Here is a 229,365-nt window from a genome sequence, read left to right as displayed (position 1 = left end):
GCCAGGGGCAGGCTCATCACCTGGCTCAACTGGGCCAGACGGCGCCCGGCCGAGACCGCCGGCTTGCCTTCACGCAACCGCGCATAGAGTACTTCGGCGCGGCGCACCTGCTCGCGGCTCGGCTTGACCCGCACCGACTCGTAGCCGACCAGGCGGCCGTCTTCGAGTATTGGCGTGACATAAGCGCTGACCCAGTAGAAGTTGCCGTTCTTGCAGCGGTTCTTGACGATCCCCATCCAGCTCTGGCCGGCCTTGAGGTACTGCCACATCAGGGCAAACACCGCCGGCGGCATGTCCGGGTGGCGGACCAGGTTGTGCGGGCTACCGATCAACTCGGCCTGGCTGAATCCGCTCATGGCGGCGAATTCGGCATTGCAGTAGGTGATGTTGCTGGCGATGTCGGTGGCGGAAATAAGCCGCTGATCCTCGCCGAAAGTCTGTTCGACCGAGGTGACCGGCATGTTGAGACGCACGATAAAACTCCATTTGCAGTGGTCTGCCAGGTTGTCCTGTGCAGCGCACAAACCATTCGTCCAACACCGAGATCAGCCTTCTGCCGGGGTGCTTTGCTGAAGAGTCTCAGCTGGCTCACCCCGGTTGAAACTCGATGGCTTTTGACCTGTCCAAACGATCAATTCTACGAATTACATCACATTATGCAAACAAAGGTGATGAATTGTGGCGTTGTCTCTTGCGGATAGATATCGTTAAGTTCTTGATTCTAAATGGGAATTAAGCGATGACAATTTCAAGTTTGGGTTCGGCCATCAGACGTTACCGCAAGGTAGCCGGGCTCACTCAGGCTGAACTTGGCGAGAAAACCGGTTTTGACCCCAAGACCATCAGTCGCTTCGAAACCGGCACCTACACTCCCAGCGTGGAAGCCCTGCTGACCTTTGCCGAGGTACTGGGCATCAAACTCAAAGCCTTCTTCGCCGAGCAGGACGACGAAGACGAGCAACGTGCCTACCTCTTTGGTGTCATTCACAAGGCCCCACGCCAGGACCTGGGCAAGCTGATTGCGGCGGTAGACCTGGCCTTGTCCAAGCCTTAGTCCCGGCAACACGGAAAAAGCGGCAGGCTGAACCTGCCGCTTTTTTCTGCCCGCGCATTGCACCTCAACTGGTCAGACCGGTAAAGTCAATTCTTGCCCTTTAGACCGAAAACCCCTTGCAAAGCTGAAAAATTCGCGCCTACACTGACCCCGCACTGGACATACCGGTAAGACCACAATAATTAAGTCCTCCGCTCTTTCGCCCCTCGTGGCATCGAAGCAGGGACACCGACCAGAGATCCCTCCCATGCTCAAATGGTGCTCGCGTTCGATCTTCCTCCAAGTGGTGTTGGGCCTTGTGCTAGGCATAGCCTGCGGCCTGAGCTTTCCTGAAGTTTCCCTGCAACTCAAACCCCTCGGTGACGGCTTCATCAAGCTGATCAAGATGTTGATCGGGCTGATCGTGTTCTGCGTGGTGGTCAGCGGCATCTCCGGTGCCGGCGACCTGAAAAAGGTCGGGCGCATCGGCCTGAAATCGGTGATCTACTTCGAAATCCTGACCACCATCGCCCTGGTGATCGGCCTGGTATTCGCCTTTACCTCCGGCATCGGCAGCGGCGCCAACATTCACCTGGACCAACTGGCCAGCAGCGAAGCCAGCAACCTGGCCGAACGCGGCCAGCACATCCACGGCACTGCCGCGTTCCTCATGGACCTGATTCCGACCTCGGTGGTCGGTGCCTTTGCCGACAACAACATCCTCCAGGTCTTGCTGTTTTCGGTACTGTTCGGCAGCGCCCTGAACCTGGTGGGTGAAGCGGCCTCGGGCATCTCGCGGCTGATCAACGAACTGAGCCATATCATCTTTCGCATCATGGGCATGATCGTGCGCCTGGCACCCATCGGCGTATTCGGCGCCATTGCCTTCACCACCAGCAAATATGGCCTGGAATCGCTGCAGCACCTGGGCGGCCTGGTCGCCTTGTTCTACCTGACCTGCACCGGCTTCGTGCTGCTGATCCTGGGCACCGTGATGCGCCTGTCGGGGCTGAAGATCCTGCCGTTCATCAAGTACCTGCGCGAAGAGCTGACCATCGTCCTCGGCACCGCTTCTTCCGACGCCGTGCTGCCGCAGATCATGCGCAAGCTCGAGCACCTGGGCATCGGCAGCTCGACGGTAGGCCTGGTGATTCCTACCGGTTACTCGTTCAACCTCGACGGTTTCTCGATCTACCTGACCCTGGCGATCGTGTTCATCGCCAACGCCACCGGCACACCGCTGGCCATGACCGACCTGCTGACCATTCTGCTGGTGTCGCTGATCACCTCCAAGGGCGCCCACGGCATCCCCGGCTCCGCCCTGGTAATCCTGGCCGCGACCCTGACTGCCATCCCGGCGATCCCGGTGGTCGGCCTGGTGCTGGTGCTGGCGGTGGACTGGTTCATGGGCATCGGCCGGGCGCTGACCAACCTGATCGGCAACTGCGTGGCCACCGTCGCCATCGGCCGCTGGGAAGGCGATATCGACATGGAGCGGGCCAACAATGTGCTGTCGGGTAAGCAGGGCTTCGGCTTTGCCCAGCGCAAGACCCCGAATGCCCATCAACAAGAGTTCTGAGCAATAGGGCCGGCAGCCCCACTGCCGGCCACAGGAGCAAACCATGCAAGTGTTCTCATGGAGTGAACAATGATTACTTCATCGACAGTAGTGAACTCAGTGGTGGAAAAACTCCGCCAGGCCCTGGCCCGCGGCCAGTGGCGTTCCGGTGACATGCTTCCGGGCCAGCGTGAACTGGCCGAACAACTGGGCATCAGCCGACCGAGCCTGCGTGAAGCGGTGACCGTGCTCGAGACCCTCGGCCTGGTGCGTTCGATGCCAGGCAAGGGCGTGCTGGTGCTGGACGCCGATGCGGCAGAAACCGCCATGCCCCAGAGCGGTGTCGCCGAGGCCAGCCTGGAAGACGTGCTGCAACTGCGCTACACCCTCGAACCCTTCATCGTCGGCCTGGTGGCACAGTCGATCAGCAGTAAGGAAATCGGCCAGCTGCGCCTGACCCTTATGGACATGCGCGAAGCGCTTGAGGCCGAAGACAGCGAAGCCGGGGTCAACGCCTACATCGCCTTCCACGAAGAGCTGTTCACCCTGACCGCCAACCCGATCTTCCAGAGTGTGGTGCAACAGACCAGCAATGCCCTCAAGCAAAGCGCCGCAGTGCTGCGCAATTCGCCCGAGCATCTGGCGGCAAGACTTGAGGAAAACGAAGCGGTGGTGCGCGCCATCCGCAACAAGAACAGCGCCCAGGCCAGCGCGCAGATGCGCCACCATATCCTCCAGGAAGGCCGGCGCATGGGTATCGAACTGAACATCCCGGACGATCATCCGGGCAACTGACCCCAGGAGTGCGACCATGAACGCCAGCGCCCACGCCCATGACACCGCCCTGCCCTCGCTGCTCGCCCAGGGTGAGCGCCGATTGTCGGCCGAGCAGATCTACCCGCGCCTGTTCGATGCCATCCTCGAACAGCGCCTGGCCCCTGGCAGCGCCTTGACCGAACAAGCGCTTGGCGATGCCTTCGGGGTCAGCCGCACGGTAATCCGCCGGGTGCTCGGGCGCCTGTCGGATCAACAGGTGATCGTCCAGCGCCCAAGCCACACCGCGCGCCTGGCCGCACCCGACCCACAGCATGCGCGGCAGATCCTCAGCGCCCGGCGCCTGGCCGAAACCACCCTGATCAGCCTGGCGGCCAAACGTTCACGACCGGCGAAGATCCGCCAACTGCGCGAGCTGGTGGCCCGCGAGCGTCAGCACCATGAGCAAGGTCAGCGCTGCACGGCGATTCGCCTGGGTGGCGAGTTTCACCTGAAACTTGCGGAAATGGCCGACAACGTGCCGTTAGCGCGTTTTCTCAACGGCCTGGTACCGCAAACCTCGCTGATCATTGCCCAGTACGAAGCACGGCCGTGCAGCCATTGTGCCTGGCAGGAACACGCGGCGATTATCGATGCGCTGGAGGACGGCAATGGCGAGGCCGCGTTGGCGTTGATGCATGAGCATCTGGACCATATCGAGGCCAAGCTCGACCTGGATGATTGAGGATTTTCACCGGGAACAGCGGTCTGGTGTAGGAGCGGGCCTTGCCCCGCGATACGATGTGGCAGACAGGACGTTATCGCGGGTCAAGCCCGCTCCTACACATAGATGAGCATGCTGATGAACGAAAGGATCACCCCGGTAGACCCCGACCAGTACCCGACCCTGACTGCCGTCTGGGAAGCCTCGGTACGCGCCACCCATGACTTTCTGCCCGAAGGCTACGTCGACCAGCTGCGCCCGCTGATCCTCAACGACTACCTGCCCGCTGTCGAGCTGCGTGCCTGGCACGACAACCAGGGCCAGATCCGCGGCTTTGCCGGGGTCAGCAAAGGCAAGCTGGAAATGCTTTTCGTCGATCCTCAATCGCGCGGCCAGGGCGTCGGCAAGGCCTTGCTCAGGCAAGTAATCAGCGAACTGGCCGTGCGCGAAGTCGACGTCAACGAGCAAAATCCCCAGGCCGTCGGCTTTTATCTCAAGCAAGGCTTCGAACAAGTAGGCCGCTCGGCCCGCGATGGCCAGGGCAACCCCTACCCGCTGCTGCACCTGCGCCTCAAATGACGCCGCAGCAGCGCCGCCAGGTGCAAGTGGCGATGTCCGATGCGTTCGTCGACACCCACATCGAATACCTCTGGATCGCCCGCCACCTCGTTGGCTTTGACCGCGAGCTGCTGAAAGAAATCTTCTACAGCGAAGTCGCCCCCGCCTGCTACAGCAACATCATGACGCCAGTACCGCCGATCTGGACCGGCTTCGACGAAACCTGGCTGCACGAGGAGATCGAGCAATCCCTGCAAGCCCGCCGCGACAGCTGGTGGCGGCGCCATATTGACCGCGTGCTGAACGCCACCTGGGTGTGGTTTTTCTGCCGGGAAATCTGGGCAGAGATCGTCGAGGCGCTGGATCAGGCCGAGGCCGAACAGCAGCCCGAGTGACGGCACCTATACTCAAGTAACCACCGCGTTCGACCTTTCCCAAACCACAAGGGGGCTGCGAGTTGATGCCGCGTTCCCCGCTCATCGCCCTGTTGCTCGCCTTTTTACTGGCGCTGGGCGGCTGCGGCTCACGGCAAAAGGCCCCGGAACTGCCGCCCATCCCGGTCAGCGCCGCGACCTGGCAACAGATCGACCGGGACATCATCGACGCGTCGCTGGCCACCACCAGTTCGGTCAACGACTATGCCCGGCGCTCCATGCGGGTGTGGAAGGAGCGTGTGCAGCAGTACACCGAAAGCGACTTCATCCCCTGGTTCACCGGTTATTGGACCCAGCAATGGCTGACCATGAAAGTGGCCTGGTACAAGATGAACAGCGGCGACGGCAAGGATCCGCCGGAAAAACGCCTGGCCCTGTACCTGCAGCAGCAGTACCACGAGCGGGTGCTGGACCCGGTGGCCAAGGAAATCGACCCCGAAGCCATTCGCGACCGGGCCATGGAGCTGTATATCCAGCTGCTTGGCCAGCAGTTGCAGCAGATTGCCCAGCGCTACCGCGCGCCACCCGAGCAGTTCAACCTGCACCTGACGCGGATCCAGGCCATCGGCCTCGGGCCACCGGCCAATAACAACGCTTCGCTTCATCAACTGCTGTACAGCAAACCGCTGGAGCAGCAACCCGCTTATGCGGCGCTGATCAAACGCATGCACAGTGCCGTGCGCGCCGGCACCCAGCGCTCGGACATCGGCTTGTCATCGGTCGCCCGGCAAGCCAGTGAAAAGCTCGGCGCCACCCTGGCGCCACGGGGCATTGCCAGCGCAGTGGCGGCGGCCGTCGGTCGCGCGGCGGGCACGGTGATTTCCCTGGCGGCAACCGGTATCGGCGTCATGACCCACAACCGTGAACAACCGGCGATGATCGAGCAGCTGCGAGTGATCCTCAACGTGGCACTGAACGAGGAATGGCGCGAACTGATGGAGAACCGCAAGACCGGCGCCATGGCCGGGGTCTACTACCTGTCGGGGGAGATAGAAGACAGCCTGCTGGCCGCCGAAGGCCCCGAGCGCGAACCACAGCCCGCCGCCCAGGTGATCACCCTGCCCGCCCAATAAAGGCGCGGTTTATGCGGTGACGCGGTTGTCCGGCTGGGCCTGGGCCGAGGTCGGCAAGCCGAAGATCCGGTCGAACAGCCAGTTGTAGATGAAGGTGTAGCACGGGATCAGGATGATAAAGGCCAGGTCGACGACAAAGGCCTCAAGCAGGCTCATGTCCAGCCACCAGGCAATCAGCGGAATCAAGTACACCACCAGGGTCAGCTGAAAGCCGATCGCATGCGCCAGCCGCCGGGCAACACTTCGACCGCGCTTGGCCTGACGGCTTTCCCAGTACTCGAACAGGGTGTTGTAGATGAAGTTCCAGGCCATGGCGATGGTAGTGATCATTACCGCCAGCGGCCCGGTATTGCTCGGCGCGCTGTCGGCCAGGTAGGCCAGGCCCAGGGTCGACATGCACAGGCCGATCAGTTCATAGGCGGTCACGTAGACCAGTTTGCGTTTGACACCTTGCACGTTGCTAACCTCGGTTTTGCCGTAAAAACGCCGCCCTTCAGGGCAGCTGAGGCGGGCAAGCATGCGTCAATCTTCTTGACAGCCAAAGTCAGCAGCTATCAGATTGACTGACAGGAGATTGCCATGAACTTTTCCAGCGACAACATCGAACTATTTCTCGCCGTGCTCGACCGCGGCTCGTTTTCCGCCGCCGCCCGGGCTTTGGGCCGAGTGCCTTCGGCAGTGAGCATGGCGATCGGCAACCTCGAAGCGGAGCTGGGCTTCACCCTGTTCGAACGCACCCACCGGGAAACCCGCCCCACCGCCATGGCCCAGGCCCTGGAACCCCACGCACGGATGATCGCCAATCAGCTCGGGCAGTTGCAGGTGCATGCACTGGAGTTGTCCCAGGGGCTGGAAAGCACCCTGAGCATCAGCGTGGTACCGGACATCGACCACACGCGCCTGCTGGCAGCGATCAGAACCATCAGCGAGCGTCATCCCCTGTTGGATGTCGAGGTGCTGACGACCCCGCAGGAAGATGCCCTGCAACTGCTGCACGACGGCCGCGTCAGCCTGTGCCTGGCCTTTGCCGGGCTGGCGGTGGACGCCCGGCAGCGCTTTCAGAACATCGGCATGGAATCGCTGGTGGCCTGCATCGGCCCACAGCACCCGGCCCTGCAGCAACGCCCACGGCAAATCGTCTACCTTGAAGACCTGGCCAACGTAAGGCAGATCCTGGTAGCCAGCCGCGACCTGCCGCTGAGCGACACCCGCGCCCTGATCGGCAAGGCGCACTGGCGCACCGACAGCCTGGCCATGGCCATCGAGATGGTCGAAGCCGGCCTTGGCTGGGGCGACTTCCCGCTGTCGCGCGTGGCGCCTTTATTGGGCGCGGGACGCTTGGTGCGCCTGGATTTCAGCAACACCCGCAACGAGCTGCAACTGCCGGTGCATGCGTTCTGGCGCCAGCACCAGCCGCTGCAAAAAGCCGCCCAGGAACTGGTGCGTTTACTGGGCGTGCAGTAACGCACCGGGCTGCAACACGCACGCCAGAGCAGGCCGTAGGAAAATCCTGTCAGCCCCTGCGGCAAAACTTCCTATCAATTTTTCAGTTTCGCGGCCGATACCCGTCTGGATAGGTACGAGCACACGCCAAAAGCGCCGCTCGGCACTCCTCTTTACTGGCACAAGGTCTCGGAACATGAACCTGAAATTTCGCCACAAGATCCTGCTGTGCGCCTGCGGCGTCGTGGTTCTGGCATTTGCACTGTTCACGCTTTACAACGATTATCTGCAACGCAGCACCATCCGACAGAACATCGACTCGTCGGTCAAGCAGGCCGGCGCGCTGGCCGCCAGCAGTGTGCAGAACTGGATGAGCGGACGCATCCTGGTCCTGGAAAACCTCGCCCAGGACGTCGCCCACCAGGGCGCCAACGCCGACCTCCCGGGGCTGGTCGACCAGCCTTCGTACACCAGCAACTTCCAGTTCACCTATGTCGGCCAGTCCAACGGCGTGTTCACCCAGCGTCCGGACGCGAAGATGCCCGACGGCTACGACCCGCGCCAGCGTCCGTGGTACACCGCTGCCGTGACCGCCAACCAGACGATGCTGACCCCGCCATACATGGCCGCGGTCGGCGGCCTGGTGGTCACCATTGGCATGCCGGTGAAGAGCAAGGCCAACGGCGAGCTGCTCGGCGTGGTCGGCGGCGACCTGAGCCTGGCAACCCTGGTCGACATCATCAATGCCGTGGACTTCGGCGGTATCGGCCACGCCTTCCTGGTCGACCGTAACGGCCAGGTGATCGTCAGCCCGGACAAAGACCAGGTGATGAAGAACCTCAAGGACATCTACCCGGGCAGCAACCTGCATATCGCCCCGGGCACCCACGAGGTGACCCTGAACAAACAGGACCGGATCATTTCCTTCGCCCCGGTCAGCGGTCTGCCGACGGCTGACTGGTACATCGGCCTGTCGATCGACCGTGACAAAGCCTACGCAGGTCTGAGCCAGTTCCGCACCTCGGCCATCATCGCCATGTTGATCGCCGTGGCTGCCATCGCCGGCCTGCTGAGCCTGCTGATTCCAGTGCTGATGCGTCCGCTGACCACCATGGGCCGTGCCATGCAGGACATCGCCCAGGGCGAAGGCGACCTGACCCGCCGCCTGGTCGTCGAGAACAAGGACGAGTTCGGTGAATTGGCCGGTGCCTTCAACCAGTTCGTCGAGCGGATTCATGCCTCGATTGCCGAAGTGTCCTCGGCCACTCGCCAGGTTCACGACCTGTCCGAGCGCGTGATGAGCGCCTCCAACGCCTCGATCACAGGTTCCGAAGAACAAAGCATGCGCACCAACAGCGTGGCCGCAGCGATCAACGAGCTGGGCGCCGCCACCCAGGAAATCGCCCGCAACGCCGCCGACGCCTCGCAACACGCCAGCGGCGCCAGCGAGCAGGCCAACGACGGTCGTCAGGTGGTGCAGGAAACCATCTCGGCAATGACTTCGCTGTCGCAGAAGATCAGCGAATCCTGCGAGCAGATCGAAACCCTCAACGCCAGCACCGATGACATCGGCCAGATCCTCGACGTGATCAAGGGCATCTCCCAGCAGACCAACCTGCTGGCGCTCAACGCCGCCATCGAAGCGGCCCGTGCCGGTGAAGCCGGGCGTGGTTTCGCCGTGGTTGCCGACGAGGTCCGCAACCTGGCCCACCGCACCCAGGAGTCGGCCGAAGAAATCCACAAGATGATCACCACCCTGCAGGTCGGTTCCCGCGAGGCGGTGCACAACATGAACGCCAGCCAGGTCTCCAGCGAAGAAAGCGTGCTGGTCGCCAACCAGGCCGGCGAGCGCCTGAGCAGCGTGACCCAGCGCATCGGCGAGATCGACGGCATGAACCAGTCGGTGGCTGCCGCGACCGAAGAGCAGACCGCCGTGGTCGAAAGCCTGAACCTGGACATCACCCAGATCAACGTGCTGAACCAGCAAGGCGTGGCCAACCTCAATGACACCCTGCGTCATTGCGATGCCCTGGCCCAGCAGGCCGGGCGCCTGAAGCAACTGGTCGACAGCTTCAAGATCTGACACGCGTAAACAACAAAGGGGCCATTTGCGGCCCCTTTGCTTTACCCCTCCCCGCTACACCGCCAGCACCCGCTTGGCCCGCCCCAGGCGCAACCAGCCGATCAATACCGCCAGCATCAGCACGAAGCCCAGGTAACCGAAGAACGGATAGACCTGGCCGACCAGGCTGATAAAGCCGATCAGGCTGCAGACAAACGCCGCCACTCCCGCCGCCACCGAGCCCAGACGAAAACTGCGGGTGCCCGCCGGCAATAGCCGCGCCAGGAACGAATACAACGTGCCCACCGCGGTGTTGACGATCATGCCGAAGATGATCACGCACATGATCACGCCCAGTGCCGGGGAAATTTCGCTGGCAATCGACAGCATCGGCATCGGCAGATCAGCGATGGTATCCAGGCGTGACAGCAGCCCTGCGCTCATCACCAACATCAGCCCGCCCAAAGCCGCACCGCCAAGAATCCCGCCCCAGATCGCGGTCTTCTCCAGGCGTGCCGAGCCGCCGAGAATCGCCAGGATCGGCGCACCGGCGACGATGTTGTACGACACGTACAGGAACGCACCGAGCAACCAGTGGCTGGTGCCCGCCTCCTGCTGGCTGGCCACCTGGTCCAGGGCGGCAAAGCTCAGCTCGCGGGTGAACACCGCGTACAAGGCAATGGCCGTGGCGATGAGGATCAGAAACGGCGTCACCGCACCGATCAGCAGGATCACCTTTTGCACATCCAGGCACACCACCGCCACCACCAGCACGGTGACCAGCATGCTACCGGCCAGCGCCGGAATGGCGAACTGCTGTTCCAGCAAGGCCCCACCGCCAGCAAGCATCACTACGGTGACCGCGAACATGAAGAAGGTGATCAACAGGTCGACTAACAAGCCCAAGTGGCGCCCGCAGATGGCATACACCACATCCTTGTGCGAGGCCGCCTGCAAGCGATTGCCCAGCCCGGCCAGGGCCATGCCGAGGAAAGTGAACAACGCTGCGCTGACCAGCGCCCCGAGCAGGCCCCAGAGGCCGAAGTCGACAAAGAACAGCAACAGCTCCCGCCCCGAGGCGAAACCCGCGCCAACGATCACGCCGATAAAGGCGCCTGCAATTTTCAGCTGCTCTTTCATTTCCAACCCTCTGGTATCGATGGCCCTGTCCGGGCCTTGTTGTTGTTTTTACCCAGTGTTGCCTTTCTGACTCAGTCGTTGCCGATCCAGGCCTGTACCTCGATCTCGACATCCACGCCCAGGGCCAGGCCGGCACTGACGGTGGAGCGCACCGGGTAGCTGTTGGCGAAGAAGCTTTTGTACACCTCGTTGAAACCGGCGAAATGGGCCATGTCGGACAGCCACACAGTGGCCTTGATCACCTGATCGAAACCGACGCCGCATTCGGCCAGGGTTTCGCCGATGCGTTCCAGAGCGGCCCGGGTCTGAACCTGAATGTCGCCACGCACCACTTCGCCGTCGGCGCGCATGGGGATCTGCCCGGAAAGGAACAGAAAGCCGCCGACCTTCACCGCCTTGGAAAACGGATACGGCAGGTGGCTGGGGATACGCTGGATAGTTGAGCTCATGGGAAATCTCCTTCGGGGGTTAACGAAAGCGCGCCGGGGACAAGCGTTGCGGCTCGACCCCTTCGGCGCTCAAGGTTGCTGCAAGCGGCTGCTCAAGCAGCAGCGCGCACGCCAGTTGCGAAGCGCCAGCGGCGGACTGGATACCGTAACCGCCTTGCGCCGCCAGCCAGAAAAACGCCGGATTCTGCGGGTCGCGGCCGATCACCAGGTCGCCATCGGCAACGAACGAACGCAGCCCGGCCCAGGTATGGCTGGGCCGGCGAATCGCCAGGGTGGTGATGGCTTCGATGTTGTAGATGCCGATGGCCACGTCGAGCTCTTCGGGCATCACGTCCTGGGGCTCGACCGGGTCGGCGTTGGCCGGCGAGCCGAGCAACTGCCCGGCATCGGGTTTGAAATAAAAGCTTTCATCGACGCCGATCACCGCTGGCCATCGGCTGAAGGCCTGGTCCTGCGGGCCTTCGAAGGTAAACGCCGAGCGTCGGCACGGCTGCAGGCCGATGGGCTGGATACCACAGACCGCAGCGATGCGATCGGCCCAGGCGCCCGCGGCATTGACCACCTGGCGGGCCTGAATGCCGCTGCCGTCGGCCAGGCTCAGGTGCCAGTGGCCCTCGTGATAGCGGCCCTCCACCACCTCGGCGTTGCACCGCAACTGGCCGCCGGCCTGGCGGTAACCGCGCAGAAAGCCCTGGTGCAGCGCATGCACATCCAGGTCCATGGCACCGGGCTCCAGCACTGCTCCGGCCAATACCTCGGCACGCAGGCTCGGCACCAGCGCCAGCGCCCCATCGCGGTCGAGCAAGGTGACCTCGGTGCCGTTGGCCAGGCTTTGGGCATAGGTGCTGTCGAGCAGCGCCTGTTGCTCCAGCGTCGCCACATACAGACAGCCCCGCGGCTCCAGCAGCGCATGCTCGCAGAAGCCTGGCGGCGGCGACTCATAGAAGGCCCGGCTGGCCCGGGTCAGCGCCTGGATCTGCGGTGTGCCGTAAGCCTCCATGAACATCGCGGCCGAGCGCCCTGTGGAGTGGTAACCGGCCTGGGCTTCGCGCTCGAGCATCAGCACCCGTTGTCCGTCAGCCAGGCGATAGCCCAATGAAGCGCCGGCAATACCGGCGCCGATGATCACGATATCGAAGGTCTCTGTCATAGCCGTGCAATCGCCTGCGCAGTGAAATTATCATTTGTGAGAATTCTAATATATGAGAATTTCGGATTATGCAAGCCGCCACGGTAAGATGCGGGTCCGTTTTGTCTGACCGAGATGCTTGATGAGTGCCGACCGCTCCCCTGCCGACGACCGCCCTGGTGCGCTGCCACTGATTGACCGCGCCGAAGTCGGAGCGCGCCTGCGTAGCGTGCGCAAGGCCCAGCAACTGACGCTCAAGCAACTGTCAGCGCTGTCCGGGGTACCGGTGTCGACCCTGTCGAAAATGGAACTGGCCCAGGTCTCGGTGAGCTACGAGAAACTGGCGGCGGCGGCGCGGGCGCTGAAGGTTGATATTGCCCAGCTGTTTCGCGCTTCAGGCGTGAGCGATATGCCGGTGCCGACCACGGTGGTGGTCAACTCCCTGCCCACAGCGCCCGGCTACAGCACTGGGACCTACGACTACCACCCGATCGCCGGGGAATTTCCCGAGCGGCTGATGACGCCAATGTATGCGCGGATCATCGCCCGCGAGCGGCAACAGTTCGATGAATTCATCCGCCACCCGGGGCAGGAATTTGCCCTGGTGCTCAGCGGGCGGGTGCGCATTGTGTTCGAGACGGGTGAAGCCGTGAGCATTGGCCCGCAGGAGACGGCGTACTTCAACAGCAATGTCGGGCATATTTATCTGTCGGAGACGGAAGATGGCGGGGATGCGCATGTGATGGTGGTGATGACGGATCGGTGATGCGCTGCCTGTGATATCGCATCGCGGGTCAAGCCCGCTCCCACAAGAGCAGCGTAGCGCCCTGGTGGGGCAAGCATTTTTGCTGGAGCTGTCCCCTGGCAAACGGATAGTCTTCTCCCTCCCGACACCTCACACAGTTATAACCTAATAACGAACTAGTCTATTTAGCTATAAAAAAACCTTTATGCTGGCTGCCATCCGATCACGGGCACGTTGGGCGTTTAGGTTACTTATGGATGTAGGTTCTTTCGGTTTTACCCTTGCAGGCCTGGTAGTAGGATTCATTGTCGGCATGACCGGCGTCGGCGGCGGCTCGCTGATGACCCCGATCCTGCTGTGGTTCGGCATCAACCCCGCCACCGCCGTAGGCACCGACCTGCTCTACGCCGCCATCACCAAAGCCAGCGGCGTCTGGGTCCACGGCAAGAACAAGAATATCGACTGGAAAATCACCGGCTGGCTGACCCTCGGCAGCGTCCCGGCCGCAGCCCTGACCCTGTGGTTCCTCGCCAGCCTGGACGCCGACACCCAGGCCGCCAACGCCATCATCAAACAAGGCCTGGCCGTCGTTCTGGTCCTCACTGCCCTGGCCATCCTGTTCAAAAGCAAACTCCAGGCATTCGCCAGCAAACATGCCGGCGACCGCTATCACCTGAGCGGCACCAGCCTCAACCTGCTGACCGTAGCCACCGGTGTGGTGCTCGGCGTCATGGTCTCGCTGACCTCCATCGGCGCTGGCGCCCTGGGGACCGTGGCGCTGTTCCTGCTCTACCCCTACCTGGTTACCCGCCGCCTGGTCGGCACCGAAATCGCCCACGCCGTGCCACTGACCCTGGTCGCAGGCCTGGGCCATGCGAGCATGGGCAACATGGACTGGTCGCTGCTCGGCTACCTGCTGCTGGGCTCGCTGCCGGGCATCTACATGGGCAGCCACCTGACCGGACGGATTTCCGACAGCATCCTGCGCCCTTGCCTGGCGGGCATGCTGCTGATGATCGGCTACAAGCTGGCGTTCTGAGTGTGTCGCTTGATCTACGAGTGCTACGCACTTAATCGCTGGCAAGGCCAGCGCCCACAGGGGTAGCAGGCGACATCACCCCCTGTGGGAGCCGGCCTTGCCGGCGATGGGCTACGCCGTAGCCCCAAGGTTCAATCCTGCGTGCGCCACAGCACCGGCCACTTGTCCGGCCAGCTGCCGCTGCAACTGCCCATCCGCGCCAGCGAGCGCAGTTGCATGCGCTCACCATCGAAGCGCCAGCTCTGGTCGACACCGCAATCGCCTATGCCTCGGGCCAGGATGAAACTGCTGAGCACGCCGGTGTCCGGGTCATAACCCACCGAACCACCGAAATCGCCCCACTGCTCCTGCCCGGCAATATTCTCGAACTGCAACGCCTTCGCCTGCTCGGGGTGAGCCCGCGAAGTGGTGTACAGCACATATTCGCAGTTGTAGGCGCCGCAGCCGAAACGAAAGCTGACCAGCGCAGTATCCCGGCTCAAGGCATAAGCCTGGGCGCTGTCCGGTGTCCAGTCCGCGTCAGGATCGCGCCAGTCGCCTGCGGTGGCCGCCATGACCACCTCGGTAATACGCCTGGCCTCTGCTTCGCCCATCGGTTCGGGGCGTACAAATGGCGCCAGCTTCGGCAGCGCCGGCGCCGGCGGCACGGCGCTGTCCGACGCCACACCTGGGCGGACGAAGGCACTGCGATGCCCCACCCGCCCCTGCACCGAATCGATCAGCAACAACGAAGCACTCAGACCGTTGAGAGAACTGCCGAGCTGGCCATCATTGCTCTGCGAGGTCAGCTGCGAACCATTGCGCAAGGCCTTGAGCAGGGTCATGGCCTGCTCGCCACTGGCGTGCCAGTAAACCACGCCGTTGTCCTGTGCCTCGTTCAACGGTAGCGCCAGCGGCTTGCCATCGAGCTGTAACGGCCCCTCCAGCGAGCTCCTGCTGTAAATCGTCACCTGCAGTTGGCCATCGCTGCCAGCCCCTCGCACCACCTGGACTCCAAGCGGCATGTCGGCCCTGGTATCGGCCGCCAGCGCCGTGCACTCGCGGGTGTTGTCACAGCCCACCACCCAGTCCTTGAGGGGCTGGTACAGCGGTACCGGTTCTGCGGGCGCGGCCTGGGTAGCGCCAGGCAAGGCCAGCAGGGAGAGAAAGGCGGCATGCAGCGGTGCGGTCATGATGAATTCCGTTTCAGGTGAGCGGCGCATTCTACCGCTGGGCATCCTGATCGGGGAGCTGCTGGCCGGTTAGCACATCGGGCTTGCCATATATATGCGGATATCCGTATATTCGATTTTCCACATATTACCCTCGGGTCGATTCGATGCTTACCCCTGCCGCCCTGTTCAAATGCCTGGCCGATGAAACCCGCGCCCGCGCCACGCTGCTGATCGTTCGCGAAGGCGAGCTGTGCGTGTGCGAGCTGATGTGCGCGCTCGACGACAGCCAGCCGAAAATCTCCCGGCATTTGGCCCAACTGCGCACCTGCGGCCTGTTGCTCGACCGCCGTCAGGGCCAGTGGGTGTATTACCGGCTCAACCCGCAACTGCCGGCCTGGGTGAGGGAAGTGCTGCAGCTGACCCTCGAGGCCAATGGCCAGTGGCTCGACGCCGACAGCACCCGTCTCGACGGCATGGGTGATCGCCCTGCCCGTGCAAGCTGCTGCTAAGGAGTTGTCCCATGCGAGTCCTGTTCATGTGCACTGCCAATAGCTGTCGCAGCATCCTGTCCGAGGCGCTGTTCAATCACCTGGCTCCGGCCGGTTTCGAAGCGGTCAGCGCCGGTAGTTTTCCCAAGGGCCAGGTGCATCCTCGCAGCCTGTCGACCCTGCAACGCGCGAGTATCGACATCCGCGGCCTGACCAGCAAAGGCAACGACGCCTTCGCCAACAACCCGCCGGACATTGTCATCACCGTTTGCGACAACGCCGCTGGCGAAGCCTGTCCGCTGTACTTCGGCCCGGCACTGAAAACCCACTGGGGCCTGGCAGACCCTTCCGAAGTCCATGGCAGCGAAGCCCAGCTCGATGCCGCCTTCGACGCCTCCCTGGCGCACATAGAGCTGCGCTGCAAAACCTTCCTCTCCCTGCCCTTCGAGCGCCTGAGCCGCGACCAGCTCCAGGCTGAAATCGACCGCATCGGCACTTTGTAAACGGAGCCCCAATGAGCGACCACCTACCCAATCTCGATCTCGACCTGATCCCGGCCAACGCCGCACATGACGGACACAAACCACGCATCCTGCTGCTCTATGGCTCAACCCGCGAACGCTCGTTCAGCCGCCTGCTGACCGAGGAAGCCGCACGCCTGCTCGAACACTTCGGCGCCGAAACGCGGATCTTCAACCCCAGCGGCCTGCCCCTGCCTGACGACGCGCCCGACAACCATCCCAAGGTCGTCGAACTGCGCGAACTCATGCAATGGTCCGAAGGCCAGGTGTGGTGCTCGCCGGAGCGTCACGGCGCCATGTCGGCGGTGTTCAAGGCGCAGATCGACTGGGTGCCATTGGCCATGGGTGCAGTGCGCCCGACCCAGGGCAAGACCCTGGCGGTGATGCAGGTGTGTGGCGGCTCGCAGTCGTTCAACGTGGTCAATCAGCTGCGTGTACTGGGGCGCTGGATGCGCATGTTCACCATCCCCAACCAGTCCTCGGTACCCAAGGCCTGGCTGGAGTTTGACGGTAACGACCGGATGAAACCTTCGGCCTACTACGACCGCGTGGTCGACGTGATGGAAGAGCTGGTCAAGTTCACCCTGCTGCTGCGCGGGCGTAGCGATTACCTGGTGGACCGCTACTCCGAGCGCAAGGAATCGGCAGAGGCGTTGTCACAGCGGGTTGGCCAGCGTTCGATCTGAACGGCGGCCTGCAGGAAGGTGTCGGGAAGTCCTTTTCCAGGTGAGTTCATTGCCGTTGTGCAGGGGATGATCGAGTCAAGACAAGCCTTGCCACAGCTATCTGACCAGCCGACACCCGGCCCGCTCACGCCCCATGACAAACTGCAGCAACCTGTCCATCGGCAACGGTCGGCAGAACCAGAAACCCTGACCGAAACTGCACCCCTGTGCCTTGAGGTAATCCAGCTGCTCGCGGGTCTCCACGCCCTCGGCCACCACCTGGATCCTCAAGCTCTCGGCCAGCATCAGGTAGCCTTTGACGATGGCCTGGTCAATCGGGTTGCCCTGGACCTCGCTGATGAACACCCGGTCGATCTTGAGCTTCTCGAACGGCAAGGCGCGCAAGGTACTGGGCGATGAATAGCCAGTACCGAAATCATCGATCGACACCCGCACGCCCATACCTTGCAACAGCAAAACGTTCTGCCGGGCCTGCTCGATATCCTTGAGCGCGGCCGTTTCGGTCACCTCGATTTCCAGGCGGTTGGCCGGCAGGCCGCTGCGCTCGAGGATGGCCGTAAGCTTGGCGACAAAATCGCACTGCATGAACGAATAGCCACTCATGTTCACCGCCACCGGTACGTCCAGCAGGCCGGCCTCGATCAGCGCACGGTTGTCCGCACATGCCCGTGTAACCACCCAGGCGTTGAGCGCTGACATCAGGCCGTTCTGCTCGGCCAGGGGGATGAACACCTCGGGCGACACCGGGCCATTGGCCCCGTCGTTCCAGCGCAGCAAGGCCTCAAGCCCGGTGATCCGTTGCGGGTCGGCCAGCCCGAACTGCGGCTGGTAATGCAGCTCCAGCTGCTGAGTTTCGATAGCCTGGCGCAAGCGCTCCAGACGCTGCTGTTCGCGGTGCTGGGTGATGCGCATGGCCGGGTTGAAACAGGCGATGCGACTACCGCCGGCCTTCTTCGCCTGATACATGGCAAAGTCGGCATCGATGATCAGTTGATCGGGCGCCGGCGTTTCGCCCTCAGGGCAATTGGCGCAGGTGCTGACCCCGAGGCTCGCGCGCGCAGTCAGGGCCATGCCATCGATCCGCAGCGGTGCCTGCAGGCAGTCGAACAGGCGCGTGGCCAGGCTCATGCCGCCCTGCTCGGCAAATGGCTGGCGCACGACCACGACAAACTCGTCACCGCCGACCCTGGCCAGCAGGCCCATGCCGGCCAGGCACTGGCGAAAGCGCTCGGCGACGCCGACCAGCACACGGTCACCGACGTAATGGCCATGGTTGTCGTTGATGTTCTTCAATCCATCGAGGTCGATGAACACCAGCACCAGTTGCTGCACATGGGCTACCGCCAGGGCGATCTCCTGTTGCAGGCGCTCATGCAGGGCGCTGCGGTTCATGCAATGGGTCAGGGTGTCGTGGCTGGCCAGGTGGTTGATGCGCCGATGCATCTGCAACTGCTCACTGATGTCATAGCAGACCCCGATCAGCAACTGCCGGCCGCCTAGCAACAGCTCGCCGACACTGACGTGCAGGTCAAACAACGAACCGTCCTTGCGCTTGCCGAGCAGCTCGCGCACCAGGCCATTGAGCTTGCGCCCGGCGCCGGCGCGGTAGGACGCCAGGCACTGATCATGACGCTCGGCGTAGGCCCTGGGCATCAGCCGGGCAATATTCGCGCCGGCAAGTTCGGCAAAACTGTAGCCGAACAGTTTCTGCGCGGCCGCGTTGATTGCCTGCACCCGCCCCCACTCATCAGTGATGACAATAGCGTCGGCGGCAGCTTCGAAAATCGCATAGGGAATGCTGGTCAGCTCGCGCTCGGCGTTGGCCGCGAGCTTGTCGAAATCTTCTCGGGTCATGATCGCGGCCTAGCGGTTGAACCGGTCCACCAGCGCATACATCTCATGCGCCGTGTGCTCAAGCTCACGGCCGATGGTCGCGGAGCTGGCGGCGATATCGACGTTCTGCTCCGAGACCTGGGCGATGGTGGTGATCTGCCGGCTGATGTCTTCGGCGACATGGGCCTGCTGCTCGGAGGCGGCGGCCATCTGCTCGGTCATCTGGTGGATATGCTCGACCGCCACGCCGATGCCTTCCAGAGCGTTCTGGGTGGCGATCACCTGATCGACACCGGCATGGGCCTCGTCACTGCCCTGACGGGCGATATCCACCGCCTGGTTGGCAGCGCTGTGCAGCGACTGGATGATGGTCTGGATGGTTTCGGTCGACTCCTGGGTCTTGAACGCCAGCGCCCGTACCTCATCGGCGACCACGGCAAACCCACGGCCCTGCTCGCCGGCCCGCGCCGCTTCAATGGCGGCATTGAGGGCCAGCAGGTTGGTCTGGTCGGCGATCTGGCGAATCATGTTCGAGGCGATCTGGATCGACTGGGTTTCGTCGGCGAAGTTCTCCACCGACTGGCTGATCTGGTTCACCGTGTCCTGCAGTTTCTCGATCACCAGACGGGTCTTGCCAGCCTCTTCGGAGCCTACGCGAGTCAGCTGGTTGACGTCGTCGGCTTCGCGGGCAGTGTCGTGGATGTGGGTCGACACCTCGGAGATCGATGCGGCCATCTGGGTCATGGCAGTGGCTGCCATGTCGGTTTCATCGCGCTGGCGTTGCAGCGACGACTCGGAGGCCTGGGCCAGCTTGCCGCTTTCGCCGGCCATGCTTTCAGTCTTCTGCGCATAGTCGCCTGAGCGGCTCAGGGCCGTGCGCACCTTGGCCTGTTCGCTGATCAGCGCCATCATCAACTGCGCTACGGCGCCCTGCTCGTCGGTGTAGGTGCGGGCAATCAGCTCGCTGTCGAAACTGTCGCCGGTGGCGCGCCTGGCCAGGGCGAACTTGTGCTGCAGGTTCCAGTGGGCGGCCACCTGCATGCCGACAAAGCCACAGGCCAGCACGCCAAGGGCAGCCCAGGTGTCCAGGTAGATCACCGCGGCAAGGCCCGGAACACCCAGCGCCACGGGCGCCAGTGCCTGTTCCTTCAACACCTGTGCCAGGCCTTTCAGGTTCCAGTTTTTTTTGCCCGTACGCATACGCTCATAGAGCGCGGCGGCGCGCTCGATATCGGCACGCTGCGGCTTGACCCGCACCGACTCGTAGCCCACCACCACGGCCCCTTCGAGGATCGGCGTGACATAGGCGCTGACCCAATAGTGATCGCCATTGCGGCAACGGTTCTTGACGATGCCCATCCAGCTCTTGCCGTCCTTGAGGTACGACCACATGTGGGCAAACACCGCCTCCGGCATGTCCGGGTGACGGACGATATTGTGCGGGCTGCCCAGCAGCTCGTCACGGCTGAAGCCACTGATGGCCACCAGCTCATCATTGCAGTAGGTCAGGTTGCCGTGCAGGTCGGTGGCAGAAATCAGCCGCTGTTCGTTCTGGAAGATGACTTCCTGCTGGGTGACCGGCAGATTGCTTCTCATGCGCTGGGTATCCGTTATTGCGGGATCAATCGGTACCCGCATTGTAGGTGTGGCCATTAGCCATACCTCATGAATAGAGCGGCTTCAGCTATAGCGATATGGAATAGCGGGTTAATTTTGCGCATTGGGCCGATTGGCCAGGGTCAGGCATTCGCGGAACAGCCGGCTGGCCGGGTCGAGGTTGCGATTGGCCGAGTAGAAGCAACCGATACGGCCGAAGCTCAATGGCTTGCCGAGGTCGAACGCCTTGAGCTTGCCGCCATGAGCCAACTGCTGGGTGGTTTGCAGGGGGAAAAAGCCGACGGTCTGTTGGTCCTGCATCAGTTCGTAGTTGGTCAGGGCCGCAATCGATTCGATGACATTGGCCGGTGGACCCAGGTCCAGCTCCTCGAACAGACGGTCGACGGTGCGCCGCAGCAGGCCGCTGCGCGGCGGCAGAATCCACGGGAACGGATGCAGCTCGGCCAGGCTCACAGGTCGACCGCTGGCGTGCAGCGGGTGTTCGGCGCCGGCGACGATGCACAACCCCTCCTCGCACAGCACATCGACCTTCAGCCGCGGCTCGTACTCATGCCAGCGCCAGTCGTCCGGGATGCGCCCGACGACAATATCCAGCTCACCGGCCAGCAGGCTTGAGAACAGCTGGTCCATGTGCCCGACCCGCACCGTCACCAGCACCCCCGGCGCACTCTCCTTGAGCAAGCGCAGGGTATGCGGCAACAGCAAGGCCGATGACGAGGTCAGCGAGCCGACCATGACCTGGCCGGTGGTGCCGCTGTGGTAGGCGTTAACCTCATCGGTGAGGCTGCGCAGTTCGGTGAGCATGGCATGGGCCCGGCGCACCACCACCCCGCCCAACTCGGTGGCGCGCACCCCGCGGTTGCCGCGCACCAGCAAGGCGGCGCCGAGGAAGGCTTCCATTTCGTGAATGATCTTGGTCACCGCCGGCTGGGTCAGGTTCAACGCCTGGGCCGCGCCCACCAGCGAGCCGCTGCGCAGCACCTGGTCGAAGACCACCAATTGATAGAGTTTGAGTTTGCGGGCAACAGAGACAACGGTCGACTTCATGGGTAACACCGGATGATGATCGAGTGCACTGCGTAACAGCACTCAACCTAACGGGCGATTCCTTATTGTTTTATAAACTTTCACACCAAAACTTCGCAGCGTGGCGGAGAGAGTTATTCATTCCTTTAAATTCAATATAGAGGGCGCAGGCGAGCGAAAAACTGATGTAGATCATCAATTTAGGTGAGAAAAACAGGTAAGGAGAAGGTGTGCGGCGGGGGTTATTTTCCGAGCATAACATACTTTCAGACATCAGCAAGGCAGCGACGGCTTTGTTATTCCAACCAGCCTATAAAGCGGGCGATTAAAGTTGAAATAAAAATAACGAACACAACTATAACAACCTGGAATATCAGCAGAATTCAATATCGCTACTTGGCTCAACGAATGTTGGGCGCCTTGACGCTGCCCTTGACACAGCAAAAAGCCCCCAGTAATTTTCTCACCCCCTCCTTTTCGGCTACCGCTGCCGTGCACCGCCCAGGCGTTAACTCGCGAAGCAGTCATTCAGCTGCCGACACTTATACGGTCGCCCTCCCCTGGCGTACCTCTACTCCGATATCAAGTGCACAAGGATGATTCCATGATCATTCGTCAGGCTAACGCTGCCGACTACCCGCAACTGCTCGACCTCTGGCTGCGCTCCGTGCGCGCTACTCACCACTTCCTGCAAGCGTCCGACATAGACGCGTTGCTCCCGCAACTGCGCGACGTCTACCTACCCGCTGTTGAGTTATGGGTTGCAGTAGATACTGAAGACTGCCCACTGGGTTTTGTTGGGCTCAATCAAACGCACGTAGAAATGCTCTTCATTGATCCAGACCTGCGTGGACAAGGCATTGGCCGAGCGCTACTGGATTACGCCCGCGGATCGCGCGATACGATGAGCGTTGACGTAAACGAGCAAAATCCCCAGGCGGTGGGGTTTTATCTGCATTACGGTTTTGTTCAAACCGGCCGCTCCGCTCTGGATGGCGAAGGCCGACCGTTCCCGTTGCTGCACATGAGCTTGCCGGCTGCAACGGCCTGAAACGGTCCTGGGTTCTGTACGAAAACTGCAAGCAGGCGTTGGGTCAGTGCGCCAGTGACGGTTGAGTAGCGACCGAGACGGTGAAGATCACTATGAACAGCACAACGAGTACCCAGAACATCACCACGATTGTCAGCATGACAACCTTCAGGCTTTGATATAGCCAGCGCAACCAATGACCTTCGGGTCTTACTGCTGAGCGGGTTCTGAGTACGCCTTTCAAATAGAAGCCGAGCAGGGCCAATAGTGCGCCATCAATCAATAGCGCGGGCAGCCCGGCTACGGGGAAAATGCTTTCCCACCGATAGAATGGCGAGCGGCTCAGGAATACCACATAACACGTGAGGCTACCGTAGGGGATGGCTCGCCATCCTTTACCGGCCAGCGCCCCGGCCATCAGACACATAACCACCATGAACGGATTGAGGAGAATATCGATCATCCATTCCAGTACGCTGGGGAAGTAGCCCGGGGAATGGATGCTGCGCCAGATGTGTTCGAACAATGTTCAGGCTCCTGCCTTTTATGGACCTTGCGCTGCACGGTATCGGCGTATTGTCGGGTTACATGAGTCCTGTTTAGGGGCTGTACGAAAAGCTATCGGCTCGCTGTTGGTGAAGCCCGTTCATCTGCCGCCATTCGAAAATCTGGCGCGGGCTGCGGGTGCAGAAAAACAGTGCAGCGCTACCGGCGAAGAAGTTCTGCCTCTCGTCGCAGCCTGCTTACGAGCGAACGCTCGGCACTCTTGGTAGACTAATGCCCCCCTGTTTTTGCTTCTCGCCGGCAAGCTGTAACAAACCGCGCAGAGCAAAACACCCCTGAATCGCTGCAAACGCGTCGTAGAACATGCCCCTAGAATCCGCCTCAACCCCAGTAAACCCACGCCCTGAGCCGTCTCGCCGCTTCAGCGTTGCACCTATGATGGATTGGACCGACCGCCATTGCCGGTTCTTCCTGCGCCTGCTCTCCAGCAACGCCCTGCTCTACACCGAAATGGTCACCACCGGTGCCTTGCTGCACGGCGATGCCGAGCGGTTCCTGCGCCATGACGAGGCCGAGCATCCGTTGGCTTTGCAGTTGGGCGGCAGCGTGCCGGCTGACCTGGCCGCGTGCGCCAAGCTGGCCGAGGCCGCAGGCTATGACGAGGTCAACCTCAATGTCGGCTGCCCAAGCGATCGGGTGCAGAACAATATGATCGGCGCCTGCCTGATGGGCCATCCGGCGCTGGTCGGCGATTGCGTGAAGGCGATGCAGGATGCGGTGCAGATCCCGGTAACGGTCAAGCACCGCATCGGTATCAATGGCCGCGACAGCTACGCCGAGCTGTGCGATTTCGTCGGCCAGGTGCGCGACGCCGGTTGCCGCAGTTTTACCGTGCATGCGCGGATCGCGATTCTCGAGGGCCTGTCGCCGAAGGAGAACCGCGAGATTCCACCGCTGCGTTATGACGTCGCCGCGCAGTTGAAGGCGGATTTTCCGGACCTGGAACTGGTGCTCAACGGCGGGATCAAGACCCTGGCCGAATGCCAGGAGCACTTGAAGATTTTCGACGGGGTGATGCTCGGCCGCGAGGCATATCACAACCCGTACTTGCTGGCCGAGGTCGACCAGCAGCTGTTCGGTAGCACGGCGCCGGTGATCAGCCGCAGTGAGGCGCTGGCCAAATTGCGCCCTTATATTGCCGCGCACCTGGCATCCGGCGGCGCCATGCACCACATCACCCGCCATATTCTCGGCCTTGGCCAGGGCTTCCCGGGGGCGCGCAAGTTCCGCCAGTTGCTGTCGGTGGATATCCACAAGAGCAAGGACCCGCTGGCCCTGCTCGACCAGGCCGGCGAGCTGCTGCAGGGGCGTTAGTTCCGGAACCTGTGGCCGGTTCGGCACTCGAAGGCTTATCCCCTTCGCCCCGCCTGCCAGCCAGCCCTTGAGCGGCTGGCAGCGCTCGGGTAATGTCGATCCATTGCACAGGACAGAGCACGCCCATGACTTCCAAGCTGGAACAACTCAAGCAGTTCACCACTGTGGTTGCCGACACCGGTGATATCGACGCCATCAGCCGCCTGAAACCGGTCGATGCCACCACCAACCCTTCCCTGCTGCTCAAGGCTGCGGCCATGCCCGGTTATGCCGAGCTGCTCAAGCAATCGGTCGAGCACAGCAAGGGCGATGTCGGCGTTGCCTGTGACGCCTTTGCCGTAGCCGTTGGCGCCGGCATTCTCAAGGTGATTCCGGGGCGTATCTCCACCGAGGTCGACGCCCGCCTGTCCTTCGACCAACCGGCGCTGCTGGCCAAGGCCCGGCAGTTGATCGCGCTGTACGACCAGGCCGGTATCGGCCGTGACCGGGTGCTGATCAAGCTGGCCTCGACCTGGGAAGGCATCCGCGCCGCCGAGGTGCTGGAAAAAGAAGGCATCCAGACCAACCTGACCCTGCTGTTCTCCTTCGCCCAGGCCCAGGCCTGCGCCGACGCCGGGGTGTTTTTGATTTCGCCGTTCGTGGGGCGCATCTACGACTGGTACAAGAAGTCCACCGGCAAGGACTACGTCGGCGCCGAAGACCCGGGCGTGCAGTCGGTAACGCGCATTTACGACTACTACAAGACCCATGACTACAAGACCGTGGTCATGGGCGCGAGCTTCCGCAATATCGGCCAGATCGAACACCTGGCCGGCTGTGACCGGCTGACCATCAGCCCCGAGTTGCTGCAGCAGTTGAGCGATGATCAGGGCGAGTTGCCGCGCATCTTGAAGCCAGGCAAAAACGGCGAGGCGCGCCAGGTGCTTAGCGAAAGCCAGTTCCGCTGGGCGTCGAACGAAGATGCCATGGCCACCGAGAAGCTGGCCGAGGGGATTCGCCAGTTTGCCCGGGATCAGGAGAAGCTTGAGGCGTTGTTGGCGGCAAAGGCCTGATACAAATCTGGGTTTGCCAGTGAGGTAGATTGCGCGGAGCATCAATCAGTTCGCGTCGCCTGCAATCGCTGGCAAGCCAGCTCCCACAAGGTCCGATGAATGCAGTACCTGTGGGAGCTGGCTTGCCAGCGATGGGCTGCACAGCAGCCCCAGATCAACCTGACCTCCCAATCTTGTGGTGCCTTCTCCGTTGTCGATAACCGATGCATCTTCTTTGCCCTTGGTACTGGCCGGCCCGTTGCTGCGCCGCCTCGAACCCACGCGGATGGTGTTCTGGCTGGTAGCCTCCGAGCCGCTGCAAGCCGAGCTGCAACTGAGCTGCGCAGACATTACTGCCGACATCAACTGCACGGTTATGCCGATCGGTCGCCACGCTTTTGTCCATCTGCTCGACATCACCCTCGACAGCCCGCTGCCGCGCGATGAGCAGATCGACTACGACCTGATCCTCAACACCCAAGGCATCGCCTGGTACGCCCCGCACCTGCTATATCCGGGTGCGCAACGGCCGAACTTCGTGTTGCGTTCGCAGCTGGAGCAATTGCTCCACGGCTCATGCCGTAAACCCCATCACCCGGCAGCAGACGGCCTGCTGTGCGCCGACCGCCTGTTGCTGGAAAACCCCGCGCCATTGCAGCGCCCTGCCCTGCTGATGATGAGCGGCGACCAGGTGTATGCCGACGATGTCGCCGGCCCCATGCTGCGGGCCATTCATGCGCTGATCGAGCGCCTGGGGCTGTTTGGCGAGCACCTGCAAGGGGCGGTGGTGGACAACAGCGCTGCGCTTTACCAGCATCCGGCCAGCTATTACCACCGCGCCGACCTGTTGCCCGCACTGGAGAGCAACGAAACCCTGCGCGAGCGATTTTTCGGCGGCACGCGCAAGCCGATCTTCACCAGCAGCAACGCCGACAACCACCTGGTGACCTTCGCCGAAGTCATGGCCATGTACCTGCTGGTCTGGTCACCGGTGCCCTGGGGCCTGATCGAGCCGCAGATGCCGCCCGGCCTCAGCGCCGAGCGCCAGGCGCGCTATCGCCAGGAACAACAGCTGATCAACGGCTTTACCAGCGGCCTTGGCGGGGTTGCCCGGGTGTTGGCACACTTGCCGAGCCTGATGATCTTCGACGACCACGACATCACCGATGACTGGAACCTGTCGGCGCAATGGGAAGAAACCGCCTACGGCCACCCTTTCTCCAAGCGCATCATCGGCAACGCCCTGCTCGGCTACCTGCTGTGCCAGGGCTGGGGCAACAACCCGGATGCCTTTACCAGGCTGCTGGAGCACTGCCAGGCCTTCAGCCACAGTGCCGACGCCGACGACTACCTCGACACGCCGCTGCAGGATGCGCTGATCAACGAGGTGCTGCGCTTTCAGGGCTGGCAGTTCGTCCTGCCCAGCAGCCCGGCGCTGCTGGTGCTCGATACACGCACCCGGCGCTGGCGCAGTGAAAGCAACTTCAACAAACCCTCAGGCCTGCTCGACTGGGAAGCCCTCAGCGAGCTGCAACAGGCGCTGCTCGACCATCCTTCGGCGATCATCGTCTCGCCGGCACCGATCTTCGGCGTCAAGTTGATCGAGAGCGTGCAACGGGTGTTCAGCTGGCTGGGCTATCCGCTATTGGTGGATGCCGAGAACTGGATGGCCCATCGCGGTGCGGCGCAGGTGATTCTGAATATCTTCCGCCACTCGCGCACACCGGGGCACTACGTGATTCTCTCCGGTGACGTGCACTACTCGTTCGTCTATGAGGTGCTGATTCGCCACCGCCAACGCGCCCCGCACCTGTGGCAGATCACCAGCAGCGGCATCAAGAACCAGTTCCCCAAGCGCCTGCTGGATACCTTCGACCGCCTCAACCGCTGGCTGTACTCGCCACGTTCACCACTCAACTGGTTTACCAAGCGCCGGCAGATGCAAGTGATACCGCGTACACCCGCCCACAGCAAGGCCGGCGAGCGGCTGTGGAACAGCGCGGGCCTGGGCCAGGTGTTTTTCAATGAACAGGGGCAACCGGCGCGGATTTTCCAGCTCAACGCCGATGGCAGCGAGGCAACGGAATTTCCACCACGGCAAGCTGACTGCAAAGAGGTTTGACCGGCACCAGAACGGCGCCCTGGTCGGTGATCAGGTGCGCTCGAGGGCGTTGACCAGGTCGTGGAAGGCTTCGCGGTTGGAGTCGTTCAGGCCCATGAGGATCTTGTGCGCTTCCAGTACCTTGGAACGCACCACGTCTTCGTTCTGGTCCTGGGACGGCAGGTCGGTCAGGCACTCCGGGCACGGGATTGGCCGGTCAACGATGTTGAACACCTGGTCGAAGCCCATCGACTGCAGCAAGCGGGTGATGTCGGCGTGGGTGGTGACCACCGTTGGCAACAGCCCGACCTTTTGCCGCGACAGGATCGAGAGCTTGGCCAGCAAGCCCAGGGTGGTGCTGTCGATGCTGTTGGTTTCTGTCAGATCGATGACGATCGCCGAGAAATTCAGCGCCGTGAAGATCTTTTCAATCGTCGCATCCAGCGCCGAACACAAGGTCAGGCGCACTTCACCAACAAACTTCAGCACGAAGGTGCCATTCTGCTCGGCGAACTGGATTCTACCCGTACTCATTGAAGGTTCCTGCTCAACACCAATAGGGCGATATCATCCGGCATCTCCCCAAGCGTAGCTAATCCGAATCGTTGGCGCAGCCCATCCAGACTACCGCCTGCGGCCTTGATGATTTCAGGCAGGGCCGCCTCTTTATCTTTGAGTGTTTCACCCGGCAAAAGGTCCAGAATGCCATCAGATAGCAGGGTCAGGCTGAACTGCGGCGGCAACTCCAGGATATGGTCCTGGTAGACAGCCTCCTCGAACAACCCGACCGGCAACCCACGGCCCTCCAGATAACGGCTCTGGCCCGGGGTATAAAGCACTGGCAACGGCAGGTGACCGCCGATGCTGTAGGTCATGATACCCGTATCTTCATCGATAACACCGCCGACCATGGTCACATGCTTGCCCAGCTTGCAGTTGATCAAGCCGCGGTTGATGTGCCCGAGTACTTCGGAAGGCTTGAAATCGCGCAACTTGCCGCCGCGCTTGAATTCAAACAGCAGGCGCGTGGTCATGAACTTCAGCAGCACGGTGACGAAGGCCGAAGAAGCGCCATGCCCGGAAACGTCTGCCAGATAAAAGGCGATTCGCCTTTCATCGACACGGAAATAGTCGGCAAAGTCGCCCGACAGGTACAACGACGGAATGATCTGGTGCTCGAACGACAGGTCGTCGGCCACCCAGGGGCTTTCCGGCAGCATGTTCATCTGCACCTGACGCCCGGCAGTCTGGTCCTCCTGCAGCAGGTGCAGGCTGGCCTCGAGCTCGCGGTTGGCGGTTTCGAGCTTTTCCCGGTAGCGCTGGTTTTCCAGCACCAGTCGCGCGCGGTCCAGGGCCCGGCGAACCGAATGCTCGAGTACCGCGAGGTCTTCCAGCGGCTTGATCAGGTAGTCGGCCGCACCCAGGCGCAGGGCTTCGACGGCGTCGTTCATCACCCCGGCACCCGAAACCACGATTACCGGTAATTCCGGCGCGCGCTCGGTCACCTGGCGAATCAGCTCCAGGCCGCCCATTTGCGGCATGCGCAGATCGCAGATCACAAGATCAGGGTGTTCCTGTTCGAAGACCTGGAGGCCCTGCTGGCCATTGGCTGCCTGCAGGACGCTGAAACCGCTGTCTTCCAGGTAGGCGGCAAGACTCGCACGTACGACGTCGTCGTCATCGATTATCAGCAGCGTTGCACTGGTTTTCTGCATGTGGGCAAACGGCGCCAGGAATAAGTTGGGCGTAGGTGAGCATCGGCCCACGTACTGGATTCACTTCGAGCTACTCTTCTATGAGTTGTAGGACATGAAAACCTGTCCGGCAAATAGCAGAGGTGCCTTGTAAGGCGCAGACGGTACTCCCATCCGCCGGGCGTTTCAAGGGCACACCGATGGTCGCCGATGCTCTTTACAGCCGAAAGCACCGGGAGTTATAAAAACCTCTCCAACCGCAACGCAATGAAAGGATGCAGACATGAGTTCAGTGCACATGGACTACAGCGAGAAGCGCGATTTCATTCGCATGCGGGTGGATGCAGATGTCAGCCTGATCCACGCAGGCCAAGTCATCACTGCGGTCTGCCTGGACCTCTCCAGCAGCGGCATGCAGGTCCAGTCGCCGCGCCAGTTCAAGGTCGGCGATAACCTCGAGGTGCGTATCGATTCCGAGCACACGGCGCTGAAAGGCCTGGAAGCAAGCACCGAAGTGGTGTGGATCGCCGACCATGCAGACGGCGGACAGAAGCTCGGCTTGCGCATCCTCAGCATGAAATAAATGCAGACACAAAAAAGGCGACCTGAAGGTCGCCTTTTGCTTGCCCGCCCGGATCAGAAGTCGTCGACGACTTCGCCATCCTTGACCTTGAATTCGCGATTCTGCAGATAAGCGTTGCGAATGAAGATGTATTTGTCGCCATTGATCAGCTTTTCTGCCGACAGCAGGCTGGCGCGGGTGTCGACCACATCGACGGCGGCGGCGGTGTTGCGGGTCGGCACGTGGTCGATGTAGCGGTAGGGTTCGGTGTAGGTGTCCGGGTACTTGGCGATGGCATCACGCACGGTGCTTGGGCCGAGCAATGGCAGCATCACGTACGGACCACTGCCCACGCCCCAGTAGCCGAGGGTCTGGCCGAAGTCTTCGTCGTTGCGCTGCAGGCCCATCTTGGTGCCGACATCGAAGAAGCCGCCGATGCCGAAGGTGGTGTTGACGATCAGCCGCGCAGTGTCGACGCCGGCCGCGTGCGGCTTGAGCTGCAGCACGTTGTTGGCCAGGTTGGTGACATCGCCCAGGTTACGGAACATGTTGTGGATGCCGTCTTCGAGGAACTGCGGGGTGACCGCCTGGTAACCCTGCGCCAGCGGCTTGAGGGCATAGGTGTCGACCGTGTCGTTGAAGCGGAAGATCGGCCGGTTGATGCTTTCCCATGGATCTTCCTCAGTCGCCGCCTGGGCCGCGACTACAGGCGCCAAAAGCAGGCCGGCACAGACACAGGCCCGGGTCATCCGATCGATCAGGCCGATCCTAAGCATAGAGTTACTCCTCGAACTGGGGCAGACGCTGCGCGTCCTACGCCGAAAAATGAAGCCAGTATAAAGCCTCCGCTGCCGTTAAACAGCTTGGCATAAACAGCGTCGCAAAAATGTGAACAACTGTGTATCGGCAGCGTCACCAAAAGGTCACAACCCCAGCGTAGCCTGCAGGTTATTTCAGGGACGTTGCCATGTCAGACTCCCCCGCCATCACTGCCCTGCTGTTCGGCTTGCGCGGCTGCCTTGTCGAAGTGAATCCGGGTCCTGATGCTCGAACCCCCTGCCCGACTCCCGGCGCGCTACCCACCCTTGACTGGCTGTACCAGCAAAAGGTTCCTTGCGCCTGGCTCGATGAGCTGCCGGCAGCGGATGGCAACCATCTGGCAAGCCCCTTGCCCGCCTGGCTCAGTGGCTACGTCGATTGCCAAACACCCTGGCCTGCTCCAGATGCCTGCTGGCGGGCGCTCATGCAGCTGAAGGCGAGCAAACTCGACGGTTGCGTGCTGGTCAGTGACGAACCGCGCCTGTTGCAATCAGGCCTCAATGCCGGATTGTGGACCATCGGCCTGGCGTCCTGCGGGCCCAGCAGCCAGTGGCAGGCCCTGAGCCCCAAGGAGCAGGAACGCCAGCGCGGCCAGGCCACCTTGCAGTTGTTTGCCCTGGGCGTGCATTCAGTGGTCGACCACCTTGAAGCCCTGGCCGATTGCCTGGCGGATATCGGCCAGCGCCGGCGCAAAGGCGAAAAACCCTGAAACAGCGCCATTGATCAGGGTCATGCAAAGCGCTGGCCGGTGGATTACTCTAGTAGACAGGGCATGGACCTTTCACCCACTGCCGGGGTCCATGACTGTGCCTATTCATAGAGGGAGAACACCCATGCCTGCCCGCGAACTGCAAGAGCAACTTGACGCCCTGCGCGAGCAACTGGAGCAAAATCCACCGCTCTCGCTGGAAGAGCGTGATCATCTGCAAGAACTGATGCAAAAGATCGAGGCCGAGATGAAACTTGAGGCCGCGACCCCGGACAACAACCTGGTCGATGGCGTCAACCTCGCAGTGGAGCGCTTTGAAGTCGAGCACCCGGGCCTGACTGCCACCTTGCGCAATATCGTTCAGAGTCTGCAAAGCATGGGCATCTAAGCCCACCTGAATAAAAAAGCCCCGTCATCGAACGGGGCTTTTTCGTTACTGGCGAACCAGTCGCAGGTTCGCCAGGGTCACCTGCCCGGTGCTGCGGTACGGGTTGATGTCCAGACCGCCGCGGCGCACGTAACGGGCATAGACCGTCAGGTGTTCGGGGTTGAGCAGGCGCTTGAGGTCGAGGTAGATACGCTCGACGCACTGCTCATGGAAGTCGGCATGCTGGCGGAAGCTGATCAGGTAGGTCAGCAGGCTGGCATGATCCAGCGCCGCGCCGCGGTAATGCACAGTGACACTGCCCCAGTCCGGCTGGCCAGTGACCGGGCAGTTGGACTTGAGCAAATGGCTGTGCAGGGTTTCTTCCACAATGTTGCTGCTGTCGCAACGCAGCAGCTCCGGTTGTGGCTGCTCGTAATTGCTGATGCTGACATCCAGCTCATCGATGCACACACCTGGCAAGCCGACCACGCCCTGCCCTTCGACCTCGGCCAGGCTGCGGATCTGCACGCCCACCGGCTTGCCGGCAGCAGCGGACAGGTCCTTGACCAGGCACGCCTGCAACGCCGCTGGCGACTCGAACACGGTCTGGTTCAGCGAATTGAGGTACAGCTTGAAGGACTTCGACTCGATGATGTTCGGCGAATCGGCCGGGATGGCGAACTCGCCAATGGCCACCACCGGCTTGCCCGACGGCAGCAGCCAGGACAGCTCGAAGCAGTTCCAGAAGTCGACACCCAGCCATGGCAGGGTCTCGGCGCTGACGCCCAGCTCGGCCCATTTTGCCGCCCGCGGGATCGGGAACAGCAGCGAGGGTGTGTAAGTAGCGACGTATTCGCTGGATTTACCCAGCGGAGAATGTTCGGCGGCAGGATGCATGGCTAAAACCTGTAGGAGCAAATGCGCCTAGTTTATCGGTTTTAGACCATGCATTGGGCAATCGGCTGTTATTGGCCGATGGTCAGCTTGCCGACCATGCCCGCCTGGTAGTGGCCGGGCACGTTGCAGGCGAACTCGATCGGCGTCGACTGGCTGAAGGTCCAGGTCAGCTCAGCGCTTTTGCCGGGCTCGACCATCACCGTGTTCGGATCGTCATGCTGCATGCTTGCGCCATGGTCCATACCGCCGTGCCCCATGGCGGAATGGTCCATCTGGCCTTGCATGGCGAGCATTTCTTTCTGGTGCCTGGCATGCATTACAGCATCGCCCAGGCTGAATTCATGGACGACCGCCCCCTTGTTGACCAGCACGAAACGCACGGTCTCCCCGGCCTTGACCTCAAGGCTGCGCGGCGCGTAGTACATGTCGCCCATCACCACCTCGACGGTGCGAGTCGCCTTGCTCGCTGGCGCAGGCTGCCCGAAGGCGTAGGAATGCGCGGGTGATGCCAGGACCGGAAGGCTGAACAGCGCCAGAGCGCCAACAATAAAAAGGTGTTTCATTTCAAGCCCACTCCAGGGTTGCGACGATTCAGCCTTCACTGTAGAAAACCGCCGCTGGCAGTCACCTGACAAAAAGATTACAACTTTGTCAGCTTGGCCACCCGGCACACCCGGCGCGGTATAACCCTCCGGCAATTCACGCTAAAGAGCCAGCCGATGAAACTGTTGATCGTCGAAGACCAAACCAAGACCGGCCAGTACCTGTGCCAGGGCCTCAGTGAAGCGGGCTTCGCCACCGAGCTTGCCAGCGACGGCAATACCGGCCAGCACCTGGCCCTGACCGGCGACTACGATTTACTGATCCTCGATGTCATGCTGCCCGGCCGCGATGGCTGGCAGATCCTCCAGGCCGTGCGCGCCGCCGGCCTGGAAATCCCGGTGCTGTTCCTCACTGCCCGCGACGCCGTGGAAGACCGCGTGCACGGCCTGGAACTGGGCGCCGACGATTACCTGGTCAAGCCTTTCGCCTTTTCCGAGCTGCTGGCGCGGGTGCGCAGCCTGCTGCGCCGTGGCAGCAGCCCGGCACAGGAAACCACCCTGGGCCTGGCCGACCTGCGCCTGGACCTGATCCGCCGCCGGGTCGAACGCGCAGGCCAGCGCATCGACCTGACCGCCAAGGAGTTCGCCCTGCTCGAACTGCTGTTGCGCCGCCAGGGCGAGGTGCTGCCCAAGTCGCTGATCGCCTCGCAAGTGTGGGACATGAACTTTGACAGCGACACCAACGTCATCGAAGTGGCGATCCGCCGCCTGCGCCTGAAGATCGACGACGCCCATGACAACAAGCTGATCCATACCGTGCGCGGCATGGGTTATGTGCTTGAAGAGCGCGGCGCCTGATGCGTCGCTTGTCCCTCGGGAGCCGCCTGGCGTTGCTGTTTGCCGCCTGCACTGCAGTGGTGTCGCTGACCGCCGGCATCCTCTTCAGCCGCGCCAGTGCCACTCACTTCATCGAACTCGACCAGCAATTGCTCAACAGCCGCCTGTCGCTGTTGCGCCAGATGCTCGAAGGCGTAGATAGCCCAGCCAGCCTCGCCCCGCGCCTGCCCGCTCTGCAGACCGAACTCAGCCACCAGGCCGACCTTGCCGTGCGCATTGGTGGCCGTGACGGGCGCATCTGGTTCGACAGCCAGGCCGGCCTGCCCGACTCGCCGCAGGTGGTCGGGCTCAGCACCTTGCACGCGAGTGGCGTCGACTACCGCAGCCTGTGCGTCAACCTCAACGACGGCGACGCACAGCTGACGCTGTTTCTCGACATCACCCACCACCAGCATTTTCTCCAGCGCATGCAGCAGTTGATCTGGCTCACCGTCGGCCTCTCGGCCCTGGCCACCGCACTGCTCGGTGCCTGGGCAGCGCGCAGCGGGCTACGGCCATTGCGCCAGATGGGTGAAGTGGCCTCCGGGGTTTCGGCGCGTTCGCTGACCACGCGCCTGCCGGAGGGGCAGATGCCAGTAGAGCTGGCGGAGCTGGCGCAGACCGTCAATGCCATGCTCGAACGCCTGGACGATGCCTTTCAGCGCCTCTCGGCGTTCTCCGCCGACATTGCCCATGAGCTGCGCACGCCACTGTCCAACCTGCTGACCCACACCCAGGTGACCCTGACCCGGCCGCGCAGCCTGGATGAATACCGCGAGGCGCTGCACAGCAACCTCGAAGAACTGCAATGGATGGCGCAACTGGTCAACGACATGCTTTACCTGGCCAAGGCCGACCACGGTTTGTTGATGCCCAGCCGCCAACAGCTGGCGCTTGAGGACGAGGCCGATGCCTTGCTCGAGTACTACGCCCCCTTGGCCGAAGATGCCGAAGTGAAGTTGAGCCGTGAGGGGCAAGCACCCTTGGCAGGCGATCGGCATATGCTGCGCCGGGCCCTGTCCAACCTGCTGGACAATGCCTTGCGCTTCACACCGGCCGGTGGCGAGATTCGCGTGACGATTGAACAACGGGAAGGCCTGGTGCGGCTGCAGGTGGCCAACCGTGGCGAGCCGATTGACCCGGCGCTGCTGCCGAAGTTGTTTGACCGCTTCTACCGGGCGGATCCGGCGCGGCGCGAAGGCAGCAGTGAACATGCGGGATTGGGACTGGCGATTACCCGCTCGATCGTGCAGGCGCACGGGGGGAGTATTCGTGGGGAGTCGGCTGGGGGCTGGACGCGGTTCGTGATCGACTTGCCGACGGTGTAACCCTTATCGCCGGCAAGGCCGGCTCCCACAATGGCTCTTGTGGGAGCTGGCCTTGCCGGCGATCGGCCGCAGCGCGGCCGTAACGGCCATCACTCGTAACGCAAGGCGTACGCCGGTTCCACCTGCGATGCCCGCCACGCCGGGTACAGCGTCGCCAGGAAGCTCATGATCAAGCCGGCACTGCAGATCAGCGCCACGTCGCCCCACTGCAGCTCCGACGGCAAGGTGCTGATGAAGTACACGTCCGAGGTGAAGATATGCTGGCCGCTGACCCGCTCCAGCCAGCCGACGATCTGGCTGACGTTCAGCGCCGCGATCACCCCGAGCACGCCGCCAATCAAGGTACCGACGATACCGATCAGGCTGCCCTGCACCATGAAGGTGCCCATGATCTGCGCCGGCGTGGCGCCGATGGTGCGCAGGATGGCGATGTCGGCGCCTTTGTCGTTGACCACCATGATCAGCGTGGCAATGATGTTGAACGCCGCCACGGCGATGATCAGCAGCAGCAACAGGCCGATCATGGTCTTTTCCATCTTCATCGCACTGAACAGGCTGCCCTGGGTGTGGGTCCAGTCATCGGCGCGGTACTGCTCGCCGAGGCTCGCGGTAATCGCCTTGGACACCTGCGGCGCCGCATACAGGTCCTTGACCTTCAGGCGCACGCCCTGCACCTGGTTCGGCGCCCAGCGCTGCATCTGCGCGGCGTCGGCCATGTGCATCAGGCCCAGCGAGCCATCCAGCTCGGCGCCCACCTTGAATACCCCGACCACGTTCAGGCGCTGCATGCGCGGGGTGATGCCACCCGGCGCGCTGCTGACTTCCGGCACGATCAGGGTCAGCTTGTCGCCGACGTTGAGGCGAAAACGCCGCGCGGTGATTTCGCCGATGACCACGCCGAACTCGCCCGGCTTGAGGTCTTCGAGGCGGCCCTGAACGATATGCTGGGCGACGATCGAGACCTTGCCCTCCTCGGCCGGGTCGATGCCGCTGACCTGGATTGGCTGCATCGAGCCTTTGTAGGAAAGCATGCCTTCCATCTCGGTCAGCGGTGCGGCGGCGATCACTTCAGGATTCTTCAAGGCTTCGGCCGCCACCGGCCGCCAGTCGTCCAGCGGCTGGGCACCGAGCACGCTGGCGTGCGGCACCATGCCGAGGATGCGCGAACTCATTTCGCGCTGAAAGCCGTTCATCACCGACAGCACCACGATCATCGCCAACACGCCCAGGGACAGGCCGATCATCGAGGTCATGGAGATGAACGAAATGAAATGGTTGCGGCGCTTGGCGCGGGTGTAGCGCGCGCCGATGAAAATAGACAAGGGTCTGAACATGAACGAAGCACCCGGGTAAAGAAAAGAAACCAGGTGCCCGCCTAACCCGGCGGGCACATTGCGCGGGCCGTCAGATCGGGACCAGGTGCCCGTCTTCCAGACGCAGCACACGGTCCATCTGCCGCGCCAGGTTGAGATCGTGGGTCACCACCAGGAAGGCCGTCTGCGAAGCGCTGCTCAGCTCCTGCATGAGGTCCTGGATGCCCTGGGCGGTGTGGTGATCGAGGTTGCCGGTCGGCTCGTCAAGCATTACCAGCCCCGGACGGTTGACCAGCGCCCGGGCGATGGCCACGCGCTGGCGCTCACCACCGGACAACTCGGCCGGCTTGTGGCTCAGGCGATGGCCCAGGCCGACGCGCTTGAGCAACGCTTCGGCGCGCTCGCGAGCTTCAGGGATGGCGGTGCGGCCGATCAGCAGCGGCATGCACACGTTCTCCAGCGCGGTGAACTCCGGCAGCAGGTGGTGGAACTGGTAGACAAAGCCCAGGGCGCGGTTGCGCAGCAGGCCACGGGCGCGTTCGCCCAGCGCCGAGAGCTCTTCGCCGGCCAGCCAGACGCTGCCTTCGGAAGGCGTGTCGAGGCCGCCGAGCAGGTTGAGCAAGGTACTCTTGCCCGAACCCGAACTACCGACGATCGCCACCCGCTCGCCCGGGTGCAGCTCCAGCTGCAAACCGGACAACACCTGGACCTTCTCCGGGCCTTCCTCGTAGGACTTGCCCAGGTTGCGGCAACTCAGCACTGCTTTATCACTCATGCCCAACTCACTCATAACGTAGCGCCTCCGCAGGCTGGGTGCGTGCCGCACGCCAGGCCGGATACAGGGTGGCGAGGAAACTCAGGACCAATGCCGCACCGCAGACCATCCACACGTCCTCGGCCATGATCTGCGAAGGCAGGTAGTCGATGAAGTAGACGTCGGCATTGAGGAACTTGTGCCCGATCAGGGTCTCGATGCCGGCAATCGCGGCGCTGACATTGAGCGCGGCAAAAATGCCCACCAACGCGCCGATCAGGGTGCCGACCACGCCGATCACCGTGCCCTGGACCATGAAGATGGCCATGATCTGCCCAGGCGTCGAACCCAGGGTGCGCAAGATGGCGATATCGCCCTTCTTGTCGTTGACCACCATCACCAGGGTGGAAATGATGTTGAACGCCGCCACCGCGACGATCAGCAGCAACAGCAGGCCGATCATGGCTTTTTCCATGCGGATCGCCTGGTACAGGTTGCCGTGGCTGCGGGTCCAGTCGCGGGCGTAGAACTCCTGCTCGCCGAGTTTCTGCGCAATGTCCCAGGCAACTCGCGGGGCCTGGAACAGGTCGTCGAACTTCAGGCGCAGGCCCTGGACCTGGTCGGACTTCCAGCGGTGCAGGCGGGACAGGTCCGACAGGTTGGTCAGGCCCAGGTAGCCGTCGATTTCGCCGGCGCCGACATGGAAGATGCCGACCACGGTGAAACGCTTCATGCGCGGGAACATGCCGGCCGGGGTCACGGTGACCTCCGGGGCGACGAAGGTCAGCTTGTCGCCGATGCCAACGCCCAGCTTGGTTGCCGCCTTGTCGCCGATCATGATGCCGAACTCGCCGGGAGCCAGGTCATCGAGCTTACCCTCGCGGATAAAGTCGTCGATGATCGAGACCTTGCGTTCCTGAGCCGGGTCGATGCCATTGAGCAGCACCTTCTGCACCTTGCCGTCATGGGTCAGCAGGCCCTGCATCTGGGTGAAGGGCGCCACCGCCAGAACCTGCGGGTTCTGCTTTACTTGACTGGCAAGGGCGGGCCAGTCGTTGATCGGCTGGCCGGTTTCCAGTGTGGCGTGGGGCACCATGCCCAACACCCGGGTGCGCATCTCGTGATCGAAGCCATTCATGACCGACAACACCACGATCATCACGACAACGCCCAGGGCGAGGCCGATCATCGAGGTCAGGGAAATGAACGAGACGAAGTGGTTGCGACGCTTGGCACGGGTATAACGCGTGCCGATGAATACGAAGAGAGGTCTGAACATGTCGGGGCTTGTTCGGATGAAAGAGGAACGTCCTTGTGGCGGGGCTTGAATAGCAGCTTTACACTCAGACCACCGCCGCTACCATGGGTTCGCCATGTCGACATTAGATGAAGAAGATCGCCGCGAATACTACCGTATCGAGGATCAGATCGCACTGGAAATTAGCCCGTTGAGCGCCACCGAAGCGCCTGGCGCGGACTTGTTGCAAGATACTTCGCCGCTGTTCAACCTGCTCAGCGAACTGCACCTGAGCGAGTTCGAATCCCAGCACCTGCTGCGCCAGCTCAGTGACAAGGACCGCACCCTGGCCGCCTTTCTCAAGGCCCAGAACAAGCGCATCGACCTGCTTAGCGCGGTGGTCGCGCAGACCTTGCTCGGGCAACTGAGCGCGCCACAGACGGTGGTGCTGTCCGAGGGCGGCATCGAGTTCAGCCAGGCCGAGCCGGTGGCTGCCGGCGCACGTATCGCGGTGAAGATGGTGCTGATGCCCCAGGCCCTGGGCCTGTTGCTGCGCGCCAAGGTTACCCATTGCGATCGCAACGCCGATGGCCTCTACGAGATCGGCACCGAATTCGTCGACACCACCGATGCCCAGCGCCAGCTGCTGGCCCGCTACATCCTGCAACGCCAAGCGCAACAACGACGCCAGGCCCTGGAGCAGAACGAGCCAAGCGCCTCCTGAGTTTCACTTATTTGTTGAAGGAACAAACGTGACCACGATTTACGGCCACCGCGGCGCCAAGGGCGAAGCCCCCGAAAACACCCTCGCCAGCTTCCAGCAGTGCCTTGGGCACGGCGTGCGTCGCTGCGAGCTCGACCTGCACCTGTCAGCCGACAACCAGCTGATGGTGATCCACGACCCCAGCCTCAAGCGCACCACCGGCCGGCGCGGCAAGGTCGTCGAGCACAGCGCGGCAGACCTTGCCACCTATGACGCGCGCAAGGGCGGCCCGGGCTGGGTCTCGCCCTGCCCTGTCCCGCGCCTTGAGGAACTGTTCGAGAAGTGCGATTTCGAGCACTGGCAGCTGGAAGTCAAGAGTGCCTCGCGCACCCGCGCCGCCACCACCGTGCTGGCAATCCGCGAAATGGCCCAGCAGTTCGGCCTGCTCGACAAGATCACCATCACCTCGAGCTCACGGGAAGTGCTGGGCGCAGCGCTTGAGCTGACACCGGATATTTCCAGGGGGCTGGTCGCCGAATACGCCTGGCTCGACCCGCTGAAGGTCGCCCAGAACTATGACTGCAACTTGCTGGCGTTGAACTGGACACTGTGCACCCCCGAGCGCCTGATCAAGGCCCAGCGCCAGGGGTTGCACGTGTCGGTGTGGACAGTCAACGAGCCGGCGCTGATGCGCAGGCTCGCCGACTTCGGCGTAGACAGCCTGATTACAGACTTTCCCGGTTTGGCCAGCGCCACCCTCGAGAATCGCTGAAATCGGTCTCCCCGGCCGGCTCAGGCCACCGGCCGGAGCCGCTCAAAAAAGCCGGTTGAGGCCGTCGTAAGCCGCTACCCGATAGGCTTCGGCCATGGTCGGGTAGTTGAAGGTGGTGTTGACGAAGTACTTCAGAGTGTTGTGCTCACCCGGCTGATCCATGATCGCCTGGCCGATGTGGACGATCTCCGACGCCTGGTAACCGAAGCAGTGCACGCCGAGGATTTCCAGGGTTTCGCGGTGGAACAGGATCTTCAGCATGCCTTGTGGCTCACCGGCGATCTGCGCCCGGGCCATGCCCTTGAAGAAGGCCTTGCCCACTTCATACGGCACCTTGGCCTGGGTCAGCTCCTGCTCGTTCTTGCCGATCGAGCTGATCTCCGGAATGGTGTAGATACCGGTCGGCACATCGTTGACGAAGCGCCAGCTGCCGTTGTCGACGATGCTGCCAGCGGCCGAGCGGCCCTGGTCGTGGGCGGCGCTGGCCAGGCTCGGCCAGCCGATCACGTCACCGGCACCGTAGATGTTCGGCACATGGGTGCGGTAGTTCTCGTCGACTTCGATCTGGCCACGGCTGTTGACCTTGATGCCGATGTTTTCCAGGCCCAGCTTGTCGGTGTTGCCCGTACGGCCGTTGCACCAGAGCAAGGCGTCGGCCTTGATCTTCTTGCCGGACTTGAGGTGCAGGATCACACCGTTGTCCAGGCCTTCGACACGCTCGTACTCTTCGTTGTGGCGCACGGTGATGTTGTTGTTGCTGAAGTGGTAGCTCAACGCCTGGGAGATTTCCGAGTCGAGGAAGCTCAGCAACTGGCCGCGGTTGTCCACCAGCTCTACCAGCACACCCAGACCACTGAAGATCGAGGCGTATTCACAGCCAATCACGCCAGCACCGTAGACGATCAGTTTGCGCGGGGTGTGGCCGAGGCTGAGGATAGTGTCGCTATCGTAGATTCGCGGGTGGTGGAAATCGATATCGGCCGGGCGATACGGACGCGAACCGGTGGCGATGATGATGTGCTTGGCCACCAGCTTCTCGACCACGCCGTTGGCGCAGACCACTTCGATGGTCTGCTCGTCGGCGAAGCTGCCGGTGCCGAAGAACACGTCGACGCGGTTGCGCGCGTAGTAGCCGGTGCGCGAGGCGACCTGCTTGGAGATCACCTTCTCGGCGCTTTTCAGAACGTCAGGGAACGAGAACCAGCGCGGCTCACCAATGGCCCGGAACATCGGGTTGGTGTTGAACTGCATGATCTGGCGCACCGAGTGACGCAGGGCCTTGGACGGGATGGTGCCCAGGTGGGTGCAGTTGCCGCCGACCTGGCGACGGCTATCGACCATCGCCACCTTGCGTCCTGCTTTGGCAGCATTCATTGCCGCCCCTTCTCCTGCGGGGCCGGAACCCAGCACCACTACGTCGTAGTTGTAGACAGCCATGCGTACTCCTTCAGAACAGGCCCGCGCGCCACATCGGCGGGCGGGGCTACCTCATGTCGCCAGCGGCGCCATGAAAAAATTCGGGTGCAGTCTAATCAAGCTTGAACGCCGCGCACATTAACCCTTGGTCGCGTCGTAGGCTATTTTTCTCTGCACTACATGTCATTTACACAAACCCTGTGGGAGCCGGCCTTGCCGGCGATGGCATCAGCGCAGTGTCAGCGATTGCGCGTCGCCTGCATCGCTGGCAAGGCCAGCTCCCACAAAAACTGGTTACTGCTTGTTCAACTGGGCAAACGCCGGCGTACTGCGGGAGACGAAACCATCGGCAACCCGGGTCACGAACACTGCAGCAATCTCGTGCTGGAGGGCAAATTCCCAGCCCCGCTCAGGCCCGAGGATAAACAACAAGGTCGAATACCCATCGGCCATCAGCGTCGATCGGTCAAACACCGTCACCGCCGCCAGGTCGTGTTTCACCGGTTTACCCAGACGCGCATCGAAGGTGTGCGAATAGCGCTGGCCATTCTCCTCGAAATAATTGCGATAGTCACCGGAGGTAGACACACCAAAACCGTCCACCGCCAGCACTTGCTGGGCAATCTGACGATCATCGCGGGGCAATTCCAGGGCCACGTTCCAGTGACTGCCGTCCGGTTTGCGCCCGATGGCCTTGAGCTCGCCCGTGGCTTCGACCAGCAAATCCGCGACACCCAGGGCTTTTAGCCGCTCCACCAGCAAGTCCACCGCATGCCCGGCAGCGATGCTGTTGAAGTTCACTTCCACCGGCGCATCCTTGCACAGCTGCTCGCCAACTATGCGCAAATGCCCATGCCCGACCCGTTGGCGAGTGGCTGCCAGGGCCTGGGCATCCGGTACTTTTTCACTGCGCGACTGCGGGCCGAAGCCCCACAGGTCGAGCAACGGCTCCACGGTCAGGTCAAACGCGCCGTCACTCTGCTGCGCCAGTTGCTCGCCAACCCGCACCAGCTCAAGCACATCAGCCGGCATTGGCTGGCAACTGTTCGCTGGCAGTCTGTTAAAGGCTTCGGTCAACGAATCACTGCGGTAGGTGGAAAAGCGCTTATCGATGCCCTCGAGAATCCGCTCCACCTCGCGCCTGACCTGCTCCGGCGCCGGGCCCCGGGGTGTACGCACATACTGCACGGTATAGCTGCTGCCCATGGTCGGGCCGCTGATGCGCTCGAGACTGTCGCCTTGCCCGCATCCGGCCAGGCTCAGCAACACGCCTGTCAACACTGCCTTGCGCATCCAACCTCCTGGAGAAATTCAGGCAAAAAAAACGGGAACCCTGAGGTTCCCGTCTTTCACGACCAAGCCAAGCTTAGCGTGGGAAAGCAGGCGGATTGACGCCAGCCATGTCTTCCATCACGCGCACTACCTGGCAGCTGTAACCGAATTCGTTGTCGTACCAGACGTACAGGACAACACGGTTATCGTTGCAGATGGTGGCTTCGGCATCGACCACACCGGCGTGGCGCGAGCCGACGAAGTCGGTGGAGACCACTTCCTGGGAGCTCACGTAGTCGATCTGCTTGTGCAGGTCCGAGTGCATGGCCATCTGGCGCAGGTACTCGTTGATCTCTTCGCGGTTGGTGGCTTTTTCCAGGTTCAGGTTCAGGATGGCCATCGACACGTTCGGCGTAGGTACGCGGATCGCATTGCCGGTCAGCTTGCCCTTGAGCACTGGCAGTGCCTTGGCGGCTGCAGTGGCGGCACCGGTCTCGGTGATTACCATGTTCAGCGGCGCGGCACGGCCACGACGGCTGCCCTTGTGGAAGTTGTCGATCAGGTTCTGGTCGTTGGTGAACGAGTGAACGGTTTCAACGTGACCGTTGATGATACCGAACTTGTCGTTGACCGCCTTCAGCACAGGAACGATGGCGTTGGTGGTGCAGGAAGCCGCGGAGATGATCTTGTCATCGGCGCTGATCTCGCCATGGTTGATGCCGTGCACGATGTTCTTCAGCGCGCCCTTGCCAGGTGCGGTGAGGATCACGCGAGCAGCGCCCGGGCAGGCCAGGTGCTGGCCCAGGCCGTCGGCGTCACGCCATACACCGGTGTTGTCGACGATCAGGGCATTCTCGATGCCGTACTGGGTGTAGTCGACTTCGCTCGGGTTCTTGGCGTAGATAACCTGGATCAGGTTGCCGTTGGCGGTGATGGTGTTGTTGGCTTCGTCGATGGTGATAGTGCCATCGAACGGGCCGTGCACCGAGTCACGACGCAGCAGGCTGGCACGCTTGACCAGATCGTTCTCGGCGCCTTTGCGCACGACGATGGCGCGCAGACGCAGGCCGTCGCCACCACCGGTTTTCTCGATCAGGATACGCGCCAGCAGACGGCCGATACGACCGAAGCCGTACAGCACGACGTCAGTGCCTTTGCGCGCCGAAACGTTTTGCTGGCCAACCACGTCAGCCATTTCTTCACGCACGAACTGCTCGGCGCTACGGCCGTTGCCTTCTTGCTTGAATTTGTTGGCCAGCTTGCCCAGGTCGACCGAAGCGGCGCCCAGTTTCAGCTCGCTCATGGCTTTGAGCAGCGGGAATGTCTCGTGTACAGACAGTTCGGTTTCGTCGGTCTGGCGATGACGGGCAAAGCGGTGTGCTTTGAGGATCGAGATCACCGAGCGGTTGATCAGGCTACGGCCATAGATCGAGCTCACCACATTGTTATTGCGGTAGAGCTGACCGATAAGCGGGATCATCGCTTCTGCAAGCGCTTCACGATCAATCCACTCACCAAGACACTGGTCGGGCTTCTGAGTCACGGGAACCTTCCACATGTAGGGACAGAAAAAAGGGGCTACATTATGACGCCCCGCAGCCCATCGGGCAATGAGCGCCTGTCGCCGGCAATTCACTACATGCTTTTAGCCTGCACAAACCTGACAGCGCGGGCCTGTGCCCGCTACAATTGGCGTCTTTGTCGCAACGCTTGGAGCTCGACCTCCCGTGCCTGTTCTGCGTCTACCGCACCTGCCGGCCACTGCCGGCAAACAAACCTGGGGCAACCTGCCGGGCGCCGCCCTGAGCCTGGCCATTGCCGAAGCGGCCAGTGCCGCCAAACGCTTCACCCTGCTGCTGACCGCCGACAGCCAGAGCGCTGACCGCCTCGAGCAGGAGCTGCGTTTCTTTGCGCCCGAGCTGCCGGTGCTGCCGTTCCCCGATTGGGAAACCCTGCCCTACGACCTGTTCTCGCCGCACCAGGACATCATTTCCCAGCGGATTTCCAGCCTGTACCGGCTGCCGGAGCTCGATCACGGCATTCTCGTGGTACCGATCACCACGGCCCTGCACCGCCTGGCGCCGACGCGCTTCTTGCTCGGCAGCAGCCTGGTCCTGGACATCGGCCAGAAGCTTGATGTCGAGCAGATGCGCACGCGCCTTGAAGCCAGCGGCTACCGCTGTGTCGACACGGTGTACGAGCATGGCGAATTCGCCGTGCGCGGCGCCTTGATCGACCTGTTCCCGATGGGCAGCAAGCTGCCGTACCGCATCGATCTGTTCGATGACGAGATCGAGACCCTGCGTACCTTCGACCCGGAAACCCAGCGTTCGATCGACAAGGTCGACTCGGTGCGGCTGTTGCCGGCCCGCGAGTTCCCGCTGCAAAAAGATGCAGTGACGCGCTTCAAGGCGCGCTTTCGCGAGCGTTTCGATGTCGATTTTCGCCGCTGCCCGATCTTCCAGGACCTGTCCAGCGGCATCACTCCGGCCGGTATCGAGTACTACCTGCCGCTGTTCTTCGAAGACACCTCGACCCTGTTCGACTACCTGCCCCAGGACACCCAGGTGTTCTCCCTGCCGGGCGTCGAGCAGGCTGCCGAGCACTTCTGGAGCGATGTGCGCAACCGTTACGAGGAGCGCCGCATCGACCCGGCACGGCCATTGCTGCCGCCGGCCGAGCTGTTCCTGCCGGTGGAAGACTGCTTCGCCCGGCTGAAAAGCTGGCCACGGGTGGTGGTCAGCCAGGATGACGTCGACAGCGGCGTCGGCCGCGAGCGCTTTGCCGCCCAGGTCCTGCCCAACCTTGCCATCGAAGCCAAGGCCAACCAGCCATTGGCGGCGCTGTCGGGCTTTCTTGAGCAATTCCCCGGCCGCGTGCTGTTCACCGCCGAGTCGGCGGGCCGTCGCGAAGTGCTGCTGGAGCTGCTTGAGCGCCTGAAGCTGCGCCCGCAAACCGTCGACAGCTGGAGCGCCTTCGTTGCCGGCAAGGAGCGCCTGGCAATCACCATCGCGCCGCTGGACGAAGGCCTGCTGCTGGATGAGCCGGCCATTGCCCTGGTCGCCGAGAGCCCGCTGTTCGGTCAGCGGGTGATGCAGCGCCGGCGCCGCGACAAGCGCAGCGACGCCAACAACGATGCGGTGATCAAGAACCTCACCGAGCTGCGCGAAGGCGCGCCGGTGGTGCATATCGACCACGGTGTCGGCCGCTACCTGGGCCTGGCCACCCTGGAGATCGACAACCAGGCCGCCGAGTTCCTCACCCTCGAATACGCCGAGGGCGCCAAGCTCTACGTGCCGGTGGCCAACCTGCACCTGATCGCCCGCTACACCGGTAGCGACGACGCCCTGGCGCCGCTGCACCGGCTCGGCTCCGAAACCTGGCAGAAAGCCAAGCGCAAGGCCGCCGAACAGGTGCGTGACGTGGCCGCCGAACTGCTCGACATCTATGCCCGCCGCGCCGCGCGCAAAGGTTATGCCTTCGCCGACCCGTCGGTGGATTACGCCACCTTCAGCGCCGGTTTCCCCTTCGAGGAAACCCCGGACCAGCAGAGCGCCATCGAAGCGGTGCGCGAGGACATGCTCGCGGCCAAGCCGATGGACCGCCTGGTGTGCGGCGACGTCGGCTTCGGCAAGACCGAAGTGGCCATGCGCGCCGCGTTCATCGCCGTACACGGCGGCCGCCAGGTAGCGATCCTGGTCCCCACCACCCTGCTCGCCCAACAGCACTACAACAGCTTCCGCGACCGCTTTGCCGACTGGCCGGTAACGGTCGAGGTGATGAGCCGCTTCAAGTCGCCCAAGGAAGTCGCCGCTGCGGTGGCGGACCTGGCCGAAGGCAAGATCGACATCGTCATCGGTACCCACAAGCTGTTGCAGGACGACGTCAAGGTCAAGGACCTGGGCCTGGTGATCATCGACGAAGAACACCGTTTCGGCGTGCGCCAGAAAGAGCAGCTCAAGGCCCTGCGCAGCGAGGTGGACATCCTTACCCTGACCGCCACGCCGATCCCGCGCACCCTGAACATGGCCGTGGCCGGCATGCGCGACCTGTCGATCATCGCCACGCCGCCGGCGCGCCGGCTGTCGGTGCGCACCTTCGTCATGGAGCAGAACAAGAGCACGGTCAAGGAAGCACTGCTGCGTGAGCTGCTGCGCGGCGGCCAGGTGTATTACCTGCACAACGATGTGAAGAGCATCGAAAAATGCGCCGCCGACCTTGCCGAGCTGGTACCGGAAGCCCGCATCGGCATCGGCCACGGGCAGATGCGCGAACGCGAACTCGAACAGGTGATGAGCGACTTCTACCACAAGCGCTTCAACGTGCTGATCGCCTCGACCATCATCGAGACCGGCATCGACGTGCCAAGCGCCAACACCATCATCATCGAGCGTGCCGACAAGTTCGGCCTGGCCCAGCTGCACCAGCTGCGCGGCCGGGTCGGGCGCAGCCATCACCAGGCCTATGCCTACCTGCTCACCCCGCCGCGCCAGCAGATCACCCCGGACGCCGAGAAGCGCCTGGAAGCCATCGCCAACACCCAGGACCTGGGGGCTGGCTTCGTCCTGGCCACCAACGACCTGGAAATCCGCGGCGCCGGCGAGCTGCTCGGCGAAGGCCAGAGCGGGCAGATCCAGGCGGTCGGTTTTACCCTGTACATGGAAATGCTCGAGCGCGCGGTCAAGGCCATTCGCAAAGGCACCCAGCCGAACCTCGACCAGCCGCTGGGCGGCGGCCCGGAAATCAACCTGCGTTTGCCGGCGCTGATTCCCGAGGACTACCTGCCGGATGTGCATGCGCGGCTGATCCTCTACAAGCGCATCGCTTCGGCGGTGGACGAAGACGGCCTCAAGGACCTGCAGGTAGAGATGATCGACCGCTTCGGCCTGCTGCCGGAGCCGACCAAGAACCTGGTGCGCCTGACCCTGCTCAAGCTGCAGGCAGAGAAACTCGGCATCAAGAAGGTCGACGCCGGGCCCAATGGCGGCAAGATCGAATTCGAGGCCGAGACCCCGGTCGATCCTCTGGTACTGATCAAGCTGATCCAGGGCCAGCCCAAACGCTACAAGTTCGAAGGCGCCACCCAGTTCAAGTTCCTGGTGCCGATGGAGCGCCCGGAAGAACGCTTCAACAACCTTGAGGCGCTGTTCGAGCGCCTGACCCCACAATCTGCGTGAAGGAAGATCCATGCGTGCAATGCGTAGCCTGACCCTGCTGCTGGCGCTGATTGCCCCGGCGGCATTTGCCGATGGCACTTTTCAGGTCGAAATGATCCTGGTGCGGCAGAACGCCGTGCCGGCAATCACCAGCAAGTCGGCCCCGGAAGACTGGCGCAACGGCGCCCAGGTCGTCGCCGAGGCTGACCTGCGCCAACCGGTACTGAATGACGAGGCGGCCAAGCTTGCGGCCGACCCACAGTACACCGTGCTGCTGCACAAGGCCTGGAAACAGGACGCCGGCACGGTGGCGATCAGCGATGGCGAAGAACACTTCGGCCAGTTCCCCATCGCCGGCAACCTGACCCTCAAGGAAGAGCGTTTCATCGCAGCGGATGCCAACTTCTGGGTCAACCAGTTCGACGGCAACGGCAGCGTGATCCAGAGCGAGCCGCTCAAGCAGAGCAACAGCAACATCAAAAATGGCGAGCTGACCTTTCTCGACGGCGGCCACCTGGCCCTGCTGCTCAAGGTCACAGCCAACCGGCCAGTGAGCGCGCCGACGCCTGCGCCGGAGATGATGGAGCAGTAGCCGGATGCCCGCCCCTGGAAAACTGGCTCGACAGACTGGCCAAGCCGTCAGCAACGTCGGGCGCATGCTGGTGTACGAGCTGGACCTGATGCCAGAGGGCAAAGCCTCGATTACCCCGTACACCTGCAACCGCCGCAAGGATGGCAGTACTACTTTGATCCGGCCGAGGAAAGGATTGGCCGCCTGCGCCACAGCTATGATCAAGTCATTGCTTCGTACCTCGCTTCGGCGCCGGCGGTCCCGCAAAGCCAGGTGGTAAAATTCAGCCACCGGATCCACACCCTCAATCGGCAGATCCCCACCCCCAGAACATTGAGCGAGAAGATCATCGACGGTATTGCCCCCACGCCCCACCTGATTCTGGGCAGCCACGAATTCAGCGCCTACGTGCCGCAAACCGGCAGGATGCAGCGCCAGCACCAGCACCGGGCGGCGCTGTCGTTCAACTATGACGGCATTCGCGCCAGCGGCAGGCAAGGCAAGGAAGTCACCCGCCTGGATGGCACCACCAGCCAACGCATACAGCGCCACACCGAGATCGAAAGCCAGATCCGCCAGACCCTTCAGCGCCTGGGCTTCAAGGTCGCCACCCGGCAAAGCAAGGCCTTGCCGGAGAGCGCCGGCGACCTGCTGGAACTGGCTTCCGAAGCGGCCTGGCTGCGCTTCATGCTCAACGACCTGCCCGCCCTGCGCGAGCAAGGCTGGGAGATCGAGTACACCGACGACTTCGCCTTCAATCTCGCCGAGGTTGACGACTGGTACGCGCAGATCGACGAGGCCAGCGGCCGCGACTGGTTCGACCTGGAACTGGGCATCGAGGTCAATGGCCAGCGCCTGAGCCTGCTGCCGATCCTGCTCAACGTACTGCGCAGCCATCCGGAACTGCTCAACCCGGCGCAATTGCACAAGCGCCGCGATGATGAACAGTTGCTGGTGCAGATTCCCGCCCCTGCGGGCGAAGCACGGCGCAGCCTGCAAGTGGCCCTGCCCTACGGCCGCCTCAAGCCGGTACTGGCAACCCTCGGCGACTTCTACCTGCGTGAGCCCGGTGAAACCAGCGTGCGCCTGCCCACCCTCGACGCCACCCGCCTCAACGCCCTGGAAGACCTGCCGCTGAGCTGGCAAGGCGGCGAGCGGGTACGCGGCCTGGGCGAGCGCCTGCGCGATATCCGCCTGCAGCCGGCGCAAACCCCGGATGGCCTGAATGCTATCCTGCGCCCCTATCAGATCGAAGGCCTGAGCTGGATGCAGGCCCTGCGCGAGCTGGAGGTCGGTGGCATCCTCGCTGACGACATGGGCCTGGGCAAAACCCTGCAGACCCTCGCCCACCTGCTCAGCGAAAAGAACGCCGGGCGCCTGACCCGTCCGGCCATGGTGGTGATGCCCACCAGCCTGATCCCCAACTGGCAGGACGAAGCCGAACGCTTCGCCCCCGGCTTGCGGGTTCTGGCCCTGCAGGGCATCGGCCGGCGCAAGCATTTCGACAACCTGCAGGACTACGACCTGCTGCTGACCACCTATGCCCTGCTGCCCAAGGACCTGGCGCACTTCAAGGGCCTGATGCTGCATGTGCTGATCCTCGACGAGGCGCAGTACATCAAGAGCCCGGGCAGCAAGGCGGCCCAGGCGGCGCGTCAGCTCGAAGCCCGCCAGCGCCTGTGCCTGAGCGGCACGCCGCTGGAAAACCACCTGGGCGAGCTGTGGTCGCTGTTTCACTTCCTGCTGCCTGGCTGGCTGGGTGATGCCAAAGCCTTCAACCGCGACTACCGGGTGCCGATCGAGCGCCAGGGCAATGGCGAACGCCTGCAGCACCTCAACGCCCGGATCAAACCCTTCCTGTTGCGCCGCACCAAGGAACAGGTGGCCACCGAACTGCCGGCCAAGACCGAGATGATCCACTGGGTCGAGCTCAGCGATGCGCAGCGCGACGTGTACGAAACCATGCGCCTGGCCATGGACCAGAAAGTCCGTGCGGAAATCACCCGCAAGGGCGTGGCGCGCAGCCAGATCATCATCCTCGAAGCGCTGCTCAAGCTGCGCCAGGTGTGCTGCGACCTGCGCCTGATCAACAGCGAGGCCTCGACCGCTCGGGGCGCTCATTCAGGCAAGCTTGCGAGCCTGATGGAGATGCTCGAAGAGCTTCTCGCCGAAGGCCGGCGGGTGCTGCTGTTTTCGCAGTTCACCAGCATGCTGCGATTGATCGAGGCAGAGCTGCAGCAACGCGGTATCGCCTACGCCCTGCTGACCGGCGAAACCCGCGATCGCCGGGCGCCGGTGCAGGACTTCCAAAGCGGCCAGCTGCAGATCTTTCTGATCAGCCTCAAGGCCGGCGGCGTTGGCTTGAACCTGACCGCGGCTGACACCGTGATCCACTACGACCCGTGGTGGAACCCGGCAGCGGAAAACCAGGCCACCGACCGCGCTTATCGCATTGGCCAGGAGAAGCCGGTGTTCGTCTACAAGCTGATTACCCGGGGCACGGTGGAAGAGAAGATCCAGCAGTTGCAGCAGGAGAAATCGGCGCTGGCGGCGGGTGTGCTGGATGGACGGCAGGCGGGGGACTGGCGTTTGGCGGCGGAAGATATCGATGCGCTGTTGGCGCCGTTGCCGGGGAAGCGGCACGGCGCTAGTGCGCGGTGAATCCATCGCTGGCAAGCCAGCTCCCACACGGACCCTGTGGGAGCTGGCTTGCCAGCGATGGGCTGCAACGCAGCCCTGCAATCAATCTACCAGTTGAGCTTCCTTGAGCGCCCCAAGCGCCTCCAGCCAGCGCGGCTGTTGACGATAGTCGGTACGGGCAAAGCCCTGCCCGCGCATCTGCGCGATACGTGGCGAAGGTTTGACCTTCAGGCGCTGGGCCGCTGTCAGCGCAAGCTCGGCTGCTGCCCGGTCATTGCACACCAGGCCCATGTCACAGCCGGCGCTCAGCGCCGCCTCGATTCGACTGGCCGCGTCACCGACCACATGGGCACCGGCCATGGACAGGTCGTCACTGAAGATCACCCCATTGAAACCCAACTCGCCGCGCAGGATGTCCTGCAGCCAGCGCCGGGAGAAACCGGCCGGCTGGTTGTCGACCTGTGGATAGATCACATGGGCCGGCATCACCGCCGCCAGCTGCCCACTCAAACGAGTGAACGGCACCAGATCGGCCGCGCGGATCTGCTCCAGGCTGCGCTCATCGGTGGGAATCGCCACATGGGAATCGGCCTCGGCCCAGCCATGGCCGGGGAAATGCTTGCCACAGGCAGCCATGCCCGCGGCGTTCATACCGCGGATAAAGGCACCGGCCAGTAGCGTGGCGCGCTGCGGATCACCTTCGAAGGCGCGGCTGCCGACCACGGCGCTGCGCTGGTGATCGAGGTCCAGCACCGGAGCGAAGCTCAGGTCCAGGCCCACCGCCAGCACTTCGGTGGCCATCAGCCAACCGCATTGCTCGGCCAGGTATTCAGCATTGTCGTTATCGGCAATCGCACGCATCGCCGGCAGGCGTACAAAACCCTGGCGCAGGCGCTGGACCCGACCACCCTCCTGGTCCACCGCCAGGATCAGCTCCGGGCGAATGGCGCGGATCGAAGCGCACAGCTCGCGCACCTGGCGCGGGCATTCGATGTTACGGGCGAAGATAATCAGGCCGGCCACTTCGGGCTGGCGCAAAAGCTGGCGGTCCTCGGCGGTCAGCCAGGTACCGGCGATGTCGACCATCAGGGAGCCTTGCAGGCTGGCACTCATAATTGATCCTTCAGTTGACGCTGATGTGAGCCCATTGGGGGCATGCGGCTTCGTCGATCTGCACCGGGCAATGCACCGGCACCTGGTCGAACAGGCTCAGCAGGTCGGCGTTGCGCAAGCGCACGCAGCCATGGGACAACGGCACGCCCATAGGTTCACTATCGGGAGTGCCATGCAGGTAGATGTAACGACGAAAGGTGTCGACCGGCCCCAGGCGATTGATGCCCGGCTCACAACCGCTGAGCCAGAGTATGCGCGTGAGGATCCAGTCGCGACCGGGAAATTGTTCGTGCAGTTCAGGCGACCAGGTTTCGCCGGTCCAGCGTCGACCTCGCAACACCGCGCCTTGCGCCAGGCCGGCACCGATCTTGGCGCGCACCTGATGGCGCCCACGCGGCGTGCAGCCCGAACCCTTGAGCTCACCGGCACCGTTGCGCGCGGTGGACACCTCAAGACGCAGGCGCAACTGCCCCTGGGCGAACCCATAAAGGCATTGATCAGCGAGGGAAATGTGCAGGAAATCGAGACTGGCCATGGGGCGCTAGCTTAGCCGATGCGGCTCGCCGCGCCCAGCCGTGACGTCAGGCCTTGGCGGCGACCGGGGTGCTGCCGGACTTGCTGCGTGGGCGCAGTTGTGCGGCAGCCATGGCCTCGTCGGTGACGCCACTGTCGGCGCGCATGCCGGCGGCCAGGAACGGCACCATCAGGCGCATGACCTGTTCGATCGAGGTATTGATGCCGAAATCGGTTTCGGCAATGGCGCGCAACGCCTTGATCCCGGACATGCTGAACGCCGCGGCGCCGAGCATGAAATGCACGCGCCAGAACAACTCGATCGGCGGAATACGCGGTGCGGCTTCGTTGACCAGCAGCATGTAGCGGCGGAACACCTTGCCGTACATGTCTTCAAGGTAACGCCGCAGGTGGCCCTGGCTCTGGCTGAAGGCCAGGCCCAGCAGGCGCATGAAGATCGACAGGTCATTGCCGCTGCGTGGCTGCACCACCAGCGCCTGCTCAACCAGCATCTCCAGCAGCTCTTCAAGGGTGGGCTTTTGTTCGGGGCGCGCCTGGCGGCGCTCCAGCTCGCGCTCAAGGCTCGCGCAGAAAGGCCCGAGGAAGCGCGAGAAGACCGCCTGAATAAGGGCCTTCTTCGAACCGAAGTGGTAGTTCACCGCAGCCAGGTTGACGCCGGCCTTGCTGGTGATCAGCCGTAATGAGGTTTCGGCAAAACCTTTTTCCGCGAACAGCTGCTCGGCAGCATCGAGAATGCGTTCTACGGTTTCCGACTGGGCCATGACTACTCCGCCTGACAAACACTTGTTTGAAACATACGTTTCAAAGCGGTGTTTTGTCAAGTCCGTGCAGCCGTTTTGCGGCCATGCGGTCACGTATTAAACCATAGCTGCAAGCCACAAGCTGCAAGCTGCAGGAGCACCCATGCGCCGTTTCTTGAAGCTTGGCGCTTGCAGCTTGCCACCCACTGTATATAATCCCAGTCACTGTATAAAAAGACAGAGCGATCGACATGCTAAAACTGACGCCACGCCAAGCTGAGATTCTGGCTTTTATCAAACGCTGCCTGGAAGACAACGGCTTCCCGCCGACCCGCGCGGAAATCGCCCAGGAACTGGGCTTCAAGTCGCCCAACGCCGCCGAGGAACACCTCAAGGCCCTGGCCCGCAAGGGTGCGATCGAAATGACCCCGGGGGCGTCACGGGGCATTCGCATCCCCGGCTTCGAAGCCAAGCCCGACGACAGCGGCCTGCCGATCATCGGCCGGGTGGCAGCCGGTGCGCCGATCCTCGCCCAGCAACACATCGAAGAATCCTGCAACATCAACCCGGCGTTCTTCAACCCCCGCGCCGACTACCTGCTGCGCGTTCACGGCATGAGCATGAAGGACGTCGGCATCGTCGACGGCGACCTGCTGGCCGTACACACCTGCCGCGAAGCCCGTAACGGCCAGATCGTCGTTGCCCGCATTGGCGATGAAGTCACGGTCAAGCGCTTCAAGCGCGAAGGCAGCAAGGTCTGGCTGATTGCCGAGAACCCCGAATTCGCCCCCATCGAAGTCAACCTGAAAGACCAGGAGCTGGTGATCGAGGGCTTGAGTGTCGGCGTCATACGCCGGTAAAGGAGGCATCATGCAGTTTCCCCCTGCGTCACAGAACGTACCGCTGCAAGCACAATTGCCACTGTTCGAAGCATTCCTGGCCCAGCCGGTGCTGCCCGGACTGAAAAACGCCAAGCCAGCGCCCCACCCCGGCGCGGCCCAGGTTTTCAGCGAGCTGTCTTTGCGTGGCGCACTGGGTAGCTGCCAGAGCCTGCTGGCCCCGATGCTGCGTGAACTGAGCGAGTTGAGCGAAGAACATGACGCCCGCTGGCTAACCCTGATCGCCCCACCCGCCAGCCTGACTCAGGCCTGGCTGCGCGAGGCCGGCCTGAACCGTGAGCGCATCCTGCTGCTGCAACCACGCGGCAACCAGAGCGCACTGCAACTGGCCTGCGACGCCCTGCGCCTGGGCCGTAGCCACACCGTGGTCAGCTGGCTCAACACCGTCAGCAGCAGCGCCCGCCAGCAACTGAGCAATGCAGCTCGCGCTGGAGACGCACAAAGCCTGAACATCCGCCTCGGCTGATACTCAGGTCTGTTTCAACAGTTGATTTCGCCAGGTTTCCTCAGGATGAGGAAGCCGCACAGGCGATCAGTGCAGGACTCGCGGCCCTTCATCGCGATCGATCTCGCCTTCTACCAGCTTGCCAGCCATCTGCACGCCAACACTGAGCATGGCCTTGGCCACTTCCACGTGCTGACCTTGCAAAAAGGCTTTGGCGTCCTCGGAGAAATCCAGGGTTACCAACGAACCCTCGTCCTCGGCGCGGCGCAGCTCGATCCGGCCATCAGGCAACTCGACAATTTCTAGAAAGGACGTTGGCATAAAGGGCTGTTCTCCACGAAAGGCCGGCATTGTACCAGCCACCGCCCCAATCAGCACTCACTCAAGCCTTCACGAAAACGAACCGTGAGGCCCTTGAGATTCTGCCGCCAGCTTTCCAGCTCTTCACGCGACAGCGCTGGCGCCTCGGCTTCATCGAGGCTCACCGCCTGGATCAGCGGCTGGGTAACGTCGGTTTTTGGCGCTTTTTTCGCGACCGGCGGTCGGAACAAATCGGCATAAGCGCTGAGCAGTTGCGCCAGCCAGGTTTCGCGTTGTTCGGCCAGTTCCACCAGTTCGGCCATTTCCGGGATGGCGATGGCTTCAAGGACTTCGCGGGTGAGCAGCAGCTCGGCACGGGGAGCGCCCGCCTGGGATAAGCGGTAAAACCCGGCAATCTCGTGACATAAGCCCAACAGCGCGCCGTAGAGGTGGAACAGCGCCGATTCACGCTCGGCCTGGATCAGCGCCTGGGCATTCATGGCCCGGCTCTCCTGCGCCTTGCCAAGGGCTTCGAGGGCCAGGCCTGCGAAGAAAATCTTCTGGTTGGTGCGGGTGTAGAGTTCCTGGGCCATCTGGGTGCCCTCCGAAAGGCTGCAAGGCGGTCTGTGAGTGTCACGGATTGCCCTGCCCTACTGCAAGTCTAGATGGCGACCGCTTTGCGGTCGATCGCCGGCAAGGCCGGCTCCCACAGAGTCGGCGGCGATTGCACTCCCTGTGGGAGCCGGGCTTGCCGGCGATGGGCCGCGAACAGCGGCCCCAAGCTCGATCAGCGCTTGTCTTCGACCTTCCAGGCATTGCCGTCGTAGAACGCACGCCAGCCAGTCGGCTTGCCATCAACCTCGGTCTGCACGTACTGCTCCTTGGTCTTGCGGCTGTAGCGGATCACCGCCGGGCGACCGTCCGGGTCTTTCTTCGGCGCTTCGCAGAGGAAGTGGTACTTCGGATCGATCTCGTCCTTGTGCGGGATGATCTCGATCACCAGCGGTGCGCGGGTCTCGCGGTTTTTCGGGAACTGACTGGCAGCCAGGAACAACCCCGAAGCGCCGTCACGCAACACGTAGGTGTCGTTGACTTTCTCGCACTTGAGCTCCGGCATCTTCACCGCATCCATCTTCGGCGGCGCCGCCTCGCCGCTCTTGAGCAGCTTGCGGGTGTTCTTGCACTCGGCGTTGGTGCAACCGAAGAACTTGCCGAAACGGCCGGTCTTGAGCTGCATCTCGCTACCGCACTTGTCGCATTCCAGGCTCGGCCCTTCATAGCCCTTGATGCGGTAGTTGCCCTCTTCGATTTCATAGCCGGTGCAGTCCGGGTTGTTACCGCAGATGTGCAGCTTGCGCTTCTCGTCGAGCAGGTAAGCATCCATGGCTGTCGAGCAGATCGGGCAACGGTGCTTGTTGAGCAGCACCCGCGATTCCGATTCACCCTCGTCGTCGGCCGCGATTTCATCGCCCGGGACCAAGTTGACGGTGGCCTTGCAGCGCTCTTTGGGCGGCAGGCTGTAGCCCGAACAGCCAAGGAACACGCCGGTGGAGGCGGTGCGGATCATCATCGGCCGGCCACATTCCTTGCAGGCAATGTTGGTCAGGGTCGGCTGGTTGGCACGCATGCCCTTCTCGCCGTCTTCGGCCAGCTTCAGCTTGTTGCTGAAGTCGCCATAGAACTCGTCCAGCACGTTTTTCCAGTCGCGTTCGCCCTGGGCCACGTCATCGAGGTTCTCTTCCATGCCGGCAGTGAAGCCGTAGTCCATCAGGTTGGAGAAGCTCTCGGACAGGCGCTCGGTGACGATGTCGCCCATCTTCTCGGAGTAGAAGCGGCGGTTGTGCAGGGTCACATAACCGCGATCCTGAATGGTCGAGATGATCGCAGCATAAGTCGAAGGACGACCGATACCGCGTTTTTCCATCTCCTTGACCAGGCTGGCTTCGGAGTAACGCGCTGGTGGCTTGGTGAAATGCTGGCTTGGGTCGATCTGGATCAGCTTGAGCACTTCGCCCTGGTTCATTTCCGGCAGCACATCGTCATCGCCCGGCTTGCTCTGTTGCGGCAGCACGCGGGTGTAACCGTCGAACTTGAGGATACGGCCCTTGGCACGCAGCTCGAAGTTGCCTGCGGTGACGCTGACGGTGGTCGACAGGTACTGCGCCGGTGGCATCTGGCAGGCCAGGAATTGACGCCAGATCAGCTCGTACAGACGCTCGGCATCGCGCTCCATGCCGCTGAGCTTGGTCGGATGGGTGTTGACGTCGGATGGACGAATCGCTTCGTGCGCTTCCTGGGCACCCTCTTTGCTGCCGTAGATGATCGGCGCTTCGGGCAGGTACTTCTTGCCGAACTCGGTTTCGATGTAGCTGCGGGCCATTTCTACCGCATCGACCGAGAGGTTGGTCGAGTCGGTACGCATGTAGGTGATGTAGCCGGCTTCGTACAGACGCTGGGCCATCATCATGGTTTTCTTTACACCGAAGCCCAGGCGGTTGCTCGCGGCCTGCTGCAGGGTCGAGGTGATGAACGGCGCCGACGGCTTGCTGCTGGTCGGGCGGTCTTCACGCTTGGCCACGGTGTAGCTGGACGACTTGAGCTGCGCCAGCGCTGCCATGGCCTGGGCTTCATTCAGCGGCTTGAAGGCTTCGCCGTTCTCGCGGGCCACCTCGAAACGCACCTTGGCGTCCTTGGCAGTACCCAGGTCGGCGTGCACTTCCCAGTATTCCTCGGGGATGAAGGCACGGATCTCGCGCTCACGCTCGACCACCAGCTTCACCGCTACCGACTGCACGCGGCCGGCGGACAGGCCACGGGCGATCTTGGCCCACAGCAGTGGCGAGACCATGTAGCCCACCACGCGATCGAGGAAGCGTCGCGCCTGCTGGGCGTTGACCCGGTCGATATCCAGCTCGCCAGGCTGCGAGAACGCTTCCTGGATAGCTTTCTTGGTGATTTCGTTGAACACCACGCGCTTGTAGCGGCTGTCGTCACCACCGATGGCTTCGCGCAGGTGCCAGGCAATGGCTTCCCCCTCGCGATCCAAGTCGGTTGCGAGATAGATGGTGTCGGCATCCTTGGCCAGGCGACGCAGCTCGTCGATGACCTTCTCCTTGCCCGGGAGAATCTCGTACTTGGCTTTCCAGCCGTGGTCAGGGTCGACACCCATGCGCGCGACCAGCTGCTTGCGCGCCTTCTCTTTCGGCGACAGGGCCGGCGCCTCGCCCGCGGCGGCCTTGCCGCGCTTGGCGGCAGGCTCCTTGCTGGCGCTGGCCGAACCGCTGGTGGGCAGGTCTCGGATATGGCCGATACTCGACTTCACCACGTACTGGCTGCCCAGGTACTTGTTGATGGTCTTGGCCTTAGCCGGGGATTCCACAATGACCAGCGATTTGCCCATGGATCGGAAAATTCCTGAATACTGAAAATAAAAACACGGCAGGTACCTGACGCGGCACCGCTATATATAGTGGCAACAGAGTGAGGTCAAGCGCGGGGCTTTAGCCACCCTTGGCTTCGGACCCGGAAATCAGCCCGGTTTCAGCCTTGACCAAAGCAAAGCGCGGCACTTGCTCGCCGTCAACCTCGACCGACTCGAGAAACATCGAAAGCGGTCGCACCCAAAGGCCGAATTCACCGTACAAGGCCTGGTAGAACACCACCCATTCCTCGGTTTCGGAATGGCGCGCGGCGCCGAACACACGATACTCAGGCCCCTTGTAATGCCGGTATACGCCTGGTTGTATCTGCATGTTGCTCACCCTCTTGAAAAAAAATTCCTGCAAAAACAAAAACCGGGGCACCAGGCCCCGGTTTCCATCCAGCGAACGGTTAAACGCGTTCGAAGACGGTGGTGATGCCTTGGCCCAGGCCGACGCACATGGTCGAAACGCCGAAGGTCCCGCCATTCTGCTTCATGACGTTGAGCAGAGTGCCGGAAATCCGCGCACCGGAGCAACCGAAAGGATGGCCCAGGGCGATGGCGCCGCCGTGCAGGTTAACCTTCTCATCCATCTTGTCGAGCACTTTCAGATCCTTCAGCACTGGCAGGGCCTGTGCGGCGAAGGCTTCGTTGAGCTCGAAGAAGTCGATATCGGCGATAGACAGGCCCGCACGCTTGAGCGCTTTCTGGGTCGCCGGCACCGGACCGTAGCCCATGATTGCCGGGTCGACACCGGCCACGGCCATGGAACGGATCACCGCCAGAGGCTGGATACCGAGGTCCTGGGCACGCTGGGCCGACATGACGATCATGCACGAGGCACCGTCGGTGATCTGCGACGAAGTACCGGCAGTCACGGTACCACCTTTGGGGTTGAAAGCAGGCTTGAGGGCAGCCAGGCTTTCCAGGGTGGTGTCCGGGCGAATGGTTTCGTCGTAGTCGAAGACCTTGAGGAAACCGTTCTCGTCGTAGCCCTGCATCGGGATGATTTCATCCTTGAACTTGCCTTCGACCGTCGCCTTGTGGGCGAGCCGGTGCGAACGCACGCCGAACAGGTCCTGCTGCTCACGGCTGATGCCGTGCATCTTGCCGAGCATTTCGGCAGTCAGGCCCATCATGCCCGAGGCCTTGGCGGCGTACAGCGACATGTGCGGGTTCGGATCGACACCGTGCATCATGCTGACGTGGCCCATGTGCTCGACACCGCCAACGACGAAGACATCACCGTTGCCGGTCATGATCGCCTGCGCGGCGGTGTGCAGCGCGCTCATCGACGAGCCGCACAGACGGCTGACGGTCTGGCCGGCGGCGGTGTGCGGGATCTGGGTCATCAGGGATGCCATGCGGGCGATGTTCCAGCCCTGCTCCAGGGTCTGGTTGACGCAGCCCCAGATGACGTCCTCGACTTCGTTCGGGTCGACCTTGGTGTTGCGTTCCAGCACCTTGCTGATCAGGTGCGCGGACATGTCTTCGGCGCGGGTATTGCGATGCATGCCACCCTTGGAGCGGCCCATCGGGGTGCGACCGAAGTCGACAATCACCACGTCTCTTGGATTCAGGCTCATATATTCACTCTCGCTCTATATCGTTGGGCGCTTAACCGAAGAAGCTCTGGCCATTTTTGGCCATTTCACGCAGCTTCGCGGTGGGGTGATACAGCGGACCCAGATCGGCGTATTTGTCGGCCAGGGCAACGAATTCGGCTACACCGATCGAGTCGATGTAACGCAGCGCGCCGCCACGGAAGGGAGGGAAACCGATACCGTAGACCAGGCCCATGTCGGCTTCGGCGGCGGTGTCGACGATGCCGTCTTCCAGGCAACGAACGGTTTCCAGGCACAGCGGGATCATCATCCAGTTGATGATGTCTTCGTCGCTGACTTCACGCTGCTCGTAGACGATCGGCTTGAGCACTTCGAGGACTGCCGCGTCAGCGACTTTCTTCGGCTTGCCGCGCTTGTCGGTCTCGTAGGCATAGAAGCCCTTGCCGTTCTTCTGGCCCAGGCGCTTGGCTTCGTAGAGCACGTCGATGGCCGAGCGACGGTCATCCTTCATGCGGTCCGGGAAGCCTTCGGCCATGACGTCACGGCCGTGGTGGCCGGTGTCGATGCCGACCACATCCATCAGGTAGGCCGGGCCCATCGGCCAGCCGAATTTTTCCATGATCTTGTCGATGCGCACGAAGTCGACACCGGCGCTGACCAGCTTGGCGAAACCGCCGAAGTACGGGAACAGTACACGGTTTACCAGGAAGCCCGGGCAGTCGTTGACCACGATCGGGTTCTTGCCCATCTTCTTGGCGTAGGCCACGGTGGTGGCGACGGCCACTTCGCTGGACTTCTCGCCACGGATGACTTCGACCAGCGGCATCATGTGCACCGGGTTGAAGAAGTGCATGCCGACGAAGTTTTCCGGACGCTTGAGCGCCTTGGCCAGCAGGTTGATGGAGATGGTCGAGGTGTTGGAAGCCAGGATCGCGCCTTCCTTCACCTGGCCTTCCACTTCAGCCAGCACCGCCTGCTTGACCTTCGGGTTCTCGACCACGGCTTCGACAACGATGTCGACATTGCCGAAGTCGCCGTAGGACAGGGTCGGGCGAATCGCATTCAGCGCTTCGGCCATTTTCGCCGGGGTCAGGCGGCCCTTCTCAACGCGCTTGCCGAGCAGCTTGGAAGCCTCGTTCAGGCCCAGCTGGATGGCGGCTTCGTTGATGTCCTTCATCAGGATCGGGGTGCCCTTGACCGCCGACTGGTAGGCAATACCACCCCCCATGATGCCGGCGCCGAGCACGGCGGCCTGCTTCACGTCGTGAGCGATTTCGTCGTGGGCCTTGGCCTTGCGCTTGAGCTCCTGGTCGTTGAGGAACAGGCCGATCAGGCTCTCGGCAACCGAGGTCTTGGCCAGTTTGGCGAAGCCGGCGGCTTCGACTTCCAGGGCCTTGTCACGACCGAAGTTGGCGGCCTTCTGGATGCTCTTGATCGCTTCGACCGGCGCCGGGTAGTTCGGGCCAGCCTGACCGGCGACGAAACCCTTGGCGGTTTCGAACGACATCATCTGCTCGATGGCGTTGAGCTTGATCTTTTCCAGTTTTGGCTGGCGCTTGGCCTTGTGGTCGAGCTCGCCGCTGATGGCGCGCTTGATCAGGTCCAGGGCCGCAGCCTGCAGCAGCTCAGGAACAACCACGGCATCGACGGCGCCGACTTTCAGCGCGTCTTCAGCACGGTTTTCCTTGCCGGCGGCAATCCACTCGATAGCGTTGTCGGCACCGATGATGCGCGGCAGGCGCACGGTACCGCCAAAGCCCGGGTAGATGCCCAGTTTGACTTCCGGCAGGCCGATCTTGGCGCTGCTGGCCATGACGCGGTAGTCCGCAGCCAGGCACATTTCCAGACCGCCACCCAGGGCGATGCCATTGATCGCGGCAACGGTCGGCACGGCCAGGTCTTCGAAATCGCTGAAAATCCGGTTGGCTTCCAGGTTGCCGGCGACCAGTTCGGCCTCGGGCAGCTTGAAGTTATCGACAAACTCGGTGATGTCCGCGCCGACGATGAACACGTCCTTGCCACTGCTGACAATCACGCCCTTGATCGATGCGTCGGCTTTGATGGTGTCTACAGCCTGACGCAATTCGTTCAGGGTAAGACGGTTGAACTTGTTGACGGACTCACCCTTGAGGTCGAACTTCAGTTCGACGATGCCGCTTTCAAGAGCCTTAACCGTGATGGCTTTACCTTCGTAAATCATCAACTGATCTCCACGATATGGAAGCTGAACTGTACACGCCGATCGCTGATGCAAGAGCCGGCCGGCCTTTGGCCGTTGCTGCCGAACCCTTGCTCCAGGCACACCCGCCAGCGCGATAGTCGGGATTCTGTAAGAGCCGTCTGACAATACAAACGCTCAATTCATACGCCCGTTTGATTTGGGTATGCACACATTCAACGAAAAGATCGCCGTTGTCAAATACCCAAAAGCTGCGTGAAAACGCGACTTTCCGGTCATTTTCTGCTGACAGGGTGGCAAACCGCCGCGCAGGTGATGGCGCGCCATTCAGTGACGCGATAGTGGTCAATGGCTTACACGCGTCGATCTTCGTTCAACGCGAAATCGGCGAGGAGATTTGCAGCAGATAGCTGCGCGATGGCTACACTGGGAGGGATGAAGTATTACGCCGGCCTGCCTGGCCTGTCCGCCCGATCTGCGAATCGGGCTTTTTATTGATAGCGATCAGGCCAGGGCCTTGAGCACCGCGGCAATATCCTGCAATACAGCCGCTTCGCCCCGCTCACCCCAGTACAGGGCAACCATCTGCGGGCCCGCCTCGACCTTGTAGACGCTCTCCGGCAAGCGCGCCAACTGCTCGGCATGCACCGCATCGGTGCAGGGCTCGCGCCACTGATTGAGCCACACACCGGGGGTGGTCTGCCAGTAGCACCAGCTGTCGCTACGGCCCTGGCGCCGCGGCCGCAGGTACTGTGCACAGGGGCTTGGCGGCTCCTTGGGCAGCCAGTGCGGCCACTCCTGGGGCGCCAGCTGCATGGCCAGGCCCATGCGCCGGGCTTCCATGCGCAGGGCCATCTGGCCGCTCTGCTTGCGCGAAGGACGCAGCCAGGCCAGGGGGCTGAGAATCAGCGCAAGGATTGACACCACTACCCAGACCGTCATATCTGTTGTTCCCATAAAGCTTTGCAAATGAGCTGGTTAGCCGGGGTTCGAAGCGATCAGCCTGAAACCGACCATACTTTAACTATCGCGACTGTCAGGAGAGCTTCTCATGCCCTACGAACACATACTGGTTGCCGTCGACCTGACCGAAGAATGCGACCCGGTCATCAAGCGCGCCCGTGAATTGGCCACGCCTGCCGGTACCAAGGTATCCCTGGTACACATTGTCGAGCCCATGGCCATGGCCTTTGGCGGCGACGTGCCGATGGACCTGTCCCAGCTGCAACAGCAACAGTTCGACCAGGCCAAGGAGCGCATGGAACGCCTGTTCAACAAGTACCCGGAAATCAACCGCGGCGATTCGCACCTGACCTACGGCCAGCCGCGCCAGGAAATCCACCAGTTGGCCAAGGACCAGAAGTGCGACCTGATCGTGGTCGGCAGCCATGGCCGCCACGGCCTGGCCCTGTTGCTGGGCTCTACCGCCAACGACGTGCTGCATGGCGCACCCTGCGATGTGCTCGCGGTACGCCTGCAGAAAAAAGCCGAGTAAAACCCTGGCGGGCCCGGCGCAGATTCATGCGCCGGGCCCAGCCCTTCAGCTGTCGAGCTCAGCCCAGCGCTCGACCAGCACATCCAGTTCAGCCTGCATTTTCTCCAGGCTTGCCAGGACGGCACTGGTTTGCTCGATCGGGCGCTGATAGAAGGCCGGGGCAGAAATCTCTTCCTGCACCGCCGCCATCTTCTGCTCCAGTGCGTCGATCTGGCCCGGCAAGGTTTCCAGTTCGCGCTGCAGCTTGTAGCTGAGTTTTTTCTTCGGTGCTTCAGCCGCTGCTGCCGCTACCGGCGCAGGCGCCACGGCCTCGACCACAGCGGTGTTGAGCTCGGACTTGCCCGACTTGCTCTCGGTTACACCGAGCAACTTCGGCGAACCGCCCTGGCGGATCCAGTCCTGGTAACCACCGACGTACTCGCGCACCTTGCCCTCGCCTTCGAACACCAGGGTGCTGGTCACCACGTTGTCGAGGAAGGCCCGGTCGTGGCTGACCATCAGCACGGTACCCTTGAACGCCGACAGCACTTCTTCGAGCAGCTCGAGGGTCTCGACGTCGAGGTCGTTGGTCGGTTCGTCGAGCACCAGCAGGTTGGCCGGCTTGCTGAACAGCTTGGCCAGCAACAGGCGCGCACGCTCGCCACCGGACAGGGCCTTGACCGGGGTCCGGGCGCGCTGCGGGCTGAACAGGAAGTCACCCAGGTAGCTCAGCACGTGACGGCTCTGGCCATCGATGTCGATGAAGTCGCGACCTTCGGCCAAGTTGTCGATCACGGTTTTTTCCAGGTCCAGCTGATGGCGCAGCTGGTCGAAATAGGCCACTTCCAGGCGCGTGCCGGACTCGACCTTGCCGCTGGTGGGCTCAAGATCACCGAGCATCAGCTTGAGCAAGGTGGTCTTGCCGGTACCGTTGGCGCCGAGCAGGCCGATGCGGTCTTCGCGCTGCAGGACCATGGAGAAGTCCTTGACCAGCTGCGGGCCGCCCGGATGGTTGAAGCTGACGTTTTCCAGGACCATCACCTGCTTGCCGGATTTCTCCGCGACATCGAGCATGATGTTGGCCTTGCCCTGGCGCTCGCGGCGTTCGCTGCGCTCGACGCGCAGGGCCTTGAGGGCACGCACGCGGCCTTCGTTACGGGTACGCCGGGCCTTGATGCCCTGGCGGATCCACACTTCTTCCTGGGCCAGCTTCTTGTCGAACAGGGCGTTGGCGGTTTCTTCGGCCGCCAGCGCTGCTTCCTTGTGCACCAGGAAGCTGGCGTAGTCGCCGTTCCAGTCGATCAGGCCGCCGCGGTCCAGTTCGAGGATGCGTGTGGCCAGGTTCTGCAGGAAGGAACGGTCGTGGGTGATGAACAGCACGGCGCCGCCAAACCCGCTGAGGGCATCTTCAAGCCAGGCAATGGCGCCGATGTCCAGGTGGTTGGTCGGTTCATCGAGCAGCAGCAGGTCGGGCTCGGACACCAGCGCCTGGGCCAGCAGCACGCGGCGGCGCCAGCCACCGGAGAGCTCGGCCAGGGTCTTGTCGGCCGGCAACTGCAAGCGGCTCAGGGTGCTGTCGACCAGTTGCTGCAGGCGCCAGCCATCGCGCGACTCGAGGTCGTGCTGGACGTGCATGAGCTTTTCCAGGTCGGCATCGGTATGGATGTTCTGGCTCAGGTGGTGGTATTCGGCCAGCAAGGCGCCGACGCCGTCGAGGCCTTCGGCCACCACGTCGAACACGGTACGGCCGTCGGCCACCGGCAATTCTTGCGGCAGCTCGCCAATCTTCAGGCCCGGGGCACGCCAGACGTCGCCTTCATCAGGCTTCTGATCGCCCTTGACCAGGCGCAGCATGCTCGACTTGCCAGTGCCGTTGCGGCCGATGATGCACACCCGCTCACCACGGGCGATCTGCCAGGACACCTTGTCCAACAACGGCGTGGCGCCGAACGCAAGGGACACATCGCTTAATTTGAGCAGGGTCATGATCTTCTCCAAAAACCGGGCGCGCATTCTACCCGACTTGAGCCGGCTTCACATTAAGCAGCGCGCCCTACGGCACCTTCCGACGACAGGCCGCTTCTTTACAACCAGATACAAGCACAATGCTTTCATCCGCCTGTTGCAACCGGCTAAGCTAAGGCAATGCAACTCCAACAGTGCTGGCTTCGCCGTCACTTTTCATGGTCAAACTGCCCGGAAGTCTCATGCGCAGCCGCCTGTTCCGCCTAGTATCCAGCCTGCTTCTCACTGCCTCGGCGGTGGGTGTAGCCCAGGCCACCGACATCACCCAGCAACGTCAATATTACGATGAAGCCAAACGTGCCCTGGCCAAAGGCGACAAGGGTCCGTACCTGCGTTATGCCGATGCCCTGCGCGACTATCCGTTAACGCCCTACCTGGCCTACGACGAACTGACCGCCCGGCTGAAAACCGCCAGTAACGACGAAATCGAGAAATTCCTCGCCGCCCACGGTGACCTGCCCCAGGCCAACTGGATGAAGCTGCGCTGGTTGCGCTGGCTGGCCGAGCGCGGTGACTGGGCGCCCTTCACCAAGTACTACGATCCAAAACTGAACTTCACCGAACTGGACTGCCTTAATGGTCAGTACCAGCTCAGCCATGGCCAGCGCGCCGAAGGCTATGCCAGCGCAGAAAAACTCTGGCTGGTCGGCAAGTCGCAACCGGCAGCCTGCGATGCGCTGTTCGATCGCTGGGCTGGCGAAGGCCAGCTGACCGAGCAAAAACGCTGGGAGCGCGCCAAGCTGGCTGCGCAAACCCGCAACTATGCGCTGGCCAACACCCTGGTCAAAAGCCTCAACACCCTGGCACCCCAGGGCCGCCTGCTGATCGACGTGGCGCAGAAGCCCGAACTGCTCAACCAGCCCGGACGCTTCACCCCGGTCAACGAGGCGATGTCCGACGTGGTCAGCCTCGGCCTGCGCCGCCTGGCCCGCCAGGACCCGGAGCGGGCCATGAGCCTGCTTGACGATTACGCCAACCGCATGCATTTCTCCCGCGACGAGAAAGTCGCCATCGCCCGCGAAATCGGCCTGACCCTGGCGCGTCGCTACGACCCGCGGGCGCTGGACCTGATGACCCGCTACGACCCGGAGCTGCGTGACAACACCGTCACCGAATGGCGCCTGCGCCTGCTGCTGCGCCTGGGCCGCTGGGAAGATGCCTATGAGCTGACCAAGCGCCTGCCGCAAGACCTCGCTACCAGCAACCGCTGGCGCTACTGGCAGGCGCGCAGCCTGGAGCTTGCGCAGCCGAAGAACCCGCAAATCCCGCTGCTGTACAAAACCGTGGCTCGCGAGCGCGACTTCTACGGCTTCCTCGCCGCCGACCGCTCGCAAACCCCTTACCAGCTGAACAACAAGCCGCTGGTGCTGAGCCAGCAGCTCGTCAACAAGGTGCGCAACACCCCGGGGATCAAGCGCGCGCTGGAATTCCACGCCCGCGGCCAGATCGTCGACGGGCGTCGCGAGTGGTACCACGTCAGCCGTCATTTCAACCGTGACGAGATGGTCGCCCAGGCCAAGCTGGCCTACGACATGCGTTGGTATTTCCCGGCCATTCGGACCATCAGCCAGGCCAAGTACTGGGACGACCTGGACATCCGCTTCCCGATGGCCCACCGCGACACCCTGGTGCGTGAAGCCAAAGTACGCGGCCTGCATTCGAGCTGGGTGTTTGCCATTACCCGCCAGGAAAGCGCATTCATGGAAGATGCGCGCTCAAGTGTCGGTGCCAGCGGCCTGATGCAACTGATGCCGGCCACGGCCAAGGAGACCGCACGCAAGTTCAGCATCCCGCTGGCCACGCCTGCCCAGGTGTTCAACCCGGACAAGAACATCCAGCTGGGCGCCGCCTACCTGAGTCAGGTGCACAGCCAGTTCAACGGCAACCGCGTGCTCGCCTCCGCCGCCTACAACGCCGGCCCCGGCCGGGTGCGCCAGTGGTTGCGCGGTGCCGATCACCTGAGTTTCGATGTCTGGGTCGAGTCGATCCCCTTCGACGAGACACGCCAGTATGTGCAGAACGTACTGTCGTACTCGGTGATCTACGGGCAGAAGCTCAATTCGCCGCAGCCGTTGGTGGACTGGCATGAGCGGTATTTTGACGATCAGTGATCGTCCAGCCCATCGCCGGCAAGGCCGGCTCCCACAATAGATTTGCATGCACCTGTGGGAGCTGGCGTTGCCAGCAATGAGGTCAGTCCAGCCAGCCTATTCGGCGTTGTCCGAATGACGACCGCTTCGCGCTCGATCGCCGGCAAGTCCGGCTCCCACAGGATTGGCAGTGCCCTCAGGGATGGTGCAACTCCTGTGGGAGCGGGCTTGCCCCGCGATAGAAGTCCACAGCCGAACTACTCCAGCACCGTCACCGCCATCCCCACCTCAACCACCCCTGCCCCATCCGCCACCAGGTTCTGGCCAAACAGCACATCCCCTTCCTTCTGCCGGTAGGTGCGCAAGGTCGCCAGCGGTTCACGGTCCGGGCTGCGTTCGCCGGTCTGCGGGTCGATGGTGGTCATGATGCAGCGCTCGCACGGCTTGAGCACACGGAACTCGACCGCGCCGATGCGGATGCGCTTCCAGCCATCCTCGGCGAACGCCGCGCTGCCCTCCACCACCAGGTTGGGGCGAAAGCGCAGCATCTCCAGCGGCCGCCCGACCTTGTCGACCAGTTCATCCAGCGACGCCTGGCCGATCAGCAACAACGGGAAACCATCGGCGAACGCCACGCGGTCGCTGTTCAAACCATAACCGCTGGGCAAATAGCGCGCGCGTTGCTCGGGCACATGCACCAGGCGCACGTCCTTGCCGATGAAATCGCTGAGCCACTGGGCAGCGGCGTCCCCGGCATCCGGGACGCGAAAGCTGTCGCGCCAGATGGTGATGCCGCGCAGGTCGTTATCCGGCTCCGGCACGGCGACGTGCAATGCGGGGTAACCCGGCGCCGCCAGGGTGAGGCTGCCATCGGTGTTGTGCAAGGCCGCCAACTGGCTCATCTGCGGGTACATGCGCTGGGTCAGGAAGCGCCCATTGTCACGCTCCACCAGCAGCCAGCGGCGGTCCCCGCTCAACCCCAGAAGGTCCAGCGAGGAAGTCTGCAGCGCCTCACCGCGCGCTGATTTGAGCGGGTATCGGTACAACGCACTCAGGCGCATCATGACCTGCCTTGTGTCGGTTAAAACCCTAGCTTATACCGACTCAGGCCGTGGCTTCATCCAGCATCAGCCGTTGGCGCACGACATCGACCAACTTGTCGGGCTGGAACTTGGAGAGGAAGTTGTCGCAGCCAACCTTCTTCACCATCGACTCGTTGAAGCTGCCGGACAGCGAGGTGTGCAGCACCACGTAGAGCGCACGCAGACGCGGGTCATTGCGGATCTCGGTGGTCAGTCGGTAGCCGTCCATTTCCGGCATTTCAGCGTCGGTGAAGACCATCAGCAGCTTCTCGCAGACATCCTCGCCGGCATCGGCCCAGCCCTTGAGCATGCGCAACGCCTTGAGGCCATCGCTGGCCACGTGCATCTTCACCCCCAGTTGCGACAAAGTGTCACGCAACTGCGCCAGGGCCACGGTGGAGTCGTCCACCAACAGCACTTCGCGACCTCGGGCACGTGCCAGCACCGGGTCTTCGAGCTTGTCGCGCGACACCTTGGCGCTGTAGGGGACGATTTCCGCCAGCACCTTCTCGACGTCGATGATTTCCACCAGTTGCTCGTCGACCTTGCTGATCGCCGTCAGGTAATGCTGGCGACCGGCACTGGTCGGTGGCGGCATGATGGCTTCCCAGTTCATGTTGACGATGCGGTCGACGCCGCCCACCAGGAAGGCCTGCACCGAACGGTTGTATTCGGTAACGATGATGGTGCTGCCCGGGCCCGGCTCCAGCGGGCGCATGCCGATGGCCTGGGACAGGTCGATTACCGGCAGGGTCTGCCCGCGCAGGTTGACCACGCCGCAGACATACGCATGACGCTGCGGCATCAGGGTCAGCTTGGGCATCTGCAGCACTTCCTGGACCTTGAACACGTTGATCGCGAACAATTGCCGGCCAGCCAGGCGGAACATCAGGATTTCCAGGCGGTTCTCGCCCACCAGCTGCGTTCTTTGGTCTACCGTGTCGAGAATGCCAGCCATCGAAGAGTCCCCAGGTGTGTCAAAAATGAATCCAATGGCCCTGTATCGGCCGCTTGCCACAGAGCTTGACCCCTTGTAGAAAATGCTCTGCAGCCCATTGATGTCATTTTACCATCATGCTTTACTGCACTCACCTCTCCGCTGTCGCAAACGCCCGCAAAGGGTCGTATCGAAGACACCCCATCAGGGAATCCCCTAGTGACAATCGGGTGAGACCTGATGTTCGCAATATCCATAAGCCATTAATGTGACGCCATTCTCATTGCATGAACGGAGTCAGGCTTTTGTCAGCTATCGCCTCATGGTGGCCAGCCCCTGCTCCAGCCCTTCGCGCTGGAGCCAAATGATGGCTAACGACGCACCGCACAACAGCGCCCTGCAGGATTTCCTGGTCGACGCACAGGTGCTGCTGACCAAGGCAGAGGAATGCCTGCTGCACCTGCAACTGATCGACAACGATCCGGATGCCTGCCACTGCCTGAACGACACCTTGGGTACCCTGGTGACGCGGGCACACACCCTTGGCCTGGTCGAGGTCGCCGCCTACAGCCTGCAGTTGCAAACCCTGCTGGAGCCGGCACAGGTGCATCCAGCACTGCAAGGCGAAGCCCTGCAGGCCCTGGAAAGCTGCCTGACCCTGCTGGCCTGGCAACTGGAGCTGATCGATCCGCACACCGGCCGCCTGAGCCTGGACACCGAGGAACAGGTACAGCTGCTCGACACCCTGGCCACCGCCCTGAGCCCAGCAACCGCTCTGACCTGCGCCTCCTGCATCGAAACCCGGTATCCCTGCGAACACCCTGCCCCCTCATTGACTGCGCCACTCACCGCGCAATCCAGTGCACTTTCCTCGCCAGCCAAGGGTAACTAAGGGACATAACAACAATGCCCTGGCGAAGATTATCCGCCCCCCGACGCGGCACACTAACGGCCAACTTAGTGTATTTTCCGGTGCTTCTAGTTAGCCCAAAGAAAACATTGCGCTTAATTGATATCGGACAAGATTGTATTTTCGCAAACTGATGGCAAAGTGCTAGATTTGCAGACAATCGGAACCGCCGTACCAGCCCGTAAAATCTGGCTATTCAGTCAGTTATCAGAGTTCGCGACCAATTGTATTTGAAGTGATACCATGCGCGCTGATGAAGTCATGCACACCTCCCGGCAACCCCAAGACACCGCGCGCAGACTTTCATCGCCGCAACCCCAGCGCCGACATTTAAACGTTATTGAAGGCAATTCGACAAAAGCCTCTAGTTCGACCTTTGCAAGGCTTTCAACAGCGATATTTCAGTGGCTTCATTTCCTATGTTCTCAAGCCTCAAGACACTCAAGCGCTGGCGCCCCGGAGCCTCTCTGCTGCGTTGGGCGACCGCACTGCTGTGCCTGGCTTCGGTTGCAGTCAACCTGGCCCTGTACCTGCTTGAGCAACCGCTGCCGGCCGCCGCCCTGGCCCTGCAGCTGATTGCCCTGCTGAGCATTGCCTGGCAACTGCGCCAGTGGGCCCGCTCGATTGCCCTGCGCCCGGCGGAACTCGCCGATCGGCTGCTCAAGGTGCAGGAAAGCGAGCGCCAGCGCCTTAGCCGCGAGCTGCACGACGATATCGGCCAGATGCTGACCGCCGCCAAGCTCCAGGCCGACTGGCTGCAACGCCGTGCCCCAGCCGAGTTGCAGGAGCACTGCAGCACCTTGCGCAGCACCCTGGACGACACCCTGGCCAATGTTCGCGATGTCTCGGCCATCCTCAACCCAAGGCAACTGTCCAGCCTGGGCCTGGAAGCCAGCCTGCGCGCACATTTGTTGCGCACCCTTGAAAACACCAACGTGCACTGGAGCCTGGAGTGCCGCCAGCGCCTGGGCGGCATCCCCGAAGACATGGCGATTGCCGCCTTTCGAATCACCCAGGAGGCGGTGACCAACATACTGCGCCATGCCAAGGCCAACAACCTGGTGGTGCGCATCCAGCGCCAGTCCGAAGGCCTGGCCCTGTCGATCAGCGATGACGGCCTGGGCTTCTCGCCCGCCAGCAGTCCCGCCGACGAAGGCCAGCGCGGCATGGCCGGAATGCTCGAGCGCGTCGGCCTGCTCAATGGCACACTGTCGGTCAACAGCCAGCCCGGCCTGGGTACCCAGATCGACGCCCTGATTCCCTGGCCTCCCCGCACCCTCGAACGCGCCAAGACAAATAACGCCCCATGACCTGTACATTGCTGTTGGTGGATGACCACTCACTGATCCGCGCAGGTGTTCGTGCGCTGGTGTCCGATATACCTGGCTATGCCGTGATCGGCGAAGCCAACGACGGCAGCCAGGTGCCTGAACTGGTCATGCAACTGGACCCGGATATCGTCCTGCTGGATATTTCCATGCGCTCCACCAGCGGCCTGGACGCCCTGAGCCGGTTACGCGCCCTCGGCTGTCGCTGCAAGGTGCTGATCCTCTCGATGCACACCGACCCTGAGCTGATCATGCAGGCACTGGAAAGCGGCGCCCATGGCTACCTGCTCAAGGACACTACCGCCACCGAGCTTGAGCAGGCACTGGCGGCGCTGCGCGGCAACGAGCGCTACCTGAGCCCGGCGATTGCCCACACGGTGATCAACCAGGCGCTGCTGCGCGCCCAGTCGAGCAAGCCGGAAGCGGTCGAGAATCACAACCTCACCGCCCGCCAACTGGAGATCCTGCGCCTGATCGTGCGCGGCAAATCGACGCGGGAAATCGCCCAGGGCCTGGGCCTGAGCATCAAGACTGTGGAAACCCACCGATCGCAGATCATGAAACGCCTGCAGATCTACGATGTCGCTGGCCTGGTGCTGTTTGCCGTGCGCGAGCAGATCATCAGCCTCGACGACTGAGTAGCGGCGACCCTGGCGGCAAGTGCACCCGCAGGGCCGCCGGCAGCGCCTGAAAGCGCAGGCTGTCGCCCTGCAACGGTTCGCCATCGAGGTTGATGTCCAGGCCTTGCGAGCTTTTGATCTCGACCCACGGCAGGCGCGCGCGGACGAACATGCTGTCCAGGCCCAGGCCATCGCTGAGCAAGCCACGCAGGGTGCCGACCACTTCCTGGGGCGCCGGCAGGATGCTGACATCGAGCATGCCGTCATCGACCTGCGCATCGGGGCACAACACATGTCCGCCACCGGCCTGACGGCCATTGCCGATGCCCAGGGCCAGCAACTCGCCCTGCCATTGAAAATCCGGACCATGCAACTCGACCGAAGCGGCACGCAGCTCGCTGAAGCGCGACAGCCCGGTGAACAGGTACGCCGCGGCGCCCAGAATCTTTTTCAGGTCTTCGGAGGTATTGGCGGTCACCTGGCTGCCGAAACCACCGGTAGCCATGTTCAGAAACACCTGCCCACCGACCTCGCCCAGATCGATGGCCTGCGCCGGCACTTCAAGCAGGGCCAGGGCCTGCCCCGGCTCCAGCGGCACCCCGGCTGCCCTGGCAAAGTCGTTGGCCGTGCCCAGCGGCAACAACACCAGGCTGGCAGCGCAATCGGCACCCGCCATGGCCTCGGCGACGTCGCGCAGCGTGCCATCACCGCCTCCGGCCACCAGGTACGGGTAGCCGGCTGCCAGTGCCTCCTTGACCAGGCGCTGGGCATCACCAGCTTCCCAGGTCAGGCGCACGTCCAGTTGCCAGCCACGCTCACGCAGGGTAGTCACCGCAGCCCGAACCGCTTCATTCATGGCTTGTTTGCCATGCAGGATCATCAATGCCTTTTGCTGCGCCATTTGTGCGTTCCCCGATGAATTGAGCGTCGAATATCTCGACCCTTTCTGGCTTGCCTTTACTGCATTGCACTTAACGATTCAGCGATCTTTCGCACACCATTCATACAAATATCATTGAAAGCTTGGCCGCCGAGGGGCATCATTCGACAAATATTTGGCCTTCATGGACGACGCCAGTGGTAAAAGTCAGTTTATTGACTCATTGCGCAAAAGCCTGCCAGGTTGCTCTGTTTACTTTTGACTCGAGGCTGTGAGATGAGTGTTCTGATCCCTTGCATCATCGCTGGCGGCGCCGGCACCCGCCTGTGGCCGGTCTCCCGGGAGACCATGCCCAAGCCGTTCATGCGCCTGCCCGATGGCCAGAGCCTACTGCAGAAGACCTTCGCCCGCGCCAGCCGGCTGGCCGATGTCGAACGAGTCCTGACCGTGACCAATCGTGAAGTGTTCTTCCGCACCCAGGACGAGTTCCGCCAACTGAACAAAGCCAACCTGGCCCTGGACTACATCCTCGAACCCGTTGGCCGCAACACCGCTGCGGCCATCGCCGCTGCCGCCCTGCACTGCGCCCGGCTGTACGGCGAAGACGCACAGCTGCTGGTGCTGCCGGCCGACCACCTGATAACCGACCTCAGCGCTTTCGACCAGGCGGTCAGCCAGGCCCGGGCGCTGGCTGCCCACGGCTGGCTGACCACCTTCGGCCTGGTACCAACCCGCGCCGAAACCGGTTTTGGTTACATCGAAAAAGGCCAGGCCCTGGACGCCAATGGCTTCAAGGCGGCGCGCTTTGTCGAAAAGCCCGACGCCGAAACCGCACAGCAGTACCTCGACGGTGGTCAGCACCTGTGGAATGCCGGCATGTTCTGCATGCGCGTCGATGCCATCCTCCATGAACTGGAGCAGCACACCCCGCAACTGCTGGCAGCGGTCAATCACTGCCTGGCGCTTAGCCCCTACAAGGAAGGCGCGCGCGAGTGCCAGGTGGAACTGGACCCGGACAGCTTTGCCCAGGTACCGGACATTTCCATCGACTACGCGGTGATGGAGGTTTCGCAACAGGTCGCGGTATTGCCCAGCCAACTGGGCTGGAGCGATATCGGCAGCTGGGAAGCAGTGCGCGAGCTCAAGGCCGGCGACCCTCAGGGCAACCGCTGCACCGGCGAAACCGTGCTGCACGATGTGCGCAATTGCTACATCGACTCGCCGCGGCGCCTGGTCGGCGCGGTGGGCCTGGACAACCTGATCATCATCGACACCCCCGACGCCCTGCTGATCGCCGACGCTGCGCGTAGCCAGGAGGTCAAGGTGATCGCCCAGCAGCTCAAGCGCCAGGGTCACGATGCTTTTCGCCTGCACCGCACCGTCAACCGCCCCTGGGGCACCTACACGGTGCTCGAGGAAGGCCCGCGGTTCAAGATCAAGCGGATCATGGTCCGCCCCGACGCCTCGCTGTCACTGCAGATGCATCACCACCGCAGCGAGCACTGGATCGTGGTCAGCGGCATGGCCTGCGTGACCAATGGTGAAGAGGAATTTCTGCTCGATACCAACGAATCGACCTTCATCAAACCCGGTCGGGTGCACCGCCTGACCAACCCGGGGGTGATCGATCTGGTCATGATTGAAGTACAAAGTGGCGAATACCTGGGCGAGGACGACATCGTGCGCTTTACTGATATCTATGGACGCGCCCCGGAGCCAGCCGCAAGCTGACTGCCACGACGCGTCCATTTTTATTTGCATGCCGTTACCCGCTTGCTCACAGAGGAAAAGGGGTCATGCGCGTACTCTGGACACTACCCTACCTGCCCTGGCCGACCACCAGCGGCGGTAAAACCCGACAATATCACCTGCTGCGCAACCTGGCGCAGCGCGGTCATCGCATCACCTTGCTGGTGCAATCGAAAATCCCCCCCAGCGAGGCCGCGCGACAGGCGTTGGAGCCCTTGCTCGAACGCCTGATCGTGCTTCCCCGGCGCCCCTTGCACAGCCCGCTGAACCTGCTGGCGGCGATCTACGCCAGCTACCCGATGCGCGCCAGCATCAACGGCCTGGCGCCGCACTTGCGCCACTGCTTCGAGCAATTGCTGGAAGAGCCATGGGACGTCATCCAGATCGAACACAGCTACAGCTTCCAACCCTTCGAAAAAGCCCTGCAGGCGCGCGGGCTGCCGTTCGTGCTCAGTGAACACAACATCGAATCCGTCAACGGCGCCGCCTGTCACGACCGTTTGCCGCTGTGGCTGCGGCCATTCAATGCCTTCGATCGCTGGCGCTACCGGCGCTGGGAGAACCGCGTACTCGGCCAGGCCCACGAAGTAGTGGCGGTCAGCCCCACTGACGCCGAGCATATCGGCCAGGTGACTGGCTCACCGGTTTCGGTGGTGATCAACGGCGTTGACTGCGCGCATTACCAGGACATCCAGCCCTCGCTGCACAGCCAGCGCCTGCTGTTTGTCGGTAACTTCGAGTATGGCGCCAACCTTGAGGCCATCGAATGGGCGCTGGAAGACATTCTTCCGCAAGTCTGGCTGAGCAATCCAGCGGTGCGCCTGGCGGTGGTGGGCCACGCCCTGCCACCTAGCTGGAAGCTGCGCTGGAGCGATCCGCGGATCGAATGGGTAGGGTATCTGCCTGACCTGCGCGAAATTCAGCGTCACTCGGCGATCTTCTTCGCCCCGCTGCGTTACGGCGGCGGCTCGAAGATCAAGGTGCTGGAAGCCATGGCCGCCGGGCTGCCGGTGGTGACCACGGCCAAAGGCGTATCAGGCCTGCAGGTGACCCAGGGCGAGCACTACCTGGCCAGCGACGATGGCGACCAGCTGGCCCTGATGATTACCCAGCTGTTGAACCAGCCGTGGCGCCTGCGTCAGATGTCGCAAGCGGCGCGGGAGTTTGTCTGCAGCCGGCACGACTGGAGCGTCGCCGCTGCCCAGCTGGAAAGCGTGCATGCGCGCCCCAGCTTGCGTGCGCCGAGTGGCGCCGCCCTGGTGGGCGGCACCTTGCTCAGCCGCTCAGCCAAGTAGTTCGCTCAAGGGAATGAACTGGACGATATCGCCTTTGCCCGGGGTGTGGCCTTCACGCACCTCGACCAGACCCTCGGCCCAGGCGGCACTGCGCAGCACTCCCGAACTCTGGTTCTTGTAGATCAGCGCACTGCCCTGCTCCAGCCGGCCGCGCAGGTACTCGCGACGACTGCCAGCCTTGGGCCAATCGAAACCGGCCGGCACCGGGAACTGCAGCGGCGTGACCTCGGCAACGCCCTGGCGGCGCAGCAGGTAAGGCCGGGTCAGCAGGCCGAAGGTCACCAGGGTCGAGGCCGGGTTGCCGGGCAAGCCGATGACCGGCACCCCCTTGTAGTGACCGAAGGTCAGTGGCTTGCCGGGCTTGATCGCCAGCTTCCACAGCGACAGCTCGCCCTCTTCACGCAGGGCGATGCCCAGGTAGTCCGCCTCGCCCACCGAAACGCCGCCAGTGGAAAGAATCAGATCGACTTCCTGCAACCCGGCCAGGCAGTCGCGGGTTTTCTCCAGATCGTCGGCCAGAATGCCGGCATCGATCACTTCGCAACCCAAACGTTGCAGCCAGCTGCCGAGCAGGCGGCGGTTGCTGTTGTAGATCTGCCCGGGACCGAGGGGCAAGCCGGGTTCGACAAGCTCGTCACCGGTGGACAGCACCGCCACCTTCACGCGCCGCACCACGGTCAGTTCGGCGCAACCCAGAGAAGCTGCCAGGCCCAGCTCGATCGGCCCGAGGCGCGTGCCGGCGGCCAATACCGCCTCGCCAACCCGGGTCTCCTGCCCTTGCGGGCGAATGTTCTGGCCGATGCGCAGGGGCTCGGTGAAGCGCACACGCTGATCGTCCAGCACTTCGGCGTTTTCCTGCATTTCTACACAATCGGCCCCCACCGGCAGCGGCGCCCCGGTAAAGATCCGCGCACAGGTGCCCGGCAGCAACGGCTCGGGCGAATGCCCGGCAAATACCCGCTGACTGACCGGCAGCGGCTCGCCGGTCCAGTCAGCCAGGCGCAGGGCGTAGCCGTCCATGGCACTGTTGGGCCAAGGCGGCAGGTCAAGGCTCGACACCAGCTCATGGGCCAGCACGCGGCCTTCAGCGGCGGCCAGGGCGACTTGCTCGGTGTCTTTGATCGGCGCGGCTTCGGCCAGCGCCAGCAATTTGCTCAGGGCTTCTTCGACAGGCATCAAGGGTGTGTGCATGGCCGCCTCAACCACGGCTTTCGCAGGGCGCGGCCTGCTTGAGATGGGTGACGAAGTTGCACGGGCGATGACGGGCATCCAGCTGCTCGGCGAGGATGCCGTCCCAACCGGTGCGCACCGCATTGGTCGAGCCCGGCAGGCAGCACACCAGGGTGCCATTGGCCAAGCCCGCCAGGGCCCGGGATTGCACGGTGGAGGTACCGATATCGGCCAGGGAAATGTGCCGGAACAGCTCACCGAAACCATCGACCTGCTTGTCCAGCAGGCAGGCCACTGCCTCGGGTGTGCTGTCACGCCCGGTGAAGCCGGTACCGCCGGTGATCAGCACCACCTGCACTTGCTCATCGGCGATCCAGGTAGCGACCTGGGCGCGGATCTTGTACAGATCGTCCTTGAGCAGCACCCGCGCCGCCAGGGCGTGGCCGGCCTCGGTCAAGCGGTCGACGAACACCTGGCCGGAGGTGTCGGTTTCCAGGGTGCGGGTATCGCTGACGGTCAATACGGCAATGTTCAGCGGCACGAAAGGTACATCAGCCTTGGCTTTCATGGGACCTAGAATCCATTGATAGAAACGAATGAGCGGTGTTATATCACAGCCCTGCCCGCCCGCGCCCGCCACCGGCCCAGGCATTGTTGCCGGTCAATAATGCTGGATTGCCGCTATGCTGCAATCTGCACGGAACTTGCGCAGGCGCCACGCGTCTCAAGAAACATTACGCACCATCCTTTACTGGAGAAACACAATGATTCAACGGACTCTTCCCGCTTTCCTGCTCGCCCTGGGTCTTGGCACGCTGGCTGGTTGCGCTTCGCCGACCGTCATCACCCTGAACGACGGCCGCGAGATCCAGGCGGTCGATACTCCGCAATACGATGAAGACTCGGGCTTCTACGAATTCGAACAGCTGGACGGCAAGCGCACCCGCATCAACAAGGATCAGGTCCGCACCGTCAAGGACCTGTGACCTGATCGACAAGCCGCTGTCGGGGGCTTGTCGAGGAGAGAGTTTTGAGTAATATTTTCTCCATCGGAGTGTAGCGCAGCCAGGTAGCGCGTCTCGTTCGGGACGAGAAGGCCGCAGGTTCGAATCCTGTCTCTCCGACCAGTTTACTCAGCGAAAAGCCCGCCCACGTGCGGGCTTTTTCGTGCCCGGCAGACGAGCTGCAGTGGCCAGCATTGCGCGGCGGCGGCGCTACCAGCAGAATGCGCGCCTTTCGAATATCGAGGTTGATTCACATGCGTAAGACTCTTGCCGCCCTGACCCTGGGCCTGCTGTGCGCACAAGGCGCCATGGCCGGTGATGGCCAGACCGCTGTAGGCGGTGGCCTGGGTGGTGTACTGGGTAACGTGGTCGGGCAGAAGCTTGGCGGCAGCACCGGTGCGGCCATTGGCGCCGGCGTCGGCGGTGCAGCGGGCAGCGCCATGGGCGCGAAGAAAGGCAACAAGACCAAGGCGGCCATTGGTGGTGGCCTGGGTTCGGCCGGTGGTTCGCTGGTGGGTGGCAAGCTGGGTGGCAGCACCGGGTCGGCGATTGGTGCCGGCCTGGGCGGCGCGGCCGGTGGTGCGCTGGGTAATAACCTGGCGGACAGTCATCGCAAGAAGCGGCACTGATCCACAACCGAGCAGCCCCCAATCGCCGGCAAGGCCGGCTCCCACAGGTGCAAGCCAAATCCACCGTGGGAGCCGGCCTTGCCGGCGATTCTTTTGGCGGGCCAGAAACAAACAAGCCCCTGAACAGGGGCTTGTTTGTTTCCAGCAAAGCGAAAGCTTACAGCGCAGGCTCAGCCTGTACCGCAGCGGTTTCTTCCGGCAGTACCGGAACGTACAGCAGGTTCAGACGCGAGCTGCTCCACTCGCGGGTCTTGTTGGTCAGCTCAAGGTTGTTGTTGAGCTTCTGGCCATAGGTCGGAACGATTTCCTTCAGCTTGGCCTGCCATTCAGGGGTCTTGATGCGATCCTTGAAGGTCTTTTCCAGCACGGTCAGCATGATCGGCGCAGCGGTCGAAGCACCTGGCGAGGCGCCCAGCAGTGCGGCGATGGTGCCGTCCTGGGCAGCAACGACTTCGGTACCGAACTGCAGGATGCCGCCGTGCTCAGGGTCCTTCTTGATCACCTGGACGCGTTGACCGGCCTGCAGCAGTTTCCAGTCTTCGTTCTTGGCATTCGGGAAGTATTCGCGCAGGGCCGCCATGCGGTCATCGAAGCTCAGCATCAACTGACCCATCAGGTAGGTGCTCAGGTCGATGTTGTCGATACCGGCGTGGGTCATCGGCATGATGTTGTGGGTGGTCAGCGCAGCGAACATGTCCAGCAGCGAGCCGTTCTTCAGGAACTTGGTCGAGAAGGTGGCGAACGGGCCGAACAGCAGCACTTCCTTGCCGTCGATCACGCGGGTGTCCAGGTGCGGAACCGACATCGGCGGCGCACCGACCGAAGCCTTGCCGTACAGCTTGGCCTTGTGGCGGGCAACGATGTCCTGGTTGTCGGTCATCAGGAACTGGCCACCGACCGGGAAGCCGGCGTAGCCGTCAGCTTCAGGGATGCCCGATTTCTGCAGCAGCTTCAGGGCGCCACCACCGGCACCGATGAAGACGAACTTGGCCTTGATGCTGCTCTCGACACCCTTGTTGGCCAGGTCAGCGACGACCACGGTCCAGGTGTTGTCGGCATTGCGGACGATGTCGCGCACTTCGTGCTGGACGTGCAGCTTGACGTTGTCATGCTTGGTCAGCGAGGCGATCAGCTGGCGGGTGATCTCGCCGAAGTTGACGTCGGTGCCGATCGGCATGCGGGTAGCGGCGATCTTCTGGTCGGCAGCGCGGCCTTCCATCACGATCGGTACCCACTTCTTGATCTGCTCGTGGTCTTCGGAGTACTCCATGCCACGGAACAGCGAGCTGTGCTGCAGGGCTTCATGACGCTTCTTGAGGAACTCGACGTTCTTGTCGCCCCAGACAAAGCTCATGTGCGGCACGTTGTTGATGAACGACTTCGGGTTGCTCAGCACGTTCTGCTCGACCTGATAGGCCCAGAACTGCTTGGAGATCTCGAACTGCTCGTTGACACCAACGGCCTTGCTGATGTCGATCTTGCCGTCGGCACCTTCGCTGGTGTAGTTCAGCTCGCAGAAGGCAGAGTGACCGGTACCGGCGTTGTTCCAGGCGTTGGAGCTTTCTTCGGCGACCTTGTCCAGGCGCTCGTAGATATCGATCGACCAACCGGGTTCCAGCTCATTGAGGTAGGTACCCAGGCTTGCACTCATGATGCCGCCGCCGATCAGCAGCACGTCTACGGTTTTCTCGGGCTCACTGGGCTTGGAGCAACCGATGACACTCAGGCACAGGAGCGTCAGCAGGATTTTTTTCATAGTTCAATCCAATTGAAGTGAAGTAATTGGCAATGACCGCAGGTCCCGTAGTGCACGCCCGGATTCTTGTTGTTGCTCGCGCAGTCCAAGGCTTAGCGTAGCTGGTGCTCAGGCAATCGGCCTGAACACACGCGCAGTGGATGGCGGCTGGGGTTGTTCGATGGATCGGGAACGGTCGTCACGCCAGACACGGGGCATTGACGCCGGTGTCAGGGTGGGTCGCCTTAAAGCAGGAAGCGGGCCAACTTTTACAAGACCAACGACTAATAGCTAGGACGAGTCGTCGCACCCCAACTTTAACGGTTTAGCTGGCGACAATCCGCCACATTGCCAGCCTCAGGACGCTGGATGTGGCGGATTTCCCCCTTTTTTGCTCAGGCACTCAGGCGCGCGGTCACTTCACCGAGCTGTCCGGACAACCCGTGCAAGTGCTGCCCGGCCTGCTCGGTCTGCTGCACTGCCTGCTGGTTGGTGGTGGCAATGCGGGTGATCTCCACCAGGTTGCGGGATATGTCCTCGGCAACGCTGGTCTGCTCTTCCGCCGCCGTGGCGATCTGCCGGTTCATGTCGCGGATGGCTTCCACCGCCACAGTGATGCGCTGCAGCATCTGCCCGGCCTGCTGCACCTGCTCGGCACCCTCTTCGCTGCGCTGCTGACCACTTTCGATGGCCTTGACCGCTTCCACGGCGCCGGACTGCACGGCGCTGATGATCTGGTTGATTTCGGCAATGGAGGCTGCGGTGCGCTGGGCCAGGCTGCGCACTTCATCGGCGACCACGGCAAAGCCGCGCCCGGCCTCCCCGGCCCGCGCCGCCTCGATGGCGGCATTGAGGGCCAGCAGGTTGGTCTGTTCGGCAATGCCGCGAATCACTTCCAACACCTTGCCAATGCGGCCACTGTCGGCTTCCAGGTGGCGAATCACCGCCGCGGTACTGGCGATTTCCTGGTTGACCCCGGCAATGGTATCGATAGTCGCCTGCATCACCTGCTCACCGGCCTGGGCGCTGTGGTCGGCTTCATCAGCGGCGCGCGCGGCGGCGGCGGCATGGCGGGCGACTTCCTGGGCGGTGGCGGACATCTCGTGCATCGCCGTCGCGACCTGGTCGGTACGCTGGAACTGGTCGTCGGTGCCGCGAGCCATGTTGCCGGCAATGCCGCGCAGGTCGCCACTGGCGCTCTCCAGCTCCCCGGCGTTGCGCTGCAGGCGGCTGAAAGTGTCGGCAAGAAAGTCACGCAGGGTGTTGGCCGCCACCGCCAGCCGCCCCAGCTCATCCTGGCGGTCGCTGGCGACCCGTGCCGCGAAGCGCCCCTGGCTCAACTGGGCCACGTAGTCGATCAAGCCACGGATCGGCTCGATCAGGCTGCGGTTGACCAGCCACAGGCTGAACAGCCCGACCAGCACGGCCGAGCCGAACATCACCAGCAGCCCCAGCCAGACCGTGCGCCCAGCCGACTGGCTGATGGCCTGGGCGCGCGCCTGGGCATCACTGCGCAGCTGCATGACCAGCTCGCTCATCTGCTCACTGGCCGCACGGTCGACGCCCTTTACTGCCTGATCGCCAGCTACCGGATCGCCGCCCGCCGCCAGAAACGCCTGGCGACCGCGTGCATACGCCTCACCCAACTGCCGATGGCTGCCCTTGAGCTGCTCGGCGCGGGCCTTGAGCGGCTGCTCGCTGTGTGCGATCAACTGGTCAAGGATGCCTTGCACCTGCTGTTCGCGGGCCAGGAACTGCTGCCAGTACTTGTCCAGCTCGGCGGGCTGCTTGCCGCGCAGCAGCACGTTCTTCCACTCCTGGACCTGGACCTTGAACTGCAGGTTGGCCTCATCGATCAACTGCGACGCCTGCAACGGCCCGTCGATCAACTGGCCATAGCCACGCACGCTGGACGACAACAACTGAAAGCACACCAGGGCAATCAGCAGGATCGCCAACAGGCTACCGCCGAGCAGGGCGAGAATTTGCACTCTGAGGGATTTACGCAACATCGGAAGAGCCCCGGAACAAGGAATAAGGGAGCGACGCCATCGGCGTCGACCAGGCAAAGACGTCCCTGTCCTCGTTCACTGGCCATAGACGGCAGGCCAAAAAAAAGCTGCCATCGATCGATAGCAGCCAGGTTCGAGCATTACGCAACAGCTGGAGCAAATAGTCTCAAGGGATTGCTACAGAAATGTGACAACCCGCAGCAAGCTGTCACAAATCCGTCACGGTGTTGAACTGCAATGCCGCCAGCCGTGCGTACAACGGGCTCTCGGCAATCAATTGGCGATGCGTGCCGATGGCCACCAAACGGCCTTGGTCGATCACCGCAATGCGATCAGCGTGCTGCACGGTAGCCAGGCGATGGGCGATCACCAGGGTGGTACGCCCGCTCATCAAGGTCGGCAGCGCCTGCTGGATAAGGTGCTCGCTCTGGGCGTCGAGGGCGCTGGTGGCTTCGTCGAGCAACAGGATCGGCGCATCCACCAGCAAGGCCCGGGCGATCGCCAGGCGCTGGCGCTGACCACCCGACAGGCCCAGGCCGGCATCGCCAAGGTGGGTCTGGTAACCATTGGGCAGTTGCAGGATGAACTCATGGGCATGGGCACTGCGCGCGGCGGCCTCGACTTGCTCGACCGTGGCATCGGCGCGTCCGTAGCGGATGTTGTCTTCCACCGTGCCGAAGAACAGCGCCGGGTTCTGCGCGACCAGGGCAAAGTGGCGGCGCAGGTCCTGGGGGTCGAGGTGGCTGAGGTCCTGGCCGTCGAGCAGGATGCGCCCTTGCTGCGGGTCATAAAAACGCAGCAACAGATCAAACAGCGTCGACTTGCCCGCCCCCGACGGCCCGACCAGAGCCAGGGTTTCGCCTGGTTCGACCGTCAGGCTCAGGCCATCGATGGCGGGCGGCGTTGGCCGTGACGGATAGGCGAAACGCACGTCCTGCAACTCGACCCGACCACTGACCCGCGGCGCTGTACGCTGCAGATCGTGCACGGGCGCAACAATCTCGCTGCGCGCCGCCAGCAGTTCGGCAATCCGCTCGGCCGCACCGGCCGCCCGCTGCAACTCACCGATCACTTCGCTGAGGGTGCCGAAAGCACCGCCGACGATCAGGCTGTAGAACACGAAGGCCGCCAGCTCACCGCCGGAAATACGCCCGGCGATCACATCCATGCCACCGACCCAGAGCATCACCCCGACAGCGCCAAGCACCAGCACGATCACCAGGGTGATCAGCCAGGCGCGCTGGAGGATGCGCTTGCGCGCCACAGCAAAGGCCGCCTCGACGGTTGTGCCGAAACGCTGCTGGTCACTGGCCTGGTGGTTGTAAGCCTGCACGGTCTTGATCTGGCCCAGGGTTTCGGCCAAGTAGCTGCCGACGTCGGCGACCCGGTCCTGGCTTTGCCGCGACAAGCTGCGCACGCGTCGGCCGAAAATCAGGATCGGCGCCAGCACCAGCGGTAAGGCCAGCACCACGATACTGGTGAGCTTGGGGTTGGTGACAAACAGCAGGACGATCCCGCCCAGCACCATCAAGGCATTGCGCAGGAACAGCGACAGCGACGAGCCGATCACCGATTGCAGCAAGGTGGTATCGGCGGTCAGCCGCGACTGGATCTCCGAACTGCGGTTACTCTCGAAAAAGCCCGGGTGCAGGTAGATCAGGTGATCGAACACCTGCTGACGGATGTCGGCCACACAGCGCTCGCCAATCCATGACACCAGGTAGAAGCGGCTGAAAGTGCCGATCGCCAGGGCCAGTACCAACAGCAGGAACAGGCCGATGGATTGATTGAGCAGGTGCGGCGACTGGGTCATGAAACCCTGGTCGACCAGAAGGCGGATGCCCTGGCCCATGGACAAGGTGATCGCCGCAGTGACCACCAGGGCCAGCAAGGCCAGCAGCGCCTGCTTGCGGTAAGGGCGGATGAAATACCAACCCAGGCGCATGGCCTGGCGCTGACGGGGAGAAAACCGGTTGAGCATGGGGGTACGCCGTTTGTCCGCTGTTTGCAGCAGCCTACACCGGACCGCTCGTCCAGCGCCAAGGAACTCCCGGTAATGGCAGGCGTCGGAACCAGAACCTGGGCATATAAGATCCAGGGCACAGCTGACTAGACCGTTTCGGTCTAAAGTACCACTGGAGGTTTACTCGGCTTTCTGGTGGACCGGACGCGTCGCACAGTGATAACCGAAGGAGCTGTCACAGGCCGGTCACGAGGCGATTCTAGTCTGAGCTTGCAACCTGATGAGGAGACAGGAAATGAGCTTGCAACAAGGCAATACCCAGGAAAAACCCGTGCCTAACCCGCAGGCATCGGTAGGCGGCACGATCATCGACAAGGATGGTAACGAAATTACCATCACCGAAGAGATGATCCAGCATGCCTGCGAGGAGCTGGAAAAAAGCCGGGTAGAACTCGCCAAGAAAGACTGACCCACCCGAATTCTTCAACCCGGCGCACGCGCCGGGTTTTTATTGCCCGCGATTCAGACCAGCACGCCGCCCAGGGCCCGAACCATCTGCACCAGCTGCACTGTTTCACCGTGCAAGCGAACGGCCAGGCCTTCGATCTCGCGGCGCGGCGGATAGTGTTTGCGCAGGCTGTCGAAGGCGGCTTTCTGCAGCGCCGGGTCGCGGCTCAAGCTACGGCGAAAATCGGCATCGTCACGGCGCGGGTCATACACCGCGCGGCACAGGGTGGCCAGGGCCCAGGCCGGATCGGTCTCGGCCTGCAGGGTGATTTCGGCCAGCCACGGCTGAGGCAACAGATCGGCCAGGCGTACCTGCTCAGGCTCGCCACGCCAGGCACAGAAGGCCTGGTAGATCTGCGCCGTACCGCGCTGCTTGCCGTCCAGGCTGTAGCCGGCAATATGTGGGGTGGCGATCACGCAGAGGTCGGCCAGGGCCAGGTCGACCTGGGGCTCACCTTCCCAGACATCAAGCACCGCCTGGATATCATCGCGCTCGCGCAGTAGCTGGCGCAGGGCTGGGTTGTCGACCACCGGGCCACGGCTGGCATTGATCAACCAGGCGCCGGGGCGCAGGCGGGCCAGTTGCTCCTGGCCAAGCAGGTGCCAGGTCGGCAGCTCGCCGCTGCGGGTCAGCGGGGTGTGCAGGCTGATCACATCGCACTGCTCAAGGATCTGCTCCAGGCTCACATAATCGCCGCCTTCGCGCGCCTGACGCGGCGGATCACAGACCAGCACCTGCCAGCCCAGACCACGCAGCACCTCGACCAGGCGCCCTCCCACCTCACCGGCGCCCACCACCCCATAGGTGCGTGCAGGCAAGCTGGCGCCGTCGAGCTCGGCCAGGGTCAGCAGGCTGCCCAGCACATAATCCACCACGCCGCGGGCATTGCAGCCTGGCGCGCTGGACCAGTGAATACCCGCCTCGGCGAAATAATCCAGGGCCAGGTGATCGGTGCCGATGGTGCAGGTGCCGACAAACTTCACCTGGCTGCCGTCGAGCAGAGCGCGGTCGACCTTGGTTACCGAACGCACCAGCAGCACGTCGGCATCCTTGACGCAGGCGGCATCGATCGCACGCCCGGGGTAGCGGCGGATCTCGCCGAAGCCGGCAAAGAAGGCATCGAGCAGCGGGATATTCTCGTCAGCAACAATCAGCATGGCGCTCTCCTATCGGGGTGCGCAGTGTAGGCCGATACGGGTGGGCTGATCCACAGGCAGGCGAGGTTCCTGACTACTGCGTCAAGGCGTAGACTAGCCGGCTTTGCCCATCTTTTATGTGGACACCTGCCTTGTGACACCGATGACCGCCGATACCCAAACCCCCTCCCTGTCGCGCCCGGCGCGGATCCGCACCGAGCTGCGCGACCTGCTGATGCTGGCGACGCCGATCATCATCGCCCAGCTCGCGACTACCGCCATGGGCTTTGTCGATGCGGTAATGGCCGGCCGGGTCAGCGCGCGTGACCTGGCAGCAGTGGCCCTGGGCAACTCGATCTGGATCCCGGTGTACCTGCTGATGACCGGCACCCTGCTGGCAACCACGCCCAAGGTCGCCCAGCGCTATGGCGCCGGCCAGCACGCCGAGATCGGCCCGCTGGTGCGCCAGGCCCTGTGGCTGGCCTTGAGCGTCGGCCTGATCGCCAGCGGCCTGCTGCTCAGCGCCGAGCCGATCCTGCAGGTGATGAAAGTCGACCCGCAGCTGGTGGCGCCGAGCATGGGCTATTTGCAGGGCATTGCCTTCGGCTTCCCGGGCGTCGCCCTTTATTACGTGTTGCGCTGCTACAGCGATGCCCTGGGGCGCACTCGGCCAAGCATGGTCATCGGCCTGTCCGGCCTGCTGCTGAACATTCCGCTGAACTATGTGCTGATTTACGGCCACTTCGGCCTGCCGGCCCTGGGCGGCGTCGGTTGCGGCTGGGCCAGCGGCATCGTCATGTGGTTCATGGCCCTGAGCATGGCCGCCTGGACCCGCTGGGCCCCGGCCTATGCCATGAGCCGGGTGCTGGTGCGTGTCGACAAGCCGCAATGGCCGGTGATCAAGCGCCTGGTCGGGGTCGGCCTGCCGATCGGCATCGCGGTGTTCGCCGAGTCGAGCATCTTCGCGGTGATAGCCCTGCTGATCGGCAGCCTCGGCCCTACCGTGGTTGCCGGGCACCAGATTGCCCTGAACATCAGCTCGCTGCTGTTCATGATTCCGTATTCGCTGGGGATGGCGGTGACCGTACGGGTTGGCCAGGCCGTGGGCGCCGGGCTGCCCCGCCAGGCGCGCTTCGCCGCCCTCGTTGGCCTGGGCGCGGCGCTAGTGTTTGCCTGCTTCTCGGCCAGCTTGATCCTGCTGATGCGCGAGCCGATCGCCTCGATCTACACCCCGGATACGGCAGTGATCCAGATTGCCGCGATGCTGATCGTGTATGCCGCGCTGTATCAGTTCTCCGACGCCATCCAGGTGATCGCTGCCGGCGCCCTGCGCGGCTACCAGGACACCCGGGTAACCATGATCCTGACCCTGTTCGCCTACTGGGGGATCGGCTTGCCGGTGGGTTATGTGCTGGGCCTGACCGACCTGTTCGGCCCGGCCAGCGGCCCTAACGGCTTGTGGGAAGGCCTGATTGCCGGCCTGACCTGCGCGGCGCTGATGCTGGCGATCCGCCTGGCGCGTAGCAGCGCCAAACACATTCGCCGGGCCGAAAAGCGCTAGTCGAGCTTCTTGCGGATCCAGTACAGGTAAGTGCCCGCCTCTTCCTGCTGCTGGACCAGCTGGTGGTCGAGGAACACGCAGAACTTGGGGATATCGCGACGGGTCGAGGGATCGGTGGCGATCACCTTGAGCAAGCCGCCGGGGGCCAGGTCGCGAATGTGCTGGTGCAGCATCATCACCGGCTCCGGGCAGTTCAGGCCGGTGGCGTCGAGGGTGGCGTCGGGGGTGAGGTCAGTCATGTAGAACTCCGGAAACAATCAGCTATTGTCGCTCATGCACGCGGCAGGGTCATCTTCGCTGGCCTGATCGCCGGCAACGCCGGCTCCCACAGGTTTTGCAGCCACCCTTGCCCCTGTGGGAGCTGGCTTTGCCAGCGATGGCCTCAGCGCGGTTTCAGATCCAGGCGACGCAGGTGGCAGGTCACCTCTTCGCGGTCGTGATACAGCTGCTTGCAGCCAATCGACACCTTGACCTTGCGCGCCTTGAAGCCTTCCTCGATGCGTTCGAGCAAGCGCCGCACTTCAGCATAACGCTGCTTCATCGGCAGCTTGAGGTTGACCACCGCCTCCCGGCACAGGCCCTCGCCCAACCAGGTTTCCAGCAAGGCGGCACTGCGCGCCGGCTTCTCGACGATGTCGCAAACCATCCAGTCCACGATCTGCTTGGGCTTGTAGGTAAACCCGTCGGCCATCAGGTGCTGGACCAGGCCGGTGTCCATCAGGCTTTCGGCCATCGGCCCGTTGTCGATGGCCGTTACCAGCATGCCGCGCTTGACCAGTTGATAGGTCCAGCCACCTGGCGCCGCGCCGAGGTCAACCCCGGTCATGTCATCGGACAGCCGCGCATCCCACTGGTCACGGGGGATGAAATGGTGCCAGGCCTCTTCCAGCTTCAGGGTCGAACGGCTCGGTGCCTCGCGGGGGAACTTCAGGCGCGGGATGCCCATCGGCCACATCGCCGAGTTGTCCGCCGCCGCCAGGCCGACAAACACCCGTCGACCGCTGACGAAAGTCAGCAGCAAACGTGGTTTGTGCGCATCCTCGACCAGTCGCCCGGCCTTGCTCAAGGCTTTGCGCAGCGGCACTTCGAACTTGCGGCAGAAGGTCGAAAGCTCCTTGCCGTCGTTGGTGTCCATCACCTCCAGCCACAGGCTGCCGCACTGCGGATAATCGGCCAGGGCCTCGAGCAGGACACTGATGCGGTCGGTTTCCGGCAGTTCGATGAAAGTACCGCGGGCCCATTGCCGGGGGAAAATCAGCTGGGCAAAACGCAGCTCGCGCATCAGTTGCTCGGCGCCTTCGGCGTCGTTGCAAATGAATTCGGCGCAGGCGCTCTGCGGCTTGGCCTTGGCGTAGCCGGCGACGTTCAGGCGTGCGGCGTGCTCGGCGATTTCGGCACAGACTTCACTTTCGAAACCGGGCCGGCAATGCATAAACAGGGTATTCATCTTCACTCCAGGACGGCTGGCGCCCAATCACGCCAACCCTGACCGGGCGCAATACGCAGCGCCGGTAAATCGGCGAATGATAAAGGAAGTTCGGAACCTGCGACACGTCCCGCCGGTCCAGTACATGGTCAGGTCCGCCAAACAGGGCTAACCTGACCGTTCAGCCAGGTCCGTGCCGTGCGGACTGTCACAGAGGCGGTGAACCGGCGACAGCAGGGAAGATTGCCGTTCACCGGCGCAGAAGGAGTTGGTAATGCCCTCGCTCGATAGCCTGAAAACCCTCAAGACCCTGACGGTCGATGATCGTCTCTACCACTATTACAGCCTACCCGACGCCGCCCTCAGCCTCGGCGACCTGCAGCGCCTGCCGATGTCGCTGAAAGTGCTGCTGGAAAACCTGCTGCGCTGGGAAGATGGCAAGACCGTCACCAGCGGCGACCTCTCGGCGCTGGCCAACTGGCTCAAAGAGCGGCGTTCCGACCGCGAGATCCAGTACCGCCCGGCACGGGTACTGATGCAGGACTTCACCGGCGTTCCGGCCGTCGTCGACCTGGCCGCCATGCGCGCGGCCATGGCCAAGGCCGGCGGCGACCCGCAGCGGATCAACCCGTTATCGCCGGTTGACCTGGTCATCGACCACTCGGTGATGGTCGACCGCTACGCCAGCCAACAGGCCTTTGCCCAGAACGTCGACATCGAAATGCAGCGCAACGGCGAACGCTATGCCTTCCTGCGCTGGGGCCAGAACGCCTTCGACAACTTCAGCGTGGTGCCGCCGGGCACTGGCATCTGCCACCAGGTCAACCTTGAGTACCTGGGCCGCACCGTCTGGACCCGTGAAGAAGACGGGCGCACCTACGCCTTCCCCGACACCCTGGTCGGCACCGACTCGCACACCACCATGATCAACGGCCTGGGCGTGCTGGGCTGGGGCGTGGGCGGCATCGAGGCCGAGGCGGCCATGCTCGGCCAACCGGTGTCGATGCTGATCCCTGAAGTGATCGGCTTCAAGCTGACCGGCAAGCTGCGTGAAGGCATCACCGCCACCGACCTGGTGCTGACCGTGACGCAGATGCTGCGCAAAAAAGGCGTGGTCGGCAAATTCGTCGAATTCTACGGCGACGGTCTGGCCGACCTGCCACTGGCGGACCGCGCCACCATCGCCAACATGGCACCGGAATACGGCGCCACCTGCGGCTTCTTCCCGGTCGACCAGATTACCCTCGATTACCTGCGCCTGTCCGGCCGCCCGGAAGCGACAGTTAAACTGGTCGAGGCCTACTGCAAGGCCCAGGGCCTGTGGCGCCTGCCCGGCCAGGAGCCGGTGTTTACCGACACCCTGGCGCTGGACATGAACGAAGTCGAAGCGAGCCTCGCCGGACCAAAGCGCCCGCAAGACCGGGTAGCCCTGTCTAATGTCAGCCAGGCCTTCGATGACTTCATCGGCCTGCAACTCAAGCCGTCGAGCAAGGAAGAAGGCCGCCTGGAAAGCGAAGGCGGTGGCGGCGTGGCAGTGGGCAATGCCGACCAGGCCGGCGAAGTCAGCTACGAATATCAGGGCCAGCAACACCTGCTCAGAAACGGCGCTGTCGTGATCGCCGCCATCACCTCCTGCACCAATACCTCCAACCCCAGCGTGATGATGGCTGCCGGGCTGGTGGCAAAAAAAGCGGTGGAAAAAGGCCTGCAGCGCAAACCCTGGGTCAAGAGCTCCCTGGCCCCCGGCTCCAAGGTGGTGACCGACTACTACAAGGCTGCCGGCCTGACCCAGTATCTGGATGCCCTGGGCTTCGACCTGGTCGGCTACGGCTGCACCACTTGTATCGGCAACTCCGGCCCGCTGGACGAAGCCATCGAAAAAGCCATCACCAGCGCCGACCTCACCGTCGCCTCGGTACTGTCGGGCAACCGCAACTTCGAGGGCCGCGTGCACCCGCTGGTGAAAACCAACTGGCTGGCCTCACCGCCACTGGTGGTCGCCTATGCCCTGGCCGGCAGCGTGCGCATCGATATCAGCCGCGAACCGCTGGGTATCGGCAAAGATGGCCAGCCGGTGTACCTGCGCGACATCTGGCCAAGCCAGCGGGAAATCGCCGACGCCGTGGCCAGCGTCGATACCGCGATGTTCCACAAGGAGTATGCCGAGGTGTTCGCCGGCGACGCCCAGTGGCAAGCCATCGAGGTACCGCAGGCGGCCACTTATGTATGGCAGGACGATTCCACCTACATCCAGCATCCGCCATTTTTCGACGACATTACCGGACCGCTGCCGGTGATCGAGGATGTCCACGGCGCCCGGGTGCTGGCGCTGCTGGGCGACTCGGTGACCACCGACCACATCTCCCCGGCCGGCAACATTAAGGCCGACAGCCCGGCCGGACGTTACCTGCGTGAAAAAGGCGTGGAACCCCGCGACTTCAACTCCTATGGCTCACGCCGCGGCAACCATGAAGTAATGATGCGCGGCACCTTCGCCAATATCCGCATCCGCAACGAAATGCTCGGCGGTGAAGAAGGCGGGAACACCCTGTATGTGCCCACGGGCGAGAAGCTGGCGATCTACGACGCGGCCATGCGCTACCAGGCCGACGGCACGCCACTGGTGGTGATTGCCGGCCAGGAGTACGGCACCGGTTCCAGCCGCGACTGGGCCGCCAAGGGCACCAACCTGCTGGGGGTCAAGGCGGTACTGGCCGAGAGCTTCGAACGTATCCACCGCTCCAACCTGGTTGGCATGGGCGTGCTGCCGCTGCAGTTCAAGCCCGGGCAGAACCGCAAGAGCCTGGCCCTGGACGGCCGCGAGCGTATCGATATCCTCGGCCTGAGCCATGCCCAGGTGCAGCCGCACATGACCCTGAACCTGAAAATCACCCGCGAGGATGGTCGCCAGGAACAGATCGAGGTCCTGTGCCGGATCGACACGCTCAATGAAGTGGAGTACTTCAAGGCGGGGGGTATCCTCCACTATGTGCTGCGGCAATTGATCGCAGCCTGAAGTGATGGCCCGGTCCCTGGTGACCGGGCCTTTGCCTTATGCAGCAGACAACGTAGGATAAGCAGTAATGGCCAAAGGATGGCCGAAAGGCGTGTCTCCGACCGCGGCAGCGCAGTCGAAGGGTTCACGTTGTGCTTTTCAAAGGATTTCTCATGCTTGCCCCGCAATGGATCGGCCTGGCGCTGCTCGGCCTCGGTTACATCTTCGCCCTGTTCAAAGGCAACCTCGGCCTGCTGGCCCTGCCCACCCTGATTGCCCTGCTTTGCGCCGGCTTGCTGGTACGCCGTGCCAGCCTGTGGCAAAAGCTGGTCGGCCATGCCCTGTTCGTGCTGCTGGCCATCGCCCTGGCCCTGCATATGCTGCCGGGCTTCAGCGGCGCCAAGGTCATCGACAAGGTGCGCTTTAGCAGCGACGCCCTACCCTTCTCCATGTACCTGAACCTCGACAAGCCGCTGATCGGCTTCTGGCTGCTGTTGGCCTGTCCTTGGGTACTGGCGCTGAAGAACAAGCGCCCATTCGCCAGCCTCGCCCTGACGTTGCCGTTGGTTATCGTGGTGTGCCTGGGCGGCGCCTGGCTGCTGGGAATGGTTGCCTGGGCGCCGAAGTGGCCAGAGCAGGGCTGGATCTGGGCCCTGAACAATCTGTTGCTGGTGTGCCTGACCGAAGAACTGCTGTTTCGCGGTTACATCCAGGGCGGCCTGCAACGCTTGCTGAAAAACCAGAACCTGGCCCTGCTGCTGGCCGCGACGCTGTTCGGCCTGGCCCACCTGGGTGGCGGCTGGCAATGGGTGCTGCTGGCCGGCCTTGCCGGTGTCGGCTATGGCCTGGCTTACCGATATGGCGGCCTTTTCGCTGCGCTACTGTGCCATTTCGGCCTGAACCTGGCGCACTTTGCCGGCTTCAGTTACCCGATGCTGGCACCGCTGTGAACATGCGGTCATTAGCTGACTTTTGTGTCAAAAACATGAAAGAATGCAGCTAATTTGTTGAACTTTGCACGAATGACTTAGCGCAGGTCAGATCAAGACTCCTTGATCGAAATCAAGCCCTGCAAATATTCATTCAACAAAACCCCCGGCGTGCCGATACCTTTCGAAAGCCTTGCGGATTGAACAGCTAATGCGTAACAACCAGCCGATTACCCAACGCGAACGGACTTTCCCAGCTCAGCAACGGTTGATTTCGACCACTGATGCCAAGGGCGTGATCACCTACTGCAACGACGCCTTCGTCGAGATCAGCGGCTTCTCCCGCGAGGAGCTGATGCGCGCGCCGCACAACCTGGTGCGTCACCCGGATGTGCCGCCGGCCGTGTTCGCGCACATGTGGACCACGCTCAAGCAAGGCCTGCCGTGGATGGGCATCGTCAAGAACCGCTGCAAGTCGGGTGATCATTACTGGGTCAACGCCTATGTCACGCCGGTGTTCGAGAAGAACCAGGTCGTGGGCTTCGAATCGGTGCGAGTCAAGCCGAGCGCCGAGCAAGTGCGTCGCGCCGAGGCCTTGTACCAGCGCATCAACCAGGGCAAACCGGCGATTCCGCACCGCGACAAGTGGCTGCCGGTAGTGCAGGACTGGCTGCCGTTCATTCTGGTCAGCCAGATCGGCTTTTTGATCGGCAACTGGCTGGGGCATTCCTGGGGCTTCGCCCTGGCCGCCGGCCTCTCGGTACCGCTCGGCCTGCTGGGCCTGAGCTGGCAGCAACGCGGCCTCAAGCGCCTGCTGCGCCTGGCCGAACAGACCACTTCCGACCCGCTGATCGCGCAGATGTATACCGACAGCCGCGGCGTGCAGGCGCGCCTGGAAATGGCCATGCTCAGCCAGGACGCGCGGATGAAGACCTGCCTGACCCGCCTGCAGGACACCGCCGAGCACCTCAACGAACAGGCACGCCAGTCCGACACCCTGGCCCACAACAGCTCCTCGGGCCTGGAGCGCCAGCGGGTGGAGACCGAGCAGGTCGCCGCCGCCGTCAACCAGATGGCCGCCACCACCCAGGAAGTGGCCAACCACGTGCAGCGCACTGCCGACGCCACCCAGGAAGCCAATCGCCTGACCGGGCGCGGCCGCGACATCGCCGGAGAAACCCGCGAGGCCATCCAGCGCCTGTCGGCTGCCGTCGGCGAGACCGGCCTGACCGTGACCCAGCTGGCCCGCGACAGCGACGAGATCGGTGGCGTGGTCGATGTGATCAAGGGCATTGCCGACCAGACCAACCTGCTGGCCTTGAACGCCGCCATCGAAGCGGCCCGAGCCGGCGAGATGGGCCGCGGCTTTGCCGTGGTGGCCGACGAGGTGCGCCAGCTGGCGCAACGCACCGCCGAGTCCACCGGGCAGATCCACGGCCTGATCGCCAAGCTGCAACAGACCGCCAACAGCGCCGTGCAGACCATGGAAACCGGTCACCGCCAGGCCGAAGAAGGCGTTGCGCGGGTAATGGAAGCCGACCAGGCCCTGGTAGGTATCAGCGAAGCTGTGGCCAATATCACCGACATGGCCACGCAAATTGCCGCTGCCACCGAGGAGCAGACTGCGGTTGCCGACGAAATCAGCCGCAACATCAGCACCATCGCCCAGCTGGCCGACCAGACCTCGGAACAGGCCCAGCATTCGGCGCTGCTCAGCGAAGAGCTGACCCGCACCGCTACCACCCAGTACTCGCTGGTGGAGCGCTTCAACCGCTAAGCCTCACCGCGCATCGCCACTGGCGGTGCGCGGCTCCCCGCCCTACCAGTCGAGCGTCAGCCGGCTTTCGAAGTAACGTTCTTCACCGCTCAATGGGTCGTTGAAACGCAGGCTCTGCGCCAACAGCTTCAACGGTTTGTTGTAGTCATCCTGCTCCTGGGCGATGTCCGGATAGAACGGATCATTGCAGATACTCGCGCCCAGGGCGGTCATGTGCACCCGCAGCTGGTGGGTTTTGCCAGTGACCGGCGAGAGACCGTAGCGCCACAGCTCGCCGTTCTTCTCCAGCACCTGGGCCAGGGTTTCGCTGTTGCTTACCCCTTCGACTTCCTGCATGCGAAAAAATGGCTCGCCGTTGACCAGGCGGCTCTTGTGCACCAGCGGAAACTCACGCTCGGGCAAGGCGCGTGCAATGGCCTGGTAGCGCTTGTCGATCTGCCGGTTGGGGAATAGCGACTGATAGGCCGAACGACTCTGGGGGTTGGCCGAGAACAGCACCAGCCCGGCAGTGTGCCGGTCAATGCGGTGCAAGGGCACCAGATTGGGATTGTCGAGGCGGCGGATCAGCCGGCGCAGCAAGGTCTGTTCGACGTACTCGCCGGTCGGGGTGACCGGCAGGAAATGCGGCTTGTCCGCCACCACCAGGTGCTCATCGATGTGCAGGATGGACTCTTCGACCGGGATCGGCTTTTCGTTTGGCACTTCGCGAAAATAATGGATGCGCAGACCCGGACGGTAGGCAAGCGTGGCGCTGATCGGCGCGCCCTGAGCGTCCAGCACCCGGCCACGGGCGATGCGATCGAGCCACTGCTCGCGGCCGATGGCCTTGAAGTGCTCGCTCAAGCAATCGACTACCGTCACCCAGTTGCCGGGCGGCAGGCACACGGTGCTGGCTTGATGCTGAGCCGGATCGAAGGGAGGCGTGGCCATGGGAACACTCTGGACAGATGGACCGGCCATTATCCCCCATGCTCGCCCGCTCAGCCAGCTTCGGCAGCCGCAGCCTCGGTAAACTCCTTGAGCCAGCGCAGCACCTCGACCGCCTCCCAGCGGCTGGGGTCGTAGAGGGCGTACAACAATCCCTGGTATCCGACCACATCCAGTGGCCGGTGGTAGCCGGCGCGCTGGAACAGGGCTTCGATCTCGGCGAAACAGGTGTTGAAGTGCACTTTATTGAACGGCGTCTTGCCTTCCAGCACCAGGCCGTCAAGGCGCAACTCGAGCACCGCTTCACTCACGACCTCGACAGCCATGCGATTGACGGAGTATTTCAGTTGTTCGACATTGACCATTGATCCGGACCCTCGACGCAAGCGTCATCCCTGTACTGTATTTATATACAGCATATTCAGAGATGTCGTCTGCGTCAATCAGACTGCAGCTGTCAGACCAGACCTGGGAGATAGCCGGACCCTTTGCGCACCGTGAGCAATTGACGGCGCGGCCGGCCCGCAGCAAGGCTCAGGTGCACCCATTGGTCGTACTCGAGAATCAACTGGTCGAACTGCAGGTTGCTGTCGGCCACCCGTCGCGCCAGCGCTGCCGGCGTCAGCCCGGGCACATTGAAGTCAGCTGCCAGCCCTTCGGTATGCGCACTGGCGGCGGAGCCGCCAATCACCGCGTTGAGTTCGACCGAGCGAAAGCCGCTGCTGACCAGCACCGGCGCGCCCACCAGCTCGCGGACCTGTTCGAGCGTCGCGCAGAGGCGGCGCAGGTTGTCCAGGGCGCGGCTGTCGGGCTGGTTATCGATGTCCTGGCGTGCTGCGGTCTCCGAGAGGGTCATTTCCTCGAGGGTGAAGTGTTCGGTCAGGTACATGGTGCCGCTCCTTGGCGAGGTAAGAGAAGCCAAGGATTGTCCACATCAGCACAGCGTTGCGCACGACGGGAAAGATACCCGCCAAGACCGAACCATCACCCCAGGAAGGTCACGACCTGCTCGGCATCGAAGGGCCAGCGCAGCTCGGCCCCGGTATCGCAACGGCGCAACACCGGAATGAGCAGGCCATAGGTGTCGATCATCCCCTCGTGCTCGGCGATATCGACCAGTTCGACCAACAGGCCATGGTCGACAAACGGCATCAGCAGCGCCTCGGCCACTTCGCACAGGTGACAGCCCAGGGTGCCGAACAATTGGCATTCAGGTGGCATTTATGGGTACCAGCAACTGTAGGAACGGATCATTATTCTAGGTCTGCAATCGGGGCCAGTCGAGCGCCGCCCCTGAAACCGGCCAATGACATTGAAGTGCTGATGCACATCAACGGCCAAATGGCGTAAGTCGTTCAGACTTAATGGTTTTTTCGCTGTTTTCGCAAGGGAGTGTTTTGTGTTTGCCAACCTGTTGATCATCCTGGCCTCATCGCTGGTCGTCATCGCGTTCTTCCGGCGCCTGAAGTTGCCGCCGGTACTTGGCTATTTGTGTGTCGGCCTGTTCGTCGGCCCTACCGCCCTGGACTGGGTCAACGAAAGTGAAGAGCTGCCGGACCTGGCTGAAATGGGCGTGGTCTTTTTGCTGTTTTCCCTGGGACTGGAATTTTCCCTGTCGAAAATGCTCGCCTTGCGCAAGGTGGTGTTTGGCCTCGGCAGCCTGCAGGTGATCTGCACCAGCCTGCTCCTCGCCGGACTGCTGGTTCTGCTCGGCATGCAACCCAACGTGGCCTTGATGCTGGGCGCGGGCCTGGCGCTGTCGTCGACGGCGATCGTCAGCAAGGAGCTGACCAGCCTCGGCGAGATTTTCAGCAGTCATGGTCAGAATGCCATCGGCGTGCTGCTGTTCCAGGACGTGGTGGCAGTGTTGCTGCTGACCCTGGTACCGGTGTTTGCCGGCCAGGGCGGCCAGGCCTGGTACTGGGCTTTGCCGCTGACCCTGGGCAAGACCGTGATCCTCTTCTTCGGCCTGCTGCTGGCCAGCCGCTGGCTGCTGCCGCGGCTGTTCCATGAGGTGGCCAGCTCGCATTCGGCCGAGCTGTTCGTCCTGCTGGCCCTGGTGATCGTGCTGTTGACCGCCTGGTTGACCCACCTGCTGGGCCTGTCGCCGGCCCTGGGCGCGTTCCTCGCCGGCATGTTGCTGGGAGAAAGCAATTACCGCCATCAGATCGAAGCCGATATCCGCCCATTCCGGGACATTTTGCTCGGGCTGTTCTTCGTCAGTATCGGCATGCTCATCGACCTGCAGCTGTTCGCCACCCATGGCTGGCAGCTCCTTGCCCTGACCCTCGCCCTGCTGCTGATCAAAGGCTCTGTGGTGGCCGCACTGGTGCGCTTGCGCGGCAGTGATGCCGAGACCGCCTGGCGCAGCGGCCTGGCCCTGGCCCAGGGCGGCGAGTTCTGTTTCGCCCTGATGGCGCAGATGCAACAGACCCGCCTGCTGCCCGAGGAACTCGGTCACCTGCTGCTGGCCGCGACCTTCTGCTCGATGCTGGTCACCCCGCTGCTGCTGCGGGCCGCTCCGACAATCGCCGCCCGCCTGCACCGCAAGCCCAACCAGGAGGTTCATCTGGAAGAGATCGAAGCACAAAGCGCCGCGATGAACGGCCACGTGCTGATCTGCGGCTACGGCCGCGTCGGCCAGTCGATCGGGCGCTTCCTGCGCCGCGAGGACATCCCCTTCATTGCCCTGGATGACGACCCGGTGCGGGTCCAGGAAGCCGCCGCCGGAGAAAACTGCGTGCACTACGGCGACTCACGCCGCGGCGAACTGCTCACCGCCATCGGCCTTGAGCGCGCGCGCTTGCTGGTGATTGCGGTAGACAAGACCGACATCGCCCTGAGCGTGTTGAAAGCCGCCCGCGAGCGTCATGCCCAGGTGCAGATCCTGGTACGCACCCGCGACGACAGCCAGCGCGACGAATTGCGTGCCGCTGGCGCCACTGCCGTGGTCCCGGAACTGCTGGAGTCGAGCCTGATGCTGGCCTCCCATGCCCTGGTGATGCTCGGCCTGCCACAGGATCAGGTGCAGCAACGGGTAGATGAAGTGCGCAAGACCCGCTACCGGCTGCTGCATGCCTTCTACCATGGCGCCCAGACCAGCCCGGTCGACAGCGAGGGCCTGCCCAAGGCGATGATGCACGCGGTCAACCTCGGCGCCGAAGCCTATGCCTGCGGCCGAACCCTGAGCGATCTGGGCCTGGAACAATTGGGTGTTGAACTGCAGGCCGTGCATCGCCAGGGCGAGGAGCTGAATGTAGACACCGGCACCTGTCTGCACGCGGGCGATGCTGTGCTGGTCAGCGGCCCGCTGAGCGCCGTGGAAGCCTGCGAGGCGCGCTTGCTCGCAGGGCGCTGAACCGTCAGTCCTGGCTGGTGGCGCCGATCTTGTGAATCGACAGGTCGGCGCCGTAGTACTCTTGCTCCTGGCTCAGGCGCAGGCCATGCAACAGCTTGATGCTGCCATACACGGCAAAGCCGCCGAGCAAGGCCACCAGCACCCCGGCCAGGCTGCCGATCAACTGGCTGATCAGGCTGACCCCACCCAGGCCGCCCAAGGCGCTCTGGCCGAAGATCCCGCAGGCAATCCCGCCCCACACTCCGCACAGGCCATGCAGCGGCCACACGCCCAACACGTCATCGATCTTCCAGGTGTTCTGCGCGGCAATAAAGCACCAGACAAACAAGGCTCCGGCAATCGCCCCGGTGGCCAGCGCGCCCACCGGGTGCATCAGGTCAGAACCTGCGCACACCGCCACCAGCCCGGCCAGCGGGCCGTTGTGCAGGAAGCCCGGGTCGTTGCGCCCGACCAGCAAGGCCGCCACGGTGCCGCCGACCATGGCCATCAAGGAGTTGACTGCCACCAGGCCACTGACCCCTTGCAGGGTTTGCGCGCTCATGACGTTGAAGCCGAACCAGCCGACGATCAGAATCCACGACCCCAGGGCCAGGAACGGAATGTTCGACGGCGCAAAAGCCACCAGCTTGCCGTCGCGGTAACGGCCGTTGCGCGGTCCCAGCAGCAATACTGCCGCCAGCGCCAGCCAGCCCCCCATGGCATGCACCACGACGGAGCCGGCAAAGTCATGAAAACCCGCGCCAAAACGCTCCGCCAGCCAGACCTGCATGCCAAAGTTGCCATTCCAGACGATACCTTCGAAAAACGGATAGACGAAGGCGACGATCAGCACCGTGGCGCACAATTGCGGGGCGAAGCGTGCACGCTCGGCGATGCCGCCGGAGATGATCGCCGGGATCGCCGCGGCAAAGGTCAGCAGGAAGAAGAACTTCACCAGGCTGTAGCCATGCTCCTGGCTCAACACCTGTGCCGGCTGCAGAAAACTGACACCGTAGGAAATCCAGTAGCCGATAAAGAAATAGGCCAGGGTCGACACGGCAAAATCGCTGAGAATCTTCGACAAGGCGTTGACCTGGTTCTTGTGCCGCACGGTGCCCACCTCAAGGAAGGCAAAACCTGCGTGCATGGCCAGAACCATCACCGCACCGAGCAGAATGAACAGCGTGTTGGAGCCGTGGACCAGGGTGTCCACTGCGCTTTGCAAATTTTCCATGGAGTAGGCAGGCCTGCAAAAAAGCACCAAGACAGCTCAAAAACACTCCTTCGTGCACCAGTCTGGATCGTCGTTGCGGCCACCTCCCTGGCCGATCCGGGTAGTACGGGAGTTTTTCCTTGGGTTTGTCGTGGATTGGGTTAAGGTTTACAGGTCCGGTATTCGCCCGCGCCCACAATCGGCGCAGGCACCGGCCCCGGCGCACCACGGCAAAGCAAAAGCTGTACCAGCAAATTGCACTTGAACCTTCGCCCGCGCCCACGACTCGAAATAGCCACACACACTGTTAGGGAGAGCCCCATGGCCAGCAAATCGGCAAAGACTGCTCAAGACATATTGATGGCTGACTTCCAGACCCTGGTACGCGATACCGAGAAGCTGCTGGAGCACACTGCAACCCTGGCTGGCGATCAGGCCGACGACCTGCGCGAACAGATCCATGACAGCCTGCTGCGCGCCCGGGAAACCCTGCAACTGACCCAGGATTCGGTCCGCGAACGCGGCCAGGCGGCCCTGAGCGCAACCGAAGACTACGTACAAAGCAACCCCTGGCAGTCGATCGGCATTGCCGCCGGCGTTGGCTTTCTGATCGGCCTCTTGGCCACCCGCCGCTGAGGACCGAGCATGGAAAGCGAACCACTCGCCGGTGCCGGTCCCTCCAGCAAGCGTCTCGGCGCTGCAGTGCTGGGCCTGCTGCATGGCCATGTCGAACTGTTCGGCATCGAACTGCAGGAGCAGAAAGCGCGGACCCTCAGCTTGCTGCTGTTCGCCGGGCTGGCCCTGGTATTTGCCCTGCTGTTGCTGACCGCCCTCTCCGGCCTGGTGCTGGTGATGCTCTGGGACAGTTATCGCCTGGCCGGCATCATTGGCCTGTGCGTGTTCTACGGGCTGGCGGCGCTGTTTTGCGGCCTGCGTCTGAAGGCGGCGGTGTTCGATGAATCGTCACCCTTCAGCTCGACCCTCGAAGAACTTGCCAAGGACCGGGAGCGCCTGTTGCCATGAGCCTGCCTGAACTACCGCAAACCACCAATCGCCGGGAACTGCGCAAGGCCTTGGTGCGCCTGCGCCTGGAGATGCACCGCCAGGAAATTCGCCATGAGTCCGGGCAACTGCTCAACCCCCTCACCCGTTTGCGCTCCATGGGCGACTCACTGCAAGGCGGCCTGGGCATCAAGCACGCGCCGCTGTGGGGCATTGGTGCCGTGGTGCTGCTGGGTTTCCTGACCGGCAAAGGCGCCCGCAGCGGCAGCGTCAGCCGCCTGGTGCGCCTGGGGACCAGCTTGATTCCGTTGTTGAAGCTGGCCATGCAAGGGGCTGGTAGCAAGCGTTAAGTGCAGCGCCTGAACTACGACCGCTGCGCGCTCGATCGCGGGTCAAGCCCGCTCCCACAGATCTGCGCGCTTAGCAAGAGCGAAGCGAATTGTGCTCTTGATCTGCTTTTGATCTTGATCCACCGGCCCCGTTAACCAGAAGGGCCGAGTGGAGGTGTTGCGAAGGGGCTAGTGCGCAGCACCTTCGGCGTTAGCCGAAGTTGCGAAACGTAGAGTTGCTTGCAACTCGTAGTTCGCAATGCCCCGTAGCGACACCGGAACGAGGGGACCCGAAGCGCAGCGTAGGGCCCCTGGTGGGGCAAGAATTTTTGCTTACTTTTTTTCGACTGAAAAAAGTAAGCCGCCGTAAAGGCGGAAGGGGCCCGCAACGCCCATACAGCAAACGGATAAGCTCACAAAGCCACTTGCACCCCCCGACCCAAACCACGAAGCTACCCCCCTGCCCCCCGCACCGGAGAAATGGCCTTGGATTGGCACACCCTGCTCACCCGCGAACGCCTCGGCAAACCCCTGCACAGCCCGGAAGAACTCGGCCGCAGCCCGTTCCACAAAGACCACGACCGGATCATCTTCTCCGGCGCCTTCCGCCGCCTGGGGCGCAAGACCCAGGTGCACCCGGTGTCGAGCAACGACCACATCCACACCCGCCTGACCCACTCCCTGGAAGTCAGCTGCGTCGGCCGCTCACTGGGCATGCGCGTCGGCGAAACCCTGCGCGCCAGCCTGCCGCAGTGGTGCGAACCCAGCGACCTGGGCATGGTCGTGCAGTCAGCGTGCCTGGCTCATGACATCGGCAACCCACCCTTCGGCCACTCCGGCGAGGATGCCATACGCCACTGGTTCCAACAGGCCGCCGGGCGCGGCTGGCTGGATGCGATGAGCGCCGCCGAACGCGGCGATTTTCTCAACTTCGAAGGTAACGCCCAGGGCTTTCGCGTCCTCACCCAACTGGAATACCACCAGTTCGACGGCGGCACGCGGCTGACTTACGCCACGCTGGGTACTTACCTCAAATACCCCTGGACTGCACGTCACGCCGACGCCCTGGGGTACAAGAAACACAAATTTGGCTGCTACCAGAGCGAACTGCCGTTGCTCGAACAGATCGCCCGCAAGCTCGGCCTGCCGCAACTGGAAGAGCAACGCTGGGCCCGTCACCCGTTGGTGTACCTGATGGAGGCGGCCGATGACATCTGCTACGCCCTGATCGACCTTGAAGACGGCCTGGAAATGGACCTGCTCGACTACGCCGAGGTCGAGTCGCTGCTGCTGAGCCTGGTGGGTGACGACCTGCCGGAAACCTACCGCCAGTTGGGCCCGGACGATTCGCGCCGGCGCAAACTGGCGATCCTGCGCGGCAAGGCCATTGAGCACCTGACCAATGCCGCGGCGCGCGCTTTCGTCGAACAACAGGACGCGTTGCTGGCAGGCACACTCAACGGTGACCTGGTCGAGCATATGCACGGCCCGGCCAAACGCTGTGTGCTGCAGGCCAAAGACATCGCACGCAAGAAGATTTTCCAGGACAAGCGCAAGACCCTGCATGAAATCGGCGCCTACACGACCCTGGAGATCCTGCTCAATTCGTTCTGTGGCGCCGCCCTGGAGCAACATGGCGGGCGTACACCCTCGTTCAAGAGCCGGCGGATTCTCGACCTGTTGGGCAAGAACGCGCCGAGCCCGGATGCCTCTCTACACACCTCGTTCCTGCGCATGATCGATTTCATTGCCGGGATGACCGACAGTTATGCCAGTGAAATGGCCCGTGAAATGACCGGCCGCTCGAGCCCGAGCTGATCAACCGCCTGTACTGCCCGGCAACCGGGCAGTACAGGAAATTACTGACACACTTGAAACAAATATAAACAACCCGAAACTTTCGCAACATAACCTTACCATCTATAGCATTGACACCCCTATCTAGCAGAAGCCTCTGTAATCCTATATTTCAAAGTTAGTAGGACTTTTCCTATATATCAATTAACTCACCTCAAGTTCATGTGCGACCTGTTCTTTCTGCGCTAAGGTGCCCCTACCCCTCTGGCACTTTTATGGAAAGTTCAACATGTATTCTGTCTTCATCGTCGACGATCACCCGGTCATCCGCCTGGCGGTGCGCATGCTTCTGGAGAATGAAGGCTATCGAGTGGTCGGTGAATCGGACAACGGCGTAGACGCCATGCAGATGGTCCGCGAATGCCTGCCGGACTTGATCATCCTCGACATCAGCATTCCGCGGCTGGACGGCCTGGAAGTGCTCTCGCGTTTCCATGCCATGGGCATCCCGCTGAAAATCCTGATACTGACCGCACAATCGCCAGCGCTTTTTGCCATTCGTTGCATGCATTCCGGCGCAGCAGGCTATGTGTGCAAACAGGAAGACCTCAGCGAGTTGCTTAGTGCGATAAAAGCGGTGTTATCGGGTTATAACTATTTCCCCAGCCAGGCCATCAATCCGGTACGCAAACACGATGATTCAGCCTCGGACCTGGATCTGTTCAAACAGGTCAATGATCGTGAGCTGATGGTACTGCAACTTTTTGCCCAAGGCAGAAGTAACAAGGAAATTGCCCAGGGCATGTTCCTCAGCAACAAGACGGTCAGCACCTACAAGAAACGACTGATGCAAAAGCTCAAAGCCAGTTCTCTGGTTGAACTGATTGAAATGGCGAAACGCAATGCCCTGGTTTGAGAGCGCCCATGCTCAGGCATAGCCTTACCCTCCTGCTGTGTGCTGTGCTGGCTTGCCTGAGCATTGCCACACGGGCGGACGACGTCGCGGCCACCCCGCTCACCCTGTTCAGCCGTGCCGAGCCAATCGCCATGAAACTGCCCCTGACCCCGGCTCAGCGACTGTGGATCAAAGGCAAGGGCGAGTTACTGCTGGGAACTTCGGCGCCGGATTACCCGCCCTTCGACATGACCGCCAGCGGGCGCGACTACGAAGGCTTGACCGCCGACTTCGCCGGCCTGATCGGCTCGGCCCTGGGCTTGCCGATCAGGGTGCAACGCTACGCCACCCGCCAGGAGGCGGTGAAAGCCCTGGCTCAAGGCCAGATCGACCTGCTGGGCAGCACCAACGGCTACGAGGCAGCCACGCCCGGCATCGCCCTGTCCATCCCCTATGCCGTGGATCAACCGGTACTGGTGACCCGCGAGAACGAAATCCGCCCCCTGGACACCGGCCTGGCAGGCCTGCGCCTGAGCATGGTCTATCACTACCTGCCAATGGATGAGGTACTGGCCAATTACCCTGACGCCACCATCCAGTCCTACCCCTCCTACCAGAACGCACTGAACGCCGTGGCGTTCGATCAGGCCGACGTCTTTCTGGGCGACACCATCTCGACCCACTACCTGATCAATCAAGGCCACCTGCAGAACGTCAAGATGGCCAACTTCGGTAAACATGAGCCGGTCGGTTTCAGCTTCGCCGTGCAGCGCAGCAACCAGATGCTCCTGGAGCTGATCAACGCCACCCTCGACGCGGTGTCCAGCAGTACGCGGGAAAGCCTCTTCAAACGCTGGAGCGCCGGTAGCGATGTACTGCTGACCGACCGCAAACTGCAGCTGTCACAACGCGAAGAGCGCTGGCTGAGCGGCCATCCGGTGGTGCGGGTGGTGGTCAACGAAACCGCCGCGCCACTGACCTTCTTCGACAGCGCCGGCAACTTTCGCGGCATTGCCGCCGACCTGCTGGAACTGATCCGCCTGCGTACCGGCCTGCGTTTCGAAGTGCAGCGAGCCAGTGGAATCAGTGACATGATCGACCGCCTCAACCATGATCAGGCGGATGTCATCGCGGCGATCTCACCCAGCCCGCGTCGTGCCGGAACCCTGGCGATCAGTCGGCCTTATCTGGAAAACTCCTACGTACTGTTGACGCGCAAGGGCGCTGACCAGCCCGATTCCCTGGAGCAGATGACAGGCCGACGCCTGGCCCTGACTCGCGACAGCCCCTTGTACGATGATTTGCGCCAGCGCTTCCCGGGCATCCAGCTGGTCGAGACGGAGAGCACCTTCTACTCCACCTCGCTGCTGGCCAGCGGGCACGTCGATGCGGCCATCACCGCCTTGATCAACGCCAATTTCAGCCTGGCTTCCCAGCGCGACCTGATGATCCGCTCCTCGGTCGGCGCCGAACCCGCCACCTTCGCCATGGCCACTGCCCGGGGCGCCCAGGAACTGGCGTCGATCCTCGACAAGGCATTGCTCAGCATCGCGCCGGAAGAGCTGGGCATCATCAACAGTCGCTGGCGTGGTTACAGCACAGAAACAGACGCCTACTGGCAAAAGTACCAGCGACTGATCCTCCAGGTGGTCCTGGGCACCAGCCTGTTGTTGCTGCTGTCACTGGCCTGGAATGCCTGGATGCGCCGCCAGATCAAGCAACGCGAGGCCGCCGAACGGGCCCTGAACGATCAGCTCGAATTCATGCGCGCCCTGCTCAACGGTACGCCGCATCCGATGTACGTGCGTGATCGCGGCGGCTTGTTGCAGAGTTGTAACGACAGTTATCTGGAAGCGGTAGAAGCGCAGCTTCACGATGTACTGGGTAAAAGCATCCAGGACAGCACCCTGGGCGACAGCTGCTATGCCAGCCAGATACAGGCCGATTACCAGAAGGTCATGCGCGAAGGGATCCCGTTGATCGTTGATCGGCCTTTGCTGCTCAAGGAACGTGAACTGACCATCTACCACTGGATCCTGCCTTACCGTGACTCACTCGGCGAGGTGCAGGGCATTATTGGCGGCTGGATCGACATCAGCGAGCGCCGCCAACTGATCCAGGACCTGCGCCTGGCCAAGCAGCGGGCCGATGACGCCAATCGCGCCAAGAGTGTCTTCCTGGCGACCATCAGCCACGAGATCCGCACACCGATGAACGCCATCATCGGCATGCTCGAACTTACCCTCACGCGCGGCGACCAGGGGCATATCGATCGTCCGGCCATTGAGGTTGCCTACAACTCGGCAAGAGAACTGCTGGCCTTGATCGGCGATATCCTCGACATGGCGCGCATCGAGACCGGGCACCTGAGCCTGGCGCCTGAACCGGTCAACCTGGCGGAACTGGTGGAATCGGTCGGCCGCGTGTTCGATGGCGTGGCCCGACAGAAGGATTTGCGCCTGAGCCTCGAGATTGCCCCCCAGGCCCGCTGTGAGGTGCTGCTCGACCCTTTGCGCTTCAAGCAGATCCTGTCGAACCTGGTCAGCAACGCGATCAAGTTCACCGAGCAGGGCCAGGTCACCGTGCACCTGACCCTGGAACCGGGCCCCGCGCCCGACCAGCCCATCCTGCAGGTAACGGTTCAGGACAGTGGCATCGGTATTCGCGCAGATGACCAGCAGCGCCTGTTCCTGCCCTTTGCCCAGGCCAATCCGGACAGCAATCTGGCCCGTAGCGGCACTGGCCTTGGGCTGGCCATCAGCCATGACCTGTGCCAGTCAATGGGTGGCAACCTGACCTTGCACAGCGTGTTCGGCCAGGGCACCCGCGTGTGCATCAGCATGCCGTTGACCCTGCTGGCCGAAACCTCCAAGCCGGCCCCTGCGGCGCCGCTCCCCAATGCCGTGCTGCCGCCGTTGCGAGTGCTGGTCATCGATGACCATCCGGCCAACCTGCTGCTGATCGCCCAGCAACTGAACTTCCTGGGGCTGGAACATGCCAGTGCCGAAAACGGTCTCAGCGGCCTCAGCGCCTGGCACCAGGGCCACTTCGACGTGGTGATCGTCGACTGCAACATGCCACAGATGAATGGCTACCAGTTTGCCGAAGCGGTGCGGGACCACGAGCGTCAGTATCAATGGCCAGCGTGCACCATCCTCGGCTACACCGCCAACGCCCAACCGGAAGTGCGCGAGCGCTGCCAACAGGTCGGTATGGATGACTGCCTGCTCAAACCCATCAGCCTCAACGCCTTGGGTCAGCGCCTGGCGCAAGCACCCCAGGTGCAGGCGCGCCGCCAGACAGCCGCGCCGATGCCGTTCGACCTGCAGGTTCTGGAGCCGGTGGTGGGTGACAGCGTGCACGATCTGCACCAGTTGCTCAAAGAGCTGTTGCGCAGTTTCAAACGCGACCGCGCCTTGCTCAAGGCTATCGATCCACTCAAGGACGCGCTGCAACTGAGGAACCAGGCGCACAAGATCCTCGGCCCGGCACGGATCATTCAGGCCAACGGCTTGATCAAGGCCTGCGAGCAACTGGAAGCCGATTGCCAGGCCAGCCAGGCGGCGCCTGTACTGGAGCGGCGCCAACGCCAGGTGGTCAGCGTCATGGGCGCCCTGGAAGAAGCGTTGCAGAAGTATCTACACGAACAACCAGCGCAACCGCTTGGATCCCGCGGGAATGCCTGAACAGGCGGCGGGGCTGAAACGAAAACGGCGGCCACTGGGGCCGCCGTTTCATCGGAATCAGGAAGCCGGGTTGATCGGCTTTTCCGGATACCAGGCATCCAGCAGCGGGCTGACTTCGATCTTGGTCAGCTCGTTACGGCCTTTGAGCCAGCTTTCAACAGCTGCGCGCTGCTCTGGAGTGACCGAGCCACGCTCGGCCTTGCAGACCAGACCGAAGTCGTCGCCGCCAACATAGTCCAGACCATTGGCATCCATGGCTTCTTCGAGGAAAGCATCGAGGAAGGCATCAATGGTTTCGTCGGACAGATCTTCCTTGAAACCCAGGTTCAGCTCAAAACCCAGCTCCTGGAATTCATCCACGCAGAGTTTTTTGCGCAGACGGCGGGAACGGTTAGTGGCCATGAAACAATCCTCTTGAGTATTAACGCGCGGCACTTTAGCAGTTTCGCCGGGCCCTTGCCGGAATAAAAGCCGATAAGCTGCAGTGTGATCCTGTATTCACAGGCCCATGGGCGTTCGGCTTGGGGCATAATGCGCGCTATATTTTTCCGTATCGGGGCCTTCACCTTTTTTCGCTCCGTTTTTTTCACCCCTCGCTCGCAGGGTTTTATCGCACATGATCAGATCTCTTCGCCCTCTTCTGCTTGCCGGCCTGCTGATGCCGCTGGCGCTTTCCAGCCACGCGGCTGCGGTCAACACCACGCTTTCGCCAAAAGTGCAGCAGGCATTGAAAACCAACAAACTGCAGGACTCGGCCCTGTCGCTGGTTATGCTGCCGCTCAACGGCCCGGGTACCCCGACCGTGTTCAATGCCGATGTCTCGGTCAACCCGGCCTCGACCATGAAGCTGGTCACCACCTACGCCGCCCTGGAAATGCTCGGCCCAACCCACCAGTGGAAAACCGAGTTCTACAGCGACGGCCCGCTGCGCAATGGCGTGTTGCAGGGCAACCTGTACCTCAAGGGCGGTGGCGACCCGAAACTGAACATGGAAAAGCTCTGGCTGCTGATGCGCGACCTGCGCGCCAACGGCGTGCAGACCATCAGCGGTGACCTGGTGCTCGATCGCAGCCATTTCGTCCAGCCGCAATTGCCGCAGTTCAACGACGACGGCGGTGATGAAAACAAGCCCTTTCTGGTCAAACCCGACTCGCTGCTGATCAACCTCAAGGCCTTGCGCTTCGTTGCCCGCAACGACGGTGGCAAAGTCCTGGTGTCGGTCGAGCCGCCGATCGCCAACATCCGCATCGACAACCAGGTCAAGGCAGTCAATTCCAAGCAGTGCAGCGGTGACGTGCGCTACAACCCGGTGGTACAGGCCGACGGCGTCAGCGTCGTGGTCAGCGGCCAGCTGGGCGATGGCTGCAACTCGCAGACCTACTTGTCGCTGCTCGATCACCCGTCCTACGCCGCCGGTGCCGTGCGCGCCATCTGGAACGAGCTGGGCGGCAGCATCCAGGGCCGCGACCGGGTCGACAACGTCCCGAAGAACGCCCGCCTGCTGGCCCGCGCCTTCTCCCCGGACCTGGTGGAGATCATCCGCGACATCAACAAATACAGTAACAACACCATGGCCCAGCAGCTGTTCCTGAGCCTGGGCGCGCAGTTCCGTACCGATGCCGATGGCGACGACGCCCGCGCCGCCCAGCGTGTGGTGCGCCAGTGGCTGGCGAAAAAAGGCATTACCGCGCCGCACCTGATCATGGAAAACGGCTCGGGCCTGTCCCGCGCCGAACGGGTCAGCACCCGGGAAATGGCCGCCCTGCTGCAGGCCGCCTGGAACAGCCCGTACGCCGCCGAGTTCATCAGCTCGATGCCGCTGGTGGGGATGGACGGCACCATGCGCAAGCGCCTCAAGCGCACTGCCATGACCGGTGAAGCGCACATCAAGACCGGCACCCTGAACACCGTCCGCGCCATCGCCGGTTTCAGCCGCGACAGCAACGGCAATACCTGGGCAGTAGCCGCGATCCTCAACGATCCGAAACCCTGGGGTGCCTCGGCAGTGCTCGACCAGGTCCTGCTCGACCTGTACCGCCAGCCGAAACTGGTCAACCGCACCGCCGCCGTTCAGCCCTGAGCCTGGCTCAGGGCAGTTCGCTCTCGACCCGGTCGCGGCCAGCCTGCTTGGCCGCGTAAACCCCCGAGTCGGCACGCAGCAGCAAGGCATCGGCGCCCTCCCCCGGGCGCCAGCCGGCCACGCCGAAACTCGCCGTGACCACACCGACACCGTCCACCGGCACGCTGCGCAGGCCCTGCCAGAGCTCCATGGCCAGGGTGTAGGCCTGCCCGGCATTGCTGCCCGGGCACAAGACCATGAACTCCTCGCCGCCCAGACGGCAGAACACGTCGGTACGGCGCAGGCGATGATTGATGCGCTGGCACAGGCTGCGCAACACATGATCGCCCACAGCATGGCCGTAGAGGTCGTTGATCCGTTTGAAGTGGTCGATGTCCAGCATGATCACGGCCAGGTCCTGATTGTCGCGCTGGGCCCGCTCGAGCTCGGCTTTGAGCCGCTCCTGAAAGTAACGACGGTTGTGGATGCCGGTCAGCGCGTCGGTCACCGACAGCGCCCGCAGCTCCTCCTCGACGCGCTTCAGATCGGAGATATCCGTCAGGTAGCCATGCCACAAGGTACCGCCCTGATCGGCCGGCTCCGGTGTAGCTTCACCGCGTATCCAGCGCATCCCGGCCACCGGCAGCAGCACTCGGTACTCTTCACGCCAGGGCGTCAGGTGATCGGCGGAATAGCGGATCGAAGCACGCAACTGCGCCAGGTCGTCGGGGTGAATGCGCTCGAACACCGCCGTAGCGTCCTCGCGCAGGCGCTGCGGATCTATCTCGTAGATGTCGCGCAAGCCCTCGCTGGCGTAGCTGAAGCAGGAGCTGCCGTCGGGATCGAGGCGAAACTGATAAATGCCGCCAGGCACCTCGGCGCTGAGTTTTTCCAGTAGCCGGTCACGGGCCGCGAGCGCCTCGTGCACGCGCTTGCGTTCAGTCACGTCGATACAAATGGCCAGGTGCCCGACCCACAGGCCGTGCTCGTCGAGCACCGCGGTGACCAGCATATTGGCCAGCAGGTGGCTGCCATCCTTGCGCAACAGGGTCCACTCGCCCGGTTCGCTCTCGCCCTCCTGGACCGTCTCGGCAAACATCGCCTGAGCCGGACTGACCTCACGGCCGTAGCGCTGGCTCAACGCCCGCGCACGCGTCTGCAGCTCCTGCGGCGATATCAGATCTTCAAGGGTCAGCTGGCCGATGACCTCAGCACTGTGATAGCCGAGCATGCGTTCGGCACCGGCGTTGAAGGTACTGATCACCCCGCGCAGACTGGTGGCAATGATCGCCACCTGGGTGGCGGCATCCAGCACGCTGCGCAGTTGGCTGTGGGTATCACGCAGGGACTGTTCGCTGACGCGCAACTCGGCGGTACGCTGCTCGACCAGGGTCAAGGCCCGCTGGCGCTGGCCGAACAGGCTGAACAGCAAGGCACTGAGCAACAGGCTGAGCAAGCCGCCGAGCAGCACCACGGCGTTGACCGCCGAGGAGCGGTTGGCGTCCATGAACGCCAGGCTGGGCTGGATATCCAGTTGATAGTCATGATCGGCCAGGCGCAACAGGTGGCTGGCGGCCAGATCAGTGTCGGCGCCTTCATTGCCGGACTGGAACAGCACTTCATGCTGGCCTTGCCCGGACAGGTCGAGAATGCGCACCACCAGGTTGTCCTGGCTCGGGCTGGGCAGACCTTCGGCCATCAACTGCTGCAAGCTGATCACCGCCACTACATAGCCGTCAGGGGACGTTGCAGCGTTGCCCGGGGCAAATACCGGTGCAACCATCAGCACCCCGCGCGCGTAGGCCGGGTCGACATTGGTCAGGTTAAGGGGCGCCGAGACGGCCATGCTGCCCGGTTGCCGGGCGCGATCGAGGGCAGCCTGACGCAGCGGCTGGGACAGCATATCCAGCCCCAACGGCTGGGCCTGGCGGCTCAGGGCCTGGGTGTAGAAAACCGGATAATAGAGCGCCCGTTGCGTAGCGACCTGCAAAGTGCCGGCGTCATCGAGTTCGTAGATTGCAAAGGGTTTGCCCAGGAGCTGCGCCGCACTTTGTTCGAATGCAGCACGCGTCTCGCCAGCCACCCGCGGCGCCCAGGCATAGGCCTGGGTGCGGTACAGCAAGGGCTGGGCATAGCCGTTGAACTCGGCGAGGGTAACGCTGGAGGAGAACACGAAAAAACGGCGCAGGCCATCAAGACGCTGCACCTGATCCTCGAAGCGTTCCTCGATACGGCTGTAACGCTCACTGGCCAGCAGTTCGAAACGTTGCCGCAACTGCTGGCGGTACAGGTCATGGGTCGCCAGCGCCAGCAGCGCTGTCAACAGGCTGCCGGCCACAAACGCCACGCCGGCCACCAGCCAGGCGGAAACCTCTTCGCTGACAAAGCCGAGCATCTTCGGACGAGCGGCGTGCATCGACATAGAAAGCACTCAAAACGCCAGCGTCCAGCGGATCGCAGGCTCTGATTGAGTTATAGCCATTAGCCATTAACGAAGCAATCATCGCCCGCGACAATCAGCCGATCAGCGCGCCTGAATTTTCCATGCCCGGTGAATCTTGCTGTTACGGGCAAAATCCGGGTCCAGGGTCTGGGCGGTGATCTCTTCCACGGCATAGCGTTCAGCCAGGTTTTCGTCGAGCTGGAACTTGCGGAAGTTGTTCGAGAAGTACAGCACACCGCCCGGCGCCAGACGCGCTACGGCCAGGTCGAGCAACTCGACATGATCGCGCTGCACGTCGAACACCCCTTCCATGCGCTTGGAGTTGGAGAAGGTCGGCGGGTCGATGAAGATCAGCTCGTACTCGTCGCGACAGGCTTGCAACCAGGCCATGACATCGCCCTGCTCCAGGCGGTTCTTGTCCGAGAAACCGTTGAGCGACAGGTTGCGCCGCGCCCAGTCCAGGTAGGTTTTCGACAGGTCGACGCTGGTGGTGCTGCGCGCGCCACCCTTGGCCGCATGCACACTGGCGGTGGCGGTGTAGCAGAACAGGTTGAGGAAGCGCTTACCGGCCGCTTCACGCTGAATGCGCAAGCGCATCGGACGGTGATCGAGGAACAGGCCGGTGTCCAGGTAATCAGTGAGGTTGACCAACAGTTTGACGCCGCCCTCCTGCACCTCCAGGAACTGGCCCTGGGTGCTTTGGCGCTCGTACTGGCGGGTACCGGTCTGGCGCTCGCGGCGCTTGACCACCACCCGGCTCTGGTCGATGCCCAGGGCTTGCGGAATCGCTGCCAGGGCGTCGAACAGACGCGCCTGGGCTTTCTCCGGGTCGATCGAACGTGGCGCGGCGTATTCCTGCACGTGCACCCAATCCTGATACAGGTCGATGGCCAAGGCGTACTCGGGCATGTCGGCATCGTACAGGCGATAACAGCTGACGTTGTCGCGCTTGGCCCACTTGCCCAATTGCTTGAGGTTCTTTTGCAGGCGGTTGGCGAACATCTGCCCGCCTTCGCTCAAGCGAGCCGGCTCGCTGGCCACGGCTGCGGGTGAACGCTGCTCGGCAGCTTCGCCGTTGCGCTCCGGCTGACGGCGCTCGCCGGTAACAAACTGGTCCGGCTGGACCTTGATCAGCAGCAGCTTGCACGGCAAGGCGCCGTTCCAGAAGGCGTATTGCTTGTGGCTACGGATACCCATGCGCTTACCCAGGTCCGGCGCGCCAGTGAACACCGCCGCTTCCCAGTTCAGGCAGGCCTGGCGCAGACGCTCGCCAAGATTCTGGTAGAGGTACAACAGGCTGGCTTCATCGCCCAGGCGCTCGCCGTATGGCGGGTTGCAGATCACCAGGCCTTTCTGGTTCTGGTCCGGGCGCGGCTCGAAGCTGCCGACTTCGCCCTGGTAGATCTTCACCCAGTCGCTCAGGCCTGCGCGCTCAACGTTGTTGCGCCCCGGCTGGATCAAGCGCGGGTCGGCTTCATAACCACGGATCCACAACGGTGGACGGGCCAGGCCAGCTTCGGCGCGGGCCAGCGCTTCATCATGGAGTTTGCGCCACAGTGCTGGCACGTGGCCGAGCCAGGCGCTGAAACCCCAACGTTCGCGGCGCAGGTTCGGTGCGATATCGGCGGCGATCATTGCCGCTTCGACCAGGAAGGTCCCGACACCGCACATCGGGTCGGCCAGGGCACCGCCTTCGGCAGCAATACGTGGCCAGCCGGCACGGATCAATATCGCCGCCGCGAGGTTTTCCTTCAGTGGCGCGGCGCCTTGCTGCAGGCGGTAACCGCGCTGGTGCAGGCTGTGGCCGGACAGGTCCAGAGACAGGATCGCCTCACCGCGTTCCAGGCGCAGGTGCACGCGCAGGTCAGGGTTGAGCTTGTCCACCGACGGGCGTTCGCCGCTGCTGGTGCGCAGTTTGTCGACGATCGCGTCCTTGACCTTCAAGGCGCCGAAATGGGTGTTGTCGATACCCGAGCCGTGGCCGCTGAACTCAACTGCCAGCGAACCGCTGGCTTCCAGGTGATCCTGCCACTCGACTTCATTGACGCCGTCGTAGAGATCGTCGGCGTTTTTCATGTTGAAGCGCTTGAGCACCAGCAGCACGCGGTTGCCCAGGCGCGACCACAGGCACAGCCGGTAGGCGGTTTCCATGTCGGCGCTGCCGCGAATCGCCGAAGTGTGCTCGCGCACTTCTTCCAGGCCGAGGCCGCGGGCTTCTTCGGCAAGCAGGCCTTCAAGGCCTTTGGGACAGGTGAGGTAAAGTTCGAAACGGTCCGACATGGGGTATCCAGAGCCTTGAGCAATAAAGTGGAAAGGCAAGCGCATCGCCCTTCCGATGTTTAATCGAACGCCTTTCCACAGCGTTCGAGTGGCGCTCTTTTAGCGCCGGGCCGCCCGCCAATCTGACTTTTGCCATGGGCTGAAAAGTCTTTGATTGCCGGGCAGAATGAAAAATTCAGGCAAAAAACCGGGGAAAATGACCCTTCGTCGTTTTACCTTCGTTGTTACAAATTATCACATAGCGATGGCCAGATGACTTCGCTATAGAGCAAACCCTGATCATAGCGGGCTTTGCGTCAGATCCTAATCAGACGCATTTATTTACTTATCCTCTGACCCTATGAAAGGTTACGTCCTTATGACAAAACGATCATTCACACTGTGTCGTGCATTGGTTAGAACTGGTCTCAGGTTGTCACCGCAACGGGGCAACACTTCCGCTCGCGACGCCGGCAGCGAGCGCAAACCGGCAGAACGATTCTGCCCGACCTTCTAGAGGTCGACGGGACATTACAGTCAACAAGTGAGGGCAACACCCTATGAGAAGACTTAAGCGTGATCCGTTGGAACGAGCATTTTCACGTGGCTACCAATATGGGGTCACCGGCAAATCCCGCGAGCTTTGCCCTTTTACTCTACCGTCTGTACGCCAGGCATGGATCAATGGCTGGCGCGAAGGACGCGGCGACAACTGGGACGGTATGACCGGCACTGCGGGTATCCATAGACTCAACGAACTTCACGCCGTTGGCTGAACGAGGAACTGAATCCGATTACCATGCGCGCCCCATCCGGGCGGCGGGCTAAGGCCCAGGGGCCCCTTGAGGGGGCCCTTTTTTATGCCTGCGGTTTCAGCGCGGCATGGCAGCGATGGCGTCCACCGCCTCGCGGATCAGGGCCGGGCCCTTGTAGATGAACCCCGAGTAGATCTGTACCAGGCTGGCACCGGCGGCAATTTTCTGCGCCGCATGCTTGCCTTCGGTAATCCCGCCTGCGGCAATGATCGGCAACTTGCCGCCCAGCTCGCCGGCCAGCACCTTGACGATATGCGTGCTCTTTTCCAGCACCGGCGCACCCGACAGGCCACCGGCCTCGTCGCCATGCAGCAGGCCCTCGACGCCTTCACGGCCGAGGGTGGTGTTGGTGGCGATCACCGCGTCCATGCCCGATTCGACCAGGGCTGAGGCGACCAGCACGGTTTCTTCATCGCTCATGTCCGGGGCGATCTTGATTGCCAGCGGCACATGCTTGCCGCGTTCGGTCACCAATTGCGAGCGGCGCTCGGCCAGGGCATCGAGCAGTTGCTTGAGCGAGTCGCCGAACTGCAGGCTGCGCAGGCCCGGGGTGTTCGGCGAGCTGACGTTGACGGTGATGTAGCTGGCCTGGTCGTAGACCTTGTCGAGGCAGATCAGGTAGTCGTCTACCGCGCGCTCGACCGGGGTGTCGAAGTTCTTGCCGATGTTGATGCCGAGGATGCCGCGGTATTTGGCTGCACGCACACGGTTGAGCAGGTTGTCGACACCCAGGTTGTTGAAGCCCATGCGGTTGATGATCGCCTCGGCTTCCGGCAGGCGGAACAGGCGCGGCTTGGGGTTGCCTGGCTGCGGACGCGGGGTGACGGTACCGATCTCGACAAAACCGAAACCCAGCTGGGCGAAGCCGTCGATGGCCGCGCCGTTTTTGTCCAGACCCGCCGCCAGTCCGACCGGGTTGGCGAAGTTCAGGCCCATGACAGTGACCGGCAAGGAGGCCGGCGCCTTGGTCAGCAGCCCGTTGAGGCCCAGGCGGCCACCGGCGCCGATCAGGTCCAGGGACAGGTCATGGGAAGTCTCCGGGGAGAGCTTGAACAGCAACTGGCGGGCCAGGGTATACATGGGCGGCGTGAACTCGGGTGGCGGCGAAGGGTTGGCGATTATAGCCGGGTGACCACCACTTCGGCGAGTTCGCCGGGTTGCAGGGCGTGGCTTTGATAGAACGGAGTCAGGATATACGTGGCCAGCAGCGCTCCGGCGCCGTTGGCCAGCCAGTAGTTCTGGCTGTCATTCAGGCCCATCGCGCCGATGTGCTGGGCGGTGGCCACGCCGGTGGAGATGATGGCAAAGGCGGTCATGCGTGGGATGCCAGTGTTTTCCAGACGGGTAACGATTTGCCGCCAGCCGGGAACCTGCACTTCGTAGTTGAGCCTGAACGACTGCTCGTCGACTGCCTCATCGCGCCCGTGCATCCACGCCGAAAGCTCTTCATTGAGGGCAGGCTCAACGCTTTCGATCAAGCCATTGATCAAGGCCCCCACCAGGCCCGAATCCGTCCACAGCGCCGCGGCCCCGGCGGCGAACTGCAGGGCGCCATAGGCGATGCCATCGACCAGGTTGACCGGCAGGCTCAGCCCGGTATTGCTGCCAAGCCCGTGAAACGGCTGCAACAGGTCGCGACTGAGGCAATACAGGGCTACCGCCGGCGCCGATCCGGCCAACCCGGCGAAGATCGTCGCCGGCCCAGTAGCCAGGGCGGCGCCAAGAATCAGTGCCGAAACAGCGAGAAACGCGCCTTGGGAGGCAAGGTATGCGGGGGTTGCCGTGCCGTTGTAGAGGTGGTGCCCGGCAGCGGCGAGAGTCAACAACAAGGGCAACGCCGAGCAGGCGGCACCGGTGATGACCGCTGCCGAGCCTGACACGCCTTCGGCGACTGCAGCACTGAGCGCACTGCGGGCCATGGTCAGGGCGCAGACCGATGGCAGGTTGAAAGCGGTGGATACCGCCAGGTTTATTACTGTCGTGCCCGCGCTTGATCTCGATCCCCGAGTCCTGCAACTGCTCAGCGAAATCGAGCAAGCGGTGATACTCGAAGAACAGGTCAAACTGGTCGGCGCGCACTTCGTTGATCAGGATAGTGACCTGGTGCTCGGGCAAGGTCTGCGCCGCCCGCAGGTGCGGCAGCGGAACACGCAAGCCGTAGTCGATGAAGAACTGGCTGCGCAAGCGCTCGGTGAAGCGTGCCTGCTGCAATTCGGCCAGCCGGGTTGACGGGACCAGCAACAGCAGTGGCAGGGTTTCGGTGTTCAGGTTGTCGATATCAACCAACCCCTGTGCCGATCCTGTGTCGTCAGCGGGCTGGGGGCTTGCGCCCTCTCCCGTCACAACCTGCTGCGCCCGGCGGCGCCGGCGCCAGAGCACAGCGACCAGGGTAATGGCAATGAACACGAACACCGCCAGCGGAAAACCCGGCAGCAAACCGACGCCCAGCGCCAGCAAGGCACTGACGCCAAGCACGAAGGGGTTGCCGAGCACCTGGCTGAGCATGTTGCGCCCCAGGTTCTGCTCGTCACCGTTGACGCGGGTGACAATGAACCCGGCACCGATGGCAATCAGCAACGCGGGAATCTGCGCCACCAGGCCATCACCGATGGTCAGCAGGGTGAAGGTCGACAGCGCCGTGGACAGGTCCATGCCCAACTGCCCGACACCAATGGCAATGCCACCAATGAAGTTGACGAAGATGATCACGATGCCGGCGATGGCGTCGCCCTTGATGAACTTCATGGCACCATCGAACGAGCCATACAGCTGGCTTTCACGCTCCAGCTCGCTACGCTTGGCCCGCGCCTGGGCGGCATCGATGGCGCCGGCCTTGAGGTCGCCATCAATGCTCATCTGCTTGCCCGGCATGCCATCCAGGGAAAAGCGCGCGGCAACTTCCGCCACCCGCTCCGAGCCTTTGGTTATCACGATGAACTGGACAATGGTGACGATCGAGAAAATAACGAAGCCCACCACCAGGTTCTCGCCAATCACGAACTCGCCAAACGAGGCGATGATCTCGCCAGCATCGGCCTGGGTCAGGATCAGTCGGCTGGTGCTGATCGACAGGGCCAGGCGAAACAGGGTGGTCAGCAGCAACAGGGCCGGAAAGGTCGAGTAACTGAGAATGCGCTCGATATAGAACGAGCCCATGAAAATCAACAAGGACAGGACGATGTTCAGGCCGATCAAAAAGTCCACCAGCACCGTCGGCAGGGGAATGATCAGCATGGCGATGATCATGACCATCAACGCCAGAATCAGCAGTTCCGGACGCGCGGCGAGCCTGGCCAGCCAGAGGTTCAGCAATGCCATGGGGTCACCCTCGCAACGCCGACGGCAGGCCGTGACGGTGACGCTGCAACAGCACTTCAGCAGCGAAACTGCTGTCGGCCAACAGACCGAGGATCAGCGCCAGGTCACTGTCATCGGCAAACAGCCGCGTCGCTTCCTGCAGCAGCAGCCTCAGAGGCAATTGCCGGTCCGCCGCCAGGGCCTGGAGTTGACGCGCCTTGGGCGGGGCGTCGTCTTCGAGCACGCGCTCGAACAACTCACTGGCCGACTCGTTTTTGAGCTCGAACTGGCGGCGGCGAAACTGCGCCATGACCTGGGCCAGGTCATCACTGCTTTGCACTGCATGCTGCAACAGGTTATTACGCGGATCCTGGCTGTCATCCTGTGTTTCGGCCGTCGGCGCCTGGCTCTCGGCCGCCAGCTCCCGGCTCAGCCGTGCCTGCGCGGCACGCCCGCTCAGATGGGGTAAACCGGTTATCACAGCGACACCGCGCGCAGGAAGGCCTTGCGCAAGCGCTCGTGCTGTTCGGCTTCGAACAGCTCCTGCTTCAGGCTCTGCGGGTCGAAGGCCAGGGCCTCGCCAATTTCCCGCGGCTGAATGAGAAACACCCGCACGGTGTTGGACGAGCGCTCCAGACGGTAGCTGAACAACCGGCCGATCCAGGGCAAGGCGCCGAGCACTGGAACCCTACCGACCTGCTCGGCGCTTTCATCGCGGCTGAAGCCACCGACCAACAGGCTTTTGCCTTGGGGTACGCGGGCTACGGTGCTGATCCGCGTGCGGCCGACCGTCGGCAATACTGTATCAGTACGGCGTGACTCCACCTCGTTACCATCTTCGATGTTCAGCGACATCTCGATTTCATCGCCCAAGGCAAAGCGTGGTAGCACGCTGACCAGGGTGCCATAGGTGACATGCTGCAGATCGACACTGCGCTCGCCAACCAACGGCGCATAGAAGGTGCGGTTGTTATCGAAGATCGCCGGGACGTTTTCCTGGGTCAGGATTACCGGCCGTGCCACCACATTGGCCAGGTCGCCACGGGCCAGGGCCGAAACCCGGGCGATGAACGACAGACCATCGAGGGTGGTGGCCGAGCCACCGTTGAGCGAGATGGAGAACTGCGTTCCGATGTTGACCTGCCCCTGCCAATCGATACCCAGCTGCTCCAGCGCCTCTTTCTGCAGGTCGATGATCCACAGCGACAGCTCGACATGGCGCTTGGGCGTATCCAACGCCTCGACCAGGTTTTCGATGAAACGCACCTGCTCGGGCAAGCCCTTGACCAGCAAACTGTTGGTATCCGGGTAGGCGACCACACGAATGTTCGCCGCGGCCATTTGCTCCGCGGGCAGGCGCACGCCCTCCCAGGCGTCCTCGATCAACTGCTCGTTCAGCGTCGAGGTCAGCATGCCCGGCGCCTGCTCGACTGAGCCGGGCTCGCCTCGCAGATCGACCCGGGCTTTTTCGTCGCGCAGCAGGTTTTCGATGACGCTGGCAATGCCTGGGATGCTGACAGACTGATCGCGCAGCTCATAGCGGCGATCCCCCACAAAGGTATTAAGCAGGTGAATCACCCCGACCTGCTGGCGCCCCAGCAGGATCTGCGACGGCTCCTGATCAACCATGGCCGCCGAGCGCTGGACCAGCTCGACATAGATCGGCGGCCCCGAGACATAAAACGTGCGCCGGCCTTCGCCACGCAGTGGGTAGCGGCCATCAAGCAGGCCGGAGCGACGCAAGAAGGCGCGCAAGCTGTCAACGCTGGTGTTCTGCAACGAGACCACCGCGCTCTTGAGTTCGGCGCTGTCATACAGGTAGATCGCCTGGCCGTCGCTGTACCAGATCAGGCCCATCTGCCGCACCACGCGATCAAACACCTGTTGCGCCGAGGTCATGGCGAAATCACCGGAGATACGCTTGCCGGCAGCCGCCTTGCTGACGATGATCGGCTTGCCCAGCGGCTCAGAGAGGGCGACGAAGAAACTGCGCAGGCTTTCTTCCCGCGCCCGGTAGCTGTCCGCATGCGCCATGGCGCTGTGAAACAGGCACAGCAGCAGGGTGCAGCACCAGATCAGCCCACGGCTGTCGAAACGCGCCACCCCGGTCATGGACGCAGGGTCCCGATGATATCGCCCAACTGGCTGGGCGCCACCCCCAGCAGCTCACGCACCTCCCGCGAAAAGTGCGAGGACGAACAGTACCCCTGATTCTGCGCGACTTCAGTCAACGAGCGCCCTTCACGGATGCTTTCCAGCAATGCCCGCGCTACCCTCCAACCGCGCAGAGCCGGCTTGGTCGCCCCGCCCAATGCCTGATGGCACAAGCGGCGAAAGTGCGACACCGACACGCCATAACGCCGGGCCAGCATCTGCAGGCTGTCCTGGCCAGTACCTTGCTCGAGCAGATAGCGGACCAACCAGTATTCCTCGCTGTTGCGCAAGGCTGTGGCAAAGCGTTCGAAGCCGAGGCTCGCAGCCAGCGCTTGCTGGATGTACCAGGACTCAAGCAGCTGGGTATCCCGGATCACATCAAATGCCAACGGCAAGCAGGCAGCCGCGGAGCTGGTCACGGGCTGGTGCTGCGCGACCTCGCCCTGGTCAATGAACACCTGCAGCCTGGTCAGGGACTGGCAGCGGACGACTCGAAGATCTGCCGGCAGGCCATTGAACCGACTGTGAGCGGTAATCGCCAGCAACCCCTGCCAACCTGGCGCCACGCTCGATTGCGTTACCCCCTGCTGCCAGCGCAGCGGATGACGGCCAACCGTTACGTGCCAGACCCCTTCGGCCAGGTACTCGTTCAGTTCAAGTGACAGGAGCGGCTGAGACACCATGGCCTCCTTGGGCATCGACAGGTGGAAAGCTCACCACAGTGCGCCAGCGCAGCCCGGCAATCCTGATGGAAAGCTGATGGGCCCTGGCACAGGCCTTGCTCCAGAAGCACAACACACAGGAGAACTTCACAGATGCCGAGCGCCAATCCGCTGGCCTGGGTCCATGGCAGTGACGCACCGGAGAAACCGCTACTGGAGCTGGGCTTCATGGCGCTTACCGATTGCGCCCCGCTGGTGGTCGCCGCTACCCAGGGCTTCGCCCAAACCTACGGCCTGAGCCTGAACCTCAGGCGCCAGAGCTCCTGGGCCAGCCTGCGCGACAAACTGCTCAACGGCCAACTGGACGCCGCCCACAGCCTGTACGGCCTGATCTACGCCCTACAACTGGGCATCGACGCCAGCGGCGCCACCGACATGGCCGTGCTGATGGGCCTGAACCAGAACGGTCAGGCCATCAACCTGTCGCCGGCCCTGCTGCGCCATGGCGTGACCAGTGGTGAAGCACTGCGGCGCTTCGTGCACCAAAGCGGGACAAAACTCACCTTTGCCCAGACCTTTCCCACTGGCACTCATGCCATGTGGCTGTATTACTGGCTGGCCAGCCACGGTATCCATCCGCTACATGACGTCCACAGCGTCGTGGTGCCACCCGCGCAGATGCTGGCTCACCTGCAGGCCGGACGCATCGATGGTTTCTGCGTCGGTGAGCCCTGGTCGGCGGGCGCCGTCGAACAGGCGCAGGGCTTTACCCTGGCCACCAGCCAATCGATCTGGCCCGACCATCCGGAAAAGGTGCTGGGCTGCACCCGGGCCTTCGTCGAGCAGCACCCGAACACTGCCAGGGCCTTGGTCATGGCGGTATTGGCCGCCAGTCGCTTTATCGAACAGAGCTGCGAGAATCGCCGCAACACCGCGCAACTGCTCAGCGGCAAGGCCTATCTCGACGCCCCGTTGACCCACATCGAGCCACGCCTGCTGGGCCATTATCAGGACGGGCTGGGTAACCAATGGCAGGATCCGCACGCCTTGCACGTGCACGATGACGGGCGGGCCAACCTGCCCTACCTGTCCGACGGCATGTGGTTCATGACCCAGTTCCGGCGCTGGGGCCTGCTGCGCGACGACCCCGACTACCTCGGCGTCGCCCGTGCGGTTCAGCAACGCGCGTTGTACCGCGATGCGGCCACAGCGATTGGCGTGCCCTGTGCCGATACGCAAATGCGCAGCAGCCAACTGATCGATGGCCGCCACTGGGACGGCAGCGATCCTGGCGCATATGCCCGCAGTTTCTCTTTGCATGCGCTGGCCGAAATGCCTGCTGCACTCACCCGCCCCTGAAGGAGACGCAAGCATGCTGCGAATCCTGTTGATCGACGACACCGCGAAAAAAGTCGGTCGCCTCAAGGCCGCCCTGGTCCAGGCCGGCTTCGAGGTGATCGAAGAGTCGGGCCTGACCATCGACCTGCCGGCGCGCGTCGAAACGGTGCATCCGGACGTGGTGCTGATCGATACCGAGTCACCGGGCCGTGATGTCATGGAGCAGGTGGTACTGGTCAGCCGCGACCGGCCGCGGCCGATCGTCATGTTCACTGACGAGCACGACCCCGGCGTGATGCGCCAGGCCATCCAGGCCGGGGTCAACGCCTACATCGTCGAAGGCATCCAGGCCACGCGGCTGCAGCCAATCCTTGACGTGGCCATGGCCCGCTTTGAAAGCGACCAGGCGCTCAAGGCCCAGCTGCAGGCCCGCGACCAGCAACTGGTGGAGCGCAAGCGGATCGAACTGGCCAAGGGCCTGTTGATGAAAATGAAGGACTGCAACGAAGAACAGGCCTACACCCTGATGCGCCGCCAGGCCATGAGCAAGCAACAAAAGCTGATCCAGGTGGCCGAGCAGATCATTGCCATGAGCGATTTGCTCGGCTGAGAGATTGTGGCCCGGCTCTTGCTATCACCAGAGGACAGGTAGCCAACGGCGGTTGCCCCCTTCACGACAAAGACGTCGCACCCCCACTCGCGCAAGCGGGTCGGGTGGCGACGTCTTTTTCGTTTCCGTCCCTGTTCAACGAGGTGTTCGATGAATACGAGTTTCTGGAAGTCCGGGCATGTCCCCACCCTGTTCGCCGCCTTTCTGTATTTCGACCTGAGCTTCATGGTCTGGTACCTGCTTGGCCCGCTGGCGGTGCAGATCGCCGCCGACCTGCAACTGACCACCCAGCAGCGGGGGCTGATGGTGGCTACGCCGATCCTTGCCGGGGCGATCCTGCGCTTTGTCATGGGCCTGCTGGTGGACCGGCTGTCACCCAAGACTGCCGGGCTGATCGGCCAGGTGATTGTCATCGTCGCGCTGTTCTGTGCCTGGCGCCTGGGTATCCACAGCTACGAACAGGCCTTGTTGCTCGGGGTATTCCTCGGCGTTGCCGGGGCCTCGTTTGCCGTTTCGCTGCCGCTGGCCTCGCAGTGGTACCCGGCGCAGCACCAGGGCAAGGCCATGGGCATCGCCGGCGCCGGCAACTCCGGCACCGTGTTCGCCGCCCTGCTGGCCCCGGCCCTGGCCGCAGGCTTTGGCTGGAACAACGTCTTCGGCTTCGCCGTGATCCCGCTGCTGCTGACCCTGGTGCTGTTCAGCCTGCTGGCGCGCAATGCCCCCGAACGGCCCAAGCCCAAAGCCCTGGCCGATTACCTCAAGGCTCTGGGCGACCGTGACAGCTGGTGGTTCATGTTCTTCTACAGCGTCACCTTCGGCGGCTTCATTGGCCTGGCCAGTGCCCTGCCCGGCTACTTCAACGACCAGTACGGCCTGAGCCCGGTGACCGCCGGCTACTACACCGCCGCCTGCGTATTCGCCGGTAGCCTGATGCGCCCGTTGGGTGGCGCCCTGGCTGATCGCTTCGGCGGTATCCGCACCTTGCTGGCGATGTACAGCGTCGCCGCCATCTGCATTGCCGCCGTCGGCTTCAACCTGCCCAGCGCGGTGGCTGCCCTGGCCCTGTTCGTCAGCGCCATGCTCGGCCTGGGTGCCGGCAACGGCGCCGTGTTCCAGCTGGTGCCGCAGCGCTTTCGCCAGGAAATCGGCGTGATGACCGGACTGATCGGCATGGCCGGCGGCATCGGCGGCTTCCTGCTCGCCGCGGGCCTGGGGACGATCAAGCAACACACCGGCGACTATCAGTTGGGCCTATGGCTATTCGCCAGCCTCGGCATCCTTGCCTGGTTCGGTCTGCACGGCGTCAAGCAGCGCTGGCGCACCACCTGGGGTTCGGCGGCGGTGACCGCGGCGCGGGTCTGAGGATTACCCATGAACCTGCAACTGAGCTTTGCCCAGGCCAGCGCCAGCGGCCCCCGGGAGGAAAACCAGGACGCCTTGCGCCTGGTGACCCCCAACCCGGAGCTGGCCGCCAGCAAAGGCTACCTGTTCGCTCTCGCCGATGGTGTCAGCCAGTGCGCCGACGGTGGCCTGGCGGCGCGGGCGAGCCTGCAGGCGCTGGCCCTGGACTACTACGCCACGCCGCCCACCTGGGGCGTGGCCCAGGCCCTGGACCGCCTGCTGCTGGCGCAAAACCGCTGGTTGCGCGCTAACGGCGGCGGCCAGCCGTTGCTGACCACCCTCAGCGCCCTGGTGTTGCGCGGGCGACGCTTCACCCTGGCGCATGTCGGCGACTGCCGGATCTACCGCTGGGCGGCAGGGCAACTGCAACGCATCAGCGAAGATCACGTCTGGGACCAACCGGGCATGCAGCACGTGCTCAAGCGCGCCCTGGGCCTGGACCAGCACCTGCAGGTCGACTATCTGGAAGGCGACCTGCAGAGCGGCGAATGCTTCGTACTGCTCAGCGATGGCGTCTGGGCCAGCCTCAGCGAAGCGCAGATCAGGGCTGTGCTGCGTGAACAGATCGACCTGCAGGATGCCGCCCAGACCCTGGTGAGCTCAGCCCACCACAGCGGCAGCCAGGACAACGCCAGCGCGCTGCTGGTACGGGTCGAGCAACTGGGTGCCAGCAACCTTGGCGATTCCCTGGCGCAACTGCAGCAGTGGCCGTTGCCGGTCGCCCTGCGCAGCGGGCAGTTGATTGACGGCTGGCGGGTCGAACAACAGTTGGGCCACAGCCGCCAATCCTTGCTGTACCGCGTACTGGACCATCAGCAACAGGCATGGCTGCTGAAAACCCTGCCTGCCGAGCGCAAGGACGAACCCGGTGCGCAGCAAGCCCTGCTGCTCGAAGAATGGTTCATGCGCAGGGTGGCCGGGCGCTATTTCCCCGAAGTGCACCCGGCCAGCCAGCGTCAGCACCTGTACTACCTGATGCGCGAATACCCGGGCCAGACCCTGGCGCAGCTTTTCGCCCGCAGCGGCCCTTTGCCGCTGGCCCAATGGCAGTCACTGGCCCAGCAACTGCTGCAGGCGGTGGGCCTGCTGCACCGGCGCAATATCCTCCATCGGGACATCAAGCCGGAGAACCTGCACCTGGGCGATGACGGTCAACTGCGCCTGCTGGATTTCGGCCTGGCCTTCTGCCCGGGGCTCTCCGAAGACCGCGCCCATGAGCTGCCAGGCACGCCATCGTTCATTGCCCCCGAAGCCTTCGAAGGCACGCCGCCCAGCGCCCAGCAAGACCTGTACAGCGTTGGCGTGACGCTGTTCTACCTGCTCACCGGCCACTACCCCTATGGCGAAATCGAGGCTTTCCAGCGCCCGCGCTTCACCCAGGCGGGCAGCGCCGCACGTTATCGCCCAGACCTGCCGGAATGGCTCGAACACAACCTCGCCCAGGCGCTGGTGGCCGATCCACAGCAACGCTTTGAAACCGCCGAGCAATGGCTGTTGCTGCTTGAACAAGGCGAACGCCAGCCATTGAGTGTACGCCCGCGGCCACTGCTTGAACGCGAACCGCTGAAGGTCTGGCGCGGCCTGGCGCTGCTGTCCTTGTTACTCAACCTGATCCTGCTGATCAGCCTGCTAAAAGGCTGACGGCACCCTTTGCCGATGAGGAAAATTCTATGCATGCGAAAGTCTGGCTGATTGGTGCCGGCCCCGGTGATCCGGAGCTTTTGACCCTCAAGGCGGTCCGCGCCCTGGCCGAAGCCGAAGTCGTGCTGATCGATGACCTGGTCAACCCGCAGATCCTTGAACACTGCCCGCAGGCGCGAGTAATTGCCGTGGGTAAACGCGGTGGTTGCCGCTCCACGCCGCAAGCCTTCATTCAGCGCCTGATGCTGCGTTACGCCCGCCAGGGCCGCTGCGTGGCCCGCCTCAAAGGCGGTGATCCGTGCATCTTTGGCCGCGGCGGCGAAGAGGCAGCCTGGCTGCAGGCCCATGGCATCGAAACCGAGCTGGTCAACGGCATTACCGCCGGCCTGGCCGGCGCGACCCAATGCGGCATCTCGCTGACCTTGCGCGGCGTCAGCCGTGGCGTGACCCTGGTCACCGCCCACACCCAGGATGACAGTCCGTTGAACTGGCAGGCGCTGGCCCAGGGCGGTACCACCCTGGTGGTGTACATGGGCGTGAGCAAACTGGAAGAGGTGCAGCAGGGATTGCTGGCAGGTGGCCTGGCGGCGCAGACGCCGGTGGCCATGATCGAGAACGCCTCGCTCCCCCAACAGCGCGAGCAACGCAGCAGCCTGGCGCAGCTGTGCCTGGATGCCGCCCGCTTCAAGCTGAGCAGCCCGGCGATCCTGGTGATCGGTGAGGTGGCGGCAGCGGACAGTGCGGCGCTGATGCAACTGACAGCCTGAATCGCAGGCAAAGAAAAGCCCGGCCTAGGCCGGGCTTTTCAGTAGGGCTTAGACCAATTACTTGGCTTGGGCTTCTACTTGTGCTTCTACGCGACGGTTAACAGCGCGACCAGCGTCGGTGGCGTTGTCAGCAACCGGACGGGTTTCACCGTAGCCAACCGACTCAACGCGAGTCGACTCAACACCGTACTCGTTGGTCAGAACCTGTTTAACGGCGTTTGCACGACGCTCGGACAGCTTCTGGTTGTAAGCGTCAGGACCGACGGAGTCAGTGTGACCTTCAACAGTGGTGGTGGTCTGTGGGTACTGCTTCATGAAGTCAGCCAGGTTCTTGATGTCGCCGTAGCTGTTTTGCTTGACGACCGACTTGTCGAAGTCGAACTTGACGTCCAGCTCAACACGTACGACTTCAGCAACAGCTGGGCAGCCGTCAGCGTCAACGGTAACGTTGGCAGGGGTGTCAGGGCACTTGTCGACGTTGTCGCAGACGCCATCGTTGTCGCTGTCGGAGCAGACTTCAGCAACTGGAGCAGGAGCGGCTTCAACCTTGCCACCGCTACCACCGAAGTTCAGACCCAGACCAACGGTCGGACCCCACTCGGTGTTGCCGTTGTCGATGTTGTACATGGCTTCAACGCCGGCACGGGCGAAGAACATGTCGGTGATGTACCACTTGGCGCCAGCGCCAACGTTGGCGAAGGTGGAGTGGTCACGGCCGCTACGGGTAGCTTGGCCCAGGCTCTCGTGAGCGAAACCAGCCGAAACGTAAGGACGCAGAGCGTCGCCGACGGTACCGAAGTGGTAGGTAGCGTCCAGCTTGGCCTTGGAACCTTTGATGTCTTTGTTGAAGACTTCGCCACGAGCGTTGTGAGTCTCGTTGTAGCCCAGGTCCAGGGACAGGTCGTCGGTCAGGAAGTAACCGAGGCGAACACCAGGATTGGTGCCAGTGTTCTTGAAATTGCGCTCGCTGTCGTAGTACTGCTTGGTAACGTTGCCTTCAATTTCGACTGCGCCTTGGCCTTGTGCCAGAGCGCCGAAGGAAGTTGCGGCTACAAGAGAACCAATGGCCAAGCCCAAGGTGTTTTTCAATTTCATCCGTTAAATCCCCATCTGGTGATAGTTAAGCAGTCCCACCAACATCCGGGGGACAACTCGACGGCAAGTCTAGCAGAACTTGCCGGTACGTTAGAGATATTTGCGCGCCACTAAGTTTCAGTGAGGCCCGCAAATTTCTCACGTAGCTTGTCAAGCGCACGCTTGTACCGCATTTTCGTTGCGCTCAGGCCCATATGCATGATATCGGCGATTTCCTGAAATTCCAGTTCTGCGACAAATCGAAGCACCAGAATCTCGCGGTCAATCGGATTGACATGCACTAGCCATTTGTCCAGCCCGCCTTTCTCTTCCGGTTTTGGCGCCTTCTCTTCCGAGGCCTCCTCGAGTGGATCAAGACTCAAGGCATCCATCAGTCGACGTTTGCGCCGCTCCTTGCGGTACTGGGTGATGCATTCGTTGTAGGTGATGCTGTAGAGCCATGTCTTGAACTTCGATTTGCCCTCGAAGTTCTTCAGCCCATAGAGCACCTTGAGCATCACCTCCTGACAGACATCGTCAGCGTCCCGATCGTTCCCTAAATAACGCGCACAGACGTTAAAAAGAGTTCGTTGGTAGCGGCGCATGAGCTCCTCATACGCGCGAGTAACATGAAACAGCTCCTCATGCGAACGCGCCACCAACTCCTCATCGGTGAGCTCGCGGGGGTCGTAACGCATGGGCAGCGAGTGAACTTTATTCAAAACGGATCTGGCCGACAGTCAGGTCAATGTCGCCGCATACCCCTGCCTGGGGTATTTTTGCGGCGGCATACATTAGCAGGATTTGCCCGGTTAGCGGCTATTGACTCGCTGCTCGAGCAAAATCCGGTTGGACAACGACACCAGCTCGCCGTCGTCGGTCAGCAGGGTCGTCTTGACCGTGCCGATCTCCTCGATCTGCCCTTCGACCTCTCCAATCCGCACTTGTTGGCCCACTTGATAAAGCTCACGCACGTAAATTCCGGCGAGAATCTGCCCGGCAATTTCCCGGCTGCCCAGGCCCATGGCCAGCGCCACGGCCAGACCAACGGTAATCAAACCGATGACGATCACGTGATTGAGCAGGTCGGTCTTGACCTCGAGCTGGCTGATTGCCACCGAGATACTGATAATAATGACCAGGCCCTGGGCGATCCGCCCTACGCCAGCGGCGTATTCCAGGCCGATGCCTTCGGCGGCGCCGCGCACCAGGCCGTTGACCAGTTGCGCCAGCAATACGCCCGCCAGCAGCACCAGCGCCGCGCCGAACACTTTCGGCAGGTACAGGGCAAGCATGTCGAGTGTGGCCGAGACGCGCTCAAGCCCCAGGGACTCAGCGGCGGAAACAAGGAAAATCAGCAGCACGAACCAGTAGACGATCTTGCCGATCAGGGTCGAGATCGGCACCTGGATGCCGACCCGGCTGAGCATCTTGGTCAGGCCGGTGCCGCCCATCAGGCGATCCAGGCCGAGCTTGGCCAGCAGTTTCGACAGCAGGGTGTCGAGCAGCTTGGCCACGACGAAACCAAGCAGCACCACAACCAGAGCGCCGAACAGGTTGGGGATAAAGTTCGCCACTTTGGTCCACAACGCTGTCATCGCGGTGACCAGGCTCTGGGTCCAGAGATCAAGTTCCATATTCAATCGGCCTTATCAGCTTTACGAACGGTAGCGTTACGGCGCACCGGCGCAACATGCGCCGAGCCATTGTTCACGGCAATCATCAGCGCCTGGCTCCAGCGGCCCAGCAGGCTGAACAGATCGCCCGCGCCAACCTGGCGGTTGGCGGTTTTCAGGACCCGGCCCAGGCAGGCATCGTCGTCGCGGTCCTGGCCGGACGGCGATGCCTTGAGCAGGTCTCGCAGGGATTCTTCAAACGGATCGTGCATGGGCACCTCGCGCAATATCTGTCAAAGACGAGGTCGCCACACAACGGGTCACATGAACCGGCCAGGCAGTTTGTGACTGCATGTTCACAAATTTCATCTTTACACCCAGCGCAGGCGGCGAAACAGCCACCATTGCCCCAACGCCAGGGTCAGCACCAGCAGGCTGGCGAAGAGAAAGCCGTAAGGGCTGTCGGAGCCTGGAATGCCGCCGACGTTGATGCCCAACAGCCCGGTCACGAAGCTCATGGGCAGGAATATGCAAGTGATGATGCCGAAACGGTACATGGTCCGGTTCATCCGCTCGCTGCGGCGCCGGTCTTCGCTTTCGAGCACCAGAGCGGCGCGTTCGCGGGTAAGCTCGAGTTCTTCCAGGTAGCGGGTCAGGCTGTTGTTGAGTTCGTTCCAGTAGTCGGCGTCGTCTGCGGCGAACCAGCTCCACTTGTTGCGCGCCAGTTGCGCGTAGATTTCCCGCTGCGGATTGAGAAATCGCCGCAATCCGGCCGCCCGTCGGCGGATCTGCTGCAGACTGCCCTGGTCCGGGGCATAGCGTTTGTCGGCTTCAAGCTTCTCTTCCTCGGCATCGACCACTTCCGACAGGTCGCTGATCAGCGCCTGGACCTTTTCGGTCAACAGTTGCGCCATGCTCAGCAGCAGCTCGGAAGCGGTTTTCGGCCCGCGGCCTTCGGCCAGTTGCTGCAGCAGTTCATCACTGGCGCGCAACGGCCGCAGGCGCAGCGAGATCACCCGCTGGGCCTCGGCGAAGATCCGCACCGAAACCATGTCTTCAGGCTCGGCACCGGGGTTGAGGTTGACCCCGCGCAAAAACAGCAGCATCTGCGCCTCCGGCAGTGGCAGCAGGCGCGGACGGGTGTTTTCCTCCAGCAGCAGGTCGCAGGCGAACTCGTTCAGGCCGCTGTCGTGACGCAGCCAGGTGCGGGTCTGCGGGTGACTGCGGTCCCAGTGCAGCCACAGGCTTTCCTGGGGCTGCAGGGCAAGGGCGTCCAGTTCAGTTCGGGCGATTGCACGGGCACCGCCTTTTCCATCCAGCACCAGGGCATGCACCAGCCCCCATTGCGCGTTTTCTTCCTCGAACATCCCTACCCCACCGACCGGTTTCAGAGCTTTACTCAGGCATTTTCAACGGGCTTGGCGAGACGATCACGCCGTTGTTGTCGGCGTAGATGTATTCGCCTGGACGAAAGGTCACACCGGCAAAGGTCACCGCCACGTTGACCTCGCCGATGCCACGGCGGACGGACTTCAGCGGGTGGCTGGCCAGGGCCTGCACGCCAACGTCGGTCTGCGCCAGAACATCGACATCACGCACGCAACCATAGATCACCAGGCCTTCCCAGTGATTCTTCGCCGCCTTCTCGGCCAGCATGTCGCCGAGCAAGGCATGACGCAGCGAACCGCCGCCGTCGACCACCAGGACCTTGCCCTTGCCATCGAGCTCGACTTGCTCTTTGACCCGCGAGTTGTCTTCGAAGCACTTGATGGTAACGATCTCACCCCCGAAGGAGTCGCGGCCACCGAAGTTGCTGAACATCGGCTCCAGCACCTGCACCAGTTCCGGGTAGGCGTCGCACAGATCGGGGGTGATGTAATGCATGGGAAACTCCTGTCGATTATCGAGACGATGAATGTCGCAGTTTCACTCAGTGAACGAGGCCCAGCGATGCGGCTTTAGCCCCAAGGCTACACGTCGCTGCCGGTGCGGTCACCTTGGCAGCGCATTCAGCGAACAGATGCACACTGAAAAAACCAAAAAATGACCAAACCCTTCACAGTCGTCATATCTTAGCGGCATCAGCTCGCCGGCGAAACGGCCTGCGCCGCCTCGGGCAGCAAAGGCGTCAGCGGATTCTGCAACCAGCGCTCAACCAGTGGCCAGACCTGTGCCTGCGCCGGCTTGCTGACCAGCATGTCGACGTGCCCGAAGTTGTCGAACCCTGCCTCGCGGCCCAGGCGGACAAACTGCTTGTGCTCGCTGCCCAGTTGCTCGAACAGCTTGCGACAGGCCCATACCGGGTCCTGATGATCACCCGCGCCGGCCACGGCCAGCACCGGCACATTGACCTCGGCCAGGCCCGCCCACCAGTCGCGGTCCTTGTCGCCAAAGCGGCCAAACAGGCCGAACCAGCGCATGCTTTCCAGCGCCAGGCCAATCGGCTCGTCTTCCGGCCCGCGCTTGAGCCGCGAACCGGAGATTTGCGCAAAGCGCTTGAGCAGCAGGCGCCCGCCCCACTCCACCGGCGGCAACTTCAGCGGCCAGTAAGTACGGCTGACCTGGGTGCCGAAAAACGCCACGCTGGCCACCTGTTCGGCCCCCAGGTACTGGCCGCCCAGGGCTGCCGCCAGGGTAGTACCGCCCAGCGAGTGGCCGACCCAGTGCGCCGGCTGGCCGGCCTGCTCGCAGACGAATGCGGCAATCACCGGCAGGTCGTAACGGGCGTAGTCGGCCACGCGGTTGTGCCGGTAGCCATGATTGCGCGGCGACAGGCCGTGGCCGCGCATCTCCGGGATCCACACATCGAAACCGGCGCGTGCCAGATAGGCGCCCAGGCCAATGCCCCGGGGCGAATACCAGAAGCGCCGGTTGGAAAAGCTGCCGTGCAGCAGGATGACCGGGGTGCCACGCACCTCGGTTTGATCGGCCATGCCCAGGCGGGTGAGCGCCAGCTCCACGCTGCGATCCGGGCTGTTACCGGCTTTGATCCGGTACACGTCCTCGCTCAGGTCGCCACGGCGCTCGGCACTGAGCAAGGCCACGGGAAAAAGGGTACTGCTGCTTTGCATAGGGTTCTTGCACAAAAAAGGGCGAGGTCCATCACTGGAACACGCCCTGGAATACGGTCGGAACCTTCACTGGCGCCAGGGCCGGGTGAAGGTTCCGGTTCAGCGCATCAGTTCGCGGCCTGGCCTTCAGCCAGGAAGAACCAGGTCTCGAGTACCGAATCCGGGTTCAGCGAGACGCTTTCGATGCCCTGTTCCATCAGCCACTTGGCCAGGTCCGGGTGGTCGGATGGGCCCTGGCCGCAGATGCCGATGTACTTGCCCGCCTTGTTGCAGGCCTGGATGGCGTTGGCCAGCAGCTTCTTGACAGCAGGGTTACGCTCGTCGAACAGGTGCGCAATGATCCCCGAGTCGCGGTCCAGGCCCAGGGTCAGCTGGGTCAGGTCGTTGGAACCGATGGAGAAGCCGTCGAAGAACTCGAGGAACTCTTCGGCGAGGATGGCGTTGGACGGCAGCTCGCACATCATGATCACGCGCAGGCCGTTGTCGCCACGGGCCAGGCCGTTTTCAGCGAGCAGGTCGACGACCTGGCTGGCTTCGCCCAGGGTGCGCACGAACGGCACCATGATCTCGACGTTGGTCAGGCCCATCTCGTTGCGCACGCGCTTGAGGGCGCGGCACTCGAGCTCGAAGCAGTCACGGAAGGTTTCGCTGATGTAGCGCGAAGCACCGCGGAAGCCCAGCATCGGGTTTTCTTCTTCCGGCTCGTAGAGCTTGCCGCCGATCAGGTTGGCGTACTCGTTGGACTTGAAGTCCGACAGGCGCACGATGACCTTTTTCGGCCAGAACGCCGCGGCCAGGGTGCTGATGCCTTCGACCAGTTTCTCGACGTAGAAGCCGACCGGGTCGTTGTAGCCGGCAATGCGCTTGTCGACGCTCTCTTTGAGCTCGGCAGGCAGGCCGGCGTAATTGAGCAGCGCCTTGGGGTGCACGCCGATCATGCGGTTGATGATGAATTCCAGGCGCGCCAGGCCGACACCGGCGTTGGGCAGCTGGGCAAAATCAAAGGCGCGATCCGGGTTGCCAACGTTCATCATGATCTTGAACGGCAGCTCCGGCATGGCGTCGACGGAGTTCTTGCGCACGTCGAAGCCCAGCTCACCTTCGAAGATGAAGCCGGTATCGCCTTCGGCGCAGGACACGGTCACGCCCTGGCCATCCTTGAGCAGCTGGGTGGCGTTGCCGCAACCGACCACCGCCGGGATCCCCAGCTCACGGGCGATGATCGCCGCGTGGCAGGTACGCCCGCCACGGTTGGTAACGATGGCACTGGCACGCTTCATCACCGGTTCCCAGTCCGGGTCGGTCATGTCCGAAACCAGTACGTCGCCGGGCTGGACCTTGTCCATCTCCGAGACGTCCTTGATGATCCGCACCTTGCCGGCGCCGATGCGCTGGCCAATGGCACGGCCTTCGACCAGCACGGTGCCGGTTTCCTTGAGCAGGTAACGCTCCATGACGTTGGCCTGGGCGCGGCTCTTCACGGTTTCAGGGCGGGCCTGAACGATGTACAGCTTGCCGTCGTCACCGTCCTTGGCCCATTCGATGTCCATCGGGCACTTGTAGTGCTTCTCGATGATCATCGCCTGCTTGGCCAGCTCGCTGACTTCGGCGTCGGTCAGGCAGAAACGGGTGCGGTCGGCCTTGTCGACATCGACGGTCTTGACCGAGCGACCGGCCTTGGCTTCTTCGCCGTAGACCATCTTGATCGCCTTGCTGCCCAGGTTGCGACGCAGGATCGCCGGGCGGCCGGCTTCCAGGGTGCCTTTGTGCACGTAGAATTCGTCGGGGTTGACCGCACCCTGAACGACGGTTTCACCCAGGCCGTAGGCGCCGGTGATAAACACCACGTCACGGAAGCCCGACTCGGTGTCGAGGGTGAACATCACGCCGGCGGTGCCGGTTTCAGAGCGGACCATGCGCTGCACGCCGGCCGACAGGGCCACCAGCTTGTGGTCGAAGCCCTGGTGCACGCGGTAGGAAATGGCGCGGTCGTTGAACAGCGAGGCGAACACTTCCTTGGCGGCGCGGATGACATTGTCGACGCCGCGGATGTTCAGGAAGGTTTCCTGCTGGCCGGCAAACGAGGCATCCGGCAGGTCTTCGGCGGTGGCCGAGGAGCGCACGGCCACGGCCATGTTCGGGTTGCCCTGGGACATTGCGGCGAAGGCGGTGCGGATTTCGGCGTTCAGGCGCTCGGGGAACTCGGCTTCCATGATCCACTGGCGGATCTGCGCACCGGTCTTGGCCAGGGCGTTGACGTCGTCAACGTCCAGCGCGTCGAGGGCGGCGTGGATCTGGGTGTTCAGGCCGCTCTGCTCGAGAAAGTCACGATACGCCTGAGCCGTAGTGGCAAAGCCGCCGGGGACCGAGACACCGGCGCCCGCGAGGTTACTGATCATCTCGCCGAGGGATGCGTTCTTGCCCCCCACATGCTCTACATCATGGACGCCGAGCTTATCGAGGGAAACTACGTACTCTACCAAGGTGATCTCTCCACTAACTGTGTTGGAAAAGCTCAGGTCGCCCGCCTGCCAGCTCTGGCTTGGCCGGGCGCTTGTGGCCTGGACCTGGAAAATAAGTGAGAATGCCGAACGCAGTGTTCGGTAAACCGAACCTATCATATCCAAGATTCGTCACCAGCTTAAGGCCCAAGGCGCAAATGAAACGATCTGCTTTCTTTATCTCCGATGGCACCGGCATTACCGCCGAGACGCTGGGACAAAGTCTTCTAGCGCAGTTCGATACCATTCCGTTCAATAAATTCACGCGTCCGTACATCGACAGCGTAGAAAAAGCGCGGACGATGGTACAACAAATCAATAGCGCCGCTGAAAAGGACGGTGTCCGTCCGATCATCTTCGACACCATCGTCAACCAGGATATCCGCGAGGTGCTGGCCACCTCCAACGGTTTCATGATCGACATCTTCTCGACCTTCCTGGCCCCGCTGGAGCAGGAACTGACCGCCCATTCCTCGTATTCGGTGGGCAAATCCCACTCGATCGGCGGCAACTCCAACTATATGGAGCGCATCGAGGCGGTCAACTTTGCCCTCGACAACGACGACGGCGCGCGCACCCACTACTACGACAAGGCCGATCTTATCCTGGTCGGCGTGTCGCGCTGCGGCAAGACTCCGACCTGCCTGTACATGGCCATGCAATTCGGTATCCGCGCGGCCAACTACCCGTTGACCGAAGACGACATGGAGCGCCTGCAACTGCCCCAGGCCCTGAAAAACCACCAGCACAAGCTGTTCGGCCTGACCATCGACCCCGACCGCCTGACCGCCATCCGCCACGAGCGCAAGCCCAACAGCCGCTACGCAAGCTTTGCCCAGTGCGAGTTCGAGGTGCGTGAAGTGGAGAACCTGTTCCGCCGCGAGAACATTGCGCACATCAACTCCACGCATTTCTCCGTGGAAGAGATTGCGGCGAAGATTCTGGTCGAGAAAGGCGTAGAGCGCCGATTCAAGTAGGCTGGGCGCCTCAAGCTGCAAGCGACAAGAAAAAGCAGGCGGCGCTGTTGGTGAGAAAGTTGCTAGCTTGCACGAGTAGCAAGCTGAAAGCTGCAAGCGGAAACAACGCATTCCACTTGCAGCTTGTAGCTTAAAGCTAGCCGCTTAAGACGGCACCACCATCGCCTGGCCACTCAGGGCCAGGTCCACCAGCTCGCGGTTGGCCACCGCGTACATGGCGTAGTCGGTACCGATGGCGGCACGCAGCTCGTCGAGCATGGCGCGCCAGCGCACGACCATGACCCGGTGCTGATCCAGCCACAGGGCCACCCGGGCGTCCATGTCCTCCGGTGCATCGTCCATCTGCAGCACCGAGATGGTGATCGCCCGCTGCTGCAGGTCGATGTCATCGCGGAAGGCTTCGCGGGCCAGGGCCTGCCAGTTGTTTTCCACCGGCAGGTTGCTGATTTCCTGCAGGTACCAGGTCAGGTCCAGGGCGCTGCCAACGGCGAAGAAGGCCTTGGCCACTTCGGCCGGGTCCTGGCCGGTGACGTCGGAGGCTTCGATGATCGGCAACAGGGTGTACAGGTGCGTGGTACCGGCCACCATGCGCGCCAGCAGCTCCGGCACACCAGCTTCGACGAAGCCCTGGTAACGGCTCATCCAGCGCTCGCGGGTCGGCCCTTCGAGCAGTTCATCGAGCTTCAGCCCCAGCGCGGCGATCTTCGGACCGAAGTGCGCCACGTCGCGGCCAGCATCCTGCTCGTTGCGACGGCTGCGCAGGAACCAGCGGGTCGCACGGCGGCCCAGGCGCATCAGCTCGTCCATCAGGGTCAGCTGGATTTCAGCCGGGACCTGATAGTCCAGCGCCTCGATCTGACGGAACCAGTGCGGCAGGTGGAAGATATCGCGCACGATCACGTAGGCGCCGGCGACGTTCGCCGGGCTCATGCCGGTGGACTCTTTCAGGCGCTGAACGAAGGTGATGCCCATGTTGTTGACCAGATCGTTGGCGATCTGGGTGCTGACGATCTCGCGTTTCAGGCGATGACGACGCATGGCCTCGGCGAACTTGCTCACCAGCGACGGCGGGAACGCGGTTTCCATGTCGCGGGTCAGGTAGTCGTCGTCCGGCACCAGCGACTTGAGCAGCTGCTCCTTGAGGTCGATCTTGCTGTAGGAAATCAGCACCGACAGCTCGGCACGGGTCAGGCCCTGGCCAGCGGCCAGGCGCTCGGCCAGTTGCTCTTCGGTCGGCAGGAACTCGATGGCGCGGTCCAGCTTGCCACGGCCTTCGAGGTCGGCCATCAACCGCTTGTACTCGGCGATGCGTTCCTTGGCCCGACGCGCAGCCAGGGACAATGCCTGGGTCTGCTTGTAGTTGTTGCCCAGCACCAGGCCGGCCACTTCGTCGGTCATGCTGCCCAGCAGCTGGTTGCGCTGCTTCTCGGTCATGTCGCCAGCCTGCACCACTTCGTTGAGCAGGATCTTGATGTTGACCTCGTGGTCGGAGCAGTCCACGCCACCGGCGTTGTCGATGAAGTCGGTGTTGGTGGCGCCGCCGTTCAAGCCGAACTCGACCCGGCCCAGCTGGGTCATGCCGAGGTTGCCGCCCTCGCCCACCACCTTGCAACGCAGCTCGTTGCCGTCGACGCGCAGGGCGTCGTTGGCCTTGTCGCCGACGTCGGCGTGGCTTTCTTCACTGGACTTGACGTAGGTGCCGATACCGCCGTTCCACAGCAGGTCGACCGGCGCCTTGAGCAGTGCGTTGAGCAGCTCGGTCGGGGTCAGCTTGTCGGCTTCGATGGCGAAGCGCTCTTTCATCTGCGGGGTGATCGCAATGCTTTTCGCGCTGCGCGGGAAGATCCCGCCGCCTTCGGACATGATGCTGGTGTCGTAGTCGCTCCAGGCCGAACGCGGCAGATCGAACAGGCGCTGGCGCTCGGCGAAGCTGCTGGCAGGCTCCGGGTTCGGGTCGATGAAGATGTGCAGGTGGTTGAACGCCGCCACCAGTTGCAGCTTGTCGGACATCAGCAGGCCGTTGCCGAACACGTCACCGGCCATGTCGCCGACGCCGACCACGGTGATCGGGTCTTCCTGGACGTTGATGCCGCGCTCACGGAAGTGACGCTGCACGCCGACCCAGGCGCCACGGGCGGTAATGCCCATTTTCTTGTGGTCGTAACCGGCCGAACCACCGGAAGCGAACGCATCGCCGAGCCAGAAGCCGTAGTCGATGGCAATGCCGTTGGCGATGTCGGAGAAGGTCGCGGTGCCTTTGTCGGCAGCCACCACCAGGTACGGGTCATCGTCGTCATGACGCACGACGTTGGCCGGCGGCACCAGGGCGCCATCCTTGAGGTTGTCGGTGATGTCCAGCAGGCCGGAAATGAAGATCCGGTAGCAGGCGATGCCTTCGGCCTGGATATCGTCACGGCTACCACCCAGCGGCAGGCGGCGAGGCAGGAAACCGCCCTTGGCGCCAACCGGCACGATCACCGAGTTCTTCACCTGCTGGGCTTTTACCAGGCCCAGCACTTCAGTACGGAAGTCTTCCTCGCGGTCCGACCAGCGCAGGCCGCCGCGGGCGACGTTGCCAAAGCGCAGGTGCACGCCCTCGACCCGTGGCGAGTAGACGAAGATTTCGAACTTCGGCACCGGCTTGGGCAGCTCGGGGATCAGCTTGGGGTTGAACTTGAAGCTGAAGTACGACTTGTTATGGCCCAGGGCGTCGGTCTGGTAGAAGTTGGTGCGCAGGGTGGCCTTGATCAGGTCCAGGTAGCGACGCAGGATGCGGTCTTCGTTGAGCACCTGGACGTCGTCCAGAGCGGTCAGGATGGCCTGTTCCAGACGCTGTTGCTTGTCGTCGAGGTCGTCGCTGGTGAGCTTGCGCGCCAGGTAGAAGCGGGTCTTGAACAACCGGGTCAGCTCGCGGGCGATGTCGGTGTGGTTGTTCAGGGTGCTGGCGATGTAACCCAGGTCGAAGCCCAGGCGGATCTGCTTGAGGTAGCGGGCGTAGGCACGCAGCAGCGCCACGTCGCGCCACGGCAGGCCGGCGGTCAGCACCAGGCGGTTGAAGGCGTCGTTCTCGGCATCGCCATTGACGATGTGCACGAAGGCATCCTGCAGGGTGTCATTGAGCTGCTGGATGTCGAGGTTCAGGCCTTCGGCGGCGGTGAAGGCAAAGTCATGAATCCAGTACTCGCGGCCGTTGGCATGGCGCAGGCGGTACGGGAACTCGCCGAGCACGCGCAGGCCGAGGTTTTCCAGGATCGGCAGCACGTCCGACAGCGCCAGCGGCGTATCGGCGTGGTACAGCTTGCAGTGCAACTGCTGTTTACCGGCCTGGGTCAGCGGCTGGTAGAAGCTCATCACCAGCGGCTTGCGCTCGGACAGGGTCATCAGGTGCTGCATGTCGACCACCGCCGAATGGGCGGCGAAACGCTCGCGGTAACCGGCCGGGAAGCCTTTCGGGAAGTCGGCCAGGACGTTGGTGCCCTGGGCTTCGCCGAAGCTTTCGACGGTCAGGCTGGCGTAGTCGTCCTGCCACGAACGGCAGGCCTGGATCACTTCGTTTTCCAGCTGCTGCGGGTCGATGTCGATGCGGTTTTTCGGATCGACGCGCAGGATCAGTTGCACGCGGGCCAGCACCGACTCGGAGAAGAAAGTCCAGAACTCGCAGTCGCTGGCCTTCAGGCGCTCCATCAGCACCTGCTGGATCTTCTGCCGTACCTCGGTGGAGTAGATATCGCGCGGCACGTAGGCCAGGCAGTAGCAGAAACGGCCGTACGGGTCCTTGCGCAGGAACACGCGAATCTTGTTGCGCTCCTGGATCTGCACGATCGACATGACGGTGCTGAACAGCTCGTCGACCGGCGTCTGGAACAGGTCGTCACGCGGCAGCACTTCCAGGACCTGGGCCAGTTCCTTGCCCAGGTGGGCTTTGGGGTCGAAGTGCGAGCGGCGCTCGACTTCGGCGACCTTGCCACGGATGTACGGAATCGCGCGCACGCTCTCGCCATACACCGAGGAGGTGTACAGGCCCATGAAGCGGCATTCCTTGATGACCTTGCCGTCGGCATCCAGCTGGCGGATCGACACGTAGTCCGGGTAGGCCGGACGGTGCACGCGGCTTGGGTGCGCGGCCTTGGCGAAGGACAGCAGCAGCGGCTCGTTGAGGTAATTGACGGCGTAGTCTTCGATGCGCAGGTCTTCGGCGGTGAGACCGGCTCGCAGCATACGGGTCAGGCCGAGGAACGACTGCTCGTCGTATTGCAACTGGCCGCCCTGGGCGTCGCCATGGACAACGAATTCTTCGTAGCCGAGGAAGGTGAAGTGGTTGCCCAGCAGCCACTCGAGGAATGCCTTGACCTCGGCTTTTTCGTTTTGCGCCGGGGCGTAGGCGGTCTGCTCGACCAGCGCCACGACCTCGCGCAGCTTGACCTTCATCGGTTCGAAGTCGGCGACGGCAACGCGCACTTCAGCCAGCACCTGCTCAAGCTCACGGGTCAGCACGTTGAGCTCGGCGGTGTTGGCGCAGCGGTCGATCTCCAGGTACATCAGCGATTCTTGCAGCACGCCCTCGCCCTGGGTGCCCTTGGGCAGGATTTCCAGCAGCTCGCCTTTCGCCCCGCGACGCACGCTCAGTACGGTGGTCTGCAGGGTATGGATGCTGTAGCCGCGGCGGTTGAGCTCGGTGCGCACCGAGTCGACCAGAAATGGCAGGTCATGGTGCAGGACTTCGACCGCGGTGTGGGTCGACTGCCAGCCATGACGCTCGTAATCGGGGTTGTAGACGCGAACCTGGGGCTGGGTGTGATCGAAACGTTCGATGATGCGCCAGGCAGAGAGGGTGCAACCGGCCAGGTCCGACATACGGCGCTGGGTGAGTTCGTCCAGAGAGATGATGCCGAAGAACTGTTCGGCGAACAGCGCCACTTGTGGCAGTGCCTGTTCGCTGATGTGCTGCGCCAGGGCCGCTTGCAGTTGATGCTGGAAGTCGGCTTTGCTGGCTGCGGTGAAAAACGCCATCTGTGGTACTCCGCTTGGGCTTTATTATTGAGTGAAGCGTCGCGCGCGTCCGCCGTGTACGGATCAACGATAGCCAACCCGTAGCAGGAGGACGGTAAAACCATAGAAACAGGCGCTCGAGGTGACCTGTAAGTCACATCTTCCCGCTCCACGGATGGGCATCTGCAAAAACGACTGCCGAACGGGCTGTGTCTTTACGGGTGTCCATCGACAGCGCAGCTTAACGAGTGCCCGCCCGCCCCTGCTTGCGGTGCTGCGACATATTCGGTCATTGAGGTGAAACCGCACGTTTATCCAGCGGCCGAAGACTGGCAGAATCGTGTTTCAACTTATTGATCGAGCTGCTCATGCAATTCAAGACCGCCCTGCTCTTCGCCACCCCCTGCGATGATGAAGAAGACAACATGGCTACCCTGTGCTGCCACAGCGACAAGGGCCAGATGTTCCTCATGACCCGCTATCCGGACGAAGACACGGTGGACATCACCCTGGATGACGAGCCAAGCACCCTCGACGGCCTCAAGGTCAGCCTCAGCGCCAAGCGTTTGCTGATCGAAGTGGCGCCAGGCGATGCCGATGTGTTCAAAGGCGACGATCACCTGGAGATTACCCTGACTTCCGACGGCACCGACGTTGCCGAAGTCGAAGAAACCCTGCAGAACATTCTCAAGGGCACCGGCACCTACGTCAGCGAGCTGTAATCGCCCACGCGGTTTCTTGACAAGGAACCGCTGCAAAAGGCATTGTCTGACAACCTGATTAATGAGCCACCCCTCATGCTTGAGCTTCAGCGCCCCGACACCCTGGTTGAACGGGTTGTCGGCGCCATCCGCGCCGAAATCGATTCCGGTCGCCTGGCAGCCGAATCGCGCCTGCCCACCGAACAGCAACTGGCCGAGCAATTGAACGTCAGCCGCTCGGTGGTGCGCGAGGCCGTGGCCCAGCTCAAGGCTGACGGAGTGCTGATCGCCCGCCGCGGCCTGGGTTCGTACATTTCACAAACCCCGACCGGCACGGTATTCCGCTTCCCTTCTGCGCAAGGCCGCAGCCCGGACCTGGTGCAGATGTTCGAAGTGCGCCTGTGGATCGAGACCCAGGCCGCCTCGGTGGCCGCCCAGCGCCGTGACGCCGCCGACCTTGCACGCATGAGCAAGGCCCTGCAGGAGATGCTCGACAAGCGCAGCGACTTTGCCGTGGCAGCCGCCGCCGATGTCGAGTTTCACCGCGCCATCACCGAAGCCAGCAAGAACGATTATTTCGTCGCCTTCCATGATTTTCTGCGTGGACAACTGGCCGCCGCTCGTCGCACCGCCTGGGAAAACTCCGCGGCGCATTCGGTGGGCGGTTCGGCCGATGCCCACCGCGAGCACCAGGCGCTGTACCAGGCCATCGCCGATGGCGACCGGCTTGCCGCCGCAGCCTGCGCCGAAGCACACCTGCGGGCCTCGGCCAAACGCCTGAAGCTGGACCTGCCGAGTATCGACTGACCCCCCTATAAGCGGGCGCTGCTGCATGGCGCCCTTTTGTTTGACCTACTTAGTCTGACAACCTGATAAGCAGATTCTCTGATAAGAACACGCCAAGGTGACACCTGCATGATCTACGACTACTGCATCATCGGCGGCGGCATCGTCGGCCTCGCCACCGCCATGGCCCTGCTGGAGCGCCAACCGGGCGCATCCTTGCTGATTCTCGAAAAAGAAAGCAGCCTGGCCAAACACCAGACTGGGCATAACAGTGGCGTGATCCACGCGGGGATCTACTACGCCCCGGGCAGCCTCAAGGCCGACCTGTGCAAGCGCGGTGCCCAGGCCACCAAGGAGTTCTGCACCGAGCACCAGATCAAGTTCGACGTCTGCGGCAAGCTGCTGGTGGCATCCACGCCGCTGGAAGTCGAGCGCATGCACGCCCTCTATGAGCGTTCGCAGCAGAACGGTCTGAAGGTCGAGCAACTGGATGCCAAGGAACTGCAACGGCGCGAGCCGAACATCGTCGGCCTCGGCGGCCTGTTCCTCGATGCCACCGGTATCGTCGACTACAAGCAGGTCTGCGAAGCCATGGCCCGGGTCATCCAGAGGTTCGGCGGCGAAGTACAGCTGCAGACCACCGTGCGGGCCATCGTCGAGACCACCGACAAGGTCACCATCAGCAGCGACGACAAGGTCTGGAGCGCCCGCCAGCTGGTGGCCTGCGCCGGCCTGCAATCGGACCGCCTGGCAGCCCTGGCCGGGGTCAAGATCGACCACCAGATCATCCCCTTTCGCGGCGAATACTTCCGCCTGCCAGCGACCAAGAACGACATCGTCAACCACCTGATCTACCCGATCCCCGACCCGGAGCTGCCGTTTCTTGGCGTGCACCTGACGCGGATGATCGACGGCAGCGTTACCGTCGGGCCCAACGCCGTACTGGGCCTGGGCCGGGAAAACTACCGCAAGTTCTCGGTGAACTGGCGCGACGTGGCCGAATACGCGCGCTTCCCGGGGTTCTGGAAAACCATCTGGAACAACCTCGGCTCCGGCACTGCCGAGATGAAGAACTCGCTGTTCAAAAGCGGCTACCTGGAGCAATGCCGCAAATACTGCCCATCGCTGAATGTTGAAGACCTGCAGCCCTATGAAGCCGGCATCCGCGCCCAGGCGGTGATGCGCGACGGCACCCTGGTGCATGACTTCCTGTTCGCCGAGACCCCGCGCATGGTGCACGTCTGCAATGCACCGTCGCCGGCGGCCACCTCGGCCATCCCGATCGGCCAGATGATCGCCGAAAGAATTTTCAAGGCCCGCTGAATCCTGCTGCACACCTAACTACAAAGACAAAAAAGGAAACCTCACATGTCGGTACATGAGGCGGCCACGGCCGCGACCGAAACCCCGGAACAGAAACGCAAACGCCTGCGCAAGGTCGCCGCCGCGACCATCTTCGGCTCGATGCTGGAGTGGTACGATTTCTACCTGTACGCGACCATGGCAGCAATCGTCTTCTCGAAGATCTTCTTCGACCCGAGCAACCCGGCGGTGGCCTCGCTGCTGGCGTTTTCCACCTTCGCCATTGGCTTTATCGCCCGGCCCTTCGGCGGCGTGTTGTTCGGCTACCTGGGCGACCGTTTCGGGCGCAAGCAGGTGCTGGTCATCACCTTCTGCATGATGGGCGTGTGCACCACCCTGATCGGCCTGATCCCCAGCTACGCCTCGATCGGCATCTGGGCGCCGATCATCCTCGTGCTGGTGCGCATCATCCAGGGCCTGGGCGCCGGTGCCGAGCTGTCTGGCGCAGCGGTGACCTCCTATGAGCACGCCAGCGAAGGCAAGCGCGGCAGCCAGGGCGCCTGGCCGGCGCTGGGGCTGAACCTGGGCCTGCTGCTGTCGTCGCTGACCGTCTACCTGCTGACCATGAACGGCAACGAGTTCCTGCTTTCCGGCGGCTGGCGCATCCCGTTCATCTGCAGCATCGTGCTGGTCGGCGTCGGCCTCTGGGTGCGCAAAAGCATCCCGGAAACCCCGGACTTCAAAGAGCTCGACAAAACCCCGGCCAAGGAGCAGGTATCGCCGCTCAAGCTGCTGTTTCGCAACGACCTCAAGGGCCTGGCCGTGGTGTTCTTCGTGGCCATCGGCTACAACGCCCTGAGCTACATCTTCAAGACCTTCTCGCTGGCCTACCTGACCCAGTACAAGGGCGTCGAAGCCCATGTCACCTCGCTGTCGGTGACCATCGCCAGCCTGGTGGCCATCATTGCCGTGCCGTTCTTCGGCTGGCTGTGCGACAAATGGAGCAGCAAGACCGTGTTGATGTTCGGCGGGCTGTTCTCGGTGCTGTTCGCCTACCCGTTCCTGGCCCTGCTCAACACTGGCGAGCCGATGATGATCTACCTGGCGATTGCCATCGGTACCGGCATCCTCGCTCCGATGATGTTCGCCCCTCAGGGCTCGTTCCTCAGCCGCCAGTTCCCGACCCAGACCCGCTCTTCGGGCTTTGGCACCGGGCGCGAGATCGGCACGGCCGTGGCTGGCGGCCTGGCACCGCTGGGTGGCCTGGCGCTGGTGGCCAACTCGGCGACCCACTCCACTGATGGCGTGGCGCTGATCCTGGTGGTGGCAGCGGTATTGGTGGTGGTGTTTGCCCTGTGTGACCAGGGGCGCAAGCATTCCAGCTTCAAGAACTGAGTGACCGGCAAGGCTCTGCCTTGCATCGCTGGCAACGCCAGCTCCCACAGGGTCAGCGCGATCCCTGTGGGAGTTGGCGTTGCCGACGATGGGCTGCGCAGCAGCCCCTGACTTTGCGATTTGAACAAATTTCCCTGCTGCCGTTAGTCGCCAGCCCTCCGGATGCATTAAAGTATCAGCCCCCGCCCGGGTGCTTTTACGCCGCACGCCCTGGCTTTTTCCCAGGAACCTTCAACGATGGAACACCGTGAGGCGCTGATCGCGCTGCGCACCTTTCTTTCAACCCAGATCCTGGGCCAGGAAAAACTCGTCGAGCGCTTGCTCATCGTGCTTCTCGCCGACGGCCACATGCTGGTCGAAGGCGCCCCGGGCCTGGCCAAGACCAAGGCCATCAAGGAACTGGCCGAAGGTGTCGAAGCCGAGTTCCATCGTATCCAGTTCACCCCCGACCTGCTCCCGGCCGACATCACCGGCACCGAAATCTATCGCCCGGAAACCGGCAGCTTCGTGTTCCAGCAGGGACCGATCTTCCACAACCTGGTGCTGGCCGATGAAATCAACCGCGCCCCGGCCAAGGTCCAGTCGGCGCTGCTCGAAGCCATGGCCGAGCGCCAGGTCAGCGTCGGGCGCAGTACCTACGAGCTGTCGCCGTTGTTCCTGGTAATGGCCACGCAAAACCCGATCGAGCAGGAAGGCACCTACCCACTGCCCGAAGCCCAGCTCGATCGCTTCCTCATGCACGTCAAGATCGGCTTCCCGGACGCCGCCGTGGAGCGCCGCATCCTCCTGCAGGCCCGCGGCGAGGCCCTGAACGGCGAGACCAAGCCGGAGCGCCGGGTCAGCCAGCAAGCGATTTTTGCCGCGCGCAAGGAAATCCTCGGCCTGTACATGGCCGATGCGGTGGAGGAGTACCTGGTGCAACTGGTCATGGCCACCCGCACCCCGGCCAAGTACGACCTGGAGCTGGCCGACTGGATCGCATACGGCGCCAGCCCCCGTGGCTCGATTGCCCTCGACCGCTGCGCGCGGGCCCATGCCTGGCTGGCCGGGCGCGACTTCGTCAGCCCCGAAGACATCCAGGCGGTGCTGTTCGACGTGCTGCGCCACCGCATCATTCTTTCCTTCGAGGCCGAGGCCGCCGGGATTGACCAGGACCGGGTGATCCAGCGCATCCTCGACGTCGTCGCCGTCGCCTGAACCCATGCCCAATCGCCTGCTGGCCGCGCCGGGAATCCGCATCAGCCTCGCCGAGTTGATCGAGATGCGTCATCGCGTGCGCGAAGTGCAGCTGTTCTCCCGGCCCGGCCAGCGCAGCCCTCTGGTAGGACTGCACCACTCGAAACTGCGCGGGCGCGGGGTCGATTTCGATCAGGTGCGGGTCTACCAGGCCGGCGACGATGTGCGCAACATCGACTGGCGGGTGACCGCGCGCACCCAGGAGCCGCACACCAAGCTGTTCCATGAGGAACGCGAACGGCCGATCTTCATCCTCGTCGAACAGAGCCAGCGCCTGTTCTTCGGCTCCGGGCTGATGTTCAAGTCGGTGCTCGCCGCCCAGGCCGCCGCCTTGATCGGCTGGGCCGCCCTGGGCCATAACGACCGCATAGGCGGCCTGGTGTTCGGCGACAACGAGCACTACGAGATCAAGCCACGGCGCAGCAAGCAGAGCCTGCTGCAACTGCTCAACCGCCTGGCACGGGTCAACCAGTCGCTGCATACCGAAGCCGTACCCCAGGCCGACAGCCTTGGCATCGCCCTGCGCCGCGCCCGCGAAGTGCTGCGCCCGGGCAGCCTGGCGATCATCATCTGCGACGAGCGGGCGCTGACGCCTGCGGTCGAACAACAGCTGAGCCTGCTTTCGCGCCATTGCGACCTGCTGCTGTTGCCGCTGTCCGACCCGCTCGACCACGCCCTGCCCGCCGCCGGCCTGCTGCGCTTTGCCCAGCGCGGTGCGCAACTGGAGCTCGACACCCTCGACCCGACCCTGCGCAAGAGCTACCGCCAGCAAAGCGAAGCGCGTATCGAGCGCTGGGAACTGCTGGCGCAAAAGCTGCGGGTGGTGCTGATGCCACTGAGCACCCAGAGCGAGATGATCGAGCAACTGCGCGAGTACCTCAACGCGCAACGTCCGGGGAAAACCTCGTGAACCCGCTCGATCAGTTGCAGCCGTTGATCACCCCGGCACCGATCGGCTGGTGGCCGCTGGCCCCGGGCTGGTGGGCGCTGCTGTTACTGCTGCCGTTGCTGGGCTGGGGCCTGTGGCGCCTGCGCCATTGGCGCCCGGGCAAAAAGCCCATCGTGCGCGCCGAACTGCCCCTGGACCCGGTGCGCATCGAGGCCCTGGCCGAGCTCGCGCGCCTGCCCAAACCCTACGACGGCGCCCCGGCCGGCGCCTGGCTGCAGCAGATCAACGCCCTGCTCAAACGCCTGTGTCGCAACCATTACCCGGGCAGCCACAGCCATACCCTCAACGGCCGCCAATGGCTGGCGTTTCTGGATAACCGCTGCCCGGCCGCCGGCCTGACGCGCTGGATGGTGCTGGTCGAAGGCGCCTACAAGCCCGAATGCAAACTCGACGACAAAGCCATCAACGGGCTAAACCAGTCGGTCGAAACCTGGATCCGCAAACATGTTTGAACTGGCCTGGCCGTGGATCTTCGTACTGTTGCCGCTGCCCTGGCTGGCGCGCCTGCTGCTGCCTGCCGCCGACAGCGGTGAGCCGGTGCTCAAGGTCAGCTTTCTCGATGAGCTCGAAGGCCTGGCCGGCCGCCGTGCGCGCCTGAACCTGCCGACCTGGCGCCAACAGGCACCGTTCGTGCTGGTCTGGCTGTTATTGCTGTTCGCCGCCGCCCGCCCGCAATGGCTGGGCGAGCCGTTGCCGGTGGCCGCCAGTGGCCGCGACCTGCTGGTGGCGGTGGATGTATCCGGCTCCATGGACTTTCCCGACATGCAGTGGCAAGGCGACGACGTCAGCCGCCTGACCCTGGTCAAGGCCCTGCTCGGCGACTTTCTCGAACAGCGCCAGGGCGACCGTGTCGGCCTGATCCTGTTCGGCAGCCAGGCCTACCTGCAAGCGCCACTGACCTTCGACCGGCGTACCGTGCGCACCTTCCTCGACGAAGCGCAAATCGGCATTGCCGGCAAGAACACCGCCATCGGCGACGCCATCGGCCTGGGCCTCAAGCGCCTGCGCCAGCGCCCGGCGCAGAGCCGGGTACTGGTGCTGGTCACCGACGGCGCCAACAATGGCGGGCAGATCCATCCACTGACTGCGGCGCGTCTGGCCGCCCAGGAAAACGTGCGTATCTACACCATCGGCATCGGTGCTGATCCAGAGCAAACCGGTACCGCCGGGCTATTGGGCATCAACCCGAGCCTGGACCTGGACGAAGCCTCGCTCAAGGAAATCGCCGAGCTGACCGGCGGCAGCTACTTCCGCGCCCACGACGGCGAAGAACTCCATGCCATCGGCGAAGCCCTCGACCGCCTGGAGCCGGTGGCCCAGCAGCCGACCCAGGCGCGCACCGCCCAGCCGCTGTACGGCTGGCCGCTGGCCCTGGCCCTGTTGCTGAGCGTGCTGCTGGTGATCGAGCAGCAATGGCCTGACAACCTGCTACAGCGCCTGCTGCGCCGCCCGCGCTTTTTGCAGCCGCACCCGGAATGGCGCCAGCGCTTGCAGCGGCTGCGCCTGAGGAGGCGGCGATGAGCGAACTGTGGCCGCAATGGCTGCGCCCGCTGTGGCTGATCATCCTGCCGCTGCTGGCCTGGCTGCTCTGGAAGCTCTGGCACCGACAGAAACGCGCCGGGCGCTGGCAGATGATCCTGCCGCCGGCCTTTCATGCCGTGCTGCTGGGTGGCGGCAGCGGCCGCGACAGCAAACTGCCGTGGATCGCCCTTGGCCTGGCCTGGTTGATCACCGTACTGGCCCTGATCGGGCCAAGCTGGCAGCGCCTGGAAGACACCCGCCAGCGCCCGGCCGACCCGCTGGTGATCCTGCTTGAGCTGACCCCGCAGATGCTCGCCGACGATGCCGCGCCAACCCGCCTGGAGCAAGCCCGGCGCAAGATCCTCGACCTGCTCGAACACCGCCGCGACAGCCAGACCGCAATCATCGTCTATGCCGGCAGCGCCCACACTCTGGTGCCGCTGTCCGACGACCTGGCCACCAGCCGCAACCTGCTCGAAGCCCTGGAACCCTCGATCATGCCGCAAGCCGGCCAGCGCGCCGATCTGGCCGTGCGCAAGGGCCTGGCCCTGCTCGCCCAGGCCGGATTGGGCCAGGGTCGGCTGCTGTTGATCGGCTCCGCGCTCGAGGCCCAGGAGCGTCAGGGCATCGTCCAGGCGCTCGGCCGCCAGGGCCCGAGCCTGCTGATGCTCGGCGTCGGTAGCGCCGAGGGTGCGCCGGTCAGACAGGCCAATGGCGAGTACCTCAAGGACGATCAGGGCGGGATCCTCCTGCCGCGGCTCGACAGCGCCAGCCTCAAGGCCTTTATCAACAGCACCGGTGGCCGCTACCGCAGTGCCCGCATCGACGACCTCGACCTGCGTGGCCTGCGCCTGTTCGACAACCCGCACGGCCTGCGTGACGATGGCCAGACCGTGCAGCTCGACAGCTGGGCCGACCAGGGCTACTGGCTGTTGCTGCCACTGTTGCTACTGGCCGCTTGCGCCGGCCGCCGCGGCTGGTTGTTCTGCTTGCCGTTGCTGCTGGCCGTGCCGCAGCCCAGCTACGCGTTCGAGTTCAACGACCTGTGGCTGCGCCCCGACCAGCAAGGCCAGCGCCTGCTTGAACAGCAGCGTCCGGCCGAGGCTGCGCGGCACTTCGAAGACCCGCAGTGGAAAGGCCTGGCGCTGTATGAGGCCGGCGATTTCAACGGCGCCGCCCGCCAGTTCGCCCAGGGCAACCGCGCCGCCGACCATTACAATCGCGGCAATGCCCTGGCCCGTAGCGGTGAACTGGAAGCGGCGCTGGATGCCTACGAGCAGGCCCTGGAGCGCCAACCGGAACTGCAACCGGCGCTGGCCAACAAGGTACTGGTCGAACAGTTGCTGCAACAACGCCAGGGCGAACAAGCGCCCGAGCAGCCGCCTGAAGATGACCAGCAGAGCAATCCCGACAGCAGCAGCGACACTGCCAGCAGCTCGCAGAACGCCCAGGACCAGGCCGCGGCAAAACCAGCGGACGCGGCCGACGAAGCTGGCAAACCTGAGGACAACGCCAACGAGCAGGCACAGAACCAGGCCAGCGGCACTGACGACGATGACACCACCCGGCCGCCCCAGCGCCCGGCCGACAGCAGCCTCGACGCCGAACAGCGCCAGGCCCTGGAACAATGGCTGCGACAGATCCCGGACAACCCGGCCGAGCTGTTGCGGCGTAAATTCTGGTATGAACAGCAACAACATCAGGAAACCCATCGATGAGTCGCGTCTGCGTCCTGGTCTTCAGCCTCTTTCTCGCCTTGCAGGTACAGGCTGCGGCGCTGCTCGCCAGTGTCGACCGCACACGCCTGAATGCCGGCGAAACCCTTGAGCTGACTCTTGAGACCCAAGACGTGACTCAGTTCGGCAAACCCGACCTGACGCCACTGGAGGCCAATTTCGAGGTCCGTGGCACACGCCAGGTCAACAGCCTCAACAGCCTTGACGAGAACAGCGCCAACACCCGCTGGATCATCACCCTGCTGCCGCGCCAGAGCGGCAGCGTGGAGATTCCCGCCCTGCAGCTGGGCGAAGTGCGCAGCCAGCCGATCAGCCTGCAGATCCAGGCCAACGAGGTCAGCAGCGAAAACCATGGCCCGGTGTTCATCGACGCCAGCCTCGACCAGCCGGAGGTCTACGTGCAGGCCCAGGTGGTGCTGACCCTGAGCATCTATCACTCGGTGCCACTGTACGACGACAGCAGCCTCAGCCCGCTGCAGCTGGACAACGCCAAGGTCGAGCCGCTGGGCGAATCGCGCACCTTCGAGAAAGTCATCGACGGCGTGCGCCACGGCGTGATCGAGATGCGCTACGCGATCTACCCCCAGCAAAGCGGCGACCTGAAAATCCCCGCCCTGACCTTCAGCGCCACCGCCGCGCAGAGCGACGCCGAGCAGGAGCCCAACAGCCCGCGCGCCGGCAAGCAGGTGCAGGTCGGCTCGACGCCGCTGGTGCTGACGGTCGACCCGATCCCGGCCGACTACCCGGCCAACGCGCCCTGGCTGCCGGCCAACAGCCTGACCCTGGAAGAACACTGGAGCCCGGACCCGGCGCAGCAGCAGACACAAATCGGCGACTCGCTGACCCGCACCGTGATCCTTCAGGCCGAGGGCTTGTCCAGCGCCCAACTGCCGCCGCTGCCCGGCACCGAAGTGACCGGCCTGCGCCGCTACCCGGACCAGCCGCAACTGCGCAACCAGGTCAACGACCGCGGCCTGCTCGGCGTGCGTGAAGAGCGCGAAGCGCTGGTGCCGACCCACAGCGGCAGGCTGGAACTGCCGAGCCAGGAAGTGGTCTGGTGGAACACCCGCGAAGATCACCTGGAACGCAGCAACCTGCCGGCCCGTAGCCTGCAGATCGAGGACAACCCGGCGCTGAGCGCCGACAAGCCGGCCAGCGTCGACCCGGTTACGGTGCAAACCTACCTGCTCTGGCCCTGGCAGCTGAGTACCCTGGTACTGGCCCTGACCACCCTGCTGGGTTTTGCCCTGTGGTGGCGGGCGCGCTCGCAACCGGCGGTGCTGCGAGCGGCGCAAACCGGGCCGAGCCCGCGCACTTTGCTTGATGACCTCAAGCGCGCGTGCCAGGCCAACGACCCCCAAGCCACGCGCCAGGCCCTGGATGCCTGGGCCCGCCAGCAACCGGAAACCCTGGCCGAAATGGCCGCGCGTTTCGTGCCGTTGTCCGATGCCCTCGATGGCCTCAACGGCGCGCTGTACAGCGAAAGCGGGCAATATTGGCAAGGTGAAGAATTATGGCGGGCCATTGGCACCATCCCGGCCGCCGAGCAGGTTCAGCCTGCGCAAAGCGAGAACGGCAGCTTGCCGCCGCTGTACCCCAAATAACCTCCAGGCGTGGCACCCCGAGCGCCACGCCGGCACATTGCGGAACCCTTCATGCGTCTGTTTCACACCTCCGACTGGCACCTGGGTCAAACCCTGCACGGCCAGGAACGCGATTTCGAACACGCCTGTTTTCTCGATTGGCTGCTCGGCCAGCTCAAGCTGCGCCAGCCCGATGCCCTGCTGATTGCCGGCGACATCTTCGACACCGTCAATCCGCCGGTCAAAGCCCAGGAGCGGCTCTACGACTTCATCGTCCAGGCCCACGAACAGCAGCCCAAGCTGAACATCGTGATGATCGCCGGCAACCACGACTCCGGCTCGCGCATCGAACTGCCGGCGCCGCTGATGCGCCGCCTGCGCACCTACGCCCTGGGCCGCGTGCAATGGCTGGATGAAGGTGAACTGGACAGCGAACGCCTGTTGATTCCGCTGACCAACGCCAAGGGCAAGGTCGCCGCCTGGTGCCTGGCGCTGCCGTTCCTGCGCCCGGCGGAAGTCACCGGCGCACACCTGGGCGATGACTACCTGCGGGGCATCGCCCAGGTCCACGAAAAACTCATCGCCGCCGCCCTGCAACGGCGCAAGGCCGGTCAGGCGCTGATTGCCGTGAGCCACGCGCACATGGCCGGTGGCTCGGTCTCGGAAGACTCCGAACGCAGCCTGATCATCGGCAACGCCGAAGCCCTGCCGGCACGCCTGTTCGCTCCGCAGATCAGCTACGTCGCCCTCGGCCACCTGCACAAGCCGCAGAAGGTCAACCGGGAGGAGCGCATCCGCTACAGCGGTTCGCCAATCCCGCTGTCGTTCTCGGAAATCGGCTATCAACACCAGATCCTCGAAATCGAACTCGACGGCGCCAACCTGGCCAGCGTCGAATCGCGCCTGGTGCCGCGCGCCGTGCACCTGCAACGGCTGGGCCCGGCACCGCTGGCCGAAGTACTTGAGCAACTGGCCGAGCTGCCGGTAGTCGACCTGCTGGACGATCCGCAGCGCCAACCCTGGCTGGAGATCCGCGTACGCCTGGACGAGCCCCTGCCCGACCTGCGCGCCCAGCTCGAAGGCGCCCTGCACGGCAAGGCCGTGCGCCTGGTGCGCATCGCTGCCGAATATGCCGGCAACGGCCGCAGCGAAGATGACAGCAGCGCCGACTTGCTGGAACTGGGCCAACTGACCCCGCACGAGCTGTTCAGCCGCGCCTGGGAGCAGGCCTATGGCAATGTTGTCGATGAACAGACCCTGGCCGACTTTGCCCTGTTGCTGCAGGACGTCCAGCAGGAGGAAGAACAGCCATGAAGATTCTCGCCATCCGCCTGAAGAACCTGGCCTCCCTGGAAGGCCCGATCGAAATCGACTTCACCGCCGAGCCGCTGGCCAGCGCCGGCCTGTTCGCCATCACCGGGCCCACCGGCGCCGGCAAGAGCACCCTGCTCGACGCCCTGTGCCTGGCGCTGTTCGGCGCCGTGCCGCGGCTGAACAACATCGGCCGCGAGACCAAGCTGCCGGAGGTCGACAGCGACATCCTCACCAGCGACCCGCGCACCTTGCTGCGTCGGGGTTCGGGCAGCGGCTTTGCCGAGGTGGATTTCGTCGGCATCGACGGCCGGCGCTACCGCGCCCGCTGGGAAACCAACCGCGCCCGCGACATGGCCAACGGCAAGCTGCAAGGCAGCCGTCAGAGCCTGCATGACCTGGACAGCGACCAGCTGCTGAGCAACCAGAGCAAGGCCGAATACAAGCAACTGATCGAGTCGCGCCTGGGCCTGAACTTCGAACAGTTCACCCGTGCGGTGATGCTGGCCCAGAGCGAGTTCAGCGCCTTCCTCAAGGCCGATGACAAAGAGCGCAGCGAGCTGCTGGAAAAGCTTACCAATACGGCGATCTACAGCCAGCTGGGCCGCCGCGCCTACAGCAAGAGCAAGGAAGCCGAAGAGGCGCACAAGGCCCTGCTGGACCAGGCCAGCGGCGTGATGCCCATGGCCGCCGAGGCCCGCGCCGAACTCGACCAGCGCTACAGCGGGGCCCTCGATCGGTTCAAGGCCGAACAGGCGCAACTGCGCCAGCTTGAACAGCAGCGCAGCTGGCTCACCGAGCTGTTGCAACTGCAGGAACAGGTGCAGACCAGCACGGCGCAACTGCACAGTGCCCAGCAGCACAACGACAGCCTGCACAGCGAGCGGCTGAAACTCGCGCGGCTGGAACAGCTGGCGCCGCAGCGTCACCAGTTTGCCCGCCAGCAGGCGCTCAATGCCCAGCTCAGCCCGCTGGCCGAGAGCATAGCCGCGCAGCGCCAGCAGCATGACCTGTTGCATGGCCACCAGCAGCAACTGCAGGACGACCTGGGCAAGGCCCACGCAGCCCTCGCCCAGGCCCTGGCACAACAAACCGAAAGCGCGCCGTTGGTGCGCCAGGCCTTTGCCGAGCAGAACACCCTGGCCCGCCTGCAACAGGAACTGGCCCATAGCTCGACGCTCAAGCAACAGGCCGATCAGGCCAGTGCCGAAGGCCAGCACCAGCTGCTGAGCCTCAATGAACAGCAACGCCTGAACGAAGAGCGCCTGCAGCAGATCAGCGAACAGCTCGCACAAAGCGCGCCGCTGGCCGGGCTGAGTGAAGCCTGGAGTGCCTATCGCGACCGCCTGCAACAACTGATGCAGCTGGGCAACCGCCTCAACCAGGGCCGTGCCGAGCTGCCCGGCCTGCAGCAACGCGCCAGTCAGGCCAGTGCCCAGCTTGAGGAGCAGCGCGCCGCCCTGGCCCTGCTCTACCGCGAAGCCGAGGCAGAACCCCAAGCCCTGGCCGAACAGATCGGCCTGCTCGGCGAGCTGCTGCAGAAAAACCGCCAGCAACAGCGCCAGGTCGAAGAACTGAGCCGGCTGTGGGGCAACCAGCAGGACCTCGAACTGCGCCTGCAAGCCTTGCGCGAACGCCAGCAAGCGGCCCTGAAGCAGCGCGAGCAGTTGATCGGCGAAGGCCTCAATGGCAAGAACCAGCTGACCGCCGCCGAGCAGGCGCTGAATGTGACCCGCCAGTTGCTCGAACGCCAGCGCCTGGCCCGCAGCCAGAGCGTCGAAGAGCTGCGCGCGCAGCTGCAGGATGACCAGCCCTGCCCCGTGTGCGGTAGCCAGGAGCACCCTTATCATCAGCCCGAAGCCCTGCTGCAAAGCCTCGGCCGCCACGACCAGAACGAAGAAGCCAACGCGCAGCAAATGGTCGACGAGCTGAAGAAACAGCTCGATGAACTGCGCACTCAACTGGGTGGCGTCAACGGCCAGATCAAGGAATACCTGCACCAGCAGGAACAACTGGGCAACCAGCAACACGCGTTGCTGCCCAGCCTCGAAGCGCACCCGCTGTACCCGTCGCTGGCCGACCAGGACGCCAGCCAGCGCAGCGCCTGGCTGGACTTGCAGGCACGCAACCTGAACCACGACATCAGTCGTGACGAACAGCGCCAGAACGCCCTGCTGACCCTGCAAAAAGACGCCAGCCGCCTGCAACAGCAATTGCAGGCAGCCCAAGACGCCAGCCAGCAGGCCAACCAGCACCTGAGCCAGCAGCAAACGGCGCTGGCCAGTGACGAAGAACGCCTGGAGCAGGAACTGGCCAGTTTCGCCACCCTGTTGCCAACCGAAGTTCTCGATGACCTGCGCCAGGAGCCAGCTGCCGCCTTCATGCGCCTGGACCAGCAACTGGCCCTGCGCCTGGACCTGCTGCAACGGCAAAAGGACGAACAGCAGGAGCACGGCGAGCGCCAGCAAAAGCTGGACAAGGCCCAGCTGCAGCAGCAGGCACGGGTTCAGAAGCAGGAAGAATTGCAACAGCAGTTCAGCGACCTGGAACGCCAACATCAACTCAGCCGCGACAGCCTCGCCAGCTTGCTCGGCGAGCAGGCCGGCGCCGAACACTGGCAGCAGCATCTGGACCAGGCCGTGGAGCACGCGCGCCAGGCCGAAGCCCAGGCAGGCCAGCAGTTGCAGGATACCCAGGCGCGGTTGATCGAACTGACTGCCGAGCTCAAGGCCAAGGGCGAACGCCTGAGCGCGCTGGAGCAGGAACACCATGAGGTTCGCGGCCAGATCGAACAGTGGCGCCAGGGCCATCCGGAGCTGGACGACAGCGGCCTGGAGCAGTTACTGGCCTTCGACGACAACGCCATGGCGCAACTGCGCCAAGGGCTGCAGGACGCAGAAAAAGCCATCGAACAGGCCCGTACCCTGCTGCAGGAGCGCCAGCAGCGCCTGGATCAACACCAGGCCCAGGGCAATGCCGAACTCACCAGCGAAGCGTTGGAACAGGACTTCGCCAGCCTGCAGCTGCAACTGGCGGCCAGCGAACAGAGCTGCGCCGAACTGCGTGCCGCCCAGGCCGAAGACCAGCGCCGGCAACTGGCGCACCAGGCCCTGGCCGATCAGATCGCCGGTGCCTACAGCGAGTGGCAGCGCTGGGCACGGCTCAACGCCCTGATCGGCTCGGCCACCGGCGACACCTTCCGCAAGATTGCCCAGGGCTACAACCTCGACCTGCTGGTGCACCACGCCAACGCCCAGTTGCGCCAGCTGGCCCGGCGCTACCGGCTCAAGCGTGGTGGCAGCCTGCTCGGCCTGTTGGTGCTGGATACGGAAATGGGTGATGAGCTGCGCTCGGTGCATTCACTGTCGGGCGGTGAAACTTTCCTGGTTTCGCTGGCCCTGGCCTTGGGCCTGGCGTCGATGGCTTCGAGCACCCTGCGCATCGAATCGCTGTTTATCGACGAAGGTTTCGGCAGCCTCGACCCCGAATCGCTGCAACTGGCCATGGACGCCCTCGATGGCTTGCAGGCCCAGGGCCGCAAGGTCGCGGTGATTTCCCACGTGCAGGAGATGCACGAGCGCATTCCGGTGCAGATCCAGGTTCGCCGCCAGGGCAATGGCCTGAGTACGGTGGAGGTCAGCGGATGATCCTCTACTCGTTCCGTCGCTGCCCCTGGGCCATGCGTGCGCGCCTGGCCCTGCGTTATGCCCAGTGCCCGGTGGAGGTCCGCGAAGTCAGCCTCAAGGCCAAGCCGGCCGAGCTGCTGGCACTTTCGCCCAAGGGCACAGTGCCGGTGTTGAGTACAGGTGAGCGGGTACTGGAGGAAAGCCTGGATATCATGCGCTGGGCCCTGGCCCGGCATGATCCGCAGGACTGGCAACTCGCGGCCGACCCGCAGGCGGCCCAGGCCGCCGATACGCTGATCGAACGCAATGATCGCGAGTTCAAGGCGCAGGTCAATCTGTACAAATATGCTGAACGCTACCCACAGCACTCACGGGAGCATTACCGGGCACAGGCTGAAAGCTGGTTGGCCGAGCTGGATGAACGACTGGCGCAGCAGGCGTACCTGTTCGCTGATCATCCAAGCCTGGCGGACGCGGCATTGCTGCCATTGATGCGCCAGTTCGCCGGGGTGGAGCCTGAGTGGTTCGCCCAGGCGCCCTACCCGCATTTGCGGGCGTGGTTGCAGGGCTGGCTGGAGTCGGCATTGTTCAAGGCGATCATGGCGCGTTGAACCCATCGCTGGCAAGCCAGCTCCCACAGGGGCCTGGGCATGCAGGGCCATGGTGGGAGCTGGCTTGCCAGCGATGAGGCCAGAAGCTACAGCGCCAGAATCGGCGAAGAATAGAGGAACAGCAACACCGCCAGAATTCGCCATTTCATGTGTTATCCCCTGACGTCAATAAATTAGCGTCAAATTCAATCACATGGCGATGTGCTATTACCAGAAAAATCTACCGGCTCAGTGCTGCGACTTGTGGTCCAGCGCGGCATAGAAGTTGGCGCTTTGTTGCAGGTACTTCTGGGTGTAGCTCTGGGTCGACGATTTGCGCTCGCTGAGCTCGACATGGGCGTTGGCCGGCAGGACCACCGAAGCAGAAATGGCGGAAGCGGCGATGACCGGGAAAAGGTTGAAGTTCATGGCGCTGACCTCGAAGTCTGTGGTTTGAAGTGGCCGCCTGGGGCCGTGGTTCAAACTTACGCCGCTGGCGCGGCGCACAGAAATTCATTGCAGCAGTAGCAAACATCAAGGCAATTGATAGTCAGTTGACGAACTTCAGGTCCGACGGTGCATCCTGGGCCAGCTTCTGCACGGTTTCGCCCAGCAGGCCACTGCGCGGATCACGGCGGATCACCACGATCTCGTTGCTCTTCTGGTTGGCCACCAGGAGGAACTTGCCGGTGGGGTCGAGGGCGAACTCCCGTGGGTGATCGCCTTCGACACTGCGCCGCTGCACCTGCATCAGCTTGCCGGTCTTGTCATCGACGGCAAACACCAGCAGTTCGTTGGCCGTGCCGCGATTGCTGACATACAGAAAGCGCCCGTCAGCCGACAGGTGCAAGGCCCCCGCCGCCCTGGCCGAGGCATCGGTCAGCTCGGTCAAGGGCAGGCGCTGAAGCTCTGCCAGCTTGCCGTCCTGATAGTCGAACGCCACCACTTGCGCGCTCATTTCCAGGGTCAGGTAGGCATGCTTGCCGTCACGGTCAAACAGCAAATGGCGCGGCCCGCTACCCGGCGGCAGGCTTACCGGCTCGACCGCGCTCAGTGGCTGCTTGGGACTGGCGCCGTCGTATCGGTAGACAAATACCTTGTCGGCCCCCAGGTCGCTGGCGAACACGTATTCGCCGTCGTCGGATGACACCACCGAGTGCACGTGCGGTCCGGTCTGGCGCTCCGGGTTGACGCCGCTGGGCTTGTGCCGGTCTTGTTGCACCGAAGCCTGCAGGTGGCCATTACGGTCGACTGGCAACACACTGAGGCTGCCGCCGGGGGCAGGCAATACGCCGTAATTGGCAACGAACAGGTAGCGCTGGTCATGGCTGAGGCTGGAATGGGTCGGCTCATCGCCCAGGCTTGGCACCTGGTTCAGGGCCTTGAGGCTGCCGTCCTTGCCAATGGCAAAACTGCTGACCTGGCCGTTGCCGGCGCCATTCTCGTTGACCGCGAATAGCAGGCGCTTGTCGACCGAGAGAGTCAGCCAGGAAGGGTTTTCGCTCATGAGGATCTGCAGCGGCGTAGGGTCGATCTGGCCGCTGTCGCTGTTGAAGCGGTAGCGGTAGATGCCTTCGCTGCTGCCTGCGGTATAGCTGCCGACCAGCAGGTCGTGGGCCTGGGCAGTGAGAGTCAGGCTCATGCTACTGGCGATCAGCAGGTTCTTCAGCAGGCGCGTCATCGTCTTCCTCATCGCGGGCACTAAAGGCACTCATACAGACTAGCCGATGCTCGCCAGTGTCGGCGTTGATCAGCCAGTCGGCACCTTCAGCGCGGGCGGCGCCGATCTGCTCCGGGGTCAACGACCATTGTTTACGAACGCGGCCGTCCATCAGCGCGATATGCAGGCCGGTTTCGTCGAAGGTGAAGTCAAAAGCGTGCAGGCCGTCGATCAGGAGCATGTCGCAGGATTCGAGGGCTTGGGAGAGGGTTGTCATTGCAGGAAGATCACTGGCGGGAAAACCCCATGATACCCGATCATCAAAAGCATCGCCGGCAAGGCCGGCTCCCACAGGTAATGCGCACCTGTGGGAGCCGGCCTTGCCGGCGATGGGCTACGAAGTAGCCCCGATTACTGCACCGGTCAATGGGCGAAAATCGAACCGCCCTGCTTGCCCGCCATTTTCTCCGGCTTGATCAGGAACCGCGCCAGTGCCGGCAACAGCCACAGCGCGCCGAACATGTTCCATAGCAACATGAAGGTCAGCATCAGGCCCATGTCGGCCTGGAACTTGATCGCCGAGAAGATCCAGGTGCACACGCCGATGGCCAGGCACAGGCCGGTGAACAGGACCGCCTTGCCGGTGGACTTGAGGGTCTGGTAGTAGGCTTCCTGCAGCGGCAACCCGGCGCGCAGGAAGCTCTCCAGGCGGCTGTAGATGTAGATGCCGTAGTCCACGCCGATACCCACGCCCAGTGCCACCACCGGCAGGGTCGCGACCTTGACGCCGATGCCCATGTAGGCCATCAGCGCGTTGCCCAGCACCGAGGTCAGCACCAGCGGCAGGACGATGCACAGGGTCGCAGCGAAGGAACGGAAGGTGATCATGCACATCACCGCCACGCAGATGTACACCAGGATCAGAATGGTCAGCTCGGCCGACTTGATCACTTCGTTGGTGGCCGCCTCGATACCCGCGTTACCGGCCGCCAGGAGGAACTCCAGGCCTTCCTTGTTGTGGGTGTCGGCAAATTCCTGCACGGCCTTGACCGCACGGTCGAGGGTCTCGGCCTTGTGATCGTTGAGGAAGATCAGCACCGGCGCCAACGAGCAGTCGGCGTTGTACAGACCGTCAGCACGGGAGATCGAACTGTTGAGCACGTCCGGGTTGCGCGACAGGCTTTCCCATTTCAGGTTGCCCTCGTTCATGCCCTTGATCATCTGCTTGGACACGGTCACCAGCGAGATCGCCGACTGCACCCCCGGGGTGTTCTCCATCTTCCACATCAGCTCGTCGACCGGTGCCATGGTCGAGTGCACCGAGCAGCCTTCGGTCGGGGTCTTGACCATCACCACCAGCACGTCGGAACTGGTCGAGTAGTTATTGATGATGAAGGCGTTGTCCTGGTTGTAGCGCGAGTCCGGACGCAGCTCCGGCGCACCCTGGTCGAGGTCGCCGATCTTCAGGTTCTGGCTGTACCAGAGGCCGCCACCGAAGGCCAGCAAGGCCAGGACGATGGACACCGGCGCGACCTTGGCGCTGGCAAAGTTGGACAGCAGGCGCCAGAACGGATGTTCGCGGGTCGCATCCTTCTTGCTGCGCTCGATGGCCTTCTTACTGATGCCGACATAGGAGATCGCCACCGGCAGCAGGATCAGGTTGGTGAAGACGATCACCGCCACACCGATCGACGCACCGATGGCCAGCTCGCGGATCACCCCGATGTCGATGATCAGCAGGGTGATGAAGCCCACGGCGTCAGCCAGAATGGCGATCATCCCCGGCAGGAACAATTGCCGGAAGGTGCGCCGCGCAGCGGTCAGGGCGTTGTCGGCATCACTGGACTGCAAGGCGATGCCGTTGATCTTCTGCACCCCGTGGGAGATGCCGATGGCGAAGATCAAAAACGGCACCAGCATCGAGTACGGGTCAAGGCCGAAGCCCACCGCATGCATCAGCCCCAGCTGCCAGACCACCGCCACCAGGGTGGTGATCAGCACGGCGATGGTGCTGCGGATGCACCAGGTGAACCAGTACAGCAGCACCCAGGTGATCACCAGGGCGATACCGAAGAACATCGCCACCATCATCAGGCCGTCGATCAGGTCGCCGACCTTCTTGGCGAAGCCGACGATGTGCACCTTCACATTGGGGTTCTGGGCCTGGAACTTGTCGCGGATCTTCTCCTCGAGCTGATGGGAGAACTGCTGGTAGTCGAGCTTGATCAGCTTGCCCTGGTCCTGCGGGTCCGGGTAGGACTCCAGCAGCGGAATGTCGATGATGCTCGACTTGAAGTTGTTGGCCACCAGGCGCCCGACCTGTCCGGACTTGAGCACGTTGTTGCGCAACTGGTCGAGGCTGTCGGCCGAGCCGTTGTAGGTCTGCGGGATGACTTCGCCACCGGCGAAGCCCTCTTCGGTCACTTCGGTCCAGCGCACGCTGGGGCTCCACAGCGATTTCAGGCCTGAACGGTCGACGCCGGGAATGTAGAACACCTCGTCATGCACCTGACGCAGGGTTTCCATGTACTCCTTGCTGAAGATATCGCCGTCGGTGGCCTCCACCGAGATGCGCACGGTGTTGCCGAGGTTGGCCAGGTCATTGCGGTGTTCGAGCATCTTCTCGATGAAGGGATGCTCAAGCGGGATCATTTTCTCGAAGCTGGTGGACGGACGAATCTGCGTGGCCTGCCAGAACAGGAACACGCTGACCAGCAGGCAGATGAGGATCACCACCGGGCGGTTGTTGAAGATCAGGCGTTCGAGCAAGGTCGCCTTGTCCTGATGGTGTTGCTGCTGATTCATGTTGAACTGCTCCTGACGGGTCATGGCTGCACTCCTTCGGCGCCCTTGGCCGAAGCCAGGTGCACGCCACCCTGGCCTACCAGCACCAGGCGCCCTTCACTTAGCCCGCTGACGCCGGCCAGGGCGATGCGATCGGCCCGGTTGAACACGCTGAAGCTCTGGCCGTCGTCGCTGCTGCGCAGCACGCTACCGCCATTGCCCACCAATACCAGGCTGCCATCATCGAGAAGCGTAGCGCTTGCCAGGCCAAATTCGAGGTTGCCGCGCGCGGCTTTCAATTCGATCTGTTGCCAGCTATCGCCAAAATCCGTGGAGCGGTAGAGGTTGCCGCGCAATCCGTAGGCCAGCAAGGTACGCGACTGGGCGGTGCCAGTGACGCCGAACAGCGAGCCTTCATAGGGGCCTTCGAGCTTTTCCCAGGTCTGGCCGTCGTCGCTGGAGCGGAACATGCTGCCCTGCTCGCCGACGATAAACAGGCCAGCGTCTTTGACCGCAGCGATGCCGTTGAGGTGGAGCTGGTCTTCGTTGTTCAGCCGGTCGCCGACATCGTTCCAGTGCTTGCCGCCGTCGGTGGTTTCCAGCAATGCGCCGTACGCGCCCACGGCGATGCCGTGCTGAGTGTCCTTGAACCAGACATCGAGCAACGGCGCTTCACGTGCCAGGTCTTCGAACTGTTTGCTCCAGGTGGCGCCACCGTCAGTGCTGGCGAGGATCTGCGCATCGTGGCCGACGGCCCAGCCGTGCTTGTCGTCGACGAAATAGACGGCAGTAAGCAGTTGCCGGGTTGGCACCTTGGCTTGGGTCCAGGTCTTGCCCTGGTCATCGGAAAACAGGATATGGCCACGATCACCGACGGCGACCAGGCGCGCGCCAGCCTTGGTGACGTCCAGCAGCAGGCTTTTTACCGCCTTGGACGATTCGGTGGAGTAGACATCGGTTTGCGCGGCTGCGGCTTCGGCCGTGTTGGCCCATAGCCCGATCGCCAATACCAGCAAGCCGCTGGCGGCCAATGCCCAAGGGCGATTGCCGGCTTTACGCGCAGCACCGCCGAGACCCGCCATGACAGGCTCAGTCATAGATCTATCCCCCGTTTATTGTTATTTGGGTCAATCTATATGCAGGTACTGCAAAAACCTTGTTCCAGAGCCCCGCAATAGCTGAGAGCCATCCTATCGGGGTTTGCAAAGGACTGACAACGAACGGGACGTTATCTTTTGTTAAGCGCAGGATTTGCGGGGAAGCAATCGCTGGCAAGCCAGCTCCCACAGGGTCGGTACATGCAGTTCCCTGTGGGAGCGGGCTTGACCCGCGATGAGGCCATCAGGCCAGACTTTTGCTCACGACTTCATACACATCGCTGGACAACGAACCCGATGCCAGAATGCGCTCCAGCTCACCTTTCATCAGCGCCTGACGCGCGCTGTCGTATTTGCGCCAGCGGGTCAGCGGCGCCAATTGGCGCGAAGCGATCTGCGGGTTGAGCGCGTTGAGCTCGATCACCAGGTCCGCCAGGAAGCGATAACCCGAACCATCGGCCGCATGGAAGTTGACCAGGTTCTGCCCGGCAAAGGCACCGATCAGGGCGCGGACCTTGTTCGGGTTCTTCATGGTGAAGGCCGGGTGCTGCATCAGCGCCTTGACCCGTGCCAGGCCGCCCGGCAGGGTGCTGGCCGCCTGCACGCTGAACCATTGATCCATGACCAGCGGATTGTCCTTGAAGTGCTCGGCAAAGCCTTCCAGGGCCTTGGCCCGATCGGCCTCGAACGGCGAGTTGACCAGCACGGCCAGGGCGGTAAGGCGCTCGGTCATGTTGTCACAGGCGTCGAACTGCTCCAGGGTCGCCGCCAGCACGTCAGGCTTGGCGCTGAGCATCAGGTACGACAGCACGATGTTCTGCAGGCTGCGACGGGCAAAGTGCTCGGCCTCGGCAACATACTCGGTGCCACGCGAAACCGCGCGGTTGGCCTGATAACGTGCACTCAGGGCGTCGAACAGCTGCTCGGCGATCTGCTTGCGGGCAAACTCGCGAGCGGCGTGGATGGCATCGACGTCGGCCACTTCGCTGATTTCGGTGAGGTAGGCCTCACTTGGCAACGAGAGCATTTCGGCGACCATGGCCTGGTCCAGTTGCTCGTTGGCCAGCACCGTGCCCAACGCGGTCACCAGGCGCTGATCAAGAACCAGCCTGGCGCCCTGTTGGTGCTGGGCAATCAACTCCTGCAAGACCTGCACCGACAGTTGCTGCCCCGCTTCCCAGCGGTTGAAACCATCACTGTCGTGCTGCATGAGGAACATCAGCTGGTCACGGTCATAGGGGAAGCTCAGCTTGACCGGTGCGCTGAAACCACGCAGTAGCGATGGCAGCGGCTTGGCGGCGATGCCCTCGAAGGTGAAGGTCTGCTCGGCTTCGGTTACCGACAACACCCGCGAGGTGCCGTCTGCTGCCGCTTCACCTTGCAGGCGCAGGGCGATGTCATTGCCCTGGGCATCGAGCAGGCCCAGTTCCACCGGGATCACGAACGGCTTCTTCTCGACCTTGTCCGGGGTTGCCGGGTAGCTCTGACGGAAGGTCAGGCTGTAGGTCTGTGCAGCGCTGTCGTAAGCCTCGCTGACCGCCAGGCGCGGCGTGCCGGCTTGGCTGTACCAGCGCTTGAACTGGGTCAGGTCGACGCCGTTGGCGTCTTCCATGGCCTTGATGAAGTCGTCGCAGGTTACGGCCTGGCCATCATGGCGCTCGAAGTACAGGTCGCTGCCTTTGCGAAAACCCTCGGCACCAAGCAGGGTGCGAACCATGCGCACCACTTCCGAGCCCTTCTCGTACACGGTCAGGGTGTAGAAGTTGGAAATCTCGATGAAGCTGTCGGGGCGCACGGCGTGGGCCATGGGGCCGGCATCTTCGGCGAACTGGTGGGTGCGCAGGTAGGCGACGTCCTCGATGCGCTTGACCGTGCGCGAGTTCATGTCGGCACTGAACTCGGAGTCACGGAACACCGTGAAACCTTCCTTGAGCGACAGCTGGAACCAGTCGCGGCAGGTCACGCGGTTGCCCGACCAGTTGTGGAAGTACTCGTGGGCGACCACCGCCTCGACCCGCTGGTGGGCGGCGTCGGTCGCGGTTTCGGCGCGGGCCAGCACGCAGCTGGAGTTGAAGATGTTCAGGCCCTTGTTTTCCATGGCGCCCATGTTGAAGTCGTTGACCGCGACGATCATGAAGATGTCCAGGTCGTACTCGCGGCCATAGACTTCTTCGTCCCAGCGCATGGACTTCTTCAGGCTGGTCATGGCGTGCTGGCACTTGTCGATGTTTTCCGGCTCGACATAGATGCGCAGGGTCACGTCGCGGCCCGACTGGCGGGTGAACTTGTCTTCGACGCACCACAGGTCGCCGGCGACCAGGGCGAACAGGTAGGCCGGTTTCATGAACGGGTCTTCCCAGGTCGCCCAGTGCCGGCCGTCTTCCTGCGGGCCCGTACCGACCGGGTTGCCGTTGGACAGCAGCACCGGGTAGCGATGCTGCTCGGCGATCACCGTGGTGGTGAACTTGCTCATCACGTCCGGGCGGTCGAGGTAGTAGGTGATCTTGCGAAAACCCTCGGCCTCGCACTGGGTGCAGAACATGCTGCCGGACTTGTACAGGCCTTCGAGGGCGGTGTTGCGCTCGGGGTGGATCTTCACGCTGGTGTCGAGGGTGAAGGTCGCCGCCGTCGGCTGCACGGTCAGGTGGCTGTCGTCGAGCTGGTAGGCGCCTGCGTTCAGCACCTGGTCGTCCAGGGCGACGCTGAGCAGCTCCAGCTGCTGGCCGTCGAGCACCAGCGGCGGCAGGCCGGCGCCGCGGGCCGGGTTGCGGCGCATGACCAGCTGCGCGTGGACCAGGCTGTGGTCCTCGAACAGTTCGAAGGTCAGGTGCGTCTCGTCAATCAGGTACTCGGGGGCCTGATAGTCCTTGAGGTAGATCACTTGCGGCTGTTCGGTACGCATGTGGCAGTCCTTTTTTTACTGATGCACGGCGAGCTGGTACGCCGTGTATTTGCGAATATTGATCACGCCGGTGTCGAAGATCAGGTACTGGCCCTTGATGCCCAGCAGCGTGCCTTCAGCCACGGGATTCTTGTCCAGGTTGAAGCTGACGATCTTGCTCGGGTAGGCCTCGACCGGGTAGCGGATTTCCAGGACCTCGGCGTCAGTCAGCGGCTGGATCGCCTGCAGGCCGAATCGCGCCTGCAAGGCACTGAAGCCCTCGGCGCAGCTGTCGAACAGTTGCTGGCGCACGGCCAGCAGGTCGACCGCCTCGGCATCGCCCTTGAGCAAGGCGCGCCAGTTGGTACGGTCGGCCACCTGACTGCGGAACAGGTCTTCGACCAGCCCCGATTGCTGGCGGGTGGCAACCCGCACGATCGGCAGCGCCTGGCTGGCCCCCTGGTCAAGCCAGCGCGTTGGCAACTGGGTCGCGCGGGTAATGCCGACCTTGATGCCCGAGGAGTTGGCCAGGTACACCACATGATCGGTCATGCAGAACTGCTCGCCCCACGAGGGTTCGCGGCAGGTGCCCTGATCGTAGTGGCATTTTTCCGGGGCCATGATGCACACGTCGCACTGCGCAAGCTTGGTCATGCACGGGTAGCAGTAACCCTGGCTGAAACTGGTCTTGGTCTTGCGCCCGCAGTGGCTGCAATGGATGGCACCGAGGTATTCCAGGCGCACGGTCTTGCCGATCAAGGGGTTGACCGGCACTTCCTGCTCGCCCAGACGAAAAGCGTACTGCACCACCGGCGCATCGAGACGCGCCGACATTTTACTGATGGAGCCGCGGCCGAGTTCGATCAATGGATCGCATCCGACTTGAACAGAAGGTTCGGCACCGGTGCCGACTTCGAGCTGCATTCCTGCGGGCCCATGTAGCCGGTACGCTCTTCTTCGGGCAGATTCTGCAGTTCCCAGGCGATCACCGCCTGCAGCGACAGCTCTTTCTGCTCGGTGGTGAGCTTGCGCCCGTCTGCCCATTTACCCAGTTCCACGGCCAGTTTCAGGCTTTCGTAGATTTCCGGGGTGATGTTTTCGATCATTTGCGCAAAAGTGGACATAGCGTCTCCCAAAATCAAGCAGTCAGTTTACGCCGGGCCAGCGCCCCGCCCAAGAGCCCGCTCAGGCAACCGACCAACAGCCCGCCGACATGGGCAGCGTTGGCGATCTGGCCGAAGCCGAGCAGGCTGATCAAACCGGACAGGCACAGCAGCAGCCAGACCAGCATCATCACCAGCACGCCACGCGGCATGCGATACACCGGGTTGGGCGCCAGCCACTGGTACAGCCAGATGTGTCCGAGCAAGCCGTAGAGCACCCCCGACAGGCCGCCGAACAGGCTCGGGCCGCCAAACAGGTACTGGGCGGCGTTGGACACCAGGCTGAACAGCAGGGTCATGCCGAGCAGGTTCCACGGGCCCTGGCGCAGCTCGATGCGCCGGCCCAGTTCCCAGTACCAGAGGCCGTTCATGGCCAGGTGGAGGATGCCGAAATGCACCAGCATCGGCGTGAACAGGCGCCACCACTGGCCATCGGCAAGGCTGGCGGCCAGCGGGGTGAAATACAGGTAGTCGCCCTGCACGCGAAAATCGAGGAAGGTCAGCCAGCTCAAGGTGGCGAAGTTGTCGCCAAGGCCGGTGAGGCCGGCGACGATCAGGCACAGCAGCAGGATCGCCGCCGTCGCCTTGCTGGCGCGCAACTGCTCGCCGATGCTCGGCCGCGCCGGTGCGGCCAAGGCGGTGTCGGCCGGCAGTTCGAACTCGGCATTGCCCTCGGGGAAGCGCTGGTACAGCTGGCGCACGTCTTCGGCGAGGTTCTCGGCCACCCACAACACCTGGTCGCCGCCCTCCTCGCTGACCCGGTGCGGCACCTGCAGGCGCCGCAACAGGCCGACAAAGCCGCTGAGATCGGTACTCAACGGCATGCGTAATACCACTACTGCAGTCATTGGCTGGCCTCCGGCCGGTCGACATCGACCCAGACGAACTTGCGCGGGTCGATGCGGGTTTCAGCATCCAGGCGGTAAGCGACCAGTTTGCCGTACAGCACCGCACTGTAGTCCAGGCAGGCCAGGTTGGCGCGGATCGGCGCCGGTTTGCCGCTGCGCCAGTAATGGCCGACGAACAGCATCGGTTCGTCCTCGCTGTAGCGCAGCAAGGCGTTCTTCTGGCTGTGGCTGAGCGGCGCGTTGGCCACCTGCTCGGGCAAGGCATCGGGCTGGAAGACGATATCGCCGTAGGTCTGCGGGTCTTCTTCCCAGAACTTGGTGCGGAAAAACGCGCGGGTCAGGCCGTCGCCACCGGTCAGGGTCAGGCCGTCCGGCAGGCGCATGTCGGTACCGCGCAACAGGCGGTTGCAGACCGTGGCGGCAAAGCTTTCCGGCACGGCCGAGGCCTGGATGAAATGCTCGTCGATACGCCCGTCCGGGTATTGCTGGCGCAGCGGGTCGATCAGGCGCGCGTCCCAGCAGGCGTGCACCAGGCGGAACCGCCCGGCGTCGATGAACAGCGGTAGCTCGTAGAACCACTCGAGAAAATCATGCCAGTCGCCCGGATGCTGTTCGAACTGGGTCAGGGTCTCGTAGATCAGCCGCCCGTGGCGCGGAGTGTGCTCGCGCACGTAGTGCTTGCCGCTCTCGGGCAGGGCCGGGGTGTTCCAGCCCAGGGCGTTGTACTCGTGGTTGCCCATGATGCAGTAGGCCTGGCCAGCATCGACCATGTCATGGACGATGTGCAGCGCTTCGCGAATCCGCGGGCCACGGTCGATGATGTCGCCCAGAAACAGCGCCTGGCGCGACGGATGACGCCAGACGCCGCCCTGGCGCTTGTAGCCAAGGGCGTCGAGCAGCCGTTCGAGGGTGTGTGCACAACCGTGCACGTCACCGATCAGGTCGAAACTGCGAGCGGGATCGAGCATCACTCGCCTCCACCACCCAGGCGGCTGCCCCAGCCGAGCTTGGTCCGGCAGACCTCATAGTAATTGTGATCCAGCGGGTGGATCAGACGCAGCTTCTGCGGCTTCTTGTTCACCGTGATGGTATCGCCGGGGGCGCAGGTGAAATGGTTCTGGCCGTCACAGGAAATCTGCGGGTAGATCTGCAGGTCCTTGGACACGACGATTTTCAGCTCGCTGTTGCCGTCGACCACGATCGGCCGCCCGGACAGGGTGTGCGGGTACATCGGCACGATGACGATGGCGTCGAGCTTGGGGTGCATGATCGGCCCGCCCGCCGACAGTGCGTAGGCGGTCGAGCCGGTCGGGGTGGCGACGATCAGGCCGTCGGCTTTCTGGCTGCAGACGAACTGGCCATCGATGTAGATCTCGAACTCGATCATCCGCGTCGACTTGCCCGGGTGCAGCACCACATCGTTGAGGGCGTCGCCCTGGCCGATGGCTTCGGCGTGACGACGGACTTCGGCCTGCAGCAGGAAGCGGTTTTCCACCAGGTAGTGGCCGTCGAGCACCTCGGCGACTTTGACTTCAAGCTCATCGGGGCGAATGTCGGTCAGAAAGCCCAGGCTGCCGCGGTTGATGCCCAGCACCGGAATATTATGCCGGGCCAGGGCGCGGGCGGCGCCGAGCAGGCTGCCGTCGCCACCGACGACGATCACCAGGTCGCAGACTTCACCCAGCAGCTTGCGGGTCGAGGTCTGCAGGCCATGGCCGGGCAGGACTTCGGCGATGGTGTCCTCGAGGATGACGTGCAGATGCCGCTCCAGCAGGAATTTTTTCAGTCGGCGAATGGTATCGAGCACCTGGGAGCTGCCCAGCCGTCCGATGATACCGATATTGCGAAATTGCTCCATGGGGCTCCAGGGCTCTGCGGCGGGTAAAAAGGCGATGCTCGCCAAAGAGTTCGATTATGGGCGAAAGCGCCGGGCAGCGGCAAACCCCGGAGAAATTCAGCAAGCGCACAGGCTGAGCGACTATGCTCGCTGAATGAACCCGTTCCCCAGCCTGACCGACCTGCCCTGCCAGTTGCACCAGCCCCAGGTGCGCGACCTGGCTTGGGTCATTCTTGCGCCGCCGATGCTGCGCGATACGCCGTGGCCGCAGCGTCATCCGCTGGCCGCCAGCCGCTGGGTGGCCGAGCCTGAACAACTGCGCCAGTGGCTGCTCGAGCAAGACCGCGACAGCCACGCCCTGCTGCACTGGCTGGCCCAGGCCAGCACCCGGCGCCTGGGGCTGTACTACGAACGTCTATGGCAGTTCGTCCTCCAGCATGCCCCCGGAGTGACTCTGCTGGCCGCCAACCTGCCGATCCGCAACGGCGGGCATACCCTCGGCGAACTGGACCTGCTGCTGCGCGACAGCGACGGCGTGCACCACCTGGAGCTGGCGATCAAGCTGTACCTGGGACCGCAAAGCGGCAATGGCGATAACCCGGCGCAGTGGCTGGGGCCCGGTTGTCACGACCGCCTGGACCGCAAGCTTGCGCACCTGGCCGAGCATCAACTGCCGATTTCGGCCCGCAACGAAAGCCGCGAAGCGCTGGCGGCGCTGGAGATCGAGCAGTTCAGTGCACAGTTGTGGCTGGGTGGTTACCTGCTTTATCCCTGGCCGGGGCAGGCGCAACCGCCGCAAGGAGCGAATCCGCAGCATCTGCGTGGGCGCTGGTTGCACCAGCGTGACTGGGCAGCGTTCCGTGCCCAGAGTGCGCCCGGTCGCTGGCAGCCGTTGCCGCGCCATGCCTGGCTGGCGCCGGCCTGTTACCCGGTGCAGGACTGCTGGTCGGTGCAGCGCTTCGCCACCTGGCTGCAGGCCCTGGACCCGCTGGCGCCGGCGCAGTTGCTGGTGAGGCTGGTCGAAGGTGAGCGTGGCGACTGGGAGGAAGCCGAGCGCTTGTTCCTGGTTTCGGACTTATGGCCGAACCTGCCGGGGTGACAGGTTTTGCGCCTGCTGCGCAGGCGATCGCCGGCAAGCCAGCTCCCACATGCACACAGATCTACTGTGGGAGCGGGCTTGCCCCGCGATCAGGCCAGCCCTAAACCACAGTCAACCGCAGCGCCAGCGCCACCAGGGTCAGCAACAACACCGGCACCGTCAGCACAATCCCGACCTTGAAGTAATACCCCCAGCCAATCTTCACCCCCTTGCGCTCCAGCACATGCAACCACAAAAGCGTCGCGAGGCTGCCAATCGGGGTGATTTTCGGCCCCAGGTCGCTGCCGATCACGTTGGCGTAGATCATCGCCTCCTTGACCACACCCGTGGCAGAACTGGCGTCGATCGACAAGGCGCCGATCAGCACCGTCGGCAGGTTGTTCATGATCGACGACAGCACCGCGGTCAGCAGCCCGGTGCCCAGCGCCGCGCCCCACACCCCGCCCGCGGCAAAACCGTCGAGCCAGCCGGCCAGGTAGTCGGTCAGCCCGGCATTGCGCAGGCCGTAGACCACCAGGTACATCCCCAAGGAGAACACCACGATATGCCAGGGCGCCTCCTTGAGCACCTTGCGCGTGGAGATTTTGTGCCCGCGTGCCGCCACCAGCAGCAACACCAGTGCACACACCGCCGAAATCGCGCTGATCGGAATGCCCAGCGGCTCCAGGGCAAAGCACCCCAGGAGCAGGATCAACAACACCAGCCAGCCGGCGACAAAAGTCGCCGGGTCCTGCACCACGCTGCGCGGCGCATCCAGTTGCAGCGGATCATAGTCAGCCGGGATGTCCCGACGGAAGTACCAAAACAGCACCGCCAGGGTCGCCGCCACGGCGACCAGATTGACCGGCACCATCACCGCCGCATAGCGGTTGAAGCCGATGCCGAAGAAGTCGGCAGAGACGATGTTGACCAGGTTCGACACCACCAGCGGCAAGCTGGCCGTGTCGGCAATGAAGCCCGCGGCCATGACGAAGGCCAGGGTCGCCGCCGGGCTGAAGCGCAGGGCCAGAAGCATGGCCACCACGATCGGGGTGAGGATCAGCGCCGCGCCATCATTGGCGAACAGCGCCGAGACCAGCGCCCCCAGCAGCACGATGTAGCAGAACAACCGCCGGCCACTGCCGCGCCCCCAGCGTGCCACGTGCAGCGCCGCCCAGGCGAAGAAGCCGGCGGCATCGAGCAACAGGCTGATGATGATCAGGGCGATGAAAGTACCGGTAGCGTTCCAGATGATCTGCCAGACCACCGGGATATCGCTCCACTGCACCACCCCGCAAAGCAAGGCCAGCAGCGCCCCGCCCGTGGCACTCCAGCCGACGCCAAGGCCTCGGGGCTGCCAGATCACCAGGGTAATGGTCAGCAGGAAAATCAGTGATGCCATCAGCATGAAGTACAAGCCTTGCAGATTAGAGTGGGTACAAGCGCCGGATTCTAGCGACAGATCAAGGTTGCCGTGATGAATTTCTGCTGCAATGCCCGGGTAACCGGCTGGCAAGCGGTTACAGTTAGCTGACTGCGCCAGAAGAGCGCGGATTTCGACCTGATGATGAGGAACACCCATGACTTTGAGCCAAAACCAGGCCCGCTACGGCGGTCTGTCGATAGCCCTGCACTGGCTGATGCTGGTGCTGCTGGCGGCGGTTTACGCCTTTATCGAACTGCGCGGGATGTTTCCCAAGGACAGCGCCGAACGCGCCTTGATGAAAGACCTGCACTTCATGCTGGGCCTGAGCGTGTTCGTGCTGGTCTGGCTGCGCCTGGCCCTGCGCCTGGGTCGCCCGACCCCGCCGATCATTCCGGCGCCACCGGCCTGGCAGACAGGCCTGGCGCACCTGATGCACCTGGCCCTGTACCTGCTGATGATCGGCCTGCCGCTGGCCGGCTGGCTGCTGCTCAGCGCCGCCAACAAGCCGATCCCGTTCTACGGTTTCGAGCTGCCGGCGCTGGTCGCCCCGGACCCGGACCTGGCCAAGTTCATCAAGGGCTGGCACGAGCGCATCGGCACCTGGGGCTACTGGCTGATCGGCCTGCATGCCGTGGCCGGCCTGTTCCATCACTACGTGCAGCGCGACAACACCTTGTTGCGCATGCTGCCGCGCAACAACTAGGCAAAACCGCGGCGGCCCTGCAGGCCGCCGCTGTGCAGGAAGATCAGCCGGGTGCCGGCGGCAAAGGCCCCGGCTTCGACTTCCCGGCGCAGCGCCAGCAAGGCCTTGGCGGTGTACAGCGGTTCCAGCAGCATGCCAGTTTCAGATTCGCAGTCGGCCATAAAGGCCAACAGCCCTTCATCGACCTTGGCAAAGCCGCCACGGCAGGCCTCATGCAAGCGGTAACCGCCCTTGCCGACCAGCGCTTGTACAGCCTCGGGCACGCCATGATCCAGCGGCACGGCCAATGCGCCATGGACCTCGTGCCTGCCTGCTTCCGCCAACACCATCCCGGCCAGGGTGGTACCGGTACCGGCCGCCAGCCACCAGCCGTGATAATCCGCCCAGCCCAGCGCCGCCAATTGCGCTTGCGCCTGCTCGACGATCAAGGCGCAGCCCTTGGCGCCCAAGGGCCCGCCCCCACCTTCGGCGACACATTGCCATCCTGGATACAGCGCCTGCCAGGGCTGCCAGAAATCCGGCTGATGACGCTCGCGATAACCGCCATACCCCAGCATGCCGATGGCCTGCAGGTCGCGCACGGTCGGTGTGTCCTGCGGATGGCCACGCAGCAGTCCTGCGGTGGCAAAACCAAAGCGCTCGCCGGCAGCCGCCAGGGCATGCAGGTGATTGGAATGGGCGCCGCCGAGGCTGATCACCCCGGGCGCACCCTGGGCCTGGGCGATTCGCAGGTGTTCGAGCAGCTTGAACCACTTGTTGCCGCTGATCAGCGGGTCGATCAGGTCCAGGCGCAACACCGCCAGCTCGACGCCATGGGCGCGCAGCCAGTTCAAGGGCAAGGGTTGCAAGGGTGCGAGGGGAAGGTCGTCGAATCTGCCGATCATGGGCGGGGCACAACAGGGCTGCCAGGGCCGCGCAGTGTAACAGCGCGACGGGCCCGGCGGCCCGCCGCGCTGCGCCAGTCAGAGCTCGGCGGCCAGGCGCGAACCCTGGTTGATGGCGCGCTTGGCATCCAGCTCGGCGGCGACATCGGCACCGCCGATCAGGTGCACCGACTGGCCGGCGGCGACCAGGCCGTCCTGCAGTTCGCGCAGCGGGTCCTGGCCGGCGCAGATGACGATGTTATCCACAGGCAGCACCTGCGGCTCGCCCTCGGCGATGCGGATGTGCAGGCCGGCATCGTCGATGTTCAGGTACTCGACACTGTTGAGCATCTGCACCTGCTTGTTCTTCAGGCCCGTGCGGTGAATCCAGCCGGTGGTCTTGCCCAGGCCATCGCCGACCTTGGTCTTTTTGCGCTGCAGGAGGAACACCTGACGCGCCGGCGCATGGGGTTCGGCCTTGATGCCGGCCACACCACCGCGGGCTTCAAGCTGGGTATCGATGCCCCACTCCTTCCAGAACGCCTCGCGGTCCTGGCTGGTGGCCACGCCCTGGTGCACCAGGTACTCGGAGACGTCAAAGCCGATACCGCCGGCACCGATCACCGCCACCTTCTGCCCTACCGGCTGGCGCTGCAGCAGCACATCCAGGTAGTTCAGCACCTTGGCGTGCTCGATGCCGGGGATGGCCGGCAAACGCGGAGCGATGCCGGTGGCGAGGATGATCTCGTCAAAGCCGCCCGCCGCCAGTTGCTCGGCATCGACGCGGGTGTTCAGGCACAGCTCGACGCCAGTGGTCTGCAGCTTGCGTTTGAAGTAGCGCAGGGTTTCATAGAACTCCTCTTTGCCCGGCACGCGCTTGGCCACGTTGAACTGACCGCCGATCTCGCTGGCCGAATCGAACAGGGTCACTTCATGGCCGCGCTCCGCCGCAACGGTGGCAGCCGCCAGGCCCGCGGGGCCGGCACCCACCACGGCGATGCGCTTGACCTGGGTGACCGGCAGGTAATTGAGCTCGGTTTCATGGCAGGCGCGCGGGTTGACCAGGCAGCTGGTCAGCTTGCCGCCGAAGGTGTGGTCCAGGCAGGCCTGGTTGCAGCCGATACAGGTATTGATCTCGTCGCCACGCCCGGCGGCGGCCTTGTTGACGAACTCCGGGTCAGCCAGGAACGGCCGCGCCATCGAGACCATGTCGGCATCGCCTTCGGCAAGGATCTGCTCGGCGACTTCCGGGGTGTTGATGCGGTTGGTGGTGATCAGCGGGATCTGCACCGCACCGCGCAGCTTGGCGGTGACCTTGCTGAACGCCGCGCGCGGCACCTTGGTGGCGATGGTCGGGATCCGCGCTTCGTGCCAACCGATACCGGTGTTGATAAGGGTCGCGCCGGCCTGCTCCACGGCCTTGGCCAGTTGCACGATCTCTTCCCAGCTGCTGCCGCCCTCGACCAGGTCGAGCATCGACAGGCGGAAGATGATGATGAAGTTCGGCCCTACCGCTTCGCGCACCCGGCGGACGATTTCCACCGCCAGGCGCATGCGGTTCTCGTAGCTGCCACCCCAGCGATCGGTGCGCTGGTTGGTGTGGGCGGCGAGGAACTGGTTGATGAAGTAGCCTTCCGACCCCATGATCTCGACGCCGTCGTACTCGGCGCTTTGCGCCAGCAGCGAGCAGGTGACGAAGTCCTGGATCTGCTTCTCGATGCCCTCTTCATCCAGCTCGCGCGGCTTGAACGGGTTGATCGGCGCCTGGATGGCGCTCGGCGCTACCGATTTCGGGCTGTAGGCATAGCGACCGGCGTGGAGGATCTGCATGCAGATCTTGCCACCGGCCTCATGCACCGCCTGGGTGACGATGCGGTGTTTATCGGCTTCTTCCGGGGTGCTCAGCTTGGCGGCGCCGGAGTACACCCCGCCCTCCACGTTCGGGCCGATGCCGCCGGTGACCATCAGGCCGACGCCGCCACGGGCGCGCTCGGCGAAGTAGGCCGCCATGCGCTCGAAACCGCCGGGCTTTTCTTCAAGGCCGGTGTGCATCGAGCCCATCAGCGTGCGGTTGCGCAAGGTGGTGAAACCCAGGTCCAGCGGGGCGAGCAAATGCGGGTATTGAGCGGCGGCCATAGTCAACTCCACAACAGGCGTAATCACGGAATGCGGGCGCCTCGCCAAGGCTGGCGGGGCCCGTCAGTTATCTGAGGCCGACATTAAAGAGCCAGCGGGCGCGGCTCAATGACCGAAAGTGACAAGTTATTGATCCTACTGCACCCGAGGTCTACCCTAGGGGCCGAATCCCTTGTCGGCTCTATTGCGTTTCATGCGAAAACTTCTGTTGAGCGCCCTGGCGCTGGTTGTCATTGCCGCCCTGAGTGGCTACGGGTTCTGGACCGAGCAGCGCCCGGCCGGGCACTATCTGTCGGACCTGCGCATCGAGCTGGCCCTGAGCGAAGGCGTGCCGGCCGATCACGGCAACCTGCTGGGCGTCGAGCCGCAACTGTTCCCCGGTGACTACCAGAGCCTGCAGCGCCTGCATCGCAAGCTGGCCGCCTACCTTGAACATGCCCGCGCCCAGGGCCTGATCAACGCCAAGACCATCGTTATCCTGCCGGAACACATCGGCACCTGGCTGTGGGCCCGTGGCGAGAAAAACGAGCTGTACCAGGTCACTGAGCGCCGCGAAGCCCTGCAGTGGCTGGAGCTGAGCAACCCGCTGCGTTATGGCCTGGCCATGCTTGGCGCCGAAGGTGACGACCGCCGCGCCGATGCCCACCTGCGAATGAAGGCCGGGCAGATGGCCGAGGACTACCAGCAGCTGTTCGGCGGCCTGGCCAAGGAGTTCGGCGTGACCCTGGTGGCGGGTTCCATCGTGTTACCTGAACCCTATGTCGAGCGCGGCACCCTGCGGATCGGCTCCGGCGCCCTGTACAACGCCAGCCTGGTATTTGCCAGCGATGGTTCGGTACTCGGCCAGCCACAACGCCAGCAGCACCCGGACAGTGAAGTGCGGCGCTTTATCAGCAGCGGCACCGACCAGCCCCCACAAGTACTGCAAACCCCGGCCGGGCGTCTCGGCGTGTTGATCGGCAGCGACAGCTGGTACCCGAGCAACCAGCAGCAACTGGTCAACCAGTTCGCCCAGATCGTCGCCAACCCGGTGTTCCTCAGCGGCCACAACAGCTGGAACGCGCCATGGCGCGGCAACCGCCATCAGCCGCTGGCCTCGTCGCTGGCGCTCAAGCCTGGTCAAGTGAGCGAACGCGACGCCTGGCAGCGCCTGACCCTGGACGCCAACGCCGCCAAGGTCAGCAGCATGAGCGTGTTCCTGCGCGGGCGCTTCTGGGACCATGCCGCCGATGGCCAGGGCTTTGCCCAGCTCAACGGAGTGAACCTGGGCGGCACTGCCAGCCCGGGTGCGCGCCTGTTGAACGTCTGGCTGTAAGGCATGAACAGCCCGCGTGTGCGCCTGGGCGATCTGTCGGTCGGTTTTATCCAGCCGCTGAGCGAAACCCTGCAACAACGCGGGATCGATCCCGGGCCCCTGCTCACCCGCTACGGACTGGACCCGGTGCGCCTGGCTGAACCGGGCGCGCGCCTGTCGATCCCGCGCTATATGCACCTGGGCCATGCCGCCATCGAGCTGACCGGCGATCCGGCCCTCGGGCTGCACATGGGCCACATCAGCCGCCTCGGCCAGGCCGGCCTGGCCGGCGTCACCGCAGCGCAAGCGCCAACAGTCGGCGAAGCGGCGCGCACCTTGCTGCGCTTCGAGCCCCTGTATGCGGCCAACTACCGCGGGCACTCAAGCTTTCATGAGGACAGCGGCGGCGCCTGGCTGCGCTTCTACTCGATCAGCCCGTACAACGCCTACAACCGCTTTGTAGTGGATTCACTATTGGCCGGCTGGCTGGCGCAGTTGTCGAGCCTGGCAGGGGTGGTCCTGCTGGCGGAACGGGTCGAGATCGAGTTCGAGGCGCCCGCCTACGCCGCCCACTACCAGGCCTTGAGCAGCAACCCGGTACAGTTCGGCGCGCCCACCAACCAGCTGCGCCTGAGCCGCGCCAACCTTGCCCTGCGCAACCCGGCGCACTGCCCGAGCACCTGGCAGCACCTGCTGCAACTGTGTGAGGCGGAGCTTGAACAGCGCACACGGATACGCAGCCTGGGCGAGCGCATCGCGCACCTGCTGGGGCCGTTGCTGAACGGTGGACGGGAACCGGATCTGGAGGAAGTGGCCAGGCATCTGCAACTGCCGACCTGGACCCTGCGGCGCAAGCTGGCCGAGGAAGGCACGCAGTTTCGCGCCATCCTCAACGATACCCGGCGCGACCTGGCCATGACCTACATCCGCGACACGGAGCTGGCCTTTGGCGAGATCGCCTATTTGCTCGGGTTTGCCTCGGCAGAGGCCTTTCAGCGCGCGTTCAAGCGCTGGAACGGTATCACTCCGGGGGAGTTTCGCCGCAGCCAGCGGCGTACCGGCTGATTACAGCTCGGTGGCGTCTTCGGCGGGCTCGACCGGGTCGAGCTCAATGGCGCGGTATTCGAGTAGTTCTTCTTGATAGTCGTCCATCATCTGCTCCGTCGTTTCACATTCATGTCATTGATTCGTCAACGAGCCTAAAGTGCCGTGATGAAAGAAAAATGACAATGACGCTTATCAAAACAACGTAGCAGGGACTGCTGAATTTACAGCGGCGCCTGCCCGCTGCTGCTAGCCGGTGCTGCCGGGGCGATGCTCGGGGTCGGCTCGGCCGGCGTGCTGCTGTCCTGGACGCTGATCGGCGCAGCTTCTGCCGGTGGCGGTACCGGCTTCGAGCCGTTGCTGTCGTCCACCACTGGCGCGGCGGGCGCCTCGGCAGCCGGGGCCGGCGCAGGTTCGCTGACCGGCACGGCAGACGCCGGAGCCGCTGGCGCAGGCGCTTCGGCCGGCGTGGGGACCAGGGCGGCCGGTGGCGCTACCGGCGCAGTTTCCGGCACACCCAGCTCCACTGCCGGCTTGGCCGCAGGCTTGGGGTCGGCCTTTTTCTTGTTTTCCTTGGGCAGGAAGCTTTCGACCAGGGCGAAGTAACGCTCGTAGAACTTGGCCGACGTCACGGTCTCGCTGGCGACCTTGACCATCGAATCATCGCTGGAACCGATCGGCATCGACACCGAACCCAGCACACCCACGCCGAGGCTGGCCGAGGTGTTGGATTTTTTCAGCGCGTAGCGGTCCTGCAGGGCGTTGGCGAACATGGTCGAGCGCTGCTCGTCGCCGCTGTCAGGGGCGCAGACCACATTGAAGCTGATCTGCAGGTGAGAATCGCCGGTCTGCTGGAAGCTCTTGTTGCCATTGACCTGGCCAGCGTCGCTGCTGGTGATGATGTAGCCCTGGCTGAGCAAGGCACGGCGCGCCGCTTCGCAGGTACCGGCTTCACTCACCGGAAAGCTGCGCGAGAAGGTGCCCGAGTCGGCGAAATTCTCGTGTTCGTAGATGGCAGCTTTCTTCGAAGAACAGCCGGAAACACCCGCCAGCACAAGGGCCAGCCCGAGCGCACTGCAGACGGTTGACTTTGACATTGCAAATCCTGAGGAAAACGGTCGGTGCCTATTGTGCAACACATCGGCGGAATGCTGAAACCATAGCCTGCCAATCACCGCAGAAAATTCATGCAAGGCGCCAGTTACCGCCCCTGACGCCGGGGTTTGACCATTGGTCGATAAGCCCACAGCAACTTCGACCAAGCCCTACCTGTTGATCGGATCCATCCGACTATTGCCTGGCACATTCTACGGCTACGCTGGCAACTAGCCACCACCCCATCCATACAGGTCGACAGGAGTTACCTCGGTGAAAAACCTCTCCGTGAAAATCAAGCTGTTGCTCGGTTTTGCGCCCATCCTGGTGTTGATGGCGCTGCTGGCCATTACCGCCATCAACAGCCTGAACACCCTGACCCAACGGGCCGACCGCCTGGTGTCGGTCAATTACATCCTCGACAACCTCAATGAAATGCGCGCCGCCCAACTGAGCTTCGAGCAACGGCGCGACGCCACCTTCGCCAGCCAGCTGACCAAGGCCCATCAACAGGCCACACAGTTGGTCGAGGAAAACCTCGCCGCGTTGCCCGATGCCGATTCGCAGCGCTTGCTCACAGCCACTGGCGACGACCTCAAGCAATACCTGGAGCAGTTCGAACAACTGAAAGCGGCCACCGGAGGCACCCTGCTGCAGACCAAGCTGCACGACCAACTGCTGGAAAACGTCCATCGGGGCCTTGAAGCGATCAACCAGCTGATCACCCTGCAAAACCAGAAGAGCACCGAGGAGTCGAGCAACAGCCGCAGCTTGATGCTCAGCCTGCTGTTCGCCGCCCTGGTGCTGGGCGTGCTGATCAGCGCGCTGATCATCCGTCAGGTCACCCAACCGCTGCGCCAGGCCGTGGAAATTGCCCGGCGCATTGGCGAAGGCGACCTGACCAACACCGCCAGCGAACCCCGCCGCGACGAATTCGGCCAGTTGTTGCAAGCCCTGGCGCAAAGCGGCAACAACCTGCGGGAAATGCTCGGCCAGGCCGGGCATGTCACCCGCCAGCTGTCGACCGCCGCCGAAGAGCTGTCGACCATCACCGAACAGACCAGCGCCGGCATCACCAGCCAGAAGGTCGAGACCGACCAGGTGGCCACAGCGATGAGCGAGATGGTCGCTACCGTGCAGGAAGTCGCGCGCAATGCCGAAGAAGCCAGCGAAGCCACGCGCCAGGCCGACAGCCAGGCCAAACAGGGCAATCGCGTGGTGCAACAGGCCCTGAGCCAGATTGGCCAGTTGGCCGATGACATCGGCAACTCGGCCAGTGCGGTCAGTCAGTTGTCGGAAGAAAGCGAGCGTATCGGCACGGTAATGACGGTGATCAACGCCATTGCCGAGCAGACCAACCTGCTGGCCCTCAACGCCGCCATTGAAGCAGCGCGCGCTGGCGAGGCCGGCCGCGGTTTTGCCGTGGTGGCCGACGAGGTACGCGGGCTGGCCCAGCGTACCCAGCAGTCGACAGCGCAGATCGAGACGCTGATCGTGTCCTTGCAACAGGGCGCGCAGAAGGCTGCCGAAATGATGCACGCCAACCAGCAGCAGGTCGGCGGCACGGTAGCGTTGGCCAATCAGGCCGGTATCGAACTGCAGGCCATCACCCAGACCGTGACCAGCATCCAGAGCATGAACCTGCAGATCGCCACCGCTGCCGAACAGCAGAGCAGCGTCGCCGAATCGATCAACCGCAGCGTGCTCAGCGTGCGTGACGTGGCTGAACAGTCGTCAACCGCTTCGCAGCAGACCGCGGCCTCGTCGGTGGAGCTGGCGCGCCTGGGCAGCGAACTGCAACAGCTGGTGGCGCGCTTCAGGGTTTGACGGCCAGATCAGCCGAACAGACCGCCGTCATCGCTATCGATAACGATCGACGACAGGCTCACATGCCGCGGCCGGGTCACGGCAAACAGCACGGCCTCGACCACGTCACGGTTGGTGCCGCGCTCGCCCTTCCGGCGCTGGGCGGCCGCCTCCCAGGCAGGTTCGGTCGGGGAGATATCGTCCAGGTAGGGCGGGTGCACGCACAGCGAACGGATCGGCGTGCCGGCCAGTTGTTGACGCAAGCCCTCGGCCAAGGCTCGCTGGGCGTGCTTGGCGGCGTAGAACGGCACTGAGACGCTCTGCAAGGCGGCATTGGGCAAAGCGCTGATCGAGCCTATGGTGACGATGTCCGGGCGCTGGGAACGGCGCAGGGAAGGCAGCAGGCCCTGGGTGAAGAGGAAGGTGCCGGTGACCGCGGCGTTGATCACGCCGTGGACGTCCTCAGGCGAGTAGCCCTGCTCGTTCTGTTCCAGCCACATGGCACCGTTGTTGATCAGCAGGTCGACGGTGGGAAAGCGCTGGCTGATGGTTTGCGTCGCGCGGGTTACGCTGGCGCTGTCGGCCAGGTCGACCTGAACAGTGATCGGCAGTTGGCCTGTGCGGGTTTCGATGGTGGCGGCGACGTGTGCCAGCGCCGCCTCATTGCGGCCACAGAGCACCACTTTGCAACCGGCGTCAGCCAGGGAGATGGCCAGGGCTGCACCCAGGCCGCGTCCGGCGCCGGTGATCACCGCGATTGAGTCTTGAAGATTGTTCATCCTGAACCTCAGTGGGAGACTGGAGGCTCTAGCATAGCGGTTGTGAGGACTGGATGTAGACCAAGTAGGCCTCATCGCTGGCAAGGCCAGTTCCCACAAGTTTTGTGTACACCGCGCTCCTGTGGGAGCCGGCCTTGCCGGCGATGGCCACACCACAGTGCCGAAATTCAGGCACAAAAAAAGCGACCCGCAGGTCGCTTTCTTTGTTACTTCGATATGGCGCAGCGGACGGGACTCGAACCCGCGACCCCCGGCGTGACAGGCCGGTATTCTAACCGACTGAACTACCGCTGCGTGTCGTGTTCACCCGGGCTGCGCAAAGGCTGCAAACCCCGGGCACAAAAAAAGCAACCTCAGGTCGCTCTCTTTGTTGCTTCGAGGAGTTCAAGGGCCTCGAGGCGAAGATGGCGCAGCGGACGGGACTCGAACCCGCGACCCCCGGCGTGACAGGCCGGTATTCTAACCGACTGAACTACCGCTGCGTATCGTACAGGCTTACGCCCGCTTGAAACTGGGATCTGGCTTCAAGGCTATTCAGCCTTGGAACCTCAAACCGGTCGTTGACCGATCTGGAGAATAGTGGCGCAGCGGACGGGACTCGAACCCGCGACCCCCGGCGTGACAGGCCGGTATTCTAACCGACTGAACTACCGCTGCGCATATGGACTTGCGTCCGGTTCCTCTCTGGTAACACCTTCTTGCGAAAGTGTCGGGTCAGGAACATCTCAGGAAGTGGTGGGTGATGACGGGATCGAACCGCCGACCCTCTGCTTGTAAGGCAGATGCTCTCCCGGCTGAGCTAATCACCCGTGTGCTTCGCTGAGGTGGCGAAATTTACGCAGGTATCGAACCTAAGTCAATAGCCTGATTGAAGTTTTTTTCACTGAGGTGAAAAAAACAGCTTCAAGCTTCAAGCTGCAAGCCACAAGAAAAAGCAAAATCAAAAGCACATTGCGGACATCTTGCCGCTACCGATAGATCATCTTCTTGGTCATGCCACCGTCGACCACAAATTCCTGGCCGGTGACGAAGCCGGCATTGCGCGACAGCAACCAGGCCACCATCGCCGCCACGTCTTCCACCGTCCCTACCCTGCCCGCCGGATGCTGGGCATGGTCGGCTTCGGTCAGGGGCTCGGCACGGCGCTGGGCGGGATCACGGGCATCGATCCAGCCGGGGCTTACCGCATTGACGCGAATCTCCGGGCCCAGGCTCATGGCCAGGGCATGGGTCAGGGCCAGCAGCCCGCCCTTGCTCGCGGCATAGGCCTCGGTGTCGGGTTCCGATTGCCCGGCGCGGGTCGACGCCAGGTTGACGATCGCCCCGCAATGGGCGCGCAGGTACGGCGCACAGTGCTTGGCCAGCAGCATTGGGCCACCGAGGTTGACCGCCAGCACCCGGTTCCAGTGCGCCAGGCTCAGGCTTTCGAGGGTGGTGTTGTGCGGGTCGGCAATCGCCGCGTTGCACACTAGGGCGTCGAGCCGGCCAAACTGGCCCAGCACTTGGGCCACGCCGGTCATCACCTGGGCTTCGTCGGCGACATCCATGCCGACGAACCAGGCGTTGTCGCCAAGCACCTTGGCGACTTTCGCGCCACGGGCACGGTCGAGGTCAGTGAGCACCACCTGCCAGCCTTCACTGATCAGCCAGGCGGCAATGCCCAGGCCAATGCCCCGCGCCGCCCCGGTGACCAGGGCGACGCGGCCGTTATGGCTGCTGTCGCCCACCGACCAGTCGATCACAGCGCCGCCAGCCCGCGGGCCAGATCGGCCTTGAGGTCAGCGACGTCTTCCAGGCCCACGGCAACCCGGATCAGGCTGTCGCGAATGCCGGCAGCCTCACGCTCCTGCGGCGACAGACGGCCGTGGGAGGTGGTGCCCGGGTGGGTGATGGTGGTCTTGCTGTCACCCAGGTTGGCGGTGATCGAAATCAGCCGGGTGGCGTCGATGAAGCGCCAGGCGCCCTCTTTGCCGCCCTTGACCTCGAAGCTCACCACCGCGCCGAAGCCGCTCATCTGCTGCTTGGCCAACTCATGCTGCGGATGGCTCTGCAGGCCCGCGTAATGGACCTTGTCGATGCCGTCCTGCTGCTCCAGCCATTCGGCCAGGGCCTGGGCGTTGGCGCAGTGGGCGCGCATGCGCAGGTTGAGGGTCTCCAGGCCCTTGAGGAAGATCCAGGCGTTGAACGGGCTCAGCGACGGCCCGGCGGTGCGCAGAAAGCCCACCACTTCCTTCATCTGCTCGCTGCGCCCGGCAACCACGCCGCCCATGCAACGACCCTGGCCGTCGATGAACTTGGTCGCCGAGTGCACGACAATGTCGGCGCCCAGCTTCAGCGGCTGCTGCAAGGCCGGGGTGCTGAAACAGTTGTCGACCACCAGTTGCGCGCCCTTGGCATGGGCGATCTCGGCCAGGGCGGCGATATCCACCAGCTCGGCCAAGGGGTTTGAGGGCGATTCGACGAACAGCAGCTTGGTGTTGGCCTTGATCGCCTGGTCCCAGGCGGCCAGATCGGTCAGCGGCACGTAGTCGACCTGCACGCCGAAGCGCTTGAAGTACTTCTCGAACAGGCTGATGGTCGAACCGAAGACGCTCTGCGAGACCAGCACATGGTCACCAGCGCTGCACAGGGCCATGACGGTCGAGAGGATCGCCGACATGCCGGTGGAGGTGGCCACCGCCTGCTCGGCGCCTTCGAGGGCGGCGATGCGCTCTTCGAACGCGCGTACGGTCGGGTTGGTGTAGCGTGAATAGACGTTGCCTGGAACCTCGCCGGCGAACCGCGCGGCGGCATCGGCCGCCGTGCGGAACACGTAGCTGGAGGTGAAGAACAGCGGGTCGCTGTGCTCACCTTCCGGCGTGCGATGCTGGCCGGCGCGTACCGCCAGCGTGTCGAAAGCGACCCCTTCGAGGTCGCTGTCCAGGCGCCCGGCATCCCATTCCTGTGTCATGCCGCTGCTCCTAACTTAGTTGTTGTAGAGGTCGATGATCGCGCTGACCGCCTGGTTCTTGACCTTGGAGGCGTCGTTGCGCGCCTGCTCGATCTTGTCCAGGTAGGCTTCGTCGATGTCGCCGGTGACGTACTTGCCGTCGAACACCGCGCAATCGAAATGCTCGATCTTGATCTTGCCACCGCCGACCGCTTCGATCAGGTCCGGCAGGTCCTGGTAGACCAGCCAGTCGGCGCCGATCAGTTCGGCGACATCCTGGGTGCTGCGGTTGTGCGCGATCAGCTCGTGGGCACTCGGCATGTCGATGCCGTAGACGTTAGGGAAGCGTACCGCCGGGGCGGCGGAGCAGAAGTAGACGTTTTTCGCGCCGGCTTCGCGGGCCATCTGGATGATCTGCTTGCAGGTGGTGCCGCGCACGATCGAGTCGTCCACCAGCATCACGTTCTTGCCGCGGAACTCCAGTTCGATGGCGTTGAGCTTCTGGCGTACCGATTTCTTGCGCGCAGCCTGGCCGGGCATGATGAAGGTACGGCCGATGTAGCGGTTCTTGACGAAGCCTTCGCGGAACTTGACGCCCAGGTGGTTGGCCAGTTCCAGCGCCGCGGTGCGGCTGGTGTCGGGAATCGGGATAACCACGTCGATGTCGTGGTCCGGACGCTCGCGCAGGATCTTCTCGGCCAGCTTCTCGCCCATGCGCAGGCGCGCCTTGTACACCGAGACGCCGTCGATGATCGAGTCAGGACGGGCCAGGTAGACGTGCTCGAAGATGCACGGCGACAGCTGCGGGTTGGTCGCGCACTGACGGGTGTGCAGCTTGCCCTCTTCAGTGATGTACACCGCTTCGCCCGGCGCCAGGTCACGGATCAGGGTGAAGCCCAGCACGTCCAGCGAAACGCTTTCGGAGGCGATCATGTACTCGACGCCTTCGTCGGTGTGACGCTGGCCGAAGACGATCGGACGGATGCCGTTGGGGTCACGGAAACCAACAATGCCGTAGCCGGTGATCATCGCCACCACCGCGTAACCGCCGACGCAACGGTTGTGCACGTCGGTGACTGCGGCGAACACGTCTTCTTCGGTCGGTTGCAGCTTGCCACGCACCGCCAGCTCATGGGCGAAGACGTTGAGCAGCACTTCCGAGTCGGAGTTGGTATTGACGTGGCGCAGGTCGGACTCGTAGATCTCCTTGGCCAACTGTTCGACGTTGGTCAGGTTGCCGTTGTGCGCCAGGGTGATGCCGTAGGGCGAGTTGACGTAGAACGGCTGGGCCTCGGCCGAGGTCGAGCTGCCCGCAGTCGGGTAGCGCACGTGGCCAATACCCATGTGACCGACCAGGCGCTGCATATGCCGCTGCTGGAAGACGTCACGGACCAGGCCGTTGTCCTTGCGCAGGAATAACCGGCCATCATGGCTGGTCACAATACCGGCAGCGTCCTGGCCGCGGTGCTGGAGGACGGTTAGCGCGTCATACAGCGCCTGATTGACGTTCGACTTACCGACGATACCGACGATGCCACACATGCGACGCAACCCCTACTTAATGAAACTGGACTGAACAGCGCTCAAGGCGTTTTGGGCCCAAGCAACTGTTCCTGGAACGGGAGATCAGCCGGTGCGCTGATTCCGCTGGCTAGCCACTGACTGGTGAACCCCAGAATGAGGTTTTTCGACCAGTCAGCCACCAATAGAAATTGTGGCAGGAGGCGAGACTCCTGCCACCACTGATCCTGTTGTACCGGCCCCAGGCTCAACAGCCCGACGGCCACTACCACCAGCAAGGCCCCGCGGGCGGCGCCAAAGGCCATGCCCAGGAAGCGATCGGTCCCGGACAGCCCGGTGACGCGAATCAGCTCGCCGATGAGAAAATTGATCATGGCCCCCACCAGCAGGGTGGCGACGAAAAGAATGGCGCATCCGCCGATGACCCGGGCCGAAGGCGTCTGGATATAAGCTTCCAGGTACTGCGACAGCGAGCCACCGAACATCCAGGCCACGGCACCGGCGATGATCCAGGTAAGCAGCGACAAGGCCTCTTTGACAAAGCCGCGCTTGAGACTGATCAGCGAAGAAATGGCGATGATCGCGAGAATCGCCCAGTCGACCCAGGTAAATGCCACAGTGTTGCCTGCAAACGGATAAGGCGGCGCATTTTACCAGAGCAACGGGCTGTCGGTAAGCAGTGATTTACCGCCCGGTGCGGGCCGGGCGGCAAGGGTTCAGCTGCGCTCGGGCTGGAAGCGCACGACAAAGCCCTTGAGCTTCTGCTGGCGGTTGATCACATCACGCAGGCGCTCGGCCTCGGCGCGCTCGATCAACGGCCCGACATACACCCGGTTCATGCCTTCAGCCGAACGGATATAGGCGTTGTAGCCCTGGCTGCGCAGGGTTTTCTGCAGGTTGTCGGCACTGGCGCGATTGGACAGGCTGGCCATCTGGATCGACCAGCTGACCGGCAGGCCGTTGGCGTCGATCTTGCCCGCCGCCGGCTTGGCCGCGGTGGCGACCGTGGCTGCCGGTTTGACTTCCACCTTGGCTGGCGCCGGCGCGGCCGGTTTTGCGGCGACGGCCGGTGCAGCCGGCGCTGGCGTCGGCGCAGGCGTGGCACTTGGCGCCGGGGTAATCGGCGTGCTCGGCGCCTGCAGCGGTGCAGTGGACTGCTCGACGATCACCGGCTCTTCAGGCAGTACCTGCGGCTCCGGGACTTGAACAGGTTCCACCTGCACTTGCGGCAGGGTTGGCGCGGCCGGTGCCTCGGGGGCTTCGACGCGCACCTGGCGCATTTCGTCTTCGCGGGAGAACAGCATCGGCAGGAAGATCACCGCCAGTGCCACCAGCACCAGCGCCCCGACCATGCGTTGCTTGACTACTTTATCCAGCAATGCCATTTGCCCCGTCCTCCGTGGCCTGCCGGTCGAGCCACTGCAAGGCTTCGCCGACACAGAAAAATGATCCGAACAGCAGGATTTCGTCATCTGCCGTTGCCTGCGCGCACTGCCCTTCCAGGGCAGCAGCGACACTGGCGTAAGACTGCACCACAGCGCCAAGGTTCGTCAGCGCCGCTTGCAGCTCGGCGACTGGCCGGCTGCGGGCGGTATCCAGCGGTGCCACGGCCCAGGCCTGAACCTGTTGCTGCAGCGGCTTGATCACACCCTCGAGGTCCTTGTCGGCGAGCAAACCGAACACCGCCAGGCGCTTGCCCTGCAGCGGCCGCGCGGCCAGGCGCTGAGCCAGGTACTCGGCAGCATGCGGGTTGTGCCCGACATCCATGAGGATAGTCAAAGGTTTGCCTTGCCAGGTGAAGGCCCGACGATCAAGGCGGCCGACCATGCGCGTGCTGCGCAGGGCCTCGGCGATTTGCCCGGCATCCCACGGCAGGTCGAGCAACAGATAGGCCTGCAGCGCAAGCGCGGCGTTTTCCATTGGCAGGTCGAGCAACGGCAAGTCCTGCAACTCGACCACCTCGCCGCGGGCATTGACCCCGCGCCATTGCCAGTACCGGTCGGTACTGGCCAGGTCGAAGTCGCGGCCGCGCAGGAACAGCGGGCTGTGCAGGGAACGGGCCTTGTCCAGCAACGGCTGTGGCGGATTGAGGTCGCCGCACAGGGCCGGCTTGCCCTCGCGGAAAATCCCGGCCTTCTCGAAAGCTACCAACTCGCGGGTATCACCCAGGTAGTCGCTATGGTCGACGCCGATGCTGGTGACCAGCGCCAGGTCGGCATCGACGATATTGACGGTATCCAGGCGCCCGCCCAGGCCGACTTCGAGCACTACGGCGTCCAGCGCCGCCTGCCTGAACAGCCAGAACGCCGCCAGGGTGCCGGCTTCGAAGTAGGTCAGGGAAATCTCGCCGCGGGCTGCCTCGACGGCAGCAAAGGCTTCGCACAGTTGCTCATCGCCAGCTTCAGCGCCGTTGATCTGCACCCGCTCGTTGTAACGCAGCAGGTGCGGCGAGCTGTAGACACCGACTTTGAGGCCCTGGGCGCGCAGCAACGCGGCCACGAAGGCACAGGTCGAACCCTTGCCATTGGTGCCGGTCACGGTGATTACCCGTGGCGCCGGCTGGCCCAGCCCGAGCCGCGCAGCGACCTGTTGCGAACGCTCCAGGCCCATGTCGATGGCCGTCGGATGCAACTGCTCGAGGTGGGCGAGCCAGTCGCCAAGGGTACGTTGGGTCATACGGTGGCAGGCGCCGGTGGAACGACGATCGGCTCGCTCACCGGAGCGACGAACGTCGGCGTCGGCAGGCCCATCATCTGTGCCAGCAAGTTGCCCAGGCGCTGACGCAGCTCCTGACGCGGGATGATCATGTCGATGGCGCCGTGCTCGAGGAGGAACTCGCTGCGCTGGAAGCCTTCTGGCAGCTTCTCGCGTACGGTCTGCTCGATCACGCGCGGGCCGGCGAAGCCGATCAGCGCCTTGGGCTCACCGACGATCACGTCGCCGAGCATCGCCAGGCTGGCGGAAACGCCGCCGTAGACCGGGTCGGTCAGTACCGAGATGAACGGGATGCCTTCCTCGCGCAGGCGCGCCAGTACCGCGGAGGTCTTGGCCATCTGCATCAGCGAGATCAGCGCTTCCTGCATGCGCGCACCACCGGAGGCCGAGAAGCAGACCATCGGGCAGCGGTTTTCCAGGGCATAGTTGGCCGCGCGGACGAAGCGCTCACCAACGATGGCGCCCATGGAACCACCCATGAAGGAGAATTCGAAGGCGCTGACCACGATCGGCATGCCCAGCAGGGTACCGCTCATGGAGATCAGCGCGTCTTTCTCGCCGGTCTGCTTCTGGGCGGCAGTCAGGCGGTCCTTGTACTTCTTGCCATCGCGGAATTTCAGGCGGTCGACCGGCTCCAGGTCGGCACCCAGCTCGGCGCGGCCTTCGGCATCGAGGAAGATGTCGATGCGTGCGCGAGCGCCAATACGCATGTGATGGTTGCACTTAGGGCAGACATCCAGGGTCTTTTCCAGCTCCGGACGATACAGCACGGCCTCGCAGGACGGGCACTTGTGCCACAGGCCTTCAGGGACCGAACTCTTCTTCACCTCGGAACGCATGATCGAAGGGATCAGTTTGTCTACTAACCAGTTGCTCATGCTTTCTTTCTCCAGTAACGGCGACCGGCAGGTTATGGCTGCCAGCTCGCGCGTATGCCCTTGAGCTCAATTCGTGTATGACGCGATGATGGTCCGGCTCCGGCACCCGCCTGCAGCGAGCCACCCCGATACCGCACCATCGTCAACCTGTAAGGGCGACGCCTGTGGCGTCACCCGGTAATTTCGACCGGCCCATGGGCGCGATCCGGCAGCACCGGGCTGCGAAAGCTATGGACGATGGCGCGCGGCCAGCCGTCACATCCGCAGCATGCCGCGATTTCACGCCTGCTTGACCGCGCGGATAAAAGCCTCGATCCGCGCCGGGTCCTTGATGCCCTTGGCCTGCTCCACTCCCCCGCTGACGTCCACCGCGTAAGGTCGCACCTGCTGGATGGCTTGCGCCACGTTATCAGGCGACAGGCCGCCGGCGAGGATGATCGGCTTGTTCAGGTGCGCAGGCACCAGCGACCAGTCGAAGGCCTCGCCGGTACCGCCTGGCACGCCTGCCACGTAGGTATCGAGAAGAATGCCGCTGGCACCGCTGTACAGCTTGCAGCTGGCCTCCAGGTCGTCGCCCGGGCGCACCCGCAACGCCTTGATCCATGGGCGGTTGTGACCTGCGCATTCGGCAGGGGTTTCATCGCCATGGAACTGCAGCAGGTCCAGTGGCACCGCCTCGAGGATTTCCGTCAGCTCGCAACGGCTGGCATTGACGAACAGGCCTACGGTGGTGACGAACGGCGGCAGTGCGGCGATGATCGCCCGCGCCTGCCGCACATCGACCGCCCGCGGGCTTTTGGCATAGAACACCAGGCCGATGGCATCGGCGCCCGCCTCGGCTGCGGCCAGCGCATCCTCGATGCGGGTAATGCCGCAGATTTTGCTGCGAACGGCGCTCATGACCTGTGAACCTCAGCAGAAAGCGGAAAGTCCCGGATGTTAGCAAATGGCTTGCGGGCCGTCAGCCCGTCAATGTCTCGTAGCCGGTAACGAAGTGTGGGCCAATGTAACGTTCGGGCAGTTCGAACTCGTCGTGGTACTCGACCTGCACCAGGTACAGCCCGTACGGATGCGCGGTAACCCCGCCGGCGCGCCGCTCGCGACTCTCCAGCACTTCTTTGGCCCACTCGATCGGACGATCGCCGGTGCCGATGGTCATCAGCACGCCGGCGATGTTGCGCACCATGTGGTGAAGGAAGGCGCTGGCGCGGATATCCAGGACGATCATCTTGCCGTGGCGGGTGACGCGCAGGTGATGGAGGTTCTTGATCGGCGACTTGGCCTGGCACTGACCAGCGCGGAAGGCGCTGAAGTCGTGGGTGCCGACCAGGTACTCGGCAGCCAGGGCCATGCGTTCGGCATCCAGCGGCCGGTGGTTCCAGGTCACCTCTTCGCCCAGGTGCGCCGGGCGGATCTGGTCGTTGTAGATCACGTAGCGGTAACGCCGGGCAATGGCCTTGAAGCGTGCATGGAAGTGCGCGGGCATTTCCTTGGCCCAGGACACGCTGATGTCATGCGGCAGGTTGATATTGGCGCCCATGGTCCAGCCCTTCATGCTGCGTACCGCCTGGGTGTCGAAATGCACCACCTGGCCGCAGGCATGCACGCCAGCATCGGTGCGCCCGGCACAGTGCAGGCTGACCGGCGAATCGGCCACCCGCGACAAGGCTTCCTCCAGGGTTTGCTGCACGCTCGCCACACCACTGGCCTGGCGCTGCCAGCCGCGGTAGCGCGAGCCTTTGTATTCAACGCCCAGGGCGATACGAAAGAAGCCTTCGGCCGCCATTTCAGCAGCCGCGTTATCAATGATTTCCAAGGGGATACAGCCTGTCGGTTTAGCAGATGGCGGGAATTATAACGACAACGGCAGCCACTGGGGCTGCCGTCGGCCATGCAAGAACTGAACTCAGACCAGGCGCGAGAGCAACTCGTCGGCTTCCTGGCGCTGGACATCGCTGCCGTCCTTGCGCACTTCGTCGAGGATATCGCGGGCGCCGTCATGGTCGCCCATGTCGATATAGGCCCGGGCCAGGTCGAGCTTGGTGGCCACTTCGTCGGCGCCGCCGAGGTAATCGAAGTCATCGTCCAGATCGTCGCTGACAGCGGCGTCCGCTTCGGTGAAGTGCGGCTCGATCGACGGCTGCTCAAGGCTTTGCGACAGTTTGTCGAGTTCGGCGTTGACGTCATCGAGCTCCGAGGCAAAGTGTTTGTCGGCCTCCGAGTCGTCCAGCGACAGCGACAGGTCGAAGTCTTCCGGCAGGTCCAGCTCGCTCAGCGGGTCGAACTCCGGCATGGCTTCGTCAAAGGCAGCCAGCTCGGCGGCGACGTCGACGCTTTCGCTGCTGGGCTGTGGCACAGGCTCGTCACCCGCAACGTCGAGGTCAAAATCGGCCAGGTCGTCCAGGGCCTGTTCAGGCTGTGCCAGATGCTCTTCCAGCAGGGCATCGAAGTCCGGCTGATCGGTGCCGGTTTCGCTCGCGGCTTCTGCGGCTTGCGGCTCTGCAACGGCCAGCGAAGGCTCGTCGAGCAGTGGCGGCTCGTCCAGCTCCAGGCCTTGCAGGTCATCTTCCAGGCTCAGGTCGAAGGCACTGTCCAGGTCGTCTTCAGGCAAAGCCTCAAGGTCAGCCAGCGGCTCTTCTACCACCGCTTCAGGCTCAACGACCGGCTCAGCCTCGAGCACAGGCTCGACTTCAGCGACTGGCTCGGCAGACGGCTCGTCCTGCAGCAGCTCCTGGACGTACTGGGCATCCAGCTCAGCCGCCAGCGCCGCAGCACTGACGCCTGCCGCAGCGACGGCCAGCATGGCCGGGAAGCGGTTCTTCAGGGCTTCGACGTCGGCATGGTTCTGGCCGGTGGCAATCAGCTGACGCTCGTGGCCGACAAAGGCATCACGGTCGCCCTGGCGGGCATAGACTTCCATCAGCTTCAGACGCAGGTCGCTACGCTCCGGCGCTGCGGCAACCGCAGGCTCGAGCAGCTCTGCAGCGTGATTGAGGCGGCCACGGGCAATGCTCAGCTCCGCTTCGTCGAGCACGGCGTCGCCGGTCGGTGCTGCTGGGCTAGCCGCCGGAGCGACCAGTGGCGCTGCAATCGGGCCTTGCACCGGCTCGCTTGGTGCAGGCTCCGGAGTTACCGGCGCCGGTTCTTCAGCAGGCAATGCGGCAGCTGTCGCGGCAGCGGCAGACGCGGCGACCACCGCCGGCGCCAGGGTCACGCTCGGCGGCGCCACGTCCAGGCCTTCAAAGCTGCTTGGCGGCAGGTCCAGGTCCGGAGCGCGATCACTCTCTTCGGCCAGGGCCCGGGCCATGCGCAGGTGTTTTTCCGCTTCCTGGGCGGCCTTGCGCTTGCGTGCCAGCAACAGCAGCAGAAGCAACAGCACCAACACCGCAGAGCCGGCGATCAGCGCCAGCAACAACGGGTTGCCGAGCAGATCGTCGAGCATCTTGTTCGCGTCGGTCGGTGCCTGTTCGGCGGCCGCAGGCTGCGCCGGGTCAACCGGTGCGGTATCGACCGCGGCCGGGGCTGGCGTGACCACAGGCTCGGCCGGTGCCGGGGCCGGCTGCAGTTCGGCGGAGAAGGCCGGTGGCTGGGCCGCGGGGGCTTCAGGGGCGACAGCGTCGGTGGCGCCCTGGGCTTCAAGCTTGGCCAACTGGTCGTTCTTCAGCGCGATCAGGCGCTGCAGCTTGTCCAGCTGGCTCTGCAGATCGGCCATGCGGCCTTTGAGCTCTTCGTTGTCACGACGGCTGGTGTCCAGGCTTTCCTGGGCCACGGCCAGCTTGTCGCTGAGCCCTTTGCTGCCCGCAGCGGCCTTGCTGCCGGGTGCGACCAGCTTGAGGTTGTCCTGGTTGGCGATGCGCGCCGGCGCCGCCTCGGTGCCGCTGCGCCGGGTGGCGTCGAGCTGGCGGGCACGCGGGCCCAGACGCCGGCCTTCGCGCCAGGCAGCGTACTGCTCGGCAACCTCGGTGACGGCCTGGGCCTGGGGAATACTGGCGATCTGCTGTTGATCAGGCAGACGCAGGACCTGGCCGGTTTTCAGCAGGTTGATGTTGCCGTTGATGAAGGCATCCGGGTTCAGCGCCTGGATGGCCAGCATGGTCTGCTGCACCGAGCCACCCTGACGGGCTTTCGAGGCGATTTCCCACAGGGTATCGCGACGCACGGTGGTGTAGTTGGCCGCCGTCACCGCAGGCGCAACGCCCGCCGGCGCCGGTTGCCCGGCCGGGGTGTTGAACTTGGCCGGATCGACCAGCACGCTGTAGTCGCGCAGCAGGCGCCCGCTCGGCCACATGACCTGAACCAGGAACTTGACCATCGGCGCCGGCAGCGGCTGGCTCGAAGTCACCCGCAACACGCTTTTGCCGTTGGGGTTGATCACCGTGGTGAAGGTCAGGTCATTGAGAAACGCCTGGCGCTCGACACCGGCCTTGGCGAACTCTTCGGGCGGCGCCAGGCTCGGCGCCACTTCGGCCGCCGTCAGATCGCGGACATCGAGCAGTTCGATCTCGGCATCCAGGGGCTGATTCTGCGCTGACTTCAAGGTCAGCTCGCCCAACCCGAGGGCATGCGCCATACCGGACGACAGCGCCGACGCCGCGGCTATTGCTAAGACCAGTTTGCGAATTCGAAGCATGACCTCTTCCTTTGAATGAACCTTCCCCGGCAACCGAGAGCAAGTGGGGCAAATTGTCGGCAAGTATCTTTTACACAAGGCCTTTTATCAACAATTGCGCCAGCTGTACCGCATTCAGGGCCGCGCCTTTGCGCACATTGTCGGTGGTCAGCCAGAAGTTGAGCTGCTCAGCCTCGTCGATTCCACCGCGTACCCGTCCAACATAGACCACGTCCTGACCCACTGCGTCACCCACCGGCGTCGGATAATCACCCTCCTCCACCAGTTCGATGCTGTCAGCGGCTTCCAGCGCAGCGTTGACCGCCGCCAGGTCGACCGGCGTGCGGCTTTGCACGGACACACTGTAGCTATCGCCGAAAAACACCGGGACTTGAACGCAGGTCACGGAAATCTTCAGTGAAGGCAAGCCAAGCACTTCGCGCAACTCGCTGACCAGGCGGCGCTCCAGGGTGCCATGGCCGTCGGCATCGCTGGCACCGACCTGAGCCAGCAGGTTGAAGGCCATCTGCCGGTCGAAGAAGCGCGGCTCCAGCGGGCGGGCGTTGAGCAGTTCGGCGGTCTGCCGGGCCAGCTCGTTGACCGCCTCGCGGCCCTGGGCGGAAACCGCCAGGCACGCGGTGACGTTGATGCGCTCAAGTTCCAGCAAGCCTTTGAGCGGCGCCAGGGTGACCGCCAGGGCAATCGCCGCGGCGCTCGGGCTGCTCACTTGCAGCGGCGCCTTGAGGCCGTCGAGCACTGCCGGGTTGGCTTCCGGTACCACCGCTGGCGCCTGCTCGGCCGGCAGGCCGCCGGACAGGTCGATCACCGCACAACCGACTGCCTGGGCCCGCGGCGCGAAGCTGCGGGTCACCGCCGGGCCGGCGGCAAAGAAAGCCAGCTTGACCTTGCTGAAGTCGAAGCTGTCGACTTCGCGCACGCGCAGGCTCTTGCTGCGAAACATCACGCCGCTGCCCGCCGATTCGTTGCTGGCCAGCAGGTGCAGGGTGCCGACCGGGAAATCGCATTCATCCAGAATTTGTACAAGGGTTTCACCGACAGTACCGGTGGCACCGATGACGGCGATATCAATAGGCTGGCTCATGGGAAAATCCTCTGCTGGAACGGCGGGAGCGGCACTTTACTTGGATTTCGTCTTGCAGTCTTGTGCCTGCTGCTACTGGCGCTGCTTATGCAGCCCATCGCTGGCAAGCCAGCTCCCACAAGGGTCTGTACAAACCGAACCCTGTGGGAGCTGGCTTGCCAGCGATGCTTTGAGGGCCAACAAAAAAGCCCGTGCTGTTTCCAGCACGGGCTTCAGTTCAACGCTGCGTAGCGATCAACGCTCCAGCAGGATCCGCAGCATGCGCCGCAGCGGCTCGGCCGCGCCCCACAGCAGCTGGTCACCGACGGTGAAGGCGCCCAGGTACTGGGAACCCATGTTCAGCTTGCGCAGACGACCGACCGGGATGTTCAGGGTACCGGTGACGTTGGTCGGGCTCAGCTCCTGCATGCTGATTTCACGCTGGTTCGGCACCAGTTTCACCCAAGGGTTGTGCTGGCTGATCATGCCTTCGATGTCGGCGATCGGCACGTCCTTGTTCAGTTTGATGGTCAGCGCCTGGCTGTGGCAACGCATGGCGCCGATGCGCACGCAGATGCCGTCGACCGGAATCGGGCTCTTGAAGCGGCCGAGGATCTTGTTGGTCTCGGCCTGGGCCTTCCACTCTTCACGGCTCTGGCCGTTGGGCAGTTCCTTGTCGATCCACGGGATCAGGCTGCCGGCCAGCGGCACACCGAAGTTCTCGGTCGGGTAGGCTTCGCTGCGCATGGCCTCGGCGACCTTGCGGTCGATGTCGAGGATGGCGCTGGCCGGGTTGGCCAGGTCATCGGCGACGGCGGCGTGGGTGGCGCCCATCTGGCGGATCAGCTCACGCATGTTCTGCGCGCCGGCGCCGGAGGCGGCCTGGTAGGTCATGGCGCTCATCCACTCGACCAGGCCCGCTTCGAACAGGCCGCCCAGGCCCATCAGCATCAGGCTGACGGTGCAGTTGCCGCCGATGTAGTTCTTGGTACCGGCGTCGAGCTGCTGGTCGATGACCTTGCGGTTGACCGGGTCGAGGACGATGACCGCGTCATCCTGCATGCGCAGGCTCGAGGCGGCGTCGATCCAGTAGCCCTGCCAGCCGGCTTCGCGCAGCTTGGGGAAGACTTCGTTGGTGTAGTCGCCGCCCTGACAGGTCAGGATCACATCGAGGGTCTTGAGCTCTTCAATGCTGTAAGCGTCCTTGAGCGGAGCAATATCCTTGCCCACTGCCGGACCCTGGCCACCGACGTTGGAGGTGGTGAAGAACACCGGCTCGATAAGATCAAAATCCTGCTCTTCCAGCATCCGCTGCATGAGCACGGAACCGACCATACCGCGCCAACCGATCAGACCTACACGTTTCATCGCAACTACACCTTTGCTAAAAAGTGGGCCGCTGCTTCACAAGGAAAAACAGCAGCGGGCCCGAGAGATTACAGATTCCGCAGCGCTGCGACTACTGCGTCGCCCATTTCCTGCGTACCTACCTTGCTGCAACCGTGCGACCAGATGTCGCCGGTGCGCAGCCCCTGATCCAACACCAGGCTGACGGCCTTTTCAATGGCTTCGGCTGCCGCCTGCTGGTTGAAGCTGTAACGCAGCATCATCGACACCGAAAGTATGGTCGCCAGCGGGTTGGCAATGCCCTGGCCGGCGATGTCCGGTGCCGAGCCGTGGCAAGGCTCGTACATGCCCTTGTTGTCGGCATCCAGCGACGCTGATGGCAGCATGCCAATGGAGCCGGTGAGCATGGAAGCTTCATCCGACAGGATGTCGCCGAACATGTTGTCGGTGACCATCACGTCGAACTGCTTGGGCGCACGCACCAGTTGCATGGCGGCGTTGTCGACGTACATGTGGCTGAGCTCGACGTCCGGGTAATCCTTGGCCACTTCCTCGACGATCTCGCGCCACAGCTGGCTGGAGGCCAGGACGTTGGCCTTGTCGACCGAGCAGAGCTTCTTGCCGCGCACGCGGGCCATGTCGAAACCGACCCGGGCGATACGGCGGATTTCGCTCTCGCTGTATGGCAAGGTGTCGTAGGCCTGACGCTCGCCGCCTGCCAGCTCACGGGTGCCGCGTGGCGCGCCGAAGTAGATGCCGCCGGTCAGTTCGCGAACGATGAGGATATCCAGGCCGGCGACAATTTCCGGTTTCAGCGACGAAGCGTCGGCCAGTTGCGGGTAGAGGATCGCCGGGCGCAGGTTGGCGAACAGGCCCAGTTGCGAACGGATCTTCAGCAGGCCGCGCTCGGGGCGAATGTCGCGCTCGATCTTGTCCCATTTCGGCCCGCCAACGGCGCCGAGCAGCACGGCGTCGGCCTTGCGTGCACGTTCCAGAGTTTCGTCGGCCAGCGGCACGCCGTGCTTGTCGATGGCGGCGCCACCGATCACATCGTGCTCCAGGCTGAAGCCGAGCTGGAACTTGTCGTTGGCCAGTTCCAGAACCTTGACCGCCTCGGCCATGATTTCCGGACCAATGCCATCACCTGGAAGAATCAGAATCTGCTTGCTCATGCTTTCCTCTATTCAATTCAAGCGGCACGCCCTGTTGGCCTGCCGGAAAAAACCTAGCGTTCGGCCCAGAGCACCACGACATCGGTGCTGAACGAGCCGTCGGCTTCAATCTGGTAATACTGCCGTACTTCTTCGCCCATCGCCTGCTGCAATTGGCGGATGGCGCCGCGCATCACTTCGGGGGTGCGCATGCGCTCGACCCAGGAGCTGTACTCCAGGCGCAGGCGCTGGCGGCTGTGGCTGCGGGTGAAGAGGCCGGCTTCGCTGACCTGCTGCAGCCATTCGCTGGCCGAATAATCGCGCACATGGCTGGTGTCGCGCAGCACCTCGACGCTCTGCAGGTAGGTGTCGAGCAAAGGGCTGCCCGGCGACATCACGTCGATGAAGGCCGCCACACCACCCGGCTTGAGCACCCGCTTCACTTCCCGAAGCGCCAGGCCCAGGTCGCTCCAGTGGTGCGCCGAGTAGCGGCTGAAGACGAAATCGAACGAAGCATCGGCGAACGGCAACCGCTCGGCGGCGCCACGCTCGGTGACAATGTTCTCAAACCCGCGCTCGGCGGCAGCCGCGGCGACCACGTCGAGCATCTGCTGCGACAGGTCGTAGGCCACCACTTCACGCACCAGCGGGGCAACATGGAAACTCACATGGCCGGCGCCACAGCCAAGGTCCAGCAGGCGTGCACGGCCTTGGCCGGCAAGCTCTGCCTGCAACAGGGCAAATTCACTGCCCTGGGCATGCACGGCGCTGCTCAGGTAAGCGCTGGCCTGCTCGCCGAACTGGCGCTGGACGACGTCCTTATGGGTGGTGCTGGTCATTGCGATCTCCTTGGCCTCATCGCTGGCAACGCCAGCTCCCACACAGGCTGTGGTGCTCACAGCACCTGTGGGAGCCGGTCTTGCCGGCGATGGCGTCAGCCGGTTCACCGTATTAGTCAGACGTCACGAAACAACCAGGGCTGGCTAGCCCGATGCTTGGCTTCAAAGGCGGCAATCGCCTCGCCATCCTGCAAAGTCAGGCCGATGTCATCCAGGCCGTTGAGCAGGCAGTGCTTGCGAAACGCGTCGATCTCGAAGCTCAGCACCTTGCCGTCAGGACGGGTCACGGTCTGCGCCTGCAAGTCCACATTCAACTGGTAGCCAGGCTCGGCTTCGACCTGCTTGAACAGCTCATCGACCTCTTGCTCGCTGAGGATGATCGGCAACAAGCCGTTCTTGAAGCTGTTGTTGAAGAAGATGTCGGCATAGCTCGGCGCGATGATGCTGCGAAAGCCGTATTCTTCCAGGGCCCAGGGCGCATGCTCGCGGCTCGAACCACAACCGAAGTTCTCACGGGCGAGCAATACGCTGGCACCCTGGTAACGCGCATGGTTCAAGACGAAGTCCGGGTTCTGCGGGCGCTTGCTGTTGTCCTGATACGGCTGGCCGACATCCAGGTAGCGCCACTCATCGAACAGGTTGGGGCCAAAGCCCGTGCGCTTGATCGACTTCAAAAACTGCTTGGGAATGATCTGGTCGGTGTCGACGTTGGCACGGTCCAATGGCGCGACAAGGCCGGTGTGCTGGGTAAAGGCTTTCATGCTGCGCTCCCTTGGATCAACTCACGTACATCGACAAAACGACCAGTAACGGCAGCGGCGGCGGCCATGGCCGGGCTCACCAGGTGGGTACGGCCACCGGCGCCCTGACGCCCTTCAAAGTTGCGGTTGGAGGTGGAGGCGCAATGCTCGCCACTCTCCAGGCGGTCGGGGTTCATCGCCAGGCACATCGAGCAACCCGGTTCACGCCACTCAAAGCCCGCTTCGAGGAAAATCTTGTCCAGGCCTTCTTTTTCGGCCTGGGCTTTGACCAGACCCGAGCCCGGCACCACGATCGCCTGTTTGATGGTCGCGGCAACCTTGCGGCCCTTGGCGATTTCGGCGGCGGCGCGCAGGTCTTCGATGCGCGAGTTGGTGCAGGAGCCGATGAACACCCGGTCAAGCTGGATGTCGGTGATCGCCTGGTTGGCGCTCAAGCCCATGTACTTCAAGGCGCGTTCGATGGAGCCACGCTTGACCAGGTCGGCTTCGGCAGCCGGGTCCGGGACACGCTGGTCAACCGCCAGGACCATTTCCGGCGAAGTGCCCCAGCTGACCTGCGGCTTGATCTGCGCGGCGTCCAGCTCGATCACCGTGTCGAACACCGCGTCGGCATCGGACACCAGGTCTTTCCAGGTTTCGACCGCTTGTGCCCACTGCTCGCCTTTCGGCGCGTAAGGGCGGCCCTTGACGTACTCGACGGTTTTTTCATCGGTGGCCACCAGGCCAACCCGGGCACCGGCTTCGATGGACATGTTGCAGATGGTCATGCGGCCTTCGACCGACAACTCGCGAATGGCGCTGCCAGCGAATTCCATGGCATGGCCGTTGCCGCCAGCGGTGCCGATCTTGCCGATCACGGCGAGGACGATGTCCTTGGCAGTGACGCCGAACGGCAGTCTGCCTTCGACGCGCACCAGCATGTTCTTCATCTTCTTGGCCACCAGGCACTGGGTAGCGAGCACGTGCTCTACCTCGGAGGTGCCGATACCATGGGCCAGGGCGCCGAAGGCACCGTGGGTCGAGGTATGCGAGTCGCCGCAGACCACGGTCATGCCGGGCAAGGTCGCACCCTGCTCCGGGCCGATGACGTGGACGATGCCCTGACGCACGTCATTCATCTTGAATTCGACGATGCCATACTCGTCGCAGTTTTCATCGAGGGTCTGAACCTGCAAACGCGAGACCTGGTCGACAATGGCGTCGATACCGCCCTTGCGCTCCGGAGTGGTCGGCACGTTGTGATCAGGCGTGGCGATGTTGGCATCGATGCGCCAGGGTTTGCGATTGGCCAGGCGCAGGCCTTCGAAGGCTTGCGGCGACGTCACTTCGTGGATGATGTGACGGTCGATGTAGATCAGCGCCGAACCATCGTCGCGCTGCTTGACCAAATGCGAATCCCAGAGCTTGTCGTAAAGCGTTTTGCCGGCCATCAGACTGTTCCTCATCAGCGTCTTTCTATGCCAATAACCCCTTGGCTTGTACGGGCGATGCTATGCCGGTAGATTGAATAACTCAAATTCATAATTTTTATGCTTTGGATAACCAAAAGGAATTCGAGTAGTGGATCTGGCCAATCTCAATGCCTTTATTGCAATCGCCGAGACCGGCAGCTTTTCCGGGGCTGGCGAACGCCTGCACCTGACCCAACCTGCAATCAGCAAACGCATCGCCGGCCTTGAGCAGCAACTGGATGTGCGTCTGTTCGACCGCCTGGGCCGCGAGGTCAACCTGACCGAGGCCGGACGCGCCCTGCTGCCGCGTGCCTACCAGATCCTCAATGTACTGGACGACACCCGCCGGGCCCTGACCAACCTCACCGGTGAAGTCAGCGGGCGCCTGACCCTGGCCACCAGTCATCACATCGGCCTGCACCGCCTGCCGCCACTATTAAGGGCGTTTACCCGCCAGTACCCGGCCGTGGCCCTGGACATCCAGTTTCTCGATTCAGAAGTAGCCTACGAAGAAATCCTCCATGGCCGAGCGGAAATCGCCGTAATCACTCTGGCTCCGGAGCCGCATCATCTGGTGCGCGCCATACCGGTGTGGGACGACCCCCTGGATTTCGTCGCCGCCCCCGAACACCCACTGGCACGCAAAGGCGCGGTCAGCCTGGCAGACATCGCCCACCATCCGGCGGTTTTTCCCGGCGGTAACACCTTCACACATCATATTGTTCAGCGCCTGTTCGAAGCCCAGGGCCTGACGCCGAACATCGCCATGAGCACCAACTATCTGGAAACCATCAAGATGATGGTCTCTATCGGCCTGGCATGGAGCGTGCTGCCACGTACTATGCTCGATGAGCAGGTTGCGCCCATCGCCTTGCCGGGCATACAGCTGTCGCGCCAGCTAGGCTACATTCTGCACACCGAACGAACGCTGTCGAATGCCGCCAGGGCCTTTATGGCATTGCTCGACAGCCATGCAAGCCCCTTGAACCAATGAGGTAGCACCCGGGCAAACCTGCCCGCTCAAGGACGCGTTATCTGCCAAAGGTCTGGTATCGATGCCCAAATCAGTAAACCGTTTTCCGCGCATGCCCCGAATCCATGCGGCGGACCCCCAGGAGTCGGAGCAAACCTGGGAAAACGCCCCGCAACTGCTGGCGGCGCTCAACGGTGCGCGCCTGGGCGCCTGGTTCTGGGATGTCGAGACCGGGCAGATCAGCTGGTCGCGCGGTACCCAGGCACTGTTTGGCTTTGATCCGCACCAGCCGTTGCCCAATGACCTGGACTACCTCGAACTGGTACCCATCGAAGACCGCCCCCGCGCCCTGCAAGCGTTTCACGCAGTGATAAACGGCGAGCCGGTCGAACAGGCCCTGCGCCATCGCATCCGCTGGCCCGACGGCAGCCTGCACTGGCTGGAAATCAACGGCAGCATGACCCAGGACCGCAACGGCCGGCGACAGATGGTCGGGGTGATCCGCGAGATCACCCGCCAGCGCGAACGGGAAGCGGCGCTGATCAACTCGGAAAAGCGCTTTGCCACCCTCTTCCACCTGAGCCCCAACGTCATCCTGCTGACCCGCCGCGCCGACGGCATGATCTATGAGGTCAACCAGCACTTCGAGAACATCCTTGGCTGGCCCGGCCACCAGATCATCAACAAGAGCACCCTGGAGCTGGGCCTGTGGGTCCATCCGCAGCAACGTAACCAGGTGCTGGCGGCGACCAGCGGCACCAGCGGCCCGGTGACCCTCGAAGTGCAGTTTCGCGGCAGCAGCGGCGAAATTCACGACGGCATCCTCTGTACCCAGAACATCGAACTGGAAGGCACCGCCTACCTGCTCAGCACCTTCGTCGACACCAGCGAGCGCAAACACGCCGAACAGGCGCTCAAGGACAGCCAGGAACGCCTGGACCTGGCCCTGGACTCAGCGCAGCTGGGCACCTGGGACTGGCACATCCCCAGCGGCATGCTTTACGGCTCGGCGCGTGCGGCCGAGTTGCACGGCCTTGAGCCAGCACCCTTTCACGAATCCTTCGAGGCGTTTTTCGAAGGCGTGCCGGAAATGGAACGCAGCACTATGCGCCAGGCCTATCGCAGCCTGCGCGAAGGCCCGGCCGGCAATTACCAGATCACCTACCGCATCCAGCTCGAAGACGGTACCTCGCGCTACATCGAAAGCCGCGCGCGGCTGTACCGCGACGAACAGGGCAACCCGCTGCGCATGGCCGGCACCCTGCTGGACATCACCGAACAGGTCGAGCGTGAACAACGCCTGACCAGCTCCGAAGAAAAGTTCGCCAGCCTGTTCCAGGCCAGCCCCGACCCGATCTGCGTAACCCGCCAGGACAGCGGCCAGTTCATCGAGATCAACCCGGCCTTTACCCAGGTGTTTGGCTGGAGCGCCGAGCAGGTGCTGGGCAACACCGCCGAAGAGATCGGCCTGTGGGCCGAGTCCGCCGAACGCGCCCGGCGCATTGAACGGGTGATCCGCGACCAGGCGCTGAACAACGTCGCCGTGGTGGTCAACCACAAGGACGGCCAGCCACTGACCTGCGTGATATCCAGTCGCCTGATCAAGGTCGACGACCACCCCTGCAGCGTCACCACCCTGCGCGACATCACCCAGCAGCAGCGTGCCGAAGCGGCGCTCAAGGCCAGCGAAGAAAAGTTCGCCAAGGCGTTCCATTCCAGCCCCGACGCCATCACCATCACCGAGCGCGACAGCGGCCGCTACCTGGAAGTCAACGACGGCTTCTGCCGCCTGACCGGCTACAGCGCCGCCGAAGTGATCGGCCAGACCGTGCACGACATTGGCATCTGGGCCGACGACAAACAACGCGCGGCGCTGCTCAGCGAGTTCCAGGAAAAAGGCCGCGTGCATCACCGGGAAATGCTCGGGCGCAACAAGCGCGGCGACATCCTGACCGTCGAGGTGTCGATCGAGCCGATCAACCTCAATGAAACCGAGTGCCTGCTGCTCACTGCCCGCGATGTCAGCCAGTTGAAGAACGCCCAGGCGCAGATCCGCCACCTGGCCTACCACGACCCGCTGACCAACCTGCCCAACCGCGCCCTGCTGATGGACCGCCTGAGTCAGCAGATCGCCCTGCTCAAGCGCCATAACCTGCGTGGCGCCCTGCTGTTTCTCGACCTCGATCACTTCAAGCACATCAACGATTCCCTCGGCCATCCAGTCGGGGACACGGTGCTGAAGATCATCACCGCGCGCCTGGAAGCCAGCGTACGCCTGGAAGACACCGTCGCGCGCCTGGGTGGTGACGAGTTCGTGGTGCTGCTCAGCGGCCTGGAAGGCAGCCGCGAGGAAGTCACGGAGAAAGTCCGCGAACTGGCCGATACCCTGCGCGAACTGCTGGCCGAGCCCATGTCCCTCGACGGCCAGCGCCTGCAGGTGACGCCGAGCATCGGCGTGGCGCTGATCCCCGACCACGGCTCGACCCCGGCCGACTTGCTCAAACGTGCGGATATCGCCCTGTATCGGGCCAAGGATTCCGGGCGCAACACCACGCAAATGTTCCACACCACCATGCAAAAGGCCGCCAGCGAGCGTTTGCGCATGGAAAACGACCTGCGCCTGGCCCTGGCCCGCGGCGAACTCGCCCTGCACTTCCAGCCCCAGGTCGACGCCCGCGACAACCGCATCGTCGGTGCCGAAGTGCTGTTGCGCTGGCACCACCCGCAACTGGGCCAGCAGCCGCCGGCGCAGTTCATTCAGGTGCTGGAAGAAAGCGGGCTGATACTGGAAGTTGGCAGCTGGATCCTCGACGAAGCCTGCGATGCCTGTGCCGGCATGCTGCGCGACGGCCTGATCGACCCGGACGACTTCAGCCTGTGCGTGAACATCAGCCCACGGCAGTTCCGCCAGAACGACTTCGTCGAACGGGTGATGCGCAGCCTCGACGACTTCCGCCTGCCGCACAAGATCCTCAAGCTGGAAATCACCGAAGGCATCGTCATCCAGAACCTGGAAGACACCATCAGCAAAATGCGCGAGCTCAAGGCCTATGGCGTGAGCTTTGCCATGGATGATTTTGGTACCGGTTACTCCTCGCTGACCTACCTCAAACGCCTGCCGGTGGATGCCCTGAAGATCGACCAATCATTCGTCCGCGATGCTCCGATAGACCCCAACGACGCCGAAATCGTCCGCGCCATCGTCGCCATGGCCCGCAGCCTGGACCTGACGGTGATCGCCGAAGGGGTGGAGTTGTCGGAGCAGCTGGAGTTTCTTGAGCGACTGGGGTGCTATTTGTACCAGGGGTACCTGCATAGCCGGCCGTTGCCGCTGGGGGAGTTTCGGGCAATGTTGCTTGAGGCGCCGGCGGATCATTGATCGACTGGTGCATCTAAGGGCGGGGGGGAAATGAATCCAGCAGGCTCAGCCAACTGGACGCTGCATTGGCTTCAGGCAAGTGGTGACCTGAGCAATTGGCAGTCAGCGATAATTGAACAGGCTGCCGAGGCCAAAAAGGCGATCGAGCGCCTATTGCCCGCTCCTGCTCTGGACATTCTGGTTCAATCTCTGCCGGGCCAAGTCATTCCCGAAGTCGGCCTTATGGGATATGCCTATCGCCACAACCTGTTTTCACTGACGGTGGACCCAAAGAATCCCAATTTTGCTTGCAGCCTGAACAACGGCACATTGCTGCGCCAGATCATCCACGAAACGCATCATTGCCTGCGCATGGCCGGGCCGGGATATGGGCACACCCTGGGCGAAGCGCTGGTGAGCGAGGGCCTAGCGGGGCGTTTTGTCAGCTACCTGCTTGGCAGCGAGCCAGAGCCCTGGGAGCGCGCTATTGGCTTGCCGGACCTCCTTGCAGCCCCTCCAGACAACAGCCAGCTGGCAAGGCGTGATTACGATCACGCTGCATGGTTCTTTGGCACTAACAGAGTTTTCCCGCGTTGGCTGGGGTACAGCCTTGGGTACCAACTGGCTGATCATTGGCTTACGCAGTCACCTGCCGTAAGTGGTGAAGAATGGATATCAGTTGCTGCGGATACTGTAATTGCCGCTGGCATTCGAGCAGGGTTGGTTATCAAACCGTAGGGCGCGCGGCCCAACGACTCGACTTGCCCCGCAATAGCGTCCTGCCTGCCACATCGCATCGCGGGGCAAGCCCGCCCCCACAAGGGCAACGCGAATTGTGCTCTTGATCTTGATCTGCTTGTGATCTCGATCTACCGGCCCCGTTAACCAGAAGGGCCGAGTGGAGGTGTTGCGAAGGGGCTAGTGCGCAGCACCTTCGGCGTTAGCCGAAGTTGCGAAACGTAGAGTTGCTTGCAACTCGTAGTTCGCAATGCCCCGTAGCGACACCGGAGCGAGGGAACCCGAAGCGCAGCGTAGGGCCCCTGGTGGGGCGAGAATTTTTGCTTACTTTTTTTTCGACTGAAAAAAGTAAGCCGCCGTAAGGGCGGAAAGGTGACTCAGCACCACCAAAACAACCGGATCAACTCCAAAATCTCAGAGCCAAAAAAAGGGTGCCCGAAGGCACCCTTTCCTAAACAAACAACAATCAATTCAGAGCAGGCTTGCCATCCCCATTGATCGGAATCCGCTTGGCCTTGGCCTCTTCCGGCACAATCCTCAGCAGATCGATGCTGAGCAGCCCATTAGCCAGACCAGCCGCCTTGACCTCGATATGGTCAGCCAACCGGAACGACAACTTGAACGCCCGCTGGGCAATGCCCTGATGCAGATAGGTAACGCTTTCAGCGTTGCTGTCACGCTTGCCGCCAGTCACGGTCAAGACGCCTTTTTCCACCTGCAGGTCCAGATCCTGCTCCTGGAAACCTGCCGCAGCAACGACGATTCGATAGTGGTCATCGCCATGTTTTTCAACGTTGTAGGGAGGGTAGCTGCTACCCGCCTCATTACGCGCCGCAGATTCGAACAGGTCATTGAAACGGTCGAAACCCACGGAATGACGGAACAGTGGAGCCAGAGAAAAAGCAGTAGTCATGATGCATCTCCTGAAAATCAGCGAGGTTGTGTAGTAGCGCGACCCGACTTCGGCATCGCGTACTCCCTAGATAAGGACCCTCGCCTGCTTTTCAAGCAACCCTGTAAAAATTTTTTCAGGCCGCCTCGCTGACTGGCACACCGATCAACTGCCCGACCCGATCGCAGTCGGTTTCCCGGCGCAATTCGGTGAACAGCGCCACCGCCTCGGGGTAGGTGCGGGTCAGCATCGCCACCCATTGCTTCAAGCGCCCCGGCGCCTGGCGCGGGGTCATCTGCGCCCGGGCCTGACCCCAGAAGTCCTGGATCAGCGGCAGCAGGCTCTGCCAGTCCATGGGCACGAACTCGACGCCATCGCGTTCGGCGGCAATCTGCCGGGCAAGGTCCGGGCGCGAAACCAGGCCACGCCCCAGCATGATGTCTTCGACGCCGCTGACTTCGCGGCAACGCCGCCAGTCTTCCAGGGTCCAGACCTCGCCGTTGGCATACACCGGCACCTTGACCACGTCCTGCACCCGCGCCACCCACTCCCAATGGGCGGGCGGCTTGTAGCCGTCGACCTTGGTTCGCGCGTGCACCACCAATTGCTCGGCGCCACCTTCGGCCAGGGCCAGGGCGCAGTCCAGGGCGCCGTCGGGGCTGTCGAAGCCCAGGCGCATCTTGGCCGTCACCGGGATATGCGCAGGAACTGCGCGACGCACTTCTCGCAAGATGGCGTGCAGCAACTCAGGCTCTTTGAGCAGCACCGCACCGCCACGCGACTTGTTCACGGTCTTGGCCGGGCAGCCGAAGTTGAGGTCGATCACCGGCGCGCCCAGTTCACAGGCCAGCACCGCGTTTTCGGCCAGGCACACCGGGTCGGAGCCCAGCAATTGCACACGTAACGGCACTCCGGCAGCGGTCTGGGCGCCCTGGCTCAGCTCCGGCGCGAGCTTTTCGAAGGTGGCCGCCGGCAACAAGCGGTCGCAGACCCGAATGAACTCGGTGACACACCAGTCGATGCCGCCCACCTGGGTCAGTACGTCGCGAAGAATGTCGTCGACCAGCCCCTCCATCGGGGCCAGGGCAATTTGCATGGGTTGCATCTCGGCTGGAAAAGGCCGGCAGTCTAGCAAAATCCGCGGCCTACAGCGCTCCGGCCATCAGCGCCGGCCCATAGCCGTCGATGAACTCACCCGGCATGCGCTTGGGCCGCCCTGTGGATAACTCGATGCAGACGAAGGTGGTTTGCGCACGCAGCAAGGTGGTGCCGTCGCTGGGACGAACCAGCTGGAAGCGCCGGGTCATTTTCAGCCGCTGGTCCCAGTCGACGATCCAGGTTGCCAGTTGCAACTCGTCGTCTTCGTAGGCAGCGGCCAGGTAGTCGATTTCGTGGCGGACCACGGCCATGGCCCGGTCCAGGCGCCGGTACTCGGTCAGGTCCAGGCCCAGGCGCTGGGAGTGGCGCCAGGCGCAGCGCTCCAGCCAGGTGACGTAAACCGCGTTGTTGGCGTGGCCGAGGCCGTCGATGTCGTCGGCAGCGACCCGCAGGTCGATGATGAACGGTGTTGCCAGGTCCCAACTCATGCCCGCTCCAGATCCGTGGTGAACGGGCAGAGTGTACCGGATGCTCAGGCCGATTGCCGCGCCGGTGAACTGCTGCGTTGCAGCAGTGCCAGCACCCCTTCGCGCAGTTGCGGGTCGGCCAGCACCCGCAGATGGCCGCCGTCGGGCAGGCGCAGCAGGCGGCTGTCGAACCAGGCACGGTGGATAGCGTCTGATTCGTCTACCGGTACCAGTTGGTCGTCCTCGGCATGCACGATCAAGCCGGGCAGCTCCAGTTGGTAGCCGCTGACATCCAGGCGGGAAATCTGCACGCCGACATCGCGTTCAATCTGACGGATGAACGCCGCCCGCGCCCGCGCCGGCATGCCCAGGTGGCGAGCGAAACCGCGGATAACGCCAAGCAACTGCGCCGGTGCGGCGATGCTCACCGCCACTTCGGCGCGCAGGCCCCACTGCAAGGCCAGGAGCATGCTGGCGCCACCCATGGAATGGCCAACCACAGCCTTGAGCGGCGGCAGTTCGGCGGCGGCTTCCAGCAAGGCACGGGCGAACAGCACCACGTTGGCTTCGTTGCCCGGTGAGTGGCCATGGGCCGGGCCTTCCAGGGCCACGGCGGTGTAACCGGCGTCGACCAGGCTGTCGATCAGGTGGGCGAACTGGGTCGGGCGCCCTTCCCAACCGTGCATCAGCAGCACGGTCGGGCCTTGGCCCCAGCGCAGTGCCGAGAGGCCGAAACGCAAGGTGATGCGCTCGGCGCGGGCCAGCAGCGGCAGTTCCCAGTCCCGCGGCGGCCGGTTGCGCGGGGTCATGAAGGCGCGGCGCATCTTGCGCGCGACATGCTCTGGCGCCAAATGCCCAAGGGTGCCGTTAACGCTACGAATCCAGCTCAAGGTATTCATCGCTTCGCTCCGGTGGATATCGCGTGGTTCAGACAACCGCCGATTTGGCGGCGCGCAGAATGCGGTCAGACAGCTCGTCAGTGCCCAGGGCCCGGGCCAGGGCCAGGCCACCGATCATCAGGGCCATGTCGGCCAGGACCTTGTCGGCGTCTTCGGGGCTGTCGGCGAGATTGGCCATCATCAGTTCGATGTGTTCGGCCAGCACCTCACGGAAGGCCTCCGGCAGGCGCGCCAGTTCGCCCAGCGAGGTGGGCAGCGGGCAGGCGCGCTCAGTGGCGTCGCGGTGCTTGCGGGAAAGATAGAAGGCGGCAACCAGGGCACGACGCTCTTCACCCGTCATGTTCGGGTCGACTTCGGCGAGCAACGCCCGACGCTCGCCCAGCAACTGGCGAAACGCTTCGAGCATCAGCGCGTCCTTGCTGTCGAAATGGGCGTAGAAGCCACCGACGGTAAGGCCGGCCGCGCCCATCACCTGATTGACGCTAGGCTCGGCCGGACCGTGCTGAATCAGCGCACTGCAGGCTGCATCGAGAATCCGCTCGCGGGTTTTCGCCTTTTTGTCGTTCATGCTTGCCTCCAAATATTATGGTTAGAATATTATTCTCATAATATTTTTGGCAAGCAGAAAATGCTGCCGCTTGTCGCGTCAGGCAAGGAAGGGATGGGAAAAGTTTTTTTCGAGACAAAAACAAAAGGCTCATTCAATAATCGAATGAGCCTTGAAATCCCACAAAGTGGGTAAAATGGCGTCCCCTAGGGGACTCGAACCCCTGTTACCGCCGTGAAAGGGCGGTGTCCTAGGCCACTAGACGAAGGGGACTTGTAACCTTCGTGCAGATCCGTTTTCACGAATCCTGGCAAAATTGGTGGAGCTAAGCGGGATCGAACCGCTGACCTCCTGCATGCCATGCAGGCGCTCTCCCAGCTGAGCTATAGCCCCAGATTTCTAGCCTCGCGGCCCAGCGACTTCTTTCGATGTCGCTTGTGTAAAACTGGCGTCCCCTAGGGGACTCGAACCCCTGTTACCGCCGTGAAAGGGCGGTGTCCTAGGCCACTAGACGAAGGGGACGAACCTTCTTACCTTACCAACCCGGTCGCTGGAACCCGGTTGATTTCGCAGTCAGTCTAACTGACTACGAATCGGAATTTGGTGGAGCTAAGCGGGATCGAACCGCTGACCTCCTGCATGCCATGCAGGCGCTCTCCCAGCTGAGCTATAGCCCCACAATGTCGCTTTGAACTGAACCGCTTGGCTGGGTGCTTCGCGTTTCGTTTTCGTTCATCGCTGTGGACGGGGCGCATATTAAGATCGGATGGCGAACCTGTCAAATATATTTTCAACAAAATTCAAAAAAAATTTCCGAGATAACAAACACTTACCGCCCAGAACCGGGAAACACCCCGATTTTACTGGGGTGAAACCCCATGAGAGCCGGCCTTGCCGGCGATGCAGACACCGCGCAATCACGAGCACCGCGCTGATGCCATCGCCGGCAAGGCCGGCTCCCACAGGGGAAGGAAAGCAATCAGGCGATGGTGCCCAAGAGCTTTTCCCACTCCTTGTTTTCTTTCTTCGACACACCACCGAGCAGGTCCAGGGCCTGGCGCAGGCGGTAGCGGGTCAGGTCCGGGCCAAGGATTTCCATGGCATCGAGCACCGAGACCGAGCTGGCCTGGCCGGTAATCGCAGCAAACATCAGCGGCATGGCATCACGCAACTTCAGTTCCAGGGCTTCGACCACCGCCTGGATGCATCCGGTGATGCGGTCTTTTTCCCACTGACGCAGGCTTTCGAGCTTCCACAGGATCAGCTGGATGACCTGGCGCACCTGGTCGGCCGAAAGCTTCTTGCTTTCGAACAGCTTGGCATCGAGCTTGAGGCCACCCTCAAAGAAGAAGCCCCCCAACGGTACGACCTGGCTGAAGGTCTCTACCCTGCCCTGCACATGCGGCGCGATCTGCATCATGTAGTCGCTGTTGAATGCCCACTTCTGCAGGCGTGCAGCGAACTCTTCCACCGGCAGCTCGCGCAGCCACTGGCCGTTGAGCCACGACAGCTTCTCGATATCGAAGATCGGCCCGCCGAGGGAAACGCGCGACAGGTCGAAGTGCTCGACCATCTCGGCCAGGGAGAACTTCTCGCGCTCGTCCGGCATCGACCAGCCCATGCGACCCAGGTAGTTGAGCATGGCTTCCGGCATGAAACCCATGCGCTCGTAGAAGGTCACCGAGGTCGGGTTCTTGCGCTTGGACAGCTTGCTCTTGTCCGGGTTACGCAGCAGCGGCATGTAGCACAGGGTCGGTTGTTCCCAGCCGAAGTACTCGTACAGCTTGATCAGCTTGGGCGCCGACGGTAGCCACTCTTCGCCGCGCAGCACATGGGTGATGCCCATCAGATGGTCATCGACGACGTTGGCCAGGAAGTAGGTCGGCAGGCCGTCGGTCTTCATCAAGACCTGCATGTCCATGCGGTCCCACGGGATCTCGACGTCGCCACGGAGCATGTCCGGGACCACGCAGACGCCTTCGCTCGGCACTTTCATGCGGATCACGTGCGGCTCGCCAGCGGCCAGGCGGCGCTGTACTTCTTCAGCCGACAGCAGCAAGGCGCGACCGTCGTAGCGCGGGGTTTCGCCACGGGCCATCTGTTCGGCACGCATCTGGTCCAGCTCTTCGGCGGTGCAGAAGCACGGGAAGGCGTGACCGAGGTCGACCAGCTGCTGGGCATACTGCTTGTAGATATCGCCCCGCTCGCTCTGCCGGTAAGGGCCGTGCGGGCCGCCGACGTCCGGACCTTCGCTCCACTCGATACCGAGCCAGCGCAGGGCGTCGAAGATCTGCTGTTCCGACTCGCGGGTCGAGCGCAGCTGGTCGGTATCTTCGATACGCAGGATGAACTCGCCGCCGTGCTGCTTGGCAAAGCAGTAGTTGAACAAGGCGATGTAAGCGGTGCCGACGTGGGGATCGCCAGTAGGCGAAGGCGCGATACGCGTGCGAACGGTGGTCATGGACAGTCTCGAACTAGAGATGAAACAAAGGCTGGATGTTAACAGGGAGCGGGCACCGGGCTCCAGCAATGGGCGCGATCGGCACTTGTAAGCACGGATCCAAACGCTGTTAAATTTGCTTACATTTTTGCAACGATCATCCCCATGCCTGCCCAACTCAAGCGTCGCCTGCTGATTTTTCTCACTCTGGTTGTAGTGATTGCCCTCGCCTTTCTCGCCCATTGGTATTTCAAGGGACGCTTCTATGAAAGCACCGACAATGCCTACGTACAGGGCGAAATTACCCGGGTTTCCAGCCAGCTGAGCGCGCGCATCGATGAAGTGCTGGTGCAGGACAACCAGCACGTGGCCAAGGGCGACCTGCTGGTGCGCCTGGAGCCGGAGGATTTCCGCCTGGCCGTGGAGCGCGCCCGCGCTGCCCTCGACACCCGTGAAGCCGAACGCCTGCAGGCCGAAAGCCGGCTCACCCAGCAAGCCAGCCTGATTGCCGCCGGGCAAGCCCAGGTCGCCGCCAACCAGGCCACCCTCGGCCGCGCGCAACTGGACCTGAACCGCGCCGAAGCGCTGCGCAAACCAGGGTTTGTCTCCGAAGAACGGGTCACTACCCTGTCGGCCGAGAACCACGTCGCCCGCTCCCAGGTGAGCAAGGCCCAGGCCGACCTGCAAGGTCAGCGCCAGCAGGTCAACGCCCTGACCGCCGAGATCAAGCGCCTGGATGCGCAGATCGTCAACGCCCGTGCCGATCTGGCCCAGGCCGAACTGAACCTGACCCGCAGCGCAATCCACGCACCGATCACCGGCATCATCGGCCAGCGCGCCGCGCGCAATGGCCAGGTGGTGCAGGCCGGTGCTTACCTGCTGTCGATCGTCCCCGATCAAGACATCTGGATTCAGGCCAACTTCAAGGAGACCCAGATCGGCCACATGCAGCCCGGGCAAAAAGCCGAGCTGCTGTTCGACAGTTACCCGGACACACCGATCGAAGCGCAAGTCGACAGCCTGTTCGCCGCCTCCGGCGCGCAGTTCAGCCTGCTGCCACCGGACAACGCCACCGGCAACTTCACCAAGGTGGTGCAGCGCATCCCGGTGAAACTGACCTTCGCCAGCGACAACCCGCTGCACGGCAAGATTCGCCCAGGCATGTCGGTTACCGCTACTGTCGACATCCGCGACAGCGCCGACCATGGCCGGTGACCCGTTGATCCGTCCCGCCGGCGAACCCAGCCGGCGCGACTGGATCGCGGTAATGAGCGTGATGCTCGGCGCCTTCATGGCGGTGCTCGACATCCAGATCACCAACTCCTCGCTCAAGGACATCCAGGGCGCCCTGTCGGCGACCCTGGAGGAAGGCTCGTGGATTTCCACCTCCTACCTGGTGGCCGAGATCATCATGATCCCGCTCACCGCCTGGCTGGTGCAACTGCTCTCGGCGCGACGCCTGGCGGTGTGGGTGTCATTGGGTTTTCTGGCCTCATCACTGTTGTGTTCCATGGCCTGGAACCTGGAGAGCATGATCATCTTCCGCGCCATGCAGGGTTTTACCGGCGGCGCGCTGATCCCCCTGGCCTTCACCCTGACCCTGATCAAACTGCCGGAACACCACCGCGCCAAAGGCATGGCCATGTTTGCCATGACCGCCACATTTGCGCCATCAATCGGCCCGACCCTGGGGGGTTGGCTGACCGAGAACTGGGGCTGGGAGTACATCTTCTATATCAACATCCCGCCGGGGCTGATCATGATCGGCGGCTTGCTGTACGGTCTGGAGAAGAAAGAAGCGCACTGGGAGCTGCTGAAAAGCACCGACTATGCCGGCATTGTTACCCTCGGCGTCGGCCTTGGCTGCCTGCAGGTGTTCCTCGAAGAGGGCCACCGCAAGGACTGGCTGGAGTCGAGCCTGATCGTCACCCTGGGCAGCATCGCCCTGCTTAGCCTGATCGCCTTCGTCATCCTGCAGTTTTCCAAGCCCAACCCGCTGATCAACCTGCGCATCCTCGGCAACCGCAACTTTGGCCTGTCGAGTATCGCCAGCCTGGGGATGGGCGTGGGTCTGTACGGTTCGATCTACCTGCTGCCGCTGTACCTGGCGCAGATCCAGAACTACAACGCCCTGCAGATCGGCGAAGTGATCATGTGGATGGGTATTCCGCAGCTGTTCCTGATTCCGCTGGTACCGCAGCTGATGAAGGTGATCTCGCCGAAGATTCTCTGCACCGTGGGTTTCGGCCTGTTCGGCCTGGCCAGCTTCAGCTCCGGGGTGCTCAACCCGGACTTTGCCGGCGAGCAGTTCAACCATATCCAGATCATCCGCGCCCTCGGCCAGCCGATGATCATGGTGACCATCTCGTTGATTGCCACGGCGTATATCCAGCCCCAGGATGCCGGCTCGGCGTCGAGCCTGTTCAACATCCTGCGCAACCTGGGTGGTGCCATCGGGATCGCCTTGCTGGCAACCCTGCTGGATGCGCGGACCAAGGTGTATTTCGATTACCTGCGCGAGTCACTGGTGCCGAGCAATCCGCAGGTGGCAGAACGCCTGGCGCAATTGGCGGAGCGTTTGGGCAGCGATGGCGCGGCGCTGGGCAAGCTGAGTGAAATCACCCACCAGCAGGCGATGATCATGGCCTATAACGACGCCTTCCATTTTATCGGCATCGGCTTGGCGATCAGTATGCTGGCCGTGGTGATGACGCGGAAACTGCCCCAGGGGTTGAAGGCGGGGGAAGCGCACTGACCCGTTTTGGGCCTGCTTTGCAGGCCATCGCTGGCAAGCCAGCTCCCACAGGTATGTCATTCACAGGACCATGTGGGAGCTGGCTTGCCAGCGATAAGGCCCTCAGGCGGTGATCATCCGCTCGCGCAACGCGGTAATCTCGTCGCGCAACTGCGCCGCTGCCTCGAACTCCAGGTCCCGCGCCAGCTGATACATCTTCTCTTCCAGCTGCTTGATACGCTTGGCGATCTCGCCCGGCGAGCGCAGTTCGGCTTCGTAACGGGCGCTCTCCTCTGCCGCCTTGGCCATGCCCTTGCGCTTCTTGCTGCGCGAGCCGGGCACGTTGGCGCCTTCCATGATGTCGGTGATGTCTTTGACCACGCCCTTGGGCACGATGCCGTTGGCGGCGTTGAAGGCTATCTGCTTGTCGCGGCGCCGTTCGGTCTCGCCAATCGCCCGCTGCATCGAGCCAGTCATGTTGTCGGCGTACAGAATTGCCCGGCCATTGAGGTTACGCGCCGCGCGGCCGATGGTCTGGATCAGCGAGCGCTCGGAACGCAGGAAGCCTTCCTTGTCGGCATCGAGGATTGCCACCAGCGACACCTCGGGCATGTCCAGGCCTTCACGCAACAGGTTGATGCCCACCAGCACATCGAAAGTACCCAGGCGCAGGTCGCGGATGATCTCGACCCGCTCCACGGTGTCGATGTCCGAGTGCAGGTAACGCACGCGCACGTCGTGATCGGCCAGGTAGTCGGTGAGGTCTTCGGCCATGCGTTTGGTCAGGGTGGTGACCAGCACGCGCTCTTCCACCGCCACGCGCTTGCGAATCTCCGACAGCAGATCATCGACCTGGGTGGTGGCCGGGCGCACCTCGACCTGCGGGTCGACAAGGCCGGTCGGGCGTACCACCTGTTCCACCACGCGGCCGGCGTGTTCAGCCTCGTAGTTGCCCGGGGTCGCCGAGACGAAGATGGTCTGCGGGCTGACGTTTTCCCACTCGTCAAAACGCATCGGCCGGTTGTCCAGCGCCGAGGGCAGGCGAAAGCCGTACTCGACCAGGGTTTCCTTGCGCGAGCGGTCGCCCTTGTACATGGCGCCGACCTGCGGAACGCTGACGTGGGATTCGTCGATCACCAGCAGGGCGTCGTCCGGCAGGTAGTCGTAGAGGGTCGGTGGCGGCGCACCGGCCGGGCGCCCGGAGAGGTAGCGCGAGTAGTTTTCGATGCCGTTGCAGTAGCCCAGCTCGAGGATCATCTCCAGGTCGAAACGGGTGCGTTGCTCCAGGCGCTGGGCTTCGACCAGCTTGTTGCTCTTGTGCAGGTACTCAAGGCGCTGGGCCAGTTCTTCCTTGATGCCGTCCACCGCCTCGAGCAGGGTCTCGCGCGGGGTCACGTAGTGGCTCTTGGGGTAGAAGGTGAAGCGCGGCAGCTTGCGGATCACTTCGCCGGTCAGCGGATCGAAGGCGGCGATGTTCTCCACCTCGTCGTCGAACAGCTCGATGCGGATGGCTTCCAGGTCCGATTCGGCCGGGAAGATATCGATCACGTCACCGCGCACGCGGAAGGTGGCGCGGGCAAAGTCCATCTCGTTGCGGGTGTACTGCAGGTCGGCCAGGCGACGCAGCAACGCGCGCTGGTCGAGCTTGTCGCCGCGGTCCACGTGCAGGACCATCTTCAGGTAGGTTTCCGGGCTGCCCAGGCCATAGATGCAGGAAACGGTGGTGACGATGATCGCGTCACGGCGCTCCAGCAGCGCCTTGGTCGCCGACAGGCGCATCTGCTCGATATGGTCGTTGATCGAGGCGTCCTTCTCGATGAAGGTATCGGACGACGGCACATAGGCTTCGGGCTGGTAGTAGTCGTAATAGGAAACGAAATATTCCACGGAGTTGTTCGGGAAGAACGACTTGAACTCGCCGTACAGCTGCGCCGCCAGGGTCTTGTTCGGCGCCAGCACCAGCGTTGGGCGCTGCACCTGGGCGATCACGTTGGCGATGCTGAAGGTCTTGCCCGAGCCGGTCACCCCGAGCAGGGTCTGGTGCGCAAGGCCCGCCTCGATTCCTTCGACCATCAGGCGAATGGCCTCGGGCTGGTCGCCGGCCGGCTGGAAACGGGTGACGAGCTGGAACTCGGACATGACAAACCTCTGTGTGATCGCGATGGTTTCATCGCTGGCGCGGGCAACTGTATTTATAGACAGTAGTTATACCGAATTTAGGGCCGGGAGCGCCAGTTTCAACTCAGTGTTGTGGGCATTTCCGACTATGGACCGATCAAATCGACTAACGGTCGAAAAATATTCGGCCAAACAGCAGGAAAAGCTGCGACAGACTGTCGCCGTGACCGACCGGTATCACTATACTGACTCCCCGTTTGTGCACCGCTCTAGTGCAAGCGACTGGAGCGTGCGACCTCTTCCACTCTCCATTCAGAGCCAAGGTAATAATGAGCCTGTTTTCCGCTGTCGAGCTGGCACCACGCGACCCCATTCTGGGCCTCAACGAAGCTTTCAACGCCGATACCCGTAGCAACAAGGTCAACCTGGGTGTAGGTGTTTACTGCAACGAAGAAGGGCGTATCCCACTGCTGCGCGCAGTGATCGAAGCCGAAACCCAGCGCGCTGCCCAGCACGCTTCCCGCGGTTACCTGCCGATCGACGGTATCGTCGCTTACGACCAGGCCGTGCAGAAGCTGCTGTTCGGTGCCGAGTCGCCGCTGCTGAGCGCCGGTCGGGTGATCACCACCCAGGCCGTCGGCGGTACCGGCGCCCTGAAGATCGGTGCCGACTTCCTCAAGCAGCTGTCGCCGAACGCCGTCGTCGCCATCAGCGACCCGAGCTGGGAAAACCACCGCGCACTGTTCGAAACCGCTGGTTTCCCGGTACAGAACTACCGCTACTACGACGCCGCCACCCATGACGTCAACCGCAGCGGCATGCTCGAAGACCTCAACGCCCTGCCATCCGGCTCGATCATTGTGCTGCACGCCTGCTGCCACAACCCGACCGGTGTCGACCTGACCCCAGAAGACTGGAAAAACGTCCTCGAAGTGGTCAAGGCCAAAGGCCACGTGCCGTTCCTCGACATGGCCTACCAGGGCTTTGGCGCCGGTATCACTGAAGACGCCGCCGCCGTACGCCTGTTCGCCGAGTCGGGCCTGAACTTCTTCGTGTCCAGCTCGTTCTCCAAATCCTTCTCGCTGTACGGCGAGCGCGTTGGCGCCCTGTCGATCGTCACCGAGTCCAAGGAAGAGGCCACGCGCGTGCTGTCGCAAGTCAAGCGCGTGATCCGCACCAACTACTCCAACCCGCCGACCCACGGCGCGACCATCGTCGCCACCGTGCTCAACAGCCCAGAGCTGCGCAAGATGTGGGAAGACGAGTTGGCCGAGATGCGCCAGCGCATCCACGGCATGCGCCAGCAGATGGTCGAGCTGCTGGCCGAGTACGGCGCCAAGCAGGACTTCAGCTTCGTCGGTCGCCAGTGCGGCATGTTCTCCTACTCCGGTCTGACCGTTGAGCAGGTGGCCCGCCTGAAGAACGAGTTCGGTATCTATGCTCTGGATACCGGCCGCATCTGCGTCGCCTCGCTGAACCAAAGCAACATCCATGTGGTGACCAAGGCGATCGTCGAGGTCCTGTAAATTACTCAATTGCATAGGGGAGGCTTGACTTCCCCTTAGCAATCAGTAAGATACGCCACAGATTCCGCGATAGCTCAGTCGGTAGAGCAAATGACTGTTAATCATTGGGTCCCAGGTTCGAGTCCTGGTCGCGGAGCCAAACACCTGAAAAACCTCCAGTTGCCTTGAGCACTGGAGGTTTTTTCGTTTCCGAGCGCACAAAAGTTGCGCCACAGGCAATGCGCGGAGGCTAATCGGCCCGGCCGATAGGGTAGAAGCTGCCGCCACTCCAGACGCCCAGCCATTGCTGGCCATCGATCTGCCGCGGCACCGCCAGCTCGACCAACTGGTAGAAGACGTTGCGATGGATCAGCGCTTCGAGGTTGCTGCGCATGTGCACATACGGCGAAGGCTCCTGGGTTTGCGCATCGATTTCAAAGCGCAGCGGATGCTCGGGGCCGGCCTCGACCTGATCGTCGACATTGCTGGTAAAGCGCAGCAGCTGCTGCTCACCCTCGCCCTGCACTTCAAGACTGACAGCAACAAAGGGCGCGTCATCGACCTTGATGCCGACCTTCTCCACCGGCGTCACCAGGAAGTAGTCGTCACCGTCGCGGCGGATGATGGTCGAGAACAGCCGCACCATCGGCTTGCGCCCGATCGGCGTACCCAGGTAGTACCAGGTGCCGTCGCGGGCAATGCGCATGTCGATGTCGCCGCAGAATTCCGGGTTCCACAGATGCACGGGCGGCAGGCCCTTTTCTGCCTTGGGAATCTGTGCCAGCAGATCACTGGCCTTGCCGGAATCTTGCATCACCCTCTCCTTAACGACTCATGCCCAACAGACTGCGAGCGTAATCCTCAAGCGGCGGCCTGAGCAAATCTTCCGGCGTGTTGTCGTGGAACGTCAGCAAACCGCCGCGGCTTTTGATGCGCGCGGTGTCGATCAGGTAACGGGTACTGGTTTCGATCAGCATCAGCTGCACGACGCCTGTATCGACGCCCAGCCGATCAACCGCCTGCTCGTCGTACCACTCATCGCCATTGCCGATGCGATCGTCAGTTCGGGCAAAGCGGGTGTACAGCAAATAATGCGCGCCGACTTCGCGCGCCTCGATCAATGCCTGCTCCAGCCCCAGCGGTGCCGGGGCACGGCGGACCATGGGGAAATACTCGATAAAGCCATTGAAGGCTTGTTCGGCCACCACATTGGGGCGTGGATACGGGCCCTTGCCCGGTGGCACGAAGGCACCCTGGCCAATGTAAATGAATGAATCAGGCTGCAGGCGCACCGACAGTGAACGACGGGTGTCGCTGTGATCGAGCAGACCGGCATCGCTCATGTGATAACGGGCGCCCTCGCCCATATCGCTGACATTCATGCAGCCGCCCAGCGCCGTCAGCGCCAGCAGCAAAACCAGGCTACGCATCTATCCTCCAGTGGCCGGTGACGGAAAACCGGCGAACAGCTGGCAGATGCAGCTTTTGCGCCAGTCTTAGCCGCCAATGATCTTCATCACCGTCGCACCACCGGAAAATGCCACCGGCTGCTTGTCGCCAAGGGCTTTGACCAGCAAGCCCTGCAGTGCCGGCAAGGCTTGATGACGCGGTTTATCGAGCAGGTCGCCGATGTAGTGACGGTTGCTCGACGACAGACAACCGTGCAGCCAGCCGGTAGACGACAGGCGCAAGCGCGAACAGGTACGGCAGAACGGCACGCTCTCGTTGGCGATCACGCCAAAATAGCCTTGGCCCGGGATCTGATAACGCAACGCGGTGGCATCTACCGGTGCGTTGGCCTGCAAATACTCGTATTGCTCGCCAATCATCTGCAGCAGGTGTTCGAGGCTGACGAACTGCTGCAGGAAGGCATTGCTGTCGCGGGCCAGGTGACCCATGCGCATTAGCTCGATGAAGCGCAGCTCATAGCCGTGGGCCAGGCAATACTCGAGCAGCGGCAGGACCTGATCGAAGTTCTGCCCGCGCAAGGGCACCATGTTGACCTTGATCTGCATGCCGCAAGCGCGGGCCTGGCTCATGCCGTCGAGCACAGTGGCCAGGTCGCCGCCACGGGCAATACGACGGAAGGAGTCCGGGTCGAGGGTGTCGAGGGAAACGTTGAGGCGACGGATACCCGCCGCGCGCAGCAAGGGCAGCTTGCGCGCCAGCAACTGACCATTGGTGGTCAGGCTGATTTCATCCAGGCCCAGAGTGGCGATTGAGCCGAGGAAAGTTTCAAGCTTCGGACTGACCAGCGGCTCGCCGCCGGTGACACGCACCCGCTCGATACCGGCAGCCTCCACCAGGTAAGCCACGCCGCGAGCCATGGCCTCGGCCGAGAGCTCGTCCTGGGCCGCCACCAGACGCTTGCCGTCCGGCACACAATAGGTACAGGCGTAGTTGCAGGCAGCCGTCAGGCTGACACGCAAATTGCGAAAACGCCTGCCTTGGCGGTCGACGATCATGGGTGACTCCGGCATGGGTGAATCGGGCCTGCAAAACCTGACTCAAAAATCAGGTTTTTGCAAGCCTCATACCTGAGTATATTCCTCGGCAGCCGATCCCAGTAGCGCCATGGTTTGGCTGAATGTCTCAGCTACCGGCGGTATCCGTGTCGCGCTTGCGCTTGTTGCCCATGCGCACGCCGATGTCCATGAGGAACTGGAAGAAGCCTTCCTGATCTTCCAGCACATTGCTCCAGAACGGCGAGTGATAGAGCGCCACGGCCCCATGCACCAGCGCCCAGGCCGCGCAGTAGTGAAAGTACGGCGGCACGTCTTCGAGCTTGCCTTCGCTGATGCGGCCCTTGATCAGCAGGGTCAGGCGGTCGAAGTTGGAGGCGCGGATCTTGTGCAGCTCCTCGACCATCTCCGGCACCTGGTTGCCCTTGACCACCTTCTCTTCGAGGCGGTCGAACAGGCGGTAGCGCTGCGGATCACGCATGCGGAATTCGAAGTAGGCGCGCGACAGGGCTTCCTTGTCGCGGTCGACGTCGGCAGAGTGCAGCAGTTCGTTCAAATCGCGCTCGTAGTCGAGCATCAGGCGCAGGTAGATCTCCGCCTTGGATTTGAAGTGCTTGTAGATCGTGCCTTTGCCGATACCGACGGCATCAGCGATCATCTCGACGGTGACGCTGTCTTCACCCTGTTCGAGAAACAGCTTGAGCGCGGTATCGAGAATTTCTTGCTCACGGCGACGAAACTCACGGACCTTACGAGGTTCTTTCTGCATAAGAAGGACTGGATCAAAATCGAAGCCGGTTATTATGCCTAACTTGCGCCAAAATGCACGGATCATCCAACCATGTCTATGTTTCTTGATGAGTTTGAACAGGCGCCGGGCCTGCGCTATCTGAACCATGCCGCCGTGGCACCCTGGCCGAAACGCGCCAGCCAGGCGGTTTCACGCTTCGCCAGCGAGAACGTTTTGCTCGGCGCAAGGGACTATCCGGACTGGATGGCCATGGAGCAACGTTTACGTGAACGCCTGATGCGCCTGACGAATGCACCGTCGACGGATGACATCGCACTGGTCAAGAACACTTCCGAGGCGCTGTCTTTCGTTGCCTTCGGTATCGACTGGCAGGCCGGCGACCAGATCGTTATCAGCGACGAAGAATTCCCCTCCAACCGGATTGTCTGGGAAGCCCTGGCCGACAAAGGCGTCAGCGTCATCCAGGTGAGCCTCAAGGGCAGCGACCCGGAAGGCGATCTGTTGGCCGCCTGCGGCCCCAAGGTTCGCCTGCTGGCAATCAGCGCCGTGCAATTCGCCAGCGGCCTGCGCCTGGACTTGCCACGTTTGGGTCAGGGCTGCCGTGACCGGGAAGTGCTGTTCTGCATCGACGCCATCCAGCAATTGGGCGCCCTGCCCTTCGACGTCCAGGCCTACCAGTGCGACTTTGCCATGGCTGACGGGCATAAATGGATGCTCGGCCCGGAAGGCCTGGGGGTGTTCTATTGCCGCGCCGAGGTGCGCCCGCTGCTCAAGCTCAGCGAGTACGGCTGGCACATGCTCGAACACATGGGCGACTACACACGCAGTGAATGGCAACCGGCCCATAGCGCGCGGCGCTTTGAATGCGGCAGCCCGAACATGCTCGGCGCTGCAGCACTGGAGGCCAGCCTGTCGTTGCTCGAGGAAGTGGGCATGGAACAGGTGGCGACAGCGCTACTGGAACGGGCGCAGTGGCTCACCGAGGGCCTGGCGGCGATCCCCGGGGTACGCGTACACAGCCCGCAGGACCCGGCGCGCCGCTCGGGGATTGTTTCCTTCAGCATGGATGGCGTTGAAAACGCGCAGATCTATCAGCGACTCAAGCAGGAACAGGTGATATGCATTCCGCGGGGCCCCGGGGTGCGATTTTCTCCGCACTTCTACACACCCAAGTCGATAATCGACGAAACTCTGGCCATTGTGCGGCAGATTGCAGAGCGATGAGTGCTCAGCAGCGGCAGGCGTATTCCAAATCTGTTTAAAAAACGAGCAGCGGCCGGTGGCGGCGCGCCAATCCTGACCAATACTTCAGATGTTGGCGCAGCGCATCCCCCATGTGGCGCCGATAAAGGTGCTCAGGGACCGCGCGCCTTTGTTTTACTCCTAATGGTCTTAACCCGGATTCACCCCCCAGAACCCGGGTTTTTTTTGCCTGCGATTTTTACCACCTGCAGGAGCCGTTCAGGCCACCCGCGCCAACGGAAACAACCGCTTGAAGTTGGCAGTGGTCTGCTCGGCCAACTGCTCATAGCGCTCACCGCGCACCATCGCGACGAACTCCGCCACTTCCCGTACGTATTGCGGCAGGTTGGCCTTGCCGCGATAAGGAATCGGCGCCAGGTATGGCGAGTCGGTCTCGACCAGCAGGCGATCGGACGGCACCTGCCGGGCCACATCGCGCAACGCATCGGCGTTGCGGAAGGTGACAATGCCCGACAGCGAGATGTAATAGCCCAGATCCAGCGCCGCCTTGGCCATGTCCCAGTCTTCAGTGAAGCAATGCAGCACACCGGCCTGACTCAAATCCGCTTCACGCAGCAAGGTCAGGGTGTCGGCGCGCGCCGCACGGGTGTGGATGATCACCGGCTTGCCAGTGACCTTGGCTGCCTCCAGGTGCAGGCGGAACGAGTCCTGCTGCACCTGGGCAGCCTCTGGCTCGTAGTGATAGTCCAGGCCGGTTTCGCCGATGGCCACCACGTGCGGGTGCTGAAGCTCTTTGAGCAGCCAGTCCAGCGGCGGCGCGCCATCAGGGGTGAGGTCCAGCGGGTGAATACCCACCGAACAGTCGACATCGCTGTAGCGCTCGCTCAGGTCCTTGACCGCCTGGGCATTGTCGGCACTGACGCCGATGCACAGAAAGTGGCCGACGCCACGCGCGCGGGCCGCATCCAGGGCCGCATCCAGGGAGCCCTGGTGGGCAGTGAGGTCGAGACGGTCGAGGTGGCAATGGGAATCTACAAGCATGGGCGGATGACAACGCTGAAAAGTAATGAAGGAACGGCGCAGCTCAACGCTGGCCCGGCAACATCGCCCAGGACGCCAGCAGCGCCTCGAGCAACAGCACTCGATTGAGGTTGGCCTTGCCCAGCACCTTCTGGCGCTGGGCCAGAATCCAGTCCTGGATCTCCAGGACCTTGCCCTGGCTGCTCTTCTGCGCCAGGTACTGGACCACCTTGCGCATATCGCTCAAGCCTAACCCCTCCTCGTCCTGGGTCAACTGGTAACGCAGGACCAGGCTGGACCAGTCGCAGAACCAGTCGAACAGTTGCAACAAGGGAATGGCATTCCAGGCTTCGGCCAGTTGGCTGGGCGATTGCTGCTGCTTGAGCAACTTCTTCACGCCCTCGACCACCAGCGCGCGCTGCTCGCGCACACCCTGGGCCTGCAGGCTGACGGCCGCCAAAGGCGAGCCGGCGGCCAGGCTGAGCAACTCCAGGCGCTCCTGCTCATCGCAGTCGGGCAAGGCCTGCTCGAGCCAGGCCAGGCTTTGCTCGCGGCTCGGCAGCGGACAGGCTTGCTGCTGGCAGCGACTCTTGATGGTCGGCAGCAAGCGGCTGGGCTGATGGCTGACCAAGAGCAAAACGGTATTGCCCGAGGGCTCTTCAAGGCTTTTGAGCAGGGCGTTGGCGGCATTGACGTTCATCGCCTCGGCCGGCTCGATCAACACCACTTTGCGCCCGCCCAGCTGCGCCGTCTGCACCACGAAGGACACCAGGTCGCGAACCTGGTCGACCTTGATCGGCTTGTCGGCCTCTTCCGGCTCCAGCACGTAGTTGTCGGGGTGGCTGCCTGCTGCGAGCAACAGGCACGACTTGCACTGCCCGCAAGCCTGCAACCCTTCTGGACGCTGGCACAGCAGCAACGCCATCAGGCGTTCGGCCATGGCCCGCTTGCCGATGCCTTGCGGGCCATGCAGCAGGTAGGCATGGGCATGCTGGGTACGTCCGGCCAGTTGCTGCCACAAAGCCTGCTGCCAGGGGAAGGCCTCAGCCACGGCAACGCTCCAGGATTTGCGGCAGCAAGGCGTCCAGCGATTGCTGGACCTGCGCCAGCGGCAGTGCGGCATCGATCAACCGGTACTGCTGCGGCGCGGCCTTGGCGCGGGCCAGGTAGGCCTGGCGCACGGCTTCGAAGAAGGCCTGGCCTTCCTGCTCGAAACGGTCCAGGCGACCGCGCGCGGCGGCGCGGGACAAGCCGATTTCCACCGGCAGGTCGAACACCAGGGTCAAGTCCGGACGCAGGTCGCCCTGGACGAAGCTCTCCAGCATGGCGATGCGCTCCAGCGACAGGCCACGGCCACCGCCCTGATAGGCGTAAGTGGCATCGGTAAAGCGGTCACACAGGACCACCGCGCCCCGGGCCAGGGCCGGGCGAATCACTTCGGCCAGGTGCTGGGCACGGGCGGCGAACACCAGCAGAAGCTCGGTGTCGGCATCCATTTTCTCGTCACTGGGCGCCAGCAGCAGTTCGCGAATCCGCTCGGCCAGCGGTGTACCGCCGGGCTCGCGGGTCAGCACGACATCCAGGCCCGCGGCGCGCAGGTGCTCGGCGAGGTACTCGCGATTAGTGCTCTTGCCCGCGCCTTCGGGACCTTCCAGGGTGATAAACAAGCCGCTCACAGGCAGTCCTTACAGTTGATCATTGCGGGGAGGTTTCTTCGCTGGCCGGCGCCGGTTGCTCAGGCGCAGGCACAGGGCTGACTTCCGGCGTTTGCGGAGTCTGCGGTGCAACCTCGGGTTCAGGTTCGGTGACAGGTGCCGGGCTCGAACGGTAGTCGGCGCGGCGCTTGATCTGATATTCGCGGACCGCCGAATTGTGCGCATCGAGATCATCGGAGAACACATGGCTGCCATCGCCACGGGCGACGAAGTACAAACTGCTGCCCGGCGTCGGGTTCAGCGCGGCATGAATGGCTTCGCGACCGACCATGGCGATCGGCGTCGGCGGCAGGCCGGCATTGGTGTAGGTGTTATACGGAGTCGGTTCGCGCAGGTCGGCGCGGGTGATCTTGCCGTTGTAGCGCTCGCCCATGCCGTAGATCACCGTCGGGTCCGTTTGCAGCAGCATGCCGATGCGCATGCGCCGCACGAACACCCCGGCGATCTGCCCGCGCTCCTGAGGCACGCCGGTTTCCTTCTCGACCAGCGACGCCATGATCAGCGCCTGGTACGGATCGCGATACGGCACGTCGCTGGAGCGCTCCGCCCATTCCTTGGCCAGCACTTCTTCCAGGCGCGCGTAGGCCTGCTGGAGGAACTCGACGTCGCTCATGCCGCGCACGAAGCGGTAGGTATCGGGAAAAAAGCGCCCTTCAGGGAACACTCCCGGATGGCCGAGCTTGTCCATGACCTCGGTGTCGCTGAGGCCGTCGATGGTTTTCTTGATCTTCTCGTGCCTGGCCAGCGCCGCACGTACCTGGCGGAAATTCCAGCCCTCGACCAGGGTCAGGGTGTACTGCACTACATCACCACGGCGCCAGACCTCGAACAGGTCGCGCACGGTTATGCCCGGAGTCATGCGGTATTCGCCGGTATGCAAGGGTACGCCAGCCATGTTGAAGCGCCAGTACAGGCGCAGCCAGAAGGCGTCTTCCAGCACACCGTCGCTCTGCATACGGTAGAACATGCGGTTGGGAGTAGTACCGGTGGGCACGTCGAGCAGCTGCTCCTGGGACACGTGCAGGGTCTGCTCCAGCGCCGACTTCACCTTCCAGGCCGAATAGCCCGCCATCAGGCCGGCCAGGATCAACCCGATCTCCAGCAGCACCAAGAATTTACGTCTCACAAATCAGGTATCCAGTAGCGTACGGGCAATGGCCTGCAGTTTACGGGTGAGCGGCCCCGGCGGCCAGTTCAGCGATGTAAAAGCCTGCACCGGCCAGATGCCATAGACGCTGTTGCAGACGAATACTTCGTCGGCCTGCTGCAGGTCCTGCAGGCTCAAGTCGGTTATCTGCAAGGGGATCGCGGCATCCCTGGCGTGATCGAGCAAGGCTGCACGCATCACCCCGGCCACACCACAGCGGCTCAGGTCGGCAGTCAGCAACTGACCGTCGCGCACCAGGAACAGGTTGCTATACACCCCTTCGATGATGCGCCCGGAAACATCGCGCATCAAACCTTCAGCATGCCCGGCATCCTGCCATTCGGCACGGGCCAGCACTTGCT

The 229,365-nt window shown here is 63.0% G+C and carries 198 protein-coding genes and 10 tRNA genes (2 of these 208 cut by a window edge); 86 read left to right on the top strand and 122 right to left on the bottom strand.

Annotated elements, in window-relative coordinates:
• Window positions 1–473: the start of a PAS domain-containing methyl-accepting chemotaxis protein gene (locus JV241A_RS08500; protein ID WP_115086156.1), read on the bottom strand. The gene continues 1,093 nt to the left of window position 1, outside the view; only the first 473 of its 1,566 coding nucleotides appear in the window; the start codon lies at window positions 471–473; its stop codon lies beyond the left edge, outside the window.
• A 266-nt stretch (window positions 474–739) separates the two neighbouring features.
• On the opposite strand from JV241A_RS08500, the gene JV241A_RS08495 reads away from it, so the two are divergent.
• The 7 genes from JV241A_RS08495 to JV241A_RS08460 all read left to right on the top strand — a co-directional run bounded on the left by JV241A_RS08495 (window position 740) and on the right by JV241A_RS08460 (window position 6,133).
• Window positions 740–1,054, top strand: a complete 315-nt coding sequence (locus JV241A_RS08495; RefSeq protein ID WP_115086155.1) for a helix-turn-helix transcriptional regulator — start codon at window positions 740–742, stop codon at window positions 1,052–1,054.
• 247 nt (window positions 1,055–1,301) lie between these two features.
• Window positions 1,302–2,612, top strand: coding sequence for a C4-dicarboxylate transporter DctA (locus JV241A_RS08485; protein WP_038994418.1), 1,311 nt, complete (start codon window positions 1,302–1,304; stop codon window positions 2,610–2,612).
• Window positions 2,613–2,681: 69 nt separating this feature from the next.
• On the top strand, window positions 2,682–3,386 hold the full coding sequence (locus JV241A_RS08480; protein WP_134061945.1) for a FadR/GntR family transcriptional regulator: 705 nt from the start codon (window positions 2,682–2,684) through the stop codon (window positions 3,384–3,386).
• 16 nt (window positions 3,387–3,402) lie between these two features.
• On the top strand, window positions 3,403–4,089 hold the full coding sequence (locus JV241A_RS08475; RefSeq protein ID WP_134061943.1) for a GntR family transcriptional regulator: 687 nt from the start codon (window positions 3,403–3,405) through the stop codon (window positions 4,087–4,089).
• A 117-nt stretch (window positions 4,090–4,206) separates the two neighbouring features.
• The gene (locus JV241A_RS08470) at window positions 4,207–4,647 is read left to right on the top strand and encodes a GNAT family N-acetyltransferase (RefSeq protein WP_115086350.1); all 441 of its coding nucleotides are present in this window, start codon (window positions 4,207–4,209) and stop codon (window positions 4,645–4,647) included.
• Window positions 4,644–5,021, top strand: a complete 378-nt coding sequence (locus JV241A_RS08465; protein WP_115086152.1) for a hypothetical protein — start codon at window positions 4,644–4,646, stop codon at window positions 5,019–5,021. Before JV241A_RS08470 ends, JV241A_RS08465 begins: the two co-directional genes overlap by 4 nt.
• A 65-nt stretch (window positions 5,022–5,086) precedes the next feature.
• The gene (locus JV241A_RS08460) at window positions 5,087–6,133 is read left to right on the top strand and encodes a hypothetical protein (RefSeq protein ID WP_134061941.1); all 1,047 of its coding nucleotides are present in this window, start codon (window positions 5,087–5,089) and stop codon (window positions 6,131–6,133) included.
• A gap of 9 nt (window positions 6,134–6,142) precedes the next feature.
• Here the strand turns inward: JV241A_RS08460 and JV241A_RS08455 are convergent, their stop codons facing one another.
• On the bottom strand, window positions 6,143–6,589 hold the full coding sequence (locus JV241A_RS08455; protein WP_115086150.1) for a PACE efflux transporter: 447 nt from the start codon (window positions 6,587–6,589) through the stop codon (window positions 6,143–6,145).
• Between the two features lie 123 nt (window positions 6,590–6,712).
• Between JV241A_RS08455 and JV241A_RS08450 the strand changes: the two genes are divergently transcribed.
• Together JV241A_RS08450 and JV241A_RS08445 are read left to right on the top strand one after the other, a co-directional pair.
• The gene (locus JV241A_RS08450) at window positions 6,713–7,597 is read left to right on the top strand and encodes a LysR family transcriptional regulator (RefSeq protein WP_134061939.1); all 885 of its coding nucleotides are present in this window, start codon (window positions 6,713–6,715) and stop codon (window positions 7,595–7,597) included.
• A gap of 175 nt (window positions 7,598–7,772) precedes the next feature.
• Window positions 7,773–9,659, top strand: a complete 1,887-nt coding sequence (locus JV241A_RS08445; RefSeq protein ID WP_115086148.1) for a methyl-accepting chemotaxis protein — start codon at window positions 7,773–7,775, stop codon at window positions 9,657–9,659.
• A gap of 54 nt (window positions 9,660–9,713) precedes the next feature.
• On the opposite strand, the gene JV241A_RS08440 is transcribed toward JV241A_RS08445, so the two are convergent.
• The 3 genes from JV241A_RS08440 to JV241A_RS08430 all read right to left on the bottom strand — a co-directional run bounded on the left by JV241A_RS08440 (window position 9,714) and on the right by JV241A_RS08430 (window position 12,377).
• Window positions 9,714–10,778, bottom strand: coding sequence for a hypothetical protein (locus JV241A_RS08440; RefSeq protein ID WP_134061937.1), 1,065 nt, complete (start codon window positions 10,776–10,778; stop codon window positions 9,714–9,716).
• Window positions 10,779–10,849: 71 nt separating this feature from the next.
• The gene (locus JV241A_RS08435) at window positions 10,850–11,227 is read right to left on the bottom strand and encodes a RidA family protein (protein WP_134061935.1); all 378 of its coding nucleotides are present in this window, start codon (window positions 11,225–11,227) and stop codon (window positions 10,850–10,852) included.
• Between the two features lie 19 nt (window positions 11,228–11,246).
• A complete protein-coding gene (locus JV241A_RS08430; RefSeq protein WP_134061933.1) occupies window positions 11,247–12,377 on the bottom strand; it encodes an FAD-dependent oxidoreductase in 1,131 nt (376 codons plus the stop codon).
• A 121-nt stretch (window positions 12,378–12,498) separates the two neighbouring features.
• On the opposite strand from JV241A_RS08430, the gene JV241A_RS08425 reads away from it, so the two are divergent.
• Together JV241A_RS08425 and JV241A_RS08420 are read left to right on the top strand one after the other, a co-directional pair.
• Window positions 12,499–13,122: an XRE family transcriptional regulator gene (locus JV241A_RS08425; protein WP_010227048.1), complete on the top strand. Its 624-nt coding sequence runs from the start codon at window positions 12,499–12,501 to the stop codon at window positions 13,120–13,122.
• A gap of 232 nt (window positions 13,123–13,354) precedes the next feature.
• Window positions 13,355–14,140 carry a sulfite exporter TauE/SafE family protein gene (locus JV241A_RS08420; protein ID WP_115086145.1) on the top strand — a complete coding sequence of 262 codons (786 nt, stop codon included), beginning with the start codon at window positions 13,355–13,357 and terminating at the stop codon, window positions 14,138–14,140.
• 131 nt (window positions 14,141–14,271) lie between these two features.
• Here JV241A_RS08420 and JV241A_RS08415 read toward each other — a convergent pair whose 3' ends face one another.
• Complete coding sequence (locus JV241A_RS08415) at window positions 14,272–15,312, bottom strand: DUF1176 domain-containing protein (protein ID WP_166675664.1); 1,041 nt, start codon at window positions 15,310–15,312, stop codon at window positions 14,272–14,274.
• A 146-nt stretch (window positions 15,313–15,458) separates the two neighbouring features.
• Here JV241A_RS08415 and JV241A_RS08410 point away from each other — a divergent pair, with 146 nt between their 5' ends.
• From JV241A_RS08410 to arsH, 3 genes are read left to right on the top strand one after another with little or no spacing between them, the layout of a single operon-like run.
• Window positions 15,459–15,803, top strand: a complete 345-nt coding sequence (locus tag JV241A_RS08410; protein ID WP_134061929.1) for a metalloregulator ArsR/SmtB family transcription factor — start codon at window positions 15,459–15,461, stop codon at window positions 15,801–15,803.
• Window positions 15,804–15,814: 11 nt separating this feature from the next.
• Window positions 15,815–16,285: an arsenate reductase ArsC gene (locus JV241A_RS08405; protein WP_134061927.1), complete on the top strand. Its 471-nt coding sequence runs from the start codon at window positions 15,815–15,817 to the stop codon at window positions 16,283–16,285.
• 11 nt (window positions 16,286–16,296) lie between these two features.
• A complete protein-coding gene (arsH, locus tag JV241A_RS08400) occupies window positions 16,297–16,989 on the top strand; it encodes an arsenical resistance protein ArsH (RefSeq protein WP_100782374.1) in 693 nt (230 codons plus the stop codon).
• Between the two features lie 96 nt (window positions 16,990–17,085).
• Here arsH and JV241A_RS08395 read toward each other — a convergent pair whose 3' ends face one another.
• The 3 genes from JV241A_RS08395 to JV241A_RS08385 all read right to left on the bottom strand — a co-directional run bounded on the left by JV241A_RS08395 (window position 17,086) and on the right by JV241A_RS08385 (window position 21,486).
• Window positions 17,086–18,843, bottom strand: coding sequence for a GGDEF domain-containing phosphodiesterase (locus JV241A_RS08395; protein ID WP_134061925.1), 1,758 nt, complete (start codon window positions 18,841–18,843; stop codon window positions 17,086–17,088).
• Between the two features lie 9 nt (window positions 18,844–18,852).
• Window positions 18,853–20,418, bottom strand: a complete 1,566-nt coding sequence (locus JV241A_RS08390; protein ID WP_115086140.1) for a PAS domain-containing methyl-accepting chemotaxis protein — start codon at window positions 20,416–20,418, stop codon at window positions 18,853–18,855.
• Window positions 20,419–20,529: 111 nt separating this feature from the next.
• A complete protein-coding gene (locus JV241A_RS08385) occupies window positions 20,530–21,486 on the bottom strand; it encodes a LysR family transcriptional regulator (RefSeq protein ID WP_115086139.1) in 957 nt (318 codons plus the stop codon).
• Window positions 21,487–22,069: 583 nt separating this feature from the next.
• Between JV241A_RS08385 and JV241A_RS08380 the strand changes: the two genes are divergently transcribed.
• Window positions 22,070–22,516 carry an acetyltransferase gene (locus tag JV241A_RS08380; RefSeq protein ID WP_134061923.1) on the top strand — a complete coding sequence of 149 codons (447 nt, stop codon included), beginning with the start codon at window positions 22,070–22,072 and terminating at the stop codon, window positions 22,514–22,516.
• 43 nt (window positions 22,517–22,559) lie between these two features.
• Here JV241A_RS08380 and JV241A_RS08375 read toward each other — a convergent pair whose 3' ends face one another.
• Window positions 22,560–23,021 carry a hypothetical protein gene (locus tag JV241A_RS08375; protein WP_115086136.1) on the bottom strand — a complete coding sequence of 154 codons (462 nt, stop codon included), beginning with the start codon at window positions 23,019–23,021 and terminating at the stop codon, window positions 22,560–22,562.
• Window positions 23,022–23,362: 341 nt separating this feature from the next.
• On the opposite strand from JV241A_RS08375, the gene dusA reads away from it, so the two are divergent.
• From dusA to JV241A_RS08360, 3 genes are all read left to right on the top strand, one after another.
• On the top strand, window positions 23,363–24,373 hold the full coding sequence (gene dusA / locus JV241A_RS08370; RefSeq protein ID WP_134061921.1) for a tRNA dihydrouridine(20/20a) synthase DusA: 1,011 nt from the start codon (window positions 23,363–23,365) through the stop codon (window positions 24,371–24,373).
• Window positions 24,374–24,498: 125 nt separating this feature from the next.
• On the top strand, window positions 24,499–25,425 hold the full coding sequence (gene tal, locus JV241A_RS08365; RefSeq protein ID WP_134061919.1) for a transaldolase: 927 nt from the start codon (window positions 24,499–24,501) through the stop codon (window positions 25,423–25,425).
• Between the two features lie 196 nt (window positions 25,426–25,621).
• A complete protein-coding gene (locus JV241A_RS08360; RefSeq protein ID WP_134062058.1) occupies window positions 25,622–27,526 on the top strand; it encodes an alkaline phosphatase D family protein in 1,905 nt (634 codons plus the stop codon).
• Between the two features lie 30 nt (window positions 27,527–27,556).
• Here JV241A_RS08360 and rssC read toward each other — a convergent pair whose 3' ends face one another.
• Window positions 27,557–28,039 (bottom strand): anti-sigma factor antagonist RssC, encoded by a 483-nt coding sequence (rssC, locus tag JV241A_RS08355; RefSeq protein WP_010227140.1) that lies wholly within the window; start codon window positions 28,037–28,039, stop codon window positions 27,557–27,559.
• On the bottom strand, window positions 28,036–29,220 hold the full coding sequence (rssB, locus tag JV241A_RS08350) for a two-component system response regulator RssB (protein ID WP_115086107.1): 1,185 nt from the start codon (window positions 29,218–29,220) through the stop codon (window positions 28,036–28,038). Before rssB ends, rssC begins: the two co-directional genes overlap by 4 nt.
• 262 nt (window positions 29,221–29,482) lie before the next feature.
• On the opposite strand from rssB, the gene JV241A_RS08345 reads away from it, so the two are divergent.
• A complete protein-coding gene (locus JV241A_RS08345) occupies window positions 29,483–29,782 on the top strand; it encodes a PilZ domain-containing protein (RefSeq protein ID WP_115086106.1) in 300 nt (99 codons plus the stop codon).
• A gap of 53 nt (window positions 29,783–29,835) precedes the next feature.
• Here the strand turns inward: JV241A_RS08345 and JV241A_RS08340 are convergent, their stop codons facing one another.
• Window positions 29,836–30,537 (bottom strand): VacJ family lipoprotein, encoded by a 702-nt coding sequence (locus JV241A_RS08340; RefSeq protein ID WP_115086105.1) that lies wholly within the window; start codon window positions 30,535–30,537, stop codon window positions 29,836–29,838.
• A gap of 191 nt (window positions 30,538–30,728) precedes the next feature.
• On the opposite strand from JV241A_RS08340, the gene JV241A_RS08335 reads away from it, so the two are divergent.
• Entirely contained in the window at window positions 30,729–31,289 is a 561-nt protein-coding gene (locus JV241A_RS08335; RefSeq protein WP_134061917.1) for a phosphonoacetaldehyde phosphonohydrolase-related protein, read from the top strand.
• 124 nt (window positions 31,290–31,413) lie between these two features.
• Complete coding sequence (locus JV241A_RS08330) at window positions 31,414–31,677, top strand: DUF4404 family protein (protein ID WP_115086103.1); 264 nt, start codon at window positions 31,414–31,416, stop codon at window positions 31,675–31,677.
• Window positions 31,678–31,722: 45 nt separating this feature from the next.
• Here the strand turns inward: JV241A_RS08330 and queF are convergent, their stop codons facing one another.
• Together queF and JV241A_RS08320 are read right to left on the bottom strand one after the other, a co-directional pair.
• Entirely contained in the window at window positions 31,723–32,553 is an 831-nt protein-coding gene (gene queF / locus JV241A_RS08325; RefSeq protein ID WP_115086102.1) for an NADPH-dependent 7-cyano-7-deazaguanine reductase QueF, read from the bottom strand.
• 68 nt (window positions 32,554–32,621) lie between these two features.
• Complete coding sequence (locus tag JV241A_RS08320; RefSeq protein ID WP_115086101.1) at window positions 32,622–33,116, bottom strand: cupredoxin family protein; 495 nt, start codon at window positions 33,114–33,116, stop codon at window positions 32,622–32,624.
• A 156-nt stretch (window positions 33,117–33,272) separates the two neighbouring features.
• On the opposite strand from JV241A_RS08320, the gene JV241A_RS08315 reads away from it, so the two are divergent.
• Both JV241A_RS08315 and JV241A_RS08310 read left to right on the top strand, forming a co-directional pair.
• A complete protein-coding gene (locus JV241A_RS08315; protein ID WP_115086100.1) occupies window positions 33,273–33,953 on the top strand; it encodes a heavy metal response regulator transcription factor in 681 nt (226 codons plus the stop codon).
• Window positions 33,950–35,299, top strand: coding sequence for a heavy metal sensor histidine kinase (locus JV241A_RS08310; protein WP_115086099.1), 1,350 nt, complete (start codon window positions 33,950–33,952; stop codon window positions 35,297–35,299). Before JV241A_RS08315 ends, JV241A_RS08310 begins: the two co-directional genes overlap by 4 nt.
• Before the next feature lie 89 nt (window positions 35,300–35,388).
• Here the strand turns inward: JV241A_RS08310 and JV241A_RS08305 are convergent, their stop codons facing one another.
• The 3 genes from JV241A_RS08305 to JV241A_RS08295 form a co-directional block, all read right to left on the bottom strand.
• Window positions 35,389–36,633: a lipoprotein-releasing ABC transporter permease subunit gene (locus tag JV241A_RS08305; RefSeq protein WP_010226940.1), complete on the bottom strand. Its 1,245-nt coding sequence runs from the start codon at window positions 36,631–36,633 to the stop codon at window positions 35,389–35,391.
• Window positions 36,634–36,703: 70 nt separating this feature from the next.
• Window positions 36,704–37,387, bottom strand: a complete 684-nt coding sequence (gene lolD / locus JV241A_RS08300; RefSeq protein ID WP_177414845.1) for a lipoprotein-releasing ABC transporter ATP-binding protein LolD — start codon at window positions 37,385–37,387, stop codon at window positions 36,704–36,706.
• 7 nt (window positions 37,388–37,394) lie between these two features.
• Entirely contained in the window at window positions 37,395–38,645 is a 1,251-nt protein-coding gene (locus JV241A_RS08295; RefSeq protein WP_115086096.1) for a lipoprotein-releasing ABC transporter permease subunit, read from the bottom strand.
• A 94-nt stretch (window positions 38,646–38,739) separates the two neighbouring features.
• On the opposite strand from JV241A_RS08295, the gene JV241A_RS08290 reads away from it, so the two are divergent.
• Both JV241A_RS08290 and JV241A_RS08285 read left to right on the top strand, forming a co-directional pair.
• Window positions 38,740–39,327, top strand: a complete 588-nt coding sequence (locus tag JV241A_RS08290; RefSeq protein ID WP_115086095.1) for a PilZ domain-containing protein — start codon at window positions 38,740–38,742, stop codon at window positions 39,325–39,327.
• Window positions 39,328–39,355: 28 nt separating this feature from the next.
• Window positions 39,356–40,078 (top strand): glycerophosphodiester phosphodiesterase, encoded by a 723-nt coding sequence (locus tag JV241A_RS08285; protein ID WP_115086094.1) that lies wholly within the window; start codon window positions 39,356–39,358, stop codon window positions 40,076–40,078.
• A gap of 42 nt (window positions 40,079–40,120) precedes the next feature.
• Here JV241A_RS08285 and sthA read toward each other — a convergent pair whose 3' ends face one another.
• The 3 genes from sthA to JV241A_RS08270 all read right to left on the bottom strand — a co-directional run bounded on the left by sthA (window position 40,121) and on the right by JV241A_RS08270 (window position 44,324).
• Window positions 40,121–41,515, bottom strand: a complete 1,395-nt coding sequence (gene sthA, locus JV241A_RS08280; protein ID WP_115086093.1) for a Si-specific NAD(P)(+) transhydrogenase — start codon at window positions 41,513–41,515, stop codon at window positions 40,121–40,123.
• A gap of 273 nt (window positions 41,516–41,788) precedes the next feature.
• Window positions 41,789–42,787, bottom strand: a complete 999-nt coding sequence (locus tag JV241A_RS08275) for an FAD:protein FMN transferase (protein ID WP_134061915.1) — start codon at window positions 42,785–42,787, stop codon at window positions 41,789–41,791.
• Window positions 42,788–42,860: 73 nt separating this feature from the next.
• Window positions 42,861–44,324, bottom strand: a complete 1,464-nt coding sequence (locus tag JV241A_RS08270) for a glyceraldehyde-3-phosphate dehydrogenase (RefSeq protein ID WP_115086091.1) — start codon at window positions 44,322–44,324, stop codon at window positions 42,861–42,863.
• A 169-nt stretch (window positions 44,325–44,493) separates the two neighbouring features.
• On the opposite strand from JV241A_RS08270, the gene mfd reads away from it, so the two are divergent.
• The 3 genes from mfd to JV241A_RS08255 all read left to right on the top strand — a co-directional run bounded on the left by mfd (window position 44,494) and on the right by JV241A_RS08255 (window position 51,154).
• Window positions 44,494–47,943 carry a transcription-repair coupling factor gene (gene mfd / locus JV241A_RS08265; protein WP_115086090.1) on the top strand — a complete coding sequence of 1,150 codons (3,450 nt, stop codon included), beginning with the start codon at window positions 44,494–44,496 and terminating at the stop codon, window positions 47,941–47,943.
• 10 nt (window positions 47,944–47,953) lie between these two features.
• Window positions 47,954–48,514 (top strand): CsiV family protein, encoded by a 561-nt coding sequence (locus JV241A_RS08260; RefSeq protein ID WP_115086089.1) that lies wholly within the window; start codon window positions 47,954–47,956, stop codon window positions 48,512–48,514.
• Between the two features lie 273 nt (window positions 48,515–48,787).
• The gene (locus tag JV241A_RS08255) at window positions 48,788–51,154 is read left to right on the top strand and encodes a DEAD/DEAH box helicase (protein WP_240047846.1); all 2,367 of its coding nucleotides are present in this window, start codon (window positions 48,788–48,790) and stop codon (window positions 51,152–51,154) included.
• An 81-nt stretch (window positions 51,155–51,235) separates the two neighbouring features.
• Here the strand turns inward: JV241A_RS08255 and nagZ are convergent, their stop codons facing one another.
• Genes nagZ through JV241A_RS08240 form a run of 3 tightly spaced genes read right to left on the bottom strand, consistent with a single transcriptional unit; the run spans window position 51,236 to window position 53,541 of the window.
• The gene (gene nagZ / locus JV241A_RS08250) at window positions 51,236–52,234 is read right to left on the bottom strand and encodes a beta-N-acetylhexosaminidase (RefSeq protein WP_177414849.1); all 999 of its coding nucleotides are present in this window, start codon (window positions 52,232–52,234) and stop codon (window positions 51,236–51,238) included.
• Window positions 52,235–52,256: 22 nt separating this feature from the next.
• Window positions 52,257–52,781, bottom strand: coding sequence for a L,D-transpeptidase (locus tag JV241A_RS08245; RefSeq protein WP_115086085.1), 525 nt, complete (start codon window positions 52,779–52,781; stop codon window positions 52,257–52,259).
• Window positions 52,782–52,827: 46 nt separating this feature from the next.
• A complete protein-coding gene (locus tag JV241A_RS08240) occupies window positions 52,828–53,541 on the bottom strand; it encodes a TetR/AcrR family transcriptional regulator (RefSeq protein WP_115086084.1) in 714 nt (237 codons plus the stop codon).
• A 230-nt stretch (window positions 53,542–53,771) separates the two neighbouring features.
• Here JV241A_RS08240 and lexA point away from each other — a divergent pair, with 230 nt between their 5' ends.
• Together lexA and sulA are read left to right on the top strand one after the other, a co-directional pair.
• The gene (gene lexA / locus JV241A_RS08235) at window positions 53,772–54,380 is read left to right on the top strand and encodes a transcriptional repressor LexA (protein WP_115086083.1); all 609 of its coding nucleotides are present in this window, start codon (window positions 53,772–53,774) and stop codon (window positions 54,378–54,380) included.
• Window positions 54,381–54,390: 10 nt separating this feature from the next.
• Window positions 54,391–54,885, top strand: a complete 495-nt coding sequence (sulA, locus tag JV241A_RS08230) for an SOS-induced cell division inhibitor SulA (RefSeq protein ID WP_115086082.1) — start codon at window positions 54,391–54,393, stop codon at window positions 54,883–54,885.
• A 66-nt stretch (window positions 54,886–54,951) separates the two neighbouring features.
• Here the strand turns inward: sulA and JV241A_RS08225 are convergent, their stop codons facing one another.
• The 7 genes from JV241A_RS08225 to JV241A_RS08190 all read right to left on the bottom strand — a co-directional run bounded on the left by JV241A_RS08225 (window position 54,952) and on the right by JV241A_RS08190 (window position 63,271).
• The gene (locus JV241A_RS08225; RefSeq protein ID WP_115086081.1) at window positions 54,952–55,185 is read right to left on the bottom strand and encodes a hypothetical protein; all 234 of its coding nucleotides are present in this window, start codon (window positions 55,183–55,185) and stop codon (window positions 54,952–54,954) included.
• Window positions 55,186–55,235: 50 nt separating this feature from the next.
• On the bottom strand, window positions 55,236–55,757 hold the full coding sequence (locus tag JV241A_RS08220; protein WP_134061911.1) for a DUF6586 family protein: 522 nt from the start codon (window positions 55,755–55,757) through the stop codon (window positions 55,236–55,238).
• Window positions 55,758–55,951: 194 nt separating this feature from the next.
• Entirely contained in the window at window positions 55,952–58,564 is a 2,613-nt protein-coding gene (topA, locus tag JV241A_RS08215) for a type I DNA topoisomerase (RefSeq protein ID WP_134061909.1), read from the bottom strand.
• Between the two features lie 100 nt (window positions 58,565–58,664).
• Complete coding sequence (locus tag JV241A_RS08210) at window positions 58,665–58,916, bottom strand: DUF1653 domain-containing protein (protein WP_038999245.1); 252 nt, start codon at window positions 58,914–58,916, stop codon at window positions 58,665–58,667.
• A gap of 79 nt (window positions 58,917–58,995) precedes the next feature.
• The gene (gene fadA, locus JV241A_RS08205; protein WP_115086078.1) at window positions 58,996–60,171 is read right to left on the bottom strand and encodes an acetyl-CoA C-acyltransferase FadA; all 1,176 of its coding nucleotides are present in this window, start codon (window positions 60,169–60,171) and stop codon (window positions 58,996–58,998) included.
• A 31-nt stretch (window positions 60,172–60,202) separates the two neighbouring features.
• Window positions 60,203–62,350, bottom strand: a complete 2,148-nt coding sequence (gene fadB / locus JV241A_RS08200) for a fatty acid oxidation complex subunit alpha FadB (RefSeq protein ID WP_115086077.1) — start codon at window positions 62,348–62,350, stop codon at window positions 60,203–60,205.
• 483 nt (window positions 62,351–62,833) lie between these two features.
• The gene (locus tag JV241A_RS08190; protein WP_115086076.1) at window positions 62,834–63,271 is read right to left on the bottom strand and encodes a hypothetical protein; all 438 of its coding nucleotides are present in this window, start codon (window positions 63,269–63,271) and stop codon (window positions 62,834–62,836) included.
• A gap of 109 nt (window positions 63,272–63,380) precedes the next feature.
• Between JV241A_RS08190 and JV241A_RS08185 the strand changes: the two genes are divergently transcribed.
• Complete coding sequence (locus tag JV241A_RS08185) at window positions 63,381–63,824, top strand: universal stress protein (RefSeq protein ID WP_115086075.1); 444 nt, start codon at window positions 63,381–63,383, stop codon at window positions 63,822–63,824.
• Between the two features lie 45 nt (window positions 63,825–63,869).
• Here the strand turns inward: JV241A_RS08185 and JV241A_RS08180 are convergent, their stop codons facing one another.
• A complete protein-coding gene (locus tag JV241A_RS08180; RefSeq protein WP_115086074.1) occupies window positions 63,870–65,789 on the bottom strand; it encodes an ATP-binding cassette domain-containing protein in 1,920 nt (639 codons plus the stop codon).
• Window positions 65,790–66,010: 221 nt separating this feature from the next.
• Between JV241A_RS08180 and JV241A_RS08175 the strand changes: the two genes are divergently transcribed.
• Entirely contained in the window at window positions 66,011–67,939 is a 1,929-nt protein-coding gene (locus JV241A_RS08175) for a transglycosylase SLT domain-containing protein (protein ID WP_115086073.1), read from the top strand.
• A gap of 236 nt (window positions 67,940–68,175) precedes the next feature.
• Here JV241A_RS08175 and JV241A_RS08170 read toward each other — a convergent pair whose 3' ends face one another.
• A complete protein-coding gene (locus JV241A_RS08170; protein WP_134061907.1) occupies window positions 68,176–68,982 on the bottom strand; it encodes an MOSC domain-containing protein in 807 nt (268 codons plus the stop codon).
• 40 nt (window positions 68,983–69,022) lie between these two features.
• Window positions 69,023–69,958, bottom strand: coding sequence for a chemotaxis protein CheV (locus JV241A_RS08165; RefSeq protein ID WP_115086071.1), 936 nt, complete (start codon window positions 69,956–69,958; stop codon window positions 69,023–69,025).
• A gap of 346 nt (window positions 69,959–70,304) precedes the next feature.
• On the opposite strand from JV241A_RS08165, the gene JV241A_RS08160 reads away from it, so the two are divergent.
• From JV241A_RS08160 to JV241A_RS08150, 3 genes are all read left to right on the top strand, one after another.
• A complete protein-coding gene (locus JV241A_RS08160; protein ID WP_134061905.1) occupies window positions 70,305–70,829 on the top strand; it encodes a histidine kinase in 525 nt (174 codons plus the stop codon).
• A 437-nt stretch (window positions 70,830–71,266) separates the two neighbouring features.
• Window positions 71,267–72,157, top strand: a complete 891-nt coding sequence (locus JV241A_RS08155; protein ID WP_115086069.1) for a sensor histidine kinase — start codon at window positions 71,267–71,269, stop codon at window positions 72,155–72,157.
• On the top strand, window positions 72,154–72,813 hold the full coding sequence (locus JV241A_RS08150) for a response regulator transcription factor (protein WP_115086068.1): 660 nt from the start codon (window positions 72,154–72,156) through the stop codon (window positions 72,811–72,813). The genes JV241A_RS08155 and JV241A_RS08150 overlap by 4 nt, the downstream gene beginning before the upstream one ends.
• On the opposite strand, the gene yegS is transcribed toward JV241A_RS08150, so the two are convergent.
• On the bottom strand, window positions 72,797–73,696 hold the full coding sequence (yegS, locus tag JV241A_RS08145) for a lipid kinase YegS (RefSeq protein WP_115086067.1): 900 nt from the start codon (window positions 73,694–73,696) through the stop codon (window positions 72,797–72,799). The genes JV241A_RS08150 and yegS overlap by 17 nt on opposite strands.
• Window positions 73,697–73,951: 255 nt before the next feature.
• On the opposite strand from yegS, the gene JV241A_RS08140 reads away from it, so the two are divergent.
• Both JV241A_RS08140 and JV241A_RS08135 read left to right on the top strand, forming a co-directional pair.
• The gene (locus JV241A_RS08140; RefSeq protein ID WP_134061903.1) at window positions 73,952–75,406 is read left to right on the top strand and encodes a mannose-1-phosphate guanylyltransferase/mannose-6-phosphate isomerase; all 1,455 of its coding nucleotides are present in this window, start codon (window positions 73,952–73,954) and stop codon (window positions 75,404–75,406) included.
• A 65-nt stretch (window positions 75,407–75,471) separates the two neighbouring features.
• Window positions 75,472–76,719: a glycosyltransferase family 4 protein gene (locus JV241A_RS08135; RefSeq protein WP_115086065.1), complete on the top strand. Its 1,248-nt coding sequence runs from the start codon at window positions 75,472–75,474 to the stop codon at window positions 76,717–76,719.
• On the opposite strand, the gene glp is transcribed toward JV241A_RS08135, so the two are convergent.
• Window positions 76,708–77,910: a gephyrin-like molybdotransferase Glp gene (gene glp / locus JV241A_RS08130; RefSeq protein WP_115086064.1), complete on the bottom strand. Its 1,203-nt coding sequence runs from the start codon at window positions 77,908–77,910 to the stop codon at window positions 76,708–76,710. The two genes, JV241A_RS08135 and glp, sit on opposite strands and share 12 nt — an antisense overlap.
• Before the next feature lie 7 nt (window positions 77,911–77,917).
• On the bottom strand, window positions 77,918–78,457 hold the full coding sequence (moaB, locus tag JV241A_RS08125; protein ID WP_036996416.1) for a molybdenum cofactor biosynthesis protein B: 540 nt from the start codon (window positions 78,455–78,457) through the stop codon (window positions 77,918–77,920).
• A 196-nt stretch (window positions 78,458–78,653) separates the two neighbouring features.
• On the opposite strand from moaB, the gene JV241A_RS08120 reads away from it, so the two are divergent.
• From JV241A_RS08120 to JV241A_RS08110, 3 genes are all read left to right on the top strand, one after another.
• Window positions 78,654–78,875 (top strand): YgdI/YgdR family lipoprotein, encoded by a 222-nt coding sequence (locus tag JV241A_RS08120; RefSeq protein WP_010223359.1) that lies wholly within the window; start codon window positions 78,654–78,656, stop codon window positions 78,873–78,875.
• 64 nt (window positions 78,876–78,939) lie between these two features.
• Window positions 78,940–79,016 (top strand) — tRNA-Pro (locus JV241A_RS08115).
• Between the two features lie 131 nt (window positions 79,017–79,147).
• Window positions 79,148–79,522 (top strand): bacteriocin, encoded by a 375-nt coding sequence (locus tag JV241A_RS08110; RefSeq protein WP_038994310.1) that lies wholly within the window; start codon window positions 79,148–79,150, stop codon window positions 79,520–79,522.
• Between the two features lie 157 nt (window positions 79,523–79,679).
• On the opposite strand, the gene mqo is transcribed toward JV241A_RS08110, so the two are convergent.
• The 3 genes from mqo to JV241A_RS08095 all read right to left on the bottom strand — a co-directional run bounded on the left by mqo (window position 79,680) and on the right by JV241A_RS08095 (window position 85,250).
• A complete protein-coding gene (gene mqo / locus JV241A_RS08105; protein WP_134061901.1) occupies window positions 79,680–81,278 on the bottom strand; it encodes a malate dehydrogenase (quinone) in 1,599 nt (532 codons plus the stop codon).
• 374 nt (window positions 81,279–81,652) lie between these two features.
• Window positions 81,653–83,269 carry a methyl-accepting chemotaxis protein gene (locus JV241A_RS08100; RefSeq protein ID WP_134061899.1) on the bottom strand — a complete coding sequence of 539 codons (1,617 nt, stop codon included), beginning with the start codon at window positions 83,267–83,269 and terminating at the stop codon, window positions 81,653–81,655.
• Window positions 83,270–83,477: 208 nt separating this feature from the next.
• Window positions 83,478–85,250 (bottom strand): ABC transporter transmembrane domain-containing protein, encoded by a 1,773-nt coding sequence (locus JV241A_RS08095; RefSeq protein ID WP_134061897.1) that lies wholly within the window; start codon window positions 85,248–85,250, stop codon window positions 83,478–83,480.
• A 277-nt stretch (window positions 85,251–85,527) separates the two neighbouring features.
• On the opposite strand from JV241A_RS08095, the gene JV241A_RS27425 reads away from it, so the two are divergent.
• The gene (locus tag JV241A_RS27425; protein WP_166675663.1) at window positions 85,528–85,701 is read left to right on the top strand and encodes a PA1571 family protein; all 174 of its coding nucleotides are present in this window, start codon (window positions 85,528–85,530) and stop codon (window positions 85,699–85,701) included.
• Window positions 85,702–85,754: 53 nt separating this feature from the next.
• On the opposite strand, the gene pdxB is transcribed toward JV241A_RS27425, so the two are convergent.
• Window positions 85,755–86,897 carry a 4-phosphoerythronate dehydrogenase PdxB gene (gene pdxB, locus JV241A_RS08090; RefSeq protein ID WP_134061895.1) on the bottom strand — a complete coding sequence of 381 codons (1,143 nt, stop codon included), beginning with the start codon at window positions 86,895–86,897 and terminating at the stop codon, window positions 85,755–85,757.
• Between the two features lie 142 nt (window positions 86,898–87,039).
• Here pdxB and JV241A_RS08085 point away from each other — a divergent pair, with 142 nt between their 5' ends.
• Window positions 87,040–88,437 carry an MATE family efflux transporter gene (locus JV241A_RS08085; protein WP_115086059.1) on the top strand — a complete coding sequence of 466 codons (1,398 nt, stop codon included), beginning with the start codon at window positions 87,040–87,042 and terminating at the stop codon, window positions 88,435–88,437.
• On the opposite strand, the gene tusA is transcribed toward JV241A_RS08085, so the two are convergent.
• Window positions 88,434–88,676 carry a sulfurtransferase TusA gene (gene tusA, locus JV241A_RS08080; protein WP_038994304.1) on the bottom strand — a complete coding sequence of 81 codons (243 nt, stop codon included), beginning with the start codon at window positions 88,674–88,676 and terminating at the stop codon, window positions 88,434–88,436. The two genes, JV241A_RS08085 and tusA, sit on opposite strands and share 4 nt — an antisense overlap.
• 143 nt (window positions 88,677–88,819) lie before the next feature.
• Entirely contained in the window at window positions 88,820–89,884 is a 1,065-nt protein-coding gene (gene rlmM, locus JV241A_RS08075) for a 23S rRNA (cytidine(2498)-2'-O)-methyltransferase RlmM (protein WP_115086058.1), read from the bottom strand.
• A gap of 253 nt (window positions 89,885–90,137) precedes the next feature.
• On the opposite strand from rlmM, the gene acnA reads away from it, so the two are divergent.
• The 3 genes from acnA to JV241A_RS08060 all read left to right on the top strand — a co-directional run bounded on the left by acnA (window position 90,138) and on the right by JV241A_RS08060 (window position 95,564).
• Entirely contained in the window at window positions 90,138–92,879 is a 2,742-nt protein-coding gene (gene acnA / locus JV241A_RS08070) for an aconitate hydratase AcnA (protein ID WP_134061893.1), read from the top strand.
• A 152-nt stretch (window positions 92,880–93,031) separates the two neighbouring features.
• The gene (locus JV241A_RS08065; RefSeq protein WP_115086056.1) at window positions 93,032–93,808 is read left to right on the top strand and encodes a CPBP family intramembrane glutamic endopeptidase; all 777 of its coding nucleotides are present in this window, start codon (window positions 93,032–93,034) and stop codon (window positions 93,806–93,808) included.
• Window positions 93,809–93,998: 190 nt separating this feature from the next.
• Window positions 93,999–95,564, top strand: coding sequence for a PAS domain-containing methyl-accepting chemotaxis protein (locus JV241A_RS08060; protein WP_115086055.1), 1,566 nt, complete (start codon window positions 93,999–94,001; stop codon window positions 95,562–95,564).
• A gap of 42 nt (window positions 95,565–95,606) precedes the next feature.
• Here JV241A_RS08060 and JV241A_RS08055 read toward each other — a convergent pair whose 3' ends face one another.
• The 4 genes from JV241A_RS08055 to JV241A_RS08040 form a co-directional block, all read right to left on the bottom strand.
• Window positions 95,607–96,494, bottom strand: coding sequence for a pseudouridine synthase (locus tag JV241A_RS08055; RefSeq protein ID WP_115086054.1), 888 nt, complete (start codon window positions 96,492–96,494; stop codon window positions 95,607–95,609).
• 50 nt (window positions 96,495–96,544) lie between these two features.
• Window positions 96,545–96,856: a transcriptional regulator gene (locus tag JV241A_RS08050; RefSeq protein WP_115086053.1), complete on the bottom strand. Its 312-nt coding sequence runs from the start codon at window positions 96,854–96,856 to the stop codon at window positions 96,545–96,547.
• A 92-nt stretch (window positions 96,857–96,948) separates the two neighbouring features.
• The gene (locus JV241A_RS08045; RefSeq protein ID WP_134061891.1) at window positions 96,949–97,380 is read right to left on the bottom strand and encodes a D-Ala-D-Ala carboxypeptidase family metallohydrolase; all 432 of its coding nucleotides are present in this window, start codon (window positions 97,378–97,380) and stop codon (window positions 96,949–96,951) included.
• Between the two features lie 95 nt (window positions 97,381–97,475).
• Complete coding sequence (locus JV241A_RS08040) at window positions 97,476–97,712, bottom strand: glutaredoxin family protein (RefSeq protein ID WP_134061889.1); 237 nt, start codon at window positions 97,710–97,712, stop codon at window positions 97,476–97,478.
• 178 nt (window positions 97,713–97,890) lie between these two features.
• Between JV241A_RS08040 and JV241A_RS08035 the strand changes: the two genes are divergently transcribed.
• Window positions 97,891–99,849, top strand: a complete 1,959-nt coding sequence (locus JV241A_RS08035) for a monovalent cation:proton antiporter family protein (RefSeq protein WP_115086051.1) — start codon at window positions 97,891–97,893, stop codon at window positions 99,847–99,849.
• A gap of 4 nt (window positions 99,850–99,853) precedes the next feature.
• Here the strand turns inward: JV241A_RS08035 and JV241A_RS08030 are convergent, their stop codons facing one another.
• Window positions 99,854–101,062, bottom strand: a complete 1,209-nt coding sequence (locus tag JV241A_RS08030) for an ammonium transporter (protein WP_115086050.1) — start codon at window positions 101,060–101,062, stop codon at window positions 99,854–99,856.
• Between the two features lie 300 nt (window positions 101,063–101,362).
• Here JV241A_RS08030 and JV241A_RS08025 point away from each other — a divergent pair, with 300 nt between their 5' ends.
• From JV241A_RS08025 to JV241A_RS08000, 6 genes are all read left to right on the top strand, one after another.
• Complete coding sequence (locus JV241A_RS08025; RefSeq protein WP_134061888.1) at window positions 101,363–101,677, top strand: YqjD family protein; 315 nt, start codon at window positions 101,363–101,365, stop codon at window positions 101,675–101,677.
• Window positions 101,678–101,686: 9 nt separating this feature from the next.
• Window positions 101,687–102,064 (top strand): phage holin family protein, encoded by a 378-nt coding sequence (locus JV241A_RS08020; RefSeq protein WP_115086048.1) that lies wholly within the window; start codon window positions 101,687–101,689, stop codon window positions 102,062–102,064.
• On the top strand, window positions 102,061–102,393 hold the full coding sequence (locus JV241A_RS08015; RefSeq protein ID WP_115086047.1) for a hypothetical protein: 333 nt from the start codon (window positions 102,061–102,063) through the stop codon (window positions 102,391–102,393). The genes JV241A_RS08020 and JV241A_RS08015 overlap by 4 nt, the downstream gene beginning before the upstream one ends.
• 465 nt (window positions 102,394–102,858) lie before the next feature.
• Window positions 102,859–104,190: a deoxyguanosinetriphosphate triphosphohydrolase gene (locus JV241A_RS08010; protein ID WP_115086347.1), complete on the top strand. Its 1,332-nt coding sequence runs from the start codon at window positions 102,859–102,861 to the stop codon at window positions 104,188–104,190.
• A 268-nt stretch (window positions 104,191–104,458) separates the two neighbouring features.
• Window positions 104,459–105,085, top strand: a complete 627-nt coding sequence (locus JV241A_RS08005) for a response regulator transcription factor (RefSeq protein WP_115086046.1) — start codon at window positions 104,459–104,461, stop codon at window positions 105,083–105,085.
• 8 nt (window positions 105,086–105,093) lie between these two features.
• Window positions 105,094–108,750, top strand: a complete 3,657-nt coding sequence (locus tag JV241A_RS08000) for a transporter substrate-binding domain-containing protein (RefSeq protein ID WP_134061885.1) — start codon at window positions 105,094–105,096, stop codon at window positions 108,748–108,750.
• Between the two features lie 57 nt (window positions 108,751–108,807).
• On the opposite strand, the gene JV241A_RS07995 is transcribed toward JV241A_RS08000, so the two are convergent.
• On the bottom strand, window positions 108,808–109,152 hold the full coding sequence (locus JV241A_RS07995; protein ID WP_115086044.1) for a YggL family protein: 345 nt from the start codon (window positions 109,150–109,152) through the stop codon (window positions 108,808–108,810).
• 214 nt (window positions 109,153–109,366) lie between these two features.
• Between JV241A_RS07995 and dacB the strand changes: the two genes are divergently transcribed.
• The gene (gene dacB, locus JV241A_RS07990; protein WP_115086043.1) at window positions 109,367–110,830 is read left to right on the top strand and encodes a D-alanyl-D-alanine carboxypeptidase/D-alanyl-D-alanine-endopeptidase; all 1,464 of its coding nucleotides are present in this window, start codon (window positions 109,367–109,369) and stop codon (window positions 110,828–110,830) included.
• 7 nt (window positions 110,831–110,837) lie between these two features.
• Here the strand turns inward: dacB and JV241A_RS07985 are convergent, their stop codons facing one another.
• Together JV241A_RS07985 and rlmKL are read right to left on the bottom strand one after the other, a co-directional pair.
• Window positions 110,838–113,231, bottom strand: coding sequence for a diguanylate cyclase (locus JV241A_RS07985; RefSeq protein WP_134061883.1), 2,394 nt, complete (start codon window positions 113,229–113,231; stop codon window positions 110,838–110,840).
• A 102-nt stretch (window positions 113,232–113,333) separates the two neighbouring features.
• Complete coding sequence (rlmKL, locus tag JV241A_RS07980; RefSeq protein ID WP_115086041.1) at window positions 113,334–115,532, bottom strand: bifunctional 23S rRNA (guanine(2069)-N(7))-methyltransferase RlmK/23S rRNA (guanine(2445)-N(2))-methyltransferase RlmL; 2,199 nt, start codon at window positions 115,530–115,532, stop codon at window positions 113,334–113,336.
• A 539-nt stretch (window positions 115,533–116,071) separates the two neighbouring features.
• Between rlmKL and rmf the strand changes: the two genes are divergently transcribed.
• Window positions 116,072–116,287, top strand: a complete 216-nt coding sequence (rmf, locus tag JV241A_RS07975) for a ribosome modulation factor (RefSeq protein ID WP_010223328.1) — start codon at window positions 116,072–116,074, stop codon at window positions 116,285–116,287.
• 96 nt (window positions 116,288–116,383) lie between these two features.
• On the opposite strand, the gene JV241A_RS07970 is transcribed toward rmf, so the two are convergent.
• From JV241A_RS07970 to JV241A_RS07945, 6 genes are all read right to left on the bottom strand, one after another.
• Complete coding sequence (locus tag JV241A_RS07970) at window positions 116,384–117,406, bottom strand: quinone-dependent dihydroorotate dehydrogenase (RefSeq protein ID WP_134061881.1); 1,023 nt, start codon at window positions 117,404–117,406, stop codon at window positions 116,384–116,386.
• A 38-nt stretch (window positions 117,407–117,444) separates the two neighbouring features.
• Window positions 117,445–117,816, bottom strand: a complete 372-nt coding sequence (locus tag JV241A_RS07965) for a hypothetical protein (RefSeq protein WP_134061879.1) — start codon at window positions 117,814–117,816, stop codon at window positions 117,445–117,447.
• Window positions 117,788–119,638 carry an FHIPEP family type III secretion protein gene (locus JV241A_RS07960; RefSeq protein ID WP_275670879.1) on the bottom strand — a complete coding sequence of 617 codons (1,851 nt, stop codon included), beginning with the start codon at window positions 119,636–119,638 and terminating at the stop codon, window positions 117,788–117,790. The genes JV241A_RS07965 and JV241A_RS07960 overlap by 29 nt, the downstream gene beginning before the upstream one ends.
• Window positions 119,639–119,648: 10 nt before the next feature.
• On the bottom strand, window positions 119,649–120,104 hold the full coding sequence (locus tag JV241A_RS07955; RefSeq protein WP_134061875.1) for a hypothetical protein: 456 nt from the start codon (window positions 120,102–120,104) through the stop codon (window positions 119,649–119,651).
• Entirely contained in the window at window positions 120,101–121,657 is a 1,557-nt protein-coding gene (sctC, locus tag JV241A_RS07950) for a type III secretion system outer membrane ring subunit SctC (RefSeq protein WP_240047845.1), read from the bottom strand. The genes JV241A_RS07955 and sctC overlap by 4 nt, the downstream gene beginning before the upstream one ends.
• A 74-nt stretch (window positions 121,658–121,731) precedes the next feature.
• The gene (locus JV241A_RS07945; protein ID WP_233674057.1) at window positions 121,732–122,457 is read right to left on the bottom strand and encodes a helix-turn-helix domain-containing protein; all 726 of its coding nucleotides are present in this window, start codon (window positions 122,455–122,457) and stop codon (window positions 121,732–121,734) included.
• A 135-nt stretch (window positions 122,458–122,592) separates the two neighbouring features.
• Here JV241A_RS07945 and JV241A_RS07940 point away from each other — a divergent pair, with 135 nt between their 5' ends.
• The 5 genes from JV241A_RS07940 to cobA all read left to right on the top strand — a co-directional run bounded on the left by JV241A_RS07940 (window position 122,593) and on the right by cobA (window position 128,196).
• Window positions 122,593–123,798, top strand: coding sequence for a CmpA/NrtA family ABC transporter substrate-binding protein (locus tag JV241A_RS07940; RefSeq protein WP_134061869.1), 1,206 nt, complete (start codon window positions 122,593–122,595; stop codon window positions 123,796–123,798).
• Between the two features lie 13 nt (window positions 123,799–123,811).
• The gene (locus JV241A_RS07935; RefSeq protein ID WP_134061867.1) at window positions 123,812–124,387 is read left to right on the top strand and encodes an ANTAR domain-containing protein; all 576 of its coding nucleotides are present in this window, start codon (window positions 123,812–123,814) and stop codon (window positions 124,385–124,387) included.
• Between the two features lie 150 nt (window positions 124,388–124,537).
• Window positions 124,538–125,749, top strand: a complete 1,212-nt coding sequence (locus JV241A_RS07930; RefSeq protein WP_115086029.1) for a nitrate/nitrite transporter — start codon at window positions 124,538–124,540, stop codon at window positions 125,747–125,749.
• 9 nt (window positions 125,750–125,758) lie between these two features.
• A complete protein-coding gene (locus JV241A_RS07925) occupies window positions 125,759–127,429 on the top strand; it encodes a bifunctional protein-serine/threonine kinase/phosphatase (RefSeq protein WP_115086028.1) in 1,671 nt (556 codons plus the stop codon).
• Window positions 127,430–127,458: 29 nt separating this feature from the next.
• Window positions 127,459–128,196, top strand: coding sequence for a uroporphyrinogen-III C-methyltransferase (cobA, locus tag JV241A_RS07920; protein ID WP_115086027.1), 738 nt, complete (start codon window positions 127,459–127,461; stop codon window positions 128,194–128,196).
• 57 nt (window positions 128,197–128,253) lie between these two features.
• Here cobA and JV241A_RS07915 read toward each other — a convergent pair whose 3' ends face one another.
• The 8 genes from JV241A_RS07915 to ppsA form a co-directional block, all read right to left on the bottom strand.
• Window positions 128,254–129,291 carry an OmpA family protein gene (locus JV241A_RS07915; protein ID WP_134061865.1) on the bottom strand — a complete coding sequence of 346 codons (1,038 nt, stop codon included), beginning with the start codon at window positions 129,289–129,291 and terminating at the stop codon, window positions 128,254–128,256.
• Window positions 129,292–129,401: 110 nt separating this feature from the next.
• The gene (gene sigX, locus JV241A_RS07910; protein WP_026001337.1) at window positions 129,402–129,992 is read right to left on the bottom strand and encodes an RNA polymerase sigma factor SigX; all 591 of its coding nucleotides are present in this window, start codon (window positions 129,990–129,992) and stop codon (window positions 129,402–129,404) included.
• A 90-nt stretch (window positions 129,993–130,082) separates the two neighbouring features.
• A complete protein-coding gene (locus tag JV241A_RS07905) occupies window positions 130,083–130,907 on the bottom strand; it encodes a mechanosensitive ion channel domain-containing protein (protein WP_038994250.1) in 825 nt (274 codons plus the stop codon).
• 2 nt (window positions 130,908–130,909) lie between these two features.
• Complete coding sequence (locus JV241A_RS07900) at window positions 130,910–131,158, bottom strand: CrfX protein (RefSeq protein WP_115086025.1); 249 nt, start codon at window positions 131,156–131,158, stop codon at window positions 130,910–130,912.
• Window positions 131,159–131,257: 99 nt separating this feature from the next.
• The gene (locus JV241A_RS07895) at window positions 131,258–132,253 is read right to left on the bottom strand and encodes a zinc transporter ZntB (protein WP_115086024.1); all 996 of its coding nucleotides are present in this window, start codon (window positions 132,251–132,253) and stop codon (window positions 131,258–131,260) included.
• A gap of 28 nt (window positions 132,254–132,281) precedes the next feature.
• Window positions 132,282–132,770, bottom strand: coding sequence for a ribonuclease E activity regulator RraA (rraA, locus tag JV241A_RS07890; RefSeq protein ID WP_115086023.1), 489 nt, complete (start codon window positions 132,768–132,770; stop codon window positions 132,282–132,284).
• 197 nt (window positions 132,771–132,967) lie between these two features.
• Complete coding sequence (locus JV241A_RS07885; RefSeq protein WP_134061863.1) at window positions 132,968–133,957, bottom strand: alpha/beta fold hydrolase; 990 nt, start codon at window positions 133,955–133,957, stop codon at window positions 132,968–132,970.
• 107 nt (window positions 133,958–134,064) lie between these two features.
• Window positions 134,065–136,440, bottom strand: coding sequence for a phosphoenolpyruvate synthase (ppsA, locus tag JV241A_RS07880; protein ID WP_115086021.1), 2,376 nt, complete (start codon window positions 136,438–136,440; stop codon window positions 134,065–134,067).
• A gap of 176 nt (window positions 136,441–136,616) precedes the next feature.
• On the opposite strand from ppsA, the gene JV241A_RS07870 reads away from it, so the two are divergent.
• Complete coding sequence (locus JV241A_RS07870) at window positions 136,617–137,435, top strand: pyruvate, water dikinase regulatory protein (protein WP_115086020.1); 819 nt, start codon at window positions 136,617–136,619, stop codon at window positions 137,433–137,435.
• 144 nt (window positions 137,436–137,579) lie between these two features.
• On the opposite strand, the gene JV241A_RS07865 is transcribed toward JV241A_RS07870, so the two are convergent.
• A complete protein-coding gene (locus JV241A_RS07865; RefSeq protein ID WP_134061861.1) occupies window positions 137,580–142,445 on the bottom strand; it encodes an NAD-glutamate dehydrogenase in 4,866 nt (1,621 codons plus the stop codon).
• 347 nt (window positions 142,446–142,792) lie between these two features.
• Between JV241A_RS07865 and JV241A_RS07860 the strand changes: the two genes are divergently transcribed.
• The 13 genes from JV241A_RS07860 to JV241A_RS07800 all read left to right on the top strand — a co-directional run bounded on the left by JV241A_RS07860 (window position 142,793) and on the right by JV241A_RS07800 (window position 159,181).
• Window positions 142,793–143,146 (top strand): hypothetical protein, encoded by a 354-nt coding sequence (locus tag JV241A_RS07860; protein ID WP_134061859.1) that lies wholly within the window; start codon window positions 142,793–142,795, stop codon window positions 143,144–143,146.
• A gap of 75 nt (window positions 143,147–143,221) precedes the next feature.
• The gene (locus JV241A_RS07855) at window positions 143,222–143,932 is read left to right on the top strand and encodes a FadR/GntR family transcriptional regulator (RefSeq protein ID WP_134061857.1); all 711 of its coding nucleotides are present in this window, start codon (window positions 143,222–143,224) and stop codon (window positions 143,930–143,932) included.
• Window positions 143,933–144,040: 108 nt separating this feature from the next.
• Window positions 144,041–145,234, top strand: a complete 1,194-nt coding sequence (gene lhgO, locus JV241A_RS07850) for an L-2-hydroxyglutarate oxidase (protein WP_134061855.1) — start codon at window positions 144,041–144,043, stop codon at window positions 145,232–145,234.
• A 45-nt stretch (window positions 145,235–145,279) separates the two neighbouring features.
• Window positions 145,280–146,608 (top strand): MFS transporter, encoded by a 1,329-nt coding sequence (locus JV241A_RS07845; protein ID WP_115086016.1) that lies wholly within the window; start codon window positions 145,280–145,282, stop codon window positions 146,606–146,608.
• Window positions 146,609–146,845: 237 nt separating this feature from the next.
• A complete protein-coding gene (locus JV241A_RS07840; RefSeq protein ID WP_115086015.1) occupies window positions 146,846–147,805 on the top strand; it encodes a MoxR family ATPase in 960 nt (319 codons plus the stop codon).
• 4 nt (window positions 147,806–147,809) lie between these two features.
• Entirely contained in the window at window positions 147,810–148,754 is a 945-nt protein-coding gene (locus JV241A_RS07835) for a DUF58 domain-containing protein (protein ID WP_115086014.1), read from the top strand.
• Window positions 148,751–149,245, top strand: coding sequence for a DUF4381 domain-containing protein (locus JV241A_RS07830; RefSeq protein ID WP_115086013.1), 495 nt, complete (start codon window positions 148,751–148,753; stop codon window positions 149,243–149,245). Before JV241A_RS07835 ends, JV241A_RS07830 begins: the two co-directional genes overlap by 4 nt.
• Window positions 149,238–150,314 carry a VWA domain-containing protein gene (locus JV241A_RS07825; protein WP_115086012.1) on the top strand — a complete coding sequence of 359 codons (1,077 nt, stop codon included), beginning with the start codon at window positions 149,238–149,240 and terminating at the stop codon, window positions 150,312–150,314. The genes JV241A_RS07830 and JV241A_RS07825 overlap by 8 nt, the downstream gene beginning before the upstream one ends.
• Window positions 150,311–152,032, top strand: a complete 1,722-nt coding sequence (locus tag JV241A_RS07820) for a VWA domain-containing protein (protein WP_134061853.1) — start codon at window positions 150,311–150,313, stop codon at window positions 152,030–152,032. The genes JV241A_RS07825 and JV241A_RS07820 overlap by 4 nt, the downstream gene beginning before the upstream one ends.
• Complete coding sequence (locus tag JV241A_RS07815) at window positions 152,029–153,654, top strand: BatD family protein (RefSeq protein WP_134061851.1); 1,626 nt, start codon at window positions 152,029–152,031, stop codon at window positions 153,652–153,654. Before JV241A_RS07820 ends, JV241A_RS07815 begins: the two co-directional genes overlap by 4 nt.
• A gap of 51 nt (window positions 153,655–153,705) precedes the next feature.
• Window positions 153,706–154,947 carry an exonuclease SbcCD subunit D C-terminal domain-containing protein gene (locus JV241A_RS07810; protein WP_134061849.1) on the top strand — a complete coding sequence of 414 codons (1,242 nt, stop codon included), beginning with the start codon at window positions 153,706–153,708 and terminating at the stop codon, window positions 154,945–154,947.
• Window positions 154,944–158,591 (top strand): AAA family ATPase, encoded by a 3,648-nt coding sequence (locus JV241A_RS07805; protein WP_134061847.1) that lies wholly within the window; start codon window positions 154,944–154,946, stop codon window positions 158,589–158,591. The genes JV241A_RS07810 and JV241A_RS07805 overlap by 4 nt, the downstream gene beginning before the upstream one ends.
• Window positions 158,588–159,181 (top strand): glutathione S-transferase, encoded by a 594-nt coding sequence (locus JV241A_RS07800; RefSeq protein ID WP_134061845.1) that lies wholly within the window; start codon window positions 158,588–158,590, stop codon window positions 159,179–159,181. Before JV241A_RS07805 ends, JV241A_RS07800 begins: the two co-directional genes overlap by 4 nt.
• Before the next feature lie 228 nt (window positions 159,182–159,409).
• On the opposite strand, the gene JV241A_RS07795 is transcribed toward JV241A_RS07800, so the two are convergent.
• The 11 genes from JV241A_RS07795 to JV241A_RS07745 form a co-directional block, all read right to left on the bottom strand.
• The gene (locus JV241A_RS07795; protein WP_010223291.1) at window positions 159,410–159,589 is read right to left on the bottom strand and encodes a hypothetical protein; all 180 of its coding nucleotides are present in this window, start codon (window positions 159,587–159,589) and stop codon (window positions 159,410–159,412) included.
• 121 nt (window positions 159,590–159,710) lie between these two features.
• Window positions 159,711–160,841 (bottom strand): lactonase family protein, encoded by a 1,131-nt coding sequence (locus JV241A_RS07790; RefSeq protein WP_240047841.1) that lies wholly within the window; start codon window positions 160,839–160,841, stop codon window positions 159,711–159,713.
• Window positions 160,804–161,097 carry a DUF5629 family protein gene (locus JV241A_RS07785; RefSeq protein ID WP_134061843.1) on the bottom strand — a complete coding sequence of 98 codons (294 nt, stop codon included), beginning with the start codon at window positions 161,095–161,097 and terminating at the stop codon, window positions 160,804–160,806. The genes JV241A_RS07790 and JV241A_RS07785 overlap by 38 nt, the downstream gene beginning before the upstream one ends.
• A 146-nt stretch (window positions 161,098–161,243) precedes the next feature.
• Entirely contained in the window at window positions 161,244–163,625 is a 2,382-nt protein-coding gene (locus tag JV241A_RS07780; protein WP_134062055.1) for an RND family transporter, read from the bottom strand.
• A 20-nt stretch (window positions 163,626–163,645) separates the two neighbouring features.
• The gene (locus tag JV241A_RS07775; protein WP_134061841.1) at window positions 163,646–164,701 is read right to left on the bottom strand and encodes a YCF48-related protein; all 1,056 of its coding nucleotides are present in this window, start codon (window positions 164,699–164,701) and stop codon (window positions 163,646–163,648) included.
• A gap of 244 nt (window positions 164,702–164,945) precedes the next feature.
• Window positions 164,946–167,603 carry an aminopeptidase N gene (gene pepN, locus JV241A_RS07770; protein ID WP_134061839.1) on the bottom strand — a complete coding sequence of 886 codons (2,658 nt, stop codon included), beginning with the start codon at window positions 167,601–167,603 and terminating at the stop codon, window positions 164,946–164,948.
• Between the two features lie 15 nt (window positions 167,604–167,618).
• Window positions 167,619–168,449 carry a DUF2797 domain-containing protein gene (locus tag JV241A_RS07765; protein WP_115086003.1) on the bottom strand — a complete coding sequence of 277 codons (831 nt, stop codon included), beginning with the start codon at window positions 168,447–168,449 and terminating at the stop codon, window positions 167,619–167,621.
• Window positions 168,446–168,706, bottom strand: a complete 261-nt coding sequence (locus tag JV241A_RS07760; protein WP_115086002.1) for a DUF1315 family protein — start codon at window positions 168,704–168,706, stop codon at window positions 168,446–168,448. Before JV241A_RS07760 ends, JV241A_RS07765 begins: the two co-directional genes overlap by 4 nt.
• A 14-nt stretch (window positions 168,707–168,720) precedes the next feature.
• Window positions 168,721–169,593 carry a rhomboid family intramembrane serine protease gene (locus tag JV241A_RS07755; RefSeq protein WP_134061837.1) on the bottom strand — a complete coding sequence of 291 codons (873 nt, stop codon included), beginning with the start codon at window positions 169,591–169,593 and terminating at the stop codon, window positions 168,721–168,723.
• Window positions 169,590–170,564 carry a metallophosphoesterase gene (locus tag JV241A_RS07750; RefSeq protein ID WP_177414843.1) on the bottom strand — a complete coding sequence of 325 codons (975 nt, stop codon included), beginning with the start codon at window positions 170,562–170,564 and terminating at the stop codon, window positions 169,590–169,592. Before JV241A_RS07750 ends, JV241A_RS07755 begins: the two co-directional genes overlap by 4 nt.
• A complete protein-coding gene (locus tag JV241A_RS07745; RefSeq protein ID WP_010223281.1) occupies window positions 170,561–171,451 on the bottom strand; it encodes an NAD(+) kinase in 891 nt (296 codons plus the stop codon). The genes JV241A_RS07750 and JV241A_RS07745 overlap by 4 nt, the downstream gene beginning before the upstream one ends.
• A gap of 133 nt (window positions 171,452–171,584) precedes the next feature.
• On the opposite strand from JV241A_RS07745, the gene JV241A_RS07740 reads away from it, so the two are divergent.
• A complete protein-coding gene (locus JV241A_RS07740; RefSeq protein ID WP_134061835.1) occupies window positions 171,585–172,529 on the top strand; it encodes a DUF1853 family protein in 945 nt (314 codons plus the stop codon).
• A gap of 100 nt (window positions 172,530–172,629) precedes the next feature.
• On the opposite strand, the gene JV241A_RS07735 is transcribed toward JV241A_RS07740, so the two are convergent.
• Window positions 172,630–173,916 (bottom strand): arsenic transporter, encoded by a 1,287-nt coding sequence (locus tag JV241A_RS07735; protein ID WP_134061833.1) that lies wholly within the window; start codon window positions 173,914–173,916, stop codon window positions 172,630–172,632.
• 172 nt (window positions 173,917–174,088) lie between these two features.
• On the opposite strand from JV241A_RS07735, the gene JV241A_RS07730 reads away from it, so the two are divergent.
• Window positions 174,089–174,637, top strand: coding sequence for a cytochrome b (locus JV241A_RS07730; protein ID WP_052251397.1), 549 nt, complete (start codon window positions 174,089–174,091; stop codon window positions 174,635–174,637).
• Here the strand turns inward: JV241A_RS07730 and JV241A_RS07725 are convergent.
• Together JV241A_RS07725 and JV241A_RS07720 are read right to left on the bottom strand one after the other, a co-directional pair.
• Window positions 174,634–175,521, bottom strand: coding sequence for a 1-aminocyclopropane-1-carboxylate deaminase (locus JV241A_RS07725; RefSeq protein WP_134061831.1), 888 nt, complete (start codon window positions 175,519–175,521; stop codon window positions 174,634–174,636). The genes JV241A_RS07730 and JV241A_RS07725 overlap by 4 nt on opposite strands.
• 78 nt (window positions 175,522–175,599) lie before the next feature.
• Complete coding sequence (locus JV241A_RS07720) at window positions 175,600–177,636, bottom strand: NADPH-dependent 2,4-dienoyl-CoA reductase (RefSeq protein WP_115085997.1); 2,037 nt, start codon at window positions 177,634–177,636, stop codon at window positions 175,600–175,602.
• A 193-nt stretch (window positions 177,637–177,829) separates the two neighbouring features.
• Here JV241A_RS07720 and JV241A_RS07715 point away from each other — a divergent pair, with 193 nt between their 5' ends.
• Both JV241A_RS07715 and JV241A_RS07710 read left to right on the top strand, forming a co-directional pair.
• On the top strand, window positions 177,830–178,951 hold the full coding sequence (locus JV241A_RS07715) for a nitrilase-related carbon-nitrogen hydrolase (protein WP_134061829.1): 1,122 nt from the start codon (window positions 177,830–177,832) through the stop codon (window positions 178,949–178,951).
• Window positions 178,952–178,954: 3 nt separating this feature from the next.
• Window positions 178,955–179,995 (top strand): AraC family transcriptional regulator, encoded by a 1,041-nt coding sequence (locus tag JV241A_RS07710; RefSeq protein ID WP_134061827.1) that lies wholly within the window; start codon window positions 178,955–178,957, stop codon window positions 179,993–179,995.
• 203 nt (window positions 179,996–180,198) lie between these two features.
• Here JV241A_RS07710 and JV241A_RS07705 read toward each other — a convergent pair whose 3' ends face one another.
• Window positions 180,199–181,071: a DUF2242 domain-containing protein gene (locus tag JV241A_RS07705; protein WP_134061825.1), complete on the bottom strand. Its 873-nt coding sequence runs from the start codon at window positions 181,069–181,071 to the stop codon at window positions 180,199–180,201.
• A 271-nt stretch (window positions 181,072–181,342) separates the two neighbouring features.
• Between JV241A_RS07705 and JV241A_RS07700 the strand changes: the two genes are divergently transcribed.
• Window positions 181,343–182,896 carry a methyl-accepting chemotaxis protein gene (locus tag JV241A_RS07700; RefSeq protein WP_038994200.1) on the top strand — a complete coding sequence of 518 codons (1,554 nt, stop codon included), beginning with the start codon at window positions 181,343–181,345 and terminating at the stop codon, window positions 182,894–182,896.
• Window positions 182,897–182,904: 8 nt separating this feature from the next.
• On the opposite strand, the gene JV241A_RS07695 is transcribed toward JV241A_RS07700, so the two are convergent.
• From JV241A_RS07695 to leuC, 21 genes are all read right to left on the bottom strand, one after another.
• The gene (locus JV241A_RS07695; protein WP_166675662.1) at window positions 182,905–183,654 is read right to left on the bottom strand and encodes an SDR family oxidoreductase; all 750 of its coding nucleotides are present in this window, start codon (window positions 183,652–183,654) and stop codon (window positions 182,905–182,907) included.
• A 217-nt stretch (window positions 183,655–183,871) separates the two neighbouring features.
• A tRNA-Asp gene (locus JV241A_RS07690) sits at window positions 183,872–183,948 on the bottom strand.
• A gap of 111 nt (window positions 183,949–184,059) precedes the next feature.
• Window positions 184,060–184,136, bottom strand: a tRNA-Asp gene (locus tag JV241A_RS07685).
• A gap of 98 nt (window positions 184,137–184,234) precedes the next feature.
• A tRNA-Asp gene (locus tag JV241A_RS07680) sits at window positions 184,235–184,311 on the bottom strand.
• Window positions 184,312–184,387: 76 nt separating this feature from the next.
• Window positions 184,388–184,463: transfer RNA gene (locus tag JV241A_RS07675), tRNA-Val, on the bottom strand.
• A 159-nt stretch (window positions 184,464–184,622) separates the two neighbouring features.
• Window positions 184,623–185,381, bottom strand: a complete 759-nt coding sequence (locus JV241A_RS07670; RefSeq protein ID WP_177414847.1) for an SDR family oxidoreductase — start codon at window positions 185,379–185,381, stop codon at window positions 184,623–184,625.
• Between the two features lie 11 nt (window positions 185,382–185,392).
• Window positions 185,393–186,604 carry an O-succinylhomoserine sulfhydrylase gene (locus JV241A_RS07665; protein ID WP_095161624.1) on the bottom strand — a complete coding sequence of 404 codons (1,212 nt, stop codon included), beginning with the start codon at window positions 186,602–186,604 and terminating at the stop codon, window positions 185,393–185,395.
• Window positions 186,605–186,619: 15 nt separating this feature from the next.
• Window positions 186,620–188,125, bottom strand: coding sequence for an amidophosphoribosyltransferase (purF, locus tag JV241A_RS07660; protein WP_115085991.1), 1,506 nt, complete (start codon window positions 188,123–188,125; stop codon window positions 186,620–186,622).
• 41 nt (window positions 188,126–188,166) lie between these two features.
• Window positions 188,167–188,721: a CvpA family protein gene (locus JV241A_RS07655; RefSeq protein ID WP_036996463.1), complete on the bottom strand. Its 555-nt coding sequence runs from the start codon at window positions 188,719–188,721 to the stop codon at window positions 188,167–188,169.
• Window positions 188,722–188,820: 99 nt separating this feature from the next.
• Window positions 188,821–189,489: an SPOR domain-containing protein gene (locus tag JV241A_RS07650; protein WP_134061819.1), complete on the bottom strand. Its 669-nt coding sequence runs from the start codon at window positions 189,487–189,489 to the stop codon at window positions 188,821–188,823.
• On the bottom strand, window positions 189,473–190,780 hold the full coding sequence (folC, locus tag JV241A_RS07645) for a bifunctional tetrahydrofolate synthase/dihydrofolate synthase (protein WP_134061817.1): 1,308 nt from the start codon (window positions 190,778–190,780) through the stop codon (window positions 189,473–189,475). Before folC ends, JV241A_RS07650 begins: the two co-directional genes overlap by 17 nt.
• On the bottom strand, window positions 190,777–191,697 hold the full coding sequence (gene accD / locus JV241A_RS07640; protein ID WP_115085988.1) for an acetyl-CoA carboxylase, carboxyltransferase subunit beta: 921 nt from the start codon (window positions 191,695–191,697) through the stop codon (window positions 190,777–190,779). The genes folC and accD overlap by 4 nt, the downstream gene beginning before the upstream one ends.
• Window positions 191,698–191,976: 279 nt before the next feature.
• A complete protein-coding gene (locus JV241A_RS07635; protein ID WP_134061815.1) occupies window positions 191,977–192,597 on the bottom strand; it encodes a phosphoribosylanthranilate isomerase in 621 nt (206 codons plus the stop codon).
• A gap of 61 nt (window positions 192,598–192,658) precedes the next feature.
• Window positions 192,659–193,483 (bottom strand): tRNA pseudouridine(38-40) synthase TruA, encoded by an 825-nt coding sequence (gene truA, locus JV241A_RS07630; RefSeq protein WP_166675668.1) that lies wholly within the window; start codon window positions 193,481–193,483, stop codon window positions 192,659–192,661.
• Between the two features lie 120 nt (window positions 193,484–193,603).
• Window positions 193,604–196,327 (bottom strand): FimV/HubP family polar landmark protein, encoded by a 2,724-nt coding sequence (locus tag JV241A_RS07625; protein ID WP_134061813.1) that lies wholly within the window; start codon window positions 196,325–196,327, stop codon window positions 193,604–193,606.
• A gap of 70 nt (window positions 196,328–196,397) precedes the next feature.
• A complete protein-coding gene (locus JV241A_RS07620) occupies window positions 196,398–197,408 on the bottom strand; it encodes an aspartate-semialdehyde dehydrogenase (RefSeq protein ID WP_134061810.1) in 1,011 nt (336 codons plus the stop codon).
• A 234-nt stretch (window positions 197,409–197,642) separates the two neighbouring features.
• On the bottom strand, window positions 197,643–198,755 hold the full coding sequence (asd, locus tag JV241A_RS07615; protein ID WP_010223256.1) for an aspartate-semialdehyde dehydrogenase: 1,113 nt from the start codon (window positions 198,753–198,755) through the stop codon (window positions 197,643–197,645).
• A gap of 68 nt (window positions 198,756–198,823) precedes the next feature.
• Window positions 198,824–199,906: a 3-isopropylmalate dehydrogenase gene (gene leuB / locus JV241A_RS07610; protein ID WP_115085983.1), complete on the bottom strand. Its 1,083-nt coding sequence runs from the start codon at window positions 199,904–199,906 to the stop codon at window positions 198,824–198,826.
• A 53-nt stretch (window positions 199,907–199,959) separates the two neighbouring features.
• Complete coding sequence (locus tag JV241A_RS07605) at window positions 199,960–200,724, bottom strand: class I SAM-dependent methyltransferase (RefSeq protein WP_115085982.1); 765 nt, start codon at window positions 200,722–200,724, stop codon at window positions 199,960–199,962.
• A 116-nt stretch (window positions 200,725–200,840) separates the two neighbouring features.
• Window positions 200,841–201,485 carry a 3-isopropylmalate dehydratase small subunit gene (gene leuD / locus JV241A_RS07600; RefSeq protein ID WP_115085981.1) on the bottom strand — a complete coding sequence of 215 codons (645 nt, stop codon included), beginning with the start codon at window positions 201,483–201,485 and terminating at the stop codon, window positions 200,841–200,843.
• On the bottom strand, window positions 201,482–202,915 hold the full coding sequence (gene leuC / locus JV241A_RS07595) for a 3-isopropylmalate dehydratase large subunit (RefSeq protein ID WP_134061808.1): 1,434 nt from the start codon (window positions 202,913–202,915) through the stop codon (window positions 201,482–201,484). The genes leuD and leuC overlap by 4 nt, the downstream gene beginning before the upstream one ends.
• Window positions 202,916–203,045: 130 nt before the next feature.
• Here leuC and JV241A_RS07590 point away from each other — a divergent pair, with 130 nt between their 5' ends.
• From JV241A_RS07590 to JV241A_RS07580, 3 genes are all read left to right on the top strand, one after another.
• Window positions 203,046–203,930 carry a LysR family transcriptional regulator gene (locus JV241A_RS07590; protein WP_134061806.1) on the top strand — a complete coding sequence of 295 codons (885 nt, stop codon included), beginning with the start codon at window positions 203,046–203,048 and terminating at the stop codon, window positions 203,928–203,930.
• 61 nt (window positions 203,931–203,991) lie between these two features.
• Window positions 203,992–207,288, top strand: coding sequence for a PAS domain S-box protein (locus JV241A_RS07585; RefSeq protein WP_134061804.1), 3,297 nt, complete (start codon window positions 203,992–203,994; stop codon window positions 207,286–207,288).
• A gap of 30 nt (window positions 207,289–207,318) precedes the next feature.
• Window positions 207,319–208,005: a DUF2268 domain-containing putative Zn-dependent protease gene (locus JV241A_RS07580; RefSeq protein WP_134061802.1), complete on the top strand. Its 687-nt coding sequence runs from the start codon at window positions 207,319–207,321 to the stop codon at window positions 208,003–208,005.
• Between the two features lie 466 nt (window positions 208,006–208,471).
• Here the strand turns inward: JV241A_RS07580 and JV241A_RS07575 are convergent, their stop codons facing one another.
• The 10 genes from JV241A_RS07575 to gltX all read right to left on the bottom strand — a co-directional run bounded on the left by JV241A_RS07575 (window position 208,472) and on the right by gltX (window position 214,369).
• Window positions 208,472–208,918, bottom strand: coding sequence for an Hsp20 family protein (locus JV241A_RS07575; RefSeq protein ID WP_010223248.1), 447 nt, complete (start codon window positions 208,916–208,918; stop codon window positions 208,472–208,474).
• A gap of 115 nt (window positions 208,919–209,033) precedes the next feature.
• Window positions 209,034–209,993 (bottom strand): tRNA-dihydrouridine synthase, encoded by a 960-nt coding sequence (locus tag JV241A_RS07570; protein ID WP_115085944.1) that lies wholly within the window; start codon window positions 209,991–209,993, stop codon window positions 209,034–209,036.
• 49 nt (window positions 209,994–210,042) lie between these two features.
• Complete coding sequence (locus JV241A_RS07565; RefSeq protein WP_134061800.1) at window positions 210,043–210,483, bottom strand: thioesterase family protein; 441 nt, start codon at window positions 210,481–210,483, stop codon at window positions 210,043–210,045.
• 44 nt (window positions 210,484–210,527) lie between these two features.
• Window positions 210,528–211,361 carry an alpha/beta fold hydrolase gene (locus JV241A_RS07560; protein WP_038994175.1) on the bottom strand — a complete coding sequence of 278 codons (834 nt, stop codon included), beginning with the start codon at window positions 211,359–211,361 and terminating at the stop codon, window positions 210,528–210,530.
• 28 nt (window positions 211,362–211,389) lie between these two features.
• The gene (locus tag JV241A_RS07555) at window positions 211,390–211,929 is read right to left on the bottom strand and encodes a TetR/AcrR family transcriptional regulator (protein ID WP_115085943.1); all 540 of its coding nucleotides are present in this window, start codon (window positions 211,927–211,929) and stop codon (window positions 211,390–211,392) included.
• Between the two features lie 176 nt (window positions 211,930–212,105).
• A tRNA-Glu gene (locus JV241A_RS07550) sits at window positions 212,106–212,181 on the bottom strand.
• 44 nt (window positions 212,182–212,225) lie between these two features.
• Window positions 212,226–212,301 (bottom strand) — tRNA-Ala (locus tag JV241A_RS07545).
• A 53-nt stretch (window positions 212,302–212,354) separates the two neighbouring features.
• A tRNA-Glu gene (locus tag JV241A_RS07540) sits at window positions 212,355–212,430 on the bottom strand.
• Between the two features lie 79 nt (window positions 212,431–212,509).
• Window positions 212,510–212,585 (bottom strand) — tRNA-Ala (locus tag JV241A_RS07535).
• 302 nt (window positions 212,586–212,887) lie between these two features.
• A complete protein-coding gene (gltX, locus tag JV241A_RS07530) occupies window positions 212,888–214,369 on the bottom strand; it encodes a glutamate--tRNA ligase (protein ID WP_115085942.1) in 1,482 nt (493 codons plus the stop codon).
• 144 nt (window positions 214,370–214,513) lie between these two features.
• On the opposite strand from gltX, the gene JV241A_RS07525 reads away from it, so the two are divergent.
• Window positions 214,514–215,563 (top strand): HlyD family secretion protein, encoded by a 1,050-nt coding sequence (locus JV241A_RS07525; RefSeq protein ID WP_134061798.1) that lies wholly within the window; start codon window positions 214,514–214,516, stop codon window positions 215,561–215,563.
• Window positions 215,553–217,103, top strand: a complete 1,551-nt coding sequence (locus JV241A_RS07520) for a DHA2 family efflux MFS transporter permease subunit (RefSeq protein ID WP_134061796.1) — start codon at window positions 215,553–215,555, stop codon at window positions 217,101–217,103. The genes JV241A_RS07525 and JV241A_RS07520 overlap by 11 nt, the downstream gene beginning before the upstream one ends.
• Before the next feature lie 102 nt (window positions 217,104–217,205).
• Here the strand turns inward: JV241A_RS07520 and uvrB are convergent, their stop codons facing one another.
• Window positions 217,206–219,221: an excinuclease ABC subunit UvrB gene (gene uvrB, locus JV241A_RS07515; RefSeq protein ID WP_115085939.1), complete on the bottom strand. Its 2,016-nt coding sequence runs from the start codon at window positions 219,219–219,221 to the stop codon at window positions 217,206–217,208.
• A gap of 308 nt (window positions 219,222–219,529) precedes the next feature.
• On the opposite strand from uvrB, the gene JV241A_RS07510 reads away from it, so the two are divergent.
• Window positions 219,530–220,726, top strand: coding sequence for an amino acid aminotransferase (locus tag JV241A_RS07510; protein WP_115085938.1), 1,197 nt, complete (start codon window positions 219,530–219,532; stop codon window positions 220,724–220,726).
• Between the two features lie 63 nt (window positions 220,727–220,789).
• Window positions 220,790–220,865, top strand: a tRNA-Asn gene (locus JV241A_RS07505).
• 90 nt (window positions 220,866–220,955) lie between these two features.
• Here JV241A_RS07505 and JV241A_RS07500 read toward each other — a convergent pair.
• The 4 genes from JV241A_RS07500 to JV241A_RS07485 all read right to left on the bottom strand — a co-directional run bounded on the left by JV241A_RS07500 (window position 220,956) and on the right by JV241A_RS07485 (window position 223,936).
• Window positions 220,956–221,519 (bottom strand): DUF1285 domain-containing protein, encoded by a 564-nt coding sequence (locus JV241A_RS07500; RefSeq protein WP_115085937.1) that lies wholly within the window; start codon window positions 221,517–221,519, stop codon window positions 220,956–220,958.
• A 10-nt stretch (window positions 221,520–221,529) separates the two neighbouring features.
• Complete coding sequence (locus tag JV241A_RS07495) at window positions 221,530–222,135, bottom strand: DUF4823 domain-containing protein (RefSeq protein ID WP_115085936.1); 606 nt, start codon at window positions 222,133–222,135, stop codon at window positions 221,530–221,532.
• 66 nt (window positions 222,136–222,201) lie between these two features.
• Window positions 222,202–223,170, bottom strand: a complete 969-nt coding sequence (locus tag JV241A_RS07490; protein WP_134061794.1) for a radical SAM protein — start codon at window positions 223,168–223,170, stop codon at window positions 222,202–222,204.
• 127 nt (window positions 223,171–223,297) lie between these two features.
• Window positions 223,298–223,936, bottom strand: a complete 639-nt coding sequence (locus tag JV241A_RS07485; RefSeq protein ID WP_115085934.1) for a TetR/AcrR family transcriptional regulator — start codon at window positions 223,934–223,936, stop codon at window positions 223,298–223,300.
• Between the two features lie 72 nt (window positions 223,937–224,008).
• Here JV241A_RS07485 and JV241A_RS07480 point away from each other — a divergent pair, with 72 nt between their 5' ends.
• Window positions 224,009–225,142, top strand: coding sequence for an aminotransferase class V-fold PLP-dependent enzyme (locus JV241A_RS07480; protein WP_115085933.1), 1,134 nt, complete (start codon window positions 224,009–224,011; stop codon window positions 225,140–225,142).
• A 237-nt stretch (window positions 225,143–225,379) separates the two neighbouring features.
• Here the strand turns inward: JV241A_RS07480 and JV241A_RS07475 are convergent, their stop codons facing one another.
• The 5 genes in view from JV241A_RS07475 to pabC are tightly spaced (at most 43 nt apart) and all read right to left on the bottom strand, a layout consistent with a single transcriptional unit that may run on beyond the window.
• Entirely contained in the window at window positions 225,380–226,162 is a 783-nt protein-coding gene (locus JV241A_RS07475; RefSeq protein WP_134061792.1) for a TatD family hydrolase, read from the bottom strand.
• Window positions 226,163–226,205: 43 nt separating this feature from the next.
• Window positions 226,206–227,192: a DNA polymerase III subunit delta' gene (locus JV241A_RS07470; protein ID WP_134061790.1), complete on the bottom strand. Its 987-nt coding sequence runs from the start codon at window positions 227,190–227,192 to the stop codon at window positions 226,206–226,208.
• Window positions 227,185–227,817, bottom strand: a complete 633-nt coding sequence (tmk, locus tag JV241A_RS07465) for a dTMP kinase (RefSeq protein WP_134061788.1) — start codon at window positions 227,815–227,817, stop codon at window positions 227,185–227,187. Before tmk ends, JV241A_RS07470 begins: the two co-directional genes overlap by 8 nt.
• A gap of 19 nt (window positions 227,818–227,836) precedes the next feature.
• Window positions 227,837–228,982, bottom strand: coding sequence for an endolytic transglycosylase MltG (gene mltG, locus JV241A_RS07460; protein WP_134061786.1), 1,146 nt, complete (start codon window positions 228,980–228,982; stop codon window positions 227,837–227,839).
• A 3-nt stretch (window positions 228,983–228,985) separates the two neighbouring features.
• On the bottom strand, window positions 228,986–229,365 hold the 3' portion of the coding sequence (gene pabC, locus JV241A_RS07455) for an aminodeoxychorismate lyase (protein ID WP_134061784.1). It continues 436 nt past the right edge of the window; only the last 380 of its 816 coding nucleotides appear in the window; its start codon lies beyond the right edge, outside the window — the gene reads right to left on this strand; it ends in the stop codon at window positions 228,986–228,988.

Origin of the sequence: Pseudomonas sp. JV241A, assembly GCF_900275665.1 — a bacterium.
GTDB classification, from domain to species: domain Bacteria; phylum Pseudomonadota; class Gammaproteobacteria; order Pseudomonadales; family Pseudomonadaceae; genus Aquipseudomonas; species Aquipseudomonas wadenswilerensis.
This window is presented reverse-complemented; position numbering and strand designations above follow the sequence as displayed.

Bases quoted from the DNA above. Each gene is read 5' to 3' on its own strand.
- JV241A_RS08465 (WP_115086152.1), top strand. From the start codon at position 4,644: ATGACGCCGCAGCAGCGCCGCCAGGTGCAAGTGGCGATGTCCGATGCG.
- JV241A_RS07810 (WP_134061849.1), top strand. From the start codon at position 153,706: ATGCGTCTGTTTCACACCTCCGACTGGCACCTGGGTCAAACCCTGCAC.
- JV241A_RS08305 (WP_010226940.1), bottom strand. From the start codon at position 36,633: ATGTTCAGACCCTTGTCTATTTTCATCGGCGCGCGCTACACCCGCGCC.
- JV241A_RS08470 (WP_115086350.1), top strand. From the start codon at position 4,207: ATGAACGAAAGGATCACCCCGGTAGACCCCGACCAGTACCCGACCCTG.
- folC (WP_134061817.1), bottom strand. From the start codon at position 190,780: ATGACCCAACGTACCCTTGGCGACTGGCTCGCCCACCTCGAGCAGTTG.
- JV241A_RS08025 (WP_134061888.1), top strand. From the start codon at position 101,363: ATGGCCAGCAAATCGGCAAAGACTGCTCAAGACATATTGATGGCTGAC.
- cobA (WP_115086027.1), top strand. From the start codon at position 127,459: ATGCATGCGAAAGTCTGGCTGATTGGTGCCGGCCCCGGTGATCCGGAG.
- JV241A_RS08335 (WP_134061917.1), top strand. From the start codon at position 30,729: ATGTCAGACTCCCCCGCCATCACTGCCCTGCTGTTCGGCTTGCGCGGC.
- JV241A_RS07605 (WP_115085982.1), bottom strand. From the start codon at position 200,724: ATGACCAGCACCACCCATAAGGACGTCGTCCAGCGCCAGTTCGGCGAG.
- arsH (WP_100782374.1), top strand. From the start codon at position 16,297: ATGAGCGACCACCTACCCAATCTCGATCTCGACCTGATCCCGGCCAAC.
- JV241A_RS08150 (WP_115086068.1), top strand. From the start codon at position 72,154: ATGACCTGTACATTGCTGTTGGTGGATGACCACTCACTGATCCGCGCA.
- JV241A_RS08240 (WP_115086084.1), bottom strand. From the start codon at position 53,541: ATGGCCCAGTCGGAAACCGTAGAACGCATTCTCGATGCTGCCGAGCAG.
- JV241A_RS07865 (WP_134061861.1), bottom strand. From the start codon at position 142,445: ATGGCGTTTTTCACCGCAGCCAGCAAAGCCGACTTCCAGCATCAACTG.
- JV241A_RS07985 (WP_134061883.1), bottom strand. From the start codon at position 113,231: ATGTCGATGCACGCCGCTCGTCCGAAGATGCTCGGCTTTGTCAGCGAA.
- JV241A_RS08210 (WP_038999245.1), bottom strand. From the start codon at position 58,916: ATGCAGATACAACCAGGCGTATACCGGCATTACAAGGGGCCTGAGTAT.
- JV241A_RS07840 (WP_115086015.1), top strand. From the start codon at position 146,846: ATGGAACACCGTGAGGCGCTGATCGCGCTGCGCACCTTTCTTTCAACC.
- JV241A_RS07745 (WP_010223281.1), bottom strand. From the start codon at position 171,451: ATGGAGCAATTTCGCAATATCGGTATCATCGGACGGCTGGGCAGCTCC.
- rlmKL (WP_115086041.1), bottom strand. From the start codon at position 115,532: ATGTCGGACCGTTTCGAACTTTACCTCACCTGTCCCAAAGGCCTTGAA.
- JV241A_RS08475 (WP_134061943.1), top strand. From the start codon at position 3,403: ATGAACGCCAGCGCCCACGCCCATGACACCGCCCTGCCCTCGCTGCTC.
- dusA (WP_134061921.1), top strand. From the start codon at position 23,363: ATGCCCCTAGAATCCGCCTCAACCCCAGTAAACCCACGCCCTGAGCCG.
- JV241A_RS07720 (WP_115085997.1), bottom strand. From the start codon at position 177,636: ATGGCCGCCGCTCAATACCCGCATTTGCTCGCCCCGCTGGACCTGGGT.
- JV241A_RS07735 (WP_134061833.1), bottom strand. From the start codon at position 173,916: ATGCTGATGGCATCACTGATTTTCCTGCTGACCATTACCCTGGTGATC.
- JV241A_RS07705 (WP_134061825.1), bottom strand. From the start codon at position 181,071: ATGTCAAAGTCAACCGTCTGCAGTGCGCTCGGGCTGGCCCTTGTGCTG.
- dacB (WP_115086043.1), top strand. From the start codon at position 109,367: ATGATCAGATCTCTTCGCCCTCTTCTGCTTGCCGGCCTGCTGATGCCG.
- JV241A_RS08390 (WP_115086140.1), bottom strand. From the start codon at position 20,418: ATGAGAAGCAATCTGCCGGTCACCCAGCAGGAAGTCATCTTCCAGAAC.
- rssB (WP_115086107.1), bottom strand. From the start codon at position 29,220: ATGCAGAAAACCAGTGCAACGCTGCTGATAATCGATGACGACGACGTC.
- JV241A_RS07695 (WP_166675662.1), bottom strand. From the start codon at position 183,654: ATGAACAATCTTCAAGACTCAATCGCGGTGATCACCGGCGCCGGACGC.
- JV241A_RS08185 (WP_115086075.1), top strand. From the start codon at position 63,381: ATGCCCTACGAACACATACTGGTTGCCGTCGACCTGACCGAAGAATGC.
- tal (WP_134061919.1), top strand. From the start codon at position 24,499: ATGACTTCCAAGCTGGAACAACTCAAGCAGTTCACCACTGTGGTTGCC.
- JV241A_RS08450 (WP_134061939.1), top strand. From the start codon at position 6,713: ATGAACTTTTCCAGCGACAACATCGAACTATTTCTCGCCGTGCTCGAC.
- JV241A_RS07885 (WP_134061863.1), bottom strand. From the start codon at position 133,957: ATGCAAAGCAGCAGTACCCTTTTTCCCGTGGCCTTGCTCAGTGCCGAG.
- JV241A_RS08170 (WP_134061907.1), bottom strand. From the start codon at position 68,982: ATGATGCGCCTGAGTGCGTTGTACCGATACCCGCTCAAATCAGCGCGC.
- JV241A_RS07900 (WP_115086025.1), bottom strand. From the start codon at position 131,158: ATGCACGATCCGTTTGAAGAATCCCTGCGAGACCTGCTCAAGGCATCG.
- JV241A_RS07775 (WP_134061841.1), bottom strand. From the start codon at position 164,701: ATGACTGAGCCTGTCATGGCGGGTCTCGGCGGTGCTGCGCGTAAAGCC.
- leuB (WP_115085983.1), bottom strand. From the start codon at position 199,906: ATGAGCAAGCAGATTCTGATTCTTCCAGGTGATGGCATTGGTCCGGAA.
- rraA (WP_115086023.1), bottom strand. From the start codon at position 132,770: ATGCATTACATCACCCCCGATCTGTGCGACGCCTACCCGGAACTGGTG.
- JV241A_RS07725 (WP_134061831.1), bottom strand. From the start codon at position 175,521: ATGATCGGCAGATTCGACGACCTTCCCCTCGCACCCTTGCAACCCTTG.
- JV241A_RS08040 (WP_134061889.1), bottom strand. From the start codon at position 97,712: ATGCCACCTGAATGCCAATTGTTCGGCACCCTGGGCTGTCACCTGTGC.
- JV241A_RS08330 (WP_115086103.1), top strand. From the start codon at position 31,414: ATGCCTGCCCGCGAACTGCAAGAGCAACTTGACGCCCTGCGCGAGCAA.
- acnA (WP_134061893.1), top strand. From the start codon at position 90,138: ATGCCCTCGCTCGATAGCCTGAAAACCCTCAAGACCCTGACGGTCGAT.
- JV241A_RS07760 (WP_115086002.1), bottom strand. From the start codon at position 168,706: ATGTCCACTTTTGCGCAAATGATCGAAAACATCACCCCGGAAATCTAC.
- JV241A_RS08420 (WP_115086145.1), top strand. From the start codon at position 13,355: ATGGATGTAGGTTCTTTCGGTTTTACCCTTGCAGGCCTGGTAGTAGGA.
- JV241A_RS08320 (WP_115086101.1), bottom strand. From the start codon at position 33,116: ATGAAACACCTTTTTATTGTTGGCGCTCTGGCGCTGTTCAGCCTTCCG.
- JV241A_RS07650 (WP_134061819.1), bottom strand. From the start codon at position 189,489: ATGGCATTGCTGGATAAAGTAGTCAAGCAACGCATGGTCGGGGCGCTG.
- glp (WP_115086064.1), bottom strand. From the start codon at position 77,910: ATGCACACACCCTTGATGCCTGTCGAAGAAGCCCTGAGCAAATTGCTG.
- fadB (WP_115086077.1), bottom strand. From the start codon at position 62,350: ATGATTTACGAAGGTAAAGCCATCACGGTTAAGGCTCTTGAAAGCGGC.
- lolD (WP_177414845.1), bottom strand. From the start codon at position 37,387: ATGAGTGATAAAGCAGTGCTGAGTTGCCGCAACCTGGGCAAGTCCTAC.
- JV241A_RS07485 (WP_115085934.1), bottom strand. From the start codon at position 223,936: ATGCAGAAAGAACCTCGTAAGGTCCGTGAGTTTCGTCGCCGTGAGCAA.
- JV241A_RS08405 (WP_134061927.1), top strand. From the start codon at position 15,815: ATGCGAGTCCTGTTCATGTGCACTGCCAATAGCTGTCGCAGCATCCTG.
- JV241A_RS08120 (WP_010223359.1), top strand. From the start codon at position 78,654: ATGATTCAACGGACTCTTCCCGCTTTCCTGCTCGCCCTGGGTCTTGGC.
- JV241A_RS07565 (WP_134061800.1), bottom strand. From the start codon at position 210,483: ATGAGTTGGGACCTGGCAACACCGTTCATCATCGACCTGCGGGTCGCT.
- JV241A_RS07905 (WP_038994250.1), bottom strand. From the start codon at position 130,907: ATGGAACTTGATCTCTGGACCCAGAGCCTGGTCACCGCGATGACAGCG.
- JV241A_RS08060 (WP_115086055.1), top strand. From the start codon at position 93,999: ATGCGTAACAACCAGCCGATTACCCAACGCGAACGGACTTTCCCAGCT.
- JV241A_RS07805 (WP_134061847.1), top strand. From the start codon at position 154,944: ATGAAGATTCTCGCCATCCGCCTGAAGAACCTGGCCTCCCTGGAAGGC.
- JV241A_RS07620 (WP_134061810.1), bottom strand. From the start codon at position 197,408: ATGAGCCAGCCTATTGATATCGCCGTCATCGGTGCCACCGGTACTGTC.
- JV241A_RS07500 (WP_115085937.1), bottom strand. From the start codon at position 221,519: ATGCAAGATTCCGGCAAGGCCAGTGATCTGCTGGCACAGATTCCCAAG.
- asd (WP_010223256.1), bottom strand. From the start codon at position 198,755: ATGAAACGTGTAGGTCTGATCGGTTGGCGCGGTATGGTCGGTTCCGTG.
- JV241A_RS07520 (WP_134061796.1), top strand. From the start codon at position 215,553: ATGGCCGGTGACCCGTTGATCCGTCCCGCCGGCGAACCCAGCCGGCGC.
- JV241A_RS07820 (WP_134061853.1), top strand. From the start codon at position 150,311: ATGAGCGAACTGTGGCCGCAATGGCTGCGCCCGCTGTGGCTGATCATC.
- JV241A_RS08110 (WP_038994310.1), top strand. From the start codon at position 79,148: ATGCGTAAGACTCTTGCCGCCCTGACCCTGGGCCTGCTGTGCGCACAA.
- JV241A_RS07575 (WP_010223248.1), bottom strand. From the start codon at position 208,918: ATGACTACTGCTTTTTCTCTGGCTCCACTGTTCCGTCATTCCGTGGGT.
- JV241A_RS08065 (WP_115086056.1), top strand. From the start codon at position 93,032: ATGCTTGCCCCGCAATGGATCGGCCTGGCGCTGCTCGGCCTCGGTTAC.
- JV241A_RS08100 (WP_134061899.1), bottom strand. From the start codon at position 83,269: ATGTTGCGTAAATCCCTCAGAGTGCAAATTCTCGCCCTGCTCGGCGGT.
- truA (WP_166675668.1), bottom strand. From the start codon at position 193,483: ATGGCGGCCGAAGGCTTCTTTCGTATCGCCCTGGGCGTTGAATACAAA.
- JV241A_RS07570 (WP_115085944.1), bottom strand. From the start codon at position 209,993: ATGCAAATTGCCCTGGCCCCGATGGAGGGGCTGGTCGACGACATTCTT.
- rssC (WP_010227140.1), bottom strand. From the start codon at position 28,039: ATGAGTACGGGTAGAATCCAGTTCGCCGAGCAGAATGGCACCTTCGTG.
- JV241A_RS07740 (WP_134061835.1), top strand. From the start codon at position 171,585: ATGAACCCGTTCCCCAGCCTGACCGACCTGCCCTGCCAGTTGCACCAG.
- JV241A_RS27425 (WP_166675663.1), top strand. From the start codon at position 85,528: ATGAGCTTGCAACAAGGCAATACCCAGGAAAAACCCGTGCCTAACCCG.
- uvrB (WP_115085939.1), bottom strand. From the start codon at position 219,221: ATGTCCGAGTTCCAGCTCGTCACCCGTTTCCAGCCGGCCGGCGACCAG.
- JV241A_RS08140 (WP_134061903.1), top strand. From the start codon at position 73,952: ATGAGTGTTCTGATCCCTTGCATCATCGCTGGCGGCGCCGGCACCCGC.
- JV241A_RS08045 (WP_134061891.1), bottom strand. From the start codon at position 97,380: ATGTACCTGACCGAACACTTCACCCTCGAGGAAATGACCCTCTCGGAG.
- JV241A_RS08385 (WP_115086139.1), bottom strand. From the start codon at position 21,486: ATGAAGTCGACCGTTGTCTCTGTTGCCCGCAAACTCAAACTCTATCAA.
- JV241A_RS07625 (WP_134061813.1), bottom strand. From the start codon at position 196,327: ATGCTTCGAATTCGCAAACTGGTCTTAGCAATAGCCGCGGCGTCGGCG.
- JV241A_RS08295 (WP_115086096.1), bottom strand. From the start codon at position 38,645: ATGTTCAGACCTCTCTTCGTATTCATCGGCACGCGTTATACCCGTGCC.
- JV241A_RS07525 (WP_134061798.1), top strand. From the start codon at position 214,514: ATGCCTGCCCAACTCAAGCGTCGCCTGCTGATTTTTCTCACTCTGGTT.
- JV241A_RS07895 (WP_115086024.1), bottom strand. From the start codon at position 132,253: ATGTTCGAGGAAGAAAACGCGCAATGGGGGCTGGTGCATGCCCTGGTG.
- JV241A_RS08460 (WP_134061941.1), top strand. From the start codon at position 5,087: ATGCCGCGTTCCCCGCTCATCGCCCTGTTGCTCGCCTTTTTACTGGCG.
- JV241A_RS08155 (WP_115086069.1), top strand. From the start codon at position 71,267: ATGTTCTCAAGCCTCAAGACACTCAAGCGCTGGCGCCCCGGAGCCTCT.
- JV241A_RS08415 (WP_166675664.1), bottom strand. From the start codon at position 15,312: ATGACCGCACCGCTGCATGCCGCCTTTCTCTCCCTGCTGGCCTTGCCT.
- JV241A_RS08315 (WP_115086100.1), top strand. From the start codon at position 33,273: ATGAAACTGTTGATCGTCGAAGACCAAACCAAGACCGGCCAGTACCTG.
- JV241A_RS07555 (WP_115085943.1), bottom strand. From the start codon at position 211,929: ATGAACGACAAAAAGGCGAAAACCCGCGAGCGGATTCTCGATGCAGCC.
- accD (WP_115085988.1), bottom strand. From the start codon at position 191,697: ATGAGCAACTGGTTAGTAGACAAACTGATCCCTTCGATCATGCGTTCC.
- JV241A_RS07970 (WP_134061881.1), bottom strand. From the start codon at position 117,406: ATGTATACCCTGGCCCGCCAGTTGCTGTTCAAGCTCTCCCCGGAGACT.
- sthA (WP_115086093.1), bottom strand. From the start codon at position 41,515: ATGGCTGTCTACAACTACGACGTAGTGGTGCTGGGTTCCGGCCCCGCA.
- JV241A_RS07855 (WP_134061857.1), top strand. From the start codon at position 143,222: ATGCTTGAGCTTCAGCGCCCCGACACCCTGGTTGAACGGGTTGTCGGC.
- JV241A_RS08340 (WP_115086105.1), bottom strand. From the start codon at position 30,537: ATGCTTAGGATCGGCCTGATCGATCGGATGACCCGGGCCTGTGTCTGT.
- JV241A_RS07870 (WP_115086020.1), top strand. From the start codon at position 136,617: ATGAAACGATCTGCTTTCTTTATCTCCGATGGCACCGGCATTACCGCC.
- JV241A_RS08260 (WP_115086089.1), top strand. From the start codon at position 47,954: ATGCGTGCAATGCGTAGCCTGACCCTGCTGCTGGCGCTGATTGCCCCG.
- gltX (WP_115085942.1), bottom strand. From the start codon at position 214,369: ATGACCACCGTTCGCACGCGTATCGCGCCTTCGCCTACTGGCGATCCC.
- JV241A_RS07860 (WP_134061859.1), top strand. From the start codon at position 142,793: ATGCAATTCAAGACCGCCCTGCTCTTCGCCACCCCCTGCGATGATGAA.
- JV241A_RS07935 (WP_134061867.1), top strand. From the start codon at position 123,812: ATGCTGCGAATCCTGTTGATCGACGACACCGCGAAAAAAGTCGGTCGC.
- sulA (WP_115086082.1), top strand. From the start codon at position 54,391: ATGCAGTTTCCCCCTGCGTCACAGAACGTACCGCTGCAAGCACAATTG.
- JV241A_RS08435 (WP_134061935.1), bottom strand. From the start codon at position 11,227: ATGAGCTCAACTATCCAGCGTATCCCCAGCCACCTGCCGTATCCGTTT.
- JV241A_RS07800 (WP_134061845.1), top strand. From the start codon at position 158,588: ATGATCCTCTACTCGTTCCGTCGCTGCCCCTGGGCCATGCGTGCGCGC.
- pepN (WP_134061839.1), bottom strand. From the start codon at position 167,603: ATGCGTACCGAACAGCCGCAAGTGATCTACCTCAAGGACTATCAGGCC.
- JV241A_RS07790 (WP_240047841.1), bottom strand. From the start codon at position 160,841: ATGACGCGCCTGCTGAAGAACCTGCTGATCGCCAGTAGCATGAGCCTG.
- JV241A_RS08270 (WP_115086091.1), bottom strand. From the start codon at position 44,324: ATGTGGAAGGTTCCCGTGACTCAGAAGCCCGACCAGTGTCTTGGTGAG.
- JV241A_RS07925 (WP_115086028.1), top strand. From the start codon at position 125,759: ATGAACCTGCAACTGAGCTTTGCCCAGGCCAGCGCCAGCGGCCCCCGG.
- pdxB (WP_134061895.1), bottom strand. From the start codon at position 86,897: ATGCTGATTGTTGCTGACGAGAATATCCCGCTGCTCGATGCCTTCTTT.
- lhgO (WP_134061855.1), top strand. From the start codon at position 144,041: ATGATCTACGACTACTGCATCATCGGCGGCGGCATCGTCGGCCTCGCC.
- JV241A_RS07710 (WP_134061827.1), top strand. From the start codon at position 178,955: ATGAACAGCCCGCGTGTGCGCCTGGGCGATCTGTCGGTCGGTTTTATC.
- JV241A_RS08495 (WP_115086155.1), top strand. From the start codon at position 740: ATGACAATTTCAAGTTTGGGTTCGGCCATCAGACGTTACCGCAAGGTA.
- JV241A_RS08085 (WP_115086059.1), top strand. From the start codon at position 87,040: ATGACCGCCGATACCCAAACCCCCTCCCTGTCGCGCCCGGCGCGGATC.
- JV241A_RS08425 (WP_010227048.1), top strand. From the start codon at position 12,499: ATGAGTGCCGACCGCTCCCCTGCCGACGACCGCCCTGGTGCGCTGCCA.
- JV241A_RS07580 (WP_134061802.1), top strand. From the start codon at position 207,319: ATGAATCCAGCAGGCTCAGCCAACTGGACGCTGCATTGGCTTCAGGCA.
- JV241A_RS07835 (WP_115086014.1), top strand. From the start codon at position 147,810: ATGCCCAATCGCCTGCTGGCCGCGCCGGGAATCCGCATCAGCCTCGCC.
- JV241A_RS07635 (WP_134061815.1), bottom strand. From the start codon at position 192,597: ATGAGCGCCGTTCGCAGCAAAATCTGCGGCATTACCCGCATCGAGGAT.
- JV241A_RS08440 (WP_134061937.1), bottom strand. From the start codon at position 10,778: ATGAAAGAGCAGCTGAAAATTGCAGGCGCCTTTATCGGCGTGATCGTT.
- rmf (WP_010223328.1), top strand. From the start codon at position 116,072: ATGAGAAGACTTAAGCGTGATCCGTTGGAACGAGCATTTTCACGTGGC.
- JV241A_RS08380 (WP_134061923.1), top strand. From the start codon at position 22,070: ATGATCATTCGTCAGGCTAACGCTGCCGACTACCCGCAACTGCTCGAC.
- JV241A_RS07995 (WP_115086044.1), bottom strand. From the start codon at position 109,152: ATGGCCACTAACCGTTCCCGCCGTCTGCGCAAAAAACTCTGCGTGGAT.
- sctC (WP_240047845.1), bottom strand. From the start codon at position 121,657: ATGGCGCATGCGGACAGCTACCGGGCGCGGGAAGAAAGCCTGCGCAGT.
- JV241A_RS07715 (WP_134061829.1), top strand. From the start codon at position 177,830: ATGCGAAAACTTCTGTTGAGCGCCCTGGCGCTGGTTGTCATTGCCGCC.
- JV241A_RS08220 (WP_134061911.1), bottom strand. From the start codon at position 55,757: ATGGCCCAGGAACTCTACACCCGCACCAACCAGAAGATTTTCTTCGCA.
- JV241A_RS07780 (WP_134062055.1), bottom strand. From the start codon at position 163,625: ATGAATCAGCAGCAACACCATCAGGACAAGGCGACCTTGCTCGAACGC.
- fadA (WP_115086078.1), bottom strand. From the start codon at position 60,171: ATGAGCCTGAATCCAAGAGACGTGGTGATTGTCGACTTCGGTCGCACC.
- mqo (WP_134061901.1), bottom strand. From the start codon at position 81,278: ATGAAAAAAATCCTGCTGACGCTCCTGTGCCTGAGTGTCATCGGTTGC.
- JV241A_RS08410 (WP_134061929.1), top strand. From the start codon at position 15,459: ATGCTTACCCCTGCCGCCCTGTTCAAATGCCTGGCCGATGAAACCCGC.
- JV241A_RS08190 (WP_115086076.1), bottom strand. From the start codon at position 63,271: ATGACGGTCTGGGTAGTGGTGTCAATCCTTGCGCTGATTCTCAGCCCC.
- JV241A_RS08245 (WP_115086085.1), bottom strand. From the start codon at position 52,781: ATGGCCAGTCTCGATTTCCTGCACATTTCCCTCGCTGATCAATGCCTT.
- JV241A_RS08480 (WP_134061945.1), top strand. From the start codon at position 2,682: ATGATTACTTCATCGACAGTAGTGAACTCAGTGGTGGAAAAACTCCGC.
- JV241A_RS08095 (WP_134061897.1), bottom strand. From the start codon at position 85,250: ATGCTCAACCGGTTTTCTCCCCGTCAGCGCCAGGCCATGCGCCTGGGT.
- JV241A_RS08430 (WP_134061933.1), bottom strand. From the start codon at position 12,377: ATGACAGAGACCTTCGATATCGTGATCATCGGCGCCGGTATTGCCGGC.
- topA (WP_134061909.1), bottom strand. From the start codon at position 58,564: ATGGGCAAATCGCTGGTCATTGTGGAATCCCCGGCTAAGGCCAAGACC.
- JV241A_RS08135 (WP_115086065.1), top strand. From the start codon at position 75,472: ATGCGCGTACTCTGGACACTACCCTACCTGCCCTGGCCGACCACCAGC.
- JV241A_RS07930 (WP_115086029.1), top strand. From the start codon at position 124,538: ATGAATACGAGTTTCTGGAAGTCCGGGCATGTCCCCACCCTGTTCGCC.
- JV241A_RS07755 (WP_134061837.1), bottom strand. From the start codon at position 169,593: ATGACTGCAGTAGTGGTATTACGCATGCCGTTGAGTACCGATCTCAGC.
- JV241A_RS07730 (WP_052251397.1), top strand. From the start codon at position 174,089: ATGACTTTGAGCCAAAACCAGGCCCGCTACGGCGGTCTGTCGATAGCC.
- JV241A_RS08395 (WP_134061925.1), bottom strand. From the start codon at position 18,843: ATGACCCGAGAAGATTTCGACAAGCTCGCGGCCAACGCCGAGCGCGAG.
- leuD (WP_115085981.1), bottom strand. From the start codon at position 201,485: ATGAAAGCCTTTACCCAGCACACCGGCCTTGTCGCGCCATTGGACCGT.
- JV241A_RS07665 (WP_095161624.1), bottom strand. From the start codon at position 186,604: ATGACACAGGAATGGGATGCCGGGCGCCTGGACAGCGACCTCGAAGGG.
- JV241A_RS08180 (WP_115086074.1), bottom strand. From the start codon at position 65,789: ATGACCCTGCTCAAATTAAGCGATGTGTCCCTTGCGTTCGGCGCCACG.
- JV241A_RS07795 (WP_010223291.1), bottom strand. From the start codon at position 159,589: ATGAACTTCAACCTTTTCCCGGTCATCGCCGCTTCCGCCATTTCTGCT.
- JV241A_RS07495 (WP_115085936.1), bottom strand. From the start codon at position 222,135: ATGCGTAGCCTGGTTTTGCTGCTGGCGCTGACGGCGCTGGGCGGCTGC.
- purF (WP_115085991.1), bottom strand. From the start codon at position 188,125: ATGTGTGGCATCGTCGGTATCGTCGGTAAGTCGAACGTCAATCAGGCG.
- JV241A_RS08160 (WP_134061905.1), top strand. From the start codon at position 70,305: ATGGCTAACGACGCACCGCACAACAGCGCCCTGCAGGATTTCCTGGTC.
- JV241A_RS07825 (WP_115086012.1), top strand. From the start codon at position 149,238: ATGTTTGAACTGGCCTGGCCGTGGATCTTCGTACTGTTGCCGCTGCCC.
- rlmM (WP_115086058.1), bottom strand. From the start codon at position 89,884: ATGAATACCCTGTTTATGCATTGCCGGCCCGGTTTCGAAAGTGAAGTC.
- JV241A_RS08165 (WP_115086071.1), bottom strand. From the start codon at position 69,958: ATGGCTGGCATTCTCGACACGGTAGACCAAAGAACGCAGCTGGTGGGC.
- JV241A_RS07510 (WP_115085938.1), top strand. From the start codon at position 219,530: ATGAGCCTGTTTTCCGCTGTCGAGCTGGCACCACGCGACCCCATTCTG.
- JV241A_RS08445 (WP_115086148.1), top strand. From the start codon at position 7,773: ATGAACCTGAAATTTCGCCACAAGATCCTGCTGTGCGCCTGCGGCGTC.
- JV241A_RS07585 (WP_134061804.1), top strand. From the start codon at position 203,992: ATGCCCAAATCAGTAAACCGTTTTCCGCGCATGCCCCGAATCCATGCG.
- JV241A_RS07915 (WP_134061865.1), bottom strand. From the start codon at position 129,291: ATGAAATTGAAAAACACCTTGGGCTTGGCCATTGGTTCTCTTGTAGCC.
- JV241A_RS08345 (WP_115086106.1), top strand. From the start codon at position 29,483: ATGAGTTCAGTGCACATGGACTACAGCGAGAAGCGCGATTTCATTCGC.
- JV241A_RS08225 (WP_115086081.1), bottom strand. From the start codon at position 55,185: ATGCCAACGTCCTTTCTAGAAATTGTCGAGTTGCCTGATGGCCGGATC.
- JV241A_RS07940 (WP_134061869.1), top strand. From the start codon at position 122,593: ATGCCGAGCGCCAATCCGCTGGCCTGGGTCCATGGCAGTGACGCACCG.
- yegS (WP_115086067.1), bottom strand. From the start codon at position 73,696: ATGGCGCAGCAAAAGGCATTGATGATCCTGCATGGCAAACAAGCCATG.
- JV241A_RS07845 (WP_115086016.1), top strand. From the start codon at position 145,280: ATGTCGGTACATGAGGCGGCCACGGCCGCGACCGAAACCCCGGAACAG.
- JV241A_RS07785 (WP_134061843.1), bottom strand. From the start codon at position 161,097: ATGACAACCCTCTCCCAAGCCCTCGAATCCTGCGACATGCTCCTGATC.
- tusA (WP_038994304.1), bottom strand. From the start codon at position 88,676: ATGACTGACCTCACCCCCGACGCCACCCTCGACGCCACCGGCCTGAAC.
- moaB (WP_036996416.1), bottom strand. From the start codon at position 78,457: ATGAAAGCCAAGGCTGATGTACCTTTCGTGCCGCTGAACATTGCCGTA.
- JV241A_RS07490 (WP_134061794.1), bottom strand. From the start codon at position 223,170: ATGATCGTCGACCGCCAAGGCAGGCGTTTTCGCAATTTGCGTGTCAGC.
- queF (WP_115086102.1), bottom strand. From the start codon at position 32,553: ATGCATCCTGCCGCCGAACATTCTCCGCTGGGTAAATCCAGCGAATAC.
- JV241A_RS08000 (WP_134061885.1), top strand. From the start codon at position 105,094: ATGCTCAGGCATAGCCTTACCCTCCTGCTGTGTGCTGTGCTGGCTTGC.
- JV241A_RS08485 (WP_038994418.1), top strand. From the start codon at position 1,302: ATGCTCAAATGGTGCTCGCGTTCGATCTTCCTCCAAGTGGTGTTGGGC.
- JV241A_RS07475 (WP_134061792.1), bottom strand. From the start codon at position 226,162: ATGCTTGTAGATTCCCATTGCCACCTCGACCGTCTCGACCTCACTGCC.
- JV241A_RS08015 (WP_115086047.1), top strand. From the start codon at position 102,061: ATGAGCCTGCCTGAACTACCGCAAACCACCAATCGCCGGGAACTGCGC.
- JV241A_RS08175 (WP_115086073.1), top strand. From the start codon at position 66,011: ATGCGCAGCCGCCTGTTCCGCCTAGTATCCAGCCTGCTTCTCACTGCC.
- JV241A_RS08020 (WP_115086048.1), top strand. From the start codon at position 101,687: ATGGAAAGCGAACCACTCGCCGGTGCCGGTCCCTCCAGCAAGCGTCTC.
- lexA (WP_115086083.1), top strand. From the start codon at position 53,772: ATGCTAAAACTGACGCCACGCCAAGCTGAGATTCTGGCTTTTATCAAA.
- JV241A_RS08290 (WP_115086095.1), top strand. From the start codon at position 38,740: ATGTCGACATTAGATGAAGAAGATCGCCGCGAATACTACCGTATCGAG.
- JV241A_RS07560 (WP_038994175.1), bottom strand. From the start codon at position 211,361: ATGAATACCTTGAGCTGGATTCGTAGCGTTAACGGCACCCTTGGGCAT.
- leuC (WP_134061808.1), bottom strand. From the start codon at position 202,915: ATGGCCGGCAAAACGCTTTACGACAAGCTCTGGGATTCGCATTTGGTC.
- JV241A_RS07480 (WP_115085933.1), top strand. From the start codon at position 224,009: ATGTCTATGTTTCTTGATGAGTTTGAACAGGCGCCGGGCCTGCGCTAT.
- JV241A_RS08005 (WP_115086046.1), top strand. From the start codon at position 104,459: ATGTATTCTGTCTTCATCGTCGACGATCACCCGGTCATCCGCCTGGCG.
- JV241A_RS08055 (WP_115086054.1), bottom strand. From the start codon at position 96,494: ATGGCCACGCCTCCCTTCGATCCGGCTCAGCATCAAGCCAGCACCGTG.
- JV241A_RS08030 (WP_115086050.1), bottom strand. From the start codon at position 101,062: ATGGAAAATTTGCAAAGCGCAGTGGACACCCTGGTCCACGGCTCCAAC.
- JV241A_RS08275 (WP_134061915.1), bottom strand. From the start codon at position 42,787: ATGCGCAAGGCAGTGTTGACAGGCGTGTTGCTGAGCCTGGCCGGATGC.
- JV241A_RS07815 (WP_134061851.1), top strand. From the start codon at position 152,029: ATGAGTCGCGTCTGCGTCCTGGTCTTCAGCCTCTTTCTCGCCTTGCAG.
- JV241A_RS08050 (WP_115086053.1), bottom strand. From the start codon at position 96,856: ATGGTCAATGTCGAACAACTGAAATACTCCGTCAATCGCATGGCTGTC.